The following is a 224,912-nucleotide window of genomic DNA, read 5'->3' as shown; positions in this document are numbered from 1 at the left end:
AGGTCCCACACCACGGTGCCCTGAACGGCGTCGCCAAACCAGACGTCGAAAGCATCCTTGCCGGGCGCCGCAGTGGCGGCGGCATCGCTCTCGCGCCAGTCGCCCACGCCAAACTGCTCGACTTCGCTCCAGCAGCCGCGCTCCAGCACGCGTGCCAGGCTTTCCTCCACGCCGTTGACGACGATCCGGCCCTGGCCGGGCACGGTGCGCACCAGGTGGTGGAACTGGGTCTCGATCGCCGCCAGATCCGGGAAGATGTCGGCGTGATCGTATTCCAGGTTGTTCAGGATCGCGGTGCGCGGGCGGTAGTGGACAAACTTGCTGCGCTTGTCGAAGAAGGCGGTGTCGTACTCGTCGGCCTCGATCACGAAAAAGTCCGATTCGGTCACGCGCGCCGAGATGCCGAAGTTCTGCGGCACCCCGCCCACCAGGAAGCCGGGGTTGTAGCCGGCATCCTCCAGGATCCAGGCCAGCATCGACGTGGTGGTGGTCTTGCCATGCGTGCCGGCCACCGCCAGCACCCACTTGCGCGCCAGCACGTGCTCGCCCAGCCATTGCGGACCCGACACATAGGGCAGGTTGCGGTCGAGGATGGCCTCCATCAGCGGATTGCCGCGCGAGACCACGTTGCCGATCACGAACAGGTCCGGCTCCAGCGACAGTTGCGCGGGGTCGAAGCCTTCGATCAGCTCGATCCCCTGGGCCTCGAGCTGGGTGCTCATCGGCGGGTAGACATTGGCATCGCAGCCGGTGACGCGGTGGCCGGCCTCTTTGGCCAGCACCGCCAGGCCGCCCATGAAAGTGCCGCAGATGCCAAGGATATGAATATGCATGGGTTCCCGGAAAGACTTGAAGCCCGCAGGCGTGGGGATTCGGCACCCGGCGTGGCGCGGCGGCACGGCGGCTGTTTCAGGCCGTGTCTTGCGGTGCGGTGGCCGGGCAGGAAGCCTCCGATTGTACCCGAGCGCCCGCGGCCTTCGCTGCACTGCGGCAGCGCGCGCACCGGTTGCGCGGGAGCGTCCGGTATCATGGGGCATGACCCGACGCACCACCCCCGACCCCACCCGCCTGCGCGAGGAAATCGCCCAGGCTGCCGCCCGGATGATCGCCGAGGACGGTGCCGACTACGCCACCGCCAAGCGCAAGGCCACCCGCCAGGTGCTGGGCGAGCAGCGCGTGCCCGGCGAATGGCTGCCCGACAACGAACAGGTCGAAGCCGAAGTGCGCGCCTACCAGGCGCTGTTCCACGCCGACAGCCAGCCCCGCGTGCTGGCACTGCTGCGCCGGCTGGCGGTGCTGGCCATGGAAGACCTGGCGCCGTTCCGGCCTTACCTGGTCGGCGCCGTGCTCAACGGCACCGCCACCGAGCACTCCGATATCTATCTGCAGTGCTTCTGCGACAGCGCCAAGGACGCGGCACTGTACCTGATCAACGCCGGCGTGGACTTCGAGACCAGCGAGAGCCGGCATTTCGGCGGCCGCGGCGAGGTCGAGACCCTCAGCTTCCTGTGGAAGGGCCAGTGGCCCGACCGCCGCGAGGCGCGGCTCCTCGCCGGCGAGGTGCGCGCGGAACTGGGTGCCCCAGTCGGCATTCATATTGCACTGTATGATGCCGTCGACGAACGCGGCGCCGTGCGTGCCGACGCCTCGGGGCGCCCGGCCCGCGCCGACCTGCAGGCGGTACGGGCGCTGGTGGACGCGCCCGGCGATGCCGACCCGGCCTGACGGCCCGCCCCACTTCACTGGTCCAAGCCATCCCATGACTGAAACCGTTTCCTCGCCCGCCCGCCGCTCCCGCCTCTGGCTGTGGATCGCCGTGGCCGTGGTTGCCTGCGCCGCTGGCGCACTGGCCGGCCATTTCGTGTTCTCGCCCAAGCCCGCCAGCGACCAGGCGGTGGAAACCTTCTTCCAGACACGCCTGCCCGACGCCGCCGGCGCCGACCTGGACCTGGGCAAGCTGCGCGGCAAGACCGTGGTGATCAACTTCTGGGCGCCCTGGTGCGGGCCGTGTGTCGAGGAAATGCCGGAGCTGACCGCGCTGCATGAGGAATACAAGGACCGCCAGGTGGAGTTTGTCGGCATCGGCATCGATTCAGCCGCCAATATCCAGCAGTTCACCACCAAGGTCCCGGTGGCCTACCCGCTCGCCGTGGCCGGTTTTGCCGGCACCGAGCTGTCGCGCAACTTCGGCAACAGCGCCGGCGGCCTGCCCTACACGGTGGTGATCAACCCGGACGGATCGGTCAAGTACCGCAAGATGGGACGGGTGACGGCCGAGGAACTGCGGGCAGTGCTGCCACGAGCCTGAGCTATTCTTCCGCCAAATTCGCTGAATTTCGTTTTTCTTCAGCGATTTGTTTCCCGGGGGCGCCAAAACTGCCGGAAAGTGCTTAAAGGGCCGCCAAAGCGCCGCGCAAGGTCGCCAAGCCTTGTATCGCGCGCTAGACAAATCCCTCTAAGCTACGGTAATCTCCGCGCAATTTCGTTGATCTGGTCGAGCCGCCGTGACTGCAACCCGCTCTATCCGTCGCTCAGCCCGCTACCGCAAGGTGCTGGTCCTGCATGGGCCGAACCTGAACCTGCTGGGCACGCGCGAGCCGGAAACCTACGGGCACACGACGCTTGCCGACATCGACGCGGCCCTGGCCGAACGCGCGGCAAAAGCCGGCGTTTCGCTGGATACGTTCCAGTCCAACCATGAGGGGGCACTGGTCGACCGCATCCACGCCGCACGCGCGGAAGGGGTCGAGTTCATCATCATCAACCCGGCTGCCTACACGCATACCAGCGTGGCACTGCGCGATGCCCTCGCCGGCGTGGCGATCCCGTTCGTCGAGGTGCACCTGTCCAACGTGCACCGGCGCGAAAGCTTTCGCCACCACTCCTATTTCTCCGACGTGGCGGTCGGAGTGATCTGCGGGCTTGGCTGGCAGGGTTACCTGCTGGCGCTGGACTATGTGCTGGGCCAGGAGCAGCCGCCACCCGAGAGTTCGGGGAGCTGAACTCCCAAGATTTTTTCAACAACCTGCGCGCGCCGCCCGGCGGCCTGCGCCCGTTGGCGTGCCTCGGCACGGCGGGCGCGGATTTCCGGTGGCCGGCAACACGATTCTTCCGCCGCGGCCCGTCCCGGGCAGCGCGGCCGGATAACCCGATTCAGGAGGATAAAAAGATGGACCTGCGCAAGCTGAAGACGCTTATCGACCTGGTGGCCGAATCCGGCATCTCCGAGCTGGAAGTCACCGAAGGCGACGGCAAGGTACGCATCGTCAAGCAACCGCCGCAAATCGTCGCCGCGCCGATGGCCATGCCGCAGATGCAGGCGCTGCCGCCCGCCGCGGCCGCCGCACCGGCCGCCGGTGCCGTGGCTCCGGCTGCAGAGCCCGCCGCCGCCCAGCTGCCCGCCGGCCACGTGGTGACCTCGCCGATGGTGGGCACGTTCTACCGCGCGCCGTCGCCGGGTGCCGCGCCGTTCGTCAACGTCGGCGACTCGGTCAAGGAAGGCCAGACCGTCTGCATCATCGAAGCCATGAAGCTGCTCAACGAAATCGAGTGCGACAAGGCCGGCGTCATCAAGGAAATCCTGGTCGAGAACGGCCAGGCCGTCGAATACGGCCAGCCGCTGTTCGTGATCGGCTGATCCTGACCGGCATGCCACGCCGCACGCTGCCACCGGCCACGCAAGTGGCCCCCGCAGCAGCGCCCGCGCGGCATGCAATGGCGTTGTTTGGCGCCAGGGACGTTGTGGGCTTCGCGGCCCGTTCCGTGCAGTTCCATGCAGTTCCGCGCAGTATGGCGGCCGCGGCGGCGACAGCCCCCGGGCCGCGCGCCCGGCGTGCCATTGCGGCGCGCAGCGGGACCGCTACTGTTCTCGCAGAGAGAGACCATGTTTGAAAAAATTCTGATCGCGAACCGCGGCGAAATCGCTCTTCGCATCCAGCGCGCCTGCCGCGAACTGGGCATCAAGACAGTCGTGGTGTACTCCGAGGCCGACAAAGAGGCCAAGTATGTACGCCTGGCAGACGAAGCCGTCTGCATCGGCCCGGCCCCGTCGCCGCTGTCGTACCTGAACATGCCGGCCATCATCTCGGCCGCCGAAGTGACCGACGCGCAGGCCATCCACCCCGGCTACGGCTTCCTGTCCGAGAACGCCGATTTTGCCGAGCGCGTGGAGAAATCCGGCTTTGTCTTTATCGGCCCGACCGCCGACAGCATCCGCCTGATGGGCGACAAGGTGTCGGCCAAGCAAGCCATGATCAAGGCCGGCGTGCCGTGCGTGCCCGGCTCGGACGGCGCCCTGCCCGACGACCCCAAGGAAATCCTGGCCACCGCGCGCCGCGTGGGCTACCCGGTGATCATCAAGGCCGCCGGCGGCGGCGGTGGCCGCGGCATGCGCGTGGTGCACACGGAAGCCGCGCTGATCAACGCCGTCAACATGACGCGTGAAGAAGCCGGCCGCGCCTTCGGCAATCCCGAGGTCTACATGGAGAAGTTCCTTGAGAACCCGCGCCATGTGGAAATCCAGATCCTCGCCGACCAGCACCGCCAGGCGATCTGGCTGGGCGAGCGCGACTGCTCGATGCAGCGCCGCCACCAGAAGGTGATCGAGGAAGCTCCCGCACCGCACATTCCGCGCCGCCTGATCGAGCGCATCGGCGACCGCTGCGCCGAGGCCTGCAAGAAGATGGGCTACCGCGGCGCCGGCACGTTCGAGTTCCTGTACGAGAACAACGAGTTCTACTTCATCGAGATGAACACGCGCGTGCAGGTCGAGCACCCGGTCACCGAGATGATCACCGGCATCGACATCGTCCAGGAGCAGATCCGCATCGCCTTCGGCGAGAAGCTGCGCTTGCGCCAGAAGGACGTGCAGTTCCGTGGCCACGCGATCGAATGCCGCGTGAACGCCGAGGATCCGTTCAAGTTCACGCCGTCGCCGGGCCGCATCACCGCCTGGCACATGCCCGGCGGCCCGGGTGTGCGGGTCGACTCGCACGCGTATGATGGTTACTTCGTCCCGCCCAACTACGATTCGATGATCGGCAAGATCATCACTTACGGCGCCACGCGCGAGCAGGCCATTGCCCGCATGCGCATCGCGCTGTCGGAAATGGTGGTGGACGGGATCCAGACCAACGTGCCGCTGCACCGCGAGCTGATGATGGACGCCAACTTCGTTGAAGGCGGCACCAGCATCCACTATCTCGAGCATCGCCTGGCGGAGCGCGCGAAGGCCTGACGCAACGCAACGTTATCCGCAATACACAAGCAGCAAGCAAGGAAGCCCGTGGCATTTCAGGAATGTGTGATCGAAGTGGCGCAGGACCAGGCCGAAGCCTGGTCTGATGCCCTGTTCGACCTCGGCGCGCTGTCGGTCTCGGTGGAAGACGCCGATGCCGACACGCCCGACGAGCAGCCGCTCTTTGGCGAGCCCGGGCTGGAACCGAAGCAACTCGCGTGGAACCGCTCGCGCGTGGTGGCGCTGTTCGGCGACGATGCCGATCCGGCCGTGGTGGTGGCGGCAGCCGCCAACCAGCTCGGCATCGACCCGGTGCCGGCCTACCAGCTGCGCGCGGTCGAGGACCAGGACTGGGTGCGGCTGACGCAATCCCAGTTCGAGCCGATCCGCATCGGCGAGCGCATCTGGGTGGTGCCGTCGTGGCACGATGCACCCGAGCCCGATGCCGTGGTGCTGGAACTGGACCCCGGCCTGGCCTTTGGCACCGGCAGCCATCCCACCACGCGGCTGTGCATGCAGTGGCTGGAGCAGAACCTGAAGCCGGGCGAAACCGTGCTCGACTACGGCTGCGGCTCCGGCATCCTGGCCATCGTGGCACGCAAGCTGGGCGCCGGCGATACCGTCGGCATCGACATCGATCCCAACGCGGTGGAAGCGTCGCGCTACAACGCCGAGCGCAACCGCGTGGAAGCCTCGTTCGCGCTGCCCGAATCGGTGTCCGAGGCCAGCTATGACCTGGTGGTCGCCAACATCCTGTCCAATCCGCTCAAGCTGATGGCCGCCATGCTGAGCGCGCGCGTGCGCGCCGGCGGACGGCTGGTGCTGTCCGGCGTGCTGGAACGCCAGGCGGATGAAGTCGCCGCGGCCTACGCGCCCTGGCTGCCGCTGACGGTGTGGCGCAGCGAGGAAGGCTGGGTGTGCCTGCATGGCACCCGCGGCGCCCAACCCTGATTCACACCGATGGCCGCCGTCAAGCTAGTCACGCGCTGCCCGGCCTGCCGTACCGCCTTCCGGCTGGTCGCCGACCAGTTGCGCCTGCGCCAGGGCCTGGTGCGCTGCGGCCAGTGCGAAACGGTGTTCGACGCGCGCGAGCACCTGATCGAGATTCCGCTGCCGGCCGGTGCTGCATCATCGGCGTCATCGGCGCCATCGGCGGCTGCTTCGCCGGCCACCCCTCCCGCCCCCTCGGCGGCGCCCGCATTGGCTAAAGCCGCGCCTGCGCCGCAGCCTGCCTTCACCCCGACCATCGACCCCGGCTATGACGTGCCGGCGCTGGATGCGCCGACGATGCTGATGTCGTCGCCGGAGGACATGGCCATGCCGGCACCCGCCGGCATGGAAGACGTAGAGATCGAGCAGGCGCTGCGCGAAGCCAACGAAGCCGTCGCCCATCGCGATGCGCGCGAGGCGGAACGCCAGGCTGCCGGCCCGGAGGCGGCCGGGCCCGCCCCCGTCACGGCACCGGAACCCGCCGAGGATGCGCCGGCACAGCCGGCACAAGCGGCGTCCGCGTCCGCCTGGCCGGCACTCGATCACGGCGCGCTCGATACCCCGGCCGCACCGCCCCCCTCCCCGGCCGCTGCGGCGGCACCGGCAGCACCGCAACCGGCTGATGCTGACGCCAAGCCCGTGCCAGTGGCACCCGCTGCCAACATCCCCAGCGCAAGCGAGTTCCTGCGCGCGGCGTCTGCCGATGCCGGGTCCGAGCCGACCGCATGGCCGGATGAGGCATCGGCCCGCCTTGCCACCTCGCCTGCCGCGCCCACCTCACCCACCGTTGGCGACGACGACAACGCCCCCGACACCGGACAGCCGTCCAGCGTCACCGGCGGCGCCGTCGCGCGCGAGCAGACCACGCGCCGCTGGGCACGCACCGAAGCACCGGCCGGCCCGGTCTTCGCCCCCGACTTCCTGCGCCACGCGCGTGAGCGCGAGCGCGAGCGCGAGCGCGAACGGCAGCCCCGCAAGCCCGTGACGGTGCCCCGCTCCGCCTGGCGCGTGGCCGCCGTGGTGCTTGCCATCGCCGCTGCCGTGCAAGTGGTCTACCTGGCACGCAGCCAGCTGGCCGGCCAGTTCCCGATGCTGCGCCCGGCACTCGAGGCCGCCTGCGCGCCGCTGGGCTGCGACGTGCCGCCATGGCGCGACATCGATGCGCTGCGCATCGAGACCTCGCAGCTGCAGCGCCAGGATGAAGACGGCGACACCTACCTGCTGTCGGTCACGCTGCGCAACCTGGGCCGCGCCAGCACCGCCCTGCCCGCGATCGAGCTGGTGATGACCGACCTGCAGGACCAGCTGCTGCTGCGCCGCGTGCTGCAACCCGCGGAGTACCTGGAGCCGTCGCAAAAGGCCTTTGCCGCGCAGGGTCTTCGCGCGGGCATGGAGCTGCCGGTTCGGGTACGATTCCGGACGCAGCAGGCGCCGGCCAACTATCGCGTGCTGATTTTTTACCCCTGAATCCCTGGCCCGCCGCCGGACCGGATCCGAGTCCGGCGGCAGGCCGCGCCCCCCGCTCCGGACACGAACCGGAAATCCATCAGACAACAAGGAGTAGACATGAGCAACGTCACCCTCGGCGGCAACGCCATCGAAGTCGCAGGCAAGTTCCCGCAAGCCGGCGACAAGGCCCCCGCCTTCTCGCTGGTCGGCAAGGACCTGAAGGACGTCACGCTGGCTGACTTCGCCGGCAAGCGCAAGGTGCTGAACATCGTCCCGAGCCTGGACACCCCGGTGTGCCAGGCCTCCGCGCGCAAGTTCAATGAAGCCGCCAGCGGCCTCGCCAACACCGTGGTGCTGACGATCTCGGCCGACCTGCCGTTCGCCATGGGCCGCTTCTGCACCGCTGAAGGCCTGGCCAACGTGGTGCCGCTGTCGACCATGCGCGGCGCCGAGTTCAAGGGCAACTACGGCGTGGACATCAAGTCCGGCCCGCTGGCCGGCGTGACCGCACGTGCCGTGGTGGTGCTCGACGAGAACGACACCGTCAAGTACAGCCAGCTGGTGCCGGAAATCAAGACCGAGCCGGACTACGACGCAGCCCTGGCCGCGCTGAAGTAAATCAGCGGCACGCCCGGGAACCCGCGGGTTCCCGGGCGGCAGCGGCCGCCCGCATCCCGGGGCGGCCGCTTTTTGTTTTCTGCCCGACCGATACTGCCCGCAAGGGCTCCATTCCACCAATCACCCCAACACCTGGAGAGAGCATGGCCAGCCTGATCTGCGGCTCCGTCGCCTACGACACCATCATGACGTTCGATGGACGCTTCCGTGAACACATCCTGCCGGACCAGATCCACATGCTGAACGTCTCGTTCCTGGTGCCCGGCATGCGCCGCGAGTTCGGCGGCTGCGCCGGCAACATCGCCTACACGCTGAAGATGCTGGGCGGCGATCCCGTGGTGATGGCCACCGTCGGCGCCGATGCCGAACCCTATCTGGACTACCTGCGCAAGCTGGAGATCCCCACCGGCCACATCCGCGTGCTGCCGGAGACCTTCACGGCGCAGGCCATGATCACCACTGACCTGGACAACAACCAGATCACCGCCTTCCACCCTGGCGCAATGAGCCAGTCGCAGCTGAACCACGTCAAGGATGCGCTGGGCGGCGCCAGCGCGCCGGGCCTGGGCATCGTCGCGCCCGACAGCCGCGAGGGCATGCTGCACCACGCGCGCCAGTTCGCCGAGGCCGGCGTGCCGTTCATCTTTGATCTGGGTCAGGCCATGCCCCTGTTCAACGGGGAAGACCTGCGCGAGTTCGTTGAACTCGCCAGTTACGTGACAGTCAATGACTACGAGGCGCAGGTCCTGCTGTCCCGCACCGCCTGGACCAGCGCCGAGGTTGCCGCCAAGGTTCGTGCCTTCATCGTCACGCACGGCGAGCGCGGCGCCAGCATCTTTGCCGATGGTCGCCAGTACGCGATTCCGGCGGTTGCGGCCGAGCGCATCGTGGACCCGACCGGGTGTGGCGATGCCTTCCGTGGCGGCCTGCTCTACGGCATTGAAAACGGATTAGACTGGGAAACGACTGGCCGCCTGGCATCGCTGATGGGTTCGGTCAAGATCGCGCAACAGGGTCCGCAGAATCACTGGTTGTCGCGCGAGGAAATCGGCAACCGGTTCCAGTCTGCATTCGGGTACCGCTACGCCTGACCTGCGGCCAGCGCGTGGCTTCTTCTCGGGAAACGACATGAACAACAAGCTACGTGGCGGTGCCGTTGCCGTCCTTGCCGTCACCGCCCTGGTTGCCGGCTGCGCTACCCAATCCAACTCCAACAGCGTCTATGGCACGGGCCAGGCGCAGCGTGAACAGACCGTGCGCTACGGCGTGGTCGAAGGCATCCGCGAGGTCACCATCCAGGGTGGCCAGAGCGGTGCCGGCACGCTCGCGGGCGGTGCCATCGGCGGCATTGCCGCAGGCAGCACCATCGGCGGCGGCAACGGCGCGGTGGCGGCCGGGATCCTTGGTGCGGTGCTCGGCGGCATTGCCGGCAGCGCGGCCGAGAACAAGATCAACCAGCGCCGCGGGCTGGAAATCACCGTGCGCCTGGACAACGGCGAGATGCGCGCGATCACGCAGGAGGCCGACGAAGCCTTCCGCCCTGGCGAACGCGTACGGCTGCTGTCCTCGGGCGGCGTGACCCGGGTCACGCACTGAGCCCTCGCGGCCCCGCAGGGCCGCGCCAGGGCGCAGCAGAACGCGCCGCACCTGCAAGGGTCGCGGCGCTTTTTTTCGGCTTTGCAATTCCGTAACATTGCGGCGGACCGCTCCGCGCGCGGGCGCGCGCCCATGAAAAAACCCGCCGGGCGGATGCCATCGGCGGGTCGGCAAGACCTGGTGTCTTGCGGACCGGATACGCAGTATCCGGTCATGCGGGCACGCGCTGCGTGCCGGTGCGGTTCCTTGCGGAACGTGTAAGGTCCACTCCGTGGCGAAGCAGCTTACGGACGGTTGCCCGTCGGGAACGGCCAGGCAGCAGCCGGGTTCAGCGCGGTCTTGGCAGCCGAAGCGGGAGCAACGGCAGGGGCCGCGGCAGGCTTGGCGGCAGCCTTCTTGGCAGCCGGCTTCTTGGCAGCAGCCTTCTTGGCAGCCGGCTTCTTGGCGGCAGCCTTCTTGGCCGGCGCAGCCTTCTTGGCAGCAACCTTCTTCACTGCAGCCTTCTTGGCCGGAGCCTTCTTGGCGACAGCCTTCTTGGCCACGACCTTCTTGGCGGCTACCTTCTTCACCGCGGCCTTCTTGGCCGGAGCCTTCTTGGCTGCAACCTTCTTGGTCGCGACCTTCTTGGCGGCTACCTTCTTCACCGCGGCCTTCTTGGCCGGGGCCTTCTTGGCGGCTGCCTTCTTGGCCGGTGCGGCCTTCTTGGCGGCGACCTTCTTCACAGCGGCCTTCTTGGCCGGTGCCTTCTTGGCGGCCGGTGCTGCCTTCTTGGCGGCTACCTTCTTCACAGCAGCCTTCTTGGCGGCCGGCTTGGCGGCCTTCTTAGCCGCCGGCTTTTTCTTTGCAGCAGTTGCCATGGATAACTCCTTCACTAGAGAGTGAATATCGAATGACCTAAGTTGGCGACCCGACCGACCCGAGGCGCACTACAGCAGCGCGGCCCCAGTCGAGCGAGCGATTCATCGGCGTGCGGCCCGACCACTGCTGCACGCTAATGAATTTGGTTGCAGGCGCACCGCCCCTGGCGGTGACTTGGCGGCCGGAGCGAGCCCGCAAGCGGGTCTCGGGCACGTGCCGCGCCCTGGAATATTCGATCAGCCCGCACCGCCCGTTGAGCCGGCGCACGGCCAGAAATGAGGAGATATCGGACAGCTGGCCCGCGGTGCGGGCTTGGCCTCGCGCACGGCAGACGGCATTCATTCGGTGGTAGCGGGTCCAACCCGTTAATGGACCAAGGGAGACTGCACGCGTTTTAAGAAGCCGGTCCGGCCTGGTCTGCGTCAAAGTTCTCGTGCTCCTCAGCTACTACCTTCGTCACTGCATCGAAGCGCGCATCGCGCTCGTCGTTCCATCTTGCTTCCTGCTTCTCTGCAATGAAGTGAGACTCTTGTCAAGGCGAATCATAATTCGTTTGCACGATGATGTTAAGAAAAAAGTGCAAAAAAACTTGCCTGCATGTATCGCTCGAACTAGTTCTCACGCGCAGGGTCACGAAGACGTTGCCGATAGCATCGCAACGCGTCGCTCGCACGCTGGTGCCGACGCTCGTTTCGCACGCTCGCACATGCAGCGCGACACCCCATCGCACGCACCGCGCATCGCAGCTTTTACACGCCGCGACAAACCCGGACGACCAGCATCGCAACGCGCGCCTGACGACTGCGCAATGCCGCTGCGCGCGTCATCGCGTTTTCCGAAAAGCCGCATGGACAAAGGCTTTGCGGGCGATGCACCGATACGCGTGCGGCAGCCTTCGACTGGCGCGGACACGTTCCTGATCGCGCGCGCGCCGCGCTGCGCGACACACGCCCTGCATGCTTTACACAGTCGTCAGCGCACGCACGCGCCGTTATGCGACCAGGCCTCGGCCATGCTCGCTTCGCGCTTCGCGCGACACCGTCGCACACACCATCCAAGAGTGATGCGTGCACGCAACGGTTTGCATCGACGCAACAGCGCGAAGGCATCGCGAGGTCATCAAAGCGTTGCGATCGAGCCAAGCCGCGACGCTGGCGAAGCATCGCGGCAACACTTCGGCAGACGCTTCGATCAAGCCATCGGCATGCGTGTTCGATCCGCGCGCTTGCCGAGCGATCCGGATCGCGCGCGCCGTGCCTCGCGTGTTCGCGCTCTCCCCCTCGCGACTCTGCGCGCCACTCGCCTCGCCCTGCCGGCAGCGCGTCGTACGTCCGCTTAGAGGATTGCTTCAGCGCCCGCCCGCCGGCGCCTTTTGCTGCATCACAATAACCCGCAAACGGCGGCTGCATGCGGCTTTCCGGGTAGCAGGCAATGGCCGCGGAAAGGCGCGCGCCGCGCCGCGCCGGATTGCGGCGCGCCCCCGGCGCCAGTAGATTGGCGTGGCTACGAACCTCAAAGGAGACATCATGCGCATCCATTCCCCCCTTGCTTCGACCCTGCGCGCCGCCGTGATCGCCGCAACCCTGCTCGGCAGCGCCGCGGCGATGGCGCAGGCCACGCCCAGCGGCATGTGGAAGACCATCGACGACAACACCGGCAAGCCGCGCGGGCTGGTGGAGATCACCGAGAAGAACGGCGTCTTCAGCGGACGCCTGGTCAAGACCTTCGTCGAGAGCGACGGCAAGCCGCGCGTGTGCGACAAGTGCACCGACGCACGCAAGGACCAGCCCGTCATCGGCATGACCATCCTCTCCGGCCTGCGCAAGACCGGCGACAACGAGTGGAGCGGCGGCGAGATCCTCGATCCGGAGAACGGCAAGGTCTACAAGAGCAAGATGTCGCTGGCCGAGGACGGCAACAAGCTCAACGTGCGCGGCTTCATCGGCATCAGCCTGATCGGCCGCACCCAGACCTGGGAACGCGACCACTGACCCTGCCGGCACGGCGCGGGACTCAGGGTTTCTCCGGGGCATGCCGTTGCGTGTCCCCGCCGAACGAGAAACGGCAGTCGAAAAAAAACCGGGCGGTTCATCACCGCCCGGTTTTTTTGTCCACGATGCTGCGCTTTACATCCGGTAGCGCAGGGTGGCCATCACGCTGCGCGGGGCACCCGGCATGTTCAGGTTGGGGCTGGTGCCATGCGCGGACACGATGTAGCCCTTGTCGAACAGGTTGTACAGGTTCAGCTGTGCCTCGAAGGCGCCGCGGCGGTACCAGGCCATCGCATCGGCGGTGACATAGCCAGGCAGCGTCACGGTGTTCAGCGGGTCGGCATAGCGCGCGCCCACCAGGTTCAGGCCGGCGCCAACGCCGAAGCCGTGGCCCAGGTCCTTGGTCAGCCACGCGTTGCCGGAGTGGCGCGGCGTGATGGTGGCGCGCTTGCCCTGCAGCGCGGCGGTGGACTTGGTGACGGTGGCATCCAGGTAGGCGTAGCCGGCCAGCATGCGCCAGCCGCCGCCGAGTTCAGCCGCGCCGGAGATCTCGATGCCGTCGGTGCGCTGTTCGCCGATCGGCAGCAGCGCCGTGTTGGTGGCGTTGGCGATCTTGATATTGCTGCGCTCCAGCCTGAACACCGAGATCGTCGTGCTCGCCTTGCCGTTCAGCCAGTCGTACTTTGCGCCCACCTCGGTGTTGTTGGTGGTCTCCGGTGCCAGGTCGGCATTGTTGGCCGCCAGCGCGAAAGCCTCGCCGGAGGGCTGGAACGACTTGCTCCAGGACACGTAGTACGACTGCGACTTCGACGGCTGCCACACCAGACCGGCGCGCGGGCTCCAGGCGGTGTCGGTGCGCGACAGGTTGCGCTGGCCGGCGATGCGGGTCTGCGTCTCCTGCTGGAAGTTGTCGTAGCGCACGCCCAGCAGCGCCTTCCACTGCTCGCTGAAGGTGATCATGTCCTGGGTGTAGAACGCCAGGGTATTGAACACGCCAAGGTTCGACGTGCCCGGCGTGCCGGGTGCCTGGCGCGGCAGCGCCACCAACACCGGGTTGAACAGGTCGAAAGCGATCGGCAGGCCGTTGGCGCCGACCACCGGCTTGGTGTTGTTGACCTGGTCCTTGTTCTGCTGGCCGATCTCCATGCCGTACAGGATCTCGTGCTTCATGCCCAGGAAGGTGGCCTTCTGGGTCAGGTCGGTCTGGTTGAACCAGCCATGTTCCTCGCGGCGGACATTGCCGTGGTTCATGGTGAGGGTGCGCGCCGCCTCGTTCACCGTGTTGGTCAGCGTGTTGTTGCGGTCCAGCGAGTAGTGGTAGTAGCGCGTAGCGTTGCGGATCGACCAGTTCTCATTGAAGCGATGGTTGACCGTGGCGGTGCCGGAGAACACGCGCGACTGCGAGTAGTCGGCATCGCGCGCGTTGGCCGCGCCGTAGTAGCGCGAGGCCGGCACGTCCACCGGGCGTCCCTTGTAGGCCGGGATGCCGAAGTCGGTCACGCGGCGGTCTTCCAGGTAGTCTGCCTGGAACAGCACGGTGGTTTCGGGAGCGATGCGCAGCTCCAGCGACGGCGCGATCGCCGAGCGGTCCAGGAACTGCTGCGAGCGGTAGCTGTTGGCCTTCTCCACCGCGCCGGTCACGCGGAAGGCGGCGGCGCCGTCGCCAAACACGCGGCCCACGTCGGCTTCGGCGCGGCGGTCGGCCCACATGCCGTAGCTGAGTGCGAAGTCGGTGACGTCGATGCCCGGCTTCTTGGTCACGCGGTTGATCAGGCCGCCCGACGAGCCGCGCCCGTACAGCACCGCCGCGGGACCCTTGATGACTTCGACGCGGTCGACATTGGACATGTCGCGGAAGTACAGCGCATCGTCGCGGATGCCGTCGACGAACTGGTCGGCGATGGCGGAAAAGCCGCGGATCGACACCTGGTCGCGCTGGCCGTCGCCGTGCGAGAACGACACGCCCGGCACGTTCTTCAGCGCATCCTGCATCGAAGTGGCGTGCTGGTCGCGCATGACATCGGCGGTGACCACGTTGACGGTCTGCGGGATGTCGCGCAGCGGCGCCTCGGTCTTGGTCGCGCTGACCGCATTGGGCGGGTTATAGCCGGTGCCAAGCTCGCGGCTGACATCGGCCCTGACCGTGACCTCAGGCAACTGCGCCGAAGCGCCTGGCGCGGCCTGGGCCCACGTCAGCACCGGTTGAAATACGAAGCTCCCCGCCACCGCGGCACAGATCGGGTGAAGTTTTATTCTCATTTCCCTGTAATCGGCTGTAATAGTTTTGAAAACGCGGGCGCATTATCGATTACAGGATTGCCAGGGTCAACGAGATTGCGAATTATTCCTATTCGCGATCAATATATGTTGCTTTCGACACAAGTGGCGGTTGCCACAGTCCGTCTTGTGATCCATTCCCCGACTTGAGGTGTCGTACTGAATGCCCGTCTCTTAGCCCAGCTGCCCGGCAAGCGCATCGCGCGCCTCGGCTACAAACGCTGACTCCCCGCGCCGCGCGGGCAGCAGGAAGAACTCCGCCTCAGGCAGCCGCGGCAGCCCCAGCCGTGCAATGGTGGCGGCGTCCAGCGGCGCCACGCCGGGGCCGATCGCCGAGGCGTTCAGGCACGACATCCCAAGCCCCGCCGCCAGTGCCAGATGCAGCCCCGCCACGCCTGACGCGGAGTGCGCAATCTCGAACGGAAGCCGCTTGCGCAGCAGCAGCTGCACCACGTACTGATGCAGCGAGCAGGTATCGGGCAGCAGCACCAGCGGCAGCGTCGCGGACAGGCTGTCGGCCTCGGCCGGCGCGGCTACCCAGGCCAGCGGCTCACGCCGCAGCACAGTGCCGCGCGTGCCCTGCCCGCGCGTGCCCGGCAGGCGCATGCTGAGGCCGATATCGAAGGTGTCCATCTCCGCGGCGGCGTCGATCGCCGCGCTCTTCATCACCGTCACGTGCAGGCGCAGGTAGGGGTAGCGCTCGCGCAGGCGCCGCAACATGCCGGCGATCTCGCCCGGGCGGAAGTAGTCGGTCACGGCCAGCCGCAGTTCGCCCGCCAGCGCGTGGCCGCGCAGGTCCTGCAGGGCCAGCTCGTTGAGCGCCAGGATGCGCCGCGCGTGTTCCAGCAGCCGCTCGCCCGCCGGCGTCGGCACCGCGCCATGCCGGCCGCGCGACAGCAGCGGCACGCCGGCGCGCTCCTCCAGCTTGCGCAGCTGCTCGCTGACCGACGACTGCGACAGGAACAGCCTGGGCGCCGCCGCCGACAGGCTGCCGCTGTCCGCGACCGTGACAAAGGTGCGTAACTGGTCGGTTTCGAATCCACGCATGGCAAGGCTCCGGCAAGGGTGGCATTACTTCGGATAATCCGATGGCACACATCGAATATTCCCACTTTTCCGATACTACACCACCCCCTACCATGACATCACCAACCCACGAAAAACCAAGGAGCCAGCCATGCCCCACATCGTCCTGCACCTGTCCGGTCAACCCGATGCCGACCTCACCCGCCGCAGCGCCAGGGCGATCGCCGACCTGACCGAGCGCGTGCTCGGCAAGAAGCGCGAGGTGATTGCCGTCACGGTCCAGTACATCCCGCACGACAGCTGGATCATCGCCGACGTGCCGCTGTCGGAGCAGGGCCGCAACGCCTTCCACCTGGACATCAGCGTGACCGATGAAACCAACACCAAGGCGGAGAAAGCGCAGTTCATCGAGGCCGTGTTCGAGACCATGTCGGGGCTGCTGGGCAAGCTGCATCCGGTGTCGTACGTGCACGTGATCGACGCCCGCGCCGCGGCCTATGGCTACGGCGGGCGCACGCAGGAGTACCGCCACCAGCACGGCTGAAACGGCGCATCTCCTTCATGCCGGCAACTGTCATCCCAGTGCCCCCGCGGCGAGACCGGAGGTTACGCCGCGGGCCAAGCTGTGGCAAAGTCGCCGGCTGATCCCTTTTCCTGACGGACTGACAGAGACAAGGCGCCACAAGCGCCAGGCCCCGCGCGGCAACGGACCGCACCTCAGGACAAGGCAACCCTGAAGGAGATCCGATGTCGTTTCTGATCGTGCTGGCAGCCCTTGCCTTTCTGATGTTCGCCGCGTACCGCGGCTACAGCGTGATCCTGTTCGCGCCCATCGCCGCGCTGGGCGCGGTGCTGCTGACCGACCCGTCCGCGGTCGCGCCGGTGTTCACCGGTATCTTCATGGAGAAGATGGTCGGCTTCGTGAAACTGTATTTCCCCGTGTTCCTATTAGGCGCGGTATTCGGCAAGGTGGTCGAGCTGTCCGGATTTTCCGAGTCCATCGTCGCCGCGGCGATCCGCTATATCGGGCGCTCGCGCGCCAATGCGGTGATCGTCACGGTATGCGCGCTGCTGACCTATGGCGGCGTGTCGCTGTTCGTGGTGGTGTTCGCGGTCTATCCGTTCGCGGCCGAGCTGTACCGCCAGAGCAACATCCCCAAGCGGCTGATGCCGGGCGCGATCGCACTGGGCGCGTTCTCGTTCACCATGGATTCGCTGCCGGGCACGCCGCAGATCCAGAACATCATCCCCACCAACTTCTTCAACACCACCTCCTGGGCCGCACCGGTGCTGGGCGTGGCCGGCTCGCTGTTTATCCTGGTGGTGGGCCTGAGCTACCTGGAATGGCGCCGCCGCGCCGCCGCCGCGCGTGGCGAAGGCTACGGCACCAACCTGCGCAACGAGCCCGAGCGCAGCCAGTCCGGCAAGCTGCCGCACCCGCTGCTGGCGCTGCTGCCGCTGGTGGTGGTGGGCGTGGCCAACTTCTGGCTGACGCGGATGATCCCGCTCTGGTATGGCCCTTCCAACAGCGTGGCGCTGCCGGGCCTGCCCAAGCCGGTGGAAACCAAGATCGCCAGCGTGACCGCGATCTGGGCAGTGGAAGGCGCGCTGCTGCTGGGCATCGCGGTGGTGCTGGTGACCGCCTTCGGCGCCCTGCGCGAGCGCTTTGCCGAGGGCACCAAGGGCGCCGTCGGCGGCGCGCTGCTGGCATCGATGAACACGGCATCGGAATACGGCTTCGGCGGGGTCATCGCCGCCCTGCCCGGCTTCCTGGTGGTCAGCGACGCACTGCGCGCGATTCCCAACCCGCTGGTCAATGCCGCGGTCTCGGTCAGCACGCTGGCCGGCATCACCGGCTCGGCCTCGGGCGGCATGAGCATCGCGCTGGCGGCGATGTCGCAGACCTTTATCGCGGGCGCGCAGGCCATGCAGATCCCGCTGGAAGTACTGCACCGCGTGGTGTCGATGGCCAGCGGCGGCATGGACACGCTGCCGCACAACGGCGCAGTGATCACGCTGCTGGCGGTGACCGGCCTGACCCACCGCGAGTCCTACCGCGATATCTTCGCCGTCACAATGATCAAGACCGCCGCGGTGTTCTTCGTCATCTCGGTGTATTTTCTGACCGGACTGGTCTGAAGCAATCCCGGCCCGCGCGGCTTGTACATTCCAGGTGTTGTTAACTAGTGTGGTTGGGTGCCGCCCGGCACCTGACCCGGCAAACCAGGAAGCCGACACATGAAGCAAGTCACCCTGCCCGACGGCGAGCGCATCCCGGCGCTCGGCATGGGAACGTGGAATATGGGCGAGTCGCGCGCCGCGCGCGCCGAAGAAATCGCCACGCTGCGCCTGGGCCTGGACCTTGGCCTGCGGCTGATCGATACCGCCGAGATGTATGGCGAGGGCCAGTCCGAGGAGATGATCGGCGAGGCCATCGCCGGGCGCCGCGACGAGGCCTTCCTCGTCAGCAAGGTCTATCCCTTCAACGCCAGCCGGCGCGGCACCGTGCAAGCCTGCGAGCGCAGCCTGAAGCGGCTGCGCACCGACCGCATCGACCTCTATTTATTGCACTGGCGCGGCGGCGTGCCGCTGGAAGAGACCGTGCAGGCCATGGAGGCGCTGCAGCGCGACGGCAAGATCCGCCGCTGGGGCGTGAGCAACCTGGACCTGTCCGATATGCAGGAGTTGTGGGACGCACCGGGCGGCGACCGGCTGGCCATCAACCAGTTGCTGTACAACCTGGGCCGGCGCGGCATCGAATGGGACCTGCTGCCGTGGCTGCGCCAGCGCGGCGTGCCGGTGATGGCCTATTCGCCGATCGAGCAGTCACGCCTGCTGGGCAACCCCGGTCTGAAGCGCTTTGCGCGCGACCACGGCATGACGGCGGCACAGGCGGCGCTGGCCTGGCTGCTGGCGCAGGACGGCGTCATCGCCATCCCCAAGACCAGCCGGCGCGAGCGCCTGCTGGAGAACCTGGGCGCGCTGTCGCATACGCTGTCGGCCGCCCAGCTGGCCGAGCTCGACCGCATCTTCCCGCCGCCCGACGGCCCGGGCCCGCTGGAAATGCTTTGACCAGGCTGCCGCGCGCGTGCCCTCAGGGCACGCGGGCCACGTAGCGCTCGCGCTCGACGTAGCGCACCAGGTAGCTGCGCGCCTTCTCGCGGGTGTCGGTGGTCACGCGCGCCGCAGCCTGGCGCGCGCTGCTCTTGCCGTGCGACGACGACATCTGCCCATCCAGGTAGGTGCGGAAGGAATCATGCATGGCGCCCAGCTCAGGCTCGCACGCGGCCAGCGCCAGGTTGGCCACGTCCTTGGGCTGGCCCTTGGCCGACAGGTTATCGTTGGCCTTCTTCTGGGCGCAGTCCATGTATTTGGCGCGCAGCGCCTGCCAGCCGCTGCTGTCGACGGCCGACTGCGATCCGGCAGCCGCGGCGCCGGCATCATTGGAAGAACCCGAAGGATGTGAAGCGCACGCGGCCAGGAAGGCCAGCGGCAGGGCTGTCAGGAGTTTTTTCATGGCTGGATGATGTGGTCACGGCGCATTGGGCCGTCCCATGTTCAGCCATGGGACGTTCCGGGCGCAAGACTGGCTATTCTTGCCGCGAATGGCCTCCCGGCACCACCTTCGTCACAAATGGAAACGTCTCTGCGCGGTCCGGCATTTGCCCGGGTGCTTCCGGCGCCTATGCTTCAAAGACGACAACAACACCAAGGAGACGAGATGAAACGTCGAACCTTCCTTTCGGCCAGCGCGGGTCTGGCCCTCGGCAGCCTGGCCCTGGGTGCCTGCACCACCACAAAGCCCGATGCCCCCACCGACAAGGCCGCGCGCCGGCGTGAGCTGGACTCCGGCGTGGACGGCACGCTGTCGCGCCTGTACAGCTCGGTCCAGGGCTCGCGCGAGCTGGGCAACCGCGCGCGCGGCATCCTGGTGTTCCCGAAGACGCTGTCGGCCGGCTTTATCGTCGGCGGCGAGTATGGCGACGGTTCCCTGCGCTCAGGCGGCGCCACGCGCGGTTATTACCGCCTGGTCTCCGGCTCGGTCGGCTGGCAGATCGGTGCGCAGTCCAAGTCCGTGATCCTGATGTTCCTGACGCAGGACGCGTATGACAAGTTCGTGCGCAGCGAAGGCTGGGTCGCGGGCGTCGATGCCACCGTGGCCGTGGCAACGGTTGGCGCCAGCGGCGTGCTGGACACCAAGACCGCCCAGCAACCCATCGTCGGCTTCGTCATGACCAATGCGGGCCTGATGGCGGGCCTGAGCCTCGAGGGCAGCAAGATCACCAAACTCGACCTGTAAGGGCGGGCCTCTCGGTGACCGTCGCGCGGTCGGCGTGCCGCGCGGCGCCCTCCTTTTTCGCGGCCGTGCGCCGCGAGAGGATAGAATTCGTCCCTTTGGCCGAATTCCCATGTGGTTCAAGAATCTGCAGGTCCATCGTTTCTCCGCCCCGTGGTCGCTGAGCGCCGACGAGGTCGAAGCCAGCCTGGCGAAGCACGCCTTCTTCCCCGGTACCAGCCTCGAAATGCAAACCCAGGGCTGGGCCTCGCCGCGTGACAACGGCCAGCTGGTCCATACCGTCGGCGGCCAGATGCTGCTGACGCTGCGCACTGAAAAGAAGCTGCTGCCCACCACCGTGGTCAACCAGGTCACGCGCGCCCGCGCCGCGGAAATCGAAGAGCAGCAAGGCTACAAGCCGGGCCGCAAGCAAATGAAGGAACTGAAGGAGCAGGTCACCGAAGAACTGCTGCCGCGCGCCTTCAGCATCCGCCGCGACACGCGTGTGTGGATCGACCCGGACAACGGCTGGCTTGCCATCGACGCCGCCGCCACGGCCAAGGCCGATGAAGTGCGCGGCATGCTGTTCAAGGCACTGGATCCGCTGCCGCTGATCAACCTGCACGTCAACCAGTCGCCGGTGGCAGCCATGACCGAATGGCTGGCCGGCGATGCGGCACCGGGCGGCTTCACCGTCGACCAGGAAATCGAGCTGCAGTCCGGCGCGGAAAGCAAGGCCACCGTCCGTTACGTGCGCCATCCGCTGGACCCGGAAGACCTGCGCCGCCATATCGCCGCCGGCAAGCGCTGCACGCGCCTGGCGATGACGTGGAACGACCGGGTCTCGTTCGTGCTGACCGACGGGCTGGTGGTGAAGAAGGTGGCGCCGCTGGACGTGATCAAGGAACAGGCCGATGGCACGGCGCATGATGAAGACGAGCGCTTCGACGCCGATTTCACCATGATGGCCGGCGAACTCTCCGGCATGCTCGGCGACCTCACCGAGGCGCTGGGCGGCGAGCGCAAGGCGTAAGCCGAATCTCTTGCAGGAACCGTGGCGCCGTTGAAGGACAGCGCCACGCAGGCGATTACTCCATCCAGTTCACCTTCGGGAACCGCTTGGCGAATCCCTCCGGCATCGCCACCACTTTCTTCCCCACGTAGTCGAAGAAGACAAAGCCCGACTTGGCCATCGCGATCAGCGTGCCGTCGGCCGGCCGCGTGATGCGGAAGATGATGTCGCCGCCGTACTTGTTGAAGTCCATCACCCCCACCTCGAACTGCAGCTGGTCGCGCGCATGCGCCTCGTTGCGGTACATCGTGGCCAGGTCGGTCACGATGATGCCGACGCCTTCCTGCCGCACATCCTCGCTGCCGAATTCATACAGGAAGCGCGCCCGCGCCTCGGAGATCATCGAGATCATCGAATCGTTGGCAAGGTGGTTGGCCGAGTTGATGTCGGTCACGCGCACGGTCAGGTGCGTGGCGTAGCAGAACTGGTCGGCAGGCAGGTCGAGTTTGAGGCGGGCCATGATGGAAAAGCAAAAAATGGATCGGACGCCGCACGGGATCAGGCAGGCAAGCAGCAGAGACAGCGGCGGCGCCCATCATAAGGGAAACGTCGGCTCGGATTGCGGCACTGCCGCAATAACCCTCCCGCACAGGCCCCCGGGTAAGTACTCCCCACTCTTTTCGTCCATCCCGCCGATGCCCCGCCATGGCGCTGCCTCGTAGGCTGCGGGTTGCCGTGGTCACTGGCGCCCTGGCGCACCCGTACCGCGCACCGACACGATGTCAACGACTGGAGGAAACACCATGCAAGCCGACCGCCGCAAAGCCCTGCACTGGCTGGGAGCAGGTTCCCTGGCAGCCACCGCCTCGACTCTTGGAATCAGCCGGGCGTGGGCCCAGCAGGCTTACCCGTCGCGCCCGGTGCGGGTGGTGGTGCCCTACCCGCCCGGCGGTGCCACCGACGTGCTGGCGCGCGCGCTGGGCGATCCGCTCAGCAAGCTGTGGCAGCGCCCTGTGATCGTCGAGAACCGCCCCGGCGTGGGTGGCATGATCGGCGCCGACGTGGTCGCCAAGGCGCCGGCGGACGGCTACACGCTGCTGCTGGGCTTGCCCAGCCTGGTGCAGACGCCCTATATGGTGGCCAAGCCGCCGTTCGATCCGCTGCGCGACCTGACCGCCATCTGCCAGCTGTGCACCTCGAGCCTGGTGCTGACCGCCAGCAGCGCCATGCCGCGCACGCTGCCGCAGATGGTCAGCCTGGCCAAGTCCCAGCCCGACAAGTATTCCTATGGCACCTATGGCATTGGCACCGGCGCCCATCTCTATATGCAGGTCTTTCTCAAGGGAGCTGGCGCCGAACTGGTCCATGTCCCGTACAAGGGCGAAGCCCCCATCGCCACCGACCTGATCGGCGGCCAGATCTCGCTGGGAACGCTGTCGCCGATGACGGTGCGCCAGCATGCGCGCACCGGCAAGCTCCAGCCGCTGGCGGTCACCGGCAATACCCGCGCGCCGATGCTGCCGGATGTGCCGACCTTCCAGGAACTCGGCTACAAGGGCCTGGACGGCCCGGCCTGGCTGGGCCTGTTCACCACCGCCGGCACGCCGCAGGCCATCGTCGACAAGGTCTCGGCCGATGTGGAAACGGTGATGGCCGCGCCGGACATCCGCCAGCGCCTCGCCGAGCTGGGGCTGATCGTCAAGACGACGCAGCCGGCGGCGTTCGCGGCGACGGCCAGAGCGGACCAGGCGTACTGGGGCAACGTGATCAAGGAAAACAATATCCGGCTGGATTGAGGCATGGTGTTGCCGGCATCGGCTCAGATGCCGGCTTCCCCGCACCAGCGCACCAGCGCGTCGCGGAAGTCGCGGCACAGCGGCGACAGGTAGGCGCTGGATCGCCAGAACACGGCCAGCTCATACTGCCAGCACATGCCGTCGCCCTCCACGGCTTCCAGGCCCTGCGCCACCGCCTGGCCCAGCAGCCGCTGCGGCATGATGCCGAGCAGGTCGGTGTTGCGCAGCAGGTCCGCGAATGACACTGACGAACTGGTGCTTTCCACGGTCACGCGCGGCGGCGGCAGGCCCCGGCTGGTGAAGCGCCCCTCGAAGCCGCTGCGCACATAGAGCGAGGTGGCGGGCGCCACCCAGTGCTCGTCCACCAGATCGGCCAGCGAGCGGAAGCGCGCGCGCCGCGGATGCCCCGCGCGCGCCACCACCTGCAGCGTCAGCGCGCCCAGCGGCAGGTACTCGACGCCATCGGTTTCGCCGTCCGGCATGGCGGCGCAGACCAGGTCCACCTCGCCGCCCTGCAGCGCGGCCATCAGCTGCGGGCTCAGGTGCGTGGTGATCGAGAACCTGGCCAGCGGCCGGCTGGCCAGGAACTGCTCAAGCAGCGGCGAGAACAGCGACGGCACCACGTGCGGCAGCGTCGCCACGCGCACCTGGCCGACGCGCGCCTGGCGCTCGTCGTTGATCTCGTTCTCCATATCGTCATTGGCCAGCACGATGCGCCGCGCGTGCGCCAGCAGCTTGTGGCCCACCGGCGTCAGCATGACGCCGCGCGGCATGCGCTCGAACAGCTGCAGTCCGGCCTCGCCCTCCAGCCGCGCCAATACCTTGGACAGCGACGACTGGGTCAGCCCCAGCGTGCCGGCAGCCTTGTGCAGGTTGCCGTGCTCGGCCACCACCAGGAACAGTCTGAGGTCTTCGGTCTTCATGCAGCGATTCCTGTGGTTGGCCGATATAGCGCGATGTTGCGACGGTGGCCGGGGCATTTTAGTCCGCGATTCCGGTTCGGAATCGGTTTGCCGGGCGCCGGCATCAATGCGCGCCGACATGCGCCATAGACTTTTCCGCATGCAGCACAGGACGGCGATCGCGCAGAGCCCGGACCACACGGGACGCTTCGAACGCATCCGGCAACCAGCCCGCCCGCGCTGCCGCAGACCAGACAAGGAGACCACATGCCCCGCCCACCCGACGCCCGCCGGCGCACACTGCTCAAGGCCATGCCGGCCGCCGCGCTCTTCCCTGCCATGCTCAGCCTGCCCGCCACCGTGCGCGCCCAGGCCTGGCCCGCGCGCCCCATCACCCTGATCGTGCCCTTCACCGCCGGCGGCGCCACCGACGTGCAGATGCGCGCGCTGTGCCTGGCGGCATCGAAGACCCTGGGCCAGCCCATCGTGATCCAGAACCAGCCCGGCGTCAGCGGCACGCTCGGGCCCGCCGCGATGGCGCGCAGCGCGGCGCGCGACGGCTACACGCTGGCGCTGATCACACCGGCGTTGTTCCGCCTGCCGCACCTGCAGCCGGTGAACTACGACGCGATCAAGGACTTCACCTACATCATCGGCCTGACCAGCTATGTGTACGGGATCTCGGTGCCAGCGGGCTCGCCTTGGAAGCGCTTTGGCGACTTCGTCGAGCACGCGCGCGCCAACCCTGGCAAGGTCAACGTGGCATCGGTCGGCACCGGCTCGCTCGGCCAGATCACCGTGCGCCGGCTGGAACAGCAGGCCGGCATCAAGCTCAATTTCATCCCCTTCAAGGGCGGCGCCGATGCGTTGTCCGCGCTGCTGGGTGGCCATGTCGACGTGATGATCGAAGCCGGCTGGGGCGCCATGGCTGAAGCCGGCAAGGTACGCCTGCTGGCCGTGGCCGAGCCGCAGCGCCTGAAGCGCTGGCAGGCCGTGCCCACGCTGCGCGAGCTGGGCTACGACATCACCGTGCAGTCCGAAATCGGCATCGCCGGCCCGCGCGCGCTGGACCCCGCGGTGGTCGCCACGCTGCACGATGCCTTCCGCCAGGCCACATCGGACCCTGCCTACCTGCGCGCGCTCGAATCCGAATCGATGCCCAACCGCCATATGAATACCGCCGACTACCAGCACTACGCCGCTTCGCAATTCGCCAGCGACAAGCGGCTGGTGGCCGAGCTCGGCATCCGGCTGGACTGAGCCCTACGCACGCAAAGGAGCCATCGCATGAGCGAAACCGATCCCATCCGTCCCGCCGCCATTTCGGACGCCGAGTGGGCCACCCGCATCGAGCTGGCCGCGCTCTACCGCGCCATCCACCGGTACGGCATGACCGACCTGATCTACAACCACATCACCGCGCGCGTTCCGGGCGAGCCTGAGCACATCCTGCTCAACCCCTACGGGCTGCTGTACCAGGAAGTAAACGCGTCCAGCCTGTACAAGATCCACCTGAACGGCGACATCGTCCACCGGCCCGAGCGCGATGCCGGAGAGCTGGGCCTGAACCCCGCCGCCTACGTGATCCACACCGCCGTGCACGCCGCGCGCCATGATGCGCTGTGCGTGCTGCACACGCATACGCGCGCATCGTCGGCGGTATCGGCCATGGCCTGCGGCCTGCTGCCGGTGTCGCAGCAGGCGCATATGTTCTACGGGCGCATTGCGTACCACGACTTCTCCGGCCCGGTAGTCGACCTGGCCCAGCAGGGCCAGCTGGTGCAGGACCTGGGCCAGCACAACGCGATGATCCTGCGCAACCACGGCCTGCTGGTATGCGGGCGCACCATCGCCGAAGCCTTCTTCAACATCTACTGGCTGGAATCGGCCTGCAAGATCCAGGTCGATGCCATGGCTGGCGGCGAACTGGTGATGCCGTCACCGGCATCGCTGGAAGCCAGCCGCAAGGCCTTCGGCCGCGTAGCCATCCGCGGCGACCGCGAATGGGCGGCGGTGCGGCGCGAGCTGGACCACATCGACCCGTCCTACCGGCACTGACCCCGCCTTCGACCTGAGCACAAGACTGGAGACAACATGACCCAAGCCACCGCCGCCGATGCGGCAACCTTCGCAGTAGCCGTTCCCGCCCTTGGCCCCGATGTGCGCTGCCACGTGCTGCAGCCCGGCCGCCCGCCGCTGTTCATCGAACCGGCCGGCGAACGCCTGCTGGACCGCGCGCAGTTCCGCCAGTGGTCGCGCACGGTGCGCCCGGCGCTGGACGCGCTGATCCTGGAACATGGCGGGATCGTGCTGCGCGGCTTCCCGACCGCCGGCACGGAGGACTTTGCCGACTTCATCGAGCAGTTTCCGGCCTTCGACGGTGGCTACGCCGGCGGCCGCGCCCCGCGCGAAACCATCAGCGGCCGCGTGATGGAAGCCACGCGGCTGTCGGCCAGCGTGCGCCTGGCGGTACATTCCGAAATGGCTTACCGCCGCGACTACCCGCGCCGCATCGCCTTCTTCTCGCGCAAGACCGCCGAGGTGGGCGGCGAAACCCTGATCACCGATGTGCGCCACCTGGCCGAGCGCATGGACCCAGAACTGGCCGGCAGGCTCGCCACGCTGGGCAGCCGCACCGCGATCAACTTCGGACCGCGGCGCGATGCCGACGATGCCTCTTACGCGCATATGGACGAGCGCGGCTGGAACCAGTCGTTCCATACCGAGGACCCGGCCGAGGTGAACCGGCTGTGCGCCGAGCGCGGGCTGGAACCAGTCTGGCATGAAGACGGCAGCCTGACCGTGCTCAATGCGCTGGAGCCGTTCGTGGTACATCCGCAGACCGGACGCAAGCTGTACCGGTCGATCCTGCATATGCTGCCGCAGGTGGAGAACCCCGAGCAGGACCTGGAACGGCGCAAGCGCCAGAAGTACCCGACCGGCGCCACGCTGGGCAATGGCGAACGCCTGACCGATGCCGAACGCGCGCATATCGACCAACTGTGCGACCAGACCACCTATAGCTGGCCCTGGCGCGATGGCGACGTGATGGTGCTGGACAACCTGCAGGTCTGGCACGGCCGCAACCCGTACCAGGGCACGCGCGACGTGCAGGTGGCGCTGTTGGATTAAGGCGCGCGGGCCGAGCCTGTTGCAGCGGGCAGGCGTCGATATAATCAGCCGCGCAACGCCATAAATTAAGACATTAAAACAATAAGCCATCAGGCGGACGGGGTGCAGCGTCTTCTTGACTTACGCTGCGAGGGAACCATGACCAGCGCTGACCACGCCCTGTCCGGACGGCTGTCCGCGACCATCCCTGCCCGCCGTGCCGCAGGCAGTTCCGTTTCTGCGCCAGCCGCGCCGCACACCCCGCTGCTGCAAGGCGTGCATCGTCGCGCAGACCAGCTGATGACGGCCATGCTGTGGGTGCTGGGCCTGCTGTCGCTGATCGTCGGCATCACTATGGGTCGACCGGGCTGACGCTGACACTGGGCTTGCCGATGGCGCTGCTCGGCACGCTGATGGCGGTCACCCTGCCCGCCCGCCTGGCGACGCGGCTGGCGATGGCCGTGCTGCTGATCGCTGGCCGGCACCTGTACGCGAAAGCGCATGATGGCCAGATCACCGGTGTACTCAAGCTTGACGTCCGACAGCACCGGCGCATTGGCCTTGTCTGCAAAGAAGCGCTGCTTCAGGTAGTCCGTGGCGGCAGCCTTGCCGCGCACAACCAGGCCATGCGGGTCGGATTCGCCGGTGGGCAGGGTCCAGACGAACTCATCGTCCAGGCACGCGGCGAAGCGCTCCATGTCTGCGCGGGCAAAGGCGGCGAAGAACTCGCCCATCACGGCTTTCACGTCTGATTCGGCCATCTTGTCTCCACTTCTGGTTGTGGTGCCCGGCTAGGGCGGTTGTCCGGGCATCTTGGCCAAAGGCCGGGATTCGTACCACCACCCGAAAAGGATGGGCCGGGAAGCGGAGTCGACGGCCGACCGCTAAGCCACCAGCGACCGGAACTCCCGCGCCATCGCCGGTGCCACCTGGCTGGCGCACCTGGCCAGGTTCACCTGCATCGCCGTGGCCGCGATTTCAAGGAGCTCCGGCTTAATGTCGTAGCCACGCTGCCCCAGCCACACGATCACGTCCAGCAAGTGCCACAGCGAACTGCTGCCTTCATGCACCGGCACCGGGAAGGAATCCGGGTAGCCAAGCATCAGCTTGCGCATGTTCTGGCGAGACACGCCAACCATCTCGGCAATATCCGTCAGCCCGACCAGGTCCGGCGCCGCCTCGATCAGCGTGGCCGATGGCATGGCGCGGCGGGCATCGGCCAGGGCACTCACCATGGCCGCCCGCGCCGACTCCGCCTCGCGGACAAACGCCAGCGCCACGCGGCCCGGCAGGCCGGTGCCCACCAGCGCGTCATCACACCCCGCCTCGGCCAGGCGTTCGACCAGCACATCGGTATCGCCGTCCGCCTGCGACAGGTGAAATTTGAGGGTGAAGGCGTATTCCATGGTCATGTCCTGAATTGCAGTACGCGCAGCGTTGTCACTTCCCGCTGATGCGAGCAGTTGTCCACGATCCGCCGGATGGCATTGGCGTGGTTGCCCGGATTCTTCGGCGTGCTCCAGACGCTGGATACACAGAACTCGCCGCAGCGGCATTCCTTGTGGTTGTCGGGGCAGTAGATGCGGCCCCACGCATGACCGTTGCCCTTGGCCTGCTCGACACGCCAGCCATGCAGCGCTGCATGCCTGAGTGCGGCCTCAATCTCCTTCCTTGGGTGCCTGGCGCGGGTCATTCGTGTCTCCGAGACTAGATGCGCAATGACTGGTTGTCAAGTGACAACCAGAAAATAAGCACAATCCGAGTGGATCGGAGCATTGTCTTTGGACTTGCCCGAGCGGGCATTGAGAGGACTCTGGAATCGGCGGAAACGAAGTCGTAGCCGGGTGATGCAGGTGTTAGCGCATACTATTCACGCGGAGCGGCAACGACTCCGCGCAATGCGGCGCGTTCGATCGCCGCCTCAACCAGGCCTTCGGATTTCGCGCTCTCGACAAACTTGCGCGCGTAGGCAGCACTGTAATCCCGTCCTTTCGGCGTTGCCATCCCGGCCTTCTCCCCGCCGGACCGGCCCTCTAGCACGCGCGAACCCGCGAGTTTCTCGGCCTGGCTGTACATGCCTGCCTTGGTTCCGAAAATGACATCTGTCCTTCCGGCCCGCAGCGATTCAACCATGTCTGCAATAGTTGAAGACCGAACCAGCGTGGCACTCCGCATGGTGCTGGCAAGATAGGCATCCGGCGAGCTCTTTTCCACCACGCCAATCCGGACACCGGGCCTGTCGACGTCCGCCAGCGTGGTGATGCGCGAACCCGGCGGAACGAGGTAGCTGAACTCGACCTCCATGTATGGCGCGGTAAAGTCCACGACCGACGCGCGCTCGGTACTGATTCCCATCGTGGCGACATCCCACTCCCCGGTTTTTGCGCCGGCGATCAACGCCGGGACCGAAGTGTAGGCAACGGGCTCGAACGAAACGCCGAGACGCCGCGCCATTTCCTTGCCGAGGTCAACGGCAACGCCTCTGAACTCCCCTGACGCAGCATCCTTCGTCGCATGGATCGGGGAGCCCGATATGAATCCGACGCGGAGTTTCCCCGTCGGCGCCAATGCGCTCCGCGCATCAGGCGTGGGTGCCGTCCGGGGCCCCGCACAGCCAGCGAGTACCAGTGCAAGGATTACCGCCAGCCGTCGAATCGCACGCATGTCATGGCAATTGCCGCAAGCCACCGCCCTCTCCATCAGGTATTTGCCACGTCCGATGCCTGCTATGGTCCTGCCCGCGGCTTGCGCCGCTTTGAGACATCCATAGCCCCGCACCAGGCATTACTTCTTCTTCCTGGGATCATCAGCCGGGTTGACGAAGTTGAAAGCCCAGGGCCCCGACGCATTGATCTGGATAACGGTTTCCTCCTTGGTCCAGCCAAAGTGGCGCATCTTGGGTGGCATGACAATCAGGCTGCCGGCGCCGAGCGGCGAGGTCTTTTCCGGGTCGAGCTTGTCGCCCATGCCATAGTTGAACGTCCCGGAAAGCACGGTCACCCGCTCCACGCCCGGGTGCCAGTGCGCCGGCACCTTGGCATCCGCGGGCAGCTTGATCCGGGCCGTGAACGGCGCTTTCTTGTCCATCTTCCCCTCGAGGACGGCAAGTTTGGCACCCGGTATCAGTGGAAGGTCCGCCCATTTGACCTCGTCGGCAGTGACCATGACCATGTCGCCCGGCGGGGCAGCCAATGCCGCAGACATCGTCAGGCAGACGCCGAAGGCCAGTGTGGCAATCGGGGGAAGCTTGTTCTTCATGGCGCGCTCCTTCCTGAGACGGCAACCAGACGGTAGAAGCGGCGCGGCGATGGCACAGACCTTCAAATGCCATCTTGCACCGATTCCACCGCCAGCCGCGCTGGTGACACCCACTGCATGGCACAGGTTCAGGCATGCAGGCTCGAGCGTCTTTATCGCCCATAGCATTAATGTGATGCATATCGCGGGCCACCCGTGGCGGGAGGCTGACGAGCGGGCGCGTGACGCTCGCGCGATGTGTCGGTTGCACGGTAAATCAGCCAGATGGTTTCAATTTTGAAACACCGGCGGCTGGCGTACGAGGCCCCGACGTTCAACTCCCTTTCCATACCGGCGGGCGCCGGTTCACGAACGCATCCACCCCTTCCCGGAAGTCACCGCTGCCGTAGCACAAGCGCACCAGGTCATCCGTGTCGGCCACCGACTGCACGGTCTGGCGCCGCAACGCCTCCTTGACCACCGTCTGCGTGACAGGCGCCAGCGCGCCAAGCCGGTCGCATAGCGAGACGACCTCGGCCTCCAGCGCGTCGGCAGCGTACACACCCTCAAGAAACCCGCACGCGAGCGCAGCCTCGGCGTCGAGGATCTGCGCCAGCAGCAGCATGCGGCGCACCGGCTGCAGCCCCCAGGCCGCACGCAGCTTGGCAAGGTTCAGTGCCGACAGCGTGTTGCCCAGCGTGCGCGCAATCGGCACGCCAAAGCGGGCCTTGGGCGTCGCGACACGGAAGTCGCACGCAGTGGCGATGGCCAGGCCGCCGCCCACCGCCCAGCCTTCGATAACCGCCACAGTTGGCATCGGCAGTTGCTCGACAAGGCGGACGCCTTCGTCGATACGCGCTTCGTAGGCAACCCCGTCCTCGCCGCTGGAGAACTGCTGGAACTGCGCAATGTCAGTACCTGCGACAAAGGCCTCTCCGCCCGCGCCGCGCAGCACCACCACGCGCGCACCCGCATTGCCTTGCGCCGCAAGCGCGCGGCAATGCGTGGCGAGTTGCTCGTACATGGCCCACGTCATCGCATTGCGCGCGGCTGGTCGGTCGAACGTCAGCGTTGCGACCTGCCCCTGCATCGTGAGCGTGACTTGTCCGTCGTTGCCGGGACCGCCCTCCGGCGGCAGCGCGGCCTTCATGATCCGAATGCGCCGGCTACAGCCAGCGACTGTTGTTCGTCCTTCGGGATACCCAGCTCGGCCAGGATTTCTTCCGTATGCTGGCCGAGCAGCGGCGGCGCGCGCCGTACCTGCTGGGGCGTGCCGCCCATCTTCACCGCGAAGCCGATATTGGGCACCTTGCCCTCGATCGGATGATCGATTTCGATGCGCATCTGGCGGTGGCGGCCGTGCTCGCTGTCGAAGGCCTGCGGGTAGGTCAGGATCGGCCCGGCCGGAATGCCGACGCCGAGCAGGCGCTCGATCCAGTAGTCGCTGCTCTCCTTGACGAAGCTCTCCTCCAGCATCGCGATCAGTGCCTGCCGGTTGGCCAGGCGCAGCGCCACGGTGGCAAAGCGCTCGTCCGCGAGCAGGTCGGGCCGGTCGAGCGTGTTGCACAGCAGTTGCCACAGCTTCTGGTTGGTGGCCCCCATGACGAAGTAGCCGTCGGCGGACTTCATCGCCTGGTAAGGCGCGCTCATGCGGTTGGCCGTGCCCAGCGGCTCGGGCTCGCGGCCCGTGCCCCAGTATTCGCAGGTGTCCCACACCGAGAACGCCAGCGCGGAGTCGAACAGCGATGCATCGACATACTGCCCCTTGCCCGTCTCCCTGGCGCCGATATAGGCAGACAGCATGCCGTAGGTGGCGAACAGCGCGCAGCCGATGTCGGCCACCGGTACGCCCGCCTTCACCGGCGCGCCGCCCGGGTAGCCGGTGACGCTCATCACGCCCGACATCGCCTGCGCCATCAGGTCAAAGCCCGGCCGCCCGGCCCACGGCCCGCTCTGGCCAAAGCCCGAGATGCTGCAGTAGACCAGCTTGGGATTGATCCTGGCGAGGGTCTCATAGTCGATCCCCAGCCGCTTCATCACGCCGGGTCGGTAGTTCTCCACCAGGATGTCGGCCGTTTCCGCCAGGCGATAAAGCACCTGCCGGCCGGATTCGGTCTTCAGATCCAGGGTGACGCTGCGCTTGTTGCGGTTCATGTTGAGGAAGCCCATGCTGTCCGAGCCCTTCATCTTGAAACCCATCGCGCCGCGCGTCTGGTCGCCGCCATCGGGCGGTTCGATCTTGATCACGTCGGCGCCCAGATCAGCCAGCAGCATGCAGGCGTAGGGCCCGGCCATGACCTGGCTGACGTCGAGCACGCGCACGCCGGCCAGCGGCAAGGTGGAGGCAGGCGCCTGTGCGCCCGAGTCGCGGAAATCTGTCATGGGATGCTTCTTCCTGGATAGATGGATGGGCAGCGTGCGCGCGTGCGTCGGTTCTCGGCCATCGTCTTGCAGCGCTCAGCTCTCGGCCTTTACGCCGGCGTCTTTCACGACCTTGGCCCACTTGGTGGACTCAGAGGCGATGAAGGCGGCGAACTGCTGGTTCGATCCGCCGGAGTCCTCGGCGCCAAAGCTCTTGAGCCGCTCGGCGACGTCGGGCATGGCCAGCACGCGGTTGACGTCCGCGTTCATGCGCTGCACCAGCGCCGGCGGCATGTTCTTCGGGCCCACCAGGCCATACCACGACGCCGCGTCCAGCCCGGGGAAGCCGGACTCCGCCAGCGTCGGCACATTGGGATGGCTGGCCGCGCGCTTCAGGCGGGTCTGCGCAATCGCGATCACCTTGCCCTGCTGGATAAACGGCGTGGCGGCGGTCATGGTGTCGAACGCATAGTCGATCTGGCCGCCGATCAGGTCCGCGACCAGCGGGCCCGAGCCCTTGTAAGGCACGTGCACCACATCGAGCCTGGCCTGCAACCGGAACATCTCCAGCGCCAGGTGCTGCGCCGAACCGATGCCGGACGAGCCAAAGGAAATCTTCCCCGGCTTCTGCCGGCACAGCGCCACGATGTCCGAAACGCTGCGCACCTTCTGTTCCGGACGGCAGGTCAGCATATTGGGCGTGACGCCCACCATTGAAATCGGCGTGAAGTCGGTGCGCGGGTCGTACTTGACGTCCAGCAGCGCCGGGGCGATCGCGTGGCTGTTCACATGCGCCATCAGCAAGGTGGTGCCGTCAGGCGGCTGCTTGGCCACATAGGCGGCGGCGATGGCGCCGGTAGCGCCGGGCTTGTTCTCCACCAGCACGCTGGTGTTCCACATGACCCCGAGCTTCTGCCCGATCACGCGTGCCAGCACATCGGTGCCTCCGCCGGGGGCGAAGCCCACCACAATGCGCACCGGGCCGGCGATGTCGGCGGCGCGCACCAGGCTGGGTATCGCCAGCCCGGCCGCTGCCGCCACAATGAATTGTCTGCGCTGCATTGCGTGTCTCCGTCCTGTAGTTATGGAGCCATCATCCGCAATACATCCGCCGCGGGCTATCGCTAATTGGGGGATTCTGGTTTCGCGTTTTGCGCAAGCACCGCCAGCACGCTGAGCGCCGCCGAGGAAAGTGCCCCATGGGGCCGATGACACAGCACAAACTGCCGCTGCGCCCAGGGCGCCGCAATGGGCAGCCGCACAAAGCGGCTGCCGGCCGCCACCTCGCGCGCGATCGCCTCCGGCATCACCCCGCCGCCCAGGTTCTGCGCCACCAGCGCAGCCATGCTGTCGAAACCGCCCACGCGCATGCGCATGCGCAGCACGCGGCCGGCCTCCTCCGCCAGCCGCTCCAGCACGATCGAGATCGCCGAACTCTCGCTGAGCACGATCAGGTCGCAGTCCAGCACGTCGTCCGGCGTGACCTTGCGGCGCCGCGCCAGCGCATGGCCGCGCGCCACCACCAGCACCAGTTCATCATTCCGATAGGGCGCGGTCGGCAGGTCGATCACGCCCAGGCTGCCGTCGTAAATGCCGATGTCCACGGTGCCGCGGCGCAGCGACTGCTGGACTTCCGCGCTGTTCATTTCCTGCAGGTCGATGCGCACGCCGGGGCAGGCCGTGGCGCAGCGTTGGATGTCGAAGGGGAGGAACTGGATGACTGCGGATTTGGGCGCGGCTACCCGGACCACGCCCAGGTCGCCGCCGACAAAGGAGGCAGCGTCGTCCTGCATGCGCTGGACGGTGTGGGTGATGCCGCGGGCGTGGGCCAGTAGTGCGCGGCCGGCTTCGGTCAGGGCCATGCCGTGGGGCAGGCGTTCGAAGAGGGAGACGCCTAGTTGGGCTTCCAGTTCGAGGATGCGGCGGGAGGCGGCTGCGGGGGCCAGGTGGAGGCGCTCGGCGCCGCGGGTGATGCTGCCGAAGTCGGATACGGCGATGAAGAGCTGGACGGTGGTGAGGTCGAAGTGCAGGCGGGGGGTGCGTGGGGGGGCGGTGGACGTCACGGTGGTCGGCGCTTAGGTGGGCGGCGTGGCGGGGGCAATGGCGATTCTCCACTTATTGAACGACGCAGACAATTATGGATTTCCCACGTAACCTCGCGAGCAAGGACGGCTATCGAATCGATGCCCCGCCAGGCGCCTTACAGCCATGGGGGTCCTGCGGCGCAATGGAAGCGGTTTGCGCATCAAAATATGTGCCGTCGTACCGGTCTCCGGAATATAGAAACGTGTAGATCAGCTTACGTTTGAATTGCCCCCTCAGGCGAAGCACTGGACTTGCGCAATCCTCGGCAGACACAGCGCTGGAATTCCGATACTTGAGGAGCGGTTGGTCAGACCCCTTGTACAGTACGACGACATCCCATCCGATAAAACCGCATGGGGGCACCGCTCTCGTTGCCGAACGTTCGGGCGTGTGTCTGGCCATTCGCGCCGCCAGCCTTTAGCACTCGATACTGTACGTGGCACTCTCCGCAGGCATACTGCATGTGTATGACATCGATTGCTGTGTTCTCGTCCGACAGATGAAAGGGGTATAGGAACGCAGCCAGGAGTCCAGCAGCCAACAGCGACACTGGGATAAACACACGGGCTGCGATCTTGGCCGCGCTGTATCTGTACATGGGACACCCTAAGAGTTGCATGTCCAACTTTTGAGGCCCAGATCAGGGTGACCGGGCCTTCTTTCAACCGAACAGACCAACGCCTAGCGGCGGGTCGAAAGATTGGGCTTCGTCCGTCCATCCCTCAAGGCTCCCGCACCTGACCCGAAACGAAACCAAGCCCTTTGTTTCAACTTGAATCAACCTGCAGAAGGTGCCTGATGGAACGGTACCGCTGAAAGGCCCTTGCCGTTTGAACACGTCTAGCGGCTCTTCGTGCAGGGGTACGGGTGCGACGGTGGTTCGCCCTAGCAGGTCGATACTACAACCGCTCCACCATGCGTAAAGCAGCGCGAACGCCAACCCCGACACACCTAGAGCAACGACTGATTTCCTACCAATTGCCGGAGGCGCCACCTTCGTAACCCTTTCCATAGAATCGGCGTTCAACAAGCCGGTTAGATTTCGATAGCACCGCCAACAGATCGGCCGGGGATACCGGCGTCGGGAAGTAGCGTGGATCGTGCGCCATGATACCGACCAACTCGAGAACGTCCGCGACGTTGGAGCTACACGAATTACTGAACACGCTGTACTTCTCGTCTTCGACCACTCGTCTCTCTAATTCGTCCTGAACGATCCTCCTTTCGCGTGGCGACACCCATAGGTACAGACCAACAACATCGCGCTTCACCCCTTGCGTATTGCTTCTCAGGTATTCCGTAAGCGAGCCCTTGAAGTACTTTTCATGTGCGCGGCTATAGACGGTCCCATCAATCCCAATTGCAGCATGACCGAATGCCGAGGCCGGACGAGGTAGCTTATCGAAGATGAGCACTTCCAAATATTCCCGCTCCACGGGAACCGGTTTAGGTGCATTCGCTGGCGTTGGCGTTGTCGTGCGCCTGGCGACAGGAATCAAAGTCTTGCCAGATGGGGAAACAAGCGCGCTCGACATTCAATCACCCCTCTACGTAAATGGTCACTTCCGCTGCGTGCATAGTGGAAGTCAGCAGATGGGTTCTTCCCTGGCCATCGGTCTTGCCAAACTCAGGACTGGCGCCTTCACGCACGACCGCATATTCGGTATTCGGCAATGGCGTTCCGGTCGAACTGTCCTGGAGCACGTACAGGTCGTCATACGCGTCGTTCTTGCCCCATGCACCTGCGATATGCGCCATCCCGCCTTCCGCGCTTGCAAAGCCCGTTCCCCCGCGCGGGTGCTCAACGTTTGCAAAGCCACTGGTTGACGAAATCAACTGCGCCCCGCAGGCGGTATGCATGCCATGCAGTGCGATCGACTTGCCATAGGCGGTAAAAGACGTATCACCTTCAATGATCGGGAACGCACCTTTGCACTGTGGACACGAAACCATATGCCCTACCGCGGCGACAGGTACGCCGTGGATCCTAAAATTCGGTATACCTTCTAACACCTCGCCGCCGTGCGTGGTCGTGTCGCCCTGCCGAATGATGCCTTTTCTCATCACAGGATGTCCCCCAGCAAATAGCTTGAATCGAGGAATCTAAACGAAGGTAGTCATTCGATCTATAAGTCTTTCCCTAAAAATGCGGATTGAATTATTCAAATCAGATGTTAGCGAAATATCGCCCTGGTTTTCAGGATTTTTCCCCAGGCGCTGGGAGACAATGGCGCAGTATCATTTTGCCGATGGATTTATCTGGATGAAATGCAGGCCAAGCACGGTGGCTCACCCTTGGGGATCTATGGGCTGCAGGCGTTGGCCGCTCGAATCGTAGCGGAGGGGTGTGAGGTGATGGTTCTGCGTTGGTTATTCCTGCTGCCTTCCGTATTGCTGCCTGCTTCGCCTATCGGGCTAAGCCTCTTTCACATAGTTGCTGCGCCAACACGGGACGATATGTTCGTTGGCTATGCGGGCGTTGTGTCAGCTGCGGTACTTCTGGCTGACCTGATCCTTGTGCTGGTATGGCTTGGGGCGTTGGGATACTTGCTCTGGACCATCCCCGACCAGCGTCGCTCATTGCTGATGGTAGCCGGCATAGCCGTGGTGGCCTCCGTTGCCTGCTATGCCTTGGACACCAGAGTGATTCGAGTCATGTTCTCAGTGGCTGCGGCGTGACGCACGAATTGCGGTAGCACCATGACGGAGTTTGGGCTCCATCCAACGGTCGCGCCGGACGGGGTACCGTGGGATAGCACAGCATCAACCATTTTTTCCTGCGTGCCCTCCCCCATCTAGCGCGATTTGACGACGGGGATAGACGGGCTTAGGTAGATGAACCGCAACGCAAGCAAGGTGGTTCGCCTAGTGGATTCTATGTGCCGCGGCCATGACCTTGCTGGGTATAACGTTCGCGGTGATTGCCGCTCGGACGCCCGTTACACTCGCACGAGCCACAACCGGCCCATTAGCTGCGATAGCTGGCACCACCGTTTTCTGCGCAGCTGTATTGGCGCTCATCGGTCTGTTGCTTTTGCTTTTTGTCTTTCTGCGCCGGCCGGGCAAACGGCTGCGGGCGTCTCTCTCCTACGCCATTGGTGTCTGCCTGTTTGTAGCGGTGTTTCTCGCGACGGACCGACGGGTTACGCGTCCGCTTCCTGAGCGGCATAGCGCCGCACAAGTTGGCCTTCTTCCTCAAAATCCGCGCAGCGTTCCCCGGAATTCTTCGAAGAACCTTTTTTTGTTGCCATCGGACTCCTGTTCCCCGGCCTTGCGGTCCTCTCACTGGTAATGGGTACATTCACTACTACCAGTTTCCAGGTATTGCACAGGGCCTGGCGCGGACTCATGATGGACTACCTTTGCTGAGCCAATAGCGCTGCGCGAAAGCCGGCGCTAGCACTGCTCATCATTCCAGTCTACAGGAGGCACCACATGAAACCCACCCTGATCAGTCTGGAGGCATTTAAGAGTAAGACTGCGCTTTCTGGCTTTCGAGGCAGGAAGAAGCTACTGCAAATCGACTTTCTGCTGGAGACATGGGTGACCAATCCACCGCCGACAGCAGATGGGCGTATGCAGCATCTTGGCACCCTCTTGGGTGCGTGTGACGAGTGGATGAAGATTAAGGAGGGGAAAGAATCGAAGAACAGCGCGTTGCGAAGCGTTGCTGTGCAGGACCTTCGCAAGCAGGTGCTCTTACTTATGAATTACGAGCAGTTCCAACGCAAGAAGCAACTCTACGGCCCCCGCATAGGCGTTCCCCTTCAACCTGGGCTACTCCGTCGAGCGAATGCTGTTCATTCAAGCTAGGAACCAGTTTCGCGATGCGATAACGTATGGATTGGACGTGACGATTTCGCCGGTGGGCGGAAGCTTCGCCCATGATGTTCACACAAGGCAGCCATCTCCGTTGGTCCAAGGTCGACCGTTCGATCAGTTCAGGCCAGAGGACTTCACTGCCTACGAGAAGCTGGCTCCCATCTCGAGCCAAAGCATGTATGTCCACTATATGCGCAAGCATGAGCGCCTTGGAACGATGCTTACCGTGTCAAATGGGCGGCTTAGCCGCAACGGTGCCTGGTATTCGACGCCCAAGGGCATCACGATCTATGCCATGGATCTCTACGGAAACCTGTTCGTGCAGAACAGCACCGAAAACGGGCGCCTGGTCGGCAACGTCAGCTCGCAATTCAATCACTCGTCGCTCAATGCTGGCAATAGTGTGATCTGCGCTGGCGAGATTGTGGTCAAAGAAGGCATCCTTCGCGAAATCTCCAACGCCAGTGGGCACTATCGCCCTACCAGAGAAAATCTAATCGAATGCCTGCGCGTACTAGCGGATGATGGCCTGAACATGGACGAAGCAATAGCGATCGTCCATACGGCTACAGGGGACGAGCACGATTCTGTCGCCGCCCTTTGCGCGCCGGGGCAAGTGACCGCTTCGACCCCGCCGCCTGGCAGGCCGCGAGCGAACCGCCACGCGCCGCCGCCTCGATTTGAGCCTGCCGCCGAGCCAAGTCGCGGATGGACGAGGGGCACGAAGCCTCAGGCCCCGCCGCCTCAATCAGAACCCGTCGCCGAGCCGAGCCGCGGATGGAACAACGGTAAGCCATTGTAAGGTTGAGCCTACAAATGGCTTAGAGCTACCTAAGCCCCTGGACAGCCGCTTGCGAGCGGTCACAGCCGGAGGTGTAGTGCATGGGTCACCCCGGCCGGCTCATCATCGAGCATGGCTTTGGCGCCACCAGCGTGGAGGCCATTGCCGCCGCCGGCATTTCCAAGAAGACCTACTACACCCGCTTTGCCGGCAACGCAGAAGTCTTCAAGGCGGCCATGCAGTGCTACGCGGCGCAGAATCTGCTATCTGGCTTATCTGGGCGGAGTTACTTTCGCCAGCCCATGGGCTAGGCGACTGGGAAAGATTGGCGTCGCCGCTGGGTTGCGGTGGCGAGCCTCTCCCCAGGCTCCATTTATGAAGCTGGGTCAGCAAGCAGGAATCTCCCCAGGACCTGCAACCACCCCAGATCGCCCTGCTTCGCAGCGCGCACTTTCATTGCACCATACAGATTCACGTGAGGCCCCATCGACAGGCATTGCAGCATGTTCACGCAGGCCAACGGTTAATCGCAAGCTGCCCCGATACCGCCCGGTAGCTCATATCATCCAGGCGCTTGCACACGTCGCGCCACCGATCATCATCCAGTGCACAGTAATCGAGCAAGAAGCGAATCGAGTTAATCTCGTTAAGTAGGATCAGAAGCGAGATTGCATGGCAGAAGGCCAGAGATCCATGCAATGCCGGCATGTAGGCACTGACGAACGCGCGCCACAAAAAGGCCGCATCGCATCTGCCGTCAATCTCAAGCCACCATCCAATGGTGGCCAGATCGAACCATTGCAGCCCGCATCCGCAATCGTCGAAGTCGAATAACGTGATCCGGGGGCCATCGATCCGCATGTTCCCCACACGATAGTCGCCGTGGCAAAAGCCGAACGGCATCTCAGCAGCCGACCAGCCCGCCGCCACCAAGCGCTCACAACGCTCCCGAACCGCAACCGACGGCACTTCCAGCGAAGGTGAATTTTTCTGCTAGACGGTTCAGCGTCCGACCAGCTTCACGAATATCTGCGATTTGCCTGCGAGGCGCGTAATCCTTTAGCGACGGCTGGTCATGAAGGCGTTTCAGCGCCTGCGCTGCCACGCCAAGATCATCCCTCGTCATTTCCAACGGACGCCCGTCTGCCCCATAGAACAACGCTGCATGACGCATCGCGCCATCCGACAGGGCAACACGAAAGCTACGCGCTCCTTCTAGCGTTGGATGTGCGACCGATACTGCCAGCACCTCATCCTGCTCGATCCGCTCAAGCAACCGCAACTCGGCGTCAACATCGTCTTCGCCCCGGCCATGGGTTCTGTACTGGCGAAGCGTCCGATCGCCAGAGTCGCAGAGGGAGAAGGTGCGGTTCACCCCCCGTACGACTTCACGCACATTGATCACGTCTATGCCATAGGCGGCCACGATGGCCTGGCACACGAGCGCGACGTCGTTGGAGGAAGCGGTTTCGCTGTCCGATGTCATAGCTTATGCGGTCAGTCGCATGAATCGTTCAATGGAGCCGGGTGAATATATGGACGCAATTTCAACGGCCACTTTAGGATTTGCCTGATTGATTCCATACCGCACGGCTAGTTCCATGTCTTGGTGGCGACCTGCCATGCTCATGGAACACGGAAAATGGCCTCAATCAGAAACGATAACCTTCATCTTGAGAGATCGAAAGACCTCTGCCCTGCGCCGATCTTGGCTTACGTTCGTTCCGACGCTGAGGGCGCGCCATGGTGACCCGAACCTATCTGGTCAGAGGCGACAAGGCCGACAACGGCGCTGTCATCGTTGGCGGCAGCAGTTCCTACTTCTGGCACAGCAAGCCAGTTGCCCGCGAGGGCGATGCCGTCTACTGCCCTGTATGCAAGCGCCCGGGCGTGATTGTCTGTGTCGGTCCGCGCATCCCCTCTAGAGATAGAGGCAAGGAAGTGGCCCTCAGCGGAGACATCTGTGCATGCGGTTGCCGACCAGCGCCTGTCTTTCATGCCTCGCGTCCGTTCACGATGACTATCACCGCGGACCACATTGCGAAGCTGCGTGTCGCTATGCCCAGCGGCTTTGCTGCGACCACGCAAGCGTTGCACTCAGGCGAGCCCGCCAGCTACGACCAGCGCATCCAGTTGCTTGATGAAGGCAGCGGACGGCCCTTGGCAAACTGGCGGTATCGCCTGATCGGCGATACCGGAACGCATGAAGGCCACACCGACAGCAACGGCTTCACCACACCTGTGTTCGCGGACCGTGCGGCGACGGTCAGGCTTGTGGTCTTTGGGGAGGGTGCATAACCATGCAACCGCTCAAGACTGTCAACGTCCGGCTGACGCCGGTTTCGGATAGGGAACCAGTCAAGGTGTACCTGTTGCGGCCGCGGGGTACATTGTATTGGGGTGGTGCTGGGCTGGATGGCCAATACGTCCAACCTCAGCTGGCAGCCTTCCGTCGAGCCGGCATTTCCCAGTGCTTTGCCGGGCTGACCAACTCTGCAACGCACGCGTTGCCGCAAGACTACGCCTTGGGTGGCATGCTGCTGGATGCCATCCGGTCTGGCATGGTGATCCGAAACCGCGACGATGGCGAATGGACAATCACCAGCGGCATGGCTGCGGAGGCACCTCAGTTCAACCTGATCGGCTACAGCTATGGGTCATTGCTGGCCGCTCAGACCGCGTGGTCATACGCCAGGCAAGGGCATATCATCGACCATCTGGTTCTGGTAGGGTCGCCAATCGCCGAAGCGTTTCTCACGGACCTGCGCGGCCATCGGAACATCCGGAAGGTTATCGTGATTGACCTGGTGCAGTATGGGGATCCGATCCATGCAGGCATTCCGTGGCTGGAGTTGGTGGCTGGTGCCCCATTGCTCAGCAGGCAGATGCTTGCAGGAAAAGGCGAAGGACATTTCTATTATGCTCATGTCGTTTCGGACAGTCCGCGACGTTGGGCGGCACTGGCGGAACGTCTTGTTGCCGAAGGGCTTAGGTAGATGAAACGCAAAGCAAGTAAGGTAGTTCGCCTAGTGGATCTATGTGCCATGGCCATGACCTTGCTGGGTATAACGTTCGCGGTGATTGCCGCTCGGACGCCCGTTACGCTCGCACAGGTCACAACCGGCCCATTAGCTGCGATTGCTGGCATCACAGTCTTCTGCGCAGCTGTATTGGCGCTCTGCGGTCTGCTGCTTTTGCTGTTTGTCTTACTGCGCCGGCCGGGCGAACGGTTGCGGGCATCTCTCTCCTACGCCATTGGTGTCTGCCTATTTGTAGCGGTGTTTCTCGCGACTGATCGATGGGTTACTCGTCAGCTTCCTGAGCGGCATAGCGCCGCACAAATTGATGCGCCGCGGATGCATTCCAACACCCTTGTCATCGCGTCGCAAAAATGTCGAGCACATCGCGGGCCACATTGGCCCTTCTGAGTAAGGTAGCAGGGCTCTGGCTCGAGTCCTGCAAAGAAGCGTTGCGCAGAGCGAGCTGATCAAGCTTGTCGTGAAAGCGAACGGCTGAGAGCAAGATGTTCCTCCAATGCGGCAAACGCTCAGGATTCTGGAGCCGGCAATATCAGCCACCTTGGCGGAGCAGTCCGCGATCTCCTGGGACGGGATGAAAGGGTCCCCTTTCTCCCGTCGGCCTGCCGTGCCAGTCAGTATCGCCCGCCCCTATCACGCACCCGCAAGCGTCCTGGGCATCCCCGCCCCCGAGTACGCACTCAGGTTGTGCTGATAAGTCGTCTCCCCCTTGAGCGCCGCGATCTGCTGATCGAACGCCGCCAGCGTGGCGGCGATCTTGCGTTGCCGGACCTCGGGGTCGCTCCGCTCAAGCAGGCGCTGGTAGCGGTTCGAATTGGCGAAGACCGGCATCAGCCCGCTCCACCAGTTGCGTTGCACGCCCAGCTTGTCGGCAAAGTCGTCGCCGTGGAACAGCCGGCAGAAAGCGTGCATCAGACCCACCGCCGCGTCTGCGGGCATGCCCAGGGCAGGCCCCAGGCGTTGGGCGGCCGCATCCAGCATCTTGGCCGTCAGCGTCGCGGCGGCCTGATCGGGCTCGCCGGCGGCTGCATCGATCAGCGCCAGCATTTCCGCGCCGGACGCCTGGTCGGTCACCCGGCGGTAGTAGCGGTCTTCAATCCCCAGCAAGTGGGCCACCAGTTGCCACACGTGGTAGAGGTCGCGAAACTCGTCGGCATCAAATTCAATGCCAATCTTCTCCAGCGCGTTGAAGGGCACGAAGGTGAAATCCAGCCACGTGCGCAACATGTCGAGCTGGCTGATGGGCATGCCGCGTTGCGCGGTGTCCCATCCGCGCGCCAGCAAGCCGGCCCGGACGCGGGCGTGCAGAATGCGAACCTGCAAGGTATGTATATAGCCCTGCGCACCGGCCGCCAGGCCGCCCGGGCGCAGCGTCTGTTGCTGCCAGACGGCCGTTTCCAGCAGGCGCCGCGGAGATTGCGCATCCAGGTTGCCGGTGGCCATCAGTACGCTGGCAATGGCCGGAGAACTATAGGTATGCGCCAGCGACCCCGGGCCAAGCGAGATGCTCGTCCACAGCGCGCCAATGCTCAGATAGGCTTCGGCCCCGCGCCGTATGCGTTCGGGATCCACCCACGGCGGGATCCACTCGGCCTGCCGGAGCAAGGCGTCGATGGCCTCGGGCGGGCTCGACAGGCTTGCGCGCCCTTCCCGCAGGCCCGCTTGCAAGATCGCCGGATGGCCGGCCTGTCCGCTGTTCAGCGCGGCGATGGCCGCATCGGCCAGCGGATCGGCGCTGGCGGCCATTTCCATCACCAGCGCCGTGGCTTCGGCGCCGAAACGCGCCGCAAGCGCGGCCTGGTCAATTGCACGGCCCGGCAACGCGGGGGACAGCCTGCCATCATGCGACATTCGGGTCTCCTGGAGCGGCGGGAGGGCTGCATGCAGCCCTCTTATAATTCTTGGCCAAATGGATGGGGCGTCCTATAAAGAAAACGGCAAAGGAAACGAGACCGTTTCCTTTATAGGACGCCCGATGCCGATGCGCAAGTCCATGCTTTCCCTATGCGCAGATGCGGGCCCGCATCTGCCGTGGCACTCACCCAATCAGGCCGACAGCGGAGAACAGTATTGCAATGCGCAAGGGCAGAGAAACCGCAATGACGGCGGCGCCATCCAGACAACCATCCGTGCGGCCATCCGGACGTCCCTCGCTGGAACGGGCCGGGCAGCTTGCCGACACCATCATGGATCACGCCACCCGGCTCTTCATCGAGCATGGCTTTGGCGCCACCAGCGTGGAGGCCATTGCCGCCGCCGCCGGCATTTCCAAGAAGACCTACTACACCCGCTTTGCCGGCAAGGCAGAAGTCTTCGAGGCGGCCGTGCTGCGCTACGTGGCGCAGAACCTGCGAACCGGACAGCCGGCGCAAGCCGACAGCGAGCCGCTGGAGGAGCGCCTGGTCCGCATGGCCTGCGAGCTGCTCGAATGGATCCTGCGACCCGAGGTCCTGGGCCTGTATCGCGTGACGATTGCCGAAGCACCACGGTTTCCACAACTGGCCCGAACCGTGGTCGACTTCGCCATCCTCGGCGCGGCACGCTCATTCGAGCCGGTATTCCGCACATGGGCTGCCGGCAATCCGAGCGATGAAGAGATCGCCTTCGTGGCCTCGCAGTTTCTGCAAAGCGTGGCGGCTGAGCCGTTCCATCGGGCGGTTCAGGGATTGGATGCGGCGGGGTTGGATGCGCCGCGGCGTGAGAAGGTGCGGCGTGCTGTTCGGTTGTTTTTGAGGGGGTTTTCGCAGCGGGGTGAGGGCTGACCGCCCGCGTCGGCAATCCGTCGCCCTTCCGACCCCATACCCACCCCCGCCCTCCTCATCCGTTTGGCTCGCCTGGCCCGACGGCAGATCACGCAGCAGCCATTGGGGCTAAGGACGGGCGAAGGGGACAGATCTATTTCTGACCTAGACCTTGAAATAGATCTGTCCCCTTTCTCCGCAGGACGCCAAACGGCTGGGCGAGGTGGAGGCGCTAGGCTCCCGATCTCGGACAGTAGTAAGGATGCGTCGTCGATTGGGCACGGCGGCCATTGCCCAGTGTGGCGCCGAATATCTCCGGGCTGCGCTTATGAAAGGCGAAGATTGCGCGGTCCAATTCGCGGAGAGTCCACCTGTTCAGCACCACTTGGGTCGAGATGAGGTACTCGCGAAATCGATAGTAGTTGTTCACACTGAAGGATTTCCCGAGGTCGGCGCCAAGATAGCGGAGCGCTTCCAGGGTTCGAATGTCGAAAATCGGGTAGGTGTCCGGATAGATGAAATGCAGAATTGTCGATCCAACGCGCTCTCGAACACCCGGTAGTTTGCAGATGGCGTCCAGTCGATCATCCCCGTGCATGGAGAGACAGTCCCTCACAGTCTCGATGTAGAGACCGTAGTTCCACCAGTGCACATGACCCTTGGTGCGGGCGGATTTCCATTCAAGTATTCGCCTGAGGGTCGCTTCCCTTATGGCACCAATGGAATCGACGTCCTTGCGTACTGCTTGGACGAGGGACTGGTATTCCGCTTCATCGTGCGCGATCGCGTCATACTGAGGCTCCCACAACTGGACAAAATCGTCATCGAAAAGCAGCGCATCAATCAGGTCGAACATCGGAGCTCGCAGGTGGTTCGGCTGCACAATCCTTTCCTGGGCTCATGCATATGTCTGTGCGTTGGCGAACGCCTGCTGAGCCTTGATGACCTTACGACTACGGCATAGATTGAGCGGGTGTCAGCCAGGTCATCAGGCCTGGCTCAATCCTCGTTCCGCCATATGGCGGATTCCCTCCCTACCCCGACTGACAAACAATCGGCAACCGTAACCACGACCCCTCGCAACACCACCGGTCGGCTGGGGGAACGCGCTCGACGGAGGTCATTCATGTCTGTAGCAGCCATTTGCAGGGAACAGCAGGAGTGGGCAGCGAACCGGGGCATCGCCTTTGACGCACGCGGTTATGTCCCCAATCTGGACCTGAATCTGATGCGGCCACTCTCGCCAGCAACACTTGCGGCATTTGCAAACGGCGACGGTAGCGAACTGGTGGAGCGTGGGGACAAGCCAGCAAAGATGCGAGCCCTGCATTCGTCCTCTGCGCTGGCCGCGAACATCTTCGATTTCTGGACCGATTGCGCCGATGCCACGCCATTGATGAATGCGCTGGCGCTGCCCTCCTGCCCCACCGCAGCGCTATTCGAATCCAAACTGTCCACGGGAGTCGACAGTCACGCCAATCTGGATGTGTGCCTGCCACTTGCGAACGGCATCATGGCCGGTTTGGAGAGCAAGTTCACGGAGTGGCTGCGCGGCAAGGCAACGCAGGCTGGCGAGGCGTTCAGGCCGCCATACCTTGCGCGGGGGCGCAGCCGCTGGGAAGAGGTCGGGTTGCCGAGGGCACAGGCGCTAGCGGAAGCCCTGCAAGCGGGCAGGGAGGCCTTCCGGCACATTGGCGCGCCACAGCTACTCAAGCATGCCCTTGCGCTGGCCCGTCAGTACGAAAGCCGTTGGGTACTCCGGTATGTGTACTTCGATTGGCCAGGACCACACGGGGAACGTCATCGGGACGAGATCCGGAGGTTCCATGAACTGGTTGGCGATGAACTGAAGTTCAAAGCCATCAGTTACCAAGCGATCTTTGGAGAGCTTTGTTCGGCTAGTCGACCAGAGCATCAGCTGTATTTGGCCTATCTGGGGGGGAGATACTTTCGCCAGCCCATGGGCTAGGCGACTGGGAAAGATTGGCGTCGCCCCTGGGTTGCGGTAGCGAGCCTCTCTCAGGCTCCATTTATGAAGCGGGGTGAGCAAGCAGGAATCTCCCCAGCATCAACGATCAGGTGCCACGACAGGTATGGAAGCGCTGCTATGTCAGGCGCCGCTGACGACATGAAGCCTCGTGACCTTAGCAACCGGATGCAGCCCTCGTTATCTTGATGACATACTGCCTTGACGCGTTTGAGCTTTGGCCCGATACGGCAACCAGCACGCAAGATCTCGTCGAGTAGCGCGCCACCAATGCCCTTGCGCTGATAGCGAGGGTCCACGCCGAATTCCACATGAGCGCTATCCCCTGTGAGAGACAAAAGCAGCACACCGTACCCCCGACCTATGCCATTGACGTCCACCACGACGAATACGCCCTGGCGCTTACGCTGCGCTGCTAGCTTGAAGGAGAATTCGTCCGCTAGGGATTGCAGATCTTCGGGTCCACGCATTATCCAGCGATTGAACGCGCCGCCCGAATGCAGGACCAGCAACCACCCCAGATCGCCCTGCTTCGCAGCGCGCACTTTCATTTCACCATCCAGATTCACGTGAGTCCCCATCGACAGGCATTACAGCATGCTCACGCAGGCCAACGGTTAATCGCGAGCTGCCCCGATACCACCCGGTAGCTCATATCATCCAGGCGCTTGCACACGTCGCGCCACAGATCGTCGTCCAGTGCACAGTAATCGAGCAAGAAGCGAATCGAGTTAATCTCGTTAAGTAGGATCAGAAGCGAGATTGCATGGCGGAAGGCCGGAGATCCATGCAATGCCGGCATGTAGGCACTGACGAACGCGCGCCACAAAAAGGCCGCATCGTATCTGCCGTCAATCTCAAGCCACCATCCAATGGTGGCCAGATCGAACCATTGCGGCCCGCATCCGCAATCGTCGAAGTCGAACAACGTGATCCGGGGGCCATCGATCCGCATGTTTGCCACACGATAGTCGCCATGGCAAAAGCCGATCGGCATCTCAGCAGGCGGCCAGCCCGCGGCCACCAGGCGCTCACAACGTTTCCGAGCCGCGGCGACAGCATGGCCAGCGAAGGTGAATCTTTCTGCCAGACGGGTCAGCGTCCGATCGGCTTCACAAAGATCGGCGATCTGCCTGCGTGGTGCGCACTCCTTTAACGGCGGCTGGCCATGAAGGCGTTTCAGCGCTTGCGCTGCCACGCCAAGATCATCCCCCGTCATTCCCAAGGGGCGGCCCGCAGCCCCGCTGAACAACGCTGCCCGACGCATCGCACCATCCGACAAGGCAACGCGAAAGCTGCGTGCTCCTTCTAGCGTTGGGCGTGCGACCGATATGGCCAGCACCTCATCCTGCTCGATCCGCTCAAGCAGACGCAACTCGGCGTCAATCTCTACGTCGCCCCGTCCATGGATTCTGTACAGGCGCAGATAGTACGTCCGATCCCCAGACTCGCTTAGGTAGAAAGTTCGGTTCACTCCGCGTACGACTTCACGGACATCGACCACGTCTATGCCATAGGCGGCTACGATGGCCTGTCGCACGAGCGCGACGTCGTTGGAGGGAGCGGCTTCAGTCATAAGCTATGCGATCTGTCTCATGAAGCGCTCAAGAAAAAGAAAAATTGCGAGTGGCGCCGTCGCGGTAACGTCGCGTGTATCGGCTACGCCACTTAGCACCTTCCTCACCGCGGTCATATCAACCAACCCAAAGTCAGCCAGTGCACTTTCGCGGAGTTGCGCACTCAATCGAGCGTAATGGCACCCGATGACCTCCGGAAGCACGTAGTCGAATGTCTCCTTTTTGTACCCGATTGGAAATAGATCATGCTCCAGACGAGTACGGAGATACTGGCGGAGTAGTTGCCGGTCAAGGCGAAATTCCCCCGGTAACCGATGACAGAATCCAATCAGCGCCGGATCGCACAGTGGATTCACCGGCCAAAGTCCGCGTCGCAGCATGTACGGCGAGCGCGAGGCATGAGCCAGCAGCCCAGTATGGGGAACAACACTGGCGGGCGCGCAATACAACGGCTCGGTATCCAAGGCTACTTGGGCACGACGGCTCAGAATTGATCGGGCAATACGTTCTGCCGCGATCAACCGCGCAGGTCTTTTCCAGTCGCCGGCTGCCTTGTCGGTCTGATAGCGAGGAAACAGTTCGTCGCCGCCGATTCCCGTCAGAAGTGTATGGCACCCAAGCGTTGCCGCGTGACGCCATATCTCATCGAATGCCTCGAGATAAAATTCGCCAAGGGGATGCTCAGGTTCTCTCGCGGAAGGATCCAGATCCAAACTAGGCATATGCGTCGACATGTCAAAGGACGCGTCGCGAAGGCCGATTTCCCGCGCGATCAGCCTCCGCCTGGTGTTCTGAATGGTATGGTCCGTTCCAGCAAGCACGATGCCAGCCGATTGCTTCAGACCGCCGAGAACGCGCGCTGCGGCAATCGCTACCGATGCAGAATCCATGCCTCCGCTTAGTTCCGCTATACATGCACTCGCATCGAGAGGACGAGCACCGATGGCGCCCTCCAAGTATGATTCGAAAGTACCCAGCGCATCCACTCCATCCCGCAAAGCGTGCGGCGATAGCGCTGGCGCCGCGGACGGGTAAGCGAATGACGCGCTGTTTGCGTCAAGACTGAGTGACGAGCGCTCGGTCAGCAGCGCTATTCCTGTACAAACTTGGCGACTGGCGTAGAAGGTGCGCAGGCCTAGAGCATGGGCCAGCACCTCAAAATCGGCAGAATGACTCCCCCGAGAGATCAAGTCAGCGCAGTCCCAGGACAGCAACACGCGCCCCACTCCCACAGTCGCATAGAGGGGAGCGACTCCAAGCCTCCCAGACGTGATGCGAAGCTGTGCATTTTCCCCATTGGAAACGGCTTCAATCAACACATAATCAAGAGGCCAACTCAGAATTGTCCGATGGATGCTGGCATAGTCTTCAAATGACCGGGCATCATGCACAGTCGGAAGACGATCGTCCAACTTCTGCGCACCGCGTTCGAGCACGGCGTAGATCCAACGATCCTTCCCTTGTACAAATACAGTACGGAGGCATGGGTTGGGAAATGGAGTAATGTCGCTTCCCTCCACCTGAATGCCCCCGCTATGAATACGGGGCGTCCGCACCAGATCATCGATGTTGATAGTTGCCTTCAGCATAGAAATTTCTCCGGGCGGAAGCGGCCCCGCAATGGTTGATCACATATAGGCTAGCGTTGAACTGTCTCCGGGAAACCGATTCTTCGGCAGCTCCGGTTTCGGCTTTGGTGTCTCGAGTGGCGAGTGGATCGAAGTACGTGAGTCGGCAACCACCAGATCCTTGTAAATCTCGAACAAGATCACCGGACGTGCTGAAGGTTGAGTGGCCTCGTGCTTGTGCAATGAATTCATCTTCATCTCCTTTGTCCTCAACTTGAATCGGCAACGCACCATGCAAGCCGATTCGAATCAAGATTATTAGTCCGGTGCGACCTATTGAAGATGAATTTCTATTGCGGCTATCGGATTCTTCAATATCTTCGCTTGCGGCTGTGAGGACATGTCCAGCGTGGTAGGGGTCGATATGTTAGGAATAATCCATCTATCCAGATACGCATCAGCGGGGAAGAGAGCGATTAGTCTCCCCAGCACTACTAGCCAGCCCTACTAGCCTTTCATTACTCTGATTCAAATCAAAGTTCATGAAACTACGCAAGGTAGGAACCATCCGCCAGACCTAAACTCAATTTCCTAGGCCGTGGGCGAAAGGAAAGGCTATGGCCGAGACAGTATCCATCGCCGATACGTAATCGGAAAATGAGAGACGCTATCCGCAGACGCTTTTGCAGCAGCACGGTGGACTCCGGGCCTCTCTCGAATCTACGTTAAGGTGATCAGGAAATTTCCTAGGTAGGAAGACCACCAAATCTGCGGCTGTCAAATGACAAGAATCGCGAGCGATCTAGTTCCACAACCACCAGAGCGTCCTGCGATTGCCTGTACCCGCAGCTTACTGCTCGCCAAGACTATCCATGCGCGCCTTGTCAGGCAGGGACGTCTGCGACACCTTCAGCTACTCGTGATGGTGGAAGATTGCGGGAGCATTGCGCGTGCCGCTTCTGAGGTTTGCATGAGCCAGTCGGCCGCCACCCAGGCGCTGGCAGCGTTGGAAAGGGTTATCGGCATGAGGCTATTCGAGCGTCATGCGCGCGGAATTCGTCCAACCGAGAGCGGCCGTGGATTGATCTCCTGCGCTCGCGAAGTCATGGCCAGGCTCCAACAATCTGCTGAGTATCTTGCGGCCAGCAAACGGGGCGCTATCAGCGCATTGCGCATTGGATCCATACCGGCTGCTTCCTACGCACTGATCGCGCCACACCTGGCTGCCTTCTATGGCACGCATCCGGATGTGCACGTCGACTTAGAGGAGGATTCGGGTGCGCGCCTATTGCCGCTGCTGATTGGAGGTGGACTGGATGCATTGTTCTGCAGGGATCCTCGAAGACTACCTGCGGAACTGATGTTCGAGCCATTGCTTGAGGATGATGCAATCATTGTCGCCGCATCGTCTCACCCGCTGTCTATGGTGGCTGGCTTGTCCCTCGCAGCACTGGATGGAGCGCGGTGGGTATTGCCACCAGCCAGCGTCCAACTGCGAGAGATGTTTGAGAGCATCGTTCTCGGCGCGCTGCCCAATGCCACCTCGTTTCCGCTCTCAACTATGTCCTTATCCGTGCTCGAAGGATTTCTCCAGCAACCTGGAGCCGTTACCCTTTTGCCGCGCAGTGTATCGACAGGGATGGTGGCCAGCGGGCGCGTGTGCGAGCTGGACATCGCTATCACCGCACCGCTCGACCCACTAGGCGTCGTACATAGCACAGAAGGAGCGCCCGATCTGCTGCAAGCATTCCTGTCTATTGCGCGACAAGAGCTTGGCAGACGACAACTCGTGGCGCGAACGTCAGCTTGATAGGGCGCCCGATGCCCGGATAGTCAATTCGCAAAAGGGGGCGAATTTCTGAGCCTGGAGGCCGCATATGACGTTGATGCCTGGAGGTGATGACGATGAGGTTTCTTATGGATTTGTATAAGGATTGGATCTTCGCCTACCGAATCACGGTCAGAGAATATCCAGCCTTGCCAATCCACTTCTGCGGAGCAACTTTATTTGTAACGCTGGTCGCGGCATTGTCGACGTTAGTCCCCTACCTCTTGCGTGAGGCAACCAATGCTCTATCTGTAGACGCCACGCATAGCGCTACTGGCTCGCCGGTGCTTCTGGCAGCCGCCTACGGACTCGCCTGGACTACCGCTCGCGCATTCGATTGGCTGAAAGCCATGCTTTCCGCAGCCGTTCTCGCAAGGTGTGATGCCGCATTCCATAACGCCATCTTTGCCAGACTGATCCGAGTTGACTACCCCCGCCTGACTGCAGAAGATCCGGGCAAGCTGGTCTCAGTCATCGCGCGAAGCCGCGCAGCTTTCAGTGCAATCACGTTTGCGGTGTTCTGGGCAATAGTCCCGACTGTTCTCCAGTTGATACTGTCCAGCATCGTTCTTTGGCAACTGACCTACCGCGCGTTCGCTCTAGGATTTGCCATATCCATGTTGCTTCTCTTTGCCGCAACATGGTTCCTCGCGGACAAAAGCAAGAGCGCTCACGAGGAGATTTTCAGCGGTGCCGACATGCTGTCGAGCCATCTTGTTGAAAAACTCGGATTCATGCTCGACATCAAACTCAACAACGCGTACGCGAGAGAAGATTCCGCGTTGCACCGCACGCTTGATGTGTATATCGGCAAAGTAACCCGCGGAAACACCCGGCTCGCGCTTCTGCTTGCGGCGCAAGCCATCTGCACCGGCCTTTTGCTCACGCTCTTCACGGTGACGACAGCCTATGGCGTCACCCGTTCGGCATTCCGCGCGGGCGATTTCGTCATGATCGTTAGCTACATCGTGACACTGGCGATGCCTTTCACTGCCCTCGCGGGATCACTGTCCGATTTGCGTCGCAATCATCTCGCGCTGCGCGAGAGTTTCGGGCTTCTGGAGCTGCCAATCGAGCGCAGCGAATCTAGCGTGCACATCGACCGAACTGCCAACGAAGTCTGCCGCATCGAGCACGCAGTTGTCACACAAGGCGAGAAGCAGCTTTTGCAGGGCGTGAACATCACTATCAGGCAGGGCGAGCTTGTCGCGCTCACCGGGCCATCGGGCGCGGGCAAATCGAGCCTGGTCCACTTGATGCTCGGACTCGCCCGCCCCGCGGCTGGCACTGTTCGCCTTTTTGGCGCGGACGTCAGCAAGCTGTCCGTCAGCGATATCGCACGCGAAGTCGCTGTTGCACCTCAAGCGCCGATGATCCTCACCGGTTCACTCAGGGCGAATCTTACCTACGGCTGTGACAACCCGCCGTCAGACCACGCACTGCACGAACTCATTGCTTTGCTCGAACTGGACGAGATCGCCGCGGAAGGAAACGGCGATATCCTGGATCGCCCGCTGGGCATTCAAGGCAGGGCCCTATCAGGAGGGGAACGCCAGCGTGTCGCGCTGGGCCGTGCGCTCGCGCGCCGCCCAGCGGTCATTATTCTGGATGAGCCCACGTCATCGCTCGACCCAGAACGCGAGGCGCGAATCTTCGCACGTGTCCGGCAACGGGTACCAACGATAATTGTGATTACGCATCGCCATGCGCTGGTCCAGGCGTCAGATCGCGTATATCGCGTCGCGAACGGCAGCGTTCAAGAGCTTGCTCCGAGCGTTGCGGACGCCGCGGGGTGACAAAGCAGGGATCATCAGCTTCTAGCCGATCATGTGGACGTTGCCGACGGCATTCCTCGGCGGGACGACGGCAGCGGCGTGCATCGGTGCGATCAACAGCCTGGCGAACGTTGGCGGCTTCGTCGGCAATCTGGCGCTTGCCGTTCGTGCGCTGGTCGGGCCGGGCAGCTTGCCGACACCATCATGGATCACGCCACCCGGCTCTTCATTGAGCATGGCTATGGCGCCACCAGCGTGGAGGCCATTGCCGCCGCCGCCGGCATTTCCAAGAAGACCTACTACACCCGCTTCGCCGGCAAGGCAGAAGTCTTCGAGGCGGCCGTGCTGCGCTACGTGGCGCAGAACCTGCGAACCGGACAGCCGGCGCAAGCCGACAGCGAGCCGCTGGAGGAACGCCTGGTCCGCATGGCCTGCGAGCTGCTCGAATGAATCCTGCGACCCGAGGTCCTGGGCCTGTATCGCGTGACGATTGCTGAAGCACCGCGGTTTCCACAACTGGCCCGAACCGTAGTCGACTTCGCCATCCTCGGCGCGGCACGCTCATTCGAGCCGGTATTCCGCACATGGGCTGCCGGCAATCCGAGCGATGACGAGATCGCCTTCGTGGCCTCGCCGTTCCTGCAGAGCGTGGCGGCCGAGCCGTTCCATCGGGCGGTTCAGGGATTGGATGTGGCGGGGTTGGATGCGCCGCGGCGTGAGAAGGTGCGGCGTGCTGTTCGGTTGTTTTTGCGGGGGTTTTTGCAGCGGGGTGAGGGCTGACTGACCGCATCGGTAATCCGTCGCCCCTTCCGACCCTTGCCCACCCCCACCCTCCTTATCCTCTTGGCTCAACGGAAGATCACATGGCCGCCATTGGGGCTAAGGGGACGGGGCGAAGGGGACAGATCTATTTCTGACCTAGACCTTGAAATAGATCTGTCCCCTTTCTCCTTGTGTGTGCCTTTCTCCTTGTGCCGCGTGTGCAGCGACTGCTGAACTTCCTGGCTGTTCATTCCCTGAGATCGATGCGAACGCCGGGGCAGGCGGTGGCGCAGCGCTGGGGTATCGAAGGGGGAATATTCGCAGTGCCTTTTAGGCTTTGTCTGATTGCGGCCATAACCCGCGTGCAGTTCTATCCCATGGTGGCGATCTGCCACGATCGATGGAGCTTCGTCCATGACAAGGAGAAGGCAATGCCGGATATTCGCTACGCACTAAAGAATGGCGATCCAACCAGCACGGGCGGCCAACTTATGGCCCATACAAACCACATGATCCACCACGGCGTGAGCGTCGGCGTGGAAGGGGACATTGCGACGTGTCCAGCCTGCAAATCCAGCGGATCGGTTGTGAACGATTGTTATCCGGCTTTTGATCTCTTCGGCAAACAAATCCTTGTGAGTGGCGCCCGCGTCAACTGCCAGTGTGCAGACAAGCCTTTCGTATTCCCTACCCAGAACGATTTCACGATTGAGGTTTCTCGCAGCGGGTACGACCAAACGCAGACATCGAGTAACGCTATCCATGGCGGCGCATCCGAAGATAGAGCTTCAGTGCTCGCATATGACGAGCGCTTTGTCATTCGCGACGCGAGTTCGCAAGAGCCAGTTCCGAGTATTGCCTACGCGATCAGGCGAGGAAACGGTGAAATCGAACACGGCACGACAGACGCCGATGGACATACCCACCTGCTATCGAGCGTCACACAATCGGAAGACGTTGCAATTTATGTGGAAGGATGAATATGACTGATACGATCATTTCCCCAAACAACAAGCGGATGACAAAGGTCACCACGCGTGCGACGACACCTATCAACAATGATGAGCCGAAGTCCGTCTATATCAAGCGAGAGTACGTTGAGGTGTTTGTCTTCGACAGCTTGCCACGCCCTGCATCCGCCTTCGGACACGTTGCCATAGGCATAGACGGTACGGTGTACAGCCGAGCGCATGAAAGGTACTACAAGGGCCCGCTTGCGGAATACCTTAAGAGCAATACGCAAAGGGTCAAGCGTGATGTAGTTGGCCTGTATTTATGGGTTAGCCCCCGCGAAAGAACCATTATCCGTGTCGAACTGGACAGACGGGTAATGGCCGACGCGGAGTATAGTGTGCTCGATAATTCGTGTAGTTCGAATGTCGCGGACGTGCTGGAGATGATTGGCATCATGGCGCATGATCCCCGCTATCTCCCGATGCCGGTATCCCCTGCGGAATTGCTGGCCGCACTGGAAAAGTCAAACCGGCTTGTCGAACGTAGATTCTACGGGAAGGGTTACGAAGGTGGCGCGTCTGGCAATTGGTAAGGTGTTCGTCTGGGGCGTATGTGCCGTTGCGTTCAGCCTCGCTTACGCTTGGTTCGGTGGATATACCATTGACGTTGTGGGGCGAACGGCAGTAGCACCCGTTCCGCTGCATAGAGCCCCGCTTGACGTTCTGCAACGGCACGGGCCTTTCGAGGGAACCGTTCAGCCGGGCACACGATGCCGACTGGTCAACGTCGAGACAAAAGCATTAGTTTCCTACCGGGTCAAATGCGGCAACCTCGACGGCTGGACCGATGAAGCCGGTTCGTTTGATCCGCCGCTGGGAATTGGTTTGTTCGGAAGCTCTCAGTAATTCGCCATTTTGATCGACTCTTTTCCCCGTCCCGGCTATCGGGCAATCGTTAGCCGGCAGGCCGTCTGGGGCGGGACCCTGTTCCCGCTCCGGCATTTGGCGGATTCCCGGCCCTGCCGCGACTGACCAACAATCGTCAATTGGTACTACCCTTGCGGGCTGCCCTTCAGTCGGGGAACGCGCTCGACGGACGGGAATCGATTTGCCATTATCATGACGTCACCCTTCGTCACTCGATGAGCGAACAGATGAGCGCACCACCCCTCGTTGCCGAATCTCGCGTTGCCGTACTTGTCGACTGCGATAACACAACGCCGGAGATACTGGACTACGCCCTTCGCGTTGTGGCCCAGTTTGGACGCGTGGTGCTCCGGCGCGGCTATGGCAATCAGAGCACGCTCGGAAAGACATGGCAAGAAGCTCTGGTTCGGCAGGCTTTTACGCCTTGCCTTCAGTATCAATACGCGGCGGGAAAGAACACCGCCGACATAGCGCTGGCGCTGGATGCGCTGGAAGCCATGTTCGACCACCGGGCTGACAAGTTCTGCCTGGTAACCAGCGACTCTGATTTTGCCTATCTCTGCCGTAAGCTCCGAGAGCGTGGCGCGACGGTTTGCATCGTTGGAGAATCAAAGACGCCCGAAGCGCTGCGCAATGCCAGCGACCAGTTCTTCGAGTGGACACCGGCCCCCACAGCGGTTACCGAGGCGGTCGGGGGTGCTCCCATCCAGACGAAGCCAACTCCGCCAAAGCAGCCTCAAGTCAAACGGCGGCCCAGGTTTGTGATCGAAGCCATCAGCTTGCTTGCCGCAAACACCTCCGAGGGCCGTGTGCATCTCGGCGCGCTGGGACAGTATCTCAAGCGTACTGACCCCAGCTTCTCGCCCGCCAGCTATGGACATTCGGGCTTGGTGGACATGCTGAAGACCTATGACCTTCTCGCCCTGAAGAGGGAGGCCGGCGGTCATTACACCGTAGGACTGGCCGAAATGGGATCGAGTGACACGAACGCCGCTGCCGCGCCTGCGTTGGCAACCGGCAACTAGCCAGAAAGCCTCAACCGAAGCTCGACACATGGTGTCGGGCTTGCAACGCAGGCTGCAGAAGCTGGCTGCCGCTTGCGACCTGACGTTGCCGTGCAAGCTGTATCCGCATACCGACTTCCATGACCGGGGCGTCGAAGCCGTCGAGCTGCTGCTTGAGATGATTCGGGGCGGGCTCAAACCAGTCACCGCAATGCGACGCCTGCCGATGCTGCCGTACATCGTGACGACACAAGACGGGCTCATCCCGGCGGAAGTCAACGACGTTTGCCGGAAGCTGGCCGCCCGCACAGCCCGGCGTGATCGACTGCTCGTGGTTCCACGGTTTCCCCTACGCGGATATCGCGGCCCCCGGCCCGGCGGTTGTGTGCACCACAACCGGAGACGCCGCGCTTGCGCAGCGTTGCGTCGACGAAGTCGCGCAATGGATCTGGTCGCATCGCGAGGCGTTCCGTCCGACGTTTCCGACCCCCGCACAGGGCGTCGCCCTTGCCCTGTCGGCGGCAGAGGGGCATTTCTGTCGACAGCGAAGGCTTGAGTACGGCTGCGATTGCATCGATTCCGCGTGAAAGGCTGGTCGGGAAGTTTTGGCCTGTGTCGGACGAGGTGCAGCTTGATGGAGGTGCCGAAGTCTCATGAGGGTGGCGGACCGGACGAAAGGGCACAGATCTATCTTTGAACTTGAAATAGATCCGCCGCTTTCTCCGCCCTTATGGGTTGCGGTACCGCAATGCAGAGTTGTCTCATTGGCGGCAGTATCCGCAATCCTTAGCCTAGCTATCGGTGCTGAACACACCCCCCGCAGCGTTGCCACGTCCGACAGTCGTGGCGTGTCTTCCATAGCTTTCTGCTAAGGCCGGGCAGCGCGCATCGATACAAGACCCGAAAGGGGAAACATGCGGGCCGATCTGCGGGCGGTGTTCAAGTGCCCGGCCGCCCTGCTTGCACGGGCGAATTCAAATTTCGAATCAGGAGTTCGCTATGCGGAAGATATCTTCCACTGCGCACGTGCGCACATTCACGACCAGCTACAGGCATTTCCGGGTCAAGGCAACCGAAGGCAATCGCTATAGTGGGATGCGATGCGTTCCATGGATTCGGTTAGGTGGGGTATGGTTGGAACAGGCAGGCTTCAAGATCGGGCAAGCGCTCACGGTGGAAGTACGGAACAAGGTTGTCGTAATTTCCTCGGAGTAGCCGCAGAGGGAAGGGATTCGTAGATTCTTTGCTGCGGGTCCCTCAATCTCTGCCAGAGACAACATAGTAGTGCCAAAGGGGACTATCGGATTGGTTACCGGCTATGGCGCGACGAAGACCCAATAGCCGCCATTTGGACGTTCATCGAGGCACGCTCGAGTGGACTAGATAGCAGTGCACTGCCTCGGCAGGGTTCGAAAGAGAACTGCGCAGGATAGAGAACGCTCTATGCAGAGCGCTTGCCCAATAGCCAATGACGATCCGGCCGCTATCGGCTCAATGGCGATTACCCGCAGTCGTTGTCCTGATGATACCATCTAGAAAATCGCGAAATAGGATACTCCCTAAACAACAATCCAAAATAGAATCCCAATGATAGAAATCTACTCAAGAGAGATATCGGTCATCAGTAATATGACATCTTCGCTAGAGAAGCTGACTCATATTAACTCCACACTACGCTCTTTACTGCAAGCTTGCTCCATAGTCTCTTTGGAAATTATCCGTCGAAACTTGAGCAGCTCAGAACAATCAGATTTCGACTACCTGGCCTCCCGTTTCCATCAGCCGGCCGACGGTTTGCCGGGGGAGCTATTGGACAAAGCCACCCCTCTAATAAGATCATTTATATACCCCGATTTTCTAAGAGGATGGTACGAGGCCACACCTAATTTCGGCTCACCACTGATATCAGAGATTATCGAATGGGTTGAATTCAGAAACAAGGTGCTTGCACACGGAGTGACTGACCAAGGCGACATTCGTGACTGGACGCCGAAGGCCGAAACCCTCCTAAAGAAGGCATTATCAATCTTTTCCAATTCACTACCGGTCTACACAGAGGGCAGCGCTGAACTAGTTTTACCTAATCACTTTGAAAATCTGCGAATTAGCACGCCGCTAGTCTACAATAGTAAGGCCGTAGTCATTTCCAAGATCACCTCCAAGAAAGGCATTTGGAAACTTCTTGGCCAACAACTATGCTGGGAAAATGCAGCAGAATTTCTGGTCGACCTCCCTAGGGAGAACGTATTTTCTGAGCAAGGCTTCGCCAAGGCAGGAAAGTTCAATTGCAGCACGGTTATCTGCAATGGTTCTCCTCACACTCTCTTCCAAAACATACCGTCAAGGCAGACATCCATTTTTGAGGGGCGATCAAAAGAGTTAGAAAAACTCAAGGCCTGGATAAATGAACCTGAGGAGTCAAAATCCTGCCTAATCTATGGAGACGGTGGATACGGAAAAACCACCCTTGCCCTCGAATTTTTGAATCAAATACTGGACGGAAGAATAGAATTAAATGCACCTCCTGAAATAATTAGCTACTATACCGCCAAGATGACTAAGTGGACAGATCAGGGAATCGTCCATTTCCGCGGAATCTCTGGCGCGATGGGGGATGGCATTAGAGAATTAATATATTGCCTGCAAGACGTATTGGGTAAAGATTGGTATAAAGTAGAAGGCACAGCCCTTATCGACAAAGTTCAGCAGCAACTGAAAGAACAAGGGTACAAGAGAGATGATGTGCTCCTCGTGCTGGACAACACCGAGACACTAACCTCCTCAACCTCAGATAATGAAGAACTTGAAGAGTTCTTTAACCAGGTGGTTAGAAAGATCGGTAGAGTTATAGTGACTTCCCGGCGCCGCGAACTCTTGAACGCCACACCAATTCAAGTTGCTAGACTAAGCGACTTCGAATCTACCGCACTCATGAGGCGATTAGCGAAAGAGTATGGTGCGAAGCCTATTCTTCAGGCGGGGGATAACACGCTTCGCAAGGCTGGAACGCAGTTAATGCAAAAGCCCTTATTAATTGATGCTCTTGTCAGGTACATTGCCAGAACGGCGGTCGGTATTGATGAGGCGCTTACGAGCATCCTTCGAAAGACCAATGATCAGCTACTGGAATTTCTATATGAGGATGCCTGGCTAAGGATGACCCAAGGCCAAAGAACCGTTTTTCTTGTCTTAGTCGCGATTACTTGCCCAGCAGACGAGTTCTCAATAGGGCACGCATGCCAAGAGGTTGGCATTCCTCATGATGAGTTCATCCTAAGTCTCGATGAGACTTATTTTGCCAACCAAACGAAACAAGGCAGCACTTATGAACTCGAGATCGTTGAACTAGCGAAACGCTTTTTCTCTCAGAAGCTGGCCAAGTTGACCTCGACAGATCGTGAAGAGATCATGAATTATGCGGCGGAAGTGGACCGCTATGCTCGTGAAAGGGAAGCCATTGATCGAGAGTACAAAAAAGATCGCGTAGCAGAAGCCTTTAAGGGTCCATACGCAAAAGCCGCAAAAATTGCATCGGAAAAGGGAAAAATATCAGAAGCCAAAGAATTCTACGAGCTAGCGATTCAGGATGACCCTTTGAATTCGGCGCTCCATGATCGATTCGCATGGTTTCTGCTCAACAAGGCACACAAGCTTGAGTTAGCATTTATCGCATCAGCGAAGGCAGTCGAACTTAATGACAAAAATGCCGATGCATTGCTAACCCACGGAATTATCCTATATCACAAAAATGATATAGAAAATGGTGACAAATTCATCTCCAAGGCAAATCGAGAGGGAAAATCCGAGTCCGTTTGCCTACTTAGAATGGGGATTGGCCGATACCACTACTCAAAAAGTATCAACAATCGCGATGCAGCAATCAAGATTATTGAAGAATCGATCGACCTGTTTGATCGATCTAGACACAAACTAAATTCCGCTGATAAATATTACGCCAAAAACAGTAGAGATCTACAAAAATACATCGCCTTATCCCAGCAGCTTTTGCATGATATTAAAATGACCAAAGGCATACTGCTTTCAGAGGTTATAAAAGTGACAGACCTGGGGGGATTCGATCGAGCTTAGGCGCGGTCCTTTTGTCTGCACCCAACTGCATTGATGACGAAAGGGGGGCAGATCTATCCTCGACTCGATTTTGAAATAGATCTGCCCCCTTTCCTAATCCTTTCCTTCCACTACCGTACGCATCGCGTCGTTGTATTACCCTCTAATTTGCACCAAGGGCGATGAGCCGAGCGCTAGAGCATCGAAATGGGGATCGGGCCTTACTTCGCTCTGCGAGATCCCTCGTTGTGAGGCGGCAGAAACCTACCAGGAGAGCGCAAGCTCTAGCAAAGTGCATCAACTCATCAGTGCCTTGTGCTATGCCGCTCCCGTCGATATCACCTCGCCAAGCATCAAGAGCCGAGCCTATTTGTTCAGGCGCACACGTCGATTTCACGTATGGGTGCCAGGCACCGTAGCCGTGAGAATAGTTAAGACGGTTCCGTACAGTGGAGAACCAGTTCGGGCCTCCTTTTGCTTTTACGAAGCTTTCCAAACGTTCAATCGGCGCAGTGTCATCTGCATCAACGTTCGAGGCGCCAAGGGCTAAAGACCTGATGTGGGCCAAATAAGAGGGCATCAGTGTCCACAGCGCTTCGTGAGATCCTCCTGAGAACGCTCCCAAAGGCTCGCAGGTGAGCTGGCGCCCTCCATCCAGACATTTCAAGAGATAAAGACCGCCCGCCAGCGGGGCTCCCCCATAGATTGTCTTGATCTCGTCGTTTATGAATCGAAGATTCTCTGACGTGAGTCGAGTACAGGCCCAGCCGGCGAGCCGGAAGAGCGCGTGAGTAGCGAAGAACGCAGCGTAGTACGCTTGGATCAACAACCACCCGTATGATCTCGGTAGCTCACCGCACACCGCCTTTGTAATCACTGATTCGAATGCGGCTGCGGCAAACCGATCGGCTTCATGCGCGTAGTAGTTAACACTGTCAGTCGCATTACCAACATACAGTGCGACCTTCGCGTCTTCGACACGCATGACAGTAACTCGTTGCCTTGAGAATAGTTTGTCGGTAGTCCAAGATCGGACACCGCTGCTTGCCGTAAGCCCGCCAATCCAACTCAGTCTTAGTGCGTCATCCAGTGCCATGACTCAGATACTGAAGTCCTTCTTGATCAAGCTACTGAACAGTTCGCCGAGAGTCTTCACGCTAGCCGACGCCTTCTCGTATTTGGAACGAGTCAGCAGGTCGCCAATGGGGTTGATAATTGCAGCGAACTTCTGTTTGCTGAAGTTCTTCCCATGCTGAGCGGCAGAAATTCTGGCCACTTCAGGAAAAATGTCAAACACCGCTCTAAATGTCGTGGGCGCAGTAAGCGAGGCGTCAACCCTTGCCTTATCAAGAACATCCTTGAATGCTGCAAGATAGGCATTAGTGATCTGAAATACGCTCAGCGGGGTAGGCGCGTTGAAAACTGCGAGTGCAGGCTTCATGGCAAGGCTAAACGTTACCCGCGAGATCTTATTATGCTGGCGGGAGGAAGGGCTCATGAGCCCAAACATGACGCTTGCTGAGTCCGACGAAAAAAGATCAAAAGTTTGCCGCAGCAGTGTGTCCCTTTGGTCTTCTCTTTGGGCTAGTTGCTTGATGTCAAGCAATAGCTCATTCGGCACCTGGCGTTGCTTTGTATTTATGTCAATGAACAGTCGGGCCTCCTCAACCGGAGTCAGACCACTATAAATCACAACAGGCACTCGGAATGCCGTGGTTGCCATTCGAAAACCGTAAACGCGATGCTGCCCGTCTAGGACAAGAAATGCGCGTGGAACTGCGCTGAATTCGAGCGTCTTACCTTGGAGCACTTTGAGGTCCGCATCTTCTTGTGCCGACAGAATAATCGAGCCAGGGATGGTGCCTTCGCCGCTATCGATATAGCGAGCGATATCCTCTGCACGCTTCTTATCAAGAACCCGCTGAAACCCGTTCTGTACGTCTTCATGTCGAGTGGTGACAAAGCAATGCGCCGCCAAGATATCGGTGGGCATGGTGACGCTATAGAACTGCTTATCGCCCTGCTGAATGAGCGAGGCGGAAAAGCGAAGCCGGTTCGAGTTCGACTCGCTAATCCTTCGCGATACCGGCGTCGTAGTCCTTTTTCTTGGGATTACCTTCTTGGCTGCTGTCACTTTTATCTCTCTTAAACCAATGTCCAGTAAAGTATCATACTCTTTGCCGTTGGCAAGGCCTCCGTCCGCCTCCTGGTCGGCGTCCCGCGGAAATGAAACGTTTACTAGAGCGCGCCTTTCATCTTCTTAGCCCTACGACCAGCAATTCGGAAGCAGCCTTTCGGTAGGCTGGGCTCGTCTCGGCTAAAGCAGGAGGCCAGCACAACGGAAGTCCCAAAGACGCTAACCGTCCTCACGCTAGAATTCTATCTTCTTAGCGGAGATCAGAATGATCTAGAAGGGCTCTCGCCAGCCCCCTGCCACGACACAAACAGTCCTCGATGCTATTCAACATGCGCCGAGCGCCGGCCCTATTCCTGGATTTTCACGCGGACCCGCTTTCCGCGAAACCAATTCGGTCATTCCTCGAATAGCGGCAATCAAATTGGAAATCCGAAAGAAGAATGGGAGCCTATTGGCTCCCATTCTTTCAACGCTTAAGAATGAGGCTTCATCACTCTCAATCCCAGCTCAACGCCCCACCCGTCTGATACTCAATAACGCGCGTCTCAAAGAAGTTCCGCTCCTTCTTCAGATCGATCATCTCGCTCATCCACGGGAACGGATTCTCCTCATTCGGGAACAACTGATCCAACCCAATCTGCTGGCACCGACGATTGCAGATGAAGCGCAGGTAAGACTTGAACATCGGCGCATTCAAACCCAGCACCCCACGCGGCATCGTGTCCTCAGCGTAGCGATACTCCAGGTCAACAGCCTTCTTGAACAGCTCAGTAATCTCAGCCTTAAACTCCGCCGTCCAAAGATGCGGATTCTCCAGCTTGATCTGATTGATCAGGTCGATACCAAAATTGCAGTGCAGCGACTCATCCCGCAGGATGTACTGATACTGCTCCGCAGCCCCAGTCATCTTGTTCTGCCGCCCCATCGCCAGGATCTGCGTGAAGCCCACATAGAAGAACAGCCCTTCCATGATGCAGGCGAACACGATCAGCGACTTCAGCAGCTTCTGGTCGTTCTCCGGCGTGCCGGTCTTGAACGACGGGTCGGTGAGCGTGTCGATAAACGGGATCAGGAACTCGTCCTTGTCGCGGATCGACTGCACTTCGTGGTACGCGTTGAAGATCTCGGCTTCGTTCAGGCCCAGCGATTCAACGATGTACTGGTAGGCGTGCGTGTGGATGGCCTCTTCAAAGGCCTGGCGCAGCAGGTACTGGCGGCATTCCGGCGCGGTGATCTGGCGGTAGGTGCCCAGCACGATGTTGTTGGCGGCCAGCGAGTCGGCGGTGACGAAGAAGCCGAGGTTGCGCTTGATGATGCGGCGCTCGTCTTCGGTCAGGCCGTTGGGGTCTTTCCACAGGGCGATGTCGCGGGACATGTTGATTTCCTGCGGCATCCAGTGGTTGGCGCAGCCGGCCAGGTATTTTTCCCACGCCCACTTGTACTTGAACGGCACCAGCTGGTTGACGTCGGTCGAGCCGTTGATCACGCGCTTGTCGGCGGCGTTGACGCGGCGGTTGCTTTGCGCGGCGGCGGCGTTGGGGTTGTCGCCCAGGATGCCGGGCTGCGTGGCGGCCGGCGGCAGAACGCCTTGTTGGTCGGCGGTGGCGGCAACAGCAGCGGGTTGCAGGGCAGGCTGCGGTGCGGCCTGCGGGGTGGCTTGAACGTCGTCGTCCCAGCTCAGCATTGATCTTCTCCGAGGCTGCGCTCGCACTTGGCGAGCGCAGAGATTACTTAGTTGGGTGTTACTTGCTCCAGTGGCCTAACACCCATTCCCATTTGCGGGTTCCATAGTCCCACCGCCAGTGTGCTCGGACCCATTTCGTTGCGCCCAGTGGGCGCAACGTTTGCATGTTCTGCATCCGATCGGGCGGCTTTGGCGGCTTTGGTGGCTTTGGCAGTTCCAACTTCTTGAGCTTGAACATAACAACACCTCCTTAAACAACCGCCTCAGAACTTATTGGCAAGCCTCGCACTCTTCAAAGCCAGGATCACCGGGGCGCATCGTGCAGACCGCGCCTTCGGCTTCCGGCATGGCCGGGGCCGATGCGGCGGCTGCGTCCAGGGCGGAGCCGCTGTCGCTGCCCGACGACACTGCGTTCAGCGAGCCGCGCGACACGGTGGACTTCTCCACGTGGGTCGCAGCCATCGTGCGCAGGTAGTACGTGGTCTTCAGGCCGCGCACCCATGCCAGCTTGTAGGTGTCGTCCAGCTTCTTGCCCGACGCGCCGGCCATGTAGATGTTCAGCGACTGGGCCTGGTCGATCCACTTCTGGCGGCGGCTGGCGGCTTCCACCAGCCAGGTCGGCTCGACTTCGAACGCGGTGGCGTAGATGTCGCGCAGGTCTTGCGGAATGCGGTCGATGCGCGACAGCGAGCCGTCGAAGTACTTCAGGTCGGCAACCATCACTTCGTCCCACAGGCCGCGTTCCTTCAGGTCGCGCACCAGGTAGTCATTGACCACGGTGAACTCGCCCGACAGGTTGGACTTGACGTACAGGTTCTGGAACGTCGGCTCGATGCAGGCGGACACGCCGATGATGTTCGAGATCGTGGCGGTCGGCGCGATCGCGATGCAGTTCGAGTTGCGCATGCCGTGCTGCTTGATGCGGGCGCGCAGTGCGTCCCAGTCCATGGTGGCGGACATGTCGACATCCAGGTAGCCGCCGCGCTCTTCGGCCAGCAGCTTGAGCGAGTCTTGCGGCAGGATGCCACGGTCCCACAGCGAACCTTCATAGCTGCTGTAGCGGCCGCGCTCTTCGGCCAGCTCGGTCGAAGCGTGGTAGGCGTAGTAGCACACCGCTTCCATCGAGGTATCGGCAAACTTGACGGCGGCATCGCTGGAATACGGCGTGCGCAGCACGTGCAGGCAGTCCTGGAAGCCCATGATGCCCATGCCGACCGGACGGTGGCGCAGGTTGGAATTGCGCGCCTTGTCCACGGCGTAGTAGTTGATGTCGATCACGTTGTCGAGCATGCGCATGGCAGTGCGCACGGTCTTCTGCAGCTTGGCGTGATCCAGCGCGTAGGTGCCGTCGGCCTGCTTGGCCATGTGTGCGACCAGGTTGACCGAGCCCAGGTTGCAGACGGCGATCTCGCTCTCATTGGTGTTGAGCGTGATTTCCGTGCACAGGTTGGAGCTGTGCACCACGCCCACGTGCTGCTGCGGGCTGCGGATGTTGCACGGATCCTTGAAGGTGATCCACGGGTGGCCGGTCTCGAACAGCATGCCCAGCATCTTGCGCCACAGTTGCAGCGCCGGCAGCTTCTTGAACAGCTTCAGTTCGCCGCTGGCGGCCTTGGCTTCGTAGCCCAGGTAGGCCTTCTCGAATTCCTTGCCGACCTTGTCGTGCAGGTCCGGGCAGGTGGCGGGCGAGAACAGGGTCCATTCGCCGCCTTCCATCACGCGCTTCATGAACAGGTCCGGGATCCAGTTGGCCGTGTTCATGTCGTGGGTGCGGCGGCGGTCGTCGCCGGTGTTCTTGCGCAGTTCCAGGAATTCTTCGATGTCCAGGTGCCACGTTTCCAGGTAGGCGCAGACGGCGCCCTTGCGCTTGCCGCCCTGGTTCACGGCGACGGCGGTGTCGTTCACCACCTTCAGGAACGGGACCACGCCTTGCGACTTGCCGTTGGTGCCCTTGATGTGCGAGCCGAGCGCGCGCACGTTGGTCCAGTCATTGCCCAGGCCGCCGGCGAACTTGGACAGCAGCGCGTTTTCCTTCAGCGCTTCGTAGATGCCTTCCAGGTCGTCGGAGACGGTGGTCAGGTAGCACGACGACAGCTGCGAGCGGCGGGTGCCGGAGTTGAACAGGGTCGGCGTGGACGACATGAAGTCGAACGACGACAGCAGCTGGTAGAACTCGATGGCGCGCGCTTCACGGTCCTTCTCGTTCAGCGCCAGGCCCATGGCCACGCGCATGAAGAAGGCCTGCGGCATTTCGATGCGGGTTTCATCGATATGCAGGAAGTAGCGGTCGTACAGGGTCTGCAGGCCCAGGTAGTTGAACTGGAAGTCGCGGCCGGCGTCCAGCGCGGCGCCCAGGCGGGCCAGGTCGAAGGTGGCCAGTTGCTCGTCCAGCAGCTCGGCTTCGATGCCGCGGGCGATGAACTTGGGGAAGTACTCGGCGTAACGCGTGCTCATTTCGGCCTGCGTCACTTCGGTGCCCAGGATTTCCTTGCGGATCGTGTGCAGCAGGATACGGGCGGTGACCTGGCTATAGTCCGGGTCCTTTTCGATCAGGGTACGCGCGGCCAGGATGGCGGAGTCGTACACCTGCGTCATCGGCACGCCGTCGTACAGGTTCTTCAGGGTTTCCTTCAGGATCGGCTCGGCGCTCACTGCGTTGCCAAGGCCGCTGCAGGCGTTGTCGATCAGGTCATGCAGCGCGGCGATGTCCAGCACGTGGGTGACGCCGCCATCGGTCACGTTGACCGAGATGCCGCCTTCCTGCACGCGGGCCACGGCCTGGGCGTTGGCCTGGGCGCGCTCGTCCTTGCGCTTCTCGCGGTACAGCACGTAGGCGCGGGCCACTTCATGCTCGCCCGAGCGCATCAGCGCCAGTTCCACGTGGTCCTGCACGTCTTCGATATGGATGGCGCCGCCGTTGGGGCGGCTGCGCACCAGTGCGCGCACGACGTTGTCAGTCAGTTGCTCGACGATCTCGCGCACACGCGCGGACGCGGCGCCCTGCCCGCCGTTCACGGCGAGGAAGGCCTTGGTCATGGCAACGGCGATCTTGGACGGCTCGAAAGCCACCACGGCGCCGTTGCGTCGAATGATCTTGTGATCCGGGTAGTTCGTATTGGCGGCGTTGGCGGGGGTCTGCTGCGCGGTCGGTGCAATACCGGCGGCGGCGCCACCCGTGGTGATTTCGTTCTGGGCCGTTTGCATGAGAACTCCTGTTTTTACCCTGGAAATAAGAGACAAAAGAGTCCCTGGCGAAATGCGGCGAAAAGAACGTCCCTCCCGGCGTGAGGTCGGGGGCGGACAGACTGCCTTTACGTGAACATTTCGCCAGGGACTCTTGTGATTCGCTGGCCTTAGCGGGCGGTTTCGAGACGATGCACGAACTTCGTGATCCCTGACTCACCCTTGGGGCCGGCTCCCCGGTTTGACTACTAGATATAGTGTGTGACGCGTGAAACTGGGCTAAGTATAGTGAAACGAATCCGAATGACCAGTCTTGACAAGCGCTATTTCGGGGGCGGTTGCGCCGATGCGGCAGCGCCACATGCCCGCAAGCCTAATACTCGCAAGGGTTTTCGCCAGACCGTTCGCAACTGCACATTTCACAAAAATTTTTTTGATTGTTGCGAGGTTGCGATAGCCCCACCCCGAGGTAGGGCATGTGCGCCGGAACGGGGCGCACGGGGATGGGGAATGAGGTTAAGGATTCGTCACCTGGCCAGCCGCGCCAGGGCACTGGTAGGGCAACATGCCCGGCGCCACGCCTGCCTGCCTGGCGAAGCGCGCCCAGTCGAAATGCGGGCCGGGATCGGTCTTGCGCCCCGGGGCGATGTCGCTGTGCCCAGCAATCGCGCGCACCGGGTAGGCGGCCAGCAGCGCCGGCACCAGCGCGGCCACGGTGTCGTACTGGGCCAGGGTGAACGGCAGGTCGTCGCAGCCCTCGATCTCGATGCCGATGGAGAAATCGTTGCAGCGGGCGCGGCCGAAGAAGTCGGACTGTCCGGCGTGCCAGGCCCGCTGCGTGCACGGGACAAACTGCACCAGCTCCCCCTCGCGCGTGACCAGGAAGTGCGCGGACACCTGCACCTGGTGGATGGTGGCAAAGTACGGGTGCTTGTTGGGATCGAGCCGGTTCTGGAAGAAGGCCTCGATGTCGCCGCTGCCGAACTGGCCGGGCGGCAGGCTGATGTTGTGCAGCACCACCAGGTCCACCGGCATGCCGGCCGGGCGCTCGTCAAAGTTTGGTGACGGCACGCGGCGCGCGGCGGGGACCCAGCCGTCGGCCTCTGGCAGATAGCGGTGCTCGGGCTTGCTCATGACGTGCCCTCGCCTTCCACGGTGCTGCGTTCGGCGGCGTCCATGGCCTCGCGGATGCCCAGTTGCTGGATACGGTAGCGCAGCTGGCGCAGGTTCAGGCCCAGCAGCGGCGCGGCCGCGGTGCGGTTGAAGTTGGTCTGCGCCAGCGCCTGCAGGATCAGCTCGCGCTCCACGGCTTCCAGCCTGGCTTGCAGGTCGATCGGGAAGACGATGCCGCGGCAGGCGCGTTCGGCGGGATCGCCGGCGGGCTCGGGTTCGGGCGCGCTGGCCGGGGCCGGCACCACGGGCGGCGGCTCTGCCGGGGCCGGCGCGGGCGCGGCGGCCGGCGGCACCGGCGCCCACATGCCTGCGGCGCCCCAGGGGGCGGAATAGTTGGTGGGCGCCATCGCCGGCGCGGGGGCATGCATCAGCCCGGCGCGCTCGGCGCCGGCGTCCAGCGGGCCCAGGTCGGCCAGCTCGATCTCTTCGCTCTCGGCAAAGGCGTAGGCGCGCTCCAGCAGGTTCTCCAGCTCGCGCACGTTGCCGGGGAACGGATAGGCCACCAGCCGTTGCAGCGCCGCCGGCGACAGCCGCTTGGGGCGCGGGTCGCCGTAGCGCACCGCCAGGTGGTCCAGGATGGCGCGCGCCAGCACCGGGATGTCTTCACCGCGCTCGCGCAGCGTGGGCATGCGCAGCGCCAGCACGTTCAGGCGGTAGTACAAGTCCTGCCGGAACTGCCCGGCCGACACCATCGCCGCCAGGTCCTTGTGGCTGGCGCACATCACGCGCACGTCGACGGCGTCTTCGCGGCTGGCGCCGATCTTGCGCACGCGGCGCTCCTGCAGCGCGCGCAGCAGCTTGACCTGCATCGGCAGCGGCAGGTCGGCCACCTCGTCGAGCAGCAGCGTGCCGCCGTTGGCGGCCTGGAAGAAGCCGCCGCGCTCCCCGTCGGCACCGGTGAAGGCGCCTTTGACATGGCCGAAGAACTCGGACTCCATCAGGTTCTCGGGGATGGCGCCGCAGTTGACGGCGATAAACGGATGCGCGGCCCGGCCGCTGGTCGCGTGGATGGCGCGCGCGGCGCGCTCCTTGCCGCTGCCGGATTCGCCGCTGATCACCACCGGCGCCATGCTGCGCGCCAGCCGCGACAGCGAACGGCGCACCTCCAGCATGGCGGCGGAATGGCCGGGCAGCAGGGCGGCGGCGCGGTCGGCGGCCTGCTCGGCCGCGGCGGCTTCGGCATCGGTGCTGTCGCGTTGCTGGCGGCCCAGCGCGTTCAGCACCAGGCTGCGCAGCTGCTCCAGCGATACCGGCTTGGCGATGTAGTCGAAGGCGCCGGCCTTGAGTGCTTCCACGGCGTTGTCGGCGCTGCCGTAGGCGGTGATGACCGCCACCGGGATGCGTTCCGGCGCGGCCGACAGCTGGCGCACGATCTCGATGCCCAGGCCGTCGCCCAGGCGCATGTCGGTCAGCACCAGGCTGTAGCGGCGCTGCGCCAGCTTCTCGCGCGCCTCGGCGAGCGAGCCGGCCAGCACCACGTCATGGCCCATGCGGCGGATCGAGATGTCCAGCAGCTCGCGCAGGTCGGCCTCGTCGTCGATGACCAGGATGGGATCGGGCGCTCGGGACATTCGGGGTGGCATGGGGTGGTGGCTGGGTTGGGACAGGTCAGGCGGCGGCCGCATCGGCACTCTCGATGCGCAGCGTCAGCACGAAAGCCTTGGCCGGCAGTGTATCGCGCGCGGCGGCGGCCAGCATGCCAGTGCGCTCCAACAGCGCCGGCAAGGCGATGGCGCCGTAGCGCACCTGGGCGTCATTGGCGCCGCACAGCTCGCGCGCCATGAACAGGCCCAGCCCGGTGCCCTGGGCGTTGCTGGTGAAGAACGGTTCGAACAGGCTGCGCTGGTGCTCGCGCGCGACTTCGGCGCCGTCGTTCCAGACGATCAGCTCGGCATGGTGCTGGTCCAGCGCATGCGCCAGCAGCCGGATCGATCCCGGCAGCCGGCTGCAGTAGCGCCAGGCGTTGTCCAGCAGGTTGCCCAGCACCTGCTGCAGCTGCGAGGCGTCGAACACCACCGGCTGGGCCACGTCCACGGTCAGCCGGATGGCATTGGCGTTGATGTCGGCCCGGCCCGCCGGGCGGGTCTCGCCGGCGCGCGGGCGGCGCGAGCGCATTTCGGCGCGCCAGCGCTCGACGATCTCGGGCAGCGCCTGCGCCAGGTGCACGGTGCTGCGGCCGGTGCGCGGGCGGCGCGACATCTGCAGCACGTCTGACACCACCTGGTCCAGCCGGCGCACGTTGTCGTTGATGATGCGCAGCAGGCGGGCGTCGATATCGACATCGGCGCCGCCATGGTCTTGCGCGGCAGGGTCGCGCCGGCCGGAGTCTCCCAGCAGCTCGCTGGCCTGGCTGATTGCTGCCAGCGGGTTGCGGATCTGGTGCGCGATGCTGGCCACCAGCCGGCCCATGGCGGCCAGCTTTTCCTGCTGCACCTGCTCGGCGATGCGTTCCCAGCTTTCGATATGGACCAGCACGGTGTCGCGCATCTCGTTGCGCAGCAGGGCCTCATCCTCCTGCGACCAGGCCATGGCCTCGTTCTGGGCGATGGCCAGGCGCAGGCGGCCGGCGGCTTCGGGCGACAGTTCGCTCCAGGCGGCGGTATCCAGCGTGGCCGGCACGGTGCGGCCATGCGCCATGGTCGAGCGCAATCCTGCCAGCCCCGGCAGCACAAAGCGCAGCCGCAGCCGGGTGTGCTGCATGGTGCCGTCGGCCAGCGCGGTGCCGGACGCCATCGGCAGCAGCTGCAGGATGCGCGGCACGTCGTCCTTGCTGTGCAGCCAGTCGCGCAGCATCTCCATCAGCGGCTGCAGGCGCGGGATGCGGCGCAGGTCGAACAGCACTGCTTCTCCGCCCTGACCTGCCGCACCACCCAGCCGGCGCGAGTAGATGCGCTCATGCGGCTGCACGCCCAGCAGCACCACCGCCGCGGGGTTGGCGGCCACCACCGCGCCGTTGGCGCGCACCAGCATCACGCCGTCCTGCATGTCGTTGACCATGAGCCGGTTGACCAGCTGCTGCAGGCGCAGCTCCTGCTCGCGCGCCAGCGCCAGGCGCTCCTGCGCGATCTGGCGGTTGGCCAGCATATACATCAGCAGCGCCGCGATCATGAACACCAGGCCGAACAGGCCCGAGCCCAGCAGCCCGGCATCGGCCTGGCGCAGCAGGATGGTGTGCATGAAGGGCCCGCTCATCACCACCAGCGCGGAGATCGACGCGGCAAACAGCGCGAACAGCAGGCTGGTCAGTGCGCCGGCTTCCAGCGCGGGCAGCAGGAAGATCATGGCCAGGCCCTCGGCCTGCCCGCCCCGCCCCAGCACGCTGAAGACCAGCGCCAGCAGGGCCAGGTCGGCCAGCACCTGCACCCGCACGCGCAGATGGAAGTGCCGGCGCCACAGCGTGCCGGCCAGCATCGCCACGGCAATGCCAAGATAGGGCACGGCGATGGTCATGGCCGCCGCGTGCTCGATGCCGCCCAGGCCCCCGAGGTCGAACGGCACGGGCGGGATCGCATTCGTGATGGCGGTGACGGAGGCCGGCTCGCCGCGCCGCATCAGCGCAAAACCGACCAGCAGCAGGCCCACGGCCACACGGGTCCAGCAGAAATAGCGCAGCAGGCGCCAGTGAAAGTCAGGCGGTTCGGGCTGGCGCCACAGCTGGGCCAGGCCGCGCCAGGCGTTCAGCCGCTGCCAGCCCGACGACGCCGGCTCTGTCATGGGCGGGGGCCGCTGCTGCTGTCGCTGCCCTCGGCCCGGCTTTCGTCAGGCAGGTGGCTGCGGCGGCAGTAGTGCAGGCCGCGCCAGGCAATGGCCTCGCCCTGCGGCAGGTGCACGCCGCACTGGGCGCACTGGACCATGGGTTCGGCGGTGGCGTCGGCCGGGCCGGCGGCGGCAGTGCGCTCGCTGGCCTCGCGGGCCTGGCGTGCGCGGTGTTCAGCCAGCCGCGCCTCGGCGCGGGCGCGCAGCCACCAGATGACGCCCAGCACCACGGCCAGCAGGATCAGGATACGTGCCATGGGGAATCAGAGGCGATGCAGGACGACTTCAATCACGAAACGGCTGCCGACATAGGCCAGCAGCAGGATGCCGAACGAGGCGATGACCCAGCGCAGCGCCACCTTGCCGCGCCAGCCGCGGAAGATGCGCCCGGCCAGGATGCCGCCGAACATGGCCCACGAGATCAGCGCGAACACCGTCTTGTGGTCCAGCCGGAAGGCGCGGCCGAACAGGTCTTCAGAGAACAGCAGGCCCGAGCCGATGGTCAGCGTCAGCAGCACAAAGCCGGCGCCAATCAGCCGGAACAGCAGCTTCTCCAGCGTCAGCAGCGGCGGCAGCAGGTCCAGCCAGCGGCCCAGCCATTCGCTGGGTTGCTGCTCCGGCGGCCGCGCCGGCGCGTGCCGGAAGCCATGCAGGCGCCGTTCGGCCAGCAGCATCAGGAAGGCGTGGAACGCCGCCAGCGTGAACAGCCCGTAGGCCACGTTGGCGATGATGAAATGCAGCTTGAACAGCGGCCGCGCCGCGTAGCCCAGGATCTGCGAGCCGGGGAAGGCCAGCGGCATCAGGCTGGCCACCAGCGCCACCGGGATCACGATCAGGCCCAGGCCCGCCAGCGAGAAGAAGAAGCTTTCGATCCAGTAGATGCCCACGCCCAGCCACAGCATGGCCGACAGTGCGAAGGCAAAGCCGAACATCATGCGCTCGGCCGGGAAGATGGTTTCATGCAGCAGCATGCCGTGGCTGGCCAGCGCCGCCAGCATCAGCACGTGCCACCAGGCCGGGCGCCCTTCGCCGTGCGCGCCGCCCGCCGGGGGGATGGGGCCGCCGCCGGCCACCAGCACGGCCGAGGTCGCCCCCCCTGCCGGGCCGGCAGCGGTGGCAAGGCGTGGGTGGCGCGTGGCCCAGCCGTGAAAGGCCAGGCCGCAATAGAGAAGTGCCGTCAGGGCATACAGTACAATGACCATTTACGCAGTTTACCTTAGTGCCCACGGACGGTGGCGGCCCGCTTGAACCGGTGTAACCGGTGTTCCAGGCCCGCCCCGTGTGCAAGACTGCCTCCGATTTCAGCCCCGAGCCCTGCTCCGACTTCTCCCCCGATTCCTGCCATGCTGGACAATCTCACTCAACGCCTGGCGCGTGTGGTCAAGACCATGCGCGGCGAGGCGCGCCTGACCGAGGCCAACACCGCCGAGATGCTGCGCGAAGTGCGCCTTGCCATGCTCGAAGCTGACGTGGCGCTGCCGGTCGTGCGCGAATTCGTTGCCCGCGTGAAGGAAAAGGCCATGGGCGAGGAGGTTGTCAGCAGCCTCACCCCGGGCCAGGCCCTGGTCGGCGTGGTCCAGCGCGAGCTGACCGCCGTGATCGGCGGCGCCGACGCGGCCAGCGGCAACAACAAGGAAGCCGAGCTGAACCTGGCCGTGCAGCCGCCCGCCATCATCCTGATGGCCGGCCTGCAGGGCGCCGGCAAGACCACCACCGTGGGCAAGCTGGCCAAGTGGCTCAAGGAAAACAAAAAGAAGAAGGTGCTGACGGTCTCGTGCGACGTCTACCGCCCCGCCGCTATCGCCCAGCTCAAGACCGTTTCCGAGCAAGTCGGCGCTGACTTCTTCCCGTCGCAGCCGGACCAGAAGCCGGCGGACATCGCCCGCGCGGCGGTGGACTGGGCGCGCAAGCACTACCACGACGTGCTGATCGTCGACACGGCCGGCCGGCTCGGTATCGACGAGCTGATGATGCAGGAAATCGCCGCCCTGCACGCCGAGCTGAAGCCCGCCGAAACCCTGTTCGTGGTCGACGCCATGCTGGGCCAGGACGCGGTCAACACCGCCAAGGCCTTCAACGACACCCTGCCGCTGACAGGCGTGGTGCTGACCAAGCTGGACGGCGACGCGCGCGGCGGCGCGGCGCTGTCGGTGCGCCATATCACCGGCCGCCCGATCAAGTTTGTCGGCGTCGGCGAAAAGCTGGACGGCCTGGAGCCCTTCTACCCCGACCGCATGGCCCAGCGCATCCTGGGCATGGGCGACATCCTCGCGCTGGTCGAGGAAGCCCAGCGCGGCGTGGACATGGAAGCGGCCGAGAAGCTGGCCAAGAAGATCAAGAAGACCGGTGACTTCGACCTGGAAGACTTCAAGGCCCAGATCGGCCAGATGAAGAAGATGGGCGGCCTGGGCAGCCTGGTCGACAAGCTGCCGGCGCAGTTCGCCCAGCAGGCGCAGGGCGCCAACATGGACCAGGCCGAGAAGCAGGTGGCCCGCATGGAAGGCATCATCAACAGCATGACGCCCACCGAGCGCGCCAAGCCCGAGCTGATCAAGGCCAGCCGCAAGCGCCGCATTGCCGCGGGCGCCGGCGTGCCGGTGCAGGAAGTGAACCGCCTGCTCAACCAGTTCGACCAGATGCAGTCCATGATGAAAAAGCTCAAGGGCGGCGGCATGATGAAGATGATGCGCCAGATGGGCGCGATGAAGGGCGGCATGAAGGGCCTCTTCAACCGCTAGAATCCGTCCGTCGCACCCCGACTTGCCTCCCCCCGCAAAAGAACAGGAAAGACATCATGATGAGTGCCGTACAGGCCCGCGAGCTGTGGGCCAACTCCGAGGAAATCGTCTCCGCCGCGGAAGTCCAGGCGTCGCTGGACCGCATGGCCGCGGAAATCACCGCCAAGATGGGCGATGCCTTCCCGCTGGTGCTGTCGGTGATGGGCGGCGCGGTGGTCTTCACCGGCATGCTGCTGCCCAAGCTGGCCTTCCCGCTGGAGTTCGACTACATCCACCTCTCGCGCTACAACAACAAGACCGTGGGCGGCGAGATGCAGTGGCGCGTGGCCCCGCGCGAGTCGGTCAAGGACCGCGTGGTGCTGGTGCTGGACGACATCCTGGATGAAGGCGAGACCATGGCCGCGATCCGCGAGCGCATCATGGACATGGGCGCCAAGGAATTCCACGCCGCGGTGCTGTGCGAGAAGACGCTGACCAAGATCAAGCCCATGCATCCGGACTTCTGCGGCTTTGCCGTGCCGGACCGCTATGTGTTTGGGTGCGGCATGGATGCCAAGGGCTACTGGCGCAACCTGGACTCGATCCGCGCGCTGGTTTGATCAGTTAATACAGGCACCCGCCCGGGTGCCTGCCCCGGCGCCATCCTCAGGCGCCCAGGATCGGCCACAGCGAGGCCAGCAGCAGCACGGCCATGCCGATATTGAAGGCGCGCAGCACCCGCGGACGCGCCAGCCAGCGCCGCAGCGCAGAGCCGCACAGTGCCCACATCGCCACGCTGGGCAGGTTCACCACCCCGAAGATCCCCGCCAGCAGCAGCACGTTGAGCCACAGGTTGCCGTGCAGCACATAGGTGCTGCACGCACCCACCGCCATCACCCACGCCTTGGGATTGACCCACTGGAACGCCGCCGCCGCCCAGAAGCCCATCGGCCGCTTGACCTGCTGGTCCTGCACGCCGCCGGCGGTGGCCAGCTTCCACGCCAGCCATATCAAGTAGACCGTCGCCACCACGCGCAGCACCTGCCAGGTCCACGGGAAGGCGTGGAACATCGATCCCAGCCCCAGCCCGACCAGCCCCACCATCAGCGCAAAGCCAATGCTGACGCCGAGCAGGTGCGGCACCGTGCGCACGAAGCCGAAATTCACGCCCGAGGCGAGCAGCATCGTGTTGTTGGGACCGGGGGTGATCGACGACACCAGCGCAAAGCCGGCAAACGCGGCGAAGACACCGGTTCCGGCGGCGAGTTGGGACACTTCCATGACTGACTCCAGGGCGTTCAGGGAAATCAGTCTACGGTCAGTTAGCGGTACAGTACCGGTACAATTTTTGGAATTAATGCCGATACGGCGCCGGGCACGGGATCAGTACCGCGCAGTGCGCTCCTGCGAAACACAATCAGGCGTCGCTGCGGTACGGCCGTTCGCGCAGCCACTTGGTGGCGATCCACTTCTCGCCGAAGGCCACCGGCAGCCCCGCGTGCAGGGTGCGCTCGTCCAGCGCGCCGTCGGGCAGCAGGTAGCTGAAGTACACCGCATTGCCCTTGACCGGCGCCACCTCCAGCCCCACGCGCGGGAACGCGGTGGCGCCGCCCGCCTCGGGCGTGTTCAGGTAGATCACCAGGGTGGCGATGCGCTGCCCGCCGACGGACAGCTGGCGCGCCTCGCCGGGGCGCTGCGGATTGAAGTAGTCGAAGTGCGGCTGGTACTCGCCGCCGGGCTTGTAGTTGAGGATCTGCAGGCCTTCGCCGTGCTCGGCCGGCACGCCGGTGACGGCGGCGATGCGGGCCTCGATGCGCGTGATCAGGGGGTGCTCGGCCACCTGGAACATCGCGCCCATGCTGGTGCGGGCATCGATCAGGTTCTCGTCGCCGGTGTCCGGGTTGACCACCGGCGAGCGCGCCAGGCGGCCGCGCGACAGCGCCACCAGGGCATCGCACTCGTCGTCGGTCAGCAGCTGCTGGAACAATTGGACCTGTGGCGACGCCAGCCGGAACAGGATCGGGACCTGGCGGTCCCCGCCATCGGCCGCGTAGACCGCGGGCGTGCCGGCTGCAGCTGCGGAGCGCGCCGGCGCAGGCCGGGCCGGCGCGGCACCATAGGCATCTTGTGCAAATGCCGCGGCCACGGCCTGGCGCGCAAAGGCGTCGTCATAGCCCGAGCGCAGCATCGACAACACCAGCGCATCGGCGGCAAAGCCCTGGGCGATATGCCGGGCCAGCCATTGTTCAAGGTCGGGCGAGGATTCGGTGTAGCCGGTCTTGCCGCCGGCAACGGATGCTTCGCGGATCATGACGGATTGGCGGCGACGCGCTGCGACGAGAACGGGTTGCGGGCAGGCGGCTCGGACACCGGTGCGCGCGGGCGCGACGGCGCGACCTCGGGCTCGCCGGCCACGGTGACCGTGGCTTCGGAATACTGCCAGCGCTTCCACGCCGCCAGCACCGCGTTCGGATATTCGGGGCGGCCGCGGCTGCCGTTGTAGCGGCCCAGCGCCAGGTACAGGTCGCCCTGCTCGCGGTCCAGGTAGTAGCGCAGGATGGTGCAGCCGTAACGCAGGTTGCTCTGCAGGTGAAACAGCTTGCGCGGGTCGCTGTCGCCGATGGCGCGCACCCAGAACGGCATCACCTGCATCAGCCCGCGCGCACCGGCCGAGCTGATCGCGTACTTGCGGAAGTTGCTCTCGACCTGGACCAGGCCCAGCACCAGCGCGGGCTCCAGCCCGGCGCGCTTGGCCTCGTAGTAGGCCACCTCGATCAGTTCCACGCGCACCTGCGGCTCGGGGATGCGCGAGGCCAGGCGGGCGGACATCTCGCCCAGCCATTTCAGGTAGGCCAGGCGCTCGCCGCCGGACGCGAATACCGGCCGCGTGGGCCGGTCATCGGCAATGGCGGCGGCCAGCGCGCCGCGCACGGAATCGGCGAGGTCTTCTTCCTTCTGCGCGCCGGCGTGGGCTGCCATGGCCGCGACGGCCAGCAGCAGCCCGCCCGCGCAGCGGCGGGCGGCACCGGTCATGCCGCGGGCGGCGCGCATGGGGCTCAGTTCGCCAGCTGGCTGCGCACGTGGCCGACCACGTCGGCCACGCTGACGGCGGTGGCCTGCGCGTCGCGCCGGCCCTGGTACTCGACCTTGCCTTCCTTCAGGCCGCGGTCGCCCACCACCACGCGGTGCGGCACGCCGATCAGCTCCCAGTCGGCAAACATCACGCCCGGGCGCTCGCCGCGGTCGTCCAGGATGACGTCCACGCCGGCGGCCAGCAGCTCGGCATGGATGCGGTCGGCCTCGGCCTTGACGGCTTCGGAGCGGTCGTAGCCCACCGGGCAGATCACCACCGCGAACGGCGCGATCGCGGCCGGCCAGATGATGCCGCGCTCATCGAAGTTCTGCTCGATCGCCGCGCCCAGGATACGGGTGACGCCGATGCCGTAGCAGCCCATCTGCATCGGCTGGGTCTTGCCGTTCTCGTCCAGAAAGGTGGCGTTCATCGATTCCGAGTAACGCGTGCCCAGCATGAACACGTGGCCCACCTCGATGCCGCGGCAGATTTCCAGCGTGCCCTGGCCGTCCGGCGAGGCGTCGCCGGCGACCACGTTGCGCAGGTCGGCCACGACCGGCTCGGGCAGGTCGCGGCCCCAGTTGACGCCGGTGTAGTGGTAGTCGCGGTAGTTGGCGCCGCAGACGAAATCGCTCATGTTGGCGACGGTGCGGTCGGCCACCACCTTGACCGGCTTCTTCGCGCCGATCGGGCCCAGGTAGCCCGGCGGCGAGCCGAAGGCGTCGACGATCTCGTTCTCGGTGGCAAAGCGGAAGTCGGCCAGGCCCGGCACCTTTGACGCCTTGACCTCGTTCAGCTCATGGTCGCCGCGGATCAGCAGCAGCCAGATCTCGGCGCCGGCCTCGGTGTCCTTGGCCAGCACGATCGACTTGACGGTGCGCTGCAGCGGGATGCCCAGGAACTCGGCCACGTGCTCGCACTTGGCCTTTTCCGGGGTGGCGGTCTTGACCAGGTCTTCGGCCGGCGCGGCGCGGCTGGCCAGCAGGGGCAGCGCCTCGGCGGCCTCCATGTTGGCGGCGTAGTCCGAGGTCGGGCAGTAGACGATGGCGTCTTCGCCGGTGTCGGCGATCACATGGAACTCATGCGAGCCCGAGCCGCCGATGGCGCCGTTGTCGGCCGCCACGGCGCGGAATTCCAGGCCAAAGCGGCGGAAGATGCGCACGTAGGCGTCGTACATGTTCTCGTACGACTTGCGCAGGCCGTCCGTGTCGCGGTCGAAGGAATAGGCATCCTTCATGGTGAACTCGCGCCCGCGCATGATGCCGAAGCGCGGCCGGCGCTCGTCGCGGAACTTGGTCTGGATCTGGTAGAAATTGACCGGCAGCTGCTTGTAGCTGCGGATTTCCGAGCGGGCGATGTCGGTCACCACCTCTTCCGAGGTCGGCTGGACCGCGAAGTCGCGCTCATGGCGGTCCTTCAGGCGCAGCAGCTCGGGGCCCATCTTGTCCCAGCGGCCGGTTTCCTGCCACAGCTCGGCCGGCTGGATCACCGGCATGGACAGCTCCACCGCGCCGGCGCGGTTCATTTCCTCGCGCACGATGTTCTCCACCTTGCGGATCACGCGCAGCCCGATCGGCATGTAGTTGTAGATGCCGGCGCCCAGCTTCTTGATCATGCCGGCGCGCATCATCAGCTTGTGCGAAACGATTTCCGCGTCGGCGGGCGCTTCCTTGAGGGTGGAAATGAAGAATTGCGAGGCTTTCATCCGTAATTTCTCTCTGGGCCGCCGGGCTCGGGAAAACCCGTCCCGGCAAAATCCGGGGGCCGGCGGCACTGAATTGTGGGCACGCGCCTGAAACTGCCCTTCCGCTCGGGGAAAACCAGCATCCCCCGGTCCGGGCCCGGCTGCGCGCTTCCTTTATAATCAGCGTAATTCTAAAGGATTCGAGGTGCAGTCATGCTCGATCGTGAAGGCTTTCGCCCGAACGTCGGCATCATCCTCCTCAACGCACGAAACGAGGTTTTCTGGGGCAAGCGAATCGGCGAACACTCCTGGCAGTTCCCGCAAGGTGGCATCAAGTACGGCGAAACGCCTGAACAGGCCATGTACCGCGAACTGCATGAGGAAATCGGCCTGCTTCCGGAGCACGTCAGGATCGTCGGTCGCACGCGCGACTGGCTGCGTTACGAGGTGCCGGACAAGTTCATCCGCCGCGAGATCCGCGGCCACTACAAGGGCCAGAAACAAATCTGGTTCCTGCTGCGCATGGCCGGCAGGGACTGTGATATCCATCTGCGTGCCACCGAGCACCCTGAATTCGACGCCTGGCGTTGGAGTCATTACTGGGTGCCGCTGGAGGCGGTGATCGAGTTCAAGCGCGATGTCTACCAGCTGGCGCTGACGGAGTTGTCACGCTTCCTGAACCGGCACGCGCGTGTGCCGCTGAGTCCCTATGGCACGCACGGCCCCCACGGCATGCATGGCCGGCATGGCGGGCCGCGCAGCCAGGCGCTCAGCCGCGCCCAGCAGGCGCAGCAGGCCGACGCCGACTGCAATGCCGAGGCCGCGCACGCGACCGAGCACGATTCACCGGCAACGCCGGTTTCCACCTCACGGAGCACTGATGACTAGTTTCACCGGCCTGGGCCGCCGCCGCGGCCTGACCGCTGCCGGCATGCTGATTGCCGCGGCCAGCCTTGCGCTGGCCGGCTGCAAGACCACCGGCAAGGAGATGGCGGAGGAAGAAAGCACCTGGCTCAACCCGTTCGCGCCCAAGACCTTTGATGAGGCCAAGGCGATGCTGCCGGCACCGCCTCAGGACGCCAACCTGATCCCGTTCTCGGTGTCGGGCACCGGCTCGCTGTCATTCGCGGTGGACGGCAAGTCGGTCTCGGTCGGCAAGGACAACGTGGTGCGCTACACGGTCGTCACCACCAGCCAGAGCGGCGCGCGCAACGTGACCTTCGAAGGCCTGCGCTGCGATGCGTTCGAGCGCAAGCTCTACGCCACGCTGCCCAAGGGCGCCACCGAGTGGGTGCCCAACAGCAGCGACTACGGCGAGACCTGGCACCGCATGGAGACTGGCGTGCGCAATGCCTATGCCGCCACGCTGGCGATCGATTTCTTCTGCGAGGGCCGTACCGTGGCCGGCACCGCCGACGCCATGGTGCGCGACCTGCAATCGCGAGCGCCGCGCAAGCGCTGAAGCACGCAGCGTCGACATAAAAAAACGGCGGGACTGCCTGGCAGCCCCGCCGTTTTTGTTTGCGCCCGGCCTGTACGCCCGTCAGACCAGCACCAGGTTGTCGCGATGGATCAGTTCGGGCTCGTTCAGGTGCCCCAGCACGGACTCGATCTCGGATGAGGGCTTGCGCGCGATCAGCCGCGCCTCGGCGCTGGAATAGTTGGTGATGCCGCGCGCCACCTCCTTGCCCTGCGCGTCGACGCACGCGATCACCTCGCCGCGGGCGAACTCGCCCTGCACTTCCGTCACGCCGATCGGCAACAGCGACTTGCCGCCGCTGGTGAGCTTCTCGACCGCGCCGTTGTCGATCACGACCCGGCCGCGCAGCTGCAGGTGGTCGGCCATCCATTGCTTGCGCGCCGTGAGCCGCCCGGTCGGCGCCAGCAGCTGGGTGCCGATGGCCTCGCCCGCGGCCAGGCGCTCCAGCACGTTGGCCTCGCGCCCGGAGGCGATGGTGGTATGGGCGCCGGACTTGGCTGCGCGCTTGGCCGCCAGGATCTTGGTCAGCATGCCGCCGCGCCCGATCGACGTGCCGGCGCCGCCGGCCATGGCCTCCAGCTCGGGGGTGCCGGCCAGGGCCTCGTCCACGAACTGCGCGGCCGGGTCCTTGCGCGGGTCGGCGGTGTACAGGCCGCGCTGGTCGGTCAGGATCACCAGCGCGTCGCCTTCGATCAGGTTGGTCACCAGCGCGCCCAGCGTGTCGTTGTCGCCGAACTTGATTTCGTCGGTGACCACGGTGTCGTTCTCGTTGATGATCGGCACCACGCCCAGGGACAGCAGCGTGAGCAGGGTCGAGCGGGCGTTGAGGTAGCGTTCGCGGTCGGCCAGGTCGGCGTGGGTCAGCAGCACCTGCGCGGTGCGGATGCCGTAGCGGCCGAACTGGCTTTCATAGACCTGCGCCAGGCCCATCTGGCCGACGGCGGCGGCGGCCTGCAGCTCATGGATTTCCTTCGGGCGGCGCACCCAGCCCAGGCGCTGCATGCCTTCGGCGATGGCGCCGGAGCTGACCAGCACCACTTCCTTGCCGGCCACGCGCAGCTTGGCGATCTGGGCCGCCCAGCGGGCGATGGCGTCGTGGTCCAGCCCCTTGCCGTCGTTGGTGACCAGGCTGGAGCCGACTTTGACGACGATGCGCTTTGCCTGCGCGATGACCGATTGCATGACGGGAATCCTGTCTCCCGGGCAGCCGGCGGCGGGCGCCGCGCCCGAATTGTCCGTGGGTATTCTTCTGTGGTGGGGCGCCAGCGGCGGCCCCGGCTTATGCCTCGCCCTGCCCCTGGTCGACGTTGTGCAGGCGCTCGTCCAGCCGGATGTCCGGCTCGGCCAGCGCCGCGGCTTCTTCGGCCTTGATCGCCTGCAGGTGGTCCTTGATCGCGTAGATCAGCTCGCGGCAGCCTTCGCCGGTCAGCGCCGAAATCTGGAACACCGGCCCCTTCCACTTGTAGCGCTTGATGAAATCCTTCACGCGGGCCGCGCGCTCGTCCTCGGGAACCACGTCGAGCTTGTTCAGCACCAGCCAGCGCGGCTTGTCGTACAGGGTTTCGTCGTACTTCTTCAGCTCGTTGACGATGGCCTTGGCCTCGGCCACCGGGTCGACTGCCTCGTCGAACGGCGCCAGGTCGACAATATGCAGCAGCAGGCCGGTGCGCTGCAGGTGGCGCAGGAACTGGTGACCCAGGCCCGCGCCTTCGGCGGCGCCTTCGATCAGGCCGGGAATGTCGGCGACCACGAACGATTGCTCGTGGTCCACGCGCACCACGCCCAGGTTCGGGTGCAGGGTAGTGAACGGATAGTCCGCCACCTTCGGGCGCGCGTTGGAGATATGCGAGATAAAGGTCGACTTGCCGGCGTTGGGCATGCCCAGCAGGCCGACGTCGGCCAGCACCTTGAGCTCGAGCTTGAGCATGCGGCGCTCGCCCGGCTTGCCGTCCACCTGCTGGCGCGGCGCGCGGTTGGTACTGGACTTGAAATGCAGGTTGCCCCAGCCGCCCATGCCGCCTTCGGCCAGGCACACGCGCTGGCCGTGCTCGGTCAGGTCGGCGATGACTTCGCCGGTGTCCATGTCGGTGATCAGCGTGCCCACCGGCATGCGCAGCGTGATGTCCTCACCCGCCGCGCCGTAGCAGTCGGAGCCGCGGCCGTTCTCGCCGTTGCGGGCAACGTGCTTCCTGGCGTAGCGGAAGTCGATCAGCGTATTGATATTGCGGTCCGCCACGGCGAACACGCTGCCGCCGCGGCCGCCGTCGCCACCATCCGGGCCGCCGAAGGGCACAAACTTCTCGCGCCGGAACGAGGCGCTGCCATTGCCGCCGTTGCCGGCGATGGCTTCGATTCGGGCTTCGTCTATGAACTTCATGATGATGGGTTTCCGTGATGGATCGGCGGATCAGCGGCTGGAAGCCTCCGACCGGGCTGGCGAACTGACATTGTCGCCAGAAAAGAAAAGGCCCCGCAAGCGTTGCGGGGCCTTCATCCTGCAAAGGCTGTTATCAGGCCGCCGGAACGACGCTGACTTGCTGCTTCTTGGCAGGGCCCTTGACGGCGAACTGCACGTGGCCGTCCACCAGGGCAAAGAGCGTGTGGTCCTTGCCCACGCCGACGTTGTCGCCAGCATGCACGCGGGTACCGCGTTGGCGGATGATGATGCCGCCGGCGTTGATGGCCTGGCCACCAAACACCTTCACGCCCAGACGCTTCGATTCGGAATCACGGCCGTTCCGCGTGGAACCGCCGCCTTTTTTCTGTGCCATGTCTTACTCCTGTCGCTTTACCTGGTTACGCTCGATCGATCAGGCAACGATCGCTTCGATGCGCAGTTCGGTGTAATTCTGACGATGGCCCTGACGCTTCTGGTAGTGCTTGCGACGGCGCATCTTGAAGATCTTCACTTTGTCGTGACGACCTTGGGAGATAACGGTAGCCTTGACGGAAGCCCCGCTAACCAGCGGCGTACCAAACTTGATTTGGTCGCCGGCGCCCACTGCGAGCACCTGGTCGAGCGTGATTTCTGCGCCAATGTCTGCCGGTATCTGTTCTACTTTCAGTTTTTCGCCAGCAGCAACCTTGTATTGCTTGCCGCCGGTTTTTACGACCGCGTACATTGTCGAACCTCTCGGATGTGAATAAAACGCCGTATGCCGGCACTGGCGCACCCTGCGCGGCCGGTCAATTGCACGGCCTGGCGCCTGGGCGGGCTCAATGCGGCCCGGTTATCTCCCGCCGGTCAGAACCCGCAAAGCGAGCGCAGCTACCGGAGGAAACCGGGAATTATAAATGAGATCCGGGAAAAGGGCAAAGAAAACAGGCACATAGCCTGTGTGCGGCGGCATCGCCACAATGCAACCGCGCCCTGGCTCAGGTCAGGTCGGCGAGCAGGAATCCCGCCAGTGCCGCAAACGCCACCCAAAGGGCGGTGCGGCGCAGGTGGCGACGAGGCACGGGCTTGTTCATGGCTGCATTATAGTTGCGCGCCTTGCGAACACCCTGAGCGCATACCCTGAGCGCGAATCTTTAGAAGCGCGCCATACGTGGAACGCCACGCGCATCGCATATAATCGTCCGGTTTTGCGTAACGGTGATCATCTTGTCCCAGCCTTCCGCCACTGCCTTGCTTGCCCCGGTCGCTGCAGACATGCGCGCGGTCGATGCTGTTATCCGCCAGCGGCTGTCTTCTGAAGTCCCCCTGATCGAGCAGATCGGCGAATACATCATCGGTGCCGGCGGCAAGCGCCTGCGCCCGGTGATCCTGCTGCTGACAGCGCGCGCGATGGGCTACGACGGCAACCGCCACCATGAGCTGGCCGCCGTGGTGGAGTTCATCCACACCGCCACCCTGCTGCACGACGACGTGGTCGACGAGTCCGAGCTGCGGCGCGGGCGCGATACCGCCAATGCCGTGTTCGGCAACGCCGCCAGCGTGCTGGTGGGCGACTTCCTCTATTCGCGCGCGTTCCAGATGATGGTCGATGCCGGCAGCATGCGCATCATGGAGATCCTGTCCAACGCGACCAACGTGATCGCCGAGGGCGAGGTCCTGCAGCTGCTGAACATGCACGACCCCGACGTCACCGTCGAGCGCTACCTGCAGGTGATCCGCTACAAGACCGCCAAGCTGTTCGAGGCCGCCGCGCAACTCGGCGCCGTGCTGGCCGGCGCCGACGCCCAGATGGAAGAAGCCGCGGCTGAATACGGCCGCCGCATCGGCACCGCCTTCCAGCTGATCGACGACATGCTGGACTACACTGCCAGCGCCGAGCAGATGGGCAAGAACGCCGGCGACGACCTGCGCGAAGGCAAGCCCACCCTGCCCCTGCTGCACCTGCTGGAACACGGCACGCCCGAACAGCGCCAGTTGGCGCGCGACGCCATCGTGCGAGGTGGCACCGAGCATTTCGATGCCGTGTTTGCCGCGATCCACGCCAGTGGCGCGCTGGACGTCACCTTCGAAGCCGCGCGGCGCGAGGCTGAAGCCGCCGAACAGGCGGCACGGCAGTTCCCGCCGTCGGAACTGAAGGAAACCCTGATCCAGCTCTGCGCGTTCTCATTGCAACGGCAGTCCTGACGCAACCGCGGGGAAGGCAGCGGAAGCGGGCAGAACGGCGATTTTCCTCGCCCTCTTCCATTCCCCAAAAAACGCTGCTAAACTTACGTTCTTTGCTGCAGACGGTCAGACGTTTGCCAGCAAACCAAATCGGGGTGTAGCTTAGCCTGGTAGAGCGCTACGTTCGGGACGTAGAGGCCGGAGGTTCGAATCCTCTCACCCCGACCAGATTTAAAAGGCCGAATCAACGTCAGTTGGTTCGGCCTTTTGTCTTTCTGCCCCCCCTCCCCGATCCTCCGGCAACTCATCCCTTGATCGCCTTGCGCTGACGCTTGAATGCCTCCAGGTCGGCCGCGGAAAACAGCTGGCTACGACCCACTACTGCATGGGGCGCGAGCTTGCCGTCGCGCACCAGCCGCCGGAAGGTGGCAATTGAAACTTCGAGGTATTCGGCCGCCTCCGCGGCGGTGAAATCTGCTTCCGCGAGGTGGCCAAAGACTTCCTCGTGCGAGAAGTCCTCGTCCTTGAAAGCCTGCTCGCCCACCGGCGTGAAAAACTTGATGCGCTCCTGCGCGGGCATCTTGCTGACGGCCTTCATCAGGTCTTCTGCGGTCATGATGGTCATCCCTTTCTCTCTTCATCCTCGATCGCCAGGTGCAGCGGCTTGTGCGCCTTCTTGATGAACTGCATGAAGGGCTTCCTGCAAATTGGCATCACGCAGTGTTATGCACGCACTTTTGATTCTATATCGGATCAAAAATGACGTGGCGTCTCCCGTTGGGAAAAGGCCAAGGCAAACATGGGCGGGGACAGGGACTCCTCTCAAAAGGGCACCTGTCCCGCGCGCAAGGAAGCTGCCTGAAACGCCGCTTCTTCCCCGCGCAAGTAGGGTTGCGCCCGTGTCGCGCAAACGCCAACACCGCGCCCGCGCCGGCTTTACAAAAAGTGACCCCGGCGGCAAACTGCCCCGATCCGGGGACGTGGGTCCGTCCGCCCCCGCCTGCGTGGCATCCGCCACCGCCTAACCGCACCGCACAGCGCACCTGCCATGACACTCGGTCTTGCCCTGGCCCAGAGCCGGCGTATCGCGCCCGCCCTGCTTGCTCAGCTGGAGCAGGCCGCGCGTGAAAAGCAGTCGCAGCTGATCGACGAGATCGTCGGCAGCGGCACCATGAGCGCGCACGACCTGGCGCTGTTTGCCGCGGACAAATACCAGCTGCCGCTGCTGGACCTGGCCCAGTACAACCTGAACAAGGTGCCGCCGGCACTGGCCGGCAACCGTGAATTCCACGCGCACCGGCTGCTGCCGCTGGGCCGGCGCGAGAACCGGCTGGTGCTGGCGATGTCCGACCCGTCCAACCAGGCCGGGCTGGATGCGATCAAGGAAAAGTACAAGCTGCCGGTCGAAGCGGTGGTGGTCGAGCACGACAAGCTGATGAAGCACGTGCGCTCCGCCGGCGAGGCCCTGGGCACGCTGAAGAACATCTCGCCGGTGCAGGCCGAGCGCAAGATGATCGAATACGATCCGGTGGCCGCGGCCGGCAACCAGCGCAACCGCACCACCGCCGACAATATCGACGACGCCCCGGTGGTGCGCTTCCTGCAGAAGCTGCTGACCGAGGCCTTCCATCGCGGCGCGTCCGACCTGCACTTCGAGCCGTTCGAGACTTTCTACCGCGTCCGCTTCCGCGTGGACGGGGTGCTGCAGGAGGTCGCGCGCCCACCGCTGGATATCCGCGACAAGATCGCCACCCGCATCAAGGTGCTGTCGCGCCTGGATATTTCTGAAAAGCGCGTGCCGCAGGACGGCCGCATGAAGCTGCTGATTGCCCTGCCCAAGGACAAGGACGCCAAGGAGACGGTCGAGCGGGCAGTGGATTTCCGCGTGTCGACGCTGCCGACGCTGTTCGGCGAGAAGATCGTGATGCGGATCCTGGAATCTTCGTCCGACAAGCTCGACATCGACCAGCTCGGCTATGAGCCCGAGCAGAAGGCGCTGCTGCTGGACGTGATCAAGCGCCCCTATGGCATGGTGCTGGTGACCGGCCCCACCGGCAGCGGCAAGACGGTGTCGCTGTACACCTTCCTGAACCTGCTGAACCAGGGCGACATCAATATCTCCACCGCGGAAGACCCGGCCGAAATCCAGCTGCCCGGCATCAACCAGGTCAACGTCAACGACAAGGCGGGCCTGACCTTTGCCGCGGCCCTGCGTTCGTTCCTGCGGCAGGATCCGGACATCATCATGGTCGGCGAAATCCGCGACCTGGAAACCGCCGACATCTCGATCAAGGCCGCGCAGACCGGCCACCTGGTGTTGTCGACGCTGCACACCAACGACGCGCCGACCACGCTGACGCGGTTGATGAACATGGGCGTGGCGGCCTTCAATATTGCCTCGAGCGTACTGATGATCACCGCGCAGCGGCTGGCGCGGCGGCTGTGCACCTGCAAGCGCGAGGGCGAGATCCCGCGCGAGGCGCTGCTGGAGGCGGGCTTCCGCGAACAAGACCTGGACGGCAGCTGGCAGGCCTACCACCCGGTCGGCTGCGAGCGCTGCAACGGCACCGGCTACAAGGGCCGCTGCGGCATCTACCAGGTCATGCCGATCACCGAGGCCATGCAGGAGATCATCCTGACGCATGGAACGGCATTGCAGATCGCCGAGCAGGCGCGCAAGGACGGCGTGCTATCGTTGCGCGAAGCGGGGCTGCTGAAGGTGAGGCAGGGCGTCACGTCACTCGAAGAAGTGCTGGCGACTACGAATACTTAGGGAAGCAGGACAAACGTAAATACAAGACGCAGAACAAGCGTCATTTACATCGGGGGTCAATATCATGGCGACGCGTGCACCAGCGGCGGGCGCCCGGACGGCGGCACCGTCACGGGCGAAATCAGGGAAGGGGCGCAAGGCACCCACCCAGTACATCTTTGAGTGGGAAGGCAAGGACCGCAAGGGCAAGACCTTCACCGGCGAGCTGCGCGCCGAGAACCAGGCCGAGGTCACCGCCACGCTGCGCAAGCAGGGCCTGACCATCGTCAAGCTGAAGAAGCGCAAGGCCGCGCGCGGGCGCAAGATCACCGAGAAGGACATCGCCTACTTCACACGGCAGCTGTCGACCATGCTCAAGGCCGGCATTCCGCTGCTGCAATCGATCGACATCATCGCGCGTGGCCACGTGAACCCCAACTTCACCCAGCTGCTGTCCGACATCCGCTTCGACATCGAGGCCGGCAGCAGCATGGCCGCGGCATTCCGGCGCCATCCGAAGTACTTCGATACGCTGTACTGCAACCTGATCGATGCCGGCGAACAGGGCGGTATCCTGGATTCGCTGCTGGAGCGCCTGTCGCTCTACATGGAAAAGACCATCGCGCTGAAAGGCCAGATCAAGTCGGCGATGATCTACCCGATCGCGGTGCTGACGGTGGCCTTTGCCGTGACCGTGATCCTGATGCTGTTCGTGATCCCGGCGTTCAAGGGCGTGTTCTCCAGCTTCGGCGCCAACCTGCCGGCGCCGACGCTGCTGGTGATCGCCATCTCGGACTTCTTTGTCCAGTACTGGTACCTGGTGATCGGGGCGCCGGTGGCCGGCATCTCCTTCTACCTGCGCGCGCTGAAGAAATCGGAGAAGGTGCAGCGCGCCACCGACCGCGCGCTGCTGAAGCTGCCGATCTTCGGCAGCCTGTTCCGCAAGGCCGTGATCGCGCGCTGGACCCGCACGCTGGCCACCATGTTCGCCGCCGGCACGCCGCTGGTGGAGTCAATGGAGTCCGTGGCCGGCGCGGCCGGCAACTGGGTCTACTACGACGCCACGCGCGAGATCGAGCAATCGGTGCGCATCGGCACCAGCCTGACCAACGCGATGCAGGCCACCCATGTGTTCGACAACATGGTGCTGCAGATGACGCAGATCGGCGAGGAGTCCGGCGCGCTGGACAATATGCTGCTGAAGGTGGCGGAGTTCTACGAGCGCGAGGTCGACGATGCCGTGGCCGCGATCTCCAGCCTGATCGAGCCGCTGATCATCGTGGTGCTGGGTGTGCTGATCGGCGGCATGGTGGTGGCGATGTACCTGCCGATCTTCAAGCTGGGACAGGTGGTGTAAGCGATGTTGTCTTCGTGGTCTGCTTCTCCCTACCCTTCGCCGGCCTCCACCGGCGGCGCGCCGCTGGTGGAGGCACTGGCGGCGTTGCCGCCCGCCTTCCTGGTGGCGGCCGCCGCGCTGCTCGGGCTGGTGGTCGGCAGCTTCCTCAATGTGGTCATCCACCGGATGCCGCGCATGATGGAGCGCGACGAGGCCAACTATATCGCCGAGCTGCGCGGCGACCCGCTGCCCTACCCCGGCCGCTACAACCTGATGGTGCCGCGCTCGGCCTGCCCGCATTGCGGCCACGCGATTGCGCCGTGGGAGAACGTGCCGGTGCTGAGCTACCTGTTCCTGCGCGGGCGCTGCTCGGCGTGCCAGGCGCCGATCAGTGTGCGCTATCCGCTGGTCGAGCTGGCCTGTGGCGTGCTGAGCGCGCTGGCGGCGTGGCGCTTCGGCCCCGGCGGACAGGCCCTGGCCGCGCTGGTGCTGGTGTGGGCGCTGCTGGCGCTGACCATGATCGATGCCGATACGCAACTGCTGCCGGACCAGATCACCCTGCCGCTGTTGTGGCTGGGCCTGCTGCTGAACCTGGGCGGCGTGTTCGTGACGCTGCCCGACGCCGTGATCGGCGCGGCTGCCGGCTACCTGGTGCTGTGGACGGCCTACTGGCTGTTCCGGCTGGTGCGCGGCAAGGAAGGCATGGGCTTTGGCGACTTCAAGCTGATGGCGGCGCTGGGCGCCTGGCTCGGCTGGCAGGCGCTGCCGGCGCTGGTGCTGCTGTCGTCGGTGGTCGGCGTGCTGTTCGGGCTGGCCAATATCGCGCTGCGCCGGCAGGAACGCGACACGCCCTTCCCGTTCGGGCCCTTCATCGCGCTCGCCGGCGTGGTGGTGCTGCTGTTCGGCCCCGGCGTGCTGCCGCTGTTTGCATGGCCATGACGGTGTCCGACGATCTCCGCTGAAGCTGGTATCGTTGCGGCAACATCGTCAACAGAGCTTCACATGCTGGAAATCGGACTGACCGGCGGCATCGGCAGCGGCAAGACCCGCGTGGCCGACATGTTTGCCGCGCGCGGTGCCGCGATCATCGACACCGACCTGCTCGCGCACGAGATCACCGCCCCAGGCGGGCGCGCCATCCCGGCGCTGGTCGAGGCCTTCGGCCCGGCCTGCCTGCGTCCCGACGGCGCCATGGACCGCGACGCGATGCGCGCACTGGTGTTTGCCGACCCCGCAGCCAAGGCTCGGCTTGAAGCGATCACCCACCCGCTGATCCGTGCACTGACCACCGAGCGCGCCCACGCGATCCGCGATGCCGGCGACCATCCCTACCTGATCTACGTGGTGCCGCTGCTGGTGGAATCGGGCTCATGGCGCGAGCGCGTGGGCCGCGTGCTGGTGGTGGACTGCACCGAGGCCACCCAGGTAGCGCGCGTGATGTCGCGCAACGGCTTCAGCCGCGAGCAGGTGCAGGCCATCATGGCCAGACAGGCCACCCGCGCCGAGCGCCTGGCATGTGCCGACGACGTCATCGACAACGACGGTCCGGTGGAGGCGCTGGTGGACCAGGTCGACCGGCTCGACCGCTACTATCGTGAACTGTCGGCGGCGGCCAGGGTCCATCCATAACGCGCAACCCGGCGCGCCAGCGCATGGCATCATGCACGCGACATTGTCCTCGGCCCGTGTCTCGCATAGAATGCGCTGGAATATGCGGGGAAATCACCGCATACTGGCGGCAACCGCCCGCCATATATCGCCCCTTCCGGCATTTCCCGGGCCTCATTCTGCACCGGGCCGCTCCTGAAAGCGCCCGACGCCCTGCACGGACATTGCACTTGATTCTGTACGAATACCCTTTCAACGAACGCATCAGGACACTCCTGCGCCTGGAGGACCTGTTCGATCGGCTGGAATACTTTCTCGGCCAGGATCATGCCCACCAGCACCATGTCGCGCTGACCACGCTGTTCGAGATCATCGACGTCGCCGGCCGCGCCGACCTCAAGACCGACCTGATCAAGGAACTGGAACGCCAGCGCCAGGCACTGGCGCCACTGCGCGCCAACCCGCAGATCGACCAGGAGGCGCTGGACGCCGTCATCGGCGAGATCGAGCAAGGCATCGCCATGCTCAACCAGACCGTGGGCAAGGCCGGCCAGCTGCTGGCCGACAACGAGTGGCTGACCAGCATCCGCAGCCGCGCGATCATCCCCGGCGGCACCTGCGAGTTCGACCTGCCGGCCTACTATGCCTGGCAGCACCGCCCCGCCGAAGACCGCCGCGCCGATATCCTGAAGTGGGTACGTCCGCTGCTGTCGCTGCGCATGGGCACCACCATCGTGCTGCGCCTGCTGCGCGAAGCCGGCCAGAGCGGCAAGGTGATCGCCACCGGCGGCAGCTACCAGCAAATGCTGTCCGGTCGCAGCTACCAGCTGATGCAGGTCTACCTGGATGACTCGCTGCTGGCCTTCATCCCCGAGATGAGCGCCAACAAGTACATGCTGTGGGTGCGCTTCACGCAGCAGGACGGCGACCTGCGCCCACGCTCGGTCGATGCGGATATCCCGTTCCTGCTGAAACTCTGCAATTTCTGAAGCCTGCGCTGAACGCTATGCCTGCTGTCGTCAAATGCCCCACCTGCGGCACCGAGGTGGCCTGGGTGCCCGACAACAAATTCCGCCCCTTCTGTTCCGAGCGCTGCAAGCAGATCGATCTCGGCGCCTGGGCGTCCGAGAAATACGTGATCGGCGGCAAGCCGGGCGAGACCTCCGCCGACCAGACTGAAGACGAGGACGACTGAAGCGCCCTCGCCTTCAGCGTCCCTCGCGGTTCAGTGCGCCGCCGCCAGCACGCGGCGGTAGAAGCCCACGCATACCAGCGCGAACACCGCCAGGCCCAGCCACTGCGCGGTCGCTTCAAACCCGGGCCCGGCCAGCGCCAGTGGCGCATCCCTGCCCGACAGGCCGATTACCGCGGCCAGCATCACGCCGACCAGGCTTTCCCCCACGATCAGGCCCGAGGCCAGCAGCGTGCCGCGCCGCTCGGCATGTTCCAGCGCCAGCTTGACGTCGTCGCCGCGCGCGCTGGCGCGGCGGCGCTCGCTGCGCAGCAGGAGCCACGACAGCACCGCGCCCACCACCAGCGCCGAGCTGATGGTCGGCGGCAGGTAGATGCCGATGCCCACCGCCAGCACCGGCAGCCGCGCCGCGCCGCGGCGGCGGCGCAGCACCTCGTCGATGGCGATCAGCACCACGCCCAGCCCGATGCCGATCAGGATCATGGTCCAGTTGAGCTGGCGGGTGAAGATGCCGGTGGCGATCGCGGTCATCAGCGTCGCCTGCGGCGCGGCCAGCGCCTGGTTGGGGTCCATGTCCGCACGCGGCAGCGCGCCGGCGAAGCCATAGGCGCTGTAGAGCAGGTCCAGCACCGGCGGAATCACCGCCGCGCCTACCGCGCAGCCGATCAGCAGCGCCACCTGCTGGCGCCACGGCGTGGCACCGACCAGCCAGCCGGTCTTCAGGTCCTGCAGGTTGTCGTTGGCGATCGAGGCGACCGCCACCACCGCCGAGGTGGTGAAGATCGCCAGCGCAATCGCGAAGTTTCTGCCCTCGGGCGTGGCCAGCAGCCCGTCGGCCTTGCCCGCCAGCAGGATCAGCAGCGACACCAGGATCACCGCGATGATGCCGATGCCCGAGATCGGGCTGGCCGACGAGCCCACCAGCCCGGCCATGTAGCCACACGCCGCCGCCACCAGGAAGCCGAAGATAAAGGCGAACACCACCGCGTAGATCACCAGGCGCCAGCGTGCGCCGCCATCGAGCGGCGCCGGCGCGAGGAACCAGGCGAATACCGTCACCAGCACCGCCAGCAGCCCCAGCATCACCAGCCCGATCCATCTGGCCGGCATGTCCTGCTGCGTGCGCGGCATCTTGCCCTGCCCCGCCGGCCCGCCCTGCAGCGCGCCGAACGAGGCGCGGATGCCGTACAGCATCGGCCCGGCCAGCGACAGCAGCGTCCAGATCGCGGCAATGCCGATGGTGCCGGCACCGATGAAGCGCGCCTGCTGGCTCCACACCATGGCGCCGAAGGCCGACAGCGTGGCGCCGTCCGGGCGCGGCGTGATGGCCGTCAGCCACGGCACCGCGACGCCCCAGGTCAGCACCAGCCCGAGCAGCATGGCCAGCCCGCCGACGATTCCGACCAGGTAGCCCGCGCCCACCAGCGCCAGCGAGAACCCCATCGACAGCCGCACCACCGAGGCCCCGGCCGACAGCCAGAAGTTGGCGCCCTCGGCCAGCAGGCGCAGCCCGCCGGCGGCAAAGCTGAACAGCCCCGCCACCAGGCCGCCGGCCATCAGGTCGGCCAGGCCGGTCGCCTGGGGCTTCTGCCCCGGCGCGGCCTGGTCTGGCGCGGCGCTGCCCACGCGCAGGATTTCCGCCGCGGCCACGCCCTCCGGGTAGGGCAGCTCGCTCTGCACCACCATCGCGTGGCGCAGCGGGATGCTGAACAGCACGCCCAGCATGCCGCCGGCCGCGCAGATCGCCAGCGTCTGCCAGAACGGGAAGCCCTGCCAGTGGCCCAGCATGACCAGGCCCGGCAGGATAAAGATGATCGACGACAGGGTGCCCGCGGCCGAGGCCTGCGTCTGCACCATGTTGTTTTCCAGGATGTTGGCGCCGGGGAAGAGCCGCAGCACGGCCATCGAGATCACGGCCGCCGGGATCGCCGACGAGAAGGTCAGGCCGACCTTCAGGCCCAGGTAGATGTTGGAGGCGGTGAACACGACCGTGATCAGCGCACCGAGGATGATGCCGCGCAGGGTCAGTTCAGGCAGGGAAACGTCGTCGGCGATACGATCGACACGTAGCATGCAGGTTCCTTTCCTGTGGATCAGGGCCTGGTCAGGCCCTGGCGGCGCGCAAGCGGGCGCCGCGGCCGCTTGCCCGACAGCGGGAAGGCAGGGTCAGCCGTTGCCCGATTCCTCGGCCAGCCACTCCACCACGGGAATGGTGGCCGGCAGCAGCGGCCCCACCGTCACCGGCGTGCGCTGCCACGAGAAGGCCTGGCCTTCGCGGCCGACGGGGTCGCCCCGCCAGTCGGTGACCTTGCAGAAATACAGCCGCACATAGGCGTGCGGATAGTCATGTTCCAGAATGTGCCAACGCTCGCATTGCGTTACATCAAGGCCCAGCTCTTCATGGAGTTCTCTGGCCAGTGCTGCCTCCACCGACTCACCGGGCTCCAGCTTGCCGCCGGGGAATTCCCAATAGCCCTCGTAGGGCTTGCCGGCCGGGCGCTGCGCCAGCAGGAAGCGTCCGTCGGGCTGCACCAGCACGCCGACCGCCACCTCGGTCACCTTGCGCGGCGGGTTGGCGCCGGTCTGCGCGGGGTTCTGCGTGGCCGCGCTCATGCCTTGGCGTCTCCGGCGACATCGGCAATATAGGGCTTGCCATGCTTGCCGCCCCAATCGCGCGCAAACTGCCAGGCCACGCGGCCCGAGCGCGAGCCGCGCTCCAGCGCCCACACCAGCGCGTCACCGCGCGCCGCGGCGATGTCCTCGTCGGTGCAGCCAAAGTGCCTGAGCCAGTGGCCGACAATGGCCAGATATTCGTCCTGCTTGGGCGGGTAGAACGACAGCCACAGCCCGAAGCGCTCGGACAGCGAGATCTTCTCTTCCACCACTTCGCCGGGATGGATCTCGCCATCGTCGGTGTGGCGGTAGGTCTCGTTGTCCTTCATGTACTCCGGCAGCAGGTGCCGGCGGTTGGAGGTGGCGTAGATCAGCACGTTGTCCGACTGCGCCGCCACCGAGCCGTCCAGCGCCGACTTGAGCGACTTGTAGCCCGACTCGCCCTCTTCGAACGACAGGTCGTCGCAGAAGATCACGAAGCGCTCGGGGCGCTGCGCAACGAGCTCGACGATATCGCCGAGGTCGCCCAGGTCATCCTTGTCCACCTCAACCAGCCGCAGCCCGTCCCTGACGAAGGCATTGAGGCAGGCCTTGATCAGCGACGACTTGCCGGTGCCGCGCGCGCCGGTCAGCAGCACATTGTTGGCCGGCAGCTTGCTCACGAACTGGCGCGTGTTGGCGACGATGGCATCCTTCTGGCGCTCGATGTTCTTCAGGTCGTCCAGGTGGATCGGCGGCAGCTGGCGCACCGGCTGCAGGTAGCCGATATTGCCGAACAGGCTCTGCCGCTTGCGCCAGCGGAACGCCACGGCCTCCTGCCAGTCGGCGTCGCTCAGTTGCGGCGGCAGCCATTGTTCGAGTCGGGCAAGGAAGTTGTCGAGGCGGGCGGCGAGGTCAGACATGGCAGGGGCGCGCTAGGGGCGCGGTATCGGCTGGCAGGGGAATCGATGCCCTTCCCGCATGCACGGGAAGGACGGAAAGCTCAGGAGCGGTAGTCGGCGTTGATCGACACGTAATCGTGCGACAGGTCGCAGGTCCAGACCGTCGCTTCGGCCTTGCCGCGGCCGAGCGCGATGCGCACGGTGATCTCGGCCTGCTTCATCACGCGCTGGCCGTCTTCCTCGCGGTAGTCGGGGTTGCGGCCGCCGTCGCGGGCCACCCAGACATCGTCCAGCCACAGGTTGACGCGGCCGACGTCGAGGTCATCGACGCCGGCGTAGCCGACCGCGGCCAGGATGCGGCCCAGGTTGGGGTCCGACGCATAGAACGCGGTCTTGACCAGCGGCGAATGCGCCACCGCATAGGCGATCTGGCGGCACTCGGCCACGTCCTTGCCGCCTTCGACGCGGATGGTCATCAGCTTGGTGGCGCCTTCGCCGTCGCGCACGATCATCTGCGCCAGTTCCTGCGCCAGCGCGGTCACCGCGTCGCGCAGCGCCTCGAAGGCCGGGCCTTCGGCGCGCTCGACCACGGCGCCGGACTTGCCCGTGGCGATCAGCACGAACGAGTCGTTGGTCGAGGTATCGCCGTCGATGGTGATGCTGTTGAACGAATGGTCGGCGGCGTAGGAGACCAGCGCCTGCAGCACCGGCTGGGCCACGGCGGCGTCCATGGCGATAAAGCCGAGCATGGTCGCCATGTTCGGGCGGATCATGCCGGCGCCCTTGCTGATGCCCGACAGCGTCACGGTCTTGCCGTCGATCTGCACCGTGCGCGACGCGGCCTTGGGCTGCGTGTCGGTGGTCATGATGGCTTCGGCGGCGGCCAGCCAGTTGTCCGGCTTCGCGTTGGCGATGGCGGCGGGCAGGCCGGCCACCAGGCGGTCGACCGGCAGCGGCTCCAGGATCACGCCGGTCGAGAACGGCAGCACCTGCTCGGCGGCGATGCCCAGTTGCGCTGCCAGCGCGTCGCAGCTGGCGCGGGCACTGGCCAGGCCCGGTTCGCCGGTGCCGGCGTTGGCATTGCCGGTGTTGACCACCAGCGCGCGGATGCCCTTGCCAGCGGCCAGGTGCTCGCGGCAGACCTGCACCGGCGCCGCGCAGAAGCGGTTGCTGGTGAAGACGCCGGCCACGGTGCTGCCTTCGGCCACGCGCACCACCAGCACGTCCTTGCGGTTGGCCTTGCGGATGCCCGCCTCGGCCCAGCCCAGCTCCACGCCGGCGACGGATTTCAGGTTCTCTGCCTGGGGCAGCGGAAGATTGACGGGCATGTGGACTCCTCGTTCCTGCTTGCGTTATCTGCTTGCGGCTTCTGCTCGCAACTTGCTTGTCATCAGACGAACATGCCCGCGGAGGGCGGGCATGTCGTTTCCTTGCGCGTCACTCCCCAGACAGCGGGAACGACGTCATGCCGGGTACCCGGCCGGGCTCAGTTCAGCTGAGCCTGCCGTGGCACTGCTTGAACTTCTTGCCCGAGCCGCACGGGCACGGATCGTTGCGGCCGACCTTGGGCATGCCCGCCAGCGCCAGCTCGGCGGCGGCCATGGCCGCACCGGTGCGCGGCGACGGCGCTTCCTCGACCGGCTCGCGCCCTTCGGCGAACTCGTCGTGCTTGTACTGGATGTTCTCCAGGTGCGACAGGCCTTCCTCGATCTCTTCCGAAGCCTGCTCCAGCTCTTCCGGCGACTGGATCTGCACGTTGAAAGTCACGCGCGTGACTTCGTTCTTGATCAGGTCCAGCAGGCGCGCGAACAGCTCGAACGACTCGCGCTTGTATTCCTGCTTGGGATCCTTCTGCGCATAGCCGCGCAGGTGGATGCCCTGGCGCAGGTGGTCCAGCGCGGCCAGGTGCTCGCGCCAGTGCGTGTCGATGCTCTGCAGCATGACCGAGCGCTCGAAGCCGGCGAACGACTCGCGGCCGACCATCGCGACCTTGCCATCGTAGCGCTCCGCGGCCGCCTTCATGATCAGGTTGAGCAGCTCTTCGTCCTCGATGCTCTGCGCGCCCTCGATGGTCTGCGCCAGCGGCACTTCCAGGCCCCAGTCCTCGCGCAGGCGCGTTTCCAGGCCGGAGATGTTCCACTGCTCTTCCATGGTGTCGGCCGGCACGTGGTCGCGGAACAGCTCAACCAGCACGCTCTCGCGCAGGTTGGTCACCATGTCGCCGACATCCTGGGCTTCCAGCACGTCGTTGCGCAGCTTGTAGATTTCCTTGCGCTGGTCGTTGGCGACGTCGTCGTACTGCAGCAGCTGCTTGCGGATGTCGAAGTTGCGGCCTTCGACCTTGCGCTGCGCCGATTCGATCGAGCGCGTGACGATGCCGGCTTCGATCGGCTCGCCCTCGGGCATCTTCAGGCGTTCCATGATGGCGCGCACGCGGTCGCCGGCGAAGATGCGCAGCAGCTGGTCGTCCAGCGACAGGTAGAAGCGCGACGAACCCGGGTCGCCCTGGCGGCCGGCACGGCCGCGCAGCTGGTTGTCGATACGGCGCGACTCATGGCGCTCGGTGCCGACGATATGCAGGCCGCCGGCGGCCTTGACCTGCTCGTGCAGCGAATGCCACTCATCCTCGAGCTGCTTGATGCGTGCGGCCTTCTCGGCGTCGGACAGGTTCGGGTCCGCCTCGATAAAGCCGGATTGCTTCTCCACATTGCCGCCCAGCACGATGTCGGTACCGCGGCCGGCCATGTTGGTGGCAATGGTGATCATCTTGGGGCGGCCGGCCTGGGCCACGATCTCGGCTTCGCGCGCGTGCTGCTTGGCGTTGAGCACCTGGTGCGGCAGTTGCTCGCGATCGAGCAGGCCCGACAGGTATTCCGAGGTCTCGATCGAGGTGGTGCCCACCAGCACCGGCTGGCCACGCTCGTAGCAGTCGCGGATATCGCGCACCACGGCGTCGTAGCGCTCCTTGCCGGTCTTGTAGATCTGGTCCTGCTGGTCCTTGCGCTGGGCCGGGCGGTTGGTCGGGATCACCACCACTTCCAGGCCGTAGATCTCCTGGAACTCATACGCTTCGGTGTCAGCCGTGCCGGTCATGCCGGCCAGCTTGTTGTACATGCGGAAGTAGTTCTGGAAGGTGATCGTCGCCAGCGTCTGGTTCTCTTGCTGGACGGTGACGCCTTCCTTGGCCTCAACGGCCTGGTGCAGGCCGTCGGACCAGCGGCGGCCGGTCATCAGGCGGCCGGTGAACTCGTCGACGATCACGACTTCGTCGTTCTGCACCACGTAGTGCTGGTCGCGATGGAACAGGCTGTGCGCGCGCAGGGCGGCGTACAGGTGGTGCATCAGCGTGATGTTCTGCGGCGCGTAGAGCGACTCGCCCTCGCCGATCAGGCCTTGCTGCGACAGGATCTCTTCTGCCTTCTCGTGGCCGGCTTCGGTCAGGTAGACCTGGTGGCCCTTCTCGTCGACGTAGTAGTCGCCCGGCTTCTCGACGCCGGTGCCGTCGGCCTTCTCTTCACCGATCTGGCGCTCGAGCAGCTTGGGGATGCCGTTCATGCGCTGGTACAGGTCGGTCTGGTTCTCGGCCTGGCCGGAGATGATCAGCGGGGTGCGGGCCTCGTCGATCAGGATCGAGTCCACTTCATCGACGATGGCGTAGTTGAGCGGGCGCTGCACGCGTTGCGACGGGTCGTAGACCATGTTGTCGCGCAGGTAGTCGAAGCCGAACTCGTTGTTGGTGCCGTAGGTGATGTCCGAGTTGTACGCCGCCTGCTTGGCGTCGTGCGGCATCTGCGACAGGTTCACGCCCACCGACAGGCCCAGGAAGTTGTACAGCCGGCCCATCCACTCGGCATCGCGCTGCGCCAGGTAGTCGTTGACGGTCACCACGTGCACGCCCTGGCCGGTAATGGCATTCAGGTACACGGCCAGCGTCGCGGTCAGCGTCTTGCCTTCGCCGGTGCGCATTTCGGCGATCTTGTTGTCGTTCAGCACCATGCCGCCGATCAGCTGCACGTCGAAGTGGCGCATCTTCATGACACGCTTGCTGGCCTCGCGGCAGACGGCGAAGGCCTCGGGCAGCAGCGCCTCGAGCGATTCGCCGCCGGCGTGGCGCTGCCGGAAGGTCTCCGTCATGCCGCGCAGTTCGTCGTCCGAGAGCTGCTCGAACTTCGGCTCCAGCGCATTGATCTGCGCCACCGTGCGGCGATATTGTTTGATCAGCCGCTCATTGCGGCTGCCGAAGACTTTCTTGAGAAGGCCGGTGATCATCGATTGCTTTCACCTGCGCGGAACCGGGCGGCACCCCAGGGATGCGGGCTGCTCCGGCGGCCGGGCGAGGAATGGATAGATTGGCGCAAAACGCCGAGTTTATCATGTGCCGGGGTCACGGCCGGAACGCGCCTGGCCCCGTCCCGCAAGGGCAGGCAAGCCTGCCGGATGTCGGCCACGCGTGTGGTCCGCAGATTGCCCGCGTGATTGCCCGTGCGCCCATTGGCCACAGTTTGGGGCGGCCGCCGCAGCTTCAATCCACAGTCGGGCAAGGCGGCCAGCGCGCCCCTTGCTAGAATGCATGCATGCGCCGCTTCACCCATCACGCCCTGCAGACCCCCGCCGCCAAGCCGCTCAACGACTGGCTGGCCAAGGCCGGCCCGGTTTCGACGCTGATGCAGACCGCGCGCCAGCTGTCGGTGCTCGAGGCCGAGGTGCTGGCACTGCTGCCCGCCGGCATGCGCGACGGCCTGGCCGTGGCCGGGGTCAAGCGTGACGCCACCGACCCGAGCGCCCAGGTGCTGCTGTTGCTGGCCGCGCACGGCGCCGCCGCTGCCCGCGTGCGCCAGGTAGTGCCGACGCTGCTGGCACGGCTGCAGCAGCGCGGCTCGCATATCACCGCGATCCGGGTGCGGGTGCAGCCGGAGGTGTCGCGCCACGCGGACTGGGAAGTGGAGCCCGTGCAACGCCAGCGCACCGGTGGCCGCATGACGCCCACGGGACTCGCCAATCTGGACCAGCTGGCGCGCAGCCTGCCGGATTCGCCGCTGCGCGACGCGCTCAATACGCTGCTCGCCCATCACCGCTAGCCCGTTGCCGAACACGAAAAAGCCGACCCTCGGGTCGGCTTTTTTCTGCGCCAGTTCGCCAGGATCAGGCAAACGCCGGCTGCGCCTGCGGCAGGAACGCGACCGGGGCTTCCTCGACGCGGTCGAAGGTGACCAGTTCATAGGCTTCCTGGTCGGCCAGCAGCGCGCGCAGGAGCTGGTTGTTCAGGCCGTGGCCCGACTTGTTCGCCACATAGGCGCCGATCAGCGGGTGGCCCACCACATACAGGTCGCCGATCGCATCCAGGATCTTGTGGCGCACGAACTCGTCGCCGTAGCGCAGCTCTTCATTGTTGAGCATGCGGTGCTCGTCCAGCACGATCGCGTTGTCCAGGCTGCCGCCGCGCGCCAGGCCCATCTCGCGCAGGGCTTCCACCTCGTGCGCAAAGCCGAAGGTGCGGGCGCGGGCAATCTCGCGCACGTAGCTGGTGTCGGCAAAGTCGATCGAGAAAGTCTGGCCGGTCTTGTCGACCGCCGGGTGGCGGAAGTCGATGGTGAACGACAGCTTGAAGCCGAAGAACGGCTCCAGCCGCGCCAGCTTGTCGCCCTCGCGCACTTCCACCGCTTTCTTGACGCGGATAAAGGTCTTCAGCGCGTTCTGCTCTTCAATGCCGGCCGACTGCAGCAGGAACACGAAGGACGCGGCGCTGCCGTCCATGATCGGGATTTCCTCGGCGTCGACATCGACATAGAGGTTGTCGATGCCCAGGCCCGCACAGGCCGACATCAGGTGCTCGACGGTCGAAACGCGCGCGCCATCCTTCTGCAGCACCGATGCCAGGCGCGTGTCGCCGATGGCCGACGCGGCCACGGGAATCTCGACGGCCTCGGGCAGGTCGACGCGGGTAAAGACGATGCCGGTGTCCGCCGGCGCGGGACGCAGGGTCAACGTGACCTTGCGTCCCGAGTGCAGGCCGATGCCAACGGTCTTTACCAGGGATTTGATGGTGCGCTGTTTGAGCATGACAGCCTCAACTATTATAAAAATCTATCGGGCAGCTTTTATGATTAAGGGATTTTACCACCACCTCAGGGGCGCTGCAGCCGGGTTTTGTTTCCGGCTGTTAACATCCCCTTAACAAGTTGCGTATTATCCACGTTTACCCGGATGACTGTGTCAGCCACGCAACGCCGCCAGCACTGCTTCGGCGCTGCTGACGCGGAATTCGCCCGGTGCCTCGACGTCGAGCCGGGTGACGACGCCGTCGTCGATCACCATCGCGTAGCGCTTGGAGCGCACGCCCATGCCGCGCGCGCCCAGGTCCTGGTCCAGGCCCAGCGCGCGGGTCCACTCGGCGCTGCCGTCGGCCATCATGCGCACCGTGCCGCCAGTCTGCTGTTCACGGCCCCAGGCGCCCATCACGAAGGCGTCGTTGACCGACACGCACCAGACCTCGTCGACGCCGGCCTCGCGCAGCGCCGCGGCGTGCTGCACAAAGCCCGGCACATGCTTGGCCGAGCAGGTCGGCGTAAAAGCGCCGGGCAGGCCGAACACCACGATCTTGCGGCCGCGGACCAGGTCCGCCACCTTGAAGGCATTGGGGCCGAGCGCACAGCCGTTGCCTTCGGTTTCGAAGAATTCCTGCAGCGTGGCGTCGGGGACGCGGGAACCGACAGTGATCATGGGTCGTGGTCCTTCTGGGTTTTCTGAAGAATAGTCCGGATGCCGGGGCGCAGACGCCCGCACTCAGTCAGACGGGCAATCTCAAGATCATAGGCGCCTTGCCCGCATTGCCAAAGCCGGGTCACATCCGGTGACATCCGGCGCGGATCCGATACACCTTGCTACAAAGACCTTGCTACAAAGACGTCCGCGCGGCGCACCTCTTGGGTGCGCCGCGCGGACGCTGATACATCCCGACCGGGAAGGCGGGAAACCAGTCCGGGGAGGCGGCCAGCGGCACGCCAGTCCCGGCGGGATGCGGGTGAAGCTCAGTCCGGCGCAGGCGCGGCGCCGCCAGCAGCCCGGCGGTTCACGTCAGTCCATGCAAGGCACGCGCGGATGGGGAGCGCACGTGCATCGCGACAAGGCGACGCGTTCCGTCAGGCGGCCGGTGGAGGCACCGATGCCGCGCCAGGCAGGGCTCAGTCTGCCTGCTTGCGCAGGAAGGCCGGGATGTCGTACGTATCCACACCCTTTTCCTGCAGCGCCGCCACGTGAGCCGACGCCGACTCACGCGAGCTGCGCCACACTGCCGGCGTATCCAGGTTGCTGTAGTCCGGCGAGCTGTGCGTGGCCGCGGCGGCGGTCATGTTGGCCATCATCTGCACCGGCATGTTGTCCGTGCCGGTCTTGAGCAGGGTCATCGGCTGTTGCTTCTTGGCCGAGCGGCCCAGGCCCGTGGCCACCACCGTCACGCGCAGCGCATCGCTCATCGAGTCATCGTACACCGTACCGAAGATCACGGTCGCATCTTCCGCCGCGTAGCTGCGGATGGTGTTCATGACTTCCTTGGTTTCCGACAGCTTCAGCGAACGGCTGGCGGTGATGTTGACCAGCACGCCGCGCGCGCCGGACAGGTCAACGCCTTCCAGCAGCGGGCTGGCAACGGCCTGCTCGGCTGCCAGGCGGGCGCGGTCCACGCCCGACACGGTGGCCGTCCCCATCATGGCCTTGCCCTGCTCGCCCATCACCGTCTTCACGTCTTCGAAGTCGACGTTCACCAGGCCGTCAACGTTGATGATCTCGGCAATGCCGGCCACCGCGTTGTGCAGCACGTCGTCGGCGCACTGGAAGCACTTGTCCATCTCGGCGTCGTCGCCCATCACTTCGAACAGCTTCTCGTTGAGCACCACGATCAGCGAGTCGACGCTTGATTCCAGCTCGCTGGAACCGTGTTCGGCCACCTTGGCGCGGCGCGCGCCTTCGAAGTCGAACGGCTTGCTGACCACGCCCACGGTCAGGATGCCCATCTCCTTGGCCACTTGCGCGACGATCGGCGCGGCGCCCGTGCCGGTGCCGCCGCCCATGCCGGCAGTGATGAAGACCATGTGCGCGCCGCGCAGGGAGTCGGCGATCTGATCACGGGCCGATTCGGCGCAGTTGCGGCCGACTTCCGGCTTGGCGCCAGCGCCCAGGCCCGTATTGCCAAGTTGCAGCACGCGCGAAGCGCTCGAACGCTTGAGCGCCTGGGCATCGGTGTTCATGCAGATGAATTCGACGCCTTGCACGCCGCGGCTGATCATGTGCTGCACGGCGTTACCGCCCGCACCGCCCACGCCGACCACCTTGATGATGGTGCCGTCCTGCACTTCCGTTTCGATCATGTCAAAGTCCATCACTGCCTCCGAGAAAAATCAGTCCCCAGACGATGCAGCCTCCCCGCCGCAACCCCTGGTTTCTGAACAAGAAACCAATAAAAAGAAAACCAGAAAACTTCCACTCGGCACACAGGCCTGTCCGGTAGACCGCCCTGCCTGCGCGCCGTTGCATCGTCAGCGCGTCAATTTCCGCATTGATCAGAAATTGCCGACAAACCATTCCTTCATGCGGGTCCACACCTGCTTGACCGACCCGCTCTGCACCGCCACCTTGCGTCCGCGCATGCGTTGCACACGGCCTTCCAGCAGCAGGCCCATCACGGTCGCGTAGCGCGGGCTCTTCACCACCTCGTGCAGGTTGCCGCGGTACTCCGGCACACCCACGCGCACGGGCTTGAGGAAGATGTCCTCGCCCAGCTCGACCATGCCCGGCATCATCGCGGTACCACCGGTGATGACCACGCCGGACGACAACAGTTCTTCATAGCCCGACTCGCGCACCACCTGGTGCACCAGCGAGTACAGCTCTTCGATGCGCGGCTCGATCACCGCGGCCAGCGCCTGGCGGCTGAGCGTGCGCGTGCCACGGTCGCCCACGCCCGGCACTTCGATCATGTCGTCCGGGTCGGCGATCGCCTGCTTGGCGATGCCGTACTGGATCTTGATGTCCTCGGCATCTGGCGTCGGCGTGCGCAGCGCCATCGCGATGTCGTTGGTGATCTGGTCGCCGGCGATAGGGATCACGGCCGTATGGCGGATCGCGCCTTCGCTGAAGATGGCGATGTCGGTGGTGCCGCCGCCGATGTCGACCAGCACCACGCCCAGTTCCTTCTCGTCCTCGGTCAGCACCGCCAGGCTCGAAGCCAGCGGCTGCAGGATCAGGTCGTGCACTTCCAGGCCGCAGCGGCGCACGCACTTGACGATGTTCTGCGCGGCGCTGACCGCGCCGGTGACGATATGCACCTTCACTTCCAGGCGGATGCCGCTCATGCCGATGGGCTCGCGCACGTCCTCCTGGCCGTCGATGATGAATTCCTGCGTCAGGATGTGCAGGATCTGCTGGTCGGTCGGGATATTGACCGCCTTGGCGGTCTCGATCACGCGCGCCACATCGGTCTGCGTGACCTCCTTGTCCTTGATCGCCACCATGCCGCTGGAGTTGAAGCTGCGGATGTGGCTGCCGGCAATGCCGGTGAAGACCTCCGAAATCTTGCAGTCGGCCATCAGCTCGGCCTCTTCCAGCGCCTTCTGGATCGACTGCACGGTGGCCTCGATATTGACCACGACCCCTTTCTTCAGACCCTTGGACTCTGACTGGCCCATCCCGATCACCTCGTAGCTGCCGTCGGGGCGCAGTTCTGCGACCACCGCCGCCACCTTCGAGGTGCCGATATCGAGACCGACCAACAGGTCCTTGTATTCCTTGCTCATCGGGTTTTCTCCGCGTTCTTGCTCTTCAGTCGCGTCGGATTGTTGTTGGAAGTACCTGAAACCGCTGCTGCCGCCGGCGCCGGCTTGGCCGCCTTCGCTGCTTTCGCCGCCTTCTCCGCCCTGACCGCCGCTGCGATCTGCGCCTCGGTCAGGAAGCGGGCATTGGCGGCGCGGATGGCAAAGCCGTTGGGATAACGCAAGTCGGCATACTCGATCTGGCTGCCCCATTGCTGGGTGACCTGCGGCCAGGCCGCGACGAAGCGCCGGACCCGCTGGTCCATCGCCACGCGATCCTCATCGTTCTGCTCGCGGCCCAGTTCGACCTCCATGCCGTTGGACAGCTTCGCGCGCCACGCATAGCGGCCAGACAGGGCCACCGCCAGCGGCTCGGCCTTGAGCGGCTTGAACCACTGGCGCATGACCTCGAGCTTCTCGATCACATCGCCCTCGCTGTCCGGCGGCCCGTCCAGCGCCAGCAGCTGTGCGTCTTCTTCCGCCTCGGCGGTGTTGGCGACAAAGACCTCGCCATAGGTATTGATCAGGCGCCCGCTGTCGGGCGTGCCCCAGGTGCCCAGCGCCTCGTGTTCCTCGACCTCGACCGCCAGGCCGTTGGGCCATTCGCGCCGCACGCTGGCGCGCCGCACCCAGGGCACCGACTCGAATGCCTGCCGGGCCGCGTTCAGGTCCAGCGTGAAGAAATTGCCGGTCAGCTTGCCCAGCGCGCTGGCACGCACGCTGGGCGCGTTCACGTGGCGCAGGGCGCCGCCGTCCAGCGGGCCGATCTCCACATGGGTGATGGCGAACACCGGCCGCTGCGCCAGCCACAGCAGGCCTGCCGCGAGCGCCATCAGCACCACCAGCGCGTACAGCGCGGAGGCGATCAGGTTGAGCAGGCGTGCGTTATGCCACATGGTCCGGTACGGTCCTGTTCGGTTGCGTTATTCGGGTTTCCAATGCTCGTTGGGATGCAGGTCCAGCGTGGCCGCGGCCACCACCTGCATCACGAAGTCCTCGTAGCTGATGCCAACCGCGCGCGCCGCCATCGGCACCAGCGAATGGCCGGTCATGCCGGGCGAGGTATTCATCTCGAGCAGGAAAGGCTTGCCGTCGGCGCGCAGCATCAGGTCGGCACGCGCCCAGCCGCGGCAGCCCAGCACGCGGTAGGACTGCACCGCCAGCGCCCGGACCTCGCGTTCGACTTCGGGATCCAGGCCCGACGGGCACAAGTACTGGGTATCGTCAGTAAAGTACTTATTTTGATAGTCGTAGTTGGCTTCGGGTGCAACGATGCGGATCACCGGCAGCGCTTCGGCGCTGTCGCCCTCGCCCACGATCGGGCAGGTCAGTTCGGCGCCGTCGATAAAGGTCTCGGCAATGACGTCGTTGTCCAGCGCCGCGGCCTTCTCGAACGCCGCGCGCATCTGGTCGGCGGCAGTGACCTTGGTCAGGCCGATCGACGAGCCCTCGCGCGCCGGCTTGACGATCAGCGGCAGGCCCAGGTCGGCCGCCACGGCATCAAAATCAGTGTCCGCATGCAGCATGGCAAAGCGCGGCGTGGCCAGGCCATAGGTCATCCACAAGCGCTTGGTGGCCTGCTTGTCCATGGCCATGGCTGATGCCAGCACGCCGCTGCCGGTGTACGGCACGCCCAGCTGCTCGAGCAGGCCCTGGATGGTGCCATCCTCGCCATAGCGGCCATGCAGTGCGATAAAGACGCGGTCAAAGCCGGCAGCGGCCAGCTCGGCCACGCTCTGCAGGCCCGGGTCGAAGCCGTGCGCGTCCACGCCGCGCGACTGCAGCGCGGCCAGCACGCCGTTGCCAGACATCAGCGAGATCTCGCGTTCGGCCGAGCGTCCGCCCAGCAGCACGCCGACCTTGCCCAGCGACTTGGGATCGATATTGGGATGGGCCACGAAGCTCATGCCTGGCCTCCCTGCGTTGATTGCGTCGATTGCTGGTGCGACACCAGCTGCCCCGGCACGGCCCCGATCGAGCCCGCGCCCATCGTCACGACCACATCGCCCGGCCGGACGGCATCCAGGATGGCCTGCGGCATTTCTTCCATCTGCTCCACGAAAACAGGTTCGACCTTGCCGGCCACGCGCAGCGCGCGGGTCAGCGCACGGCCGTCGGCGGCCACGATCGGGGCTTCGCCGGCGGCGTAGACCTCGGACAGCAGCAGCGCATCGACGGTGCCCAGCACTTTGACGAAGTCCTCAAAGCAATCCCGCGTACGGGTAAAGCGGTGCGGCTGGAACGCCAGCACCAGGCGGCGCCCCGGGAACGCGCCGCGCGCGGCGGCCAGCGTGGCCGCCATCTCGACCGGGTGGTGGCCGTAGTCGTCCACCAGGGTGAAGGTGCCGGCGCCGTCGGGCGTGGCCACCTCGCCGTAGCGCTGGAAGCGCCGGCCCACGCCATGGAACTCGCGCAGTGCCTTGACGATGGCGGCATCGGGCACCTCCAGCTCGGTGGCAATGGCGATCGCCGCGAGCGCGTTCTGCACGTTGTGCAGGCCGGGCAGGTTCAGCACGATCTCGAGCGGCGGCTCGGTATGGCCGTTGAGCTGGCGCTGCACGGTGAAGTGCATCTGGCCGTCGACCGCGCGCGCGTCCACGGCGCGGATCTGGGCATCCTCGGCAAAGCCGTAGCGCACCACCGGCTTGGACACGAACGGCAGGATCTCGCGCACGTTGGGGTCGTCGACGCACAGCACCGCGATGCCGTAGAACGGCAGCCGCTGGGTGAATTCGATGAACGCCTGCTTGAGCCGGGCAAAGTCATGCCCGTAGGTGTCCATGTGGTCGGCATCGATATTGGTGATGACCTCGATGACCGGGAACAGGTTCAGGAACGATGCGTCCGACTCGTCGGCCTCGGCCACGATGAAGTCGCCCGTGCCCAGGCGCGCGTTGGCGCCGGCCGAGTTCAGGCGGCCGCCGATCACGAAGGTCGGGTCCAGCCCGCCTTCGGCCAGCACCGACGCCACCAGGCTGGTGGTGGTGGTCTTGCCGTGCGTGCCGGCGATGGCCACGCCCTGCTTCAGGCGCATCAGTTCGGCCAGCATCACTGCGCGCGGCACCACCGGGATGCGCTTGCTACGGGCGGCCAGCACTTCGGGGTTGTCGCCGCTGACGGCGGTCGACACCACCACCGCGTTGGCGCCGGTCACGTTGGCCGCGTCATGCCCGTGCATGACCGTGGCGCCGAGCGATGCCAGGCGCCGCGTGGCGGCATTGTTGCCCACGTCCGAGCCCGAGACCTTGTATCCCAGGTTCAGCAGGACCTCGGCGATGCCGCTCATGCCGGCGCCGCCGATGCCCACGAAGTGGATGTTCTTGACGATATGCTTCATTCGATTGCTGCTTATATAGGCTTCAGTCCCTGGCCAGCTGACTGCAGATCTCGGCGACGCGCCGGGTTGCCTCAGGTTTGGCCAGTCCGCGCGCCAGGCGCGCCATGTCTTTCAGCTGCGGCCGGGTCAGGCTGGCGATGGTTTGCGCCAGCCCCTCGGCCGTCAGGTCTTTCTGCTGCACCAGCAGGGCCGCGCCCTGCTTCGACAAAAATTCCGCGTTGGTGGTCTGGTGGTCGTCCACCGCATGCGGGAACGGCACGAACATCGCCGCCACACCCGCGGCAGCCACTTCCGACACCGTCATCGCGCCAGCGCGGCAGATCACCAGGTCCGCATCGGCGTAAGCGCGCGCCATGTCGTCGATGAACGGCAGGGTCTGCGCGGGCACCTGCGCGGCCGCGTAGTTGGCGCGCAGCGTGTCGATCTGCTTCGCGCCCGCCTGATGCGTGACCACCGGGCGCTCGCCCCCGGGCAGCAGCGCGATGGCCTTGGGCACCACCTCGTTCAACGCCGCGGCGCCCAGGCTGCCGCCCACCACCAGGATCCGCAGCGGGCCGCTGCGCTGGTCATAGCGCGCTTCGGGCGCGTCCAGGTGCGCCAGTTCCTCGCGTACCGGGTTGCCGGTCCATTCGCCGCCGGGCAGCGTGTCCGGGAACGCGCACAGCACGCGGTCGGCCACCTTGGCCAGCACCTTGTTGGCCAGTCCGGCAATCGAGTTCTGCTCGTGCAGCACCAGCGGGCGCCCCAGCAGCGACGCCATCATGCCGGCCGGGAAGGTGATATAGCCGCCCATGCCCAGCACCACGCTCGGGCGCACCCGGCGCAGCGCGGCTATGCTCTGCCAGAACGCACGCAGCAGGTTCAGCGGCAGCAGGAACTTGGTCACCAGGCCTTTGCCGCGCAGCCCGCCGAACTGGATGAACTCCATCGGGATGTCGTGCTTGGGCACCAGCGTGGCTTCCATGCCGGTGCGGTTGCCCAGCCAGACCACTTTCCAGCCCTGCTCGCGCAGCGCGTGCGCGACCGCCAGCCCCGGGAACACATGCCCCCCGGTGCCGCCGGCCATCACGAGCAAGGTGCGCGGTCCGGTCATACCTTCCCTCCGCGCATCAATACTCGATTTTCATAATCAATGCGCAGCAGGATCGCCAGCGCCACGCAGTTCATCAAGATCCCCGAGCCGCCATAGCTCACCAGCGGCAGCGTCAGCCCCTTGGTCGGCAGCAGGCCCAGATTCACGCCCATATTGATAAAGGTCTGCCAGCCGATCCACACGCCGATGCCCTTGGCCACCAGGCCGGCAAAGGTGCGGTCCAGCTGCAGCGCGGTGCGGCCGATATTGAAGGCGCGCCGCACCAGCCAGTAGAACAGCACGATCACCACCAGCACGCCGACAAAGCCGAATTCCTCGCCGATCACCGCGAGGATGAAGTCGGTATGGGCCTCGGGCAGGTAGTGCAGCTTCTCGATGCTGCCGCCCAGCCCCACCCCGGTCCACTCGCCGCGGCCGAAAGCGATCAGCGAGTGCGTGAGCTGGTAGGCCTTGCCCAGCGCGTTGCTCTCTTCCCACGGGTTCAGGTAGGCGAAGATCCGCTCGCGCCGCCAGGGCGAAGCCGTGATCAGCAGCGCGAACGCGCCGATTGCCACGCCCACCAGCCCGGCAAACAGCTTGCCGTTGATGCCGCCCAGGAACAGGATGCCCATCGCCACCGCGGCGATTACCAGGAACGCGCCCATGTCGGGCTCGAGCAGCAGCAGCATGCCCACCACCACCACCGCCACGCCCATCGGCAAAAAGCCCTTGGACACGGTCTGCATCCACTCCTGCTTGCGCACGGTGTAGTTGGCCGCGTACAGCACCACCGCCAGCTTCATCAGCTCGGACGGCTGGAAGTTCATCACGCCCAGCGGAATCCAGCGCCGCGCGCCGTTCACGCCCTTGCCGACGAACGGCACCAGCACGATCACCAGCAGGATCAGCGCGAAGATAAAGAGCTTGGGCGCGTAGCGGTCCCACACCTTGACCGGGACCTGGAACGACGCCAGCCCGACCGACAGCCCGATCCCCAGCGCGAACGCATGGCGCATCAGGAAGTGGCTCTCGCGATAGTTGGCGTAGCGCGGCGAGTCCGGCAGCGCGATCGAGGCCGAATAGACCATCACCAGGCCGAGCGCGAGCAGCACGATCGACACCCACAGCATGGGCTGGTCGTACTCCATCATGCGCGAGCGGGTCGGCTTGACGCCCGACACGGCGTCGCGCAGGCCACCCCAGGCATTGCCGATGGTGGCGCCGATAAAGCCGCTGCGCTTGACCTGTGCTTCGCTCATGGCAGGATCCCCCGGGACAGCGCCAGTTCTTCCACGGCGCCGCGGAACACCTCGGCGCGATGCACGTAGTTGCGGAACATGTCGAGGCTGGCGCATGCCGGCGACAGCAGCACCACATCGCCGCTCTCGGCCAGTCCGGCAGCCTTGGTCACGGCCTCTTCCAGCGTGCCGGCGTCGACCAGGCTGGCACCGCTGCCCTGCAATGCATCGCGCAGTTCACCCGCGGCACGGCCGATCAGCACCACCGCGCGCGCGTACTGCGCCACCGGCGCGGCCAGCGGCGAGAAATCCTGGCCCTTGCCTTCGCCGCCGGCGATCAGCACCACGCGCTTGTCCAGCCCAGACAGCGCGGCCACGGTTGCGCCCACGTTGGTGCCCTTGCTGTCGTCGAAATACTCGACATCGTCGATGGTCGCAACCCACTCCACGCGGTGCGGCTCGCCGCGGTATTCGCGCAGGCCGTGCAGCAGTGCGTTCATCGGCAGGTCGATGGCGCGGCACAGCGCCAGCGCGGCCATCGCGTTGGTGGCGTTGTGCATGCCGCGGATATGCAGCGCGTCGGCCGGCATCAGGCGCTTGTGGCGCACCGGCACGGCTTCCCGGGCCACCTCGGCGGCCTTGCGGCGGCGCGGCTTGCCCTCCCCTTCCGCGTCCGGATCGGGTTCGGCCAGCACCAGCCAGGGCATGCCGCCCTCGCGCAGGATGCCGAAGCTGCCCGGCGTTTCCGGCAGGTCGGTGCCAAAGGTCAGCGGCGTGCTCCCGGGCCGCGCCATATCCATGGTCAGGCGGTCGTTGCGGTTGAGCACCTGCACGCACTCGCTGCCGGCCGGCCCGAAGATGCGCGCCTTGGACGCGGCATAGGCTTCCATCGAGCCATGCCAGTCCAGGTGGTCCTGGGTGACGTTGAGCACAGTCGCCGCGGCGGGCGCCAGCGTGTGCGTGGTTTCCAGCTGGAAGCTGGACAGCTCAAGCACCCACACCTCCGGCAGCGATGCCGAGGCGATGCAGGCCGACAGCTTGTCCAGCGCCGACGGGCTGATATTGCCCGCCACCGCCACGCTCTTGCCGGCGCGCTCCACCAGCCGGCCGGTCAGCGCGGTGGTGGTGGTCTTGCCGTTGGTGCCGGTGATCGCCAGGATCTTCGGCGCGTAGCCGGACTCGGCTTCCAGGTGGCGCAGCGCGCGCACGAACAGCTCGATCTCGCCCCACACGGGGATGCCGCGCGCCTGCGCCGCGGCCAGCAGCGCGCCAGTGGCGGCTTCCAGCGGCGACAGGCCCGGACTGATCGCCACCAGGCCGATGCCGTCGAGCAGGCTGTCGGCGAACGGGCCGCCGACGAATTCGGCCGAAGTCAGCTCGGCCTGCAGGAAGACAAGGTTGGCGGGCGCCTCGCGCGTGTCAGCCACGCGCACCGCGCAGCCGTTCAGGCCACACCAGCGCGCCATGGCCAGGCCCGACTCACCAAGGCCCAGTACCAGCACATGAGGTTTTTGCAGCTCGCCAAACACTTCGATTTCCTGCCTTTGTTTTCCTGTATCTATATAGAAAGCGCCGTCAGTCCCTGACCCGCGCAACCATTAACGCAACTTCAGCGTCGACAACCCGATCAGCACCAGCAGCATGGTGATGATCCAGAAGCGCACCGTGACCTGGGTTTCCTTCCAACCGCCCAGCTCGAAATGGTGGTGCAGCGGCGCCATCCGGAACAGCCGCCTGCCTTCGCCATAGCGGCGCTTGGTGATCTTGAACCACGTCACCTGCGCCATCACCGACAGTGTTTCCACCACGAAGATGCCGCCCATCACGAACAGCACGATCTCCTGGCGCACGATCACCGCCACCGTGCCGAGCGCGCCGCCCAGCGCCAGCGCGCCGACGTCGCCCATGAACACCTGCGCCGGGTGCGCATTGAACCAGAGGAAGGCCAGCCCCGCGCCGGCCAATGCCGAGCAGAAGATCAGCAGTTCGCCCGCGCCCGGGATATGCGGGAACAGCAGGTACTTGCTGTAGACCGAGTTGCCCATTACGTACGCAAACACGCCCAGCCCGCCGCCAACCAGCACCACCGGCATGATCACCAGGCCGTCCAGGCCGTCGGTCAGGTTGACGGCGTTGCTCGAGCCCACGATCACCAGGTAGGTCAGCACGATGAAGCCGGCCACGCCCAGCGGGTAGCTGATCTCCTTGAAGAAGGGCACGATCAGGTTGGACTTGTACGGCATGTCCAACGACAGCCCGCCCTCGACCCAGTTCAGGAACAGCTCCCACACCCGCACGTTGCTGCTTTCCGATACCGAAAACGCCAGGTAGACCGCGGCCACCAGGCCGATCAGCGTCTGCCAGAAAAATTTCTCGCGGCTCGACATGCCGCGCGGGTCGCGATACACCACCTTGCGGTAGTCGTCGACCCAGCCGATCGCGCCGTAGCCGAAGGTGACCAGCATCACCACCCAGATAAAACGGTTGCCCCAGTCGCACCACAGCAGCGTCGACACCGCGATCGAGACCAGCACCAGCACGCCGCCCATGGTCGGCGTGCCGGCCTTGACCAAGTGGGTCTGCGGGCCGATGGTGCGCACCGCCTGGCCGACCTTCAGCTCGGTCAGCTTGCGGATCACCCACGGACCGAACGCCAGCCCGATCAGAAGCGCGGTGAGGTTGGCCATCACCGCGCGGAAAGTCAGATAGTTGACGACCCGGAGGAAGCTGTAGTCGTTTTGCAGCCACTGGGCCAGAGCCAATAACATCGTGTTGTCTTATTTAATGTGCGGAAGTGTCTGCGACCAGCGCCGCGACCATCCGTTCCATGCGCATGAAGCGCGATCCCTTCACCAGCACGGCGCCCACTTGCTCCACCATGCCCCTGCTGTCTTCCTCCAGCGCCTTTGCCAGGGCTTCCGCGGTGCCGAAATGCCGGCCACCCGCGCCGAATGCCTGCACCGCATGCACGGCCAGTTCACCGGTCGCCCACAGCGTGCCAATGCCGCGTGCCTTGGCGTAGGCACCGATTTCTTGGTGGAATGCGGGGCCCTGGTCGCCCACTTCGCCCATGTCGCCCAGCACCAGCACACGCGGCGCGGCAAAGCCGGCCAGCACGTCGATGGCGGCGCGCATGGAGTCGGGGTTGGCGTTGTATGTGTCGTCGATGACTACCGTCCCACCCGGCGTGTACTTGACCTGCAGCCGGCCCTTGACCGCCTGGAACCCGGCCAGGCCCCGCTGGATCGCCGGCACGTGCACCCCCGCGGCCAGCGCGCAGGCGATGGCCGCCAGCGCGTTGCGCACGTTGTGCTCACCCAGCAGCGCCAGGCGCACGTCGAAGGCATGGCCAGGCGCGCGTACCTGCATCACCTGTGCGCCGTCGACCAGCGTCACGGTGGCGTGCACATCGGCGCGCTGCGAGGTGCCGAACGACAGCGCACGGCGCGCGCCCGCGGCATTGCGCCACACCGGCGCGTAGGCGCCGCCGCTTTCCGCGTCGAGCGGGTACACCGCCACGCCGTTGGCAGGCAGCGCCGCAATCGCGGCAGCGTGCTCGTGGGCGACGGCTTCCACGCTGACCATGAACTCCTGGTGCTCGCGCTGCGCGTTGGTGATCACCGCCACGGTGGGCTGGGCGATGCCGGCCAGGTAGACCGTCTCGCCCGGATGGTTCATGCCGAGCTCCAGCACCGCCAGCTTGTGCGTGGCGCGCAGGCGCAGCACCGTCAGCGGCAGGCCGATATCGTTGTTCAGGTTGCCGCCGGTGGCCAGGCGCTGCTCCTCGCCTACCGCCGCGGCGAAGATGGCCGCGATCATTTCCTTGACCGTGGTCTTGCCGTTGCTGCCGGTCACCGCCACCGCCGGCAGCGTGAACTGGCGGCGCCAGCCGGCGCCGAGCTCGCCCAGCGCAATGCGCGTGTCCGGCGCGACGATGGCCGGCACGCCGGCATCGACCTCGCGGCTGACCAGCACGGCGGCAGCGCCGCGCGCCACCACGTCGGCGATAAAGTCATGCGCGTCGAAGCGCTCGCCCTTGAGAGCGACGAACAGGTCGCCGGGCTCGACGCTGCGGCTGTCGCTATGCACGCGCGAAAACTCCACGGCGCCGTCGCCGCAAACGCGCGCGCCGGCGATCCAGCCGGCGGCTTGCTGCAAGTTGGTCATTGGGGTCTGGCTCATGCCGATACTCCACGGGTGGCAAGCGCCAGTCGTACATGTTCGCGATCGGAGAACGGGCGCTTGCGCCCCTGGATCTCCTGGGTGGCCTCATGGCCCTTGCCCGCCACCAGCACCACGTCGGCCGGTGCCGCGTGCCTGACGGCATAGAGGATGGCGGCGGCGCGGTCTTCGATCTGGCGCGCGCGCGCGCGCACGGCCATGCCGTCGGCAATGGCGTCCAGGATGTCCTGCGGGTCTTCGCTGCGCGGGTTGTCGCTGGTCAGGATGACCTCGTCGGCCTCGCGCTCGGCCACCGCGCCCATCAGCGGGCGCTTGATCGGGTCGCGGTCGCCACCGCAGCCGAACACGCACCACAGGCGGCCGTTGCGCGCCTGCGCCACCGGGCGCAGCGCGGCCAGCGTCTGCGCCAGCGCGTCCGGGGTATGGGCGTAGTCGACCACGGCCAGCGGCGCATCCGGGCCGCCGGCGGCACCGAACAACTCCATGCGCCCTTCGACCGGCGTCAGCGCGCGCAGCGCGGCGATGGCCGCGTCCCACGCCACGCCGTTGGCCAGCGCCGCACCCAGCACCGCCAGCAGGTTGCTGACGTTGAAGGCGCCGATCATCGGTGTGGCCATCTCGGCGCTGCCGAAGCTGCCGTCGATATGGAAGGCGGTGCCGGTGGGCGTGGCGCGCACGTTGGTGGCGCGCAGCCACTCGCCGCGCGGGCGGCGCACCGTGGCCGCGCCCGGGCCGTCGATGCCGTATTCGATCACGTGCGGCGCGCCGATGGCGGCGGCGTCCGCCGCCAGCAGGCGCTGGCCCATGGCGTCGTCGCGGTTGACCACCGCGGTGCGCAGGCCGTCCCAGCGGAACAGGCTCTCCTTGGCGGCCTCGTACTCGGCCATCGAGCCGTGGTAGTCGAGGTGGTCCTGGGTCAGGTTGGTCAGCACCGCCACAGAGAAATGCGTACCGGCCACGCGCTCCTGCTCCAGGCCGTGCGAGGACACCTCCATCGCCACCGCGCGCGCGCCGGCGTCGTGCAGGGACGCCAGGCTGGCCTGCAGCTGCACCGCGTCAGGCGTGGTGAAGCCGGTAGCCTGCAGCGCGCCCGGGAAGCCAGTGCCCAGCGTGCCGATGGTCGCGCAGGGCGTGCCGGCGGCCTGCAGCACCCGTGCCAGCCACTGGCTGCACGAGGTCTTGCCGTTGGTGCCGGTGATGCCGGTCACGGCCAGGCCGCGCACCGGGTTGCCATGCCAGCCGGCGGCGATCGGGCCGGCCAGCTGGTGCAGGTGGCTCACCGCGAGATGCGGCACGACGTCGCTGAAGGGCCAGTCGAAGCCGTCGGCCTCATAGACGATGGCCCCCGCGCCGGCGGCAATCGCCTGGGCGATATAGAGCCGGCCGTCGGTGGCCAGGCGCGCGTTGCCGAGCACGTAGGCGAAGAACACATCGCCACGCGCCAGGCGCCGGGTATCTCCGGTCAGCTGCGCGGCGGCGGCCACGTTGGTACGCAGCCAGGCCAGCGCATTGCTGGCCTGCGCGGTGACCTCGAGCGGGAGCAGTGGCTTGGCCGTCATTGGGTCGAACTCCACGGTTCGCTCTCCTGCACCTTGTCGCTGACCACCAGCTGGCGGATCGGCGAGTCGGGCTGCACATTCAGTGCGCGCAGCGTGCCGCCGGTGATGGCCGCGAACGCCGGGCCGGCCACCAGGCCGCCGTAGTGGCTGCCCGCGGTGGGTTCGTCCACGCTGACGGCCACGATGATGCGCGGATTCGACATCGGCGCCAGGCCGATGAACGAGGCGCGGTACTTGCTGCGGTTGTAGCCGCGGCCTTCATGCTTGTAGGCGGTGCCGGTCTTGCCGCCGACGCGGTAGCCCATCACCTGCGCCTCGGGCGCGGTGCCGCCGGGCGCGGTCACGGTTTCCATCATGGCGCGCACGTCGCGGGCCACCTGGGGCGACAGGATGCGCTCGCCGGTGGCGGGGCCGCTGGTGCGGAACATCGACACCGGGATCAGCTCGCCGTCATGCGCGAAGATGGTGTAGGCATGCGCCATCTGGAACAGCGACACCGACAGGCCGTAGCCGTATGACATGGTGGCCTGCTCGATCGGGCGCCAGCTCTTGAACGGGCGCACGCGGCCGGCCACGGCGCCGGGGAAGCCGATCTTGGGCGCCTGGCCCAGCCCGATGCTGGTGTACATGTCCCACATCTCCTGCGGCTTCATCATCATCGCGATCTTGGTCGTGCCGATGTTGCTCGACTTCTGGATCACGCCGCTCACCGTCAGCGCCCCGTAGTTGTGGGTATCGCTGATGGTGGCGCCTTCGAAGTTGTACTTGCCGGTAGTGGTGATTACCGTGGACGGCGTCACGCGCTTGAGCTGCAGCGCCAGGCCGACCGTGATCGGCTTCATCATCGAGCCGGGCTCGAAGGTGTCGGTCAGCACACGGTTGCGCAGCTGCTCGCCGGACAGCCGGGTACGGTCGTTGGGGTTGTAGGTGGGCCAGTTGGCCAGCGCCAGCACTTCGCCGGTCTGGGCGTCGAGCACCACCGCGCTGGCGGCCTTGGCCTTGTGCTTTTCGACCACGGCCTTGAGCTCGTTGTAGGCCAGGTACTGGATCTTGGCGTCGATCGACAGCTGGATGTCCTCGCCGTCGCGCGGGGTCTTCAGCACGCCGACGTCCTCGACCACGCGGCCCAGGCGGTCCTTGATCACCTGGCGCGCGCCGGCCCGGCCGGCCAGGCCGGGCTCGCGCGCCAGCTCCACGCCTTCCTGGCCACGGTCTTCCACGTTGGTGAAGCCGACGATGTGGGCCATCGCCTCGCCTTCCGGGTAGAAGCGCTTGTATTCGCGGGTCTGGTGGATGCCCTCGATCTTCAGCGCGGCGATCTTGTCGGCGACGTCAGGCAGCACCTGGCGCTTCAGGTAGACGAAGCCCTTGTCCTCGGACAGCTTCTTGCCAAGGTCTTTCTCGGACATGCCGAGCAACTTCGCCAGCTGGCGGATCTTGGCGGCCTCGACCTGGTTGGGCACGTCCTCGGGCACCGCCCAGACGGCCTTGACCGGCAGGCTGGTGGCCAGCACCAGGCCGTTGCGGTCCAGGATCTTGCCGCGCGTGGCCGGCAGCTCCAGCGTGCGCTGGAAGCGCTTCTTGCCCTCGGCCTCGTAGAACTGGTTGCCGGGGCCCTGGATCCAGGCCGCGCGCAGGGCCAGCGCGCCGAAGGCGGCGAACATCAGGAACACCACCAGCTTGGAGCGCCACATCGGCAGGCGCAGGCCCAGCACCGGGCTGGCCGAGAACTGCCCGCTGCGCGGGCGCGAGGCGGTGCCGTTGCGGTCACGGCGGGGCGGGTTGGGACGGGCCATGCTCATCGGCGCGCCTCCGCGGCACTGGCCGACGCCGCCTCGGCAGGCGGCGGCAGCACGATGCCGGACAGATACTGGGTCTTGCCGGGGTTGACCGGCGCCATCTTCAGCTGCGCGCGCGCCGCGTCGGCGATGCGCGCGCTCTTGCCCAGCGCGCTCTGCTGGTACTGCAGGCGCGACCAGTCGATATCGAGCTGCTTCTCTTCAGCCTGGGCCCGCTCCAGCGCGACGAACAGCGTGCGCGCCTGGTGCTGCGCGCTCACCAGCGACAGCGCGCACAGGATCAGCGCGGCCAGCAGGAAGAAGGTCAGGCGGTTCATGCGCGTGCGCCTCCGCCGGCAGTGGTCGCGGCAGGGGCCAGCTTCTCGGCCACGCGCATCACGGCCGAGCGCGCGCGCGGGTTGGCGGCCACCTCTTCAGGGCCCGGCTTGTAGCGGCCGAGCAGGCGCAGCGTCGGTTGCGGCAGGTCGGCCGCGCGCAGCGGCGCGCGCCGCAGCGCCGGGTCGGCATCCTGCTGGGGACGGGCGTGCGCCGCCATGAACCGCTTGACGATGCGGTCCTCCAGCGAGTGGAAGCTGATCACCACCAGGCGCCCTCCGACCTGCAGCAGTTCATACGCCGCCTTCAGCCCTCTTTCGAGGTCCTCAAGCTCTTGATTGACGTGAATCCGTAGAGCCTGAAAGGTGCGGGTCGCAGGGTCCTGACCCTTCTCGCGTGTTTTGACGGCTTTCGCCACGAGCGCGGCAAGGTCGGCAGTAGTGGCGATGGGTCCGCCATCGCCGGGTTCGCTCCGGCGAGCAACAATCGCCTTTGCAATCTGTACAGCAAACCGTTCTTCCCCATAGTCTCGTATCACCCTGGCAATGTCCTGCTCATCCGCCTGCGCCAGCCACTGCGCGGCAGTGATGCCGCGCGTGGTGTCCATGCGCATGTCCAGCGGGCCCTCGAAACGAAAGGAAAACCCCCTCGCCGCCTCGTCGATCTGGGGCGAGCTGATCCCCAGGTCGAGCAGCACGCCGGCGACGTGGCCGCGCCCCGACAGGCGCTCGGCCATGGCCGCAAAGCTCGCGTGCTCAATGGAGAAGCGGGCATCCTTGATGGTGCCCGCTTCTGCGATTGCTGCTGGGTCCTTGTCGAACGCAACCAGGGCCCCGTCTGGCCCCAGCCGGGCCAGCACCGCCCGGCTGTGCCCTCCCCTGCCGAAGGTGCCGTCGACGTAGACCCCGTCGGGCCGCCAGACCAAGGCGTCGACGGCCTCGTCCAGCAGCACGGTGCGATGGCGCAGGGCGGGGGTTGCCGGCGTTCCGGTTGGACTCATGACCTCGTCAGAAAGAGAAATTCTTCAATGCTTCGGGCATGCCCTGCGCCATCGCCTGCTGTTCCTTGGCGGCGTAGGTCGCGGCATCCCACACTTCGAAATGGCTGCCCATGCCGAGCAGCATGACTTCTTTGTCGAGCATGGCGGCACTGCGCAACTCCGGGGCGATCAGCACCCGGCCCGCGCCGTCCATTTCCACGTCGGCGGCGTTGCCCAGGAAGATGCGCTTCCACCAGTGCGCATCCATCGGCAGCGCTGCAATGCGCGTGCGGAAGGTTTCCCACTCGGGCCGGGGAAACAGCAACAGGCAGCCATCCGGGTGCTTGGTCAGCGTCACCCGGCCCTCGGCCTGCTGTTGCAGCGCCTCGCGGTGCCGGGACGGAATGGACATCCGTCCCTTGGCATCCAGCGAGAGTGCCGATGCTCCCTGAAACAAGCTTGCTCCCGGTCCATGCCGGCCGGTTGTCGGCCAGCATGCGCGTGAATCCCTTCTGTTCCGACTATGGCGACATCATCCCACGGTCGGGGCCCAATTTCACACAAAAATACACTTCCTCACACTATTTCCCACTTTAGAGGAAGCGATATGGCGGGTCAAGGCTGGTTGCAGGGCAGCAAACGAGTTTTTTTGAATAAGAACAATGACTTAGCGCGCACACCTCACGCACCGAAAAAGTGAATCCTTAATGAAATGAAGATCTTAGGGAGGAAAGCCGAGAAACCACCTGAGAACCACTTGCGGAGGAACTGCCGGCGGCACGGGAAAGACCTGCCCCGTCGCGCGAAGAAAGGATACAACAATTGCCCGCCAGCCCCGCCGGAATCAGGGCCGGCGGGGGGGCAGGCAGGGCCGGCTCAGATCCGGTAGGCGGCGGTGGTCATCACGCGCGAGGCGCCGCGCATCAGCGCCCGCACCGGGGCAGGTAACGGGATCCCGCCGGCATCGCGCGCGGCGTTGCCGTGGCGGATCTCGTCGTCGCGCATCTGCTCGAGGATGGCGCGCGAGCGGCCGTCGGCCTCGGGCAGGCGGTCCAGGTGCCCGCCCAGGTGGTGCTCGACCTGGCGCTCGGTCTCGGCGACGAAGCCCAGGCTGACGCGGTCGCCGGCGCGGCCGGCCATCCAGCCGATGGCGAAGGCGCCGGCGTACCACAGCGGGTTGAGCAGGCTCGGGCGCGAGCCCAGCTCGCGCAGGCGCTCGGCGCACCAGGCCAGGTGGTCTTCCTCTTCGCGCGCGGCGGCATCCATCTGCGCGCGCACCGCGCCGTCGCGCGCGGTGAGCTTCTGGGCCTGGTACAGGGCCTGCGCGCAGACCTCGCCGACATGGTTGATGCGCATCAGCCCGGCCACGTGGCGGCGTTCATCGGCGCTCATCTGTTCGGTGTCCGGCGCCAGCCGGTCAGCCGGGTTGGCGCGCGCGGTGCGCGTGGCGCCGGCAATGGCGCGCAATGCCACGTCGAATTCTTTGATCAGGGTGTCCATGTCGCAGAGGCAGTTGGTCTTCGTTCCCGGCAGTCCCTGCGATCGTGGGGTGCGCAGCTGCGGCTGCGGTACGCACAGGGGGCCATCGGGATTACCCGCATTGTAGCTTGCCTCTAATCGGCGCCAACCCGCATCCCGCCTTGCATTGATGCGCCCGGCTACTCAGAAACCCTGAGTTGTTAAAAGAAGACAAGGGGGATTGGCCTGAGTAGTGAATTAAGGGTTGTTTGTTACAGTACTTCGCAACTTCCCAGGAAGTTTGACGCACGGGGGATGGAGACCAACAGGAGGTTCTCCCGGGCCGTCACCAATAATTCTTACAGTGGAGATCAACGAGCATGAAGAAATCGCTTCTGGCGCTGGCAGCGCTTGGCGCATTTGCTGGGGCGGCGCAGGCCCAATCGAGCGTCACGCTCTACGGTGTGGTGGATGCCAACATCGAGTACGTGAGCAATATGTCGAGCGTCACGCCGTCGGCGGCCAACGGATTTGCGACCGGCCCGTCGGAGAACCTCTTCCGCATGTCGTCCGGCGGCCTGTCCGGTTCGCGTTGGGGCCTGCGTGGCGTGGAAGACCTGGGCAGCGGCCTGAAGGCACTGTTCGTGATGGAAAGCGGTTTCGGCCTGGACGACGGGCGCTCGCAGCAAGGCGGCCGCCTGTTCGGTCGTCAGGCTTATGTCGGCCTGGAAAGCGCCCAGGTGGGCCGCGTGACCTTCGGTCGCCAGTACACCTCGCTGTTTGACATGATGGCCAATTTTTCGCCGACCGGCTATGCCACCCAGTACGAGCCGGTGGTCGCTCAACTGGGCCTGAACTTCCGTTCGGACAACACCGCCAAGTACACCGGCAAGTTCGGCCCGGTGACCGCGGTCGCGCACTGGTCGTTCGGTAACGGCGTTGCCGGCGGTGGCGAAGTCGCCGGCCAGTTCCGCCGCGACACCGGCTACGGTGCCGGCGTGTCGTGGTCAGCCGGCCCGTTCGGCATCAGCGGCGCCTATGACCAGTACAACCCGACCCTGAACGCCGCCGGCGGCACCGGCGAATTCAAGAAAGCCGCGGTCGCTGCCAGCTATGCCTTCGGTCCGGCCAAGCTGATGGCTGGCTATCGCTGGGGCATGAGCAAGCATGTGAACGACAATACGATCCTGAAGGACAACTACTACTGGGTCGGCGCCAACTACCAGGTCACGCCGGCACTGGGCCTGACGCTCGCGTACTACTACGACGACGTCAAGAACTTCAACCCGGCCGCCGCCACCGTCAACACCACCAACAACATCAAGAACCCCTGGCAGATTTCGTTCGTGGCCGACTACAACCTGTCCAAGCGCACCGACGTGTACCTGACCACGGCCTTCTCGAAGAACGCCGGCCTGAACTTCGACACCTCGGCGATCAGCTTCGCCAATGGTTACTTCCTGGGTACCGGCGAAGACAAGATGATTGGCGCCGCCATCGGCATCCGCCACAAGTTCTGATCGCCAGTCGCAAGGCTGAGCTTGAAAGGCACCTTCGGGTGCCTTTTTTCATTGGCGCGGCGCTGCAGCCCCATAGGGCATCACCTCATCGGCGCCACTGCGGGCGCCGACTAGAATGCACTGACCATAGCCCCCCAGGTACCGAGAGCGGGCCACACCAGGAGACCACCCATGCAACCCACTCGCCGGCGCGTCGTTGCGCTGCTGCTGTCCGCCAGCCTTGCCGCGCTCGCCAGCCAGTCGGCGCTGGCCGCAGACCCGTACCCGGCCAAGCCGATCCGGCTGGTGGTGCCCTTTGCCGCCGGCGGCACCACCGACATCCTGGCCCGCGCCGTGGCCGCAGAGCTGGCCAGGCTGCCGGGCTGGAACGTGGTGGTCGACAACAAACCCGGTGCCGGCGGCAATATCGGCGCGGACATCGTCGCCAAGGCCGCTCCGGACGGCTACACGCTGCTGATGGGCACCGTGGGCACCCATGGCATCAACCAGTCGCTGTACGGCAAGCTGCCGTTCGATCCGATCAAGGACTTCGCCCCGATCACCGAGGTGGCGGCCGTGCCCAACGTGCTGGTGCTGAACCCGGTGTTTGCGCAGCAGAACAAGATCGACAGCGTCAAGGACCTGATCACTTACGCGCGCGCCAATCCCGGCAAGATCAACATGGCCTCCAGTGGCAACGGCACCTCGATCCACCTGGCCGGGGAGTTGTTCAAGACGCAGACCCGGACCTTCATGGTCCACTTCCCGTACAAGGGCAGCGGGCCGGCGCTGACGGACCTGGCCGGGGGCACCATGCAGGTGATGTTCGACAACCTGCCGTCGTCGATGGCGCTGATCAAGAGCGGCAAGCTCAAGGCGCTGGCGGTGACCAGCGCCAGGCCCTCGCCGGCGCTGCCGGGCGTGCCAACCATTGCCCAGGCTGCGGGCCTGCCTCAGTATGAAGCCAGCTCCTGGTTCGGCATGCTGGCGCCGGCCGGCACGCCGCCGGACGTCATCCACCGCATCCAGCAGGAAGTGGCCAAGGCGCTGAACGCCCCGGCCGTGCGCGAACGCCTGCAGGCGCAGGGCGCCGAGCCTGTCGGCAACACGCCGGAGCAGTTCGCCGCGTTCATCCGCGCCGAGACCGCCAAGTGGGCCAAGGTGGTCAAGGATTCCGGCGCCAAGGTGGATTGACGCCGATTTGATCGCCGGCAGGGCGGCGGCGCGTATCGCGCATATACTTGAGGCATCAAATGTCGGCTGCCCGCCCCGTGGGCGGCCCCTGGCGGCCGCGGCCGCACACCTGCGCACCGATGCACTGAAGATGCCAAACCCATCCCCTGCCGCCGGCGCCGACAGCGCGCCGGTCGACCTTGAAACCCGTGCCGACCAGACCGAGCACGAAGCCCTGCGGCTGTGGTTGCGGCTGTTGACCTGCACCACCCTGATCGAGGGCGATATCCGTTCGCGGCTGCGCCAGGATTTTGCCTGCACGCTGCCGCGCTTCGACCTGATGGCACAGCTCGACCGCCATCCGGAAGGCCTGAAGATGGGCGAGCTGTCGCGCCGCATGATGGTGACCGGCGGCAACGTCACCGGCATCACCGACCAGCTGCAGCAGGAAGGCCTGGTCTCACGCGAGGCCCTGCCCACTGACCGCCGTGCCTACCTGATCCGCCTGACCCCGGCCGGGCGCGCCGCGTTCTCGCGCATGGCGCGCGCGCATGAGGACTGGATCGGGCAACTGTTCTCGGGCCTGGCCGAGACCGACCGGCGCGCCCTGTTCCGACTGCTTGGCCGGCTCAAGACCGGCCTGATCTCGCCATGAAGACCCGGCCCTATCTTGTCCTGTGCGGCCTGCTGCCGGTGCTGGCTGCCTGCAGCAGCACGCCGCAGCCGCCGCAGGTCACGCCGGTGAACGCCACCATCAAGCTTGGCCGCGTCACCGAGAAGACGTTCCTGACCCGCCTGGACGTGGCCCAGGTGCCCCCGTACTACGGCGGCGGCACCAGCGTCGGCGTGGGTGCCGCGGGTGGCGGCGGGGGTGGCGGCGTGGGCGTGGGCTTTGCCTTCGACCTGAGCCGGCTGTTCAACAAGCCCGCGCCGGTGCAGCAGGTGGACCTGTTCCAGTACAAGGTGCGAACCATGGACGGCACGATCGTGGCGGCCAACGCGCCGGCGGCGCCGGGGCTGGAGCCAGGCGCGTGCGTGCGGGTGATCTACCCCGACGGCAGCCAGGAAGCCCGCCTGGCGCCATCGAACGAGTGCTGAGCCGCCGCGGCGCAGCCTGAAAGCACAACGGCCTCCACTCGGGAGGCCGTTGTCGTTGGCAGCGGCTGCCGCTCAGGCGGCCTTGCGGCTGTCGCGCAGTTCGCGGCGCAGGATCTTGCCGACGTTGGTCTTGGGCAGTTCGGTGCGGAACTCGACGTACTTGGGCCGCTTGTAGCCGGTCAGGCGCTCCTTGCAGAACTCGATCACATCGGCCTCGGTCAGCCCCGGATCCTTCTTCACCACGAACAGCTTGACGACCTCGCCCGAGTGCGTGTCGGGCACGCCCACGGCCGCCACTTCCAGCACGCCCGGGCACTCGGCCACCACGCCTTCGACCTCGTTCGGATACACGTTGAAGCCCGACACCAGGATCATGTCCTTCTTGCGGTCGACGATCTTGGTGTAGCCACGCTCGTCCATCACGCCGATGTCGCCGGTCTTGAAGAAGCCGTCCGGGGTCATGACCTTGGCGGTCTCGTCCGGGCGGTTCCAGTAGCCGGCCATCACCTGCGGGCCGCGGATGCAGATTTCGCCCGGCTGGCCGAGCGGCACGTCCTTGCCGTCATCGTCGCGGATCACCACTTCGGTCGACGGCAGCGGCATGCCGATGGTGCCGGAGAATGCGTCGGTGTCGGTCGGGTTGCAGGTGGCCGAGGGCGAAGTCTCGGACAGGCCGTAGCCTTCGATGATCGGGCAGCCGGTCTTGGCCAGCCACTGCTTGGCCACCGCCTCCTGCACCGCCATGCCGCCGCCGTTGGCCACGCGCAGGCCGGAGAAATCGACCTTGCTGATTTCCGGATTGTTGATCAGTGCGTTGTACAGCGTGTTGACGGCCGGGAACATGTTGAACTTGTACTTCTGCAGTTCCTTGATGAAGCCCGGGATGTCGCGCGGATTCGGGATCAGCACGCTGGTGCCGCCGCTGCGCATGCCCAGCAGGCAGCAGACCGTCAGCGCGAAGATGTGGTACAGCGGCAGCGCGGTGATGGTGATGGGCTGGTCGATGTGTGCGCCCTTGTTCAGCGCCGGCTGCATCCACGCCTCGGACTGCAGCACGTTGGCCACCACGTTACGGTGCAGCAGCACCGCACCCTTGGAGATGCCGGTAGTGCCGCCCGTGTACTGCAGGAAGGCGATGTCATCCGGCCCCGTGGTGGCCGGCTGCAGCGTCAGCTTGCGGCCTTCGGCCAGCACGCTGTTGAAGCGCACGCAGGTGGGCAGCTCCCATGCCGGCACCATCTTCTTGACGTTGCGCACCACGAAATTGACGATCGCTCCCTTCAGCCCGCCCAGCATGTCACCCATGCTGGCCACCACCACGTGCTTGACCGGGGTCTTGGCCAGCACCTGCTGCAGCGTGGAGGCAAAGTTCTCCAGGATCACGATGGCCTCGGCGCCGCTGTCCTTGAGCTGGTGCTCGAGCTCGCGCGGGGTGTAGAGCGGGTTGACGTTGACCACCACGAAGCCCGCGCGCAGCACCGCCGCCAGCACCACCGGGTACTGCAGCACGTTCGGCATCATGATCGCCACGCGTGCGCCGGGACGCAGCCCGCGCGACTGCAGCCAGGCGGCAAAGTGCGTCGAGAGCTGGTCCAGTTCGCCGTAGGTGATGGCCTTGTCCATGCAGATGAAGGCCTTGCGGTCGGCATAGGTGCGGAAAGATGCCTCGAGCAGCGCGGCAAGCGAGCGGAACTGGCTGGCATCGATCTCGGCGGGAACGCCGGCCGGGTAGTGTTTCAGCCAAATTCTTTCCATAGCACCGTCTCCTGATTTCTGAATGGTCGTTCGATTTTGCCGAGATGCTAAACGTGCTCCCCGGTTAAAACAACAACTTAGACGAAGTCCTCGGGGCCACCGGACAGGCCTTGGTGCCCCTGACGGGCATTATGCGCCACCGATCGGGCGCAAGTAGGGGGATAACCCCTAGTGAGGCAAATCCACACTCAGCCGCCGCTGGGCAGCGCCAGTTTCATCATGCTGGCGGCAAGCTCCTGCGCCAGCGTCTCCGGGTCCATGCGGCCGGGTTCATGCCAGGTGTAGAGGAACCCCACCACGCTGCCGATCGCATGGGCCGTCACGCGTGCGTCGCCGAAGGCGAACACGCCATCGCGCTTGCCCTCTTCCAGCAGCGCATAGAGGTCGCGATAGAAGTCCCGCGCCATGCTGTCGAGCCACGCCACGGTGTCGGGGCGCAGGTACTGGTTGTCGCGAAAGCTCAGCGTGGCCGGCACATGGCAGGCGACGCAGCGCCGCGCCATCTCGAGCAGGCAGGCCTGCAGGCGCTCGCGCACCGGCAGCGCGGGGTCCGCGGTCTCGCGGATCACGGGCAGGCAGGTCTGGGCCGACTCGCGGCACAGGATGTCGAAGATCTCGTACTTGTCAGTAAAGTAGTAGTAGACCGCCGGCTTGGTCACGCCCAGCGCGCGGCACAGGTCGTTCATGGTCATGCCGGGATAGCCCTTGCTGTAGAAGAGCTGCGCGGCGGTATCGAGAATCTGGCGGCGGCGGGCCTCCTGGCGCTCGGCGATATGCGGGCGGGCCGGCTGCGGCTCTGGCGGTGTGCTCAACGGCGGGTTCAGCGGTGCGGATCTGGGTGCAATCGACATGATGCAATTCTCGCATGGCGGGCTCGCTACGCCAGTCCGGTCGAGCCCTTGCTTGACGCCACAGCCTGCGGCGCCAAAGGGGAAAGGGAAAACGGCCAATTGACGCCAATACCCGATCACCCCAGAATCTTACCCAGCGGTAAATAAATGTACCAACGAGTACATACCCGCACTGCGCCCACAACACACGCCATCAACGCTCCCGCTCATGACGAACCACAAGCTCCTGATCGCCAATCGCGGCGAAATCGCCATCCGGATCGCGCGGGCCGCCGCGGCCATGGGCATCCCCAGCGTGGCGCTGTACAGCGAAGACGACTGCGACGCGCTGCACGTGCGCAAGGCCGACGCGGCCGTGGCGCTGCCCGGCACTGGTCCGCGCGCCTACCTAGACATTGCCGCCGTGGTGGACGCTGCGCGGCGGGCGGGCTGCGGCATGGTGCACCCTGGCTACGGCTTCCTGTCTGAGAACGCCGACTTTGCGCAGGCCTGCCTGGACGCCGGGCTGGTCTTCGCCGGCCCTGCGCCCGACGTGCTGCGCCTGTTCGGCGACAAGGCCCGCGCCCGCGCGCTGGCGCGCGAGCATGGCGTGCCGGTCGTGCCCGGCACCGCCGGCCCGACCTCGCCGGAGCAGGCGCGGGCCTTCTTCGCCAGCCTCGACGGGCAAGCGGGCATGATGATCAAGGCGCTCGCCGGCGGCGGCGGGCGCGGCATGCGCGCCGTGCATCGCGCTGCCGGGATCGACGAGGCCTACGCACGCTGCGTCTCGGAAGCTACCGCGGCGTTTGGCAATGGTGCGGTCTACGTGGAGCGCATCGTCGCCGCGCCGCGCCATATCGAGATCCAGGTGGTCGCCGACGCCGAGGGCCGCGTGCTGACGCTGGGCGAGCGCGAATGCAGCCTGCAGCGCCGCCACCAGAAGCTGGTGGAGATCGCCCCCAGCCCGTCATTGGATGACGCACTGCGCGCAAGGCTGGCCGATGCCGCCGCCACACTGGCGCGCGCCGCCGCCTATCGCGGCATCGGCACGTTCGAATTCCTGGTGGAAGACAGCGGCAATGGCGGCCCATCGTTCTGGTTCATGGAGGCCAACCCGCGCCTGCAGGTCGAGCACACGGTGACCGAGATGGTGACCGGCGTCGACCTCGTGCAAACCCAGCTGGCCATCGCCGCCGGCGCGCGCCTGGCCGACCTGGGCCTGGAGCAGGCACCCGCGCCGCGCGGCATCGCGGTGCAGTTGCGCATCAATGCCGAGCACCTCGACGCGCAGGGCCAGCTGCGCCCGGCCAGCGGCACGCTGACGGCGTTCGAGCCGCCCAACGGGCCAGGCGTGCGCGTGGACAGCGCGGGCTTTGCCGGCATGACGGCGAATCCGCGCTTTGATTCGCTGCTGGCCAAGCTGATCGTGCACGAACCCGGCGGCAACTTTGCGCGTGCGCTCGCGATCGCCTACCGCGCGCTGTGCGAGTTCCGCATCGAAGGCATCGACACCAACCGCCGCTTGCTGCAGGATCTGCTGCAGCTGGACGACATACGCCGCAATGCCGTGCACACGCAGTACCTGGACCAGGCGCTGACCGCGCTTGCCGCCGCCGACGCCGACCACCCGGTGCTGCACGCGCCGCCCGGCCTGGCCGACAGCGCCCCGGCCGATGAGCACAATGCGCTGGCCGATGTCCCTGACGACGCCATTGCCGTGCCGGCGCCCATGGACGGCGCGCTCGCCGCCATCCACGTGCGCGAAGGCGATACGGTCAGGCGCGGCCAGCCGCTGGCCATCATCGAAGCGATGAAGATGGAGCATCCGCTGGAGGCGCCCGCCGCCGGCACCGTGCTGCGCGTGCTGGCCGTCGCGGGTGCCACGCTGCGCGCCGGCGCCGCGGTGATCGTGCTGGCGCCCGGCGGCGATGCCGGCCATGCCGCCGAGACCGCCGCGGCGGCCGACCTCGACCATGTGCGCGCGGACCTGCGCGAGACGCTGGAGCGCCACGCCCTCGGCCACGACGCCGCACGCGCCCAGGCCGTCGCCAGGCGCCACGCCCAGGGCGGCCAAACGGCGCGCGAGAACATCGCCCGGCTGTGCGACGACGGCTCCTTCATCGAGTACGGCGCGCTCGCCATCGCCGCGCAACGGCAGCGCCGCAGTGTCGAAGACCTGGTCAGCGCCACGCCCGCCGACGGCATCGTCACCGGTATCGGGTCCGTCAACGCGGCGCGCTTTCCCGGTGCCGATACGCGCTGCATGGTGCTGGCCTATGACTACACCGTGCTGGCCGGCACGCAGGGCTTCTACGGCCACAAGAAGCTGGACCGCATGCTGGCGCTGGCGCGCCAGTGGCAGGTGCCGGTGGTGCTGTTTGCCGAGGGCGGCGGCGGGCGGCCCGGCGATACCGACATGCCGGTGGTGGCCGGGCTGGACTGCACCTCGTTCATCCAGTTCGCGCGGCTGTCGGGCCAGGTGCCGCTGGTGGGCATCGTGTCGGGCCGCTGCTTTGCCGGCAACGCCGCGCTGCTGGGCTGCGCCGACGTCATCATCGCCACGCGCAGCGCCACCATCGGCATGGGCGGGCCGGCCATGATCGAAGGCGGCGGGCTGGGCGTGTTCGCGCCCGAGGAAGTGGGCCCGGTCAGCGTGCAGGGGCCCAACGGCGTGATCGACGTGCTGGTCGATGACGAAGCGGCCGCGGTCGATGCCGCGCAACGCTACCTGTCCTACTTCCAGGGCGACGTGCATGACTGGCAGGCGGAAGACCCGCGCCACCTGCGCCACGCCATCCCCGAGAACCGCCTGCGCAGCTACGACATGCGCGCGGTGATCGCCGCCATGGCGGACAGCGGCTCGGTGCTGGAGCTGCGCGCGGCGTTCGGCACCGGCATCATCACCGCGCTGATCCGCATCGAAGGCCGCGCCTTCGGCTGCATCGCCAACAACCCGCGCCACCTCGGGGGCGCCATCGACAGCGCCGCCGCCGACAAGGCCGCGCGCTTCATGCAGCTGTGCGACGCGCACGGGCTGCCGATGGTGTCGCTGTGCGACACCCCGGGCTTCATGGTCGGGCCGCAGGCCGAGAAGACCGCCACGGTGCGGCACGTGTCGCGCCTCTTTGTCACCGCTGGCGCGCTGCGCGTGCCGTTCTTCACGGTGGTGCTGCGCAAGGGCTACGGACTGGGCGCGCAGGCCATGGCCGGCGGCAGCTTTGCCGCGCCCTTCTTCACCGCGGCCTGGCCCAGCGGCGAGTTCGGCGCGATGGGCATCGAGGGCTCGATCCGGCTGGGCTTCCGCAAGGAACTGGAGGCCGTGGCCGACCCCGACGAGCGCGCGGCGCTGTTCGCGCGCATGGTCGACGGAGCCTACCAGCGCGGCCGCGCGCTCAACATGGCCAGCCACCTGGAGATCGACGCGGTGATCGACCCTGCCGACACGCGGCGCTGGCTGCTGCGCGGGCTGGCCTCGGTGCCGCCGGGGAGCCTCGGCCGCCAGGCCAACGCACCGAGACGGTTCATCGATACCTGGTAAGCGACGCGGCAGCTTAGTTGGCCGCGGTCTTTCCGCCCGCGGTCAGCGTGCCGGTGCGCGTGGCCGGCGGCGCCAGCCGCTGCAGCGCGGCCTCGCGCTCGGCGGCGGGCAGCGCGCCGATACGGGCAGCCTCGTCATAGAAGCGCTGCCAGTCGCCGTTGCACTGCGCCAGCAACGCGGTGAAGGCCGGCACCCACTGCTGGTAAGTGGCCACCGCGGCCAGGTGGGCGTTGGTCAGCGGCTGGTCGAACCAGCGGTCATAACCGCTGAATCCGCCCCACTCCGTGCGCAGCCGCGCGTACTGGGCGCGCAGGTCGGCAAAGATCTTTGCCTTGCTCTCGCGCTTGGCGCCGTCATCGAGCGGGGTCTGGTACAGCGCCACCAGCCGGTCGCGCGTGCCCAGCAACAGCGCGCGGAACTGCTGGCGCCGGGCATCGTACTGCCGATAGCTGGCGCGCGCGTCCTCCGACGCATCCTCGGCCAGCCAGCGCTCCACGCCCGCGGCTTCCACCGCGGTGGCAAAGGACTCGTTGAAGGCGGTGTCGTTGCGCACGTACACCACCTGGTGCGCGAGCTCGTGGAAGATCAGCCGCGCCAGTTCGCCCTCGGGCAGGTAGACGAAGGTATTGAGCAGCGGGTCGTCGAAATAGCCCAGCGTCGAATAGGCGGGGATGCCGGCAACGTAGGTCTCGAGCCCGTCGCGGCGCAGGCCCCGCGCATACTGCTCGGCATCGGACTGGGCGTAGTAGCCGCGGTAGCTGATGCAGCCGACGATGGGGAAGCACCACTTGCGCAGGTCCATCGACAGCTCGGGCGTGGCGAACACGCTCCACACCACATAGGGCCGGTGCAGGTTGGCGTAGCGGCGGTAGCTGCCGTTCTCGGGCAGCTTCAGTTCGCGCGAGGCGAAGTCACGCATGCGGCCGGCCAGCGCCAGCCGCTGCGCCAGGCGCCCATCGTTGGCGTCGCGCGCGTTGGCGATGGCGTCGGTCAGCGGCTGTGCCTGGGCCATCACGCCCAGATGGCCGCCGATCGACTGCGCGTAGTAGCCGACGGCCTCGCACCCGGCCGTCACCAGGACCACCGCGGTGAGGCCGGTCGCCGCCAGGAGTGCCGCCCAGCGCCAGCGGCCACGCTGCGGCGTCATGCCGGCAGGACTGCCCCTTCCGTGCAGGCCTCGACCTGCACCAGGCAGTCATAGAACACCGGCGCGCGGCCCAGGTCGGTCAGGCGCTGGCTGGTCAGCTCGTTGGCGTTCTTGCCGTCCGAGGCCAGCTTCTTCCACCAGATCGACAGGCCCACCACCAGCCCGCGCCGGGCGCGGTCGGTGACGCGGGCGCGCGCCACCATGCTGCCGCGGTCGTTGAAGACGCGCACCATGGCGCCGTGCACGATGCCGCGCTCAGCGGCGTCGGCCGGGTGGATGTCCAGGTGCGGCTCGCCCTCGGTGGCGCGCAGGCTGTCGACGTTGACGAAGGAGCTGTTGAGGAAGTTGCGCGCCGGCGGCGAGATCATCGCCAGCGGATAGCGCGCCGCCAGTTCGGGCGCGGTCAGCGGCGCCTCGTACTGCGGCACGTAGTCAGGCAGCGGGTCGAGGCCGTCGCGCGCCATCGGCTCAGAATAGAACTGGCACTTGCCCGATGCGGTCGGGAAGCCACCCTCGGCGAACGGCGCCGCCGGCAGCGCCAGCTTCTGCCAGCCCTGCTCCTTCAATGATTCCCAGCTGATGCCGGCCGCGCGCGCATCGCCCGGAATGATGGCCTGCGCGGCGATGGCCTCGTCGCTGTCGGCAAAGCACGCCTCGGTGAAGCCCAGGCGCTGGGCCAGCCGGCGGAAGATCTCAGTATTGGGCAGGGCCTCGCCCATCGGCGCGATGGCGGCGTTGTTGGCCAGTAAATAGGTGTGGCCGTAGGCCTTGTGCACGTCGGTGTGCTCAAGCTGCGTGGTCGCCGGCAGCAGGATGTCGGCATAGTCGGCGGTGTCGGTGCGGAAGTGCTCCAGCACCACCGTGAACAGGTCCTCGCGCGCGAAGCCCGCGGCGACCTTGCCGGATTCCGGCGCCACCGCGACCGGGTTGCTGTTGTACACCACCACGGCCTCGATGCGCGGCGCGCCGGGCGCGGGCTCGGCCAGCAGCGCGTCGCCGATGGTGCTCATGTTGACGATGCGCGGCAGCGTCTGCGGCCAGCCAGGCAGCAGGTCGGGGCGCTGCAGCGCGGCTTCGTTGATCGGGAAGAAGCCAGAGGTCGACAGCTGCAGCCCGCCCGCGGGCTGGCGCCAGGCGCCCACCAGCGACGGCAGGCACGCCACCGCGCGCACCGCCTGGCCGCCGCCGTGCACACGCTGCATGCCGTAGTTCAGGCGGATTGCCACCGGCTGGCGCTCGCGCACCGCCAGCTGGCCGTAGAGGCCGGCCAGCCATTCGATGTCCTCGGCCGGGATGCCGCAGATCTCGGCCGCGCGTGCCGGGGTGTAGGCCTGCGCGCGCTCGCGCAGCGCCTCGAAGCCGACGGTGTGGCGTTCGATGTAGTCGTGGTCGAGCAGGTCGTCGCGGATCAGCACATGGATCAGCGCCAGCGCCAGCGCGCCGTCGGTGCCGGGCATCGGCGCGATATGGCGGTGGCACTTCTCGGCGCTCAGCGAGCGGTACGGGTCGATTGCCACCAGCGTGGCGCCGCGCCGCTTGGCTTCCTGCGCGCGGGTCCAGAAATGCAGGTTGGAGGCAATCGGGTTGCCGCCCCAGATGATCACCAGCCTGGCATCGACCACGTGCTCCATGTCCATGCCCACGCTGGCGCCATAGGTGTAGCGCAGCGCGGTGGCGCCGGCGCTGGCGCAGATGGTGCGGTCCAGCCGCGACGCGCCCAGCTTGTTGAAGAAGCGCGCGGCCATGCTCTCGCCCTGCACCAGCCCCATGGTGCCGGCGTAGCTGTACGGCACGATCGCCTGCGGATCGCGCGCCGCGATCGCCTGCAGGCGGGTGGCGATGGTGTCGAGCGCCTCGTCCCAGGAGATCGGCGCGAACTTGCCTTCGCCCTTCCTGCCGATGCGCTTCATCGGTGTCAGCAGCCGGTCCGGGTGGTAGGTGCGCTCGGTGTAGCGCGACACCTTGGTGCACAGCACGCCCTGCGTGCCGGGATGGTCGGGATCGCCCGCTACCTTGACGGCACGGCCGTCCTCGACGGTGACGAGCAAGGCACAAGTGTCGGGGCAGTCATGCGGGCAGGCGGCGCGGACGATGCGGGAAGCCATGGGGTCTCCGGGCGGGGTGTGTTGTTTTTTCGTTCGGTCGTACGGAACTGGAGATGCCGGCGCAGGCGCGCTGGTAGCGGCGCCCGAGCCGCGCCGGCGGGCGGCGCTTTCCCGGCCGTGCGGGGGGATGGCGGGGAGTATCTCGATCCGATTGTATTCGATTATGATGTGCCGGCGCGCTGCCGGCACAGACCGGTACGCGCACCATGCCGCACGACGTGAGCAATTCGCCGGCAAGAGACCGGCCGACGCGGCAAACGGGTAACCGAACCACATTTCGCGGGGGGTTTATGTCGTTCCGATCCGGGGTCAATGGCCGGCTTGCCGGCCTGCTGGTGGCGTGCGCCATCGGCACGGGTGGCGCATCCTGCGCTGCCTTCGCAGCCAACACGGCGGGCACCCCCGCCACATCCGAAAACGGCGTCACCGCCGACACCATCCTGCTGGGCCAGTCCGCCGCGCTGACCGGCCCGACCGCCGTGCTCGGCAAGCAGATGAACTCGGGCGCACGGCTGTATTTCGACCATATCAACCAGCAGGGCGGCATCCACGGCCGCAAGATCCGGCTGGAGGCGCTGGACGACTACTACGAGCCCGAGCCCGCCGCCAGGAACACCAGGAAGCTGATCGAGGAAGACCGCGTCTTCGCCCTCTTCGGCTATGTCGGCACGCCCACCAGCCAGGCCGCGCTGCCGCTGGCAATCCAGGCCCGGGTGCCGTTCTTCGGCCCGTACACCGGGGCGCAGTCGCTGCGCGAGCCGCGCAGCCGCTACGTCTTCCATGTGCGCGCCGGCTACAACGAGGAAACCGCGGCCATCCTGCGCCAGATCCAGACCACCGGGCTCAAGCGCGTGGCCGTGGTCTACAACGAGGACGCCTACGGCAAGGCCGGGCTGGATGGCCTGGAGCGCGCGCTCAAGGCCGCGCCCGACAGCGGCGTGCAGATCGTCGCGCGCGAGCCCGTGGTCCGCAACACCACGGAAATCGGCGACGCCATCCAGGGTTCGATAAAGGCCAGGCCCGACGCCGTGGTGATGATCAGCGCCTACCGCACCGCCGGCGCCTTCGTGAAGGAAGCGCTGCGCCGCGGCTACAACGGCCAGTTCTACAACGTCTCCTTCGTCGGCACGCAGGCGCTGGCCAACGAGGTCGGCGCGCAGGGCAGCGGCGTGATCATCTCGCAGGTGATGCCGCACCCGGGCAACGCCACGCTGCCGATCGTGCGGGAGTACCTGCGCCTGCTGCAGGCCGCCGGCAAGCCCAGCGAATTCGACTACGCCAGCATCGAAGGCTTTATCTCCGCCAAGACGTTCACCGAGGGCCTGCGCCGCGCGGGCAAGGACCTGACGCGCGAGAAGCTGGTGACCGCGCTGGAGTCAATGCGCAGCTATGACCTCGGCGGGTTTATCATCAACTTCACGCCGGAGAACCACGTGGGTTCGAAGTTTGTGGAGATGACGATCATCAATTCGAAGGGGCAGGTGATCCGCTGAGATTCAAGGTTTTCTCCTCCCTCGCGCAGGGAGGAGAAAACCAGGCCCTACTCCATGTCGTTCAGGTGACACGCCGAGAACCGCATCGGCGCAATCTCCTTCAGCAGCGGCTGCTCTTCCCGGCAACGCGGCATCGCATGCGGGCAGCGCGGGTGGAAGTGGCAGCCCGGCGGCGGGTTCAGCGGCGACGGGATCTCGCCGCGGATCGCCACATAGGTCTTGCGGGCCACCTCCAGCTTGGGCGCTTCGGCCAGCAGGGCCTGGGTATAGGGATGGTTGGGCGCGGCGAACACGTCTTCGGTCGGCGCGGATTCCACCACCCGCCCCAGGTACATGATCACCACGCGGTCGCTGATGTGCTTGACCACGCCCAGGTCATGGCTGATGAACAGGTAGGTCAGGTTCAGGTCTTCACGCAGGCGCATGAACAGGTTCAGCACCTGGGCCTGGATCGACACGTCCAGCGCCGCCACCGACTCGTCGCACACCAGGAACTCGGGCTTGACCGCCAGCGCCCGGGCAATGCCGATGCGCGCGCGCTGCCCGCCGGAGAACTGGTGCGGAAAGCGCCGCAGCACGGTCGGGTCCATGCCCACGCGCACCAGCATGTCTTCCACATAGCCCTTCTGCGCGCCGCGCTCGACCATGCCGTGCACCACCGGCGCCTCGCCCACGATATCCAGCACGCGCAGCCGCGGATTGAGCGAGGCGTACGGGTCCTGGAAGATCATCTGGATCGCCAGCTGCTTCTCGCGGCGCTTGTCGGGTGGCAGGTGGTCCAGGTTGATGCCGCGCCACAGGCGCTCGCCCTCGGTCAGCGAGTGCAGGCCCACGGCCATGCGCCCGAGCGTGGACTTGCCGCAGCCGGACTCGCCGACCAGGCCCACCACTTCGCCGGCGCGGATGCTCAGGTCGACACGGTCGACCGCGTGCACCACCTCGTCATGCGCATGGGCGCCGAACAGGTTGGCGATGCGCGCGGCGGTGTCGAGCGACTTGACGAAGCGCTTGGACACGCCGCGCAGCTCCAGGATCGGCGCGCTCGGCGTGCCCCCCTCTTCCGCTGCAGGATTCGTCATCGGTCGGGATTGCAGTTCAGTTGCGCTCATGCTGCCTCCTGGTTGGCCAGCACCGGATGGAAGCAGCGCAGGCGGCGGCCGTCGGCGGCAGTCTCCAGCGGCGGCTCGGTCTTGCAGGCAGCGGTGGCGTAGGGACAGCGTTCGCGGAACGCGCAGCCGCCCGGCAGGTTCAGCAGCGACGGCGTCATGCCCGGGATCTGCCGCAGCGGCGTGCCGCGCGGATTGCGCGACGGCGCCGAGCTGATCAGCCCGTGGGTGTAGGGGTGCTCGGGGTGCTCCAGCACCTGGCGCACGTCGCCGGCCTCGACGATCTTGCCGGCGTACATCACGCACACGGTATCGGCCAGTCCCGCCACCACCGACAGGTCGTGCGTGATCCAGATCAACGCCGTGCCCGATTCGCGGCACAGGGTCTGCATCTCGTACAGGATCTGGCCCTGGATGGTGACGTCCAGCGCGGTGGTGGGCTCGTCGGCAATGATCAGGTCGGGCTTGTTCAGCAGCGCGATCGCGATCGCCACGCGCTGGCGCATGCCGCCCGAGAACTGGTGCGGATAGGCCTGCAGGCGCTCGTCCGGCGACGGGATGCCGACCCGCGCCAGCGCATTGCGCGCGCGTTCGCGCGCCACCGCCTTGCCTACCTTCTCATGGGCCAGCACCGCCTCGATCATCTGCGTGTCGATGCGCAGGACCGGGTTCAGCGTCATCATCGGGTCCTGGAAGATCATCGCGATGCGGTTGCCGCGCACGTCGCGCTGCTGCGCCGGCGTGAGCGCGCGCAGGTCGCGGGTGATGCCGTCGCGGCTGGTCAGCGCGATGCGGCCGTCGACGATCTTCCCGGGCGGATCGATCAGGCCCATGATCGAATACCCGGTCATGGACTTGCCCGAGCCGGACTCGCCCACCAGCCCCATGATCTCGCCGCGGCCCACGGTGAAGGACACGTCGTCGACGGCCTTGGCGATGCCGCCGCGCGTGTGGAATTGCGTCTTCAGGTGTTCAACCACCAATGTCGGTTGTGCCATGTACCGCTCCTGGTTATTGCGTCTGCAGGCGCGGGTTGAGGACGTCGCGCAACTGGTCGGCCACCAGGTTCATCGCCACGATGGTGACCACCAGCGCAATGCCCGGGAAGAAGCTGATCCAGTACTTGCCCGACAGCATGTACTGCTGGCCGTTGGAGATCAGCGAGCCCAGCGAGGGCTCCGTGACCGGCACGCCCAGCCCGAGGAAGGACAGCGTCGCTTCCAGCGTGATCGCCGAGGCCACCTGCAGCGCCGCGATCACGATCAGCGGCGGCAGGCAGTTGGGCAGCAGGTGGCGGAACATGATGCGCATCGGCGGCAGGCCCAGGCAGGTGGCGGCCTCGATATATTCCTTGCGGCGCTCCACCAGTGCGGCGCTGCGCGTGGTGCGGGCGTAGTAGGCCCACTGTACCGCCACCAGCGCGATCACGATATTGCCCAGGCCCGGGCGCAGGAAGGCTAGCAGGATCAGCGCCAGCAGGATCGGCGGGAACGACAGCTGCAGGTCGGCCACGCGCATGATGAAGGCCTCGGTGCGACCGCCCAGGAAGCCGGCCAGCAGGCCGAGCGTGGCGCCCAGCAGCAGCGCGATCACGGTGCTGACCACGCCCACGCCGATGCTGATGCGCAGGCCGTACATCACCGCCGACAGGATGTCGCGGCCCTGCTCGTCCGAACCCAGCAGGAAGGTCATGCCGGTGCCGGCCTGCTCGCCCGGCGCCAGGCGCGCGTCGAGCACGTCCAGCGTGGCCAGGTCATAGGGGTTCTGCGGCGCCAGCCACGGCGCGAAGATGGCGATCAGGATGATGACGACCAGCGTGGCCAGTCCGGCCACAGCAATCTTGCTGGAGAAGAACTCCGCGGCAAAGCGCCGCCACGGCGATTGTTCGCGCGCCGCGGCGAGCGGCGGGGTCTTGTCCTCTTGTTCTACAGATACGGCACTCATGGCTCAGCCCTTGTTGTCGGCAATGCGCACGCGCGGATCGAGCATGCTGTAGATGATGTCCACCACCAGGTTGATCAGGATGAACAGCGTCACGATCACCATCAGGTAGGCGACGATCACCGGCCGGTCCAGCAGCTGGATCGAGTCGATGATGAGCTTGCCCATGCCGGGCCAGGCGAAGATGGTCTCGGTCACGATCGCAAATGCGATGATCGAGCCGAACTGCAGCGCGATCACCGTGACGATCGGGATCAGGATGTTCTTCAGCACATGCACGCCGACAATGCGCGTGTTCGACAGGCCCTTGGCGCGCGCGAACTTGACGTAGTCCTGCATCATCGCCTCCTGCGTGCCGGCGCGCGTGAGCCGGATCACCATGGCGATATTCAGGAGCGACAGCGTCACCGCCGGCAGGACCAGGTGGCGGATGCCGTCGGCAGTCAGGAAGCTGAGCGGGATGCCGAGCACGCGCACGGTCTCGCCGCGCCCGTTGGAGGGCAGCCAGCCGAGCTGCACCGCGAACACCATGATCAGCATCAGCCCGACCCAGAAGGTGGGCAGCGAGAAGCCCAGGATCGACACCGCCATGATCGACTTGCCGGCAATGCCCTTGGGCCGCAGCCCGGCCCACAGGCCCAGCGGAATGCCCAGCACGATCGCCAGCAGGATCGCGCAAATGGCCAGCTCCATGGTGGCGGGCATGCGCTCGAAGATCAGCTTGAGTGCCGGCGTGCCGTGCGCGAACGAGGTGCCCAGGTTGCCTTGCAGCGCATTCTGCAGGAACACCCAGTACTGCTCCCACAGCGGCTTGTCCAGGCCCAGCGCCGCGATGGTGCGCTTGATGTCCTCCTGGTCGGCCTGCGGGTTGATCAGGATGTCGACGGGATTGCCGATGGCAAAGACGCCGAGGAAAACCAGCAGCGACATGACGAAGAGCACAACCACGCTCTGCATCAGGCGCCGGATGATAAAGACCAGCATGTTCGAACCACTTTCCTTTCGCGCGCGAATGCACGCCACACCCGGGCCGCGCGGCGCTTCCCGGGTGTGGCGCGGCAGCCATGCGCGGCACCGCAAACTCGGCCAGCAGACCATCCGCGGGCCGAGGCTCCTGTCTGGGTTGACCGGAGCTTACTGGGGCTTGAAGTTATGCGCGTAGGTGCGCTCGTCGGTACGCGGCACGTAGACGATGCCCTTTTGTGTGGCCCAGGTGGTCACCTGCTGGTGGATCGGGACGATACCGCCATCGTTGATCGCGATTGCGGTGGCCTCCTGCAGCAGCTTGGAGCGCTCGTTGTCATCCACGGTGGACAGCGCCTTCTCCAGCACCACGTCCATCTTGGGGTTGCAGTACTCGCCCCAGTTGGTGGTGCCGAAGCCCTTCTTGCTGTCCTCGCACGCCAGCAGCGCGCGCAGCGGCGAGCTGACCTCACCGGTCTGCGCGCCCCAGCCCAGCAGCCCGAACGACCACTCGTGCTTGATGCCCTTGGACGAGTATGTCGCCATCGGCATGCCTTCGACCTTGGTGGCGATGCCGATGCGGGTCAGGTTCTGCGCAATCGTCTGCGCGATCTTCTCGTCGTTGACGTAGCGGTTGTTGGGCGTATGCAGCGTCACGCCGAAGCCGTTCGGGAAGCCGGCGTCGGCCAGCAGCTTCTTGGCGGCCTCGGGGTCGTACTTGACCGTCTTCAGGTTGGGGTTATAGCCGAACAGCGTCGGCGGCACCAGGTTGTTGGTCGGCTCGGACAGGCCTTCCATCAGGCGGTCCTTGATGCCCTGCCGGTTGATCGCCATGCTGATGGCATTGCGCACGCGCGCGTCCTTCAGCGGGTTCTTGTCCAGCGGTGCGCCTTCCTTGGTGGTGACGTAGGGCGACTTGTCGCGCTTGGCATCGAAATACAGGTAGATCACGCGGTGCGAGATCTTGGAGAAGAACGACAGCTTGGGATCCTGGCGCACCTTGGGCAGGTCAGGCGTGGGCACGTTCTCGATGGCCTGCACGTCGCCCGACAGCAGCGCCGCCAGGCGCGTCGCCGGATTGGGGATGAAGCGCAGGGTAACCTTGTCCCAGGCCGGCTTGGCGCCCCAGTAGTCGTTATTGCGCACCAGCTCGACCCGGTCGTCGCGGGCATAGCTGACGAACTTGAACGGCCCGGTGCCGACCATGCCCTTGCCCTGCGCGAAGTCATCCGAGCTCAGCCCCTGCGTCGCCTTCTTCTGCACGATGAAGATCGACGTGAGGTCGTTCAGCATCAGCGGATAGGGCTGGTTGGTGGTCAGCTGGATGGTGTGCTTGTCGATGATCTTCTTGTTGACGATCGCCTTGGTGTAGACATCGAACTTGCCCGGGCTGTTCTGGATGGTGGCCGGACGGTCCAGCGACCAGATTACGTCTTCGGCGGTCAGTTCGGAGCCGTCGTGGAACTTCACGCCCTTGCGGATCTTGAATTCCCAGGTGAGGTTGTTGACCAGCTTCCACGACTCGGCCAGGCCCGGGATGATGCGGCTGTCCGGATCCATCTTGGTCAGCGAGTCGAAGATATGCTCGGAGACGTTGATGTTGGAGAACAGGTTGTAGAAGTGCGGATCCATCGAGGTTGGCGGCGAACTCATGGCCAGTTTGAGGTCCGCGGCCTGGGCGGTGCCGGCGAGCGCCAGGCCAAGGGCCCCGGCTACCGCCACCACACCAATTGCCTTCTTGAAAGTGCGAAGGGACATCGCGCAATTCTCCCTGTAGGAAGTGAAGCAGACGTTTTAGGATCGGCAATGCGCCGCGCCGCGGGTCACGCGGCGGCGCTGCGTTTTGGTGCGGTTTGGGGTGCGGTTGCGCATCACAAAGCGACGAAATTGCCGGCCGGGCACTTCAAGCATGAACTGTTCCAGCAGTGCGCATGTCGCGGCAATGCGGGGAAACCCACCCGCGCTGGCATATTGCACTGCGCCAACCTGGCAAGCGCGCAGGAAATCGCCGCATTTTGGCGCTTTGCGGAGAGGCATCGTATGATCGGGGTATCCAACGCTAACGCCCCTAACGTCCAGGGCAGCCAGGCATCATGAAGCTCATCCCCGAAATCCTGCAGGCACAAGCCGAAATCCGCGCGATCCGGCGCGACATCCACGCCCACCCGGAACTCTGCTTCGAAGAACAGCGCACTGCCGACGTGGTCGCGCAGAACCTGGAATCGTGGGGCATCGAAGTGCATCGCGGCCTGGGCACCACCGGCCTGGTGGGCGTGATCCGCAACGGCAACAGCCCGCGCACCATCGGCCTGCGCGCCGACATGGACGCGCTGCCGCTGCAGGAAGCGAACACTTTTGATCACCGCTCGCAGCACACCGGCAAGATGCACGCCTGCGGCCACGACGGCCACACCGCCATGCTGCTCGGTGCGGCGCGCTACCTGGCGCAGCACAAGCCCTTCGACGGCACCGTGCACCTGGTCTTCCAGCCGGCCGAGGAAGGCGGCGGCGGCGCCCGCGAAATGATCAAGGACGGGCTGTTCGAGCGCTTTCCGTGCGACGCGGTGTTCGGCGTGCACAACTGGCCGGGCATGCCGGTCGGAGCGTTCGGCACGCGCGCGGGCCCGCTGATGGCATCGAGCAACGAATTCCGCATTGTGGTGCGCGGCAAGGGTGCGCATGCGGCCATGCCCAACAACGGCAACGACCCGGTCTTCACCGCTGCGCAGATCGTGTCGGCGCTGCAGGGCATCATCACGCGCAACAAGCGCCCGATCGATACCGCGGTGATCTCGGTCACGCAGTTCCACGCAGGCGACGCCACCAATATCGTGCCGGACCAGGCCTGGATCGGCGGCACGGTGCGCACGTTCACGGTGCCGGTGCTGGACCTGATCGAACGGCGCATGGAAGAAGTGGCGCGCGCGGTGGCGGCGGCATTCGACTGCACCATCGAATACGAATTCCACCGCAACTATCCGCCGACCATCAACAGCGAGGCCGAGACCGGCTTTGCGGCCGCGGTCGCCGCGGAACTGGTCGGTGCGGACAACGTCGACAGCAATGTCGAGCCCACCATGGGCGCCGAGGATTTCTCGTTCATGCTGCAGCACAAGCCGGGCTGCTACCTGTTCCTGGGCAACGGCGACGGCGGCCATCGCGACGCCGGCCATGGCATCGGGCCCTGCATGCTGCACAACCCGAGCTACGATTTCAACGACGAACTGCTGCCGGTGGGCTCGACGTTCTTCGTGCGGCTGGTGGAAAAGTGGCTGGCGCCTGCGTGACGTTACGCACCTGAGCACAGCACAACGATAAAAAACTGGGGAGCATCCGCGATGGGCCGCCTGGCGCTGGATCGCGAGACAGCGCGCAGCTTCGCGCGCGTGGCGCTGGACAATATCCTGCGCCGCTATCCGTACAAGCTGGACCACATGATGGCCAGCGCCGGTGACCTGGCCGAACCGTCGGCCAGGCATCCGGTCTTTTGCGGCAGCTACGACTGGCACTCCAGCGTGCACATGCACTGGTTGCTGGTGCGGCTGCTAGCGCTGTCGCCGGACCAGGAGGAGGCGCCCCGCATCCGCGCAACGCTGGACGCCCAGCTGCGTCCAGAGCACATTGCGGTCGAACTGGCCTACTTCCAGCAGCCCCTTTCGCGCACCTTCGAACGCCCCTATGGCTGGGGCTGGATGCTGAAACTGCAGGCGGAGTTGCTGGCGCTGGCGCGGCAGGACGCCCAGGCAGCCACCTGGGCCGAGGCATGCGCGCCGCTGGCATCGCACCTGTCACGGCAACTGGCGGATTTCCTGGATGCAGCGGTATTCCCGGTGCGCACCGGCACCCATTACAACAGCGCCTTCGCCCTGGTCATGGCCATGGCCTATGCGCGCACACACCAGGACTTCACCTTGCGGCGCGCCATCGTGCGGCGCGCCCACCGCTGGTTCGGACATGATCAGAAATACCCGGCGCGATATGAGCCCGGCGGCGATGAATTCCTGTCCGGCGGGCTGACCGAAGCCGTGCTGATGCACGCCGTGATGGACGGCTGCGCGTTTTCAGAATGGTGGGAGTTGTTCGTGCCGGGGCAGGCGGAACTGGCTAATTGGCTGACGCCGGTCGAAGTGACCAATCGCAGCGACCCCAAGACCTCGCACCTGGACGGGCTCAACCTTTCGCGCGCCTGGTGCTGGCGCATGCTGGAGCCCGCCCTGCCCGAGCCGCTGCGGCCGCTGGCCATCCGGGCATGGTCCGATCATCTCGAGGCATCGCTGCCGCAGGCGGTCGAGGGCGAGTATGTGTCCACGCACTGGCTGGCCTCGTTCGCGGTGCTCGCGCTGGCCGAGCCTATCGGCGGCTGAAGGCGCCGCCGGGGCGCTTCAGTCCAGCGCGATGTCGCCGTACCAGGACTCGGCCTTGCTCTTGGTGTTGTCGGTATCGGTCATGATGCCCACGGCGATGACCGGGCCGGGGTCGGTCCCGAAGGCCTTGCGGTAGTCGGCGCGCAGGTCGCGCTCATGGCAACGCCACTCATTGGCGTGCTTCATGCCGCTATCCACCACGATCATGCGTACCCGGTCGGTGTGCGGGTTCTTCACCAATGAGCCTTCCGCGCGCCGTCCGCCCCAGATGTACATCAGCGTGGCGTAGGGCATTTCGCGGCCGGTGGTCAGCCGCGCCATCTCGTACATCAGCTGGTCTTTCAAGGGCAGCGCACCCTTGTCGCCATCGAAGGCGACGAACAGGCGCAACGGCGAATCCTCGCGCGGGGCGTGGCTGTTGTCGGCGTTGCGGATAATGCCGCTGGTCTTCCAGGTCCAGCGCAGCATGCCGGCATCGCGATCGCGCAGCGGGACATACAGGCCGGAGGCCGAACTCTCGGCCTTCGCATGGACGACCACGCGCTGGTCGACCTCTGCCATCGAATAACGGGTGGGCGTCTTGTTGCGGTTGATGGTCCAAGGCTGCCAGCCGACCGGCAACTGGTCGCGATGCGGTGACACCGAGAACAACGGCAGCGTGACCAGGGTCGGCGGCGCGGCATCGGCGACTTCGCCGTCATCACCCGCCTCGGCTTCCGCCGCACTGGTGTTGGCGGCAGCCAGCGGGTCGGGCGACGACATGGCAGTCACCGCCGGATCCGTCTGCGCTGCCGCGTACGCGGCCATGCGCCTGGCGAATGCCTGGCAATCGATCGCGGAAGTGCCGGCCACAGCGGCCGTTTCACCCGGAGGAACCGCGGAAACAGGGGGAGTAGATGCGCATCCTGCCAGCAGCAGCGCGCCGGCGGCGCCAGTCAAAACCAGCCGAAACACCTTGGCCGTCATGTAACCCCTCGAAACCCGAATCCGGACCTGCTCTGTTGGCAAGGGTCCGGCTATTGCTCACTACTTGCTGCAAACACGCGTTGCAACCGCCTTCGTGCCGCATGTGGCACTTGGGTGTCGACCATAGCAGAAGGCGGACAGTCCCGGAATGCTCGGCGACCCGCGATGCGGCATGAAAACAACGAGGACATGCGTGCCTGCGCCGACCCCCGGGCGTTTCCGCCGCGCCAAAGCAAAAACCCCCAGCCTTTTGGGGCTGGGGGTTCTGCGGAATAAGAGCCTGGCGATGACCTACTTTCACACGGGAATCCGCACTATCATCGGCGCGGAGCTGTTTCACGGACCTGTTCGGGATGGGAAGGGGTGGTTCCAGCTCGCTATGGTCACCAGGCATGAGGGGTTGCAGCGCTGAGGTTGAGGTCAACGCTGCGAATAGGGATGTAGTTGGGGTTGTGCGTATCTGGCACAAGGCGATCGACTCACCAGGCAAAACACACTGGTTATAGGATCAAGCCTTACGGGCAATTAGTACTGGTTAGCTTAACGCATTACTGCGCTTCCACACCCAGCCTATCAACGTCCTGGTCTCGAACGACCCTTCAAGGCGGTCAAGCCGCCAGGGAATCCTCATCTTCAGGCGAGTTTCCCGCTTAGATGCTTTCAGCGGTTATCTCTTCCGTACATAGCTACCCTGCGATGCCTCTGGCGAGACAACAGGTACACCAGCGGTACGTCCACTCCGGTCCTCTCGTACTAGGAGCAGCCCCCGTCAAGATTCCAACGCCCACGGCAGATAGGGACCAAACTGTCTCACGACGTTTTAAACCCAGCTCACGTACCTCTTTAAATGGCGAACAGCCATACCCTTGGGACCGGCTACAGCCCCAGGATGAGATGAGCCGACATCGAGGTGCCAAACACCGCCGTCGATATGAACTCTTGGGCGGTATCAGCCTGTTATCCCCAGAGTACCTTTTATCCGTTGAGCGATGGCCCTTCCATTCAGAACCACCGGATCACTATGTCCTGCTTTCGCACCTGCTCGACTTGTCGGTCTCGCAGTTAAGCACGCTTTTGCCATTGCACTTTAGGTACGATGTCCGACCGTACCAAGCGTACCTTCGAACTCCTCCGTTACACTTTGGGAGGAGACCGCCCCAGTCAAACTGCCTACCATGCACTGTCCCCGACCCGGATTCACGGGTCAAGGTTAGAACCTCAAACAAACCAGGGTGGTATTTCAAGGACGGCTCCACGTGAACTAGCGTCCACGCTTCAAAGCCTCCCACCTATCCTACACAGATCGGTTCAAAGTCCAATGCAAAGCTACAGTAAAGGTTCATGGGGTCTTTCCGTCTAGCCGCGGGGAGATTGCATCATCACAAACACTTCAACTTCGCTGAGTCTCGGGAGGAGACAGTGTGGCCATCGTTACGCCATTCGTGCAGGTCGGAACTTACCCGACAAGGAATTTCGCTACCTTAGGACCGTTATAGTTACGGCCGCCGTTTACCGGGACTTCAATCAAGAGCTTGCACCCCATCATTTAATCTTCCGGCACCGGGCAGGCGTCACACCCTATACGTCCACTTTCGTGTTTGCAGAGTGCTGTGTTTTTATTAAACAGTCGCAGCCACCATTTTATTGCAACCCCTTCACCCTTCTGGCGCAGGCCAGTCAAGCTACCAGGGCGTACCTTATCCCGAAGTTACGGTACCAATTTGCCGAGTTCCTTCTCCCGAGTTCTCTCAAGCGCCTTAGAATACTCATCTCGCCCACCTGTGTCGGTTTGCGGTACGGTCTCGTATGACTGAAGCTTAGAGGCTTTTCTTGGAACCACTTCCAATTGCTTCGCAGCACTAGGCCGCTCGCCCCGCATCCTTGAATCCCGCGCCCGGATTTGCCTGAGCGCCTTCTCCAATGCAGGGACCGGGACTTCCAACACCCGGACAACCTTCCGCGATCCGTCCCCCCATCGCATCATACGACGGTGCAGGAATATTAACCTGCTTCCCATCAGCTACGCATCTCTGCCTCGCCTTAGGGGCCGACTCACCCTACGCCGATGAACGTTGCGTAGGAAACCTTGGGCTTACGGCGAGGGGGCCTTTCACCCCCTTTATCGCTACTCATGTCAGCATTCGCACTTCTGATACCTCCAGCATCCTTTACAAGACACCTTCACAGGCTTACAGAACGCTCTCCTACCACGCACATTGCTGTGCGTCCGCAGCTTCGGTATATAGCTTAGCCCCGTTACATCTTCCGCGCAGGACGACTCGATCAGTGAGCTATTACGCTTTCTTTAAAGGGTGGCTGCTTCTAAGCCAACCTCCTGACTGTTTTAGCCTTCCCACTTCGTTTCCCACTTAGCTATATTTGGGGACCTTAGCTGGCGGTCTGGGTTGTTTCCCTCTTGACACCGGACGTTAGCACCCGATGTCTGTCTCCCGTGATTGCACTCTTCGGTATTCGGAGTTTGCTATGGCGGGGTAATCAGCAATAGACCCCCCAACCATGACAGTGCTCTACCCCCGAAGGTGAGACACGAGGCACTACCTAAATAGTTTTCGGAGAGAACCAGCTATTTCCAGATTTGTTTAGCCTTTCACCCCTATCCACAGCTCATCCCCTAACTTTTCAACGTTAGTGGGTTCGGTCCTCCAGTACGTGTTACCGCACCTTCAACCTGGCCATGGATAGATCATCTGGTTTCGGGTCTACACCCAGCGACTCAACGCCCTGTTCGGACTCGCTTTCGCTACGCCTTCCCTAATCGGTTAAGCTTGCCACTGAATGTAAGTCGCTGACCCATTATACAAAAGGTACGCCGTCACCCCTTACGAGGCTCCGACTGTTTGTATGCATGCGGTTTCAGGATCTATTTCACTCCCCTCCCGGGGTTCTTTTCGCCTTTCCCTCACGGTACTGGTTCACTATCGGTCGATCACGAGTATTTAGCCTTGGAGGATGGTCCCCCCATCTTCAGACAGGATTTCACGTGTCCCGCCCTACTTGTCGTACACCTAGTTCCACAATCGTGTTTTCGCATACAGGGCTATCACCTGCTAGGGCCGGGCTTTCCATCCCGTTCTGCTAACACCACTGCTAAAGAGTACAAGGCTCTTCCCATTTCGTTCGCCACTACTTTGGGAATCTCGGTTGATTTCTGTTCCTGCAGCTACTTAGATGTTTCAGTTCGCCGCGTTCGCTTCCCACACCTATGGATTCAGTGTGGGATGACCCATTCGGGCCGGGTTTCCCCATTCGGACATCTCCGGATCAAAGCTTGTTTGCCAGCTCCCCGAAGCTTTTCGCAGGCTACCGCGTCCTTCATCGCCTGTGATCGCCAAGGCATCCACCACATGCACTTGTTCGCTTGACCCTATAACGAGTGTGTCTCGATTGCTCGAAACCTCGCTACAGGATGAGTTCTCGCATTTGTGCCGTATTCCAAGTCATCTTTCGATCACTTAAATACATTTTGGTTGATACAATCACAACCCGGTATCGCGTCTTGTACTGCAGCGTCTCATCAACGCTCGCGCGACACCTTTACTACATCCCATATTTTTAAAGAACAGCCGATCTTGCGATCGCTTGGCAATGCCAAATGGAAACACTCGCCACTCATCGTCGCGATGCGCTTTCATTTGACAACCAATCCAAGGTACCAGGCAGTGGTGGAGGATGACGGGATCGAACCGACGACCCCCTGCTTGCAAAGCAGGTGCTCTCCCAGCTGAGCTAATCCCCCTTCCGGATAACTTGGTGGGTCTGGTAGGACTTGAACCTACGACCCCCGCCTTATCAAGACGGTGCTCTAACCACCTGAGCTACAGACCCTTGGCTGTAACAGCAAACAAACCGATAAGTGTGAACGCTAGGCTTGAGACACAAGCCTCTAGAAAGGAGGTGATCCAGCCGCACCTTCCGATACGGCTACCTTGTTACGACTTCACCCCAGTCATGAACCCTGCCGTGGTAATCGCCCTCCTTGCGGTTAGGCTAACTACTTCTGGCAAAACCCACTCCCATGGTGTGACGGGCGGTGTGTACAAGACCCGGGAACGTATTCACCGCGGCATGCTGATCCGCGATTACTAGCGATTCCAGCTTCACGTAGTCGAGTTGCAGACTACGATCCGGACTACGATGCGTTTTCTGGGATTAGCTCCCCCTCGCGGGTTGGCAACCCTCTGTACGCACCATTGTATGACGTGTGAAGCCCTACCCATAAGGGCCATGAGGACTTGACGTCATCCCCACCTTCCTCCGGTTTGTCACCGGCAGTCTCTCTAGAGTGCCCTTTCGTAGCAACTAGAGACAAGGGTTGCGCTCGTTGCGGGACTTAACCCAACATCTCACGACACGAGCTGACGACAGCCATGCAGCACCTGTGTCCACTTTCCCTTTCGGGCACCTAATGCATCTCTGCTTCGTTAGTGGCATGTCAAGGGTAGGTAAGGTTTTTCGCGTTGCATCGAATTAATCCACATCATCCACCGCTTGTGCGGGTCCCCGTCAATTCCTTTGAGTTTTAATCTTGCGACCGTACTCCCCAGGCGGTCAACTTCACGCGTTAGCTACGTTACTGAAGAAATGAATCCCCAACAACTAGTTGACATCGTTTAGGGCGTGGACTACCAGGGTATCTAATCCTGTTTGCTCCCCACGCTTTCGTGCATGAGCGTCAGTGACGTCCCAGGGGGCTGCCTTCGCCATCGGTATTCCTCCACATCTCTACGCATTTCACTGCTACACGTGGAATTCTACCCCCCTCTGACATACTCTAGCCTTGCAGTCACAAGCGCCATTCCCAAGTTGAGCTCGGGGATTTCACGCCTGTCTTACAAAACCGCCTGCGCACGCTTTACGCCCAGTAATTCCGATTAACGCTCGCACCCTACGTATTACCGCGGCTGCTGGCACGTAGTTAGCCGGTGCTTATTCTTCCGGTACCGTCATCGACCCCGGGTATTAACCAGAGCCATTTCTTTCCGGACAAAAGTGCTTTACAACCCGAAGGCCTTCTTCACACACGCGGCATTGCTGGATCAGGGTTGCCCCCATTGTCCAAAATTCCCCACTGCTGCCTCCCGTAGGAGTCTGGGCCGTGTCTCAGTCCCAGTGTGGCTGATCGTCCTCTCAGACCAGCTACTGATCGTCGCCTTGGTAGGCCTTTACCCCACCAACTAGCTAATCAGACATCGGCCGCTCCTGTAGCGCGAGGCCTTGCGGTCCCCCGCTTTCACCCTCAGGTCGTATGCGGTATTAGCTAATCTTTCGACTAGTTATCCCCCACTACAGGGCACGTTCCGATGTATTACTCACCCGTTCGCCACTCGCCACCAGGCCGAAGCCCGTGCTGCCGTTCGACTTGCATGTGTAAGGCATGCCGCCAGCGTTCAATCTGAGCCAGGATCAAACTCTTCAGTTCAATCTCTGTGTGGACCCGAAGGTCCTCGCTCTTTCGAGCGGTCGCTCACTCTCAGAAAACTGACTGACCAGATCCGAAGATCCAGTCACGTTTTGCTGTGCGAGCACTGTATAACTTGTGAAGCAACACTGTCCGAAGACAGCGGCGTCCGCTACCCAGCGCCCACACTTATCGGTTGTTTGGTTGTTAAAGAACTTCGCCGCCGGCTTTGCCGTTCAGCGCCGCTGCGTTGTCTGCAGCAGAGAAACGAGATTATGCAGAGCTTTCTTCGTTTCGTCAACCGTTTCAGCATCTTTTTTTGCTGCGGCCAGCGCGCCAACTTCGCTGCGCCAACCATCCCGGTCGACCCCGCATCCCTTGCTGCGTCTGCTTTGCAGCGCTGCGTTGTGTGTTGCGAGGGGGCGAATATTAGGCCGGATTCGCGCACCTTGCAACAACTTTGTCACAACGATCCGCTAGGGGTTCCGGGGATTATGTCGTAAGCCATTGAGTGGCAAAGGAAATCCCCGAAATGACGAGTGCGGGAGAAACATAATACCCCCGCACTGCCCTCGGGTATTCCCTGATCCGGGCCTTAGCGATGCTGGAAATTCGGGCTGCGCTTCTCGACGAAAGCAGCCATGCCTTCCTTCTGGTCTTCGCTGGCGAAGGTGGCATGGAACAGCCGGCGCTCGAAGTGCACGCCTTCGGCCAGCGTGGTCTCGTAGGCGGCGTTGACCGACTCCTTGATCATCATGACCACCGGCAGCGAGAACCCGGCGATGGTTTCGGCGGCCGCCAGCACTTCGTCCAGCAGCTTGTCGGCCGGTACCACGCGCGATACCAGGCCCGAGCGCTCGGCTTCGGCGGCATCCATCATGCGCGAGGTCAGGCACAGGTCCATGGCCTTGGCCTTGGACACCGCGCGCGGCAGGCGCTGGGTGCCGCCGGCGCCGGGCATGGTGCCCAGCTTCACCTCGGGCTGGCCGAACTTGGCCGAATCCGCCGCGATGATGATGTCGCACATCATCGCCAGCTCGCAGCCGCCGCCCAGCGCATAGCCGGCCACGCCGGCAATCACCGGCTTGCGGATCTTGCGGATGGTTTCCCAGTTGCGCGTGATGTAATCGCCCTTGTACACATCCATGAAGGAATACTTGGCCATCATGCCGATATCGGCGCCGGCGGCAAAGGCGCGCTCGCTGCCGGTAATGACGATGGCGCCGATGCCCTCATCCTGGTCGAAGGCGGTCAGCGCGGCGCCAAGCTCGTCCATCAGCGCGTCATTGAGCGCGTTCAGGGCCTTCGGGCGGTTCAGCGTGACCAGGCCAACACGGCCACGGGTTTCGACCAGGATGTTTTCGTACGGCATGTCTTCTCCTATGTATTTGCAGGCGGATGGCACTGTCGCCACCGGCTGCGGGCTATTCTGCCACCTGTTGTGGCGTGGCGGCGCAGGCGCCCCCTAGAGCATGTGCGCCAGGAATTCGCGGGTGCGCGCGTGAGCTGGGGTCCCGAACACTTCCTCAGGCGACCCTTCCTCAAGAATCCTGCCCTCATCCATGAACACGACGTGGTTTGCCACTTCCCGCGCAAACCCCATCTCATGCGTGACGACCAGCATGGTCATATGTTCTTCGGCCAGTTGCCGCATGGTGCGCAGCACCTCCCCGGTCAGTTCCGGGTCCAGCGCCGAGGTCGGCTCGTCAAACAGCATGATGTCGGGCTCCATGGCCAGCGCCCGCGCAATCGCCACCCGCTGCTTCTGGCCGCCGGACAGGCGCGCCGGGAAGCTGTCCCGCTTGGCCAGCAGGCCGACCTTGCGCAGCAGCTCTTCGGCCTTGGGCACCACCGCGTCGCGCGCCAGTCCCTTGACGGTCATGGGGGCTTCGATGATGTTCTGCAGCACCGTCATATGCGGAAACAGGTTGAACGACTGGAACACCATGCCCATCTTCCGGCAGATGCGCCGCACTTCAGCGTCCGGCACATATCTGGCTGTGCCGTCAGGGCCGGCGGCCGTCAGCGCCTCGCCTTCGATTTCAAGGGTGCCGCGGTCAATCACCTCAAGATGATTCAGGCAGCGCAGCAAGGTACTCTTGCCCGAGCCCGAGGGCCCGATCACCGCGGTGACATCCCCCTTGCGCAAGGTCAGGGAGACACCGCGCAAGACCTCCAGTGGCCCGAACGATTTGAACAGATCCCGCGCAGCGATCATGATGCCGGGCGCATTGTGGGAATTGGCGCCGGTCGGGCTAGTCATCATGTTTGGCATAGCGTTTTTCAAGATTCTGGAAGAACCAGGTCAGAATCAGCGTCATCACCAGATAGAAGAGCGCAGCGACCAGAAAAGGCGTGGTGGTGAAATCCCGCTGCACGATGCCGCGCGCGGTGCGAAGAATATCGTTGAGGGCCAGCACGTAGATCAGGGACGTGTCCTTGATCAGCGTAATGGTTTCATTGCTGACCGGCGGCAACACCCGGCTGACCATCTGCGGCAGCACGACCCGCCGCATGGTCTGAAAATAGGTCATGCCCAGCGCCTTGCTGGCCTCATACTGGCCGCGATCGACCGACTTGATCCCGGCGCGGAAGATTTCCGCGAAATAGGCCGCGTAGTTCAGGGCGAAAGCCACCACCGCCGCGGGAAAGTCAGGCAGGCGCACGCCGATGACGGGCACGAACGGCAGTGCGAAATAAATAAACAGCATCTGCAGCATCAGCGGCGTGCCGCGCATCAGCCAGATATAGCCATTGACCAGCCCGCTCAGCCACGGCCATGACGAGATGCGTGCCAGCGCCAGCGCCAGCCCCAGCGGCACCGACAGGGCGAGCGTGATGGCGAATAGTGTGAGCGTGACTTGCGCACCCTGCGCCAATGGCGCCAGAAGAGATAAGACGTAGTCCATGCTCGCGCGAAACAAGAAGGAGGTGGGATCCCGGGCGCCGGGACGGCACCCGGGGTCCGGACATGGCGCGGCCCCTGCCTGAACGGCGCAGGGCGTCACGCAGCGTCTGGATTACTTGGTGATGTCAGTGCCGAACCACTGGGTGGCGATGCGGGCTGCCGTGCCATCCTGCTTCATCGAGGCCAGGGTCTTGTCGAGCTTGCCGAGCAGCTCGGCGTCATCCTTGCGCACGCCGACGCCATATTCTTCCGTGCCGAAGTTTTCCTCCAGCACCTTGTATTCGCCGGCACGCTTGCTGATCAGGTAGCGGCCTACCACTTCATCCACCACAATTGCGTCAAGGCGGCCGGTCGACAGGTCCATCAGCGCCGTCACGTTATCGCCGAAGGTCTTGAGTTCCTTCAGACTGGCGGCGACCTGGCTTTCCTTCTTGATCGCATCCACCGCGCTGCTGCCGTCCTGCGCGCCGACGATGCGGCCGGCCAGGTCGGCCTTGGCTTTCACCGGCGAGCTGGCACCGACGATGACGATCTGGTGGTTGGTCATATAGGGCGCGGTGAAGCTGATGTTCTTCTTGCGCTCTTCGGTGATGGTCAGCCCGTTCCACAGCACATCCACGCGCTTGCCGTTAAGTTCCGCCTCCTTGGCGCTCCAGTCGATCGGCTTGAACTCGACCGTCATGCCGAGACGGCGGCTGGCCTCCTTGGCCATGTCGATATCGAAGCCGACCAGCTCGTTGTTGTTATCGCGAAAACCCATGGGCGGGAAGTTGTCGTCCAGGCCGACAATGATCTTGGTGGCCGTGTCGGCGCCGGCAGCGGAGGCCGCTTCTTTCTTGCCGCACGCCGCAAACAGCGCCACGGACGAAATCAGGAGTAATGCAGCGATCTTCTTCATAGGAATTCCAATGCGAATAGGCGAGCATGCCGGGATCCGCACACAGATGTCGGCCGGCAGGTTTCAGATTGTTGTTGGCAGCGCGATTATAGAGCGACGCCCGCGCCCGGCATTGCGGACCCTGCCGGCCTTGGAAGCCACGTGCCAACCGGCAGCCCAAAAATAGTGCTAACATTTGCCGACCGACTGGTCGGTTTATTTAAGAGGCGCCGTCGACAACAGCCGCCCGCGCCGACCGCGACAAAATATCCGGCAGGAGACAACCCAATGCCCCCGATGTCCACCTCCGCTGGCCAGCCGGTCAGCATCGATGCCGGCCCGGTCTTGCTGCAATGGCAGGGCCCGGTGGCCGTGATCACCCTGAACCGCCCCGACAAGCTCAACAGCTTCACCCGCGCGATGCACCAGGCGCTGCAGCAGGCGCTCGACCATGTCGAGGCCGGCGGCGCGCGCGCCCTGCTGCTGACCGGTGCGGGCCGTGGCTTCTGCGCCGGCCAGGACCTGGCCGACCTGGATTTCACGCCGGGGCACATGACCGACCTGGGCGAGCTGATCGATACCTGGTTCAACCCGCTGATCCGCCGGCTGCAGGCCCTGCCGCTGCCAGTGGTGGCCGCGGTCAACGGCACCGCGGCCGGCGCCGGCGCCAACCTGGCGCTGGCCTGCGACATGGTGCTGGCGGCGCGCTCGGCCAGCTTTATCCAGGCTTTCGTCAAGATCGGGCTGGTGCCGGATTCGGGCGGCTCCTGGCTGCTGCCGAAGCGCATCGGCATGGCGCGCGCGCTGGGCCTGGCCATGACCGGCGAGCGGCTGAGCGCCGAAGAGGCCGAGAAATGGGGGCTGGTCTGGGAGACCATGGACGACCCGCTGCTGCCGGAACAGGCGCTGGCGCTGGCCACGCACCTGGCCGGGCAGCCGACCCGCGCGCTGGCCGCGATCAAGCGCGCCATGCATGCCAGCGCCACCGCCACGCTGGACGCCCAGCTGGACCTGGAGCGCGACCTGCAGCGCGAGCTCGGCCAGTCCGCCGACTATGCTGAGGGCGTCAACGCCTTCCTCGAAAAGCGCGCCCCGCACTTCACCGGCAAGTAAGCCGCGCGGGCCTGCCCGCCACTCTATATAGGAGACCAGCTTGAAACAGGACCCCCAGGCCCTCGCCGAAGCGGCCGCCGCCGCCATGTATGAAGCCGACACCTGCAGCCGCTGGCTGGGCATCACGGTCGAGGCCGTGCGGCCCGGCTACGCCCGGCTGACCATGCCGGTGCGCAAGGAATTCCTCAACGGGCACGGCATCTGCCACGGCGGCCTGATGTTCACGCTGGCCGATTCGACCTTCGCTTTTGCCTGCAACAGCCATAACATCAACACCGTGGCGGCAGGTTGCAGCATCGAGTTCCTCAAGCCCGTGCACGGCGGCGACGTGCTGACCGCCGAGGCCACCGAGCAGGTCCTGTCCGGCCGGCACGGCATCTACGATATCCGCGTGACCAACGCCGCGGGCCAGGTGGTGGCGATGTTCCGCGGCAAGTCGGCGCAGATCAGGGGACATGTGGTGCCGCCGCCGGAAGGGACGGAAGGCACCTGAGCAAATCCGGCAAGATACTTAAGATAAACGCCCCCGTGCAGGAGACGACATGAGCACGCGCCTGACCGATCTGCCCCTGGATGCGATCGAGACCGCCAGCCGCGCCGAGCTGCAGGCCTTGCAGCTGGAGCGGCTGAGATGGTCGCTCAACCACGCCTACGCCAATTCGCCGGTGTACCGCCGCAAGTTCGACGAAGCCGGGGTCCACCCCGACCAGCTGCATTCGCTGGCCGACCTGGCGCGCTTCCCGTTCACCAGCAAGCAGGACCTGCGCGACAACTACCCGTTCGGCATGTTCGCGGTGCCGCAGGACCGCGTGGCGCGCATCCACGCCTCGTCCGGCACCACCGGCAAGCCCACCGTGGTCGGCTACACGCTCCAGGACATCGACAACTGGGCCACGGTGATGGCGCGCTCGATCCGCGCCTCGGGCGCGCGGCGCGGCGACAAGGTGCATATCAGCTACGGCTACGGCCTCTTCACCGGCGGCCTGGGCGCGCACTACGGCGTGGAAAAGGCCGGCCTGACCGCGATCCCCTTCGGCGGCGGCCAGACCGAGCGCCAGGTGCAGCTGATCCAGGACTTCAAGCCCGAGGTCATCATGGTGACGCCCAGCTATATGCTGGCGATCGCCGACGAGTTCGAGCGCCAGGGCATCGACCCGGCCAGCAGCTCGCTGCGCGTGGGCATCTTCGGCGCGGAGCCGTGGACGCCGGAAATGCGGCTGGCGATCGAGAAGCGCATGGGCATCTCGGCAGTCGATATCTATGGCCTGTCAGAGGTGATGGGCCCGGGCGTGGCCAATGAGTGCGCCGAGACCAAGGACGGGCCGACCATCTGGGAAGACCATTTCTACCCCGAGATTATCGATCCCGACACCGGCGCAGTGCTGCCCGACGGGGAGTTCGGCGAGCTGGTGTTCACCTCGCTGACCAAGGAGGCGATGCCTGTGGTGCGCTACCGCACCCGCGACCTGACCCGGCTGCTGCCGGGCACGGCGCGCCCGGCATTCCGCCGCATGGAGAAGATCACCGGCCGCACCGACGACATGATGATCGTGCGCGGGGTCAACGTGTTCCCGTCGCAGATCGAGGAACTGATCCTCAAGCACGCCGAGCTGGCGCCGCACTACCAGTGCGTGCTGGCCAAGGACGGCCACATGGACACGCTGACGGTGCGCGTGGAATGCGCCCACGGCAGCGAGCCCGCGCTGGCGCAAGGCGCGCGCGAGCGGCTGGCGCAGGAGATCAAGGCCTATATCGGCGTCACCGCCGGCATCGAGGTGCTGCCGGAGGGCGGCGTCGAGCGCTCGGTGGGCAAGGCGCGGCGGATCGTCGACCAGCGCCCGCGCTGAGGGCTGTCCACCATGAAGAAAGGGCGCCGCGATGGCGCCCTTTTTGCGTTGCCGAGGTCAGCTGCGCGGCATCAGCACCCACATGCGGCCGCCCTGCTTCATGCGGCCCGCGGTCTCGCCGGCGGCATCGCCCGCACCCCAGAAGAAATCCGCGCGCACCCCGCCCTTGATGGCGCTGCCGGTGTCCTGCGCGAACATCAGCCGCTGGATCGGCTCGGTCGACAGCGGGCGCGTGGTCGACAGGAATACCGGCACCCCCAGCGGGATGGTGGCCGGGTCGACCGCGATCGAGCGCTCCGCGGTCAGCGGCACGCCCAGCGCGCCCACCGGGCCGTCGTTGTTGGCCGGCAGCTCGCGGAAGAAGACAAAGCGCGGGTTGATGTTGAGCATCTCGTCGACGCGGCCCGGGTTGGCGCGCGCCCACGCCTTGATGCCCTGCATGGTGGCCTGTGCCGGCGTGATCTCGCCGCGGTCCAGCAGCCATTTGCCGAAGGAGCGGAACGGCTGTTCGTTGGTGCCGCCGAAGCCCACCCGCATGATGCTGCCATCGGCCATGCGGATGCGGCCCGAGCCCTGGATCTGCAGGAAGGCGGCCTCGACCGCGTCATCCACCCAGACCAGCTCGCTGCCGCGCATGGCCGGGTTCTGCAGCAGCTCGGCGCGGGCCGGCAGCGGGCGGTTGCCGAACTGCGCCGGCTTGCGGTACAGCGGCACCTGGAACTTGCCCTGGCGCGTGCGCGAGCCGTGCAGGATCGGTTCGTAGTAGCCGGTGATCAGGCCGTAGTCAGTGCCATCGCCGTTGACCACGCGGTACGGCTGGAAGTTGCTTTCGAAATAGGCGCGCATGGCGTTGAGGTTGCCGGCATCGACCATCATGCCGGCGGCACAGGCGCGGCTCCACTCGGCGCGCTTCTTCAGCGCCTGGCAGCTGGCCTGCAGCGCGGGCCAGGCGGCGCGCACGTCGTCCTGGGCCCAGCCGCCGATCTCGGCCCAGCTGGCGGCCTGCAGACTGCCTTTCTGCGACGAGGCCGTCGGCGGCGTGGTGCCGGCCGGGCCGGTCTCGATGCGCGGCGGCGGGCCGCTCATGCAGCCGGCCAGCAGCACGGCCGCGCCGGACAGCGCCAGCCAGCCGCGAATGCGCAGCGAGCGCCAGGGAGAAACCGGGGAAATCGGGAAAGAGTCTGCGTATGCCATCTTGCTATTGTTCAAAATCCGGGCCGGCGCAGCTTGCGGGGCCGATTGCCCCTACAATCCCACCGTCATCCTTCAACCACCGCCTGCGCCCCCGCGGGCCTGCGCTGCATCCGCCATGAGCAAGTTCTTCGAAGCCCATCCCATGCTGCTGTTCGCCCTGGAAGCCGGCGTGGCGCTGTTCCTGCTGATCTTTATCGTGGTCTGGACCATGGGCACGGCGAAAACGAACCCGCGTCCCACGCGCGCCCCGTCCGAGCATCCGTCGCGCCAGCCGGCGCAGGGCGCCGCTGAAGCGCCGCCGCAGGATCAGGACAGCGCATCGCGCCAATAGGTTCCCGGCAGGGTCAGTGCAGCATGCGCGGCAGCACCAGCGCGAATTCAGGGATCGGCACCTCGAAGCGGTGGCCGTCCTCGGCCACGCAGAAGTATTCGCCCTTCATCGATCCCACCGGGGTCGAGATGGTGGCCCAGCTGGTGTATTCGAAATGCTCGCCCGGCTTGAGCAGCGGCTGGTGGCCGACCACGCCCAGGCCCGCCACTTCCTGCGTGCCGTTGTCGCTGTCGGTGATGACCCAGTGGCGCGAGATCAGCTGCGCCGCCACCTCGCCGGTATTGTGGATGGTAATGGTGTAGGCGAAGGCATGGCGCCCGCGCTCAGGTTCTGACTGGTCCGGCAGGTACTGGGTGCGTACCGAGACGGAGAAAGCGTACTCGCTCATCGTGGGCAGGGCCGGCGTGAGGCGCCAGGCAGGGAAGTGGGTAGCCGCATTGTGCGGGATGGCCGCGGCACGGGCAAGAGCACGGGCAAGATCACCGAGCGCCGGGGCAGCGGTAGAATATAGCCCTTTCAGGTCCGGGCCGCGCCGGACGCCCCGCCTGATCCCCTCTGGCGCCCGCCCCTGGGCGCGCCAGAGACGCAAAAAACAGCATTCCCCAGCACCCCACCTCCTAGCCGCCGACATGAGCACGCCCACCTACCGCATCGCCCCGTCCATCCTGTCCGCCGACTTTGCCCGCCTGGGCGAGGAAGTGCGCCGCGTGACCGAGGCCGGCGCCGACTGGATCCACTTCGACGTGATGGACAACCATTACGTGCCCAACCTGACCGTGGGCCCGCTGGTGTGCGAGGCGATCCGCCCGCACGTGACCGCGCCGATCGACGTGCACCTGATGGTGCGCCCGGTGGACCGGATCATCCCGGACTTTGCCAAGGCGGGCGCCAATATCATCACCTTCCACCCGGAAGCCAGCGAGCACGTGGACCGCTCGCTCGCGCTGATCCGCGACCACGGCTGCCAGGCCGGCCTGGTGTTCAACCCGGCCACGCCGCTGCACCACCTGGACCACGTGATGGACCGCCTGGACGTGATCCTGCTGATGTCGGTCAACCCGGGCTTCGGCGGCCAGTCGTTCATTCCCGAGACGCTCAACAAGCTGCGCGCCGTGCGCCAGCGCATCGATGAGTACACCGCCCGCACCGGCCGCACCATCCTGCTGGAAGTGGACGGCGGCGTGAAGGTAGACAACATCGCCGAGATCGCCGCGGCCGGCGCCGACACCTTCGTGGCGGGCTCGGCCGTGTTCGGCAAGCCCGATGCGGACGGCGGTTACCGCGGCATCATCTCGGCGCTGCGCGGCGAACTGGCCAAGGCCGGGCAATGACCGAGGGCGTGTTCCTGCGCCGCAACGACTGGCGCGGCATCGAAGGCGTGATCGTCGACCTCGACGGCACCATGGTCGACACCGCGGGCGACTTCCACGCCTCGATCAACGCCATGCTGCTGGCGCTGGGCCGCCAGCACCCCAACCTGGGGCCGGCAGCGCCGATGTCGGAGGCGGAGATCGTCAGCTATGTAGGCAAGGGCTCGGAAAACCTGATCCGGCGCGTGCTGGACGCGCGCTTCTCGCCGCTGCACGCCAACAGCCTGTTCGCCGACGCCTATGCGCTGTACGACCGCGAGTACATCCGCATCAACGGCCAGTTCTCGCAGGTCTACCCCGGCGTGCGCGAAGGCCTGGCGGCGATGAAGGCGGCCGGGCTGCGCCTGGCCTGCGTGACCAACAAGCCCTACAGCTTCACCGAGCCGCTGCTGGCCAAGACCGGCCTCGCCCAGTACTTCGAGCTGGTCTACGGTGGCGACGCCTTCCCGCTGCGCAAGCCCGACCCCTTCCCGCTGCTGAAAGTGGCCGACGCCTTCGGGCTGGAGCCGTCGGCAATGGCGGCGCTGGGCGACTCGGAAAACGACGCGCAGGCGGCCCGCGCGGCCGGCATGGGCGTGCTGCTGGTGCCCTATGGCTACAACCATGGCAACCCTGTACAAGCCGTTGACGCCGATGGTATAGTCGACTCCATTGCCCACGCCGCAGCGCTGTTTGCAGCACACTGGGCAGGTCATCGATAGTCCGAATTTCGTCGATCCCGACCAAACCCCAAACATTTCATGTTTCTCAACCGCAAACGCATCTCTTCTGGCAGTGATCGGCAGGCTTGGCCCTGGCGTCGCTGGCGCGCCTCCCAACAGGCGTAAAGTGCGTTCGCGAGTCTGCTGACGAGCCCTCGACCCGAGGGCCTCGCCACACCGGCCCAGCTGCCGGGCATTCCCACCAAAACCCGCCGCAAGCCAGCGTAGCCGCCATATTCGTGTGCTACGTTTAGCTCAAGAACGCGCCGCACGCCCTTCCCCGGCCGTGTGCAGTCTTGTCCGCAAGCCGCTTGCACCACGGCCCGCCAACGGGGCGGGTATCCATTCGCTCCAGCCTGATTGCCGACAAGCGGCGCCGCGCCCCTCCACCGCGCAGCGCGCGCCGCACAAGAGGACCGACATGACCGAACTGGAATTCAAATCGCTGGCCGACCAGGGCTACAACCGCATCCCGCTGATCGCCGAGGCCTTTGCCGACCTGGAAACGCCGCTGTCGCTGTACCTGAAGCTGGCCCAGTCGCAGACGCGCGGCGTCAACACCTTCCTGCTGGAATCGGTGGTGGGCGGCGAGCGCTTCGGGCGCTTTTCGTTTATCGGCCTGCATGCCCGCACGCTGCTGCGCGCCTTCGGCAACCGCACCGAGGTGGTGACCGACGGCAAGGTGGTGGAAACCCACGAAGGCAACCCACTCGACTTCATCGCCGAGTTCGAACAGCGCTTCAAGGTGGCGCTGCGCCCGGGGCTGCCACGCTTCTGCGGCGGCCTGGCCGGCTACTTCGGCTACGACGCGGTGCGCTATATCGAGAAGAAGCTCGCCGACACGCACAAGCCCGATGACCTGAACCTGCCGGACATCCAGCTGCTGCTGTGCGAGGAACTGGCCGTCATCGACAACCTGTCGGGCAAGCTCTACCTGATCGTCTACGCCGACCCGACCACGCCGGAAGCCTATTCGCGCGCCCGCCAGCGCCTGCGCGAGCTGCGCATGAAGCTGCGCCAGCCGGTGGATGTGCCGGTCACCAGCCCGTCGGTGCAGACCGAGGTCTACCGCGAATTCGCCAAGGCCGACTACCTGGCCGCGGTGCACAAGGCCAAGGAATACATCATGGCCGGCGACATGATGCAGGTGCAGATCGGGCAGCGCCTGGTCAAGCCTTACCGTGACGCGCCGCTTTCGCTGTACCGCGCGCTGCGTTCGCTGAACCCGTCGCCGTACATGTACTTCTACAACTTCGGCGACTTCCAGGTGGTGGGCGCCTCGCCGGAGATCCTGGTGCGCCAGGAAGAGCGCAAGGTCGGCACCAACGGCGACATGCGCAGCGAACACATCGTCACCATCCGCCCGCTGGCCGGCACGCGCCCGCGTGGCAATACGCCGGAGAAGGACGCCCAGCTCGCCACCGAGCTGCTGCAGGATCCGAAGGAGATCGCCGAGCACGTGATGCTGATCGACCTTGCGCGCAACGATATCGGCCGCATCGCCGAAACTGGTTCGGTCAAGGTCACCGACAAGATGGTGATCGAGAAGTACTCGCACGTGCAGCATATCGTCAGCTCGGTCGAAGGCACGCTGCGCGAGGGCATCAGCAACCTGGACGTGCTGCGCGCGACCTTCCCGGCCGGCACGCTGTCGGGCGCGCCCAAGGTCCATGCGATGGAGATCATCGACGAGCTGGAACCGCGCAAGCGTGGCATCTATGGCGGCGCGGTGGGCTACCTGTCGTTCGGCGGCGAGATGGACCTGGCGATCGCGATCCGCACCGGCATCGTCAAGGACGGCAACCTCTACGTGCAAGCCGCCGCCGGCATCGTTGCCGATTCGGATCCCGAAGCCGAATGGAGGGAAACCGAAGCCAAGGCGCGCGCCGTGATCCGCGCCGCCGAGCAGGTCCAGGATGGCCTGGACTCCGACATCTGAGAGAACAGGAGACAGACGCCATGCTGCTGATGATCGACAACTACGATTCGTTCACCTATAACCTGGTCCAGTATTTCGGCGAACTGGGCGAGGACGTGCGCACCTACCGCAACGACGAGATCACCATCGAGGAGATCGAGGCGCTCAAGCCGGACCACATCTGCGTCTCGCCCGGGCCGTGCAGCCCGAAGGAAGCCGGCATCTCGGTGGCGGCGCTGCAGCACTTTGCCGGCAAGATCCCGCTGCTGGGCGTGTGCCTGGGCCACCAGGCCATCGGCGAGGCCTTTGGCGGCAAGGTGATCCGCGCCAAGCAGGTGATGCACGGCAAGGTCAGCACCATCGAGACCACGCAGCAAGGCGTGTTCGCCGGACTGCCCAGGCACTTCGACGTGACGCGCTATCATTCACTTGCGATCGAGCGCGAAACCCTGCCCGATTGCCTGGAGATCACCGCCTGGACCCCGGACGGCGAGATCATGGGCGTGCGCCACAAGACGCTCGCCGTTGAAGGCGTGCAGTTCCATCCCGAGTCGATCCTGTCCGAACATGGCCATGCGCTGCTGGCCAACTTCGTCAAGGCGCCGCGATGAGACTGCTCGATTCCGCACCTTCCAGCCCGCACCACGCCATCCAGACTGTCAACGAGAACGCCATGATCACGCCGCAAGAAGCCCTGACGCGCTGCATCGAGCACCGCGAAATCTTCCATGACGAGATGCTGCACCTGATGCGGCAGATCATGCAGGGGCAGATCTCGCCGGTGATGGCCGCCGCAATCCTGACCGGCCTGCGCGTCAAGAAGGAAACCATCGGCGAGATCTCCGCCGCCGCGCAGGTAATGCGCGAGTTCGCCAACAAGGTGCCGGTGGCCGATCGCGAGAACTTCGTCGATATCGTCGGCACCGGCGGCGATGGCTCGCACACCTTCAATATCTCGACCGCATCGATGTTCGTCGCGGCCGCCGCCGGCGCCAAGATCGCCAAGCATGGCAACCGCGGCGTCAGCTCCAAGTCGGGCAGCGCGGACGTGCTGGAAGCGCTGGGCGTGAACATCATGCTGACGCCCGAGCAGGTCGGCCAGTGCATCGAAGAGACCGGCATCGGCTTCATGTTCGCGCCCACGCACCACCCGGCGATGAAGAACGTCGCCCCGATCCGCAAGGAGATGGGCGTGCGCACCATCTTCAATATCCTGGGCCCGCTGACCAACCCGGCCGATGCGCCCAACATCCTGATGGGCGTGTTCCATCCCGACCTGGTCGGCATCCAGGTGCGCGTGATGCAGCGCCTGGGCGCGAAGCATGCCATCGTTGTGTACGGCAAGGACGGCATGGACGAGGTTTCGCTTGGCGCCGCCACGCTGGTGGGCGAACTGAAGGACGGCGAGGTGCGCGAATATGAGATCCACCCCGAGGACTTCGGCCTGCAGATGATCTCCAACCGCGGCCTGAAGGTGGCCGATGCGACGGAGTCGAAGGAAATGCTGCTTGAAGCGCTGACCAACGTACCGGGCACGCCGCGCGAGATCGTCTCGCTGAACGCCGGCACCGCGCTGTACGCCGCCAACGTGGCCGACTCCGTCGAAGACGGCATCCGCCGCGCGCGCGAGGCGATTGCCAGCGGCGCGGCGCAAGAGAAGCTCGACCAGTTCGTGCGCGCCACCCAGCAGTTCAAGTAAGAGACGCGAATATGTCCGACATCCTGCAAAAGATCCTGGCCGTAAAGGCCGACGAGGTCGCCGCCGCACGCAAGAAGCGCGACCTGCCCAGCCTGCGCGCGGAGGCCGAAAGCCTGCGCACTGAGCCGGGCCTGGCACCGCGCGGCTTTGAGCGCGCGCTGCGCGAGAAGATCGCCGCCGGCCAGGCCGGCGTGATCGCCGAGGTCAAGAAGGCATCGCCGTCCAAGGGCGTGCTGCGCGAGCACTTCGTGCCCGAGGCCATTGCCGAAAGCTACGCCAGCCATGGCGCTGCCTGTTTATCGGTGCTGACCGACGTGAACTTCTTCCAGGGACACGCCGACTACCTGAAGCGCGCCCGCGGCGCCTGCCCATTGCCGGCCCTGCGCAAGGACTTCATGGTCGACCTGTACCAGGTGTATGAAGCGCGCACCTGGGGCGCCGACTGCATCCTGCTGATCGTCGCCGCGCTGGACCCGGGCCTGATGGCCGAACTGGAAGCCTGTGCGCTTGAGCTCGGCATGGATGTGCTGGTGGAAGTGCACGGCGACGACGAGCTCGACGCGGCGCTGCGCCTGAAAACGCCGCTGCTCGGCGTGAACAACCGCAACCTGCGCACCTTCGAGGTGTCGCTGGACAACACGCTGGACCTGCTGCCGCATATGCCGGCCGACAAGCTGGTGGTGACCGAGTCCGGCATCCTCGGCCAGGCCGATGTGAAGCGCATGCGCGATGCCAACGTGCATGCGTTCCTGGTGGGCGAAGCGTTTATGCGGGCGCCGGATCCGGGCGTGGAGCTGGCACGGCTGTTTGCCTGAGCTAACGCCTGCCGACGCACGCTGGCGGTTTGCTCCCTTCTCCCGCAAGCGGGAGAGGGGGCCGGCTAGCGGTGACTGGAAAGACATCGCCCTCGCCAACCCTCTGAAATCGCCTGCTGCCATGCCCCAGGAAATCGAACTGAAACTCGCCGTCCCCGACGACGCGCTGGCCCCGCTGGCCGCCTGGCTCGACGCCAACGGCGCCCCGCAGGGCGAAGCCACGCTGCTCAACGTCTACCTCGATACCCCGCAACGTGACCTGGCACAGGCGCGCGCCGCGCTGCGGCTGCGCCGCAAGGGCGCGCAATGGCTGCAGACGCTGAAGACCGCCGGCAGCAGCCAGGGCGGCCTGGCCACGCGCCATGAATGGGAGACGGAGATCGCCGGCGAGGCCATCGAGCTGCAAACCTTTCCCGCGGAAGCGCAAACCGTGCTCGCGCCACTGATCGGCCGGCTGGCACCGGTGTTCCGCACCGACTTCGTCCGCCGCACCTGGCTGGTCACGCAGGACGGCGCCCGCATCGAGGCCGCGCTCGACACCGGCACCATCGCCGCGCCGGCCAGCGCCGCGCAGGAACCCATCCAGGAACTCGAACTGGAATGGCTCGATGGCGACGCCGCGCACGCGGCCGATGCCCTGCGCGCCTTTGCCGCGCGGCTGGCCACCGTTGCCGCGCTGGCACCGTCGGACCTTAGCAAGGCCGCCCGCGGCTACCGCCTGGCGGGAATCGCCGAAAGCAAGGCCTCATAATCGCGGTTTTCCCGCCAAGCTTTCCTTACACATGCAAGCCGATCTCTTCGCCGCCGAAGCCCCCCGCGTCCCCGGCGAACCGTCCCCTGCCGCCAGCCTGCAGGCCCAGGCCGACGCCCTGCCCGCCGCCTGGCGCACATTGCTGGACCCGTGCATCCGCGTGCCGGCGTGGCAGGAGCTGGCCGCCTTTGTCGACGGCGAACGTGCCGCCGGCAAGCCGGTATTCCCGCACCATGTCTTCCACGCGCTGCACCTGACCCCGCCCGACGCGGTCAAGGTGGTGATCCTGGGCCAGGACCCCTACCACGGCACCGGCACGGTCGGCGGCGTTGAGCTGCCGCAGGCGCACGGGCTGGCGTTCTCGGTGCCGGAAGGCATCAAAGTGCCGCCCAGTCTGCGCAACATCTTCAAGGAAATCGCCGCGGAGTTCGGTGCCAACGACAACTGCGCGCCGCGCGCCTCCGGCAACCTGGAAGGCTGGGCGCGCCAGGGCGTGCTGCTGCTCAACACCGTGCTGACGGTGGAACAGGGCCAGGCCGCCAGCCATGCGCGGCGAGGCTGGGAAGCCGTCACCGATTGCCTGATCCAGAACCTCGCCGCCAGCCGCCCGAGTCTTGTGTTCATGCTGTGGGGCAGCCACGCGCAGGCCAAGAAGCCGCTGCTGGGCGCCGGCCACTGCGTGCTGGAAGCGCCGCATCCGTCGCCGCTGTCGGCGCACCGGGGCTTCCTGGGCTGCGGGCACTTCCGCGAGGCCAACCGCTGGCTGGAAGCGAACGGCCGCACGCCGGTCGACTGGACCGCGGCCTAGTCCATCAGATCGTCGGCCGGAATTCGAAACCGGCAAACTCCCCTTCCCCAGGCCCGACCTCGACCAGCGTCACCTGCGCGGCCGGCGGGCCCTGTTCCATCCACGCCTGCAGGGCTTCGAGCTGCCTGACCGTGCCGTGCGCCATCACCTCGACGGTGCCGTCGAGCCGGTTGCGCACCCAGCCGCCAAGCTCAAGGTCGTCCGCCGCGTCGGCGCAGGCGGCGCGGTAGCCCACGCCCTGCACGCGCCCATGCGCGACCAGGCGCCAGGTTTCCTTCTTCATGGCTTTTCCCTTTGGGCGCACGCCGGCAGCGTGCGCGATCTGTCATCCACACCAAGTAAACTAGACCGCCATGCCGGGCGTTACAAAGGGATGCGCGCCGCCCGGCGTGAAGCCGGCGGCATGCGGGCTTTGCCATTGTCCGCCAGGGCCGCGAATCAGGGCTGGGCCACAAGCCTTGCCATCCAAGCTCGATACAGCCCGAGAAGCGCCCATGATGCCACCCGCCGACCGCCGCGCGGCCCCGCCCGCCCCTGGCTTTGACAGCCAGCTGCTGCGCGCCCCGCCCAACCGCTTCGACCTGGCCCTGCTGCCGATCATCCTGGCCGTGATCGTGATGATCGCGTTCACCGCGCAGCAGATGAACGCCCCGTTCCAGCCCGACCAGCAGCTGGCGGTGCACCTGGACGTGGCCTACCTGCCCTACTACCTGATGCGCACCAGCATCCGCATGCTGGCGGCGCTGGCGGCGTCGCTGCTGTTCTCGCTGGCGTTTGCCGCGCTGGCGTCAAAGAGCCGCACGGCGGAGAAGGTGCTGGTGCCGGCGCTGGACATCCTGCAGTCGATACCCGTGCTGGGCTTCCTGTCGATCACCGTGACCGGCTTTATCGCCCTCTTTCCCGGCAATATCGCAGGGGTCGAGTGCGCGGCGATCTTCGCCATCTTCACCTCGCAGGCGTGGAACATGGCGTTCAGCCTGTACCAGTCGTTCCGCACCATCCCGGGCGATTTGATGGAAGCGGCGGCCATGTTCCGGCTGTCGCCGTGGCAGCGCTTCTGGCGGCTGGAAGTGCCGTTCGCCATGCCGGGGCTGCTGTGGAACATGATGATGTCGATGTCCGGCGGCTGGTTCTTCGTGGTGGCGTCCGAGGCGATCTCGGTATCCGGCCACGACATCCGCCTGCCTGGGATCGGCTCCTATATCGCGCTGGCGATCCAGCAGCAGGACCTGGCCGCGATCGGCTGGGCCATCCTGGCGATGCTGGCGGGCATCCTGCTGTACGACCAGCTGCTGTTCCGCCCGCTGGTGGCATGGGCCGACCGCTTCCGCTTCGAGACCCAGGCGCAGGACAAGCTGCCGCAGTCGTGGCTGCTGGACCTGCTGCGCCGCTCGGCGTGGGTGGGTGCAGTGCTGGCGCAGACGGCGGCGCTGGCCGGGCGCACGCTGGCGTGGGGCGCGCGCCGCGGGCAGGCCCCGGCGCAGCCGGACAATCCGCGGCGCGCGCTTTGGTTCGGCCGCGTGCGCGACGCCGTGATCGTGCTGGTGGCATTGGCCGCGTTGCTGCGCGTGGGCTACTTCGTGCACAGCGAGGTGGGCTGGGCCGAAGTCGGCCATGTGCTGTGGCTCGGCACGATCACGATGGTGCGCGTGGTGGTGCTGATCGCGCTGGCGGCGCTGGTGTGGGTGCCGATCGGCATCCGCATCGGCCTGAGCCCGGAACTGGCGCGCATTGCCCAGCCGATCGCGCAGTTCCTGGCCGCCTTCCCGGCCAACCTGATGTTCCCGCTGGCGGTGATGCTGATCGTGCGCTTCGGGCTGAACCCGGAGATCTGGCTGAGCCCGCTGCTGATCTTCGGCACGCAGTGGTACATCCTGTTCAACGTGGTCGCGGGGGCGTCGGGCATTCCCACCGAACTGAAGCTCGCCACGCGCAATTTCGGCCTGCGTGGCTGGCTGCTGTGGAAGCGCTTCCTGATCCCCGCGGTGTTCCCGAGCCTGCTGACCGGGCTGGTGACCGCCGCCGGCGGCTCGTGGAACGCGAGCATCGTGTCCGAGTACGTGACCTGGGGCGACCGCACCATCGTCGCCACCGGGCTCGGCAGCTACATCGCCGAGACCACCGCGCGCGGCGACTTCCCGCGCATTGCGCTGGGCATAGTCGTGATGGCGCTGTTCGTGGTCGGCTTCAACCGGCTGCTGTGGAACCGCCTGTATCAACTCGCGCAAGAGCGCACCCGCTTGTAAGGCAACGATGGCAGAGAACATTGCATCCACCGCCGCCCCCGCCGTGATCGAGCTGCGCGGCGTCGGCAAGATCTTCCGCACCGCCAGCCAGAGCGACCGTGCCGTGCTCGAAGGCGTGGACCTGACGCTGCGCGAGGGCGAGATCGTCGCCATGCTGGGCAAGTCCGGCTCGGGCAAGTCCACGCTGTTGCGCATCATGGCCGGGCTGGTCGGCGCCGACCGCGGCGAGGTGGACTTTCGCGGCGAACGGCTGGCCGGCACCGCCGAGGGCATCGCCATGGTGTTCCAGTCGTTCGCGCTGTTCCCGTGGCTGACGGTGCAGCAGAACGTTGAGCTGGGGCTCGAGGCCCAGGGCGTGCCCAGGGCCGAGCGCGAGCGCCGCGCCGAGGCCGCGATCGACATGATCGGGCTGGCCGGCTTCAACAGCGCACTGCCGCGCGAGCTGTCGGGCGGCATGCGCCAGCGCGTGGGCATTGCGCGCGCGCTGGTGACCGAGCCGGACCTGCTGCTGATGGATGAAGCATTCTCGGCCCTGGACGTGCTGACCGGCGAGACCCTGCGCGACGAGATGCTGGCGCTGTGGGAAAGCGGCCGTGCCAATATCAGGAGCATCCTGATCGTCTCGCACAATATCGAAGAGGCAGTGATGATGGCCGACCGCATCGTGATCCTGTCGAGCGACCCGGGCCGCATCCGCGCCGAGGTGCCAGTGGCGCTGCCGCGTCCGCGCAACCGCGACAGCGCGCAGGTGCGCGCGCTGGTCGACGAGATCTACGCGCTGATGACCGCCCCCGCCGCGGAAGCGCGCCTGCCCGCGCAAGCGCCCGCGCGCCAGATCGCCTACCGGCTGCCGGACGCCGACATCAGCCAGATGGAAGCGATCCTCGACCTGCTGTGCGAGGCACCCTTCAACTGCCGCGCCGACCTGCCCCACCTGGCCGACGAAGCCGGCCTCACCGACGACGAACTGCTGCCTGCGTGCGAAGCGCTGCAGCTGGTGCAACTGGTGTCGATCGAGCGCGGCGACATCGCCGCCACCGGGGCCGGCCGCGCCTGGTACGCCGCCGGGCCGCAGCAACGCAAGGTGATGTTCGGCCAGCAGTTGCTGGGCAACGTCGCACTGGCCGCGCATATCCGCCGCGAACTGGTGGCCAGCGAGGCCGGCGAGATCCGCGAAGAACAGGTGCTGCACGAACTGGAGCGGTTCCTGAAGCCCGCCGAGGCCGAGCGCGTGCTCAGCGTGGCGATCGGCTGGGGGCGCTACGGCGAGATCTACGAGTACCGCTACAACAGCGGCATGCTGACACTGCCCGAGGAAGAGCTGCCCGAGGCGCCGTAAGCCACCAGGCTCAGACGCGCGCCCGTATGGCGCGCCCGATGGCCCCCGTGCGCAGCGCGATCTTGGCCGCATCCTCGCGCAACGCGCGCAGGCGGCGGTCCAGCACCGCATTGGCCGGACGGCCGGTGGAGCTGGCGGTGGGACCAGCCTCATGGCTGGATTCGCCGGCGGCGGCCGCGTGCACCAGCACGTCGGTGCGGCGCTTGTCGGCCGAATCGGCCAGGCGGGCGCGGCGTTCGGCGACGGCATCCTCGGCGGCCTCGGCGACTTCGACGCTGACGGTGGCCGCCACTGGTTCGGCATCGGCGACAGCTTCAGCGGGAGATTCCTCCGCCTTGTCCGCGGCGGCAGGCACTGCCTCCTTGCGTTCCAACGGCGTTTTCCCGCTGCGGATAAAGCCCGCGCCACGGCCGCCGCCCCGCTCATCGGCATGCAGCCGCTCGCTGGCCACCTGCAGGCTGTGGCTGGCGGCCTCGGTGGCCTGCTCGATCGCGGCTTCCGCGGCCGGGATATCGAGCTCGTCATAGTGCTGGCGCACCTGGATGCGCGCCGCCGCCACGTGCGCGGCCACCAGGTAGTTCTGCACGATAAAGCGGTTCAGGTTGTCCACCGCACGGTGCCGGCTCTTGGGCTCGTCCAGCATGCGCTGGAACGACGAGATCAGCGCCGACAGGTTGTCCATAAACTGCTTGCGCTGCACGCGGTAGGCAAAGTCATCCTTGGTCCTACGCAGCAGCAGGTCGCGCGTGGCGCCGATATAGCGGCGGTTGGCCTGCAGCACGCCCTCCACCAGCTTGGGGATGGCGCGGTATTCCCAGCTCGGCAGCACAAAGCTGAACAGCGAGGCGATGATGCCGCCGATCACGGTATCCACCAGCCGCTCGCCCGCCACCGTGGGACTTCCCGGCATCAGCAGGTGGATCTGGATCAGCACCTGGATGCAGGCGGCAATCGCGGTGTAGCGGTACTTGATGGTCACGAACGCGGCGCTGGCCACCAGCGACAGGAACAGCACGCCCAGCAGGATCAGCGGCTGGTGCACCACCTTCAGGATCGCGACCGCGACCACGCAGCCAATCAGCGTGCCGATCAGGCGGTCGTTGTAGCGCTGCTTGGTCATGCTGAAGTTGGGCTTCAGGATGACGATGATGGTCAGCAGGATCCAGTAGCTGTGCGACACATAGGGCAGGTGCTCGGCAATCCACAGCCCCAGCGACACCGCCATCGAGATCCGCAGCGAGAAGCGGAACGCCGGCGAACTCCACTTCAGGTTGTCGCGCAGCACGCTGAACTCATACTTCTGGCGCGTCAGGAACGGCGTCATGTCCGAGCCGGGCAGCACCCTGGCCGGCTCCACCGGCGTGCGCGACGCTTCGTGCAGCTGGCCGACCAGCGTGATCGCGCCGCGCATCATGTCGAGCGTATCGACCAGCGCCGTCATCGCCGCCGGGTTGATATGGTGGTGGCGAAATTGCTCGACCTCGGCCTCGACCGCGCGCAGGCCCTGGCGATATTCCACCGTGGCGTACGAGGCGCGGCCGCGCGTGATCTCGTAGGCGATCTCTTCCACGTCCTTGCACATCTGCAGCACCAGCCCGCGCAGATGGTCCAGCACCGGCGTGCCGGCAAAGGTCTGGCGCAGCAGCGGATAGTCGGTGTTGGTCGACAGAATATACTCGTACAGGTCGAGCATGCGCAGGTGCACCTGCACCAGCAGCCCGTCGTGCGGAGTGCGGTTGCCGCGCAGCACCAGGTCGCGCGCGGCCTGCTGGCGCTCGGCCACCACGATCTGCTGGCGCACCAGCTGGTTGAACTGGGCCTCGTAGTCGTTGCCGGCGTCGTAGAAGCCGGCCTTGATCTCGAGATAGCCGGCCAGCTCATACAACGATTCGGCCAGCACCTGCTGCTTGGTGCGGCGCTCGGTGATCCAGCTCACCAGCATCGCATAGCCGAGATAAGCGACCGCGCCGATGCTGAACAGCGCCGCGTGCTCCAGCGCGCGCCGCACCAGGAAGTCTTCGTTGATGGTCAGCGTCATCACGAACAGCGCCGCGAACTGCAGCGGCAGCGTCTTGTTGCCGTACACCGTCATCATGCCGGCCAGGAACGTCACCAGCACCAGCAGGAACGGCATCACGCGCGGGAACGGCGTGGCCAGCGCCACCACCAGCGTGACCACGCTGCACAGCAGCACGCTGGCCATCATCTCGTTGAACTTGTGGTTCAGCGGGCTGGGCAGGTCCATCAGGCTGGTGCACAGCGCCCCCATCGACACCACCATCGCGGTGGGCAGGTCGCTGAAGTGCAGCGCGATCAGCGTGGCGCCGATCACCCCGGTGGCCGAGCGCAGCCCCCGGTAGATGTAGTGCGAATACAGGAAGGTGCGGGGATCGTGCGCGTATTGCATGCAGCGGGGGCGATGGCGTGCGGTGGCGGGTGTGGCAGCGGAAAACTAGTTCACTGGCCCAGCCAGCGCGAGCGCGCCGCGTGCCGTCCGCTCTCGAGCTTCACCTTGAACTGCGCCGCCGGCTCGCGTGCCAGCGTCACCGGCAGCACCTGCAGCTCGTCGCGGCGGAAGGCGTGCAGCTCGATGCGGTCGCCGCTACGGTAGCGCGCCAGCAGCTTGTCGATCTGGCCCGGCGCCACGCGCAGGCCGTCAATCGCCACCAGCAGGTCGCCGGCGGACAGGCCGGCGGCCTGCGCGGCGCCGCCGTCGAACACCTGCGCCACGCGCACCCAGCCCTCATCGCTCTTGACCTTGATACCCAGCGCCGCGGTGCGCGCCGGCTTCTGCGCATCGGCCTTGACGCCGAACGTTTTGAACAGCGCCGGCAGCGGCAGCTCGCCGGTGCCTTCGGTCAGCGAGCGCAGCAGCGGCCCCATGCGCAGGCCGGTGACTTCATCGAACAGCGCATGGACCTCGGCCTCGGTCACGCCGCGCTGCACCGCGCCCGGCGCGTAGAAGCCGCGGCCGTAGCGGCGCCACAGCGCGCGCATGACATCGTCAAGCGAGCGTCGCCCGCGGGTCTTGTCGCGAATGGTCAGGTCCAGCGCCAGCGCCACCAGCGAACCCTTGGTGTAGTAGCTGACGATGGCGTTGGGGGCGTTCTCGTCCTGGCGGTAGTACTTGGTCCAGGCATCGAAGGAGCTTTCCGCCACGCTCTGCTTGGTGCGGCCGCTGCCGCGCAGCACGCCGTTCCAGGTCTTGGCCAGCATCTCGATGTACTGCTCGTCGGTGATGCAGCCGGAGCGCACCAGCACCAGGTCGTCGTAGTAACTGGTGAAACCCTCGAACAGCCACAGCAGCGGCGTGTAGGTTTCCTCGGCCAGCCGGTACGGCACGAACGCGGCCGGCTTGATGCGCTTGACGTTCCAGGTGTGGAAATACTCGTGGCTGCACAGCCCGAGGAAGGTGCGGTAGCCCTCGCTGGTATCGCTGTCGCCGCGCACCGGCAGGTCATTGCGCGCGCATATCAGCGCGGTGCTGGCACGGTGTTCCAGGCCGCCGTAGCCGTCGCTGGTGACCATCGTCATGAAGACGTAGCGGCGGTTGCTGTCCAGGAACGGCGCCTGCGCGGTCTTGGGCTCGAACAGCCGGATCTGCGCTTCGCAGATCCGCTTCAGGTCGCGGCACACGCGCTCGAGGTCGAGCTGCGGCACGCGCCCGGTGAAGACCACGTCGTGCTGCGCGCCGCAGGCGCGGAAGCTGGCCAGCTGGAAGGTGCCCATCTCGACCGGATGATCGACCAGCTCATCGTAGTCGGCCACCTGGTAGCGGCCGAAGCCGTAGCGCTTCGCGCCTGCGCGGCCGGGCGCTTCGCGCATGGCGGTGGCGACGCGCCAGCCGCGATAGGCCTCGCCGGCGGGCGCATGGATATCGATGGTGCATGGCCGCTCGGCCTGCCCGTCCACGCACAGGAACACCGAGCTGCCGTTGAAGAAGCCGTGGGTGGTGTCCAGGTGCGCCGCGCGCACCGACAGGTCCCAGGCATAGACCTCGTAGCTGAGCGTCAGCGGGCCGTCGGCCAGGCTGACCGGCGCGGCCTGCCAGCGCTGCTTGTCGAGCTTGGTCAGCCTGACCTCGCGCCCGCCCGCATCGGCGCGGATGCGCACGATATTGCGCGCGAAGTCCCGGATCATGTAGCTGCCCGGGATCCAGGCCGGCAGCGAGAAACACTGGCCGGCGGGATCGGGTTCGCTCACGGTGACGGTGACGGCAAACAGGTGCGCTTCAGGCTGAAGCGGGGCGATGGCGTAGCGGATCGGCGTCATGGGCAGGATTGTAACGTCGGCGCCAGGACACGGATGCAGCGCCGACGCGGTGGTGCATCAGGGCGACGGTGCGCGATCAGCCGCGATTCACATCCACCACCACGCGCCCGCGCATGCCGCCTTCCATGATCTTGCGGCCCGCCTCGATCGCGTCGCCCAGGCCGATCTCGCGCGTCAGCGCATTGAGCCGGTCCGGCTCCAGGTCGCCGGCCAGGCGCTGCCAGGCCTGCTCGCGCAGCGGCATCGCCGCCATCACACTGTCGATGCCGTGCAAGGTGATGCCGCGCAGGATGAACGGCGCCACCGACCCCGGGAAGTCAAGGCCCTGCGCCAGCCCGCACGCCGTCACCACGCCGCCGTAGCGCACCTGGGCGCAGGCATTGACCAGCGTGTGCGAGCCGACCGAGTCGACCACCGCGGCCCAGCGCTCCTTTTGCAGCGGCTTGCCGGGTACGCCCAGCTCAGCACGGTCGATCACGTCATCGGCGCCCAGCGCCTTCAGGAAATCCGCCTCCCGGGTCTTGCCGGTCGAGGCCACCACCTTGTAGCCAAGCTTGCTCAGCAGCGAGATCGCCACCGTCCCCACCCCACCGGAGGCGCCGGTCACCAGCACCTCGCCATCGCCGGGGCGCACCGGGCCGTCGACGCCGCCGCGCTCCAGCGCCAGCACCGACAGCATCGCGGTATAGCCCGCGGTGCCGATCGCCATGGCCTGGCGCGTGGTGAAGGCGTCGGGCAGGCGCACCAGCCAGTCGCCCTTCAGGCGCGCGCGCTGCGCAAGGCAGCCCCAATGCGTCTCGCCCACGCCGTAGCCGTTGAGCACTACCTTGTCGCCTGCCTTCCAGCGCGGGTGCGCGGATTCCAGCACCGTGCCGGCGCCGTCGATGCCCGCCACCATCGGCCACTTGCGCACCACCGGCGAGCGGCCCGTGATCGCCAGCCCGTCCTTGAAGTTGATGGTGGAGTAGTCGACGGCAACCAGCACGTCGCCGTCGGCGGGCAGCTGCGCGTCGTCGAGCGTGGCGATACTGGCCTGGGTGGCGCCGTCGGCCTGGGTCAGCAGCAATGCCTGGAAGGTCATGGTGTCTCCTTTGTCGCCTGCCGGCGATCGCATGGAATCAGGGAAAAGGCAGAATGCAGAACGGCCGGACAAGTCCGGCCGTCGATCGGGCCGGTACAGGTCCGGCGCGCGCTTATTTCTTGATGCTGGCGAGCTTGCGTTCCAGCGTGGCGACATCCGCCGCGCCGGGAATGCGGGTGCCGTCGGTGAAGAACACCGCCGGAGTGCCGGTCACGTTCATGCTGTGGCCCAATGCCAGGTTTTCTTCCAGCGGGGTCTTGCAGCTGCCGTTGCCGGTCAGCGCCACCTGCTTGAGCATCCAGTCGCGCCAGGCCTTGGTGCGGTCGGACGCGCACCAGACCTGCTTGGCCTTGGTTTCGGAATCCGGCGACAGCACCGGGTACAGGAAGGTGTACACGGTGATGTTGTCCATCTGCTGGAAGGTCTGCTCGATGCGCTTGCAATAGCCGCAGTTGGGGTCGGAGAACACCGCCACCTGGCGGCTGCCATCGCCCTTGGTCCACTTGATCGCGCGCGCCAGCGGCAGGTCCGACCACTTGATGCGGTTGATCTCGGCCAGCCGCTCCTCGGTCAGGTTGGTGCCGGTGCGGGTGTCGATCATCTCGCCGTTCAGGATGTAGCGGCCCGAGGCGTCGGTGTAGACCACCTGCCCGCCTATATTGGCCTCGAACAGGCCCGGCACCGGGGTCTTGCTCACGCTCTTCACTTCAGCACGGCCGCCCACCATCTTCTGCAGCGACTCCTTGATGCGGTCGGTGCCGGGCTCGCCCGCGGCCATGGCATGCAGCGCGAAGCCCGCCGCGGCCAGCCCGCCGGCGATGGCGGTGATCGCGGCGCTCATGGCGGGGCGGCGGCGCAGGAATGGGAACATGTGGACTCCAGAGTATTCGGTAAAGGGATCGGAACGTTGGCGCGGCCGCGGTCAGCCAAGCGCGCGCGCGATCAGGAAGCGCTTGAGCAAGGACTGGCCGCCGACCGCGCGCATGCCGGTGTTGCGCACCACGCGCGCGACGCCGCCCGGCAACGAGAACAACCGGTGCAGTCCGTCGGTGGCCGCGGTCAGCGCAAGCAAATCGGTGGCGCGGGCGCGCTCATAGCGGCGCAGCAAGCGCAGGTCGCCCTCGCTGCGGAAAGGTTCTTTGTCGGCCATCACGCGGCCAAGTTCCGCGACGCCGCGCAGGCCCAGGTTCATGCCCTGGCCGGCCAGCGGATGCAACACGTGGGCGGCGTCGCCCACCAGCGCCACGTGCGGCTGCACGAACTGGTCGGCACGCTGCAGCACCAGCGGGAAGCCCTGCGCCGGGGTCACGCAGCGCAGCGCGCCGAACTGCGCGCCGACCGCGCCGCTGGCGCCCTGCATCACCGTGGCGGCGAGCGCCTCGGGCGACAGCGCCAGCAGCTCGCGCGCGTGGGCCTCTTCGGCGGCCCAGACCATCGACACATGGTTGTCCGGCAGCGGCAGCAGCGCCAGCACTTCGCCGTTGGCGGGTTCCTCGTCGGCCATCAGTTTTTCGGGCGCGCCCAGGAACCACTGCCACGCGGTTTCCTGGTGCGGGCGCTCGCAGGCGAAATTGGCGACCACGCCCAGCTGGCGGTACTTGCGCGTGCTGACGCCGATGTGGCATTGCTGGCGCAGCCAGGAGCGCGCGCCGTCGGCACCGACCACGCAGGCCGTGCGCAGCTTCTCGCCATTGCCCAGGGTCAGCGTGACGCCGTCAGGATCGCGCTCGAACGCGCTCGCCGTGGCGTCGTGCCAGGTCACCTGGTGCTGGAAGCCCAGCGCTGTGTCGAGCGCGCGCTCGACGTGGCTGGATTCGATGATCCACGCCAGCTGCGGCACCGCGGCCGCGTAGGCCGAGAAATGCAGGTCCCCGTCCAGGCTGGGCGAGGTCTCGGCCGCGCTGACATCGCCGAACACGCGCATGTCGCGCACCGGCTGGATCCGCGCCGGGTCCAGCGCCTCCCACACCCGCATGCGCTCCAGCAGCGCCTGCGAGCTGGCCGAGAAGGCGTAGATACGGCTGTCCCAGTCATCCGGCCCCGCCGCCGTGCGGCCGCTGGCGCGGGGCGGCCTGGGCGCGACCAGCGCCACGTCCATGCCCTGCTGGGCCAGCAGCAGCGCGCAGGACTTGCCGACGATGCCGCCGCCGACGACAGCAACCTGGAAAGCGGAGGAGTTGCGCGCAGACGGGCGCGCGGACGCGTGGGATCGGGTCATGGCTGGATTATAGCCACGTCACTCCTGGCTCCGCCCCACGCCGGCTCAACCCGGCCGATGGCGAGGCCCCCATCCGCTAGAATACGGGTTTTGCAATTTCCCGCCTTCTATCATGAGCCTCCAATGCGGCATCGTCGGCCTGCCCAACGTCGGCAAGTCCACGCTGTTCAATGCCCTGACCAAGGCCGGCATCGCCGCCGAAAACTACCCGTTCTGCACCATCGAACCCAATGTGGGCGTGGTCGAAGTGCCGGATCCGAGGCTCGCCAAGCTGGCGGAGATCGTCAAGCCGGAGCGCGTGCTGCCGGCCACGGTCGAGTTCGTCGATATCGCCGGCCTGGTGGCGGGCGCCTCCAAGGGTGAAGGCCTGGGCAACCAGTTCCTGGCCAATATCCGCGAATGCGACGCCATCACCCACGTGGTGCGCTGCTTCGAGGACGATAACGTCATCCACGTTGCCGGCAAGGTGGACCCGCTGTCGGACATCGAAGTGATCAACACCGAACTCGCGCTGGCCGACCTGGCCACCGTCGAGAAGGCCCTGGCCCGCTACATCAAGCCGGCCCGCGCCGGCGACAAGGAAGCTCAGCGCCTCGTCGCCGTGCTGGAAAAGGCGCAAGCCGTGCTGGACCAGGCCAAGGCCGTGCGCACCCTGGACCTGGCGCCCGAAGAGTGGGAAGCCATCCGGCCGTTCTGCCTGATCACCGCCAAGCCGACCATGTATGTCGCCAACGTGCGTGAAGACGGCTTCGAGAACAACCCGCACCTGGACGCCGTGCGCGAGTACGCCAAGCTGACCAATTCCCCCGTGGTGTCCGTCTGCGCCGCCATCGAAGCCGAGATCGCCGACCTGGACGATGCCGACAAGGCCGAATTCCTGGCCGACCTGGGCATGGAAGAGCCCGGCCTGGACCGTGTGATCCGTGCCGGCTTCAAGCTGCTCGGCCTGCAGACCTACTTCACCGCCGGCGTCAAGGAAGTGCGCGCCTGGACCATCCACGTCGGCGACACCGCCCCCAAGGCAGCCGGCGTGATCCACACCGACTTCGAACGCGGCTTTATCCGCGCGCAGACCATCGCCTATGAAGACTTCATCAGCTTCAAGGGCGAGACCGGCGCGAAGGAAGCCGGCAAGATGCGGGCGGAAGGCAAGGAGTATGTGGTGAAGGATGGGGATGTGATGAACTTCCTGTTCAACGTCTAAGACCGCCAGACGTCATGAAAAAGCCACCGCATGCGGTGGCTTTTTCTTTTGGGCCGGGGGACATCACTTTCGCCTCACAACCTCTCCATCCCCTTCCCCCGCAACCCCACCAGCAGCGCCTGCCCGTCCGCCCCCACGCGGAATTCCCCATACTGCGCCTGCGCAAACCGCTCGCCCTGCCCCTCCTGGAAGAAATACGCATCGGTCGACACCTGCACCCGCGTGCCGCCCCAGCTCGAGCGGGCGACCTGGTAGCGCAGCAGCTGCTCCCCTGCCGCCAGCGGCTCGCCGCCGTGTACGCGCACGAAGCTGGCCACGCCCTGTTCATCGCGGCGGATCACGGCCACGCCGTCGCGGGGTGGCCGGTCGTCCTGCGTCTGAGCGGTGCGGATCTGGTTGCCGATGTCAAAGTTCAGCGCCATGTAGTCGCCCTGTAACAGCGAGCGCGGGTCGACCGGGGCGAGCTTGAGGTAGACGGTCTCACCGCGTGCCAGCAGGCGCTCCTTGCCTGCGATGCCGGCGGCGGCGAGTGCCAGCGTCAGGGCCCAGGCGATCAGGATCCAGCGTTTCATGCGGCCTCCTTGCCGGTGCGGGTGCGCAGCAGCCGGTAGCGGCCGGCCAGCAACAGTGCACCGGCCACGGCGAGCGTGGCGGACTTGGCCAGCAGGGTCCAGTGCAGCGCGCTGTAGTACCAGATAAAGCCGACAGCGATGCTGGCGATGCCCAGGCCCAGCCACGGCATCGACGCGCGGCGCAACGCCAGGCCGAGCGCGAGAACTCCTGCCACGACCGCGGGCGCGGCCGCCATCAGCGCGCCGAAGGCCGCCACGCCGGCAAGGACGGCGCCCTGCAGGGCGGGGCTGAGCGCCAGCCGGCGGCATTCGGCGAGCGCGAAGCCAGCCAGCACCACTGTGGCCAGCCCGCCCGCGACCCAGTGCGCGAGCGGGATGCGTCCGGCTTCCGGGCCGCCCAGCCAGGCCAGCGGATGGCTCATGCCGGTGACGACCAGTGCGACGGCCAGCGTGAACAGCAGCGTCGCGTCGGCCAGCGGTTCCAGCAGCGTGTGGCGGCCGGCCGCGCACAGGCGTGCTTCGGCCAGCGTGAAACCCGTCACCAGCGCGCAGCCGAGCGGCACCAGCCAGCCGAGGGACCACGTCAGCAACAGCCAGTCGTCCGGCTCGCTGCCGGCCAGGACGAGATGCATGGCGCCTGCCAGCCCGATCCATGCGCCCACCGCGCACAGCAGCCGGTGCAGCCGGTTCGGGACCAGCAAGGCGAGCGCGGCCTCGAACAGTGCCAGCCCGGCCCAGAAGCCTGCGCTCTCGGTGACGCGCGTGAAGCCCAGGGCCTCGACCAGCCCGAACACGGCCATGCCCTGCCCGCTCAGGCTCACGGCCAGCGCGAATTGCCCCGCGGCAATGCCGCCGCCACGCCAGTACAGCAGCGCGGCCAGTGCGATCATGGCCAGGCCGGTCACCGCCATGGCAATGCCGTTCTCGCGCGCGGCGACGAAGACCGTGCCGACCAGGAAGAGCTGGAAGAACAAGGCACCGAGCCAGCCGGCCGCGCCCATCAGGCAGCGCACGGCCCAGGGGGTGTGGGTGTGGTCGGGCCGCTCGCCCTGTACCTCGCCGCGTGCGGCGAGGTCCTGCCAGAGGCGTTGCCCGGTCTGCAGTTCGGTCGTCATGCCTGCTCCAGTTGGCCGCGCCAGGCACGCATCAGCCAGGCGGCCGCGCCGGCGGCAAGGCCGATGGTCACCAGCCCGAGCAGCAGGAAGGCGCCGAAATCGTCCTTGCCCTCGAACAGCACCTTGGCGATGCCGGCCACCGCCAGCACGATGCCGGTCAGGCAGGCCAGGCTCAGCACCACGATGTCGAAGACGCGCTGGCGGAACCACCAGACCAGGGCGGCCAGGACCACCACCGCCAGCGCAAATGCAGCGCCGTCGAAATGGCTGTCCAGCAGGCTGGCCAGCCCGAGCGAGCCGGCGTGCACGCAGGCCATTGCGGCCAGCATGCGGCTGCCGGTCTGCCCACGGAAGCCCAGCGCCGGCGCCCGCGCGCACAGCAGCTGCCACAGCGCCAGTTGCAGCACCACCGCGCCCAGCAGCGCCAGCGTGGCGGTGCGTATATGGCGCGTATCGAACAGCAGCGCGAACACGCCTTCGACACCGAAGCGGATGCTGAAATAGCGCAGCAACGCCACGTTGCCGACCACGATTACCAGCCACCAGTGCGGTGCGGCGCACGCCGCCAGCGCCCAGGGCACCGCCAGCAACGCCCATAGCGCAAACAGCTGCCACGCGTCGGCGCCGGTCTGGTAGGTCTGCCCGATCACCGCAAGCAGCACGCCGGCGACGACCTGCGCGCCGCCCAGCGCGGCCCGGCCCGCGGTGTCGCCAGCCGGACGCAGCCAGGCAAAGGCGGCGAGCAGCGTGAGCGCGCCGGCCAGCAGGCCGAACTTGGAAAACTTGTGGAGATCCTGCCAGTTGAAGGCGAAGAACACGATCACGCCCGCGCACAGCAGTGCGGTGCCCAGCGCCATCAGCGCCGTGTCCAGCCAGCGGCGCCAGTCGGTGGCGACGGGCTCGGTGCGCGCCCACGGCGCAGTGACGCCGGCCGCGTCCAGGCGCCCCAGTGCGCGCCAGTCGGCCAGTGCCCGGCGGATGGCGCGCCGTTCGCCGGTGGCTACGGTGGGTGTGCCTTGCATGTAAGTGTCCTTACGTGCTGAGATGACGGGGACTTTAGCAAAGCGGCGCGGGGGCCGCACCTGTTCCGTGGGAGGGTGCGGTGCGGTCGCGCTCTGATCTATGCCCGGCCTGCGCGGGCCGGTATGCTGTGGTTTTCTCGTCCTGCGCCCGCTCCATGACTCTCGGAATCCTTGCCGCCATCCATGATGAAGTCGATGGCCTGGTGGCCGCCATGCGCCATGACGACAGCCGCGCCACGGTGCGCACCATCGGCATGCGCGACTACTATGCCGGCCAGCTGCTCGGGCAGCCGTGCGTGCTGGTGCTGGCGCGCATGGGCAAGGTGGCGGCGTCGGCGACCACGGTCACGCTGATCCGCGAGTTCGGCGCGACGCAGATCGTCTTCACCGGGCTGGCCGGGGGCATTGGCGCCGGCACCAATGTCGGCGACATCGTCATCGCCGACCGCACCATCCAGCATGACCTCGACGCACGTCCGTTCTTCGGCCGCCATGAAGTGCCGCTGCTGGACCGTGCCGAGTTCCCGGCCGACCCGGCGCTGACCGCCGAGCTGGAAGCCGCCGCGCGCGAATTTCTGCAGCTGGACCTGCCTGCCGAAGTGCCGCGCGAGGTGCTGGAACGATTCGGCGTAGCCGCGCCGGCGCTGCACCACGGAATGATCGCCAGCGGCGACCAGTTCATCGGCTCACCGGCGGCGGTGACGGAGTTGCGTGAGCGGCTGCCCGGATTGCTGGCGGTGGAAATGGAAGGCGCCGCGGTGGCGCAGGTCTGCCATGAATACGGCGTGCCGTATGCCGTGATGCGGACCATTTCGGACCGGGCCGACGATAGCGCCCATGTGGACTTCGCGGCATTCCTGAAGGATGTGGCCAGTCACTATTCCAGTGGCGTGCTGCGCCGGCTGCTGGCCGGAAGAGCCAAGGCCGACACTGTTCAAACGCCGGTCCGCTTCTGATCGCGATCAAGCGGCGAGCGGATTCCCGCCGCCGCGGTCAGTTCTGTTCTTACCGCCCGCGCGGCCGCAGCGCGCCCCAGGCCCCCACCAGCAGCGCCGAGCCGGCGATCACCGCCAGCCAGCTGCTGAGCTGCCCGTCGATAAACAGGTGCAAGGCCCGGCCGCCATAGAAAGCGCCCGCCGCACCCGCCGCACCCAGCACCAGCGCGGCCGGCAGGGTCACCACGCGCCCTGCCGGATGCAGCCGGCGCGCCGCCAGCCCCACCAGCAAACCCACGATCAAGGTGCCCAGCATCCGCTTCTCCTGTGTTGTCAGCATCACAGCCGCAAGGGCTGCGGCGTAACGATACTGCAATCCGGAGCCGCTGCCATGCCCCCGCCCGGCCCCGGATGGCCCAGCGCCTGCAATTAGCGATCCCGGCGGTATAATGGCATCCGGTCCGGCCACGCTCCGGACCGTACCCGTCCCCTACAAATGCAACTGCTCGCGATCGGCATCAATCACACAACGGCACCTGTCTCGCTGCGCGAGCGGGTGGCGTTTCCGCTCGAGCAGATCAAGCCCGCGCTGGGTGCGCTGCGCTCCCACCTGTCGGGGCGCAGCGGCACCGAAGCCGCCATCCTGTCCACCTGCAACCGCACCGAGATCTACTGCGCGACCGACGTCCTGACGCCGGGCACGGATGGTTTCGAGCACACCCTGCGCTGGCTGTCGCAGCACCACAACGTGCCCGCCGGCGAACTGGCGCCGCACCTGTACGCGCTGCCGCAGTCCGAAGCCGTGCGCCATGCCTTCCGCGTGGCCAGCGGCCTGGATTCGATGGTGCTGGGCGAGACCCAGATCCTGGGCCAGCTCAAGGACGCCGTGCGCACCGCCGGCGAGGCCGGCTCGCTGGGCACGTACCTGAACCAGCTGTTCCAGCGCACCTTCGCGGTGGCCAAGGAAGTGCGCGGCCAGACCGAGATCGGCGCGCATTCGGTATCGATGGCCGCAGCCGCGGTGCGGCTGGCGCAGCGGATCTTCGAAAGCGTCTCGACCCAGCGCGTGCTGTTTATCGGCGCGGGCGAGATGATCGAACTGTGCGCCACGCACTTCGCCGCGCAGCAGCCGCGCCAGATCGTGGTGGCCAACCGCACCGTGGAACGCGGCGAAAAGCTCGCCGAGCAGCTCTCCGGCCAGGGCCTGACCGCCAACGCGATCCGCCTGACCGACCTGGGCGAGCGCCTGCATGAGTTCGATATCGTGGTGTCCTGCACCGCCAGCTCGCTGCCGATCATCGGGCTGGGCGCGGTGGAGCGCGCGGTCAAGCGCCGCAAGCACCGCCCCATCATGATGGTCGACCTGGCCGTGCCGCGCGACGTCGAGCCCGAAGTCGCGCGCCTGGACGACGTCTTCCTGTACACCGTCGACGATCTCGGCGCGATCGTGCGTGAAGGCAATGCGATGCGCCAGGCCGCGGTGGCGCAGGCCGAGGCCATCATCGAAAGCCGGGTGCAGAACTTCATGCACTGGCTGGAAACCCGCAGCGTGGTGCCGGTCATCCGCGAACTGCAGACCAGCGGCGAAGCCATCCGCCAGGCCGAGCTGGAACGCGCGCGCCGCATGCTGGCACGCGGCGACGACCCCGAGGCCGTGTTGGAGGCCCTCTCCGGTGCGCTGACCCGCAAGTTCCTGCATGGCCCCACCCACGCACTGAACCACACCCAGGGCGAGGACCGCGAGGCGCTGCTGCGCCTGGTGCCGGGCCTGTTCCGCCACAGCAGCCACTCCGAGCGCTAGCCGCTCTGCCCTTGCGCCGCGCGCGCCCTGCCGCGCCGGCACGCCGCCACCCGCCCGCGGGTAGCCCCGGCCCCTGGCCCACCTCTTTCCCCCGCACCCGATGAAAGCCAGCATGCTTGCCAAGCTCGACCAACTGGCCGAGCGACTCGATGAAGTCAACGCCCTGCTCGCGCGCGAAGACGCGACCGCGAAGATCGACCAGTACCGCAAGCTCAGCCGCGAACATGCCGAGTTGTCGCCGGTGGCCGAGCAGTACGGCCAGTACCGCCAGGCGCAGGACGACCTGGCCACCGCGCAGGCGCTGCTGGACGATCCGGAGATGAAGGACTTTGCCGCCGACGAGATCGCCAGCGCGCGCGCGCGGCTGGAAGGCCTGGAAGCGAGCCTGCAGCGCCTGCTGCTGCCCAAGGACCCGAACGACGACCGCAACCTGCTGCTGGAAATCCGCGCCGGCACCGGCGGCGAGGAAAGCGCGCTGTTCGCCGGCGACCTGCTGCGCATGTACACGCGCTATGCCGAACGCCAGCGCTGGCAGGTCGAAGTGATGAGCGAATCGGCATCGGACCTGGGCGGCTACAAGGAAGTGATCGTGCGCATCGCCGGCGATGCGGCATTCTCCAGGCTGAAGTTCGAATCCGGCGGCCACCGCGTGCAGCGCGTCCCGGCGACCGAGGCACAGGGGCGCATCCACACCTCGGCCTGCACGGTCGCGGTGATGCCCGAAGCCGATGAAGTGGGCGAGGTCGAGATCAACCCGGCTGACCTGCGCATCGACACCTTCCGCGCCTCGGGCGCTGGCGGGCAGCACGTCAACAAGACCGATTCCGCGGTGCGCCTGACCCACCTGCCGACCGGCATCGTGGTCGAGTGCCAGGACGACCGCAGCCAGCACCGCAACAAGGACAAGGCGATGAAGGTGCTGGCGGCCCGCATCAAGGACATGCAGACGCGCGCCGCCCAGGCGAAGGAGGCCAGCACGCGGCGCAACCTGATCGGCTCGGGCGACCGCAGCGACCGCATCCGCACCTACAACTTCCCGCAGGGGCGCGTGACCGACCACCGCATCAACCTGACGCTGTACAAGATCGACATGATCATGGACGGCGACATGGATGAGCTGCTGTCGGCACTGGCTTCGGAACACCAGGCTGATCAGCTTGCTGCACTTGGCGAAGAGTCGTAAGCACCACAAAATGTCGTGCAACCGGCCTTCCGCCCCGAACACCGCGTAAAGTCGCCGATATCTTTGTATTTCTTGTAAATGCTTGAAACAGCACTGGTAGGGGTAAGGCGGCTGTCTATAATCGATTTCGACCGGCAAACGGAGAATGGTGCCGGGTAGTCACTCCCGAGAACATACCTAGGACGAAATCATGAAAAAACTGCTCGCGCTGTTGATGATCACCGCGGCCATGGCCGCTTGCAGCAAGAAGGAAGAAGCTCCGCCTGCCGCCTCGAACGCCGAGAGCGCCATGCAAAGCGCCGCTGAATCCGCCAAGGCCGCCGCCAGCGATGCCGCCGCTGCCGCCAGCAACGCCGCAGACGCCGCCAAGGCCGCCGCCAGCGGTGCCGCAGCCGACCTCTCGGCCGCCGCCGACAAGGCCAAGGCAGAAGCCGGCAGCGCCATGGCAGACGCCAAGCAGGCCGCCAAGGATGCCGTCAACACGGGTGCCGACAAGGCCAAGGACGCCGTCAATAAGTAATCGTCCCGGCGGGGGCATTGCGCCGCCCGCCGTCGATGAGCGGTACACTGGCGGCAAGCTGGAAGTCCCGCCCCAAAGCCCCGCCAGGCCTTTGCGCCGGTGGGGTTTTTTGTAGCCGGCAAAAGAACCGTCCCCTCCCTTTCGATGTCTTCCCCAAACTCTGCCGCGCTGCCGGCGACCCCCACGCTGCGCGAAGCCCAGACCCTCGCCGCCATGGCCGGGCTGCCTGCCCTGGAAGTGCGCATGCTGCTGACGCATGTCACCGGCCTGAGCCGCACCCAGCTGATCACCCGCGACACCGACACCCTCACCATCGCCCAGCGCGACGCCTTTGCCACGCTGCTGGCGCGGCGGCTGGCGGGCGAGCCGATGGCCTACCTGATCGGCGAGCGCGAGTTCTTCGGCCGCAAGTTCCGGGTCACGCCTGACGTGCTGATCCCGCGGCCCGATACCGAAGTCGCCGCCGAAGCCTCGCTGGCGCGGCTGGCCGAGGTGCCGCAGCCGACCGTGCTGGACCTGGGCACAGGCTCGGGCATCCTGGCCGTGACGCTGGCGCGCGAGCGCCGGGATGCGCAAGTCTGGGCCACCGACATCTCGCCCGGCGCGCTGATGGTGGCGCAGGACAACGCCAGCGCGCTCGGCGCCGACCGCATCCACTTCCTGGTGTCTGACTGGTACGCGGCGCTGCCGCCAGGCCTGCGCTTTCACCTGATCGTCAGCAATCCGCCCTATATCGCCGCGGGCGACCCGCACCTGGTCGAAGGCGACCTGCGCTTCGAACCGATCGACGCGCTGACCGACCACGACGACGGCCTGTCCGACCTGCGGGCCATTGTCAGCGGTGCCGGCGCCCGGCTGCTGCCTGACGGCTGGCTGCTGATGGAGCATGGCTACGACCAGGCGCAGGCCACCCGCCAGCTGCTGGAGGACACCGGTTTCACCGAGATCTTCACCGCCCGCGACCTGGCCGGCCTGGAACGCTGCACCGGCGGGCGCTGGCAAGGCGCCCGGCCCGGCGGCACCACTGCCGGTCACTGAAGCCCGGCGGCGATTCCGGTAAAATCGCCGTCAGATCCCCGCCACGCGGCCAGGCCGCGTGGCGTCCCATTCTCCCCAGGCGGCGCCCGCGACACGGCATCGCCCCACTGAAAAGCAAACCATGAGCGACGTGCAGCAAAAGATCGATCAGATCGTCAAGAGCAACCCGGTAGTCCTGTTCATGAAGGGCACCGCGCAATTCCCGATGTGCGGCTTCTCGGGCCGCGCCATCCAGATTCTGAAGGCCTGTGGCGTGGACGCGCCGACCACGGTCAACGTGCTGGATGACGAAGGCATCCGCCAGGGCATCAAGGAATACGCCAACTGGCCGACCATTCCGCAGCTCTACGTGAACGGCGAGTTCATCGGCGGCTCGGACATCATGATGGAGATGTACCAGAACGGCGAACTGCAAACCCTGCTGAAGGGCTGAGTTCCTTTATGTCCGTGACTGGCGGCACACCCAAACGGCTGATCGTCGCCATCACGGGCGCCACTGGTGCCATCTACGGCGTGCGCCTGCTGCAGGTGCTGCGCGCGGCGCCCTCGGTGGAAACCCATCTGCTGATTTCGCCGGCCGGCGTGATGAACCTGCAGCACGAGCTGGACATCAGCCGTGCCGAGGTGGAGGCGCTGGCCAGCGTCGTGCACAACGTGCGCGACATCGGCGCGACCATCGCCAGCGGCTCGTTCCGCGCACAGGCGATGGTGGTCGCCCCCTGCTCCATGCGCACGCTGGCGGCGATTGCGCACGGCCTGTCCGACAACCTGATCACGCGCGCCGCCGACGTCACGCTCAAGGAGCGGCGCAAGCTGGTGCTGATGGTGCGGGAAACGCCGCTGAACCTTGCGCACCTGCGCAATATGACGGCGGTGACGGAAATGGGCGGGATCGTGTTCCCGCCGGTGCCGGGCTTCTACCAGAAGCCGCAAAGCATTGCCGAACTGGTCGACCATACGGTCGGGCGCGTGCTCGACCTGGTGGATTTGCCGGAGATCGGCCAGACGCTCGCGCCCAGCTGGGGCGGGCTGAACGCCCGGGCCGGCGACGCGGCCGGCAACTGAACTGCGGCCGGCGCGCAGCCTCTCTCTACGCGCCGGCATCCTCGCGCATTGTCGTGCCAACCGCGCTCATTACCAGCGGCGGTAGCCCCGGCCATAGTAGCCATGGCCATAGTAGCCGCCATAGCCGCCGTAGTAGTACGGCCGCGGTGCCACCACCACCGGCGCGGGCGCCACGTACACCGGCGCAGGGCCGACCGCGGGGCCGGCAGGCGTGGGATAGACGGCGCAGCCGCCCAGCAGGGTGACGGATGCCGCAGCGGCAGCCAGTCCAATCGTCAGCATTCTCATCATTCGTCCTTGGGGTCGGAACGGGCATGTGCCTGCCCTGCTGACGTTATACGGGCAGAAAGCGTAATACGGCGTCAAAGGCGTGTAAGGCTTGTTACAGTTCCCTACGCGCCCTGTAACACGCCCAGGGATGCCGTCAGATCTCGAACCGTATCCCCTGCGCCAGCGGCAGCGAATCGCCATAGTTGATCGTGTTGGTGGCGCGGCGCATATAGCCCTTCCACGCATCCGATCCCGACTCGCGGCCCCCGCCGGTTGCCTTTTCCCCGCCGAAGGCGCCGCCGATCTCTGCGCCGCTGGTGCCGATGTTGACGTTGGCGATGCCGCAGTCGCTGCCTGCCGACGACAGGAAGCGCTCGGCCTCGCGCATCGATTCCGTGAAGATGCACGACGATAGCCCGTGCGGCGAGGCGTTGTTCAGCGCGATGGCCTCATCCAGCGTGGTGTACGGCATCAGGTACAGGATCGGCGCGAAGGTTTCGGTCAGCATGGTGTCGTGCTGGGCGTCGGTCATCACCAGCGCGGGCCGCACGTAACAGGCATGCGGGTAGCGGTCGGCCAGCAGCCGTTCGCCGCCGGTGACGATATTGCCCTGCGCGCGGCAGGCGGCCAGCGCATTGGCCATGGCATCGCCCGCGGCGGTGTCGATCAGCGGGCCGACCAGGGTGCCGTCAGCGAGCGGGTCGCCGACGGGCAGGCGGTCGAACACGGTGATCAGCCGGCTCGCCATGGTGTCCATCAGGTCGGCGTGGATAAAGCAGCGACGCAGCGTGGTGCAACGCTGGCCCGCGGTGCCGGCCGCGGCGAAGGTGATGGCCCGCACCGCCAGCTCGATGTCGGCCGAAGGCGCGACGATGGCGGCATTGTTGCCGCCCAGCTCCAGGATGCTGCGCTTGAAGTGCCCGGCGCAGGCAACGCCGACCTCGCGGCCCATGCGGGTCGAGCCGGTGGCGCTGACCAGCCGCACCGCCGGGTGCGACACCAGGTGGGTGCCCAGCATGCGCCCGCCCGGCAGCACCGCCGAGATGCCGGCGTGCTGCGGCGCCGCCGCGGCGAGCACGCGCTCCAGCAGGCCATGCGCGGCCAGCGCGCACAGGGTGACTTTTTCCGAGGGTTTCCAGATCACGCCGTTGCCGCACACCAGCGCCAGCGCCGCATTCCACGCCCACACCGCCACCGGAAAGTTGAAGGCCGAGATCACGCCGCACAGCCCATACGGATGCCAGGTCTCGCGCATCGCATGCTGCGGGCGCTCGGAGGCAATGGTCAGCCCGTGCAACTGGCGCGACAGCCCGACCGCGAAGTCGCAGATGTCGATCATCTCCTGCACCTCGCCCAGGCCTTCCTGCAGGATCTTGCCGGACTCGAGCGAGACCAGCCGGCCCAGCGCCGGCTTGTGTTCGCGCAGCACCTCGCCGAAGCGCCGCACGATCTCGCCGCGCGCAGGCGCAGGCAGCAGCGCCCAGGTGGTCTGCGCCGCGTGGGCGCGGGCGATCAGCGCATCGGCCTGCGCCGGCGTGCAGGCCGGGACATGGCCGATGGCCTCGCCATCGACCGGCGAGCGGACCGTCACGGCGCCGGCCGGCGTGCCCTCCCGCCACGGCCGCGGCAGGCCCAGCGAATCCCAGCAGGCAGCGAACTCTTGCGCTTTCATATGACGGTCTCCTGGAGCGGATGCTGCGTGTAATGGCGGCCGAAGCGATTGGCAAGGAAGGCGTCCAGCGGCATCGACTCCTGCCGCACGAAGCCGGATTGCGGCAGCGCGCCGGTGGCCACCATGTCCAGCGCGGTGCAGATGCCCGCGGCAGTGGTCAGCTGGATCGCGTTGACATGGCCCCCCTTGCCATCCACCCCGCCGATGCGCGCCGAGAACGAAGCCTGCGTCAGCGGCCCGCGCCCGCGTTCGCCCCCGGCCGGGTAGCCGGTGGCGGTGGCGAACACGATCACCACGTCCTGGTCGGTCACCGGGATGGCGCGATCGAAGATATCGCGCAGCCATTCACGGCGTTCGCGCAGGCGCAGGTCGTTGAGCAGCAGTTTCATCAGCGCGCAATGGCCCGGATAGCGGATGGACTTGTAGTCGACATGGCGCGCGCGGCCGGCCAGCGTCTCGGGCAGCGTGCCCAGGCCGCCAGATGTATTAAAGGCTTCGTACTCGATGCCGTCCAGCGCAAAGCTTTCCAGCCCCTCCAGCGCCGTCAGTTCCACGCGGCGGCCGTCGACGATGGCCTCGCACGGGTTGCAGTACTCGTTGATCAGTCCCTCGGTGCTCCAGGTCAGGTTGTACTTGAGCGCATTGCTGGGGTAGCGCGGCAGCGCGCCAACCCGCATCTGCAGGTCCAGCAGTTCCCCCCCGCCGCGCAGGAAGCGCTGCGCCAGGTCATGCCCGACCACGCCGATAAAGCCCGGCGCCAGCCCACACTGCGGCATCAGCACCGAGCGCGCGCTTTGCGCCAGCTGGCGGATGGCCTGGGTCGCGGCCACGTCCTCGGTCAGGTCGAAGTAATGCACGCCCAGGCGCGCCGCCACCGAAGCCACGCTGATCGCGGCGTGGAACGGCAGCGCGTTGAGCACGGCATCGGCGCCGGCCAGCAGCGCGGCGCAGGTGCCAGGCTCGGTGGGGTCGCCGGCGCGCGCCAGCACGCCGCGCGGCAGGCCGTCGAGGCGCCGTGCGTCATGGTCGACCACGCTGACGCGGTAGTCGCCACTGTCATGCAGCATGGTGGCAATGGTGCGCCCGATCTTGCCCGCGCCCAGCACCGCCACGTGCAGCGGGCGGGTCGCCTTGGGCAGGTCGCGCGGGGCCTGCCGGCCCAGGTTCGAGGCTTGCATGGTGTCTCCGTCCACAAGAAAAGGTTGTCCTGTTGACTGGAGTATGGATAGCCAGCGCGACACAATGAAGCCACAAGAACGACGAAAACCCGCCATAATCGAACGAAACGACGAACCATCCCGACGTAATGACCGAGCTCGACACCACCGACCGGCACCTGCTGTCGCTGCTGCAGGCCAATGCCCGCGAAAGCGCCGCCAACCTCGCCCGGCACCTGGGTATCGCCCGCACCACCGTGGTCGCGCGCATCGCGCGGCTGGAGCGCAGCGGGGTGATTGCCGGCTACGGCGTGCGGCTGGGGCAGCGCATGGAAGACAACGCCATCCTGGCCTATTGCGGCCTGTCGGTGCAGCCCAAGGCCGCGCCCGCGATCCTGCGCGCGCTGCAGCGCCTGCCCGAGATCGAAGAGGTCAATTCGGTCAGCGGCCCGGTCGACTACCTGGTGGCGATCCGCTGCGACACGCACGACCGCCTGGACCGGCTGCTCGACGAGATCGGCATGCTCGACGGCGTCAACCACACCACCACCTCGATCGTGCTCGCGCGCAAGCTCGACCGCCGGCGCGCTGCCGGCTGACGCGGTATGCTGCCAACCCGATCAAGCGTTTGCGGAGCAACAATATGAACAACCCGATCCGTGTCGCCGTGGGCGGCGTGACCGGCTGGGCCGGCGGCGAACTGGCGCGCGGCGTGGCCCATGCGGCCGACATGACCCTGGTGGCCGGCCTGTCGCGCGGCGCCGCCGGGCAGCCTCTGGCGCAGCTGACCGGCCATGCCGATACGCCGGGCGTGGCGGCCGCCAGCATCGAGGCCCTGGGGGAAACGCCCTACGACGTCTATGTCGAATACACCAAGCCGGGCATCGCCAAGCACAACATCCTGCAGGCGCTGGCGCACGGCACGCACGTGGTGGTGGGCACCTCGGGGCTGACCGACGAGGACTATGCCGAGATCGACGCGGCCGCGCGCCAGGCCGACCGCGGCGTGCTCGCCTGCGGCAATTTCGCCATCACGGTGGTGCTGCTGCAGAAGTTTGCCGAGATGGCCGCGCGTCACCTGGAGCACTGGGAGATCATCGACTACGCCAAGGCCGGCAAGATCGACGTGCCCTCCGGCACCGTGCGCGAGCTGGCCTACCGGCTCGGCCAGGTCAAGGCCGCCGCGCAGGCGGTGCCGGTCGACCAGGTCAAGGGCCCGAAGGAAACCCGCGGCGCCACCATGTCGGGCACGCAGGTGCACGCGGTGCGGCTGCCGGGCTACCAGCTTGGCGTGGAAGTGATCTTCGGCGCCGACGGCCAGCGCCTGCACCTGAAGCACGAGGCCGGCGACGGCTCCACGCCCTATGTCGCCGGCGCGCTGCTGGCGATCCGCAAGGTCCACACCGTGCGCGGCGTGGTGCGGGGGCTGGACAAGGTGATGGAAGGGCTCTGAGGCCAGGTCAGCAGGCGGGCAGGCCGCCTGCTGCGGAGTGTTACCAGCTGCCAGGCTTCTCCGGCTTGGCGGCTGGCTTTGGCGCGGGCTTGGAGGCGGCTGCCTTGCCGCCCTTGGCCGCGGGCGCCGAGGCCGGATTGAGCTGCTTGTCCACCTCGGCATCCTTGTCCGCCATCAGCACGCGCGCCTGCGGCAGCAGCATTTCGATGGTGCCGGTGTTGGGGTCTTCCGGCATGGCGTAGAGCTCAACCGTCAGCGGCTTGTGCATCCAGCCGGCATGCAGCGTCTTGATGCTCTTGCCAGCCTTGTCGGGCATGTCGACCTGCTCCTGCCGGAACGGCTTGCCGTACAGCGCGCTGACGCTGTCGGCCGCGGCCTGCTGCGAGTTGGCGCCGGCGGTCGGGACCACCAGGCCGACCAGCGCGTTGCGGTCGACAAAGGCCAGCACAAAGGGGCCGTCCATGAAGGACGGGCGCTGCGCGCGCGGCACGCCGACCTGGCGCATCAGGCCATCGCCCTTCAGTTCGACACAGAATCCGGTGACATCGCGGCCATCGGGCGTGCGCTTGTCGGCGCAATCCGGCAAGGCCGGCAGCGGGTTGCCGATTTCCAGCATGGCCAGCAGCGGCGACAGCGCGCTGTTCTCGGCCTTGGCCTGGGCCTTGGCCGGTGCGGGGGCTGGTTTGGCGGCAGGGGCGGAAGCGGGGGCGGCAATGGCGCCGGCAGCGGCGCCCAGCAGGCCGGCAAGCGCCAGCCCGGCAACGGGGAATTTCAAATCGGACTCCTGATGAACGGCTCCGGGTTGGAGCCCGCCCCGGCCGGGTTGTTCCTGCTTGGCGCGGGCGGTGACGGGAAAGTCACCGGCGGCCTGCCAGGCCAGGGGCGAGCAGTAGCTTACCCCATGGCCCTGGCGGCTCCCGCACTTCCAGTCAGTCCAACGAAATGTTATTGGCCTTGATCACCTTGCCCCAGTGCTCGCGGTCGGCTTCGATATAGCGGTCGATCTCGGCCTGCGTGCGCGGCGCCTGCACGACCAGTCCCAGCGCGCTGAAGGTGGAACGGAACTGCGCGTCCTTGAGCACGTGGGCAGCGGCGGCCTGCAGCCTGGCCACCGCATCGGGCGGCGTCTGCGCGGGCACGGCCAGGCCGAACCAGGTGGCGGCCTGGAAGTTGGGATAGCCGCCTTCCGCCACGGTCGGCACGTCGGGCAGCACGTCCAGCCGGGTGCGGCCGGTGACCGCCAGCGCCTTGAGCTTGCCTGCCTTGATATGCGGCAGCGAGGTGCTGACCACATCCACCATCAGTTGCACGTCGTTGGCCAGCAGCGCCGACAGCGCCGGGGCGCTGCCGTTGTAGGGCACGTGGGTGACGCTGATGCCCAGCTCGGTCTTGAGCATTTCGGTGGCCAGCTGGAGCGCGTTGCCCAGGCCGACCGAGCCATAGTTGAGCTTGCCGCCCGCGGCCTTGGCGTAGGCCGCGAACTCGCGGATATTGCTGGCCGGCACCTTGCTGTTGGTCACCACCACCAGCGGCACCTCGGCGCCGATGCTGAAGATCTTGAAATCCTTGGGCGGATCGTAGTTGATCTTCTTGTACAGCATCGGGTTGAGCACCATGCTGCCGTTGGTGGCCAGCACCATGGTGTAACCGTCTGCCGGCGCACGCGCCACGCTGGTGGTGCCGATCATGGTGGCCGCGCCCGGGCGGTTTTCCACCACCACGGTCTGGCCCAGCTGGCGCGACATGCCGTCGGCCAGCGCGCGGCCGAACTGGTCGGTCGAGCCGCCGGGGGTGTAGGGCACCACCAGCTTGATCGGGCGATCGGGATAGGCGGCCTGCGCGGCTCCGCCCCACATGGCCAGCGCGCACCCCGCGCCGGCTGCCATCGCGGCGAGCCAGGCGCGCCGTCCGCTTGGTTTGTTCTGCATCGCGTCTCCTCCTGTTGTTATCGGTCGTGATCGATCCAGGCCGGGCACGCGCTCAGACGCGGCGCTGGCGGCCTTCCCAGTATCGGTCACGCAGCCGGCGCTTGGCGAGCTTGCCGGTTTCATCGCGCGGCAGCTGCGTCTCGACCACGATGCTGCGCGGCACCTTGAAGCCGGACAGCCGCTGGCGCAGCCAGTCGATCACCTCGGCCTCGCGGATCTCCACGCCTGGCATCGGCTGCACCATGCCCAGCAGGCGCTCGCCGTACTCGTCGTCGGGGATGCCGAACACCACGCAGTCGGCCACGCCGGGGTAGCGCACCAGCTCATGCTCGATCTCGGCCGGGTAGATGTTCACGCCGCCGGAGATCACCATGTCCGATGCGCGGTCGCAGATAAACAGGTAGCCGTCGGCATCGACATAGCCCATGTCACCCAGCGTCACCAGCCCGTCTCGGTCGATGGCGGCGCGCGCGGCATCATTGTTGCGGTAGCTGAAGTCGGGGTAAGCCGGCTGGCGCACGTAGACCAGGCCGATCTCGCCCGGCGCGCACTGGCGGCCGTTCTCGTCGAGGATGCGCAGCTGCGCGTCATCGACCGGTTTGCCGGCGGTCCCCGGGCGCGCGGCGGCATCGGCCGGCGTGGCCACGGTGATCATGCCGGCTTCGCTGGAGGCGTAGGTTTCGTGGATGACCGGGCCCAGCCATTCCAGCATCGCGCGCTTTACTTCGGGCGAGCACGGCGAGCCGGTGGAGGCGACGAAGCGGATCGAAGACAGGTCGTACCTGGCGCGCACCTCGGGCGGCAGCTTGAGCAGGCGCACGTACATGATCGGCACCAGGTAGAGCACGTCGATGCGGTGCTTTTCCACCAGCGCCAGCACCTGCTCGGCATCAAAGCGCGACGTGAGCACCAGGCGTTCGGCCATCTGCAGCGCGTTCTGGATAAACGAGCCCGGCGCGCTGTGATACAGCGGCGCCGACATCAGCGTGCGGCAGCCCGGCTCGATGCCGTAGGTCTGCCTCACCACCGAGCGCATGCGCGCGAACTGTTCCTCCAGCCGGTCCAGCGGCAGCGGCTGGCGCACCACGCCCTTGGGCCGGCCGGTGGTGCCGGAGGTGTAGGCCATATGGCCGCGCGGCGCCACGCGCGGGCCGTCGTAGGCCGGCTGCTGCGCCAGCCAGCTTTCATAGTCGATGGCGCCTTGGGCGGGGCCGCCCACCGACAGCACCGTCATGCCGGCCGGAACGGCGTCGCGCACGGCGGGCAGCAGGTCGGCCTGCACCAGCAGCACCCTGGCGCCGCTGTCGGTCAGCAGGAAGCGCACTTCCTCGGCGGTGAAGTGCCAGTTGATCGGGCAGTAGTAGCAGCCCGCGGTACGGCAGGCATGGACCACGTCGGCATAGGCCGGATCGTTACGCAGCAGCACGGCGACCACGTCGCCCTCCTGCACGCCCAGCGCGCGCAGGCCGCCGGCCAGGCGGGCGCCGCGCGCCAGCAATTCTTCGCCGCTGCGGTGCATGTCTTCAAACCAGAGGTCCGTGGCCATCCGTCGTCTCCTGTATGCGATCCGTTCTGTCAGCCGACCACTGTATCGGCGTAGCCGTGGATCGACAATCAGGTGCATCGGAATCACAATGTTGCACCAGACGCGACAATCCTGCAGGCAATCCCCGATGGACCTCAACCTGATCCAGGCCTTCGTCGACATCGTCGATGCGGGCAACCTGGCCGAAGCCGGCCGGCGCCGCGGCGTGACGCGCTCGCAGGTCAGCCGCCAGCTGCGTGAGCTGGAGCACCAGGCCGGCGCCCAACTGCTGCGCCGGACCACGCGCCGGCTGGAACTGACCGGGCCCGGCCATGCGCTGTACCAGCATGGCGTGCGCATCCTGCAGGAAGTGGCCTCGGCGCAGGCCGAGATCGACAGCCTGGGCCGGACCCTGCGCGGCCATGTGCGCGTGAGCGTGCCCACCGGGCTGGGCGATGCCTATATCGCGCCGCTGCTGCTGCAGTTTGCGCGGAAGCACCCCGGCATCACGCTGCGCGTGTTCTTCGCCAACCGCGTCAACGACCTGATCGCGGCCGAGATCGATGTCGCGCTGAAGGTCACCTCGGCGCCGCCGCTGGATCACGTGGCGCGTGAAATCTGCGACATCCGGTGGCAACTGTATGCATCGCCGGAGTACCTCGCAGACATCCCGCCAGTACAAGCGCCGCCCGACCTGACCGGCTGCAACTTCCTGTGCCCGCCATACCCGCCGCGCCAGTTCCCGCTGTCGCTGTACCGCGACAGCCAGCGCGTGGACGTGGCGCTGACGCCAAAGCTTCAGTCGGAAAACTTCCTGTTCCTGGCGCGCGCCGTGCGCGAGGGCCTCGGCATCGGCATGCTGCCGGTCTACATCGGCTGGGAGGAAGTGCGCGCCGGCCGGCTGGTGCCGGTGCTGCCCGACTGGCGCCCGGAGGGGCTGGGCAACAAGCTCTTCATCATCACCACGCCTAACCTGCACCCGTCGATGGCCACCCGCGCGCTGATCGGGTTCCTGCGAGAGGAACTGGACAAGCTTGAAGTGTTCCGCGACGCGGTGGCGTAGCCGGCACCGCTGGCCGGTGAACGAACGCTTTCCGGACTCAGGGTCGCAACCAGCCCTGCAAACTTTCGTTTTGCAAGCTATGCTCCAGAAAACTTGCACTTTGCAAGCAAGTCGACAGGACCAGAACGGCGGAGACCATGCCCCCTACCGATTTCACCTCGATGCCCTGCCCCGTGGCCCGCTCCATGGCCGTGCTGGGCGAACGCTGGGCCATCCTTGTGCTGCGCGAGGCCTTCTACGGCAGCACGCGCTTCGACGAGTTCGAACGCAACCTGGGCATCGCCCCCAACATCCTCAGCGCGCGCCTGAAGACGCTGGTGGCGCACGGGCTGCTGGCCCGCGTAACGCCCGAGGGCGGCGCTCGCCACGTCTACCAGCTGACCGACAAGGGCCGCGACTTCTTCCCGGCCTATGTCGCGCTCAAGGCCTGGGCCGACCGCTGGATGACCGACGAAAAGGGTCCGCTGACGCTGCTGCAGGACCGCCGCACCGGCGCCGAGATTGCCGAGCCGGCGCTGGCGCGCGCCGACGGCAGCGCGATCACGCTGGACGATTTGCGTGTCCTGCCCGGCCCCGGTGCCGGCCGCTTCCTGCGGCAGCGCTTTGGCGAGGCCGGGACCGTTGGCGAGCCAGGGGAGGCCCGCCATGACTGACACGCGCACATTGCCCGCGGGCGCCCTGCCCGCCGAGGCGGTACCGGCCACTGAAATTGCGCGCCGCATCGGCAAGCTGGCCGGACCGACCGCGCTGATCGCCGTGCTGCAGGCCGTGGCCCAGTTGATCGAAACCTGGCTGGCCGCGCGCCAGGGCACGGCGGCGCTGGCCGGCTGGGCGGTGGTGCTGCCGTTTGCGCTGCTACTGCAGCAGATGTCGACCGGAGCGATGGGCGGCGGCGTGGTCGCGGCCATCGCCCGCGCGCTTGGCGCCAACAAGCGCGAGGAAGCGTCTTCGCTGGTCATGCACGCGCTGCTGATCGCAGTGACCGCCGGGCTGGCCTTTGCGGTGGTGCTGGCGGGCTTCCCGCGCGGCGTGCTGGGCGCGGTGGCCGGCGCCACGGCGGCGGAGGCCGCTGCCAGCTATGCGATCTGGCTGTTCGGTGTCGGCGCCATTCCGGCGTGGCTGGCCAATACGCTGGCCTCGGTGCTGCGCGGCGGCGGCCGCCATGCGCTGGCCGCACGCGTGCTGGCGCTGATGTGGGTCGCTTTCCCCGCACTGTCGTGGCTGCTGGCCGAGCCTGCCGGCATGGGGCTGGCCGGCATCGGCGCCGCGCTGGCGGCGGTGTCGTGGGCCGCGGCGCTGGCGATGGCGATCGTGGTGGCGCGCGGCGGCGCGGGCTTCGTGCCGGTGCTGCGGGTGCGGCCGTCGTGGGAGCTGTTCGCGCGCATCCTGTCGGTGGGCCTGGTGGCGTGCGCGCTGGCCTCGGTGGCCAACCTGACCACCATCCTGGTCACCGCGCAGCTGCGCCACCATGGCACCGCGGCGGTGGCGGCCTATGGCATCTCGGCGCGGCTGGAATTCCTGATGATCCCGCTGGCCTTTGGCGTGGGCTCGGCGCTGACCGCACTGGTCGGCCGCGCCGTGGGCGCCGGCGACTGGCATACCGCGCGCCGCACGGCATGGGTCGGCGCGTTCCTGGCGCTGGCCATCGCCGGCACCGCCGGCATTGCCGTGGGCCTGGCGCCGGTGCGCTTTGCCAGCCTGTTCACCCATGACCCCGAAGTGATCGCCATCGCCGCGCGCGCGCTGTCATGGGTAGGGCCGGCCTTCGGCAGCTTCGGCCTGGGCATGGCGCTGTACTTTGCCTCGATGGGCGCGGGCCGCATGCGCTGGCCGGTGGCCGCAGGGCTGTGCCGGATCGCGCTGGCGGTGGGCGGCGGCTGGCTGCTGGCCAATGTGTTCGGGATGGGGCTGGACGGACACTTCCTGGGGGTGGCGCTGGGGATTACGGCCTATGGGGTGGTCACGGCGCTGGGGGTCAGGCAGGGGGAGTGGTCGGCGCGGTGAGGTCAGTGGCGTGAGCGCATTTCAACGCCTGCGGTTTGCTTCCCTTTCCCGCTTGCGGGAGAGGGGCTGGGGGTGAGGGCAGGCGCTGGCATACCGACGCGCTGCACTTCGTGGACACTCCGGCCCTCTCCCCCACCCCTCTCCCACTTCGCGGGAGAGGGGAGCGTCCGCGAGAGGTGGCAGTGAATTCCGGCGCACGCGGTGCGCTAGCGCCTGGCAATTGCGCCAGCACTTCGTCCTACCGCCTCAACACCTTCGCATCCCCCTGCATCCCCGCCTCCCTGACGTCCTGCGGCACCGACGGCCAGCCGCCGCCGAGCGACTTGTACAACGCCGCGGTGCCGGTCAGCACGTCCACCTGCCCCTGCACCGCCGACAGCTGCGCGGCGAACAGCTTCTCCTGTGCCGTGGTCACCTCCAGGTAGCTGGAATAGCCGCCCTCGTAGCGCGCGCTCGACTGGTCGGCATAGACCACCAGGCTCTTCTCCTGCTGGCGCAGGCTGACCAGGCGGTTGCGGGTCTCGATGCCGTTGGACAGTGCACTGTTGACGTCGGCCAGGGCCGACAGCACGGTGCCCTGGTAGGCCAGCATGGCCTGCTCGCGCTGTGCCGAGGCGGTCTGCACCTGGCCGCGGATGGCGCCGCCCTGGAAGATCGGCTGGGTCAGGCCGGCACCGATGCCCCACACCTGCGAGGCACTATGCCACAACCCGGCCGGCGAACTGGCAATGGCGCCGAACAGCCCGCTCAGGTTGACGGCCGGCAGGTACAACGCTTGCGCGGCGCCCAGCTGCGCATTGGCGGCAATGGCGGACTGCTCGGCCTGCAGCACGTCAGGCCGGCGCGACAGCAGCGCGGCTGGCAGGTCCGCACCCACCGGCGGCGGCTGCAGTTCATTGACCGGCTTGCCGCGCTCGATCGGCCCGGGCTCGCGGCCCAGCAGCACCGACAGCGCGTTCTCGGTCTGCGCGATGCCGCTGCGCAGCACCGGGATCGTCGCCTCGGTCACGTAGAAATCGTTCTCGGCCTGCGACAGCTCAACCTGCGAGATCACCCCGCCCTCATAGCGCTGCCGGAAGATATCCAGTCCAGCCCCGCGCGCCTTCAGCGTCTGCTGCGCGATCTCCAGCTGCGCGTCCAGCCCGCGCAGCGTGGCGTAGCCCTGCACCACCGATGCCGCCAGTGACAGCACCACGCCACGGCGCGCGTACTCGGCGTTCCACAGGCTGGCCTCGGCGGACTCCGCCTGGCGCCGGATGCGGCCCCACAGGTCGATCTCCCAGCTGGCATTGGCGAGCAGCTGGTACGAGTTGCGCGGGCCATCGAGCGACGCGAACGGCGTGCCGTTGAAGGTGCCGGCGCGCTGGCGCGTTGCCGCCGCGGACAGGTTCACCTGCGGGAAGAATCCCGAGCGCACCACCATCAGCTGGCCGCGGAACTCATCGATGCGGGCCGCGGCGATGCGCACGTCGTAGCTGTTGCGCAGCGCCGTCTCGACCAGCGTGTTCAGCACCGGGTCGCCGAAGCTGTCCCACCAGGCGCTGTCCGCGGCCACCGACAGCACGCCGGTATCGATGCGGTACTGCGCCGGCTCGGGCGTGGCCGGGCGCTCATAGTTGGGGCCGATGGCACAGCCGCCCAGCGCTGCGGCCAGGCAGGCACCGGCCAGCCGGTGGCGCGCGCTCATGACGGTTCTCCGGCCGGTGGCGTGGTGGCTGCGGCCCCGACCTTGGGCTTAGGCTTGCGCTCGGACATCACCTCCAGCCCCCAGAAGAACATCGGGATGAAGAACAGCGCAATCACCGTGGCGCCGAGCATCCCGCCGATCACGCCGGTGCCCAGCGACTGTCGGCTGGCCGCCGACGCGCCACTGGCGATCGCCAGCGGCACGCAGCCGAGGATAAAGGCGAGCGAGGTCATGATGATCGGGCGCAGGCGCAGCCTGGCCGCATGCAAGGCCGCGTCGTAGGCACTGAGGCCTTCCTTGTGCCGGATTTCCACCGCGAACTCAAAGATCAGGATGGCATTCTTCGCCGCCAACGCAATCAGCACCGTCAGCCCGATCTGGAAGTAGACGTCGTTCTGCATGCCGCGCAACAGGATGGCAACCAGTGCACCGAACAGCGCGAACGGTACCGCCAGCAGCACACCGAACGGCAGCGTCCATTTTTCGTACTGCGCAGCAAGGATCAGGAACACCATCAGCAAGGCAAAGGCAAAGACCATTGCTGCCGTCGACCCGGCAGTCTTCTCCTCGTACGCCTGTCCGCTCCAGGCAAAGCTGTAGCCCTGGCCAAGCACCTCCCGCGCCACGTCCTCCATGGCCGCAAGCGCCTGGCCGGAGCTGTAGCCCGGCGCGGCATCGCCCATGATCTTGGCGGCCGGGAAATTGTTGAAGCGGGTCATGATATCGGCGCCCGGGACATACCGGGATGTCGTCACCGCCTTGATCGGCACCATTTCGCCAGTGCGGTTGCGCACGTAGACCTTGTCGAGATCCTCCGGACGCGAGCGGTAGTCGGCCTCGGCCTGCAGGATCACCTGGAACAGCCGGCTGTTCTTCGGGAACTGGCTGACGAAGAGCGAACCGAACATGGTCTGCAGCGCGGAATAGACCTGCTCGACGGGCACGCCCTGGGTTTCGGAGCGTTCGCGATCCACCTCCACCAGCAACTGGCGCGAGCGCGTGTTGATAGTGGAATTGATCCCGGTCAGCTCCGGCCGCTGCCGCGCCTTGGCGATAAAGGCATGCACCCGCTCCTCCAGCTGCTGGTAGGTGCCGTCCGCCGTGCTCTGGAGCCAGAACTCAAAACCACCGGTCGTTCCCAGGCCCGGGATCGAGGGCGGGTTGATCGGAATGGTCACACCGTCCTGGTAGCTCGCAAACTCCTTCTTCGCCTTGGCGATCAGATCCGCCGCGCTCTCGCCTTCCTTGCGGTCATGGAAGCCCTTCAGCGTGATGAACAAGGTGGAAGCATTGGCCTTGTTCTGCGAATCGATCAGGCTGTACCCGTCCACGGACGCCACCGAGCTGACGCCGGGCTGCTTGGCATACCAGGCCTCGGCACGGGAGGAGAGGTTGCCGGTGCGGTCCAGGCTGGCCGCATCCGGCATCACCACGGCACCGAACAGATAGCCCTGGTCCTCCACCGGCAGGAACGACGACGGTATCCGCACGAACATCAGCACGCTCACCCCGATCATGACAAGGATGATGACGATGGAGATCACCGTCCGCCTGATCACGACCTGCAGCGACTTGTCGTACCCCTGGATCAGGCGATCGAACGAATTGTTGAACCACTGGAAAAACCGGTTCTTCTTGTGCTCGCCGGGCTTGAGCAGGATTGCCGCAAGCGCCGGCGACAGGGTCAGCGCCACCACCCCGGACAACACCACCGACACCGCGATGGTGACGGCAAACTGCTTGTAGAGCTGGCCGGTAATGCCGGACAGGAACGCCACCGGGATGAATACCGCCAGCAGCACCAGCACGATCGCAACCACGGGGCCGCTCACCTCGTCCATGGCACGCTTGGCCGCCTCCTTTGGTGGCAGTTTGAACTCCACCATGTTGCGCTCGACGTTCTCGATCACCACGATCGCGTCGTCGACCACGATGCCGATGGCCAGCACCATCCCGAACAAGGTCAGCATGTTGACCGAAAAGCCGAACATGCTCATGCCGACGAAGGCGCCAATGATCGACACCGGCACGGCAAGGATCGGCACGATGGTTGCGCGCAGGCTCTGCAGGAACAGGTAGACGACCAGGATCACGAGGATCACCGCATCGCGCAGCGTGTGCACCACCTCGTTGATCGATTCGTTCACGAACTCGGTGGTGTCGAGCGCAACCTCATATTCCAGCCCGGGCGGGAACGACTTCTTCAGTTCCGCCAGCGTGCCGCGCACCTGCTTGGCCACGTCCAGCGCATTGGCGCCCGGCTGCTGGTAGACCGCCAGCAGCGTGGCGGTCTTGCCCTTGTAGCGGCTGCGCAGCGAATAATCCTTGACGCCGAGTTCAGCCCTGCCGATGTCCTTGAGCCGCACCAGCGCGGCGTCGCCCGACTGCGCGCGCAGGATCATGTTCTCGAACTCGGCGGGCTCGGTCATCTGGCCCTTGGTCGCAATCGGGAACGTCTGCAGGACGGGATCGGTGGTCGGCGACTGTCCGATACGGCCGGCGGAGAACTGCTGGTTCTGCGCGCTGACAGCGTTCTTGACGTCTTCCGTGGTAATGCCCAGCGACGCCATCCGGTCCGGCCGCAGCCAGAGCCGCATGGCGTAGTCCGGATTGCCGAAGATCGCTGACTGGTTGGCGCCGGGAATGCGCTTGAGCGCATCCAGCACATAGATGTTGGCGTAGTTGCCGACAAAGGTCTGGTCGTAGCTGTTGTCCGGCGAAAAGATGGCAATCACCATCATGAACGCGGAAGAACGCTTCTGCACGGAAACGCCCTGGGCCGTGACCGCTTCAGGCAGGGTTGGCAGCGCCAGGTTGACCCGGTTCTGCACGTCTACCTGCGCCAGTTGCGGATCGGTCCCGATCTCGAAATACACCGTCAAGGTCAGGTCACCCGTCGAGGAGCTCGTCGAGTTCATGTACATCATCCGGTCCGCGCCGTTGACCTGCTGCTCGATCGGCGCCGCTACGTTTTGGGCGACCACCTCCGCGCTGGCTCCGGGGTATCGAGTCGTCACCGTGATCGACGGCGGCGTGACGTCCGGGAACTGGGCAATCGGCAGTTTGGTCAGCGCGACCAGGCCGCCCACCACGATGATGATGGACAGGACCGACGCAAAGATGGGTCGGTCGATGAAGAAGTGGGCAAGCTTCATGGCTTGCTCCCCGCGCTCTGCGTGCTCTTGGCCTGGGCGGGGGATGACGCGCCTGGCGCACCCGGTGCGCTGGCGGGCGCCGCACCCGCCGGGGGCTTCTGGCCGGACGCTACCTCGGTGGCCTTGACCGGCGCGTCGGGCGCCAGCCGCAGCCCGCCGCTGACGACCACGCGCTCGCCCGGCTTCAGGCCGGAGCGGATCACCCAGTTGTCGCCGGTCCACTGGCCCACGTCGACCACGCGCTGGTGGGCCTTGTTGTCCGCGCCGACCACCCACACCATCTGCCCGCGCGGGCCCTGGATGACGGCTTCCTGCGGCACCGCCACGGCCTTGGTGCGCTCGGCGCCATGCAGCTTCACGCGCACGAACTGGCCGGGGCGCAGCGTGCCGTCAGGGTTGGCAACCTCGGCGCGGATCATGTAGGTGCCGGTCTCGGCGCTGAACGAGGCATCGGCAAAGGTGATCTTGCCGTGATGCGGGAACTGGCTGCCATCGGCCATCACGATCACCACGTCAAAGGCGCCCTTGGGCGGGAACTTGAGCGCGCCGGACTCCTGCTCCGAGCGTGACGACAGCACCTCGTTCTCGGACAGGCTGAAATTGACCCACATCGGGTCGAGCTTGGCCACGTAGGTCAGCAGGCTGTTCGACGGATCGATATAGCTGCCGGCCTGCTTCTTGGCAAAGCTCGACACGCCGGTGACCGGTGACTTGATCGTGGTATAGCCCAGGTTCAGCCTGGCATTGGTGACATTGGCCCGGGCCGCCTCGACCGCGGCCGCGGCGGCCTGCTGCTTGCCCACGGCGTCGTCCAGGTCGCGCTGGCTCAGCGCGTTGCGCTCGGCCAGCGGGCGCACCCGCGCCAGGTCGGCATTGGCGGTCTTGAGCCGCGCCACCTGCTGCGCCATTTCGGCATTGGCCGCATCCAGCGCCGCGGCGAAAGGCTTGGGATCCATCAGGAACATGGTCTCGCCGGCCTTGACCACCGCGCCCTCGGTATAGACGCGCCGGTCCAGGAAGCCATTGACGCGCGCGCGGATCTCCACCTGCTGCGAGCTCTGGGTCTGGCCGACGAAGTCATAGACGATCGGCACATCGCGCGGCGCCACCGTCATGGTGCCGACCTCGGCCGCGGGCGGTGCGCTGGGCGCCGGTTTGTCCTTGCCGCAGGCGGCCAGCGTCATCACGCAGACCAGCCAGAGCGCGCCGCGCCAATGGAAAGCAGTGTTCACGGATCCCTCTCCCGCCATGGTTATGCACGCGATCGCCGCGCGCGCACGCTGGCGACCTTCCGTCGCGCCGGACCGGTGGCCGCACTCGCCTCTTTACCGGCAGGGTAAGGCTCGGCCCTGCGGGCGCCAATTCAATTCTTTTGTAGGCGTCTTTACTGCTTTCGACTTGCTTTTGCCCGCACCCGCGCGGGCTGCCAGGGCCCTGTCTCAGCGGCGGAACCCGCCATGGAAACCGCCGCCGCGGAAACCCCCGGCACGGCCGCCAAAACCGCCCCAACCGCCGCGCCCCTGCCACTGCTGGGCCGTGCCCTGGAAACGCTGCTGGCCGATCTCACGCGCCTGGCGCTGCTGCTCTAGCCGCGCAGTGGCGTCGTTGCCGGGCTGCACCTGTTCCCAGCCGCTGGGGGTGTGCTTCTGCCAGCCGTTGTCGGTGTGCTGGTACACCGAGCCGTCGTGGCCGGCATACACGTTGCCGTTGTTCCACACCACCGCATTGTTCTTGTCCGGATTGGCGACAAAGCCACGGCTGCCGGCAGTGTGCTGGCCGGTCTGCGTATTGCCGGCAATACCCGCTTCGGCCGCGCCGACGCGGCCGGTCTGCGCGTTGTAGCCCGCCGCCTGGCGGCCGGCGGCATAGTTGCCGGTGTAGGTGTTGCCGGCCACGCCGCCGCGCGCGGCGCCCTCGCGCCCGGTCGACGGATTGGCGAACGAGCCCTGGCGGCCCGCCGCATAGTTGCCGGAATAGGGATTGAACGCCCCACCGCGGCTGCCCTGGTAGCGCGCCCCGGTGGCCGGGTCGTAGCCGGCGCCGGCGGTGCCGCGCCATTCGGTGCCGGTCCAGGCGTTCCAGCCCTGGGCGTGGGTCACGGTGCCCTGGCCCCAGCGGCCGTAGAAATTGGCCTGGTTCACGTTGACGTAGTTCCAGTTGTACGCGCCGCCCCACCAATAAGGGCCCCAGTACGGCGACGCCGCGCCCCAGAACGCACCGGCGGCGAAGCCGAAGGCAAAGCCCTCGGCCATGCCGATGCCAAAGCCGGCGCCGTAGCCATAGGTGGCCGGGTAGCCGTAGTAGACCGCGCCCACATAGGGCGGATAGACATAGCCGGTGCCGTACACCACCGTGCCGTCGGCGCTGACCACCACGCCCATGTAGCCGGGGGTGTAGCCCACCACCACGGTCTCCGGCGTGACCGAATAGATGCGCACATAGGTCACGTAGTACACCGGCGAAGTCGGCGGGATGGTGTAGATCGCCGACGGCACTTCGGTGGCCACACGCCACGGGCCGGACGGTGCCGGCGCCGTGAACCAGACGCCGTTGGCGACCGCGTAGTAGTGGCTGCTGTCGACCTCGATCACCGGCGTGCCGCTGTTGACCGCGTAGCTGAGCGAGGTGCCGGTGACCGGCGTGAAGCGCGGCGCGCCGTCATACGCCACCGCCAGGCTGGCCTTGCTGCGCGACACCGTGGCGGTCTGCGGAATGGTCGCCGCGATCTCGGCCTCGCGTGCCTGCGGCGTGCCGGGCACCGAGACCAGCACATTGGCCTTGGGGTCGGTCGCCGGGATCCTGGCGAAGTCTGCCGGCAGCTGGGCGCCGGGCACGTACTCCCACGGCCCGGTCAGCATCGGCGCGCGGAACCAGCGGCCCGAGACCAGCACGTAATACTGGTTGGCACCCGGATCGACAAAGACCGCGTGGTCGGCATTGGACATCGTCAGCAGGCTGACGCCGCTGACCGGCGTCATCTGCGGCGCGCCGCTGGTCATGACCAGCTCGGTCGGCTGCGTGGCAAAGAGGATCGCCGGCGCCCTCGCCGGCCGCTTGCCGTCGGCCGGCAGCATCGTGTCGGGCTTCATGCCGGCCGCCGCCTTGGTGGCCGCGCTCTCCAGCGCCTTGGGCACGGTCGTCATCACTTCCCAGGCGCCGCCGGCCGATTCGGAGCGATACCAGTAGCCGGCCGCCTTCAGGTGCAGCTCGCCGCCGGATTCGCGCAGCAGCAGCGCTCGGCTGTTCAGCGCCCGTTCGTACTGCGTGCCCGGCACGGCGCGCCAGGCCGGCTCGCCGTCGACCAGCACCAGCAGCGTCGGCGTGGTGGCAAAAAGAATCTGGGGCACGTCATTGCGCACCACCACGCGGCCAGCCTTGGCCAGTTGCTGCGATACCGCGTAGCTGGCCTGCAGCTGGTCCAGCGGCACCGTCAGCCCGTTGGCCGGCAGGCGCGACACCAGCGCCTGGCGCACCCGGTCGGCGGCGTCGGGCCGGGTCGGCACTTCGACGCTGTCCACCGTGATTCGGGTCAGTTGCACCAGCCCTGAGGACTTGTCGATATCGCCGGTTGCCGAGAAATGCACCACGCCGTAGGTCGGAGAACCCGACTTCTCGCCCACCGCCACCGCCGCGCGCCCGGACAGCCGGTTGCCGTCCCAGGTCTCGATCTGGGGCTGGTACAGCTCCACGTGATCGTTGGCGGCGTCGAAGTTGCGCGGCCAGCCCAGGGCAGTCGCCGCTGGCTTGGCCGGCGTGGCGGCCTGCGGGCTGAGCGGTGCAAATGCAAGCCACGCCGCGGCGATCAGGGCGCTGGTCTGCTTCAGGCGAAAAGACATGGGTTTCTCCGGGAGGAAGCCGCCTGCACCGGCGGGCCGGCACCGCGGGCACGATGCTGCACAACAGACGGCCCATCCCGCGAATCTAAATTAGGCCGCCAAGCCGAACAATCTGATTCGAAAACATTCAGGATCCGTCCCAAAAAAGACAGATCAGCCGGTGGCCGGTGGCATGGGGCATGCGCGGCGGCCATCGACAGCGGCCTTCATACAAAGAAGTAGTCGGGGCGGCAGGCGGCCATGTCAAGCCGCAATGCGCCGTTGCGACGCGCGCAGGCAAGGCGGGTGTGCATCTTGCTTGGCCTGATGCCACCACAACGGCCCTTGAAGCCGCCCCGCACGGCCTCATCTTTGAAGACTCCGCCCAGGCCCGCCCCCATGCCTCCACGCACCACCATCCTGACCGCCGCCCTCGTGACAGCCCTGCTGCACGGCTATATCGGGCTGCGCCTGCTGCCGGCGATGCCGGTGCCGATGGCGGTCAAGGCATTGGCCGTCGCCTGGCTGGCCCTCTCCTGCGCCCTGCTGCCGGCCGGGCTGCTGGCGCGGCGCGTCAGCCAGCCCTGGTCGGACCTGGTTTCCTGGATCGGCATGCTGGCAATGGGATTCTTCTCATCCCTGCTGGTGCTGACGCTGGTACGCGACGTGGCGCTGGCGGCGGCCTGGCTGGCCGGGCAACTGCTCGGCTGGCACGCGCCCGGCCTGTCCGCGGGCAGTGCGGTGGCGGTGCCGCTGCTGGCGCTGCTGGTCACGCTGGCCGGCTATATCAATGCCCGCCGGCTGGCGCGCGTGGTCGAAGTCGACGTGCCCGTGGCCGGCCTGCCCGACGCCCTGCATGGTTTCACCATCGCCCAGATCAGCGACATCCATGTCGGGCCCACCATCAAGCGGCCCTACCTCGACCGCATCGTCGACCGCGTCAACAGCCTGCAGGCCGACGCCGTCGCCATCACCGGCGACCTGGTCGACGGCACCGTGCGCGAACTATCCGCCCACACCGCGCCGCTGGCCCGGCTGCAGGCGCGCCACGGCACCTACTTCGTCACCGGCAACCATGAGTACTACTCCGGCGCGGAGCCGTGGATCATTGAGCTGCGCCGCCTGGGCGTGCGCGTGCTGATGAACGAACATGTGGTGCTGCAGCACGACGGCGACGCGCTGGTACTTGGCGGCGTCACCGACTACTCCGCCGGCCGCTTCCACGAAAGCCACCGCAGCGACCCGCACCGCGCCATCGCCGGCGCCCCGGCACACGCCGGCGCGCGCGTGCTGCTGGCCCACCAGCCACGCACCGCTGCCGCAGCGGCGGAAGCCGGTTTCGACCTGCAGTTGTCCGGCCATACCCACGGCGGCCAGTTCTGGCCGTGGAACCTGTTCGTGCCGATGCAGCAGCCATACACCGCCGGACTGGTGCGGCATGGTTCACTGTGGATCTATATCAGCCGTGGCACCGGGTATTGGGGGCCGCCGAAGCGGTTTGGGGCGCCGTCGGAGATTACGCGGGTTAGGCTGGTGAAAGCGGGCTAGGAGAATGCCGTAGAAGGCCGAAGAATGGTCGCAGGGATTACTCAGCAGAAAGCCCCGCTCATTTGAGTCGGGGCTTTTGCTTATGGCACGAGCGCTGTCTGCTCACCGCTGGCGCCGCTCGGGCCCAAGGGGCTCTATTTGCCCTTCAGGTTCATCGAGCTGAATGCCTTTCGAGCCAAGTCTGAGATGCGTTTCTTGTTCCGCCTTAGCTCGGCGATTTCGGATTTCGTCAGATATAGGGAAACTGGAGACCTGCCAGATTTCATCATCACTCCTCCCGTCCTGCAGGACTTGCGACAACACTGCGTCATTCGCCATTCGCCATTCGCCATTCGCGCGAAAGCGCGAACGACGAATTAACTCCCCTCCACAACGCTCACCGCACAATCGGCTTATACCGAATCCGCTTGGGCTTGGCCCCTTCCTCACCCAGCCGCCGCTTCTTGTCCGCCTCATATTCCTGGTAGTTGCCGGGGAAGAACTCCACATGCGAGTCCCCCTCGAACGCCAGGATGTGCGTAGCAATCCGGTCCAGGAACCAGCGATCGTGCGAGATCACCATCACGCAGCCCGCGAATTCCAGCAGCGCATCTTCCAGCGCCCGCAGCGTTTCCACGTCAAGGTCGTTGGACGGTTCGTCCAGCAGCAGCACGTTGCCGCCCGCAATCAGCGTCTTGGCCATGTGCAAGCGGCCGCGTTCGCCGCCCGACAGCGTGCCGACCTGCTTCTGCTGGTCGCCGCCCTTGAAGTTGAAGCGGCCGATATAGGCGCGCGACGGCGTTTCGTACCTGCCCACCGTCAGGATGTCGGAGCCGCCCGAGATCTCTTCGAACACGGTCTTGGTGCCATCAAGCGCGTCGCGGCTCTGGTCGACAAAGGCCATCTTCACGGTCGGCCCGATCTTGATCTCGCCGCTGTCGGGCTGTTCCTTGCCGGTCAGCATGCGGAAGAAGGTCGACTTGCCGGCACCGTTCGGGCCGATGATGCCGACGATGGCGCCCGGCGGCACCTTGAAGCTGAGGTTGTCGATCAGCAGACGGTCGCCGTAGCCCTTGCTCACGCCGTCGAACTCGATCACCTCGTTGCCCAGGCGCTCACCCACCGGGATGAAGATTTCCTGGGTTTCGTTGCGCTTCTGGTAGTCCTGGCTGTTCAGTTCGTCAAAGCGGGCCAGACGCGCCTTGGACTTGGCCTGGCGGCCCTTCGGGTTCTGGCGCACCCACTCCAGCTCCTTGTGCAGCGCCTTCTGGCGGGCCGATTCGCTGGCCTCTTCCTGCTTCAGGCGCGCTTCCTTCTGGTCCAGCCACGAGCTGTAGTTGCCCTTCCAGGGGATGCCCTGGCCGCGGTCCAGTTCCAGGATCCACTCGGCGGCGTTGTCGAGGAAGTAGCGGTCGTGGGTCACGGCCACCACGGTGCCCGGAAAGCGCGTCAGGAACTGTTCCAGCCATTCCACCGATTCCGCATCCAGGTGGTTGGTCGGCTCGTCCAGCAGCAGCATGTCGGGGCGCGACAGCAGCAGGCGGCACAGCGCCACGCGGCGCTTTTCACCGCCGGAGAGATGCTCGATCCTGGCGTCCCACGGCGGCAGGCGCAGCGCGTCGGCGGCGATTTCCAGCTGCAGTTCGACATTGTTGCCGTCGCTGGCGGCCAGGATGGCTTCGTACTTGGCCTGGTCGGCGGCCAGTGCATCGAAGTCGGCGTCCGGTTCGGCATAGGCCGCGTAGATCTCGTCGAGCTTCTTGCGCGCCTCGAACACGCCGCCCAGCGCCTCTTCCACCGATTCGCGCACGGTCTGCTCGGGATTGAGTTGCGGTTCCTGCGGCAGGTAGCCGATGTTCAGGTTCGGCATCGGCGTGGCTTCGCCCTCGATTTCCTTATCGAGGCCGGCCATGATCTTGAGCACCGTGGACTTGCCCGAGCCGTTCAGGCCCAGCACGCCGATCTTGGCGCCGGGGAAGAACGACAGCGAGATGTCCTTCAGGATGTGACGCTTGGGCGGGACGATCTTGCCCACGCGGTTCATGGTGAAAACGTACTGTGCCATGGGTGCGTGTTGGAGGGTTGTTCGGGAATGGCGGGAGTGTATCAGGCAGGCGCGGCGCGCTGAGGCAGCGCTGCTCGATTCCGCCCTGGCCGGTACAATGACAGGTTCGATTTTTCGCCGATTTCCCGAGCCATCGCCATGAGCAAACCCGCCCTGACCCTGAAGTTCAAGTGCAAGAAGTGCACCAAACCCGTCACGCTGTACCTGCAGAAGACGTCGGCCTGCTCGCACATCACCCCGTACCAGGGCTTCTGCAAGTGCGGCGAGATGATGCGTCACGCCACCGGCGACAAGGACGCGGTCGAGTCCTTCGTCAACTCGCTGGACAACAGCTGGATGCACCACCATCACCACCACTGAGCAGGCCACTGCCGTGAGGGAAACCTGGCGCCCCGCCGGCAAGGACCCGATGCGCTTCCTGGGCGGCTACCCGCCCGGCGTGCTGGAGCAGGTGCGCGAGCTGATCGCCGCCGGCCGGCTCGGGGACCATATCGCCCGCCGTTACCCCGGGCGCCATACCGTGCAGACCGACCGCGCGCTGTACGAGTACACCACGGACATCAAGCAGGAATATCTGCGCAGCGCGCCGCCGCTGCACAAGGTCGGCTTCGATGCGCGCCTCGATTCGGCCCAGCGTGCGCTGGGCCTGCACACCGCGATCTCGCGCGTGCAGGGCAGCAAGCTCAAGGCCAAGAAGGAAATCCGCGTGGCGTCGCTGTTCAAGGAAGCGCCGCCGGAATTCCTGCGCATGATCGTCGTGCACGAGCTCGCCCACCTGAAGGAGAGCGATCACGACAAGGCCTTCTACCGGCTCTGTGAACACATGGAGCCGCGCTACCACCAGCTGGAATTCGATACCCGGCTCTACCTGGCCTGGCGGGAGCTGGAACGCGCCGCCCCCGCCGGCGCAGGCACTCAGGCGTCGCAGGCGTAGCGGAACGAGCCGTTCAGGGTCTTGGGCAACACCAGCGTGCGCAGGTTGGCGGCCTGCGCCTTGGCGCACAGCCCGGCGCGCGTGGCCGCGTCCTTGTACTTGGTGGCGTACTCGATCTGGAACACCGGCTTGCCCTGCCCCGTGAACGCCGTATAGGCGCCGCACTCCCGGTACTGGAAGCACTGCTCGTTGATGGCGAAATCGAAGCTCGCCGCCAGGTCCGCCACCTGCTCCACATCGTTCTTCAGCCCCACCGCCAGCCCGCGCGCATGCGCCTCGGCCGCCAGGAAGCGGTTGTAGTCGAGCTGGGTCTCGGCCGTCAGCGGCAGGCCGGTGCTGTTGGTATAGCCATCGACGTTGTCCGGATCGACCGCGTCGCAGCCCTTGCTGACCGCCAGGTCCATGCGCGCCTGCATGATGCGGCGCACGTTGGCCGAGCGCGTATCGAGCCAGCGCTCGCCCGCCCAGCCCGACAGCGGCGCGCCCATGTCCGCGGCGGCAAACTGGTTGTAGTCGGGGCGCCAGTCCTCGGAGCTGCCCGCGGAGAAATAGCAGATCACGCGCCGGCCCTGGGCCTTGAGCGCAGCGATAGTGGCCTGCGGCGTATCGAACAGGTCGAAGTCATAGGCAGTCACCGCATAGCTGGTGTTGAGCTTGCCGGTCAGCTGGATCTGCCAGGTATCGGTCAGCGCCGGTGCCCAGCGCGTGGTGGCGCTGGTGGTGGTTTCCGTGACCCCGTATTTTGTTGTCGTGGCCGCCGTGGTCGTCGCAGTCGGCGACACCATCTCCGTCTGGCCCCCATCCCCGCCGCAGCCGCCCAGCGCCATCGACAGCGCAACAGACAGCATGGCCCCCGCCATCACCGCATAGTTGCCGTGCATGTTTTTCACCCTTCCCCGTGATAAACCCCGTTCAAAGCAATCGGCCCGAGTTCTCCCTGCCCCGCGCCGGCGGGCCTGCCACCACGGTTTATGCAATGTAGCGGATTCGTACCATGGTTGGAATGCACGTGCGCCCGCTGTTCGTGCGGCGCAACACATGATGCGCTTGACGCAACGCTTGCGCGCTAGGTATAAAGAGCGCGTGGGTAGAAGCGGTCGATTGGACAGCAGCGGCGCAATGCCGCGAGGTTCAACTGGAGATTGCTCACTGACGGAGGGTTTCGTCGGTGGCGCAGTGGTCCAACAGCTCCCCTGACAAAGACTCCCGATAGCAGCATGCAAGGCCGGCCCCGCGGCGTTGTTCGCGCACGCCCGCCGCATGCGTGTCCAACCTAGTCATTGTTAGGGGATCTCCCATGATCATCGACACCAGCTGTTATCCGACCAACCTGGTGGACCTGGCCTGGCGCCACGACGGCGACCCGTTCACCGGCGAGCGCCTGATCCAGATGATGGACGGCCCGTTCACCATCAACGGCAAGCCGCGCCGCATCGACAAAGCCTTTATCCAGCCCCCGCAGGGCAACACCATCTACACCTACACCGACGGCGTGAAGTCAGGCAGCGAGTCCATCGACGCGTACATGGCCTACACCGCGGAGATGGTGAAGAAGTATCCGGAACGCTTTATCGGCTGCTTCGTCTACAACCCGCGCTGCGGCGTCGAGAACGGCGTCAACGCCATGGAGCACTACGTGAGGAAGCTGGGCTTCAAGATGGTCCAGTTCCAGGCCAACATGCATGCCTACCGCCCGGACCGCGCCCTCGACTGGCTGCGCCCGGCACTGCAGAAGTGCGCCGAGCTGGGCGTGCTGGTCAAGCTGCATACCGGCGACGGCCCCTACAGCATCCCGACCGAATGGGTGCCGATGATGAAGGAGTTCCCGACGGTGAACTTCATCATGGCCCACTTCGGCGTGCAGACCGGCGGCGTGTATTGCTTCGAGCCGTTCCAGATGGCCATGGACATGCCCAACGTGTACTGCGAATCGGGCTGGTGCCTGCAGTCGCGCATCGTCGAGTTCGCCAAGGTGCTGCCCAAGCACAAGATCCTGTTCGGCTCCGACACCCCGCCCAACGAGCCCGGCATGTGGCTGCGCCTGCTGGAAGTGCTGTGCTTCGAGCCGCCGCAGGGCCTGAACCTGGATGAAGACACGCTGGAAGACTACCTCGGCAACAACGTCGCCCGGATGATCGGCCTGGAACCGACGCCGGTCCCGCGCACGCTCGAAGAAGCGAAAGCACGCCTGGCCGCGTAAGCGCACAGGCCCGCGCCACCGACAACGGACTCCGGAGCACACAACATGATTATCGATACCCATCTGCACCCGACCAATCTCGTCGACGAGGCCTGGCGCCACACCGGCGAGCCCTTCAACGGCGAGCGCATGCTCAAGATGATGGACGGCCCCTACATGATCAACGGCAAGCCGCGCCGCATCGACATGGGCTTTATCCAGCCGCCGCCGGGCAACACCGGCTACCGCGACGGCAACCGCCGCGGGCGCGAAGGCATCCGCGACTACATGGCCTACATCGCGGAGCTCTGCCAGAAGTACCCCGACCGCTTTATCGGCAACTTCACCTTCAACCCGCGCTGGGGCCCGGAAGAAGGCGCGCAGGAGCTGGAATTCCACGTCAAGGAATACGGCTTCAAGATGCTCAAGCTGCATGCCAACATGCACGGCTACCGCCCCGACCGCGCGCTGGACTGGCTGCGCCCGGCGATGAAGGTCTGCGCCAAGTACAACGTGGTGGTGCTGATCCACACCGGCGACGGCCCGTACACCATCCCGACGATGTTCTACCCGATCATCCGCGAATTCCCGATGGTCAATTTCATCATCGGCCACTTCGGCATCCAGACCGGCGGCAACTACTCGTTCGAGGCCTTCTGGATGGCAATGGACACGCCCAACGTGTATTGCGAATCGGGCTGGTGCTTCCAGTCGCGCATCGTCGAGTTCGCGCGCCAGCTGCCGCGCGACAAGATCGTGTTCGGCACCGACACCCCGCCCAACGAGCCCGGCATGTGGCTGCGCGAGCTGGAGATGCTGTGCGGTCCCGCGCCGCAGGGCATGGACCTGGACGAGGACGGGCTGGAGGACTACATGGGCAACAACATCGCCCGGCTGGTCGGCATCGAGACCACGGCGCCGCCCAGGACGCAGCAAGAGGCATTGGCGCGGCTGAAGGATACGTACGCCAGCACGCGCTGACATGTAGTCGCTAGCTGTTCGGCAGGCAGGCACGGCACGGCGGCCGGGAGCACTCCCGGCCGCCGGGGCAGCCTTCGCCCTGGCCAACCCTGACCACAGGAGCCGATCCATGAACTCACCCTCAGCGCCCTTCGCCTCAGCGGCATCGGCGCGCAAGCCCTTTCACGACACCTCGCAGGACTTCCACCAGTTCCTGGCCGCCTACCGCGAGGCCTTTCCCGAAGACGTGCTGCATATCCGCGAGCCGGTCGGCGCGGACCAGGACCCGACCGCACTGGTGTGGGCGCTGGCCGCGCAGGGCCGCCATCCGGCCTTGCTGTTCGACCATGTCGAAGGGCTGGGCACGTCGCTGGCGACCAACCTCTTCGCCTCGCGCGAGCGCGTGGGGCGCATGCTGGGCGGCGTGGCGCCCGCCGGCATCCATGGCGAATACCAGACCCGCAGCCGCCGCATGGTGGCGCCGCGCGTGCTGGACAGCGGCGCCGTCACCGGCCATGTCGAGACTGAACACATCGACCTGCGCACGATCCCGGCGATCAAGCACTTCGCCACCGACCGCGGCCCATACATCACCAACGCGATCCTGATCGCGGAAGACCCCGACACCGGCATCGGCAACGCCAGCTACCACCGCTCGATGCTGCACTCGCCGACCGAGATCGCCACCAGCCTGCATTCGCGCGGGCACCTGTGGCGCATGCAGCAGCGCGCCACCGAACTGGGCCGGCCGCTGCCGGTGGCCATGGTGATCGGCGCGCATCCGCTGTTCATGCTGGCCGGCGCTGCGCGGCTGCCCTACGGCGTGGACGAGCGCCACGTTGCCGGCGGCCTGTTCGGCGCGCCGCTGGAAGCGGTACGCACGCCGCGCCACGGCATCCTGGTGCCGGCGCATGCGGAGATCGTGCTTGAAGGCGTGATTGATCCCGACGCGCGCGTCGACGAAGGCCCCTTCGGTGAATTCACCGGCTATTCGTCGGACCGCTCGACCAACAACCTGCTGCGCGTGGAAAGCGTGATGCGCCGCACCGATGCATGGCTGGTCGACGTGGTCGGCGGCAACTCGGCCGAACACCTGAACCTGGGCCGCATCCCGCGCGAATCGGAGATGGTCGACAAGCTCAGGGAGCGCTTCCCCGGCGTCACCGCCGTGCACTACCCCAGCTCCGGTACGCACTTCCACGCCTACGTGGCGCTGCGCCAGAGCCGCCCAGGCGAGGCGCGCCAGGTGATGCTGGGCCTGCTCGGCTGGGATCCGTACCTGAAGACGGTGGTCGCGGTGGACGAGGACGTCGACATCACCCGCGATGAAGAAGTGCTGTGGGCGATGGCCACGCACCTGCAACCGCACCTGGACGTGGTGGTGGTCGACGGCCTGCCTGGCAGCGCACTCGACCCCTCGGCCTCGGGTGTGGGCACCACATCACGCATGGGACTGGACGCCACGCGCGGACCTGCCTTCGACGGTATCCGCGCTCGCATCGACCCTGCCGCGATGGAGCGCGCGGCAGCACTGCTGAAGCGGCTGGAACGCGCGGGCTCCCACGTGCCGTAAGGGATAACCCGCTGAAACTGGCGGACTCATCGTTTCACCCGATCGATAAATCCGCCGCGAACGTTGTACCTTCCCGCCGCCGCTGTCATGCTGGACTGACAAGACAGGACAGGCGCGGGCATCGCACGAGAAGGATGGCCACTGACCATCCCGGAAAGGAAACTGCCGGCGACCTTGGCGACACGTGAGCGCAATGCGCGACCGGCGTGGTACCGACCAAAGGAGACAGTATGAATTCCACCCTGCCTACGCAAGGGAATGCCCCCGTGCATCCCGTCGACGAGGTCCTGCCCCCGACCCGCCTGCTGGCCCTTGGCCTGCAGCACGTGCTGGTGATGTATGCCGGCGCCATTGCCGTGCCGATGATCATCGGCGGCGCCCTCAAGCTGCCCAAGGACCAGGTGGCCTTCCTGATCGCCGCGGACCTGTTCTGCTGCGGCCTGGTGACGATGATCCAGAGCATCGGCATCTGGAAGGTCGGCATCCGCCTGCCGGTGATGATGGGCGTCACCTTCACCGCCATCGCACCGATCATCGCCACCGGCTCCAATCCGTCGCTGGGCCTGCCGGCCGTGTTCGGCGCGGTGATGGTGGCGGGCATCTTCACCTACATTGCCGCGCCCTATGTCGGCAAGATGGTGCGCTGGTTCCCGCCGGTAGTGACCGGCACGGTGGTGCTGGTGATCGGCGTCTCGCTGATGCGCGTCGGCATCAACTGGGCGGCGGGCGGCAACCCGACCATCAACACGGCGGCCGGCCCCGTGCCCAATCCCAACTTCGGCCTGCCGGTGAACATCGCCATCGCCACCGCTGTGCTGTGCACGGTGCTGGCGCTGGTGGCCTTTGCCAGGGGTTTCCTGTGCAACGTGGCGGTGCTGATCGGCATCGCGGTGGGCTTCGTGATCGCGCTGTCGCTGGGCAAGGTCAACTTCGACGGCCTGCACAACGCGCACTGGGTGGAGTTCATCACGCCCTTCCACTTCGGCTGGCCCACCTTCGATGCCATGACCGCGGTCACGCTGTGCGTGGTGATGATCGTGATCATGATCGAGGGCGTGGGCCAGTTCCTGGCGCTAGGCGAGATCGTGGGCCGCCCGGTGGGCTGCGACGACCTCGCGCGCGGCCTGCGTGCCGACGGCGTGGGCGCGCTGGTGGGAGCGGTGTTCAACACCTTCACCTACACCTCGTACGCGCAGAACGTGGGGCTGGTGCAGGTCACCGGCGTGCGCAGCCGCTGGGTCTGCGCCACCGCCGGCGGCATCCTCATCGTGCTGGGCTGCCTGCCCAAGCTGGCCTTCTTTGCCGCCTCGATCCCGCAATACGTGCTGGGCGGCGCCGCGCTGGTGATGTTCGGCATGGTGGCCGCCACCGGCGTGCGCATCCTCGGCCATGTGGACTTTGTCGAGAACAAGAAGAACGCCTATATCGTCGCCGTCAGCGTAGCGCTGGGCATGATCCCGCTGGTGTCGGACAAGTTCTTCGCGCAGATGCCGGAGCTGCTGGCCAAGTTCTGCCAGAACGGCATCCTGCTCGGCACGCTGACCGCGGTGCTGCTGAACCTGCTGTTCAACGCCCGCTCGCCGGCCCCCCAGGCCCACGGGCTGGCGAAGGAGCCGGCATGACGTAGTCAGGCTGCGTCGGCCAGCTTGGCGCGATAGCGCATGAGCAGGTCGCGGAAAGCCTGGGCCGGCGGTGACAGCGACCGGTCCGCGTGCACCAGCAGCGAGATCTCGCGGTGGATCACCGGATCGGTCGGCATCACCGTGGCCAGCCCCAGCGCGGAAGTCAGCCGCGTGACCGCCGCGCTCATCACCGCGATGCCCAGCCCGGCATCCACCATGCCCACCATGGTCAGCGGCAGGAACACCTCGTGCACCCGCTGCAGCGAAATGCCGCGCGCGGCCAGCGCGGTATCCAGGCAGTCGCGGATCGGGTTGCCCTTGTGCGGCCCGATCACGGGCAGGCCCGCCACGTCTTCCCAGCGCAGCGTCTTGCGCCGCCGCAGCGGATGATGCGCCGGCATCACGATCACGAAGGGATCGGACATCAGCCGGTGGGCGCTCAGGTCGGGCTGGCCCTCGGGAATGGTGCCGATGCCGAAATCCACCTCGCCCGAGCTGACCATCTTGGTCACCTCATGCTCGGACACGTCGTGCAGTTCCACCTTCACGCCGGGATGGCTCACGCAGAACTCGCGGATCACGCGCGGCAGCATCAGCGCGGCCTGGATCGACGACGCCGAGATCGACACGCGCCCGCGCCCCAGCGTGCGCAGCTCGCTGGAGTTCTCGATCACGCTGTCGATATCGGCCACCGCCTTCTTCACCAGCGGCAGCAGCTCCGCGCCCGCCTGCGTGATGTGCAGCTGGCGCGTGTGGCGGTCGAACAGCTTCAGGCCGAGGTTGCCTTCCAGCTCGTGGATCAGCGCGCTGACCGACGACTGCGACAGGTCCAGCTTCTCGGCCGCGCGGGTGAAGTGGCGCTCCTGCGCCACGGCGATGAACGCGCGCAGCTGGCGCAGCGACACGTTCATGTTGCTGATGTTTGGCACGTTGTCTACCTCCGGGATGTCGGGGTGCGCACTTGTCTTGCCAGATTGGCCGGCGCGTCTGATTCAGAGGGTAACACGATCAATTAATCCGTTTCCGGGTCTTTACCGATGAAGCCCATCCGCCCATGATGACTTCAACGGTGCGCGCCCCACACGACAGGCAGACGCCGATGGCACAGACCAGGAGGAGCAATGAGAGCGTTTGAATATTTCGAACCGGCAACGCTGGCGGAAGCCTCGGCCATGCTGCACCGGTGCGGCGGCAAGGCCAGCGTGCTGGCCGGCGGCACGGACCTGCTGGTCCAGATCAAGGAGTCCGTGCGCAAGCCCGAGCAGGTGATCAATATCAAGAAGATCCCGGGCATGGACGTGCTGACGTTCGACCCCGTCAACGGCCTGCGCATCGGCGCGCTGGTGACCACGCGCGCGGTGGAGACCTCGGGCTTCGTGCAGCGCCATTACGCCAGCCTGGCGAAAGCCGTGACGGACTTCGCCTCAATCCAGGTGCGCCATCGCGCCACCGTGGTGGGCAACGTCTGCCGCGCGTCACCGTCGGCCGATTCGATCGCGCCGCTGGTGGCGGACGGTGCTTCGGTACACCTGTATGGCCTGTCAGGCTCGCGCGAGCTGCGCGTCGAGGACTTCGTCACCGGCGTCGGCAAGACCGCCATCGCGCCGGACGAGATCGTCACCCGCATCACCGTGCCGGCGCCGCGCCCCCACACCGGCAAGGTCTACCTCAAGCATGGCCGCCGCGTGCAGATGGAACTGGCCACCGTCGGCGTGGCGGTATCACTGACAGTCGAGAACGGCCACTGCGCCGAGGTCGGCATCGTGCTGGCAGCGGTCGGCCCGACCCCGGTACGCGCCGTGCGTGCCGAGCAGGTGCTGCGCGGCCAGCGCGTGACGGACGCCCTGGTCCTGCAGGCCGCGCACGCCGCCATGGGCGAAGCGCGCCCCATCAGCGACGTGCGCGCCAGCGAAGCCTACCGGCGGCAGATGGTCAGCGTGCTGACCCGCCGCGCCCTGGAACAAGCCCTGGAGGCCGCAACATGCGAAAGATAATCGAACTCGTCATCAACGGCGAACCGCGCGAACTGGCGGTGGAACCGCACGGCACGCTGCTCGACGCCCTGCGCAACGACGCCTGCCTGACCGGCACCAAGAAGGGCTGCGACGTGGGCGAATGCGGTTCATGCACCGTCATCATCGACGGCCAGCCGATGAATTCCTGCCTGGTGCTGGCGCCCGAAGCGCACGGCTGCCACATCACCACCATCGAAGGCGTGCAGCCCGCGCCCGACACCGTGCACCCGATCCAGGAGCAGTTCATGCAGTGCGGCGCCGCGCAGTGCGGCTTCTGCACGCCGGGCTTCGTGGTGATGGCCAAGGCGCTGCTGGACGAGAACCCGCGTCCCACGCGCGACGAAATCCGCTTTGCCATTGCCGGCAATATCTGCCGCTGCACCGGCTACACCAAGATCATCGAGGCCATCGAGAGGACCGCCGAGGCCATGGAATTCGCGGGCTGCAAGGCCCGCGCCAGCGAGGAGGCATGATGACCCACGCCGTGATCGGACACAGCGTCAAGCGCACCGACCTGCTCGACAAGGTCACCGGCAACGCCAGATACGTTGCCGACATGCCCTTCCCCGGCCTGCTGTTCGGCAAGATGAAGCGCTGCAACCTCGCGCACGCGAAAATCCACCGCATCGACACCTCGCGTGCGCTGGCATTGCCAGGCGTCAAAGCCGTGCTGACCCATGAGAACGTGCCGCGCGTGCTGCACGCCGGCTCGCCCCACCCGCGCTCCGCCTCGGTGACCTGCGACCAGTACATCCTGGACGACAAGGTGCGCTACTGGGGCGAAGGCGTCGCCGCGGTGGCCGCCATCAGCGAAGAGATCGCCGAGCGCGCGGTCGAGCTGATCGAAGTCGAGTACGAAACGCTGCCCGCCGTCTTCACCACCGAGGACGCCGAGCGCTCCGACGCCCCGCGCATCCACGACCGCGAACCCGGCGGCAACCTGGTGCTGCCGCCGGTGATCATCAAGCGCGGCGACGTCGAAGCGGGCTTTGCCGAGGCGGACTTCATCCTCGAAGGCATCTACGAAGGCGGCCGCCCCACCCCCGCCTACATGGAGCCCAACGTCTGCACCACCAGCTGGGACGGCAACGGCAACCTGACGGTGTGGATCTCCACCCAGACCGCCTTCATGGTGCGCGGCATCATGGCCGAGGTGCTGGGCCTGCCGCTGCACAAGGTGCGCGTGCTGGTCGACCACATGGGCGGCGGCTTCGGCGCCAAGCAGGACCTATTCCAGCAGGAGTTCCTGTGCGCGCTGCTGGCGCGCGAGACGCGCCGCCCGGTGCGCATGGAATACACGCGCGAGGAAACCTTCCTCGGCGGGCGCACGCGCCATCCGGCGAAGATCTGGCTCAAGCAAGGCTTCCGCAACGACGGCACCATCACCGCGCGCCAGGCCAAAGTGGTGTTCAACTCCGGCGCCTATGGCTCGCATGGCCCGGGTGTGACCAATGTCGGCACCGCCGCCATGGTCTCGCTGTACCGCTGCGACAACGTGTTGCTCGAAGGCCGCTGCGTCTACACCAACAGCCCCATCGCCGGCGCCTTCCGCGGCTATGGCGTGGTCCAGACCTATTACGCGCTCGACGTGCAGATGGACGAGGCCGCCGAGCACCTGGGCCTGGACCCCGCCGGGCTGAAGCTGAAGAACGCCGTGCGCGAAGGCGACATTGCGCCGTCCAACCATCCGCTGATCGGGCACGGCCTGGAGGCCTGCATCGAGAAAGGCATGGAACTGGTCGAC

At 65.7% G+C, this 224,912-nt stretch carries 203 protein-coding genes, 3 tRNA genes, 3 rRNA genes and 2 pseudogenes (2 of these 211 running past the window's edge); 100 read left to right on the top strand and 111 right to left on the bottom strand.

Annotation, left to right across the window (positions count from 1 at the left end):
• Window positions 1-833, bottom strand: the 5' portion of a protein-coding gene (gene mpl / locus I6H87_RS10000) for a UDP-N-acetylmuramate:L-alanyl-gamma-D-glutamyl-meso-diaminopimelate ligase (RefSeq protein ID WP_010813188.1). The gene continues 553 nt to the left of window position 1, outside the view; 833 of the gene's 1,386 nt are visible here — the first part of the coding sequence; its start codon is at window positions 831-833; its stop codon lies beyond the left edge, outside the window.
• 202 nt (window positions 834-1,035) lie between these two features.
• On the opposite strand from mpl, the gene I6H87_RS09995 reads away from it, so the two are divergent.
• The 10 genes from I6H87_RS09995 (at window position 1,036) to I6H87_RS09950 (ending at window position 9,889) form a co-directional block, all read left to right on the top strand.
• Complete coding sequence (locus I6H87_RS09995; protein ID WP_011616023.1) at window positions 1,036-1,725, top strand: hypothetical protein; 690 nt, start codon at window positions 1,036-1,038, stop codon at window positions 1,723-1,725.
• A 34-nt stretch (window positions 1,726-1,759) separates the two neighbouring features.
• On the top strand, window positions 1,760-2,308 hold the full coding sequence (locus I6H87_RS09990; protein ID WP_010813186.1) for a TlpA family protein disulfide reductase: 549 nt from the start codon (window positions 1,760-1,762) through the stop codon (window positions 2,306-2,308).
• Between the two features lie 196 nt (window positions 2,309-2,504).
• Entirely contained in the window at window positions 2,505-3,002 is a 498-nt protein-coding gene (aroQ, locus tag I6H87_RS09985; RefSeq protein ID WP_011616025.1) for a type II 3-dehydroquinate dehydratase, read from the top strand.
• Window positions 3,003-3,169: 167 nt separating this feature from the next.
• Window positions 3,170-3,637, top strand: a complete 468-nt coding sequence (accB, locus tag I6H87_RS09980) for an acetyl-CoA carboxylase biotin carboxyl carrier protein (RefSeq protein WP_010813184.1) — start codon at window positions 3,170-3,172, stop codon at window positions 3,635-3,637.
• A gap of 246 nt (window positions 3,638-3,883) precedes the next feature.
• Window positions 3,884-5,236, top strand: coding sequence for an acetyl-CoA carboxylase biotin carboxylase subunit (gene accC, locus I6H87_RS09975; RefSeq protein WP_010813183.1), 1,353 nt, complete (start codon window positions 3,884-3,886; stop codon window positions 5,234-5,236).
• 48 nt (window positions 5,237-5,284) lie between these two features.
• Entirely contained in the window at window positions 5,285-6,187 is a 903-nt protein-coding gene (prmA, locus tag I6H87_RS09970; RefSeq protein WP_010813182.1) for a 50S ribosomal protein L11 methyltransferase, read from the top strand.
• A 9-nt stretch (window positions 6,188-6,196) separates the two neighbouring features.
• Window positions 6,197-7,693: a DUF3426 domain-containing protein gene (locus I6H87_RS09965; protein ID WP_011616026.1), complete on the top strand. Its 1,497-nt coding sequence runs from the start codon at window positions 6,197-6,199 to the stop codon at window positions 7,691-7,693.
• Between the two features lie 99 nt (window positions 7,694-7,792).
• The gene (gene tpx / locus I6H87_RS09960; protein ID WP_010813180.1) at window positions 7,793-8,293 is read left to right on the top strand and encodes a thiol peroxidase; all 501 of its coding nucleotides are present in this window, start codon (window positions 7,793-7,795) and stop codon (window positions 8,291-8,293) included.
• A 143-nt stretch (window positions 8,294-8,436) separates the two neighbouring features.
• Window positions 8,437-9,384, top strand: coding sequence for a carbohydrate kinase family protein (locus I6H87_RS09955; RefSeq protein ID WP_010813179.1), 948 nt, complete (start codon window positions 8,437-8,439; stop codon window positions 9,382-9,384).
• Between the two features lie 37 nt (window positions 9,385-9,421).
• Window positions 9,422-9,889 (top strand): outer membrane lipoprotein, encoded by a 468-nt coding sequence (locus I6H87_RS09950; RefSeq protein WP_010813178.1) that lies wholly within the window; start codon window positions 9,422-9,424, stop codon window positions 9,887-9,889.
• A 284-nt stretch (window positions 9,890-10,173) separates the two neighbouring features.
• Here the strand turns inward: I6H87_RS09950 and I6H87_RS09945 are convergent, their stop codons facing one another.
• Complete coding sequence (locus I6H87_RS09945) at window positions 10,174-10,746, bottom strand: histone H1-like DNA-binding protein (protein WP_011616027.1); 573 nt, start codon at window positions 10,744-10,746, stop codon at window positions 10,174-10,176.
• Between the two features lie 1,527 nt (window positions 10,747-12,273).
• On the opposite strand from I6H87_RS09945, the gene I6H87_RS09940 reads away from it, so the two are divergent.
• Window positions 12,274-12,738, top strand: coding sequence for a DUF2147 domain-containing protein (locus I6H87_RS09940; protein WP_010813175.1), 465 nt, complete (start codon window positions 12,274-12,276; stop codon window positions 12,736-12,738).
• A 135-nt stretch (window positions 12,739-12,873) separates the two neighbouring features.
• Here the strand turns inward: I6H87_RS09940 and I6H87_RS09935 are convergent, their stop codons facing one another.
• Together I6H87_RS09935 and I6H87_RS09930 are read right to left on the bottom strand one after the other, a co-directional pair.
• Window positions 12,874-14,997, bottom strand: coding sequence for a TonB-dependent receptor (locus I6H87_RS09935; RefSeq protein ID WP_041687516.1), 2,124 nt, complete (start codon window positions 14,995-14,997; stop codon window positions 12,874-12,876).
• A 192-nt stretch (window positions 14,998-15,189) separates the two neighbouring features.
• Window positions 15,190-16,062, bottom strand: a complete 873-nt coding sequence (locus tag I6H87_RS09930) for a LysR family transcriptional regulator (RefSeq protein ID WP_010813173.1) — start codon at window positions 16,060-16,062, stop codon at window positions 15,190-15,192.
• Window positions 16,063-16,192: 130 nt separating this feature from the next.
• Between I6H87_RS09930 and I6H87_RS09925 the strand changes: the two genes are divergently transcribed.
• The 3 genes from I6H87_RS09925 to I6H87_RS09915 all read left to right on the top strand — a co-directional run bounded on the left by I6H87_RS09925 (window position 16,193) and on the right by I6H87_RS09915 (window position 19,113).
• Window positions 16,193-16,585 carry a tautomerase family protein gene (locus I6H87_RS09925; RefSeq protein ID WP_011616031.1) on the top strand — a complete coding sequence of 131 codons (393 nt, stop codon included), beginning with the start codon at window positions 16,193-16,195 and terminating at the stop codon, window positions 16,583-16,585.
• A gap of 203 nt (window positions 16,586-16,788) precedes the next feature.
• Complete coding sequence (locus tag I6H87_RS09920; protein ID WP_010813171.1) at window positions 16,789-18,180, top strand: GntP family permease; 1,392 nt, start codon at window positions 16,789-16,791, stop codon at window positions 18,178-18,180.
• A gap of 99 nt (window positions 18,181-18,279) precedes the next feature.
• On the top strand, window positions 18,280-19,113 hold the full coding sequence (locus I6H87_RS09915) for an aldo/keto reductase (RefSeq protein ID WP_011616032.1): 834 nt from the start codon (window positions 18,280-18,282) through the stop codon (window positions 19,111-19,113).
• Between the two features lie 22 nt (window positions 19,114-19,135).
• On the opposite strand, the gene I6H87_RS09910 is transcribed toward I6H87_RS09915, so the two are convergent.
• A complete protein-coding gene (locus I6H87_RS09910) occupies window positions 19,136-19,558 on the bottom strand; it encodes a hypothetical protein (RefSeq protein ID WP_011616033.1) in 423 nt (140 codons plus the stop codon).
• 204 nt (window positions 19,559-19,762) lie between these two features.
• Here I6H87_RS09910 and I6H87_RS09905 point away from each other — a divergent pair, with 204 nt between their 5' ends.
• Window positions 19,763-20,341 carry a BPSL1445 family SYLF domain-containing lipoprotein gene (locus I6H87_RS09905; protein WP_010813168.1) on the top strand — a complete coding sequence of 193 codons (579 nt, stop codon included), beginning with the start codon at window positions 19,763-19,765 and terminating at the stop codon, window positions 20,339-20,341.
• A 109-nt stretch (window positions 20,342-20,450) separates the two neighbouring features.
• Window positions 20,451-21,350, top strand: coding sequence for a recombination-associated protein RdgC (locus I6H87_RS09900; protein ID WP_010813167.1), 900 nt, complete (start codon window positions 20,451-20,453; stop codon window positions 21,348-21,350).
• Between the two features lie 55 nt (window positions 21,351-21,405).
• Here the strand turns inward: I6H87_RS09900 and I6H87_RS09895 are convergent, their stop codons facing one another.
• On the bottom strand, window positions 21,406-21,849 hold the full coding sequence (locus tag I6H87_RS09895) for a thioesterase family protein (RefSeq protein WP_010813166.1): 444 nt from the start codon (window positions 21,847-21,849) through the stop codon (window positions 21,406-21,408).
• Between the two features lie 283 nt (window positions 21,850-22,132).
• On the opposite strand from I6H87_RS09895, the gene I6H87_RS09890 reads away from it, so the two are divergent.
• Entirely contained in the window at window positions 22,133-23,125 is a 993-nt protein-coding gene (locus I6H87_RS09890) for a Bug family tripartite tricarboxylate transporter substrate binding protein (protein WP_010813165.1), read from the top strand.
• Between the two features lie 23 nt (window positions 23,126-23,148).
• On the opposite strand, the gene I6H87_RS09885 is transcribed toward I6H87_RS09890, so the two are convergent.
• Window positions 23,149-24,048 carry a LysR family transcriptional regulator gene (locus I6H87_RS09885; protein WP_010813164.1) on the bottom strand — a complete coding sequence of 300 codons (900 nt, stop codon included), beginning with the start codon at window positions 24,046-24,048 and terminating at the stop codon, window positions 23,149-23,151.
• A 246-nt stretch (window positions 24,049-24,294) separates the two neighbouring features.
• Between I6H87_RS09885 and I6H87_RS09880 the strand changes: the two genes are divergently transcribed.
• From I6H87_RS09880 to I6H87_RS34280, 4 genes are all read left to right on the top strand, one after another.
• Complete coding sequence (locus I6H87_RS09880) at window positions 24,295-25,287, top strand: tripartite tricarboxylate transporter substrate binding protein (RefSeq protein WP_011616034.1); 993 nt, start codon at window positions 24,295-24,297, stop codon at window positions 25,285-25,287.
• 27 nt (window positions 25,288-25,314) lie between these two features.
• A complete protein-coding gene (locus tag I6H87_RS09875; protein WP_011616035.1) occupies window positions 25,315-26,085 on the top strand; it encodes a class II aldolase/adducin family protein in 771 nt (256 codons plus the stop codon).
• Window positions 26,086-26,121: 36 nt separating this feature from the next.
• Window positions 26,122-27,159 carry a TauD/TfdA family dioxygenase gene (locus I6H87_RS09870; protein ID WP_010813161.1) on the top strand — a complete coding sequence of 346 codons (1,038 nt, stop codon included), beginning with the start codon at window positions 26,122-26,124 and terminating at the stop codon, window positions 27,157-27,159.
• 138 nt (window positions 27,160-27,297) lie between these two features.
• The gene (locus tag I6H87_RS34280) at window positions 27,298-27,510 is read left to right on the top strand and encodes a hypothetical protein (protein WP_041687519.1); all 213 of its coding nucleotides are present in this window, start codon (window positions 27,298-27,300) and stop codon (window positions 27,508-27,510) included.
• A gap of 158 nt (window positions 27,511-27,668) precedes the next feature.
• Here I6H87_RS34280 and I6H87_RS34865 read toward each other — a convergent pair.
• The 11 genes and pseudogenes from I6H87_RS34865 to I6H87_RS09815 all read right to left on the bottom strand — a co-directional run.
• Window positions 27,669-27,836: pseudogene (locus I6H87_RS34865) on the bottom strand (hypothetical protein); the annotation flags it as partial.
• A 186-nt stretch (window positions 27,837-28,022) separates the two neighbouring features.
• Window positions 28,023-28,544 carry a helix-turn-helix transcriptional regulator gene (locus I6H87_RS09860; RefSeq protein ID WP_011616037.1) on the bottom strand — a complete coding sequence of 174 codons (522 nt, stop codon included), beginning with the start codon at window positions 28,542-28,544 and terminating at the stop codon, window positions 28,023-28,025.
• 2 nt (window positions 28,545-28,546) lie between these two features.
• Entirely contained in the window at window positions 28,547-28,831 is a 285-nt protein-coding gene (locus I6H87_RS09855; RefSeq protein ID WP_011616038.1) for a hypothetical protein, read from the bottom strand.
• 173 nt (window positions 28,832-29,004) lie between these two features.
• Window positions 29,005-29,802 (bottom strand): transporter substrate-binding domain-containing protein, encoded by a 798-nt coding sequence (locus I6H87_RS09850; RefSeq protein WP_041687829.1) that lies wholly within the window; start codon window positions 29,800-29,802, stop codon window positions 29,005-29,007.
• Between the two features lie 120 nt (window positions 29,803-29,922).
• A complete protein-coding gene (locus I6H87_RS09845; RefSeq protein ID WP_010813156.1) occupies window positions 29,923-30,396 on the bottom strand; it encodes a cupin domain-containing protein in 474 nt (157 codons plus the stop codon).
• A gap of 313 nt (window positions 30,397-30,709) precedes the next feature.
• Window positions 30,710-31,525: an enoyl-CoA hydratase/isomerase family protein gene (locus tag I6H87_RS09840; RefSeq protein ID WP_010813155.1), complete on the bottom strand. Its 816-nt coding sequence runs from the start codon at window positions 31,523-31,525 to the stop codon at window positions 30,710-30,712.
• Window positions 31,522-32,757: a CaiB/BaiF CoA transferase family protein gene (locus I6H87_RS09835; RefSeq protein WP_011616040.1), complete on the bottom strand. Its 1,236-nt coding sequence runs from the start codon at window positions 32,755-32,757 to the stop codon at window positions 31,522-31,524. Before I6H87_RS09835 ends, I6H87_RS09840 begins: the two co-directional genes overlap by 4 nt.
• A 75-nt stretch (window positions 32,758-32,832) precedes the next feature.
• A complete protein-coding gene (locus I6H87_RS09830) occupies window positions 32,833-33,798 on the bottom strand; it encodes a Bug family tripartite tricarboxylate transporter substrate binding protein (protein ID WP_011616041.1) in 966 nt (321 codons plus the stop codon).
• Window positions 33,799-33,860: 62 nt separating this feature from the next.
• On the bottom strand, window positions 33,861-34,799 hold the full coding sequence (locus I6H87_RS09825) for a LysR family transcriptional regulator (RefSeq protein ID WP_062804595.1): 939 nt from the start codon (window positions 34,797-34,799) through the stop codon (window positions 33,861-33,863).
• A 993-nt stretch (window positions 34,800-35,792) separates the two neighbouring features.
• Window positions 35,793-36,356, bottom strand: coding sequence for a hypothetical protein (locus I6H87_RS09820; protein ID WP_011616043.1), 564 nt, complete (start codon window positions 36,354-36,356; stop codon window positions 35,793-35,795).
• A 4-nt stretch (window positions 36,357-36,360) separates the two neighbouring features.
• Window positions 36,361-36,885 carry a PAAR domain-containing protein gene (locus I6H87_RS09815; RefSeq protein ID WP_010814719.1) on the bottom strand — a complete coding sequence of 175 codons (525 nt, stop codon included), beginning with the start codon at window positions 36,883-36,885 and terminating at the stop codon, window positions 36,361-36,363.
• Between the two features lie 204 nt (window positions 36,886-37,089).
• On the opposite strand from I6H87_RS09815, the gene I6H87_RS09810 reads away from it, so the two are divergent.
• The 4 genes from I6H87_RS09810 to I6H87_RS09795 all read left to right on the top strand — a co-directional run bounded on the left by I6H87_RS09810 (window position 37,090) and on the right by I6H87_RS09795 (window position 39,735).
• Window positions 37,090-37,500, top strand: coding sequence for a hypothetical protein (locus I6H87_RS09810; RefSeq protein WP_011616044.1), 411 nt, complete (start codon window positions 37,090-37,092; stop codon window positions 37,498-37,500).
• A gap of 756 nt (window positions 37,501-38,256) precedes the next feature.
• On the top strand, window positions 38,257-38,634 hold the full coding sequence (locus tag I6H87_RS09805) for a hypothetical protein (RefSeq protein ID WP_011616046.1): 378 nt from the start codon (window positions 38,257-38,259) through the stop codon (window positions 38,632-38,634).
• Window positions 38,615-39,445, top strand: coding sequence for a hypothetical protein (locus I6H87_RS09800; RefSeq protein WP_041687523.1), 831 nt, complete (start codon window positions 38,615-38,617; stop codon window positions 39,443-39,445). Before I6H87_RS09805 ends, I6H87_RS09800 begins: the two co-directional genes overlap by 20 nt.
• Window positions 39,446-39,525: 80 nt before the next feature.
• The gene (locus I6H87_RS09795) at window positions 39,526-39,735 is read left to right on the top strand and encodes a helix-turn-helix domain-containing protein (protein WP_011616048.1); all 210 of its coding nucleotides are present in this window, start codon (window positions 39,526-39,528) and stop codon (window positions 39,733-39,735) included.
• Window positions 39,736-39,931: 196 nt separating this feature from the next.
• Here the strand turns inward: I6H87_RS09795 and I6H87_RS09790 are convergent, their stop codons facing one another.
• Complete coding sequence (locus I6H87_RS09790; protein ID WP_041687525.1) at window positions 39,932-40,327, bottom strand: phosphotransferase; 396 nt, start codon at window positions 40,325-40,327, stop codon at window positions 39,932-39,934.
• A 34-nt stretch (window positions 40,328-40,361) separates the two neighbouring features.
• Window positions 40,362-40,910 (bottom strand): protein kinase family protein, encoded by a 549-nt coding sequence (locus I6H87_RS09785; RefSeq protein WP_011616050.1) that lies wholly within the window; start codon window positions 40,908-40,910, stop codon window positions 40,362-40,364.
• A 257-nt stretch (window positions 40,911-41,167) separates the two neighbouring features.
• On the opposite strand from I6H87_RS09785, the gene I6H87_RS09780 reads away from it, so the two are divergent.
• The 3 genes from I6H87_RS09780 to I6H87_RS09770 are packed head-to-tail and all read left to right on the top strand — an operon-like array spanning window position 41,168 to window position 42,852.
• Entirely contained in the window at window positions 41,168-41,722 is a 555-nt protein-coding gene (locus I6H87_RS09780; RefSeq protein ID WP_011616051.1) for a PAAR domain-containing protein, read from the top strand.
• A 2-nt stretch (window positions 41,723-41,724) separates the two neighbouring features.
• Window positions 41,725-42,420, top strand: a complete 696-nt coding sequence (locus I6H87_RS09775; protein ID WP_011616052.1) for a thioesterase domain-containing protein — start codon at window positions 41,725-41,727, stop codon at window positions 42,418-42,420.
• A 48-nt stretch (window positions 42,421-42,468) separates the two neighbouring features.
• Window positions 42,469-42,852 carry a hypothetical protein gene (locus I6H87_RS09770; RefSeq protein WP_174549460.1) on the top strand — a complete coding sequence of 128 codons (384 nt, stop codon included), beginning with the start codon at window positions 42,469-42,471 and terminating at the stop codon, window positions 42,850-42,852.
• Between the two features lie 243 nt (window positions 42,853-43,095).
• Here I6H87_RS09770 and I6H87_RS09765 read toward each other — a convergent pair whose 3' ends face one another.
• Window positions 43,096-44,313, bottom strand: a complete 1,218-nt coding sequence (locus tag I6H87_RS09765) for an oxygenase MpaB family protein (protein WP_011616054.1) — start codon at window positions 44,311-44,313, stop codon at window positions 43,096-43,098.
• A 335-nt stretch (window positions 44,314-44,648) separates the two neighbouring features.
• On the opposite strand from I6H87_RS09765, the gene I6H87_RS09760 reads away from it, so the two are divergent.
• Window positions 44,649-45,224 (top strand): TetR/AcrR family transcriptional regulator, encoded by a 576-nt coding sequence (locus I6H87_RS09760; RefSeq protein ID WP_051398496.1) that lies wholly within the window; start codon window positions 44,649-44,651, stop codon window positions 45,222-45,224.
• A gap of 211 nt (window positions 45,225-45,435) precedes the next feature.
• Here the strand turns inward: I6H87_RS09760 and I6H87_RS09755 are convergent, their stop codons facing one another.
• Window positions 45,436-46,059, bottom strand: coding sequence for a hypothetical protein (locus tag I6H87_RS09755; protein WP_011616056.1), 624 nt, complete (start codon window positions 46,057-46,059; stop codon window positions 45,436-45,438).
• A gap of 270 nt (window positions 46,060-46,329) precedes the next feature.
• Here I6H87_RS09755 and I6H87_RS09750 point away from each other — a divergent pair, with 270 nt between their 5' ends.
• Window positions 46,330-47,172, top strand: coding sequence for a PGN_0703 family putative restriction endonuclease (locus I6H87_RS09750; protein WP_011616057.1), 843 nt, complete (start codon window positions 46,330-46,332; stop codon window positions 47,170-47,172).
• 50 nt (window positions 47,173-47,222) lie between these two features.
• On the opposite strand, the gene I6H87_RS09745 is transcribed toward I6H87_RS09750, so the two are convergent.
• Genes I6H87_RS09745 through I6H87_RS09730 form a run of 4 tightly spaced genes read right to left on the bottom strand, consistent with a single transcriptional unit; the run spans window position 47,223 to window position 50,587 of the window.
• Window positions 47,223-47,759 carry a GNAT family N-acetyltransferase gene (locus I6H87_RS09745; RefSeq protein WP_197540010.1) on the bottom strand — a complete coding sequence of 179 codons (537 nt, stop codon included), beginning with the start codon at window positions 47,757-47,759 and terminating at the stop codon, window positions 47,223-47,225.
• A gap of 32 nt (window positions 47,760-47,791) precedes the next feature.
• Window positions 47,792-48,766, bottom strand: coding sequence for a phosphotransferase enzyme family protein (locus I6H87_RS09740; RefSeq protein ID WP_011616059.1), 975 nt, complete (start codon window positions 48,764-48,766; stop codon window positions 47,792-47,794).
• A 3-nt stretch (window positions 48,767-48,769) separates the two neighbouring features.
• Window positions 48,770-50,356 (bottom strand): asparagine synthetase B family protein, encoded by a 1,587-nt coding sequence (locus I6H87_RS09735; RefSeq protein WP_011616060.1) that lies wholly within the window; start codon window positions 50,354-50,356, stop codon window positions 48,770-48,772.
• Window positions 50,357-50,395: 39 nt separating this feature from the next.
• Window positions 50,396-50,587, bottom strand: a complete 192-nt coding sequence (locus I6H87_RS09730) for a hypothetical protein (protein WP_136227792.1) — start codon at window positions 50,585-50,587, stop codon at window positions 50,396-50,398.
• A gap of 529 nt (window positions 50,588-51,116) precedes the next feature.
• On the opposite strand from I6H87_RS09730, the gene I6H87_RS09725 reads away from it, so the two are divergent.
• The 11 genes and pseudogenes from I6H87_RS09725 (at window position 51,117) to I6H87_RS09680 (ending at window position 61,673) form a co-directional block, all read left to right on the top strand.
• Window positions 51,117-52,145 (top strand): LysR family transcriptional regulator, encoded by a 1,029-nt coding sequence (locus tag I6H87_RS09725; RefSeq protein WP_011616061.1) that lies wholly within the window; start codon window positions 51,117-51,119, stop codon window positions 52,143-52,145.
• Between the two features lie 107 nt (window positions 52,146-52,252).
• A complete protein-coding gene (locus I6H87_RS09720; protein WP_231881362.1) occupies window positions 52,253-53,959 on the top strand; it encodes an ATP-binding cassette domain-containing protein in 1,707 nt (568 codons plus the stop codon).
• 183 nt (window positions 53,960-54,142) lie between these two features.
• The gene (locus I6H87_RS09715) at window positions 54,143-54,388 is read left to right on the top strand and encodes a TetR/AcrR family transcriptional regulator (protein ID WP_051398498.1); all 246 of its coding nucleotides are present in this window, start codon (window positions 54,143-54,145) and stop codon (window positions 54,386-54,388) included.
• Between the two features lie 33 nt (window positions 54,389-54,421).
• Complete coding sequence (locus I6H87_RS09710) at window positions 54,422-54,718, top strand: TetR/AcrR family transcriptional regulator C-terminal domain-containing protein (protein WP_051398499.1); 297 nt, start codon at window positions 54,422-54,424, stop codon at window positions 54,716-54,718.
• A gap of 200 nt (window positions 54,719-54,918) precedes the next feature.
• Window positions 54,919-55,680 carry a PAAR domain-containing protein gene (locus tag I6H87_RS09705; RefSeq protein WP_136227794.1) on the top strand — a complete coding sequence of 254 codons (762 nt, stop codon included), beginning with the start codon at window positions 54,919-54,921 and terminating at the stop codon, window positions 55,678-55,680.
• Window positions 55,681-55,682: 2 nt separating this feature from the next.
• The gene (locus I6H87_RS09700) at window positions 55,683-56,246 is read left to right on the top strand and encodes a hypothetical protein (RefSeq protein ID WP_011616064.1); all 564 of its coding nucleotides are present in this window, start codon (window positions 55,683-55,685) and stop codon (window positions 56,244-56,246) included.
• A 561-nt stretch (window positions 56,247-56,807) separates the two neighbouring features.
• Window positions 56,808-57,605: an NYN domain-containing protein gene (locus tag I6H87_RS09695; protein ID WP_011616066.1), complete on the top strand. Its 798-nt coding sequence runs from the start codon at window positions 56,808-56,810 to the stop codon at window positions 57,603-57,605.
• 28 nt (window positions 57,606-57,633) lie between these two features.
• Window positions 57,634-57,795: pseudogene (locus I6H87_RS34685) on the top strand (M81 family metallopeptidase); the annotation flags it as partial.
• A 106-nt stretch (window positions 57,796-57,901) separates the two neighbouring features.
• Window positions 57,902-58,171 (top strand): M81 family metallopeptidase, encoded by a 270-nt coding sequence (locus tag I6H87_RS34680; protein WP_255266286.1) that lies wholly within the window; start codon window positions 57,902-57,904, stop codon window positions 58,169-58,171.
• 412 nt (window positions 58,172-58,583) lie between these two features.
• Window positions 58,584-58,799, top strand: a complete 216-nt coding sequence (locus I6H87_RS34860; protein ID WP_081225777.1) for a SymE family type I addiction module toxin — start codon at window positions 58,584-58,586, stop codon at window positions 58,797-58,799.
• 372 nt (window positions 58,800-59,171) lie between these two features.
• Window positions 59,172-61,673 carry an AAA family ATPase gene (locus I6H87_RS09680; RefSeq protein ID WP_136227795.1) on the top strand — a complete coding sequence of 834 codons (2,502 nt, stop codon included), beginning with the start codon at window positions 59,172-59,174 and terminating at the stop codon, window positions 61,671-61,673.
• 1,078 nt (window positions 61,674-62,751) lie between these two features.
• Here I6H87_RS09680 and I6H87_RS09675 read toward each other — a convergent pair.
• The 8 genes from I6H87_RS09675 to I6H87_RS09640 all read right to left on the bottom strand — a co-directional run bounded on the left by I6H87_RS09675 (window position 62,752) and on the right by I6H87_RS09640 (window position 74,787).
• On the bottom strand, window positions 62,752-63,786 hold the full coding sequence (locus tag I6H87_RS09675; RefSeq protein WP_011616070.1) for a DGQHR domain-containing protein: 1,035 nt from the start codon (window positions 63,784-63,786) through the stop codon (window positions 62,752-62,754).
• Window positions 63,787-64,285: 499 nt separating this feature from the next.
• Complete coding sequence (locus tag I6H87_RS09670) at window positions 64,286-65,473, bottom strand: ribonucleotide-diphosphate reductase subunit beta (protein ID WP_011616071.1); 1,188 nt, start codon at window positions 65,471-65,473, stop codon at window positions 64,286-64,288.
• Window positions 65,474-65,743: 270 nt separating this feature from the next.
• Window positions 65,744-68,677, bottom strand: coding sequence for a ribonucleoside-diphosphate reductase subunit alpha (locus I6H87_RS09665; protein ID WP_011616072.1), 2,934 nt, complete (start codon window positions 68,675-68,677; stop codon window positions 65,744-65,746).
• Between the two features lie 495 nt (window positions 68,678-69,172).
• Window positions 69,173-69,790, bottom strand: coding sequence for a 1,6-anhydro-N-acetylmuramyl-L-alanine amidase AmpD (ampD, locus tag I6H87_RS09660; protein ID WP_011616073.1), 618 nt, complete (start codon window positions 69,788-69,790; stop codon window positions 69,173-69,175).
• Complete coding sequence (locus tag I6H87_RS09655; RefSeq protein WP_193385846.1) at window positions 69,787-71,412, bottom strand: sigma-54-dependent transcriptional regulator; 1,626 nt, start codon at window positions 71,410-71,412, stop codon at window positions 69,787-69,789. The genes ampD and I6H87_RS09655 overlap by 4 nt, the downstream gene beginning before the upstream one ends.
• A gap of 25 nt (window positions 71,413-71,437) precedes the next feature.
• Window positions 71,438-73,543 (bottom strand): sensor histidine kinase, encoded by a 2,106-nt coding sequence (locus I6H87_RS09650; RefSeq protein ID WP_010814734.1) that lies wholly within the window; start codon window positions 73,541-73,543, stop codon window positions 71,438-71,440.
• Window positions 73,540-73,842, bottom strand: a complete 303-nt coding sequence (locus I6H87_RS09645; protein WP_010814735.1) for a PP0621 family protein — start codon at window positions 73,840-73,842, stop codon at window positions 73,540-73,542. The genes I6H87_RS09650 and I6H87_RS09645 overlap by 4 nt, the downstream gene beginning before the upstream one ends.
• Before the next feature lie 6 nt (window positions 73,843-73,848).
• Complete coding sequence (locus I6H87_RS09640; protein WP_010814736.1) at window positions 73,849-74,787, bottom strand: cytochrome C assembly family protein; 939 nt, start codon at window positions 74,785-74,787, stop codon at window positions 73,849-73,851.
• Window positions 74,788-74,928: 141 nt separating this feature from the next.
• Here I6H87_RS09640 and ffh point away from each other — a divergent pair, with 141 nt between their 5' ends.
• Window positions 74,929-76,323 (top strand): signal recognition particle protein, encoded by a 1,395-nt coding sequence (ffh, locus tag I6H87_RS09635; RefSeq protein WP_010814737.1) that lies wholly within the window; start codon window positions 74,929-74,931, stop codon window positions 76,321-76,323.
• A gap of 56 nt (window positions 76,324-76,379) precedes the next feature.
• A complete protein-coding gene (locus tag I6H87_RS09630; RefSeq protein ID WP_011616075.1) occupies window positions 76,380-76,922 on the top strand; it encodes a hypoxanthine-guanine phosphoribosyltransferase in 543 nt (180 codons plus the stop codon).
• Window positions 76,923-76,968: 46 nt separating this feature from the next.
• On the opposite strand, the gene I6H87_RS09625 is transcribed toward I6H87_RS09630, so the two are convergent.
• The 4 genes from I6H87_RS09625 to I6H87_RS09610 all read right to left on the bottom strand — a co-directional run bounded on the left by I6H87_RS09625 (window position 76,969) and on the right by I6H87_RS09610 (window position 81,080).
• Window positions 76,969-77,583: a LysE family translocator gene (locus tag I6H87_RS09625; RefSeq protein WP_010814739.1), complete on the bottom strand. Its 615-nt coding sequence runs from the start codon at window positions 77,581-77,583 to the stop codon at window positions 76,969-76,971.
• 136 nt (window positions 77,584-77,719) lie between these two features.
• Window positions 77,720-78,613 (bottom strand): 2OG-Fe(II) oxygenase, encoded by an 894-nt coding sequence (locus I6H87_RS09620; protein ID WP_011616076.1) that lies wholly within the window; start codon window positions 78,611-78,613, stop codon window positions 77,720-77,722.
• A complete protein-coding gene (locus tag I6H87_RS09615) occupies window positions 78,610-79,353 on the bottom strand; it encodes a lytic transglycosylase domain-containing protein (protein WP_011616077.1) in 744 nt (247 codons plus the stop codon). Before I6H87_RS09615 ends, I6H87_RS09620 begins: the two co-directional genes overlap by 4 nt.
• A gap of 5 nt (window positions 79,354-79,358) precedes the next feature.
• Window positions 79,359-81,080 carry a proline--tRNA ligase gene (locus tag I6H87_RS09610; protein WP_011616078.1) on the bottom strand — a complete coding sequence of 574 codons (1,722 nt, stop codon included), beginning with the start codon at window positions 81,078-81,080 and terminating at the stop codon, window positions 79,359-79,361.
• Window positions 81,081-81,272: 192 nt separating this feature from the next.
• On the opposite strand from I6H87_RS09610, the gene I6H87_RS09605 reads away from it, so the two are divergent.
• Both I6H87_RS09605 and I6H87_RS09600 read left to right on the top strand, forming a co-directional pair.
• Entirely contained in the window at window positions 81,273-81,947 is a 675-nt protein-coding gene (locus I6H87_RS09605; RefSeq protein ID WP_011616079.1) for an RNA pyrophosphohydrolase, read from the top strand.
• Complete coding sequence (locus tag I6H87_RS09600) at window positions 81,940-82,521, top strand: CNP1-like family protein (RefSeq protein WP_010814744.1); 582 nt, start codon at window positions 81,940-81,942, stop codon at window positions 82,519-82,521. Before I6H87_RS09605 ends, I6H87_RS09600 begins: the two co-directional genes overlap by 8 nt.
• An 81-nt stretch (window positions 82,522-82,602) precedes the next feature.
• Here the strand turns inward: I6H87_RS09600 and proB are convergent, their stop codons facing one another.
• The 4 genes from proB to rplU all read right to left on the bottom strand — a co-directional run bounded on the left by proB (window position 82,603) and on the right by rplU (window position 85,661).
• Window positions 82,603-83,721 (bottom strand): glutamate 5-kinase, encoded by a 1,119-nt coding sequence (gene proB / locus I6H87_RS09595; RefSeq protein ID WP_010814745.1) that lies wholly within the window; start codon window positions 83,719-83,721, stop codon window positions 82,603-82,605.
• 97 nt (window positions 83,722-83,818) lie between these two features.
• Window positions 83,819-84,916, bottom strand: coding sequence for a GTPase ObgE (obgE, locus tag I6H87_RS09590; RefSeq protein WP_010814746.1), 1,098 nt, complete (start codon window positions 84,914-84,916; stop codon window positions 83,819-83,821).
• 133 nt (window positions 84,917-85,049) lie between these two features.
• Window positions 85,050-85,310 (bottom strand): 50S ribosomal protein L27, encoded by a 261-nt coding sequence (gene rpmA / locus I6H87_RS09585; protein WP_010814747.1) that lies wholly within the window; start codon window positions 85,308-85,310, stop codon window positions 85,050-85,052.
• A gap of 39 nt (window positions 85,311-85,349) precedes the next feature.
• On the bottom strand, window positions 85,350-85,661 hold the full coding sequence (gene rplU / locus I6H87_RS09580) for a 50S ribosomal protein L21 (protein ID WP_006576525.1): 312 nt from the start codon (window positions 85,659-85,661) through the stop codon (window positions 85,350-85,352).
• Between the two features lie 530 nt (window positions 85,662-86,191).
• On the opposite strand from rplU, the gene ispB reads away from it, so the two are divergent.
• Both ispB and I6H87_RS09570 read left to right on the top strand, forming a co-directional pair.
• On the top strand, window positions 86,192-87,121 hold the full coding sequence (gene ispB / locus I6H87_RS09575) for an octaprenyl diphosphate synthase (protein WP_010814748.1): 930 nt from the start codon (window positions 86,192-86,194) through the stop codon (window positions 87,119-87,121).
• A gap of 130 nt (window positions 87,122-87,251) precedes the next feature.
• Window positions 87,252-87,328: transfer RNA gene (locus tag I6H87_RS09570), tRNA-Pro, on the top strand.
• A 76-nt stretch (window positions 87,329-87,404) separates the two neighbouring features.
• Here the strand turns inward: I6H87_RS09570 and I6H87_RS09565 are convergent.
• Entirely contained in the window at window positions 87,405-87,725 is a 321-nt protein-coding gene (locus tag I6H87_RS09565; RefSeq protein WP_062804630.1) for a helix-turn-helix domain-containing protein, read from the bottom strand.
• A 423-nt stretch (window positions 87,726-88,148) separates the two neighbouring features.
• On the opposite strand from I6H87_RS09565, the gene pilB reads away from it, so the two are divergent.
• The 6 genes from pilB to I6H87_RS09535 all read left to right on the top strand — a co-directional run bounded on the left by pilB (window position 88,149) and on the right by I6H87_RS09535 (window position 93,991).
• Window positions 88,149-89,873: a type IV-A pilus assembly ATPase PilB gene (pilB, locus tag I6H87_RS09560; protein WP_011616081.1), complete on the top strand. Its 1,725-nt coding sequence runs from the start codon at window positions 88,149-88,151 to the stop codon at window positions 89,871-89,873.
• Between the two features lie 64 nt (window positions 89,874-89,937).
• Window positions 89,938-91,209, top strand: coding sequence for a type II secretion system F family protein (locus I6H87_RS09555; protein ID WP_011616082.1), 1,272 nt, complete (start codon window positions 89,938-89,940; stop codon window positions 91,207-91,209).
• A gap of 3 nt (window positions 91,210-91,212) precedes the next feature.
• Window positions 91,213-92,127 carry a prepilin peptidase gene (locus I6H87_RS09550; protein WP_011616083.1) on the top strand — a complete coding sequence of 305 codons (915 nt, stop codon included), beginning with the start codon at window positions 91,213-91,215 and terminating at the stop codon, window positions 92,125-92,127.
• A gap of 63 nt (window positions 92,128-92,190) precedes the next feature.
• The gene (coaE, locus tag I6H87_RS09545; protein WP_010814753.1) at window positions 92,191-92,817 is read left to right on the top strand and encodes a dephospho-CoA kinase; all 627 of its coding nucleotides are present in this window, start codon (window positions 92,191-92,193) and stop codon (window positions 92,815-92,817) included.
• Window positions 92,818-93,026: 209 nt separating this feature from the next.
• Window positions 93,027-93,785: a cell division protein ZapD gene (gene zapD, locus I6H87_RS09540; protein WP_011616084.1), complete on the top strand. Its 759-nt coding sequence runs from the start codon at window positions 93,027-93,029 to the stop codon at window positions 93,783-93,785.
• Window positions 93,786-93,802: 17 nt separating this feature from the next.
• Window positions 93,803-93,991, top strand: coding sequence for a DNA gyrase inhibitor YacG (locus tag I6H87_RS09535; RefSeq protein WP_010814755.1), 189 nt, complete (start codon window positions 93,803-93,805; stop codon window positions 93,989-93,991).
• Between the two features lie 30 nt (window positions 93,992-94,021).
• Here the strand turns inward: I6H87_RS09535 and I6H87_RS09530 are convergent, their stop codons facing one another.
• From I6H87_RS09530 to secA, 5 genes are all read right to left on the bottom strand, one after another.
• Complete coding sequence (locus I6H87_RS09530; RefSeq protein WP_010814756.1) at window positions 94,022-96,061, bottom strand: OPT family oligopeptide transporter; 2,040 nt, start codon at window positions 96,059-96,061, stop codon at window positions 94,022-94,024.
• Window positions 96,062-96,154: 93 nt separating this feature from the next.
• On the bottom strand, window positions 96,155-96,601 hold the full coding sequence (locus tag I6H87_RS09525; RefSeq protein WP_011616085.1) for an NUDIX domain-containing protein: 447 nt from the start codon (window positions 96,599-96,601) through the stop codon (window positions 96,155-96,157).
• Window positions 96,598-97,503, bottom strand: a complete 906-nt coding sequence (locus I6H87_RS09520; RefSeq protein ID WP_010814758.1) for an ATP-binding protein — start codon at window positions 97,501-97,503, stop codon at window positions 96,598-96,600. Before I6H87_RS09520 ends, I6H87_RS09525 begins: the two co-directional genes overlap by 4 nt.
• Window positions 97,504-97,583: 80 nt before the next feature.
• Window positions 97,584-98,810, bottom strand: a complete 1,227-nt coding sequence (argJ, locus tag I6H87_RS09515; RefSeq protein ID WP_011616086.1) for a bifunctional glutamate N-acetyltransferase/amino-acid acetyltransferase ArgJ — start codon at window positions 98,808-98,810, stop codon at window positions 97,584-97,586.
• Window positions 98,811-98,973: 163 nt separating this feature from the next.
• Complete coding sequence (gene secA / locus I6H87_RS09510) at window positions 98,974-101,751, bottom strand: preprotein translocase subunit SecA (protein ID WP_010814760.1); 2,778 nt, start codon at window positions 101,749-101,751, stop codon at window positions 98,974-98,976.
• Between the two features lie 305 nt (window positions 101,752-102,056).
• Between secA and I6H87_RS09505 the strand changes: the two genes are divergently transcribed.
• Window positions 102,057-102,560: a hypothetical protein gene (locus I6H87_RS09505; RefSeq protein WP_011616087.1), complete on the top strand. Its 504-nt coding sequence runs from the start codon at window positions 102,057-102,059 to the stop codon at window positions 102,558-102,560.
• 64 nt (window positions 102,561-102,624) lie between these two features.
• Here I6H87_RS09505 and lpxC read toward each other — a convergent pair whose 3' ends face one another.
• The 18 genes from lpxC to coq7 form a co-directional block, all read right to left on the bottom strand.
• Window positions 102,625-103,542: a UDP-3-O-acyl-N-acetylglucosamine deacetylase gene (gene lpxC, locus I6H87_RS09500; protein WP_010814762.1), complete on the bottom strand. Its 918-nt coding sequence runs from the start codon at window positions 103,540-103,542 to the stop codon at window positions 102,625-102,627.
• Between the two features lie 153 nt (window positions 103,543-103,695).
• Window positions 103,696-104,202, bottom strand: a complete 507-nt coding sequence (locus I6H87_RS09495; RefSeq protein WP_010814763.1) for a peroxiredoxin — start codon at window positions 104,200-104,202, stop codon at window positions 103,696-103,698.
• A gap of 461 nt (window positions 104,203-104,663) precedes the next feature.
• Entirely contained in the window at window positions 104,664-105,857 is a 1,194-nt protein-coding gene (ftsZ, locus tag I6H87_RS09490; protein WP_010814764.1) for a cell division protein FtsZ, read from the bottom strand.
• Between the two features lie 180 nt (window positions 105,858-106,037).
• On the bottom strand, window positions 106,038-107,270 hold the full coding sequence (gene ftsA, locus I6H87_RS09485; protein WP_010814765.1) for a cell division protein FtsA: 1,233 nt from the start codon (window positions 107,268-107,270) through the stop codon (window positions 106,038-106,040).
• The gene (locus I6H87_RS09480; RefSeq protein ID WP_010814766.1) at window positions 107,267-108,181 is read right to left on the bottom strand and encodes a cell division protein FtsQ/DivIB; all 915 of its coding nucleotides are present in this window, start codon (window positions 108,179-108,181) and stop codon (window positions 107,267-107,269) included. Before I6H87_RS09480 ends, ftsA begins: the two co-directional genes overlap by 4 nt.
• A gap of 27 nt (window positions 108,182-108,208) precedes the next feature.
• Window positions 108,209-109,192, bottom strand: a complete 984-nt coding sequence (locus tag I6H87_RS09475) for a D-alanine--D-alanine ligase (RefSeq protein ID WP_011616088.1) — start codon at window positions 109,190-109,192, stop codon at window positions 108,209-108,211.
• Window positions 109,189-110,622 carry a UDP-N-acetylmuramate--L-alanine ligase gene (gene murC, locus I6H87_RS09470; protein ID WP_010814768.1) on the bottom strand — a complete coding sequence of 478 codons (1,434 nt, stop codon included), beginning with the start codon at window positions 110,620-110,622 and terminating at the stop codon, window positions 109,189-109,191. The genes I6H87_RS09475 and murC overlap by 4 nt, the downstream gene beginning before the upstream one ends.
• 22 nt (window positions 110,623-110,644) lie before the next feature.
• Window positions 110,645-111,715: an undecaprenyldiphospho-muramoylpentapeptide beta-N-acetylglucosaminyltransferase gene (gene murG, locus I6H87_RS09465; RefSeq protein WP_010814769.1), complete on the bottom strand. Its 1,071-nt coding sequence runs from the start codon at window positions 111,713-111,715 to the stop codon at window positions 110,645-110,647.
• Window positions 111,712-112,953, bottom strand: coding sequence for a putative lipid II flippase FtsW (gene ftsW, locus I6H87_RS09460; RefSeq protein ID WP_010814770.1), 1,242 nt, complete (start codon window positions 112,951-112,953; stop codon window positions 111,712-111,714). Before ftsW ends, murG begins: the two co-directional genes overlap by 4 nt.
• Window positions 112,950-114,461: a UDP-N-acetylmuramoyl-L-alanine--D-glutamate ligase gene (gene murD / locus I6H87_RS09455; RefSeq protein WP_011616089.1), complete on the bottom strand. Its 1,512-nt coding sequence runs from the start codon at window positions 114,459-114,461 to the stop codon at window positions 112,950-112,952. Before murD ends, ftsW begins: the two co-directional genes overlap by 4 nt.
• Window positions 114,462-114,530: 69 nt before the next feature.
• On the bottom strand, window positions 114,531-115,700 hold the full coding sequence (mraY, locus tag I6H87_RS09450) for a phospho-N-acetylmuramoyl-pentapeptide-transferase (protein WP_010814772.1): 1,170 nt from the start codon (window positions 115,698-115,700) through the stop codon (window positions 114,531-114,533).
• A gap of 13 nt (window positions 115,701-115,713) precedes the next feature.
• On the bottom strand, window positions 115,714-117,114 hold the full coding sequence (locus tag I6H87_RS09445; protein ID WP_011616090.1) for a UDP-N-acetylmuramoyl-tripeptide--D-alanyl-D-alanine ligase: 1,401 nt from the start codon (window positions 117,112-117,114) through the stop codon (window positions 115,714-115,716).
• Window positions 117,111-118,673, bottom strand: coding sequence for a UDP-N-acetylmuramoyl-L-alanyl-D-glutamate--2,6-diaminopimelate ligase (locus I6H87_RS09440; protein WP_011616091.1), 1,563 nt, complete (start codon window positions 118,671-118,673; stop codon window positions 117,111-117,113). Before I6H87_RS09440 ends, I6H87_RS09445 begins: the two co-directional genes overlap by 4 nt.
• Entirely contained in the window at window positions 118,670-120,475 is a 1,806-nt protein-coding gene (locus tag I6H87_RS09435; protein WP_010814775.1) for a peptidoglycan D,D-transpeptidase FtsI family protein, read from the bottom strand. Before I6H87_RS09435 ends, I6H87_RS09440 begins: the two co-directional genes overlap by 4 nt.
• Entirely contained in the window at window positions 120,472-120,789 is a 318-nt protein-coding gene (gene ftsL / locus I6H87_RS09430) for a cell division protein FtsL (protein ID WP_011616092.1), read from the bottom strand. Before ftsL ends, I6H87_RS09435 begins: the two co-directional genes overlap by 4 nt.
• Complete coding sequence (gene rsmH / locus I6H87_RS09425) at window positions 120,786-121,787, bottom strand: 16S rRNA (cytosine(1402)-N(4))-methyltransferase RsmH (RefSeq protein WP_010814777.1); 1,002 nt, start codon at window positions 121,785-121,787, stop codon at window positions 120,786-120,788. Before rsmH ends, ftsL begins: the two co-directional genes overlap by 4 nt.
• 7 nt (window positions 121,788-121,794) lie before the next feature.
• Window positions 121,795-122,223, bottom strand: coding sequence for a division/cell wall cluster transcriptional repressor MraZ (gene mraZ, locus I6H87_RS09420; RefSeq protein WP_010814778.1), 429 nt, complete (start codon window positions 122,221-122,223; stop codon window positions 121,795-121,797).
• Between the two features lie 419 nt (window positions 122,224-122,642).
• Window positions 122,643-123,266 (bottom strand): 2-polyprenyl-3-methyl-6-methoxy-1,4-benzoquinone monooxygenase, encoded by a 624-nt coding sequence (gene coq7, locus I6H87_RS09415; RefSeq protein WP_010814779.1) that lies wholly within the window; start codon window positions 123,264-123,266, stop codon window positions 122,643-122,645.
• Window positions 123,267-123,604: 338 nt separating this feature from the next.
• Between coq7 and I6H87_RS09410 the strand changes: the two genes are divergently transcribed.
• The 4 genes from I6H87_RS09410 to I6H87_RS09395 all read left to right on the top strand — a co-directional run bounded on the left by I6H87_RS09410 (window position 123,605) and on the right by I6H87_RS09395 (window position 126,994).
• Window positions 123,605-124,744 (top strand): porin, encoded by a 1,140-nt coding sequence (locus tag I6H87_RS09410; RefSeq protein WP_010814780.1) that lies wholly within the window; start codon window positions 123,605-123,607, stop codon window positions 124,742-124,744.
• Between the two features lie 171 nt (window positions 124,745-124,915).
• Window positions 124,916-125,917 carry a tripartite tricarboxylate transporter substrate binding protein gene (locus I6H87_RS09405; RefSeq protein WP_010814781.1) on the top strand — a complete coding sequence of 334 codons (1,002 nt, stop codon included), beginning with the start codon at window positions 124,916-124,918 and terminating at the stop codon, window positions 125,915-125,917.
• 130 nt (window positions 125,918-126,047) lie between these two features.
• On the top strand, window positions 126,048-126,551 hold the full coding sequence (locus I6H87_RS09400) for a MarR family winged helix-turn-helix transcriptional regulator (RefSeq protein ID WP_010814782.1): 504 nt from the start codon (window positions 126,048-126,050) through the stop codon (window positions 126,549-126,551).
• Entirely contained in the window at window positions 126,548-126,994 is a 447-nt protein-coding gene (locus tag I6H87_RS09395; protein WP_011616094.1) for a hypothetical protein, read from the top strand. The genes I6H87_RS09400 and I6H87_RS09395 overlap by 4 nt, the downstream gene beginning before the upstream one ends.
• A 72-nt stretch (window positions 126,995-127,066) precedes the next feature.
• On the opposite strand, the gene I6H87_RS09390 is transcribed toward I6H87_RS09395, so the two are convergent.
• A complete protein-coding gene (locus I6H87_RS09390; protein ID WP_010814784.1) occupies window positions 127,067-128,749 on the bottom strand; it encodes a long-chain fatty acid--CoA ligase in 1,683 nt (560 codons plus the stop codon).
• A 188-nt stretch (window positions 128,750-128,937) separates the two neighbouring features.
• The gene (locus I6H87_RS09385; protein ID WP_010814785.1) at window positions 128,938-129,600 is read right to left on the bottom strand and encodes a TetR/AcrR family transcriptional regulator; all 663 of its coding nucleotides are present in this window, start codon (window positions 129,598-129,600) and stop codon (window positions 128,938-128,940) included.
• A gap of 208 nt (window positions 129,601-129,808) precedes the next feature.
• Between I6H87_RS09385 and I6H87_RS09380 the strand changes: the two genes are divergently transcribed.
• A complete protein-coding gene (locus tag I6H87_RS09380) occupies window positions 129,809-133,117 on the top strand; it encodes an acetyl-CoA carboxylase family protein (protein ID WP_011616095.1) in 3,309 nt (1,102 codons plus the stop codon).
• A 13-nt stretch (window positions 133,118-133,130) separates the two neighbouring features.
• On the opposite strand, the gene I6H87_RS09375 is transcribed toward I6H87_RS09380, so the two are convergent.
• Both I6H87_RS09375 and I6H87_RS09370 read right to left on the bottom strand, forming a co-directional pair.
• On the bottom strand, window positions 133,131-134,264 hold the full coding sequence (locus tag I6H87_RS09375; RefSeq protein WP_011616096.1) for an aminopeptidase: 1,134 nt from the start codon (window positions 134,262-134,264) through the stop codon (window positions 133,131-133,133).
• Window positions 134,261-136,369, bottom strand: coding sequence for a molybdopterin-containing oxidoreductase family protein (locus I6H87_RS09370; RefSeq protein ID WP_011616097.1), 2,109 nt, complete (start codon window positions 136,367-136,369; stop codon window positions 134,261-134,263). The genes I6H87_RS09375 and I6H87_RS09370 overlap by 4 nt, the downstream gene beginning before the upstream one ends.
• 290 nt (window positions 136,370-136,659) lie before the next feature.
• On the opposite strand from I6H87_RS09370, the gene I6H87_RS09365 reads away from it, so the two are divergent.
• Window positions 136,660-137,862: an ABC transporter substrate-binding protein gene (locus I6H87_RS09365; protein WP_010814789.1), complete on the top strand. Its 1,203-nt coding sequence runs from the start codon at window positions 136,660-136,662 to the stop codon at window positions 137,860-137,862.
• Between the two features lie 47 nt (window positions 137,863-137,909).
• Here I6H87_RS09365 and I6H87_RS09360 read toward each other — a convergent pair whose 3' ends face one another.
• The 5 genes from I6H87_RS09360 to I6H87_RS09340 form a co-directional block, all read right to left on the bottom strand.
• On the bottom strand, window positions 137,910-138,941 hold the full coding sequence (locus I6H87_RS09360; RefSeq protein WP_167686585.1) for an ABC transporter ATP-binding protein: 1,032 nt from the start codon (window positions 138,939-138,941) through the stop codon (window positions 137,910-137,912).
• 26 nt (window positions 138,942-138,967) lie between these two features.
• Entirely contained in the window at window positions 138,968-139,966 is a 999-nt protein-coding gene (locus I6H87_RS09355) for an ABC transporter ATP-binding protein (RefSeq protein WP_010814791.1), read from the bottom strand.
• A 13-nt stretch (window positions 139,967-139,979) separates the two neighbouring features.
• Entirely contained in the window at window positions 139,980-140,912 is a 933-nt protein-coding gene (locus I6H87_RS09350; protein WP_010814792.1) for an ABC transporter permease, read from the bottom strand.
• A 3-nt stretch (window positions 140,913-140,915) separates the two neighbouring features.
• Entirely contained in the window at window positions 140,916-141,893 is a 978-nt protein-coding gene (locus I6H87_RS09345) for an ABC transporter permease (protein ID WP_010814793.1), read from the bottom strand.
• Between the two features lie 150 nt (window positions 141,894-142,043).
• Entirely contained in the window at window positions 142,044-143,630 is a 1,587-nt protein-coding gene (locus tag I6H87_RS09340; protein ID WP_010814794.1) for an ABC transporter substrate-binding protein, read from the bottom strand.
• 48 nt (window positions 143,631-143,678) lie between these two features.
• Here I6H87_RS09340 and I6H87_RS09335 point away from each other — a divergent pair, with 48 nt between their 5' ends.
• Genes I6H87_RS09335 through I6H87_RS09325 form a run of 3 tightly spaced genes read left to right on the top strand, consistent with a single transcriptional unit; the run spans window position 143,679 to window position 146,236 of the window.
• Window positions 143,679-143,969: a hypothetical protein gene (locus I6H87_RS09335; RefSeq protein ID WP_136227796.1), complete on the top strand. Its 291-nt coding sequence runs from the start codon at window positions 143,679-143,681 to the stop codon at window positions 143,967-143,969.
• Window positions 143,966-145,159 (top strand): M20 aminoacylase family protein, encoded by a 1,194-nt coding sequence (locus I6H87_RS09330; RefSeq protein WP_011616099.1) that lies wholly within the window; start codon window positions 143,966-143,968, stop codon window positions 145,157-145,159. The genes I6H87_RS09335 and I6H87_RS09330 overlap by 4 nt, the downstream gene beginning before the upstream one ends.
• Window positions 145,160-145,210: 51 nt before the next feature.
• Window positions 145,211-146,236, top strand: coding sequence for a DUF2891 domain-containing protein (locus tag I6H87_RS09325; protein ID WP_010814796.1), 1,026 nt, complete (start codon window positions 145,211-145,213; stop codon window positions 146,234-146,236).
• A gap of 18 nt (window positions 146,237-146,254) precedes the next feature.
• Here the strand turns inward: I6H87_RS09325 and I6H87_RS09320 are convergent, their stop codons facing one another.
• From I6H87_RS09320 to I6H87_RS09270, 11 genes are all read right to left on the bottom strand, one after another.
• On the bottom strand, window positions 146,255-147,202 hold the full coding sequence (locus I6H87_RS09320) for a DUF3047 domain-containing protein (protein ID WP_011616100.1): 948 nt from the start codon (window positions 147,200-147,202) through the stop codon (window positions 146,255-146,257).
• A gap of 278 nt (window positions 147,203-147,480) precedes the next feature.
• Window positions 147,481-147,593, bottom strand: a 5S ribosomal RNA gene (rrf, locus tag I6H87_RS09315).
• Window positions 147,594-147,706: 113 nt separating this feature from the next.
• Window positions 147,707-150,587 (bottom strand): 23S ribosomal RNA (locus I6H87_RS09310).
• Window positions 150,588-150,883: 296 nt separating this feature from the next.
• Window positions 150,884-150,959 (bottom strand) — tRNA-Ala (locus I6H87_RS09305).
• A gap of 12 nt (window positions 150,960-150,971) precedes the next feature.
• Window positions 150,972-151,048: transfer RNA gene (locus tag I6H87_RS09300), tRNA-Ile, on the bottom strand.
• A 62-nt stretch (window positions 151,049-151,110) separates the two neighbouring features.
• Window positions 151,111-152,642: ribosomal RNA gene (locus I6H87_RS09295) — 16S ribosomal RNA — on the bottom strand.
• The 16S, 23S and 5S rRNA genes sit together here with 2 tRNA genes alongside, the layout of an rRNA operon.
• Window positions 152,643-152,857: 215 nt before the next feature.
• Window positions 152,858-153,088, bottom strand: a complete 231-nt coding sequence (locus I6H87_RS09290; protein WP_136227797.1) for a hypothetical protein — start codon at window positions 153,086-153,088, stop codon at window positions 152,858-152,860.
• Window positions 153,089-153,216: 128 nt separating this feature from the next.
• Window positions 153,217-153,993, bottom strand: coding sequence for an enoyl-CoA hydratase (locus I6H87_RS09285; RefSeq protein WP_010809914.1), 777 nt, complete (start codon window positions 153,991-153,993; stop codon window positions 153,217-153,219).
• A 93-nt stretch (window positions 153,994-154,086) separates the two neighbouring features.
• Complete coding sequence (locus I6H87_RS09280; RefSeq protein WP_041687838.1) at window positions 154,087-154,839, bottom strand: amino acid ABC transporter ATP-binding protein; 753 nt, start codon at window positions 154,837-154,839, stop codon at window positions 154,087-154,089.
• Window positions 154,840-154,876: 37 nt separating this feature from the next.
• Window positions 154,877-155,530 carry an amino acid ABC transporter permease gene (locus I6H87_RS09275; RefSeq protein WP_010809912.1) on the bottom strand — a complete coding sequence of 218 codons (654 nt, stop codon included), beginning with the start codon at window positions 155,528-155,530 and terminating at the stop codon, window positions 154,877-154,879.
• A 111-nt stretch (window positions 155,531-155,641) separates the two neighbouring features.
• Window positions 155,642-156,427 carry an amino acid ABC transporter substrate-binding protein gene (locus I6H87_RS09270; protein ID WP_010809911.1) on the bottom strand — a complete coding sequence of 262 codons (786 nt, stop codon included), beginning with the start codon at window positions 156,425-156,427 and terminating at the stop codon, window positions 155,642-155,644.
• Between the two features lie 267 nt (window positions 156,428-156,694).
• On the opposite strand from I6H87_RS09270, the gene paaG reads away from it, so the two are divergent.
• Genes paaG through paaK form a run of 3 tightly spaced genes read left to right on the top strand, consistent with a single transcriptional unit; the run spans window position 156,695 to window position 159,366 of the window.
• Entirely contained in the window at window positions 156,695-157,519 is an 825-nt protein-coding gene (gene paaG, locus I6H87_RS09265; RefSeq protein ID WP_011616102.1) for a 2-(1,2-epoxy-1,2-dihydrophenyl)acetyl-CoA isomerase PaaG, read from the top strand.
• A gap of 40 nt (window positions 157,520-157,559) precedes the next feature.
• Complete coding sequence (gene paaI, locus I6H87_RS09260; RefSeq protein ID WP_010809909.1) at window positions 157,560-158,012, top strand: hydroxyphenylacetyl-CoA thioesterase PaaI; 453 nt, start codon at window positions 157,560-157,562, stop codon at window positions 158,010-158,012.
• Between the two features lie 49 nt (window positions 158,013-158,061).
• Window positions 158,062-159,366, top strand: coding sequence for a phenylacetate--CoA ligase PaaK (gene paaK / locus I6H87_RS09255; protein ID WP_011616103.1), 1,305 nt, complete (start codon window positions 158,062-158,064; stop codon window positions 159,364-159,366).
• A gap of 57 nt (window positions 159,367-159,423) precedes the next feature.
• Here the strand turns inward: paaK and mltA are convergent, their stop codons facing one another.
• Window positions 159,424-160,560, bottom strand: a complete 1,137-nt coding sequence (gene mltA / locus I6H87_RS09250) for a murein transglycosylase A (protein WP_010809907.1) — start codon at window positions 160,558-160,560, stop codon at window positions 159,424-159,426.
• A gap of 115 nt (window positions 160,561-160,675) precedes the next feature.
• On the opposite strand from mltA, the gene I6H87_RS09245 reads away from it, so the two are divergent.
• Entirely contained in the window at window positions 160,676-160,891 is a 216-nt protein-coding gene (locus I6H87_RS09245) for a hypothetical protein (protein ID WP_011616104.1), read from the top strand.
• A 13-nt stretch (window positions 160,892-160,904) separates the two neighbouring features.
• Here the strand turns inward: I6H87_RS09245 and apaG are convergent, their stop codons facing one another.
• The gene (apaG, locus tag I6H87_RS09240) at window positions 160,905-161,279 is read right to left on the bottom strand and encodes a Co2+/Mg2+ efflux protein ApaG (RefSeq protein ID WP_010809905.1); all 375 of its coding nucleotides are present in this window, start codon (window positions 161,277-161,279) and stop codon (window positions 160,905-160,907) included.
• Between the two features lie 241 nt (window positions 161,280-161,520).
• On the opposite strand from apaG, the gene rpe reads away from it, so the two are divergent.
• From rpe to I6H87_RS09200, 8 genes are all read left to right on the top strand, one after another.
• Complete coding sequence (rpe, locus tag I6H87_RS09235; RefSeq protein ID WP_010809904.1) at window positions 161,521-162,222, top strand: ribulose-phosphate 3-epimerase; 702 nt, start codon at window positions 161,521-161,523, stop codon at window positions 162,220-162,222.
• Entirely contained in the window at window positions 162,219-162,962 is a 744-nt protein-coding gene (gph, locus tag I6H87_RS09230) for a phosphoglycolate phosphatase (protein ID WP_010809903.1), read from the top strand. The genes rpe and gph overlap by 4 nt, the downstream gene beginning before the upstream one ends.
• Before the next feature lie 421 nt (window positions 162,963-163,383).
• A complete protein-coding gene (trpE, locus tag I6H87_RS09225) occupies window positions 163,384-164,901 on the top strand; it encodes an anthranilate synthase component I (RefSeq protein ID WP_010809902.1) in 1,518 nt (505 codons plus the stop codon).
• Window positions 164,902-164,921: 20 nt separating this feature from the next.
• On the top strand, window positions 164,922-165,491 hold the full coding sequence (locus I6H87_RS09220; RefSeq protein WP_010809901.1) for an aminodeoxychorismate/anthranilate synthase component II: 570 nt from the start codon (window positions 164,922-164,924) through the stop codon (window positions 165,489-165,491).
• Window positions 165,492-165,553: 62 nt separating this feature from the next.
• Window positions 165,554-166,579: an anthranilate phosphoribosyltransferase gene (gene trpD, locus I6H87_RS09215; RefSeq protein ID WP_010809900.1), complete on the top strand. Its 1,026-nt coding sequence runs from the start codon at window positions 165,554-165,556 to the stop codon at window positions 166,577-166,579.
• Between the two features lie 11 nt (window positions 166,580-166,590).
• Window positions 166,591-167,394, top strand: coding sequence for an indole-3-glycerol phosphate synthase TrpC (trpC, locus tag I6H87_RS09210; RefSeq protein WP_010809899.1), 804 nt, complete (start codon window positions 166,591-166,593; stop codon window positions 167,392-167,394).
• Between the two features lie 121 nt (window positions 167,395-167,515).
• Window positions 167,516-168,145 carry a CYTH domain-containing protein gene (locus tag I6H87_RS09205; RefSeq protein WP_011616106.1) on the top strand — a complete coding sequence of 210 codons (630 nt, stop codon included), beginning with the start codon at window positions 167,516-167,518 and terminating at the stop codon, window positions 168,143-168,145.
• A gap of 31 nt (window positions 168,146-168,176) precedes the next feature.
• On the top strand, window positions 168,177-168,953 hold the full coding sequence (locus tag I6H87_RS09200; RefSeq protein ID WP_011616107.1) for a uracil-DNA glycosylase: 777 nt from the start codon (window positions 168,177-168,179) through the stop codon (window positions 168,951-168,953).
• A 4-nt stretch (window positions 168,954-168,957) separates the two neighbouring features.
• On the opposite strand, the gene I6H87_RS09195 is transcribed toward I6H87_RS09200, so the two are convergent.
• Entirely contained in the window at window positions 168,958-169,236 is a 279-nt protein-coding gene (locus tag I6H87_RS09195) for an acylphosphatase (RefSeq protein WP_010809896.1), read from the bottom strand.
• Between the two features lie 211 nt (window positions 169,237-169,447).
• Between I6H87_RS09195 and I6H87_RS09190 the strand changes: the two genes are divergently transcribed.
• Together I6H87_RS09190 and I6H87_RS09185 are read left to right on the top strand one after the other, a co-directional pair.
• Window positions 169,448-171,199, top strand: a complete 1,752-nt coding sequence (locus I6H87_RS09190) for an ABC transporter permease (protein WP_011616108.1) — start codon at window positions 169,448-169,450, stop codon at window positions 171,197-171,199.
• A gap of 7 nt (window positions 171,200-171,206) precedes the next feature.
• Window positions 171,207-172,538 carry an ABC transporter ATP-binding protein gene (locus I6H87_RS09185; RefSeq protein ID WP_011616109.1) on the top strand — a complete coding sequence of 444 codons (1,332 nt, stop codon included), beginning with the start codon at window positions 171,207-171,209 and terminating at the stop codon, window positions 172,536-172,538.
• A gap of 10 nt (window positions 172,539-172,548) precedes the next feature.
• On the opposite strand, the gene I6H87_RS09180 is transcribed toward I6H87_RS09185, so the two are convergent.
• From I6H87_RS09180 to I6H87_RS09160, 5 genes are all read right to left on the bottom strand, one after another.
• Entirely contained in the window at window positions 172,549-174,945 is a 2,397-nt protein-coding gene (locus I6H87_RS09180; protein ID WP_058698069.1) for an FUSC family protein, read from the bottom strand.
• 50 nt (window positions 174,946-174,995) lie between these two features.
• Window positions 174,996-176,810, bottom strand: a complete 1,815-nt coding sequence (locus tag I6H87_RS09175) for a M61 family metallopeptidase (RefSeq protein WP_010809892.1) — start codon at window positions 176,808-176,810, stop codon at window positions 174,996-174,998.
• A gap of 76 nt (window positions 176,811-176,886) precedes the next feature.
• Window positions 176,887-177,891 carry an acrylyl-CoA reductase (NADPH) gene (gene acuI / locus I6H87_RS09170; protein ID WP_010809891.1) on the bottom strand — a complete coding sequence of 335 codons (1,005 nt, stop codon included), beginning with the start codon at window positions 177,889-177,891 and terminating at the stop codon, window positions 176,887-176,889.
• A gap of 112 nt (window positions 177,892-178,003) precedes the next feature.
• Window positions 178,004-178,762 (bottom strand): DsbC family protein, encoded by a 759-nt coding sequence (locus I6H87_RS09165; RefSeq protein WP_011616111.1) that lies wholly within the window; start codon window positions 178,760-178,762, stop codon window positions 178,004-178,006.
• Between the two features lie 51 nt (window positions 178,763-178,813).
• Entirely contained in the window at window positions 178,814-180,109 is a 1,296-nt protein-coding gene (locus I6H87_RS09160) for a UbiH/UbiF family hydroxylase (RefSeq protein WP_011616112.1), read from the bottom strand.
• A 112-nt stretch (window positions 180,110-180,221) separates the two neighbouring features.
• Between I6H87_RS09160 and ychF the strand changes: the two genes are divergently transcribed.
• Complete coding sequence (gene ychF, locus I6H87_RS09155; RefSeq protein ID WP_010809888.1) at window positions 180,222-181,313, top strand: redox-regulated ATPase YchF; 1,092 nt, start codon at window positions 180,222-180,224, stop codon at window positions 181,311-181,313.
• A 74-nt stretch (window positions 181,314-181,387) separates the two neighbouring features.
• On the opposite strand, the gene I6H87_RS09150 is transcribed toward ychF, so the two are convergent.
• The 3 genes from I6H87_RS09150 to I6H87_RS09140 are packed head-to-tail and all read right to left on the bottom strand — an operon-like array spanning window position 181,388 to window position 184,022.
• A complete protein-coding gene (locus tag I6H87_RS09150) occupies window positions 181,388-181,885 on the bottom strand; it encodes a GDYXXLXY domain-containing protein (protein WP_011616113.1) in 498 nt (165 codons plus the stop codon).
• Window positions 181,882-183,000, bottom strand: a complete 1,119-nt coding sequence (locus tag I6H87_RS09145) for a DUF4401 domain-containing protein (RefSeq protein ID WP_011616114.1) — start codon at window positions 182,998-183,000, stop codon at window positions 181,882-181,884. The genes I6H87_RS09150 and I6H87_RS09145 overlap by 4 nt, the downstream gene beginning before the upstream one ends.
• On the bottom strand, window positions 182,997-184,022 hold the full coding sequence (locus I6H87_RS09140) for a DUF2157 domain-containing protein (protein ID WP_010809885.1): 1,026 nt from the start codon (window positions 184,020-184,022) through the stop codon (window positions 182,997-182,999). Before I6H87_RS09140 ends, I6H87_RS09145 begins: the two co-directional genes overlap by 4 nt.
• Before the next feature lie 155 nt (window positions 184,023-184,177).
• On the opposite strand from I6H87_RS09140, the gene I6H87_RS09135 reads away from it, so the two are divergent.
• A complete protein-coding gene (locus I6H87_RS09135) occupies window positions 184,178-184,978 on the top strand; it encodes a 5'-methylthioadenosine/adenosylhomocysteine nucleosidase (protein ID WP_010809884.1) in 801 nt (266 codons plus the stop codon).
• A gap of 49 nt (window positions 184,979-185,027) precedes the next feature.
• Here the strand turns inward: I6H87_RS09135 and I6H87_RS09130 are convergent, their stop codons facing one another.
• The gene (locus tag I6H87_RS09130) at window positions 185,028-185,273 is read right to left on the bottom strand and encodes a hypothetical protein (protein WP_010809883.1); all 246 of its coding nucleotides are present in this window, start codon (window positions 185,271-185,273) and stop codon (window positions 185,028-185,030) included.
• 180 nt (window positions 185,274-185,453) lie between these two features.
• On the opposite strand from I6H87_RS09130, the gene hemA reads away from it, so the two are divergent.
• From hemA to I6H87_RS09100, 6 genes are all read left to right on the top strand, one after another.
• Window positions 185,454-186,758, top strand: coding sequence for a glutamyl-tRNA reductase (gene hemA / locus I6H87_RS09125; RefSeq protein ID WP_010809882.1), 1,305 nt, complete (start codon window positions 185,454-185,456; stop codon window positions 186,756-186,758).
• A gap of 100 nt (window positions 186,759-186,858) precedes the next feature.
• Window positions 186,859-187,941, top strand: a complete 1,083-nt coding sequence (prfA, locus tag I6H87_RS09120; protein WP_041687541.1) for a peptide chain release factor 1 — start codon at window positions 186,859-186,861, stop codon at window positions 187,939-187,941.
• Between the two features lie 190 nt (window positions 187,942-188,131).
• Window positions 188,132-188,461 (top strand): hypothetical protein, encoded by a 330-nt coding sequence (locus I6H87_RS09115; protein ID WP_010809880.1) that lies wholly within the window; start codon window positions 188,132-188,134, stop codon window positions 188,459-188,461.
• Between the two features lie 144 nt (window positions 188,462-188,605).
• Window positions 188,606-189,499 carry a peptide chain release factor N(5)-glutamine methyltransferase gene (prmC, locus tag I6H87_RS09110; RefSeq protein ID WP_041687544.1) on the top strand — a complete coding sequence of 298 codons (894 nt, stop codon included), beginning with the start codon at window positions 188,606-188,608 and terminating at the stop codon, window positions 189,497-189,499.
• Between the two features lie 121 nt (window positions 189,500-189,620).
• A complete protein-coding gene (grxD, locus tag I6H87_RS09105; protein WP_041687546.1) occupies window positions 189,621-189,932 on the top strand; it encodes a Grx4 family monothiol glutaredoxin in 312 nt (103 codons plus the stop codon).
• Between the two features lie 8 nt (window positions 189,933-189,940).
• On the top strand, window positions 189,941-190,564 hold the full coding sequence (locus I6H87_RS09100) for a UbiX family flavin prenyltransferase (RefSeq protein ID WP_010809877.1): 624 nt from the start codon (window positions 189,941-189,943) through the stop codon (window positions 190,562-190,564).
• A 69-nt stretch (window positions 190,565-190,633) separates the two neighbouring features.
• Here I6H87_RS09100 and I6H87_RS09095 read toward each other — a convergent pair whose 3' ends face one another.
• From I6H87_RS09095 to I6H87_RS09085, 3 genes are all read right to left on the bottom strand, one after another.
• Window positions 190,634-190,846: a hypothetical protein gene (locus I6H87_RS09095; RefSeq protein WP_010809876.1), complete on the bottom strand. Its 213-nt coding sequence runs from the start codon at window positions 190,844-190,846 to the stop codon at window positions 190,634-190,636.
• Between the two features lie 142 nt (window positions 190,847-190,988).
• Entirely contained in the window at window positions 190,989-192,506 is a 1,518-nt protein-coding gene (amaB, locus tag I6H87_RS09090; RefSeq protein WP_011616119.1) for an L-piperidine-6-carboxylate dehydrogenase, read from the bottom strand.
• Window positions 192,503-193,684, bottom strand: a complete 1,182-nt coding sequence (locus tag I6H87_RS09085; RefSeq protein ID WP_010809874.1) for a saccharopine dehydrogenase family protein — start codon at window positions 193,682-193,684, stop codon at window positions 192,503-192,505. The genes amaB and I6H87_RS09085 overlap by 4 nt, the downstream gene beginning before the upstream one ends.
• Window positions 193,685-193,812: 128 nt before the next feature.
• On the opposite strand from I6H87_RS09085, the gene I6H87_RS09080 reads away from it, so the two are divergent.
• Both I6H87_RS09080 and dapB read left to right on the top strand, forming a co-directional pair.
• The gene (locus tag I6H87_RS09080; RefSeq protein WP_010809873.1) at window positions 193,813-194,262 is read left to right on the top strand and encodes an Lrp/AsnC family transcriptional regulator; all 450 of its coding nucleotides are present in this window, start codon (window positions 193,813-193,815) and stop codon (window positions 194,260-194,262) included.
• Window positions 194,263-194,306: 44 nt separating this feature from the next.
• Window positions 194,307-195,116 (top strand): 4-hydroxy-tetrahydrodipicolinate reductase, encoded by an 810-nt coding sequence (dapB, locus tag I6H87_RS09075; protein WP_011616120.1) that lies wholly within the window; start codon window positions 194,307-194,309, stop codon window positions 195,114-195,116.
• Between the two features lie 40 nt (window positions 195,117-195,156).
• Here dapB and I6H87_RS09070 read toward each other — a convergent pair whose 3' ends face one another.
• From I6H87_RS09070 to I6H87_RS09060, 3 genes are all read right to left on the bottom strand, one after another.
• Complete coding sequence (locus tag I6H87_RS09070) at window positions 195,157-195,891, bottom strand: hypothetical protein (RefSeq protein WP_011616121.1); 735 nt, start codon at window positions 195,889-195,891, stop codon at window positions 195,157-195,159.
• Between the two features lie 154 nt (window positions 195,892-196,045).
• A complete protein-coding gene (locus I6H87_RS09065; RefSeq protein WP_010809870.1) occupies window positions 196,046-197,044 on the bottom strand; it encodes a Bug family tripartite tricarboxylate transporter substrate binding protein in 999 nt (332 codons plus the stop codon).
• A gap of 52 nt (window positions 197,045-197,096) precedes the next feature.
• On the bottom strand, window positions 197,097-198,590 hold the full coding sequence (locus I6H87_RS09060) for an acyl-CoA synthetase (protein ID WP_011616122.1): 1,494 nt from the start codon (window positions 198,588-198,590) through the stop codon (window positions 197,097-197,099).
• A gap of 127 nt (window positions 198,591-198,717) precedes the next feature.
• Between I6H87_RS09060 and I6H87_RS09055 the strand changes: the two genes are divergently transcribed.
• The 3 genes from I6H87_RS09055 (at window position 198,718) to I6H87_RS09045 (ending at window position 201,636) form a co-directional block, all read left to right on the top strand.
• The gene (locus I6H87_RS09055; RefSeq protein ID WP_010809868.1) at window positions 198,718-199,632 is read left to right on the top strand and encodes a LysR family transcriptional regulator; all 915 of its coding nucleotides are present in this window, start codon (window positions 198,718-198,720) and stop codon (window positions 199,630-199,632) included.
• 137 nt (window positions 199,633-199,769) lie between these two features.
• Window positions 199,770-200,285, top strand: coding sequence for a winged helix-turn-helix transcriptional regulator (locus I6H87_RS09050; protein ID WP_010809867.1), 516 nt, complete (start codon window positions 199,770-199,772; stop codon window positions 200,283-200,285).
• Complete coding sequence (locus tag I6H87_RS09045; protein ID WP_010809866.1) at window positions 200,278-201,636, top strand: MATE family efflux transporter; 1,359 nt, start codon at window positions 200,278-200,280, stop codon at window positions 201,634-201,636. The genes I6H87_RS09050 and I6H87_RS09045 overlap by 8 nt, the downstream gene beginning before the upstream one ends.
• A gap of 238 nt (window positions 201,637-201,874) precedes the next feature.
• On the opposite strand, the gene I6H87_RS09040 is transcribed toward I6H87_RS09045, so the two are convergent.
• The 4 genes from I6H87_RS09040 to I6H87_RS09025 form a co-directional block, all read right to left on the bottom strand.
• A complete protein-coding gene (locus I6H87_RS09040) occupies window positions 201,875-203,323 on the bottom strand; it encodes an efflux transporter outer membrane subunit (protein ID WP_010812264.1) in 1,449 nt (482 codons plus the stop codon).
• A complete protein-coding gene (locus I6H87_RS09035; RefSeq protein ID WP_010812265.1) occupies window positions 203,320-206,478 on the bottom strand; it encodes an efflux RND transporter permease subunit in 3,159 nt (1,052 codons plus the stop codon). Before I6H87_RS09035 ends, I6H87_RS09040 begins: the two co-directional genes overlap by 4 nt.
• A complete protein-coding gene (locus I6H87_RS09030; RefSeq protein ID WP_011616123.1) occupies window positions 206,475-207,710 on the bottom strand; it encodes an efflux RND transporter periplasmic adaptor subunit in 1,236 nt (411 codons plus the stop codon). The genes I6H87_RS09035 and I6H87_RS09030 overlap by 4 nt, the downstream gene beginning before the upstream one ends.
• Window positions 207,711-207,917: 207 nt before the next feature.
• Window positions 207,918-210,314 (bottom strand): periplasmic protein, encoded by a 2,397-nt coding sequence (locus tag I6H87_RS09025; protein WP_011616124.1) that lies wholly within the window; start codon window positions 210,312-210,314, stop codon window positions 207,918-207,920.
• Window positions 210,315-210,692: 378 nt separating this feature from the next.
• On the opposite strand from I6H87_RS09025, the gene I6H87_RS09020 reads away from it, so the two are divergent.
• A complete protein-coding gene (locus I6H87_RS09020) occupies window positions 210,693-211,841 on the top strand; it encodes a metallophosphoesterase (RefSeq protein WP_010812268.1) in 1,149 nt (382 codons plus the stop codon).
• Window positions 211,842-212,217: 376 nt separating this feature from the next.
• Here the strand turns inward: I6H87_RS09020 and ettA are convergent, their stop codons facing one another.
• The gene (ettA, locus tag I6H87_RS09015; protein ID WP_010812269.1) at window positions 212,218-213,885 is read right to left on the bottom strand and encodes an energy-dependent translational throttle protein EttA; all 1,668 of its coding nucleotides are present in this window, start codon (window positions 213,883-213,885) and stop codon (window positions 212,218-212,220) included.
• A 138-nt stretch (window positions 213,886-214,023) separates the two neighbouring features.
• On the opposite strand from ettA, the gene I6H87_RS09010 reads away from it, so the two are divergent.
• Together I6H87_RS09010 and I6H87_RS09005 are read left to right on the top strand one after the other, a co-directional pair.
• On the top strand, window positions 214,024-214,245 hold the full coding sequence (locus I6H87_RS09010; protein ID WP_011616125.1) for a hypothetical protein: 222 nt from the start codon (window positions 214,024-214,026) through the stop codon (window positions 214,243-214,245).
• A 49-nt stretch (window positions 214,246-214,294) separates the two neighbouring features.
• Window positions 214,295-214,819, top strand: coding sequence for a M48 family metallopeptidase (locus tag I6H87_RS09005; RefSeq protein WP_011616126.1), 525 nt, complete (start codon window positions 214,295-214,297; stop codon window positions 214,817-214,819).
• On the opposite strand, the gene I6H87_RS09000 is transcribed toward I6H87_RS09005, so the two are convergent.
• Complete coding sequence (locus I6H87_RS09000; protein WP_010812272.1) at window positions 214,801-215,700, bottom strand: endo alpha-1,4 polygalactosaminidase; 900 nt, start codon at window positions 215,698-215,700, stop codon at window positions 214,801-214,803. The genes I6H87_RS09005 and I6H87_RS09000 overlap by 19 nt on opposite strands.
• A gap of 416 nt (window positions 215,701-216,116) precedes the next feature.
• Between I6H87_RS09000 and I6H87_RS08995 the strand changes: the two genes are divergently transcribed.
• The 4 genes from I6H87_RS08995 (at window position 216,117) to I6H87_RS08980 (ending at window position 221,153) form a co-directional block, all read left to right on the top strand.
• Window positions 216,117-217,019 carry an amidohydrolase family protein gene (locus I6H87_RS08995; RefSeq protein WP_011616127.1) on the top strand — a complete coding sequence of 301 codons (903 nt, stop codon included), beginning with the start codon at window positions 216,117-216,119 and terminating at the stop codon, window positions 217,017-217,019.
• 45 nt (window positions 217,020-217,064) lie between these two features.
• Window positions 217,065-217,979 (top strand): amidohydrolase family protein, encoded by a 915-nt coding sequence (locus I6H87_RS08990; RefSeq protein WP_010812274.1) that lies wholly within the window; start codon window positions 217,065-217,067, stop codon window positions 217,977-217,979.
• 109 nt (window positions 217,980-218,088) lie between these two features.
• The gene (locus tag I6H87_RS08985; protein ID WP_010812275.1) at window positions 218,089-219,531 is read left to right on the top strand and encodes a UbiD family decarboxylase; all 1,443 of its coding nucleotides are present in this window, start codon (window positions 218,089-218,091) and stop codon (window positions 219,529-219,531) included.
• Between the two features lie 230 nt (window positions 219,532-219,761).
• Entirely contained in the window at window positions 219,762-221,153 is a 1,392-nt protein-coding gene (locus I6H87_RS08980; RefSeq protein WP_011616128.1) for a nucleobase:cation symporter-2 family protein, read from the top strand.
• 5 nt (window positions 221,154-221,158) lie between these two features.
• Here I6H87_RS08980 and I6H87_RS08975 read toward each other — a convergent pair whose 3' ends face one another.
• Window positions 221,159-222,082, bottom strand: a complete 924-nt coding sequence (locus I6H87_RS08975; RefSeq protein ID WP_010812277.1) for a LysR family transcriptional regulator — start codon at window positions 222,080-222,082, stop codon at window positions 221,159-221,161.
• Between the two features lie 192 nt (window positions 222,083-222,274).
• Between I6H87_RS08975 and I6H87_RS08970 the strand changes: the two genes are divergently transcribed.
• The 3 genes in view from I6H87_RS08970 to I6H87_RS08960 are tightly spaced (each overlapping or abutting the next) and all read left to right on the top strand, a layout consistent with a single transcriptional unit that may run on beyond the window.
• Window positions 222,275-223,147, top strand: a complete 873-nt coding sequence (locus I6H87_RS08970) for an FAD binding domain-containing protein (protein WP_011616130.1) — start codon at window positions 222,275-222,277, stop codon at window positions 223,145-223,147.
• Complete coding sequence (locus I6H87_RS08965; RefSeq protein ID WP_010812279.1) at window positions 223,135-223,641, top strand: (2Fe-2S)-binding protein; 507 nt, start codon at window positions 223,135-223,137, stop codon at window positions 223,639-223,641. Before I6H87_RS08970 ends, I6H87_RS08965 begins: the two co-directional genes overlap by 13 nt.
• Window positions 223,641-224,912, top strand: the 5' portion of a protein-coding gene (locus tag I6H87_RS08960) for a xanthine dehydrogenase family protein molybdopterin-binding subunit (protein ID WP_010812280.1). It continues 1,017 nt past the right edge of the window; 1,272 of the gene's 2,289 nt are visible here — the first part of the coding sequence; its start codon is at window positions 223,641-223,643; the stop codon falls past the right edge of the window. Before I6H87_RS08965 ends, I6H87_RS08960 begins: the two co-directional genes overlap by 1 nt.

Source organism: Cupriavidus necator (assembly GCF_016127575.1).
In the GTDB taxonomy this organism is placed as follows: Bacteria; Pseudomonadota; Gammaproteobacteria; order Burkholderiales; family Burkholderiaceae; genus Cupriavidus; species Cupriavidus necator_D.
This window is presented reverse-complemented; position numbering and strand designations above follow the sequence as displayed.

Excerpts from the sequence above, each read along its gene's own strand:
- I6H87_RS09285 (WP_010809914.1), bottom strand. The coding sequence starts at position 153,993 with ATGCCGTACGAAAACATCCTGGTCGAAACCCGTGGCCGTGTTGGCCTG.
- I6H87_RS09400 (WP_010814782.1), top strand. The coding sequence starts at position 126,048 with ATGCCAAACCCATCCCCTGCCGCCGGCGCCGACAGCGCGCCGGTCGAC.
- I6H87_RS09475 (WP_011616088.1), bottom strand. The coding sequence starts at position 109,192 with ATGAGCTTCGTGGCCCATCCCAATATCGATCCCAAGTCGCTGGGCAAG.
- I6H87_RS09830 (WP_011616041.1), bottom strand. The coding sequence starts at position 33,798 with ATGCAGCGCAGACAATTCATTGTGGCGGCAGCGGCCGGGCTGGCGATA.
- I6H87_RS08970 (WP_011616130.1), top strand. The coding sequence starts at position 222,275 with ATGAGAGCGTTTGAATATTTCGAACCGGCAACGCTGGCGGAAGCCTCG.
- ychF (WP_010809888.1), top strand. The coding sequence starts at position 180,222 with ATGAGCCTCCAATGCGGCATCGTCGGCCTGCCCAACGTCGGCAAGTCC.
- I6H87_RS09100 (WP_010809877.1), top strand. The coding sequence starts at position 189,941 with ATGTCCGTGACTGGCGGCACACCCAAACGGCTGATCGTCGCCATCACG.
- I6H87_RS09320 (WP_011616100.1), bottom strand. The coding sequence starts at position 147,202 with ATGACGGCCAAGGTGTTTCGGCTGGTTTTGACTGGCGCCGCCGGCGCG.
- I6H87_RS09820 (WP_011616043.1), bottom strand. The coding sequence starts at position 36,356 with ATGTCGAGCGCGCTTGTTTCCCCATCTGGCAAGACTTTGATTCCTGTC.
- I6H87_RS09760 (WP_051398496.1), top strand. The coding sequence starts at position 44,649 with ATGGATCACGCCACCCGGCTCTTCATCGAGCATGGCTTTGGCGCCACC.
- I6H87_RS09700 (WP_011616064.1), top strand. The coding sequence starts at position 55,683 with ATGACTGATACGATCATTTCCCCAAACAACAAGCGGATGACAAAGGTC.
- ftsZ (WP_010814764.1), bottom strand. The coding sequence starts at position 105,857 with ATGGACTTTGACATGATCGAAACGGAAGTGCAGGACGGCACCATCATC.
- I6H87_RS09740 (WP_011616059.1), bottom strand. The coding sequence starts at position 48,766 with ATGACTGAAGCCGCTCCCTCCAACGACGTCGCGCTCGTGCGACAGGCC.
- amaB (WP_011616119.1), bottom strand. The coding sequence starts at position 192,506 with ATGAAAGCGCAAGAGTTCGCTGCCTGCTGGGATTCGCTGGGCCTGCCG.
- I6H87_RS09805 (WP_011616046.1), top strand. The coding sequence starts at position 38,257 with ATGAAACCCACCCTGATCAGTCTGGAGGCATTTAAGAGTAAGACTGCG.
- I6H87_RS09855 (WP_011616038.1), bottom strand. The coding sequence starts at position 28,831 with ATGACCCGCGCCAGGCACCCAAGGAAGGAGATTGAGGCCGCACTCAGG.
- I6H87_RS09165 (WP_011616111.1), bottom strand. The coding sequence starts at position 178,762 with ATGTTCCCATTCCTGCGCCGCCGCCCCGCCATGAGCGCCGCGATCACC.
- I6H87_RS09360 (WP_167686585.1), bottom strand. The coding sequence starts at position 138,941 with ATGACGAATCCTGCAGCGGAAGAGGGGGGCACGCCGAGCGCGCCGATC.
- I6H87_RS09140 (WP_010809885.1), bottom strand. The coding sequence starts at position 184,022 with ATGCAAGGCACACCCACCGTAGCCACCGGCGAACGGCGCGCCATCCGC.
- I6H87_RS09715 (WP_051398498.1), top strand. The coding sequence starts at position 54,143 with ATGGATCACGCCACCCGGCTCTTCATTGAGCATGGCTATGGCGCCACC.
- I6H87_RS09735 (WP_011616060.1), bottom strand. The coding sequence starts at position 50,356 with ATGCTGAAGGCAACTATCAACATCGATGATCTGGTGCGGACGCCCCGT.
- I6H87_RS09150 (WP_011616113.1), bottom strand. The coding sequence starts at position 181,885 with ATGAAACGCTGGATCCTGATCGCCTGGGCCCTGACGCTGGCACTCGCC.
- I6H87_RS08985 (WP_010812275.1), top strand. The coding sequence starts at position 218,089 with ATGAACTCACCCTCAGCGCCCTTCGCCTCAGCGGCATCGGCGCGCAAG.
- I6H87_RS09565 (WP_062804630.1), bottom strand. The coding sequence starts at position 87,725 with ATGACCATCATGACCGCAGAAGACCTGATGAAGGCCGTCAGCAAGATG.
- I6H87_RS08990 (WP_010812274.1), top strand. The coding sequence starts at position 217,065 with ATGATTATCGATACCCATCTGCACCCGACCAATCTCGTCGACGAGGCC.
- I6H87_RS09025 (WP_011616124.1), bottom strand. The coding sequence starts at position 210,314 with ATGTCTTTTCGCCTGAAGCAGACCAGCGCCCTGATCGCCGCGGCGTGG.
- I6H87_RS09330 (WP_011616099.1), top strand. The coding sequence starts at position 143,966 with ATGAAGCTCATCCCCGAAATCCTGCAGGCACAAGCCGAAATCCGCGCG.
- I6H87_RS09135 (WP_010809884.1), top strand. The coding sequence starts at position 184,178 with ATGACTCTCGGAATCCTTGCCGCCATCCATGATGAAGTCGATGGCCTG.
- I6H87_RS09405 (WP_010814781.1), top strand. The coding sequence starts at position 124,916 with ATGCAACCCACTCGCCGGCGCGTCGTTGCGCTGCTGCTGTCCGCCAGC.
- I6H87_RS09535 (WP_010814755.1), top strand. The coding sequence starts at position 93,803 with ATGCCTGCTGTCGTCAAATGCCCCACCTGCGGCACCGAGGTGGCCTGG.
- accC (WP_010813183.1), top strand. The coding sequence starts at position 3,884 with ATGTTTGAAAAAATTCTGATCGCGAACCGCGGCGAAATCGCTCTTCGC.
- I6H87_RS09845 (WP_010813156.1), bottom strand. The coding sequence starts at position 30,396 with ATGAAGAACAAGCTTCCCCCGATTGCCACACTGGCCTTCGGCGTCTGC.
- I6H87_RS09010 (WP_011616125.1), top strand. The coding sequence starts at position 214,024 with ATGAGCAAACCCGCCCTGACCCTGAAGTTCAAGTGCAAGAAGTGCACC.
- I6H87_RS09275 (WP_010809912.1), bottom strand. The coding sequence starts at position 155,530 with ATGGACTACGTCTTATCTCTTCTGGCGCCATTGGCGCAGGGTGCGCAA.
- I6H87_RS09055 (WP_010809868.1), top strand. The coding sequence starts at position 198,718 with ATGGACCTCAACCTGATCCAGGCCTTCGTCGACATCGTCGATGCGGGC.
- murG (WP_010814769.1), bottom strand. The coding sequence starts at position 111,715 with ATGACCGGACCGCGCACCTTGCTCGTGATGGCCGGCGGCACCGGGGGG.
- I6H87_RS09390 (WP_010814784.1), bottom strand. The coding sequence starts at position 128,749 with ATGGAAAGAATTTGGCTGAAACACTACCCGGCCGGCGTTCCCGCCGAG.
- I6H87_RS09915 (WP_011616032.1), top strand. The coding sequence starts at position 18,280 with ATGAAGCAAGTCACCCTGCCCGACGGCGAGCGCATCCCGGCGCTCGGC.
- rpmA (WP_010814747.1), bottom strand. The coding sequence starts at position 85,310 with ATGGCACAGAAAAAAGGCGGCGGTTCCACGCGGAACGGCCGTGATTCC.
- I6H87_RS09770 (WP_174549460.1), top strand. The coding sequence starts at position 42,469 with ATGGCCATGACCTTGCTGGGTATAACGTTCGCGGTGATTGCCGCTCGG.
- I6H87_RS09350 (WP_010814792.1), bottom strand. The coding sequence starts at position 140,912 with ATGAGTGCCGTATCTGTAGAACAAGAGGACAAGACCCCGCCGCTCGCC.
- I6H87_RS09930 (WP_010813173.1), bottom strand. The coding sequence starts at position 16,062 with ATGCGTGGATTCGAAACCGACCAGTTACGCACCTTTGTCACGGTCGCG.
- I6H87_RS09325 (WP_010814796.1), top strand. The coding sequence starts at position 145,211 with ATGGGCCGCCTGGCGCTGGATCGCGAGACAGCGCGCAGCTTCGCGCGC.
- rplU (WP_006576525.1), bottom strand. The coding sequence starts at position 85,661 with ATGTACGCGGTCGTAAAAACCGGCGGCAAGCAATACAAGGTTGCTGCT.
- coq7 (WP_010814779.1), bottom strand. The coding sequence starts at position 123,266 with ATGGACACCCTGATCAAAGAATTCGACGTGGCATTGCGCGCCATTGCC.
- I6H87_RS09370 (WP_011616097.1), bottom strand. The coding sequence starts at position 136,369 with ATGGCTTCCCGCATCGTCCGCGCCGCCTGCCCGCATGACTGCCCCGAC.
- I6H87_RS09020 (WP_010812268.1), top strand. The coding sequence starts at position 210,693 with ATGCCTCCACGCACCACCATCCTGACCGCCGCCCTCGTGACAGCCCTG.
- I6H87_RS09725 (WP_011616061.1), top strand. The coding sequence starts at position 51,117 with ATGACAAGAATCGCGAGCGATCTAGTTCCACAACCACCAGAGCGTCCT.
- coaE (WP_010814753.1), top strand. The coding sequence starts at position 92,191 with ATGCTGGAAATCGGACTGACCGGCGGCATCGGCAGCGGCAAGACCCGC.
- I6H87_RS09145 (WP_011616114.1), bottom strand. The coding sequence starts at position 183,000 with ATGACGACCGAACTGCAGACCGGGCAACGCCTCTGGCAGGACCTCGCC.
- proB (WP_010814745.1), bottom strand. The coding sequence starts at position 83,721 with ATGCAATCGGTCATCGCGCAGGCAAAGCGCATCGTCGTCAAAGTCGGC.
- secA (WP_010814760.1), bottom strand. The coding sequence starts at position 101,751 with ATGATCACCGGCCTTCTCAAGAAAGTCTTCGGCAGCCGCAATGAGCGG.
- I6H87_RS09550 (WP_011616083.1), top strand. The coding sequence starts at position 91,213 with ATGTTGTCTTCGTGGTCTGCTTCTCCCTACCCTTCGCCGGCCTCCACC.
- pilB (WP_011616081.1), top strand. The coding sequence starts at position 88,149 with ATGACACTCGGTCTTGCCCTGGCCCAGAGCCGGCGTATCGCGCCCGCC.
- I6H87_RS34280 (WP_041687519.1), top strand. The coding sequence starts at position 27,298 with ATGACCAGCGCTGACCACGCCCTGTCCGGACGGCTGTCCGCGACCATC.
- I6H87_RS09730 (WP_136227792.1), bottom strand. The coding sequence starts at position 50,587 with ATGAATTCATTGCACAAGCACGAGGCCACTCAACCTTCAGCACGTCCG.
- I6H87_RS09990 (WP_010813186.1), top strand. The coding sequence starts at position 1,760 with ATGACTGAAACCGTTTCCTCGCCCGCCCGCCGCTCCCGCCTCTGGCTG.
- I6H87_RS09860 (WP_011616037.1), bottom strand. The coding sequence starts at position 28,544 with ATGGAATACGCCTTCACCCTCAAATTTCACCTGTCGCAGGCGGACGGC.
- I6H87_RS09615 (WP_011616077.1), bottom strand. The coding sequence starts at position 79,353 with ATGCGCGCCGCCCGCGGCATGACCGGTGCCGCCCGCCGCTGCGCGGGC.
- I6H87_RS09385 (WP_010814785.1), bottom strand. The coding sequence starts at position 129,600 with ATGTCGATTGCACCCAGATCCGCACCGCTGAACCCGCCGTTGAGCACA.
- I6H87_RS09835 (WP_011616040.1), bottom strand. The coding sequence starts at position 32,757 with ATGACAGATTTCCGCGACTCGGGCGCACAGGCGCCTGCCTCCACCTTG.
- trpC (WP_010809899.1), top strand. The coding sequence starts at position 166,591 with ATGTCCGACATCCTGCAAAAGATCCTGGCCGTAAAGGCCGACGAGGTC.
- rsmH (WP_010814777.1), bottom strand. The coding sequence starts at position 121,787 with ATGAGTCCAACCGGAACGCCGGCAACCCCCGCCCTGCGCCATCGCACC.
- I6H87_RS08980 (WP_011616128.1), top strand. The coding sequence starts at position 219,762 with ATGAATTCCACCCTGCCTACGCAAGGGAATGCCCCCGTGCATCCCGTC.
- I6H87_RS09040 (WP_010812264.1), bottom strand. The coding sequence starts at position 203,323 with ATGAGCGCGCGCCACCGGCTGGCCGGTGCCTGCCTGGCCGCAGCGCTG.
- I6H87_RS09050 (WP_010809867.1), top strand. The coding sequence starts at position 199,770 with ATGCCCCCTACCGATTTCACCTCGATGCCCTGCCCCGTGGCCCGCTCC.
- I6H87_RS09080 (WP_010809873.1), top strand. The coding sequence starts at position 193,813 with ATGACCGAGCTCGACACCACCGACCGGCACCTGCTGTCGCTGCTGCAG.
- I6H87_RS09920 (WP_010813171.1), top strand. The coding sequence starts at position 16,789 with ATGTCGTTTCTGATCGTGCTGGCAGCCCTTGCCTTTCTGATGTTCGCC.
- I6H87_RS09945 (WP_011616027.1), bottom strand. The coding sequence starts at position 10,746 with ATGGCAACTGCTGCAAAGAAAAAGCCGGCGGCTAAGAAGGCCGCCAAG.
- ettA (WP_010812269.1), bottom strand. The coding sequence starts at position 213,885 with ATGGCACAGTACGTTTTCACCATGAACCGCGTGGGCAAGATCGTCCCG.
- argJ (WP_011616086.1), bottom strand. The coding sequence starts at position 98,810 with ATGCCCGTCAATCTTCCGCTGCCCCAGGCAGAGAACCTGAAATCCGTC.
- I6H87_RS09380 (WP_011616095.1), top strand. The coding sequence starts at position 129,809 with ATGACGAACCACAAGCTCCTGATCGCCAATCGCGGCGAAATCGCCATC.
- I6H87_RS09180 (WP_058698069.1), bottom strand. The coding sequence starts at position 174,945 with ATGCAATACGCGCACGATCCCCGCACCTTCCTGTATTCGCACTACATC.
- dapB (WP_011616120.1), top strand. The coding sequence starts at position 194,307 with ATGAACAACCCGATCCGTGTCGCCGTGGGCGGCGTGACCGGCTGGGCC.
- I6H87_RS09695 (WP_011616066.1), top strand. The coding sequence starts at position 56,808 with ATGAGCGCACCACCCCTCGTTGCCGAATCTCGCGTTGCCGTACTTGTC.
- I6H87_RS09890 (WP_010813165.1), top strand. The coding sequence starts at position 22,133 with ATGCAAGCCGACCGCCGCAAAGCCCTGCACTGGCTGGGAGCAGGTTCC.
- I6H87_RS09905 (WP_010813168.1), top strand. The coding sequence starts at position 19,763 with ATGAAACGTCGAACCTTCCTTTCGGCCAGCGCGGGTCTGGCCCTCGGC.
- I6H87_RS09060 (WP_011616122.1), bottom strand. The coding sequence starts at position 198,590 with ATGGCCACGGACCTCTGGTTTGAAGACATGCACCGCAGCGGCGAAGAA.
- I6H87_RS08965 (WP_010812279.1), top strand. The coding sequence starts at position 223,135 with ATGCGAAAGATAATCGAACTCGTCATCAACGGCGAACCGCGCGAACTG.
- I6H87_RS09130 (WP_010809883.1), bottom strand. The coding sequence starts at position 185,273 with ATGCTGGGCACCTTGATCGTGGGTTTGCTGGTGGGGCTGGCGGCGCGC.
- I6H87_RS09045 (WP_010809866.1), top strand. The coding sequence starts at position 200,278 with ATGACTGACACGCGCACATTGCCCGCGGGCGCCCTGCCCGCCGAGGCG.
- rpe (WP_010809904.1), top strand. The coding sequence starts at position 161,521 with ATGAGCACGCCCACCTACCGCATCGCCCCGTCCATCCTGTCCGCCGAC.
- I6H87_RS09610 (WP_011616078.1), bottom strand. The coding sequence starts at position 81,080 with ATGAAAGCCTCGCAATTCTTCATTTCCACCCTCAAGGAAGCGCCCGCC.
- I6H87_RS09765 (WP_011616054.1), bottom strand. The coding sequence starts at position 44,313 with ATGTCGCATGATGGCAGGCTGTCCCCCGCGTTGCCGGGCCGTGCAATT.
- I6H87_RS09810 (WP_011616044.1), top strand. The coding sequence starts at position 37,090 with ATGCAGGCCAAGCACGGTGGCTCACCCTTGGGGATCTATGGGCTGCAG.
- I6H87_RS09160 (WP_011616112.1), bottom strand. The coding sequence starts at position 180,109 with ATGACCCGATCCCACGCGTCCGCGCGCCCGTCTGCGCGCAACTCCTCC.
- tpx (WP_010813180.1), top strand. The coding sequence starts at position 7,793 with ATGAGCAACGTCACCCTCGGCGGCAACGCCATCGAAGTCGCAGGCAAG.
- I6H87_RS09910 (WP_011616033.1), bottom strand. The coding sequence starts at position 19,558 with ATGAAAAAACTCCTGACAGCCCTGCCGCTGGCCTTCCTGGCCGCGTGC.
- I6H87_RS09190 (WP_011616108.1), top strand. The coding sequence starts at position 169,448 with ATGATGCCACCCGCCGACCGCCGCGCGGCCCCGCCCGCCCCTGGCTTT.
- I6H87_RS09935 (WP_041687516.1), bottom strand. The coding sequence starts at position 14,997 with ATGAGAATAAAACTTCACCCGATCTGTGCCGCGGTGGCGGGGAGCTTC.
- accB (WP_010813184.1), top strand. The coding sequence starts at position 3,170 with ATGGACCTGCGCAAGCTGAAGACGCTTATCGACCTGGTGGCCGAATCC.
- I6H87_RS09815 (WP_010814719.1), bottom strand. The coding sequence starts at position 36,885 with ATGAGAAAAGGCATCATTCGGCAGGGCGACACGACCACGCACGGCGGC.
- I6H87_RS09790 (WP_041687525.1), bottom strand. The coding sequence starts at position 40,327 with ATGCCGTTCGGCTTTTGCCACGGCGACTATCGTGTGGGGAACATGCGG.
- I6H87_RS09445 (WP_011616090.1), bottom strand. The coding sequence starts at position 117,114 with ATGAGCCAGACCCCAATGACCAACTTGCAGCAAGCCGCCGGCTGGATC.
- I6H87_RS08995 (WP_011616127.1), top strand. The coding sequence starts at position 216,117 with ATGATCATCGACACCAGCTGTTATCCGACCAACCTGGTGGACCTGGCC.
- I6H87_RS09095 (WP_010809876.1), bottom strand. The coding sequence starts at position 190,846 with ATGCTGACGATTGGACTGGCTGCCGCTGCGGCATCCGTCACCCTGCTG.
- I6H87_RS09065 (WP_010809870.1), bottom strand. The coding sequence starts at position 197,044 with ATGCAGAACAAACCAAGCGGACGGCGCGCCTGGCTCGCCGCGATGGCA.
- I6H87_RS09940 (WP_010813175.1), top strand. The coding sequence starts at position 12,274 with ATGCGCATCCATTCCCCCCTTGCTTCGACCCTGCGCGCCGCCGTGATC.
- I6H87_RS09270 (WP_010809911.1), bottom strand. The coding sequence starts at position 156,427 with ATGAAGAAGATCGCTGCATTACTCCTGATTTCGTCCGTGGCGCTGTTT.
- I6H87_RS09965 (WP_011616026.1), top strand. The coding sequence starts at position 6,197 with ATGGCCGCCGTCAAGCTAGTCACGCGCTGCCCGGCCTGCCGTACCGCC.
- I6H87_RS09640 (WP_010814736.1), bottom strand. The coding sequence starts at position 74,787 with ATGGTCATTGTACTGTATGCCCTGACGGCACTTCTCTATTGCGGCCTG.
- I6H87_RS09395 (WP_011616094.1), top strand. The coding sequence starts at position 126,548 with ATGAAGACCCGGCCCTATCTTGTCCTGTGCGGCCTGCTGCCGGTGCTG.
- ftsW (WP_010814770.1), bottom strand. The coding sequence starts at position 112,953 with ATGAGCGAAGCACAGGTCAAGCGCAGCGGCTTTATCGGCGCCACCATC.
- I6H87_RS09840 (WP_010813155.1), bottom strand. The coding sequence starts at position 31,525 with ATGAAGGCCGCGCTGCCGCCGGAGGGCGGTCCCGGCAACGACGGACAA.
- I6H87_RS09345 (WP_010814793.1), bottom strand. The coding sequence starts at position 141,893 with ATGCTGGTCTTTATCATCCGGCGCCTGATGCAGAGCGTGGTTGTGCTC.
- I6H87_RS09785 (WP_011616050.1), bottom strand. The coding sequence starts at position 40,910 with ATGACATCGGACAGCGAAACCGCTTCCTCCAACGACGTCGCGCTCGTG.
- ffh (WP_010814737.1), top strand. The coding sequence starts at position 74,929 with ATGCTGGACAATCTCACTCAACGCCTGGCGCGTGTGGTCAAGACCATG.
- I6H87_RS09665 (WP_011616072.1), bottom strand. The coding sequence starts at position 68,677 with ATGCAAACGGCCCAGAACGAAATCACCACGGGTGGCGCCGCCGCCGGT.
- I6H87_RS09680 (WP_136227795.1), top strand. The coding sequence starts at position 59,172 with ATGATAGAAATCTACTCAAGAGAGATATCGGTCATCAGTAATATGACA.
- paaG (WP_011616102.1), top strand. The coding sequence starts at position 156,695 with ATGCCCCCGATGTCCACCTCCGCTGGCCAGCCGGTCAGCATCGATGCC.
- I6H87_RS09525 (WP_011616085.1), bottom strand. The coding sequence starts at position 96,601 with ATGAGCGCGGCCACGCAGAACCCCGCGCAGACCGGCGCCAACCCGCCG.
- murC (WP_010814768.1), bottom strand. The coding sequence starts at position 110,622 with ATGAAGCATATCGTCAAGAACATCCACTTCGTGGGCATCGGCGGCGCC.
- I6H87_RS09220 (WP_010809901.1), top strand. The coding sequence starts at position 164,922 with ATGCTGCTGATGATCGACAACTACGATTCGTTCACCTATAACCTGGTC.
- I6H87_RS34860 (WP_081225777.1), top strand. The coding sequence starts at position 58,584 with ATGCGGAAGATATCTTCCACTGCGCACGTGCGCACATTCACGACCAGC.
- I6H87_RS09795 (WP_011616048.1), top strand. The coding sequence starts at position 39,526 with ATGGGTCACCCCGGCCGGCTCATCATCGAGCATGGCTTTGGCGCCACC.
- I6H87_RS09555 (WP_011616082.1), top strand. The coding sequence starts at position 89,938 with ATGGCGACGCGTGCACCAGCGGCGGGCGCCCGGACGGCGGCACCGTCA.
- obgE (WP_010814746.1), bottom strand. The coding sequence starts at position 84,916 with ATGAAGTTCATAGACGAAGCCCGAATCGAAGCCATCGCCGGCAACGGC.
- I6H87_RS09995 (WP_011616023.1), top strand. The coding sequence starts at position 1,036 with ATGACCCGACGCACCACCCCCGACCCCACCCGCCTGCGCGAGGAAATC.
- I6H87_RS09410 (WP_010814780.1), top strand. The coding sequence starts at position 123,605 with ATGAAGAAATCGCTTCTGGCGCTGGCAGCGCTTGGCGCATTTGCTGGG.
- grxD (WP_041687546.1), top strand. The coding sequence starts at position 189,621 with ATGAGCGACGTGCAGCAAAAGATCGATCAGATCGTCAAGAGCAACCCG.
- I6H87_RS09955 (WP_010813179.1), top strand. The coding sequence starts at position 8,437 with ATGGCCAGCCTGATCTGCGGCTCCGTCGCCTACGACACCATCATGACG.
- I6H87_RS09355 (WP_010814791.1), bottom strand. The coding sequence starts at position 139,966 with ATGGCACAACCGACATTGGTGGTTGAACACCTGAAGACGCAATTCCAC.
- paaK (WP_011616103.1), top strand. The coding sequence starts at position 158,062 with ATGAGCACGCGCCTGACCGATCTGCCCCTGGATGCGATCGAGACCGCC.
- trpD (WP_010809900.1), top strand. The coding sequence starts at position 165,554 with ATGATCACGCCGCAAGAAGCCCTGACGCGCTGCATCGAGCACCGCGAA.
- I6H87_RS09005 (WP_011616126.1), top strand. The coding sequence starts at position 214,295 with ATGCGCTTCCTGGGCGGCTACCCGCCCGGCGTGCTGGAGCAGGTGCGC.
- I6H87_RS09520 (WP_010814758.1), bottom strand. The coding sequence starts at position 97,503 with ATGTCTGACCTCGCCGCCCGCCTCGACAACTTCCTTGCCCGACTCGAA.
- I6H87_RS09600 (WP_010814744.1), top strand. The coding sequence starts at position 81,940 with ATGACTAGTTTCACCGGCCTGGGCCGCCGCCGCGGCCTGACCGCTGCC.
- gph (WP_010809903.1), top strand. The coding sequence starts at position 162,219 with ATGACCGAGGGCGTGTTCCTGCGCCGCAACGACTGGCGCGGCATCGAA.
- I6H87_RS09900 (WP_010813167.1), top strand. The coding sequence starts at position 20,451 with ATGTGGTTCAAGAATCTGCAGGTCCATCGTTTCTCCGCCCCGTGGTCG.
- I6H87_RS09195 (WP_010809896.1), bottom strand. The coding sequence starts at position 169,236 with ATGAAGAAGGAAACCTGGCGCCTGGTCGCGCATGGGCGCGTGCAGGGC.
- I6H87_RS09720 (WP_231881362.1), top strand. The coding sequence starts at position 52,253 with ATGGATTTGTATAAGGATTGGATCTTCGCCTACCGAATCACGGTCAGA.
- I6H87_RS09185 (WP_011616109.1), top strand. The coding sequence starts at position 171,207 with ATGGCAGAGAACATTGCATCCACCGCCGCCCCCGCCGTGATCGAGCTG.
- mltA (WP_010809907.1), bottom strand. The coding sequence starts at position 160,560 with ATGGCATACGCAGACTCTTTCCCGATTTCCCCGGTTTCTCCCTGGCGC.
- prfA (WP_041687541.1), top strand. The coding sequence starts at position 186,859 with ATGAAAGCCAGCATGCTTGCCAAGCTCGACCAACTGGCCGAGCGACTC.
- ftsL (WP_011616092.1), bottom strand. The coding sequence starts at position 120,789 with ATGAACCGCCTGACCTTCTTCCTGCTGGCCGCGCTGATCCTGTGCGCG.
- I6H87_RS09035 (WP_010812265.1), bottom strand. The coding sequence starts at position 206,478 with ATGAAGCTTGCCCACTTCTTCATCGACCGACCCATCTTTGCGTCGGTC.
- I6H87_RS09800 (WP_041687523.1), top strand. The coding sequence starts at position 38,615 with ATGCTGTTCATTCAAGCTAGGAACCAGTTTCGCGATGCGATAACGTAT.
- I6H87_RS09440 (WP_011616091.1), bottom strand. The coding sequence starts at position 118,673 with ATGACGGCCAAGCCACTGCTCCCGCTCGAGGTCACCGCGCAGGCCAGC.
- I6H87_RS09645 (WP_010814735.1), bottom strand. The coding sequence starts at position 73,842 with ATGGCACGTATCCTGATCCTGCTGGCCGTGGTGCTGGGCGTCATCTGG.
- I6H87_RS09755 (WP_011616056.1), bottom strand. The coding sequence starts at position 46,059 with ATGTTCGACCTGATTGATGCGCTGCTTTTCGATGACGATTTTGTCCAG.
- I6H87_RS09085 (WP_010809874.1), bottom strand. The coding sequence starts at position 193,684 with ATGCAAGCCTCGAACCTGGGCCGGCAGGCCCCGCGCGACCTGCCCAAG.
- I6H87_RS09480 (WP_010814766.1), bottom strand. The coding sequence starts at position 108,181 with ATGTGGCATAACGCACGCCTGCTCAACCTGATCGCCTCCGCGCTGTAC.
- I6H87_RS09435 (WP_010814775.1), bottom strand. The coding sequence starts at position 120,475 with ATGAGCATGGCCCGTCCCAACCCGCCCCGCCGTGACCGCAACGGCACC.
- I6H87_RS09365 (WP_010814789.1), top strand. The coding sequence starts at position 136,660 with ATGTCGTTCCGATCCGGGGTCAATGGCCGGCTTGCCGGCCTGCTGGTG.
- I6H87_RS09950 (WP_010813178.1), top strand. The coding sequence starts at position 9,422 with ATGAACAACAAGCTACGTGGCGGTGCCGTTGCCGTCCTTGCCGTCACC.
- I6H87_RS09000 (WP_010812272.1), bottom strand. The coding sequence starts at position 215,700 with ATGCACGGCAACTATGCGGTGATGGCGGGGGCCATGCTGTCTGTTGCG.
- I6H87_RS09280 (WP_041687838.1), bottom strand. The coding sequence starts at position 154,839 with ATGATCGCTGCGCGGGATCTGTTCAAATCGTTCGGGCCACTGGAGGTC.
- trpE (WP_010809902.1), top strand. The coding sequence starts at position 163,384 with ATGACCGAACTGGAATTCAAATCGCTGGCCGACCAGGGCTACAACCGC.
- prmC (WP_041687544.1), top strand. The coding sequence starts at position 188,606 with ATGTCTTCCCCAAACTCTGCCGCGCTGCCGGCGACCCCCACGCTGCGC.
- hemA (WP_010809882.1), top strand. The coding sequence starts at position 185,454 with ATGCAACTGCTCGCGATCGGCATCAATCACACAACGGCACCTGTCTCG.
- I6H87_RS09925 (WP_011616031.1), top strand. The coding sequence starts at position 16,193 with ATGCCCCACATCGTCCTGCACCTGTCCGGTCAACCCGATGCCGACCTC.
- ampD (WP_011616073.1), bottom strand. The coding sequence starts at position 69,790 with ATGAGCAAGCCCGAGCACCGCTATCTGCCAGAGGCCGACGGCTGGGTC.
- apaG (WP_010809905.1), bottom strand. The coding sequence starts at position 161,279 with ATGAGCGAGTACGCTTTCTCCGTCTCGGTACGCACCCAGTACCTGCCG.
- I6H87_RS09775 (WP_011616052.1), top strand. The coding sequence starts at position 41,725 with ATGCAACCGCTCAAGACTGTCAACGTCCGGCTGACGCCGGTTTCGGAT.
- ispB (WP_010814748.1), top strand. The coding sequence starts at position 86,192 with ATGCGCGCGGTCGATGCTGTTATCCGCCAGCGGCTGTCTTCTGAAGTC.
- I6H87_RS09895 (WP_010813166.1), bottom strand. The coding sequence starts at position 21,849 with ATGGCCCGCCTCAAACTCGACCTGCCTGCCGACCAGTTCTGCTACGCC.
- I6H87_RS09335 (WP_136227796.1), top strand. The coding sequence starts at position 143,679 with ATGCGCCGCGCCGCGGGTCACGCGGCGGCGCTGCGTTTTGGTGCGGTT.
- I6H87_RS09605 (WP_011616079.1), top strand. The coding sequence starts at position 81,273 with ATGCTCGATCGTGAAGGCTTTCGCCCGAACGTCGGCATCATCCTCCTC.
- I6H87_RS09505 (WP_011616087.1), top strand. The coding sequence starts at position 102,057 with ATGCGCCGCTTCACCCATCACGCCCTGCAGACCCCCGCCGCCAAGCCG.
- I6H87_RS09655 (WP_193385846.1), bottom strand. The coding sequence starts at position 71,412 with ATGCCACCCCGAATGTCCCGAGCGCCCGATCCCATCCTGGTCATCGAC.
- I6H87_RS09850 (WP_041687829.1), bottom strand. The coding sequence starts at position 29,802 with ATGCGTGCGATTCGACGGCTGGCGGTAATCCTTGCACTGGTACTCGCT.
- I6H87_RS09375 (WP_011616096.1), bottom strand. The coding sequence starts at position 134,264 with ATGACGCCGCAGCGTGGCCGCTGGCGCTGGGCGGCACTCCTGGCGGCG.
- I6H87_RS09885 (WP_010813164.1), bottom strand. The coding sequence starts at position 24,048 with ATGAAGACCGAAGACCTCAGACTGTTCCTGGTGGTGGCCGAGCACGGC.
- I6H87_RS09245 (WP_011616104.1), top strand. The coding sequence starts at position 160,676 with ATGAGCAAGTTCTTCGAAGCCCATCCCATGCTGCTGTTCGCCCTGGAA.
- I6H87_RS09750 (WP_011616057.1), top strand. The coding sequence starts at position 46,330 with ATGTCTGTAGCAGCCATTTGCAGGGAACAGCAGGAGTGGGCAGCGAAC.
- I6H87_RS09880 (WP_011616034.1), top strand. The coding sequence starts at position 24,295 with ATGCCCCGCCCACCCGACGCCCGCCGGCGCACACTGCTCAAGGCCATG.
- I6H87_RS09175 (WP_010809892.1), bottom strand. The coding sequence starts at position 176,810 with ATGACGCCGATCCGCTACGCCATCGCCCCGCTTCAGCCTGAAGCGCAC.
- acuI (WP_010809891.1), bottom strand. The coding sequence starts at position 177,891 with ATGACCTTCCAGGCATTGCTGCTGACCCAGGCCGACGGCGCCACCCAG.
- mraY (WP_010814772.1), bottom strand. The coding sequence starts at position 115,700 with ATGTTATTGGCTCTGGCCCAGTGGCTGCAAAACGACTACAGCTTCCTC.
- I6H87_RS09340 (WP_010814794.1), bottom strand. The coding sequence starts at position 143,630 with ATGTCCCTTCGCACTTTCAAGAAGGCAATTGGTGTGGTGGCGGTAGCC.
- I6H87_RS09630 (WP_011616075.1), top strand. The coding sequence starts at position 76,380 with ATGATGAGTGCCGTACAGGCCCGCGAGCTGTGGGCCAACTCCGAGGAA.
- I6H87_RS09670 (WP_011616071.1), bottom strand. The coding sequence starts at position 65,473 with ATGCTGAGCTGGGACGACGACGTTCAAGCCACCCCGCAGGCCGCACCG.
- I6H87_RS09875 (WP_011616035.1), top strand. The coding sequence starts at position 25,315 with ATGAGCGAAACCGATCCCATCCGTCCCGCCGCCATTTCGGACGCCGAG.
- I6H87_RS09780 (WP_011616051.1), top strand. The coding sequence starts at position 41,168 with ATGGTGACCCGAACCTATCTGGTCAGAGGCGACAAGGCCGACAACGGC.
- I6H87_RS09495 (WP_010814763.1), bottom strand. The coding sequence starts at position 104,202 with ATGATCACTGTCGGTTCCCGCGTCCCCGACGCCACGCTGCAGGAATTC.
- I6H87_RS09620 (WP_011616076.1), bottom strand. The coding sequence starts at position 78,613 with ATGATCCGCGAAGCATCCGTTGCCGGCGGCAAGACCGGCTACACCGAA.
- I6H87_RS09625 (WP_010814739.1), bottom strand. The coding sequence starts at position 77,583 with ATGGAAGTGTCCCAACTCGCCGCCGGAACCGGTGTCTTCGCCGCGTTT.
- I6H87_RS09115 (WP_010809880.1), top strand. The coding sequence starts at position 188,132 with ATGAAAAAACTGCTCGCGCTGTTGATGATCACCGCGGCCATGGCCGCT.
- I6H87_RS09650 (WP_010814734.1), bottom strand. The coding sequence starts at position 73,543 with ATGACAGAGCCGGCGTCGTCGGGCTGGCAGCGGCTGAACGCCTGGCGC.
- lpxC (WP_010814762.1), bottom strand. The coding sequence starts at position 103,542 with ATGCTCAAACAGCGCACCATCAAATCCCTGGTAAAGACCGTTGGCATC.
- I6H87_RS09870 (WP_010813161.1), top strand. The coding sequence starts at position 26,122 with ATGACCCAAGCCACCGCCGCCGATGCGGCAACCTTCGCAGTAGCCGTT.
- I6H87_RS09200 (WP_011616107.1), top strand. The coding sequence starts at position 168,177 with ATGCAAGCCGATCTCTTCGCCGCCGAAGCCCCCCGCGTCCCCGGCGAA.
- ftsA (WP_010814765.1), bottom strand. The coding sequence starts at position 107,270 with ATGAGCAAGGAATACAAGGACCTGTTGGTCGGTCTCGATATCGGCACC.
- I6H87_RS09530 (WP_010814756.1), bottom strand. The coding sequence starts at position 96,061 with ATGCTACGTGTCGATCGTATCGCCGACGACGTTTCCCTGCCTGAACTG.
- I6H87_RS09205 (WP_011616106.1), top strand. The coding sequence starts at position 167,516 with ATGCCCCAGGAAATCGAACTGAAACTCGCCGTCCCCGACGACGCGCTG.